At 34.4% G+C, this 166,934-nt stretch carries 168 protein-coding genes, 1 tRNA gene, 1 pseudogene, 1 riboswitch and 3 other annotated features; of the genes and pseudogenes, 26 read left to right on the top strand and 144 right to left on the bottom strand.

Annotated elements, in window-relative coordinates; translation table 11 throughout:
* The 61 genes from RWM24_RS03345 to murQ form a co-directional block, all read right to left on the bottom strand.
* The coding region (locus RWM24_RS03345; protein WP_314111508.1) for an Ig-like domain-containing protein at window positions 1-5,399 on the bottom strand (5,399 nt) is incomplete at its 3' end.
* A 41-nt stretch (window positions 5,400-5,440) separates the two neighbouring features.
* A complete protein-coding gene (locus RWM24_RS03340; RefSeq protein ID WP_314111505.1) occupies window positions 5,441-5,974 on the bottom strand; it encodes a DivIVA domain-containing protein in 534 nt (177 codons plus the stop codon).
* A gap of 678 nt (window positions 5,975-6,652) precedes the next feature.
* Complete coding sequence (locus RWM24_RS03335; protein ID WP_314111502.1) at window positions 6,653-7,240, bottom strand: hypothetical protein; 588 nt, start codon at window positions 7,238-7,240, stop codon at window positions 6,653-6,655.
* A 377-nt stretch (window positions 7,241-7,617) separates the two neighbouring features.
* A complete protein-coding gene (gltX, locus tag RWM24_RS03330; RefSeq protein ID WP_314111500.1) occupies window positions 7,618-9,096 on the bottom strand; it encodes a glutamate--tRNA ligase in 1,479 nt (492 codons plus the stop codon).
* Between the two features lie 111 nt (window positions 9,097-9,207).
* Window positions 9,208-9,942, bottom strand: a complete 735-nt coding sequence (locus tag RWM24_RS03325; RefSeq protein WP_314111497.1) for an alpha/beta hydrolase — start codon at window positions 9,940-9,942, stop codon at window positions 9,208-9,210.
* Window positions 9,943-10,023: 81 nt separating this feature from the next.
* Window positions 10,024-11,268, bottom strand: a complete 1,245-nt coding sequence (locus tag RWM24_RS03320; RefSeq protein WP_314111495.1) for an aminopeptidase — start codon at window positions 11,266-11,268, stop codon at window positions 10,024-10,026.
* Between the two features lie 59 nt (window positions 11,269-11,327).
* A complete protein-coding gene (truA, locus tag RWM24_RS03315; RefSeq protein WP_314111492.1) occupies window positions 11,328-12,080 on the bottom strand; it encodes a tRNA pseudouridine(38-40) synthase TruA in 753 nt (250 codons plus the stop codon).
* Window positions 12,081-12,379: 299 nt separating this feature from the next.
* Entirely contained in the window at window positions 12,380-12,583 is a 204-nt protein-coding gene (locus RWM24_RS03310; protein ID WP_314111490.1) for a hypothetical protein, read from the bottom strand.
* Window positions 12,583-13,383 carry an energy-coupling factor transporter transmembrane component T gene (locus RWM24_RS03305; protein ID WP_314111487.1) on the bottom strand — a complete coding sequence of 267 codons (801 nt, stop codon included), beginning with the start codon at window positions 13,381-13,383 and terminating at the stop codon, window positions 12,583-12,585. The genes RWM24_RS03310 and RWM24_RS03305 overlap by 1 nt, the downstream gene beginning before the upstream one ends.
* Complete coding sequence (locus RWM24_RS03300; RefSeq protein WP_314111520.1) at window positions 13,373-14,242, bottom strand: energy-coupling factor ABC transporter ATP-binding protein; 870 nt, start codon at window positions 14,240-14,242, stop codon at window positions 13,373-13,375. Before RWM24_RS03300 ends, RWM24_RS03305 begins: the two co-directional genes overlap by 11 nt.
* Window positions 14,218-15,060 carry an energy-coupling factor ABC transporter ATP-binding protein gene (locus tag RWM24_RS03295; protein ID WP_399539278.1) on the bottom strand — a complete coding sequence of 281 codons (843 nt, stop codon included), beginning with the start codon at window positions 15,058-15,060 and terminating at the stop codon, window positions 14,218-14,220. The genes RWM24_RS03300 and RWM24_RS03295 overlap by 25 nt, the downstream gene beginning before the upstream one ends.
* A gap of 246 nt (window positions 15,061-15,306) precedes the next feature.
* Window positions 15,307-15,687, bottom strand: a complete 381-nt coding sequence (rplQ, locus tag RWM24_RS03290) for a 50S ribosomal protein L17 (RefSeq protein WP_314078330.1) — start codon at window positions 15,685-15,687, stop codon at window positions 15,307-15,309.
* A 32-nt stretch (window positions 15,688-15,719) separates the two neighbouring features.
* Entirely contained in the window at window positions 15,720-16,664 is a 945-nt protein-coding gene (locus RWM24_RS03285; protein ID WP_314078328.1) for a DNA-directed RNA polymerase subunit alpha, read from the bottom strand.
* A 70-nt stretch (window positions 16,665-16,734) separates the two neighbouring features.
* On the bottom strand, window positions 16,735-17,121 hold the full coding sequence (gene rpsK, locus RWM24_RS03280; RefSeq protein ID WP_005607440.1) for a 30S ribosomal protein S11: 387 nt from the start codon (window positions 17,119-17,121) through the stop codon (window positions 16,735-16,737).
* A gap of 27 nt (window positions 17,122-17,148) precedes the next feature.
* Entirely contained in the window at window positions 17,149-17,514 is a 366-nt protein-coding gene (rpsM, locus tag RWM24_RS03275; protein ID WP_006703292.1) for a 30S ribosomal protein S13, read from the bottom strand.
* Between the two features lie 23 nt (window positions 17,515-17,537).
* Window positions 17,538-17,651: a 50S ribosomal protein L36 gene (rpmJ, locus tag RWM24_RS03270; RefSeq protein WP_005607444.1), complete on the bottom strand. Its 114-nt coding sequence runs from the start codon at window positions 17,649-17,651 to the stop codon at window positions 17,538-17,540.
* A gap of 35 nt (window positions 17,652-17,686) precedes the next feature.
* Window positions 17,687-17,905 carry a translation initiation factor IF-1 gene (infA, locus tag RWM24_RS03265; RefSeq protein ID WP_005607446.1) on the bottom strand — a complete coding sequence of 73 codons (219 nt, stop codon included), beginning with the start codon at window positions 17,903-17,905 and terminating at the stop codon, window positions 17,687-17,689.
* Window positions 17,906-18,017: 112 nt separating this feature from the next.
* Window positions 18,018-18,677, bottom strand: a complete 660-nt coding sequence (locus RWM24_RS03260; protein ID WP_314111481.1) for an adenylate kinase — start codon at window positions 18,675-18,677, stop codon at window positions 18,018-18,020.
* A gap of 68 nt (window positions 18,678-18,745) precedes the next feature.
* Window positions 18,746-20,044, bottom strand: coding sequence for a preprotein translocase subunit SecY (gene secY / locus RWM24_RS03255; RefSeq protein ID WP_314111478.1), 1,299 nt, complete (start codon window positions 20,042-20,044; stop codon window positions 18,746-18,748).
* The gene (gene rplO, locus RWM24_RS03250) at window positions 20,044-20,484 is read right to left on the bottom strand and encodes a 50S ribosomal protein L15 (protein WP_314078323.1); all 441 of its coding nucleotides are present in this window, start codon (window positions 20,482-20,484) and stop codon (window positions 20,044-20,046) included. Before rplO ends, secY begins: the two co-directional genes overlap by 1 nt.
* A 32-nt stretch (window positions 20,485-20,516) precedes the next feature.
* Window positions 20,517-20,696 (bottom strand): 50S ribosomal protein L30, encoded by a 180-nt coding sequence (gene rpmD, locus RWM24_RS03245; RefSeq protein ID WP_006703288.1) that lies wholly within the window; start codon window positions 20,694-20,696, stop codon window positions 20,517-20,519.
* Between the two features lie 13 nt (window positions 20,697-20,709).
* Window positions 20,710-21,210 (bottom strand): 30S ribosomal protein S5, encoded by a 501-nt coding sequence (rpsE, locus tag RWM24_RS03240; protein ID WP_006703287.1) that lies wholly within the window; start codon window positions 21,208-21,210, stop codon window positions 20,710-20,712.
* A 21-nt stretch (window positions 21,211-21,231) separates the two neighbouring features.
* On the bottom strand, window positions 21,232-21,597 hold the full coding sequence (gene rplR / locus RWM24_RS03235) for a 50S ribosomal protein L18 (RefSeq protein WP_314078319.1): 366 nt from the start codon (window positions 21,595-21,597) through the stop codon (window positions 21,232-21,234).
* A gap of 59 nt (window positions 21,598-21,656) precedes the next feature.
* Window positions 21,657-22,193 (bottom strand): 50S ribosomal protein L6, encoded by a 537-nt coding sequence (rplF, locus tag RWM24_RS03230; protein WP_314111477.1) that lies wholly within the window; start codon window positions 22,191-22,193, stop codon window positions 21,657-21,659.
* A gap of 26 nt (window positions 22,194-22,219) precedes the next feature.
* Window positions 22,220-22,618 (bottom strand): 30S ribosomal protein S8, encoded by a 399-nt coding sequence (gene rpsH, locus RWM24_RS03225; protein WP_314078314.1) that lies wholly within the window; start codon window positions 22,616-22,618, stop codon window positions 22,220-22,222.
* Between the two features lie 32 nt (window positions 22,619-22,650).
* A complete protein-coding gene (locus tag RWM24_RS03220; RefSeq protein WP_005607459.1) occupies window positions 22,651-22,836 on the bottom strand; it encodes a type Z 30S ribosomal protein S14 in 186 nt (61 codons plus the stop codon).
* A gap of 26 nt (window positions 22,837-22,862) precedes the next feature.
* On the bottom strand, window positions 22,863-23,402 hold the full coding sequence (rplE, locus tag RWM24_RS03215; RefSeq protein WP_006703283.1) for a 50S ribosomal protein L5: 540 nt from the start codon (window positions 23,400-23,402) through the stop codon (window positions 22,863-22,865).
* Between the two features lie 24 nt (window positions 23,403-23,426).
* Window positions 23,427-23,738 carry a 50S ribosomal protein L24 gene (rplX, locus tag RWM24_RS03210; protein ID WP_006703282.1) on the bottom strand — a complete coding sequence of 104 codons (312 nt, stop codon included), beginning with the start codon at window positions 23,736-23,738 and terminating at the stop codon, window positions 23,427-23,429.
* 30 nt (window positions 23,739-23,768) lie between these two features.
* Window positions 23,769-24,137: a 50S ribosomal protein L14 gene (rplN, locus tag RWM24_RS03205; protein WP_005607465.1), complete on the bottom strand. Its 369-nt coding sequence runs from the start codon at window positions 24,135-24,137 to the stop codon at window positions 23,769-23,771.
* 38 nt (window positions 24,138-24,175) lie between these two features.
* Window positions 24,176-24,442 carry a 30S ribosomal protein S17 gene (gene rpsQ, locus RWM24_RS03200; protein WP_006703281.1) on the bottom strand — a complete coding sequence of 89 codons (267 nt, stop codon included), beginning with the start codon at window positions 24,440-24,442 and terminating at the stop codon, window positions 24,176-24,178.
* Window positions 24,443-24,466: 24 nt separating this feature from the next.
* Entirely contained in the window at window positions 24,467-24,673 is a 207-nt protein-coding gene (gene rpmC, locus RWM24_RS03195; RefSeq protein ID WP_006703280.1) for a 50S ribosomal protein L29, read from the bottom strand.
* The gene (rplP, locus tag RWM24_RS03190) at window positions 24,663-25,097 is read right to left on the bottom strand and encodes a 50S ribosomal protein L16 (RefSeq protein WP_006703278.1); all 435 of its coding nucleotides are present in this window, start codon (window positions 25,095-25,097) and stop codon (window positions 24,663-24,665) included. Before rplP ends, rpmC begins: the two co-directional genes overlap by 11 nt.
* Before the next feature lie 2 nt (window positions 25,098-25,099).
* Window positions 25,100-25,762, bottom strand: a complete 663-nt coding sequence (gene rpsC / locus RWM24_RS03185; protein WP_314078307.1) for a 30S ribosomal protein S3 — start codon at window positions 25,760-25,762, stop codon at window positions 25,100-25,102.
* 3 nt (window positions 25,763-25,765) lie between these two features.
* Window positions 25,766-26,122: a 50S ribosomal protein L22 gene (gene rplV / locus RWM24_RS03180; protein WP_006703275.1), complete on the bottom strand. Its 357-nt coding sequence runs from the start codon at window positions 26,120-26,122 to the stop codon at window positions 25,766-25,768.
* A gap of 19 nt (window positions 26,123-26,141) precedes the next feature.
* Window positions 26,142-26,423: a 30S ribosomal protein S19 gene (rpsS, locus tag RWM24_RS03175; RefSeq protein WP_006703273.1), complete on the bottom strand. Its 282-nt coding sequence runs from the start codon at window positions 26,421-26,423 to the stop codon at window positions 26,142-26,144.
* A gap of 51 nt (window positions 26,424-26,474) precedes the next feature.
* Entirely contained in the window at window positions 26,475-27,305 is an 831-nt protein-coding gene (gene rplB / locus RWM24_RS03170; RefSeq protein ID WP_314111474.1) for a 50S ribosomal protein L2, read from the bottom strand.
* 40 nt (window positions 27,306-27,345) lie between these two features.
* Window positions 27,346-27,636, bottom strand: a complete 291-nt coding sequence (gene rplW, locus RWM24_RS03165) for a 50S ribosomal protein L23 (RefSeq protein ID WP_006703269.1) — start codon at window positions 27,634-27,636, stop codon at window positions 27,346-27,348.
* The gene (rplD, locus tag RWM24_RS03160) at window positions 27,636-28,259 is read right to left on the bottom strand and encodes a 50S ribosomal protein L4 (protein ID WP_314111471.1); all 624 of its coding nucleotides are present in this window, start codon (window positions 28,257-28,259) and stop codon (window positions 27,636-27,638) included. The genes rplW and rplD overlap by 1 nt, the downstream gene beginning before the upstream one ends.
* A 26-nt stretch (window positions 28,260-28,285) precedes the next feature.
* Window positions 28,286-28,918, bottom strand: coding sequence for a 50S ribosomal protein L3 (rplC, locus tag RWM24_RS03155; protein WP_314078300.1), 633 nt, complete (start codon window positions 28,916-28,918; stop codon window positions 28,286-28,288).
* A gap of 25 nt (window positions 28,919-28,943) precedes the next feature.
* Window positions 28,944-29,252, bottom strand: coding sequence for a 30S ribosomal protein S10 (gene rpsJ, locus RWM24_RS03150; RefSeq protein WP_039849279.1), 309 nt, complete (start codon window positions 29,250-29,252; stop codon window positions 28,944-28,946).
* 380 nt (window positions 29,253-29,632) lie between these two features.
* Window positions 29,633-29,860 carry a hypothetical protein gene (locus tag RWM24_RS03145; RefSeq protein ID WP_314111468.1) on the bottom strand — a complete coding sequence of 76 codons (228 nt, stop codon included), beginning with the start codon at window positions 29,858-29,860 and terminating at the stop codon, window positions 29,633-29,635.
* 12 nt (window positions 29,861-29,872) lie between these two features.
* Window positions 29,873-30,124 (bottom strand): hypothetical protein, encoded by a 252-nt coding sequence (locus RWM24_RS03140; protein ID WP_314111465.1) that lies wholly within the window; start codon window positions 30,122-30,124, stop codon window positions 29,873-29,875.
* Window positions 30,125-30,136: 12 nt separating this feature from the next.
* Window positions 30,137-30,328 (bottom strand): hypothetical protein, encoded by a 192-nt coding sequence (locus RWM24_RS03135; RefSeq protein WP_314111462.1) that lies wholly within the window; start codon window positions 30,326-30,328, stop codon window positions 30,137-30,139.
* Window positions 30,329-30,469: 141 nt separating this feature from the next.
* Window positions 30,470-31,468, bottom strand: a complete 999-nt coding sequence (locus RWM24_RS03130; RefSeq protein ID WP_314111459.1) for a 2-hydroxyacid dehydrogenase — start codon at window positions 31,466-31,468, stop codon at window positions 30,470-30,472.
* A 90-nt stretch (window positions 31,469-31,558) separates the two neighbouring features.
* On the bottom strand, window positions 31,559-32,596 hold the full coding sequence (locus RWM24_RS03125) for an AEC family transporter (protein ID WP_314111456.1): 1,038 nt from the start codon (window positions 32,594-32,596) through the stop codon (window positions 31,559-31,561).
* A gap of 169 nt (window positions 32,597-32,765) precedes the next feature.
* Window positions 32,766-33,083, bottom strand: coding sequence for a hypothetical protein (locus tag RWM24_RS03120; RefSeq protein WP_314111453.1), 318 nt, complete (start codon window positions 33,081-33,083; stop codon window positions 32,766-32,768).
* 11 nt (window positions 33,084-33,094) lie between these two features.
* Complete coding sequence (locus tag RWM24_RS03115) at window positions 33,095-33,625, bottom strand: NUDIX hydrolase (protein WP_314111450.1); 531 nt, start codon at window positions 33,623-33,625, stop codon at window positions 33,095-33,097.
* Window positions 33,626-33,721: 96 nt separating this feature from the next.
* Window positions 33,722-34,993, bottom strand: a complete 1,272-nt coding sequence (locus RWM24_RS03110; protein WP_314111518.1) for a nucleobase:cation symporter-2 family protein — start codon at window positions 34,991-34,993, stop codon at window positions 33,722-33,724.
* Window positions 34,990-35,571: a xanthine phosphoribosyltransferase gene (locus RWM24_RS03105; protein ID WP_314111447.1), complete on the bottom strand. Its 582-nt coding sequence runs from the start codon at window positions 35,569-35,571 to the stop codon at window positions 34,990-34,992. The genes RWM24_RS03110 and RWM24_RS03105 overlap by 4 nt, the downstream gene beginning before the upstream one ends.
* Before the next feature lie 260 nt (window positions 35,572-35,831).
* Window positions 35,832-36,200: a 50S ribosomal protein L7/L12 gene (gene rplL / locus RWM24_RS03100; protein ID WP_006703256.1), complete on the bottom strand. Its 369-nt coding sequence runs from the start codon at window positions 36,198-36,200 to the stop codon at window positions 35,832-35,834.
* 60 nt (window positions 36,201-36,260) lie between these two features.
* Window positions 36,261-36,764 (bottom strand): 50S ribosomal protein L10, encoded by a 504-nt coding sequence (gene rplJ, locus RWM24_RS03095; protein ID WP_006703255.1) that lies wholly within the window; start codon window positions 36,762-36,764, stop codon window positions 36,261-36,263.
* A 28-nt stretch (window positions 36,765-36,792) separates the two neighbouring features.
* Window positions 36,793-36,912: a sequence feature (ribosomal protein L10 leader region), on the bottom strand.
* Between the two features lie 61 nt (window positions 36,913-36,973).
* Complete coding sequence (locus tag RWM24_RS03090) at window positions 36,974-37,996, bottom strand: lipoate--protein ligase (RefSeq protein ID WP_314111444.1); 1,023 nt, start codon at window positions 37,994-37,996, stop codon at window positions 36,974-36,976.
* On the bottom strand, window positions 37,983-38,855 hold the full coding sequence (locus RWM24_RS03085; protein WP_314111516.1) for an NAD-dependent deacetylase: 873 nt from the start codon (window positions 38,853-38,855) through the stop codon (window positions 37,983-37,985). The genes RWM24_RS03090 and RWM24_RS03085 overlap by 14 nt, the downstream gene beginning before the upstream one ends.
* Before the next feature lie 47 nt (window positions 38,856-38,902).
* Window positions 38,903-39,694 carry a protein-ADP-ribose hydrolase gene (locus RWM24_RS03080; protein ID WP_314111442.1) on the bottom strand — a complete coding sequence of 264 codons (792 nt, stop codon included), beginning with the start codon at window positions 39,692-39,694 and terminating at the stop codon, window positions 38,903-38,905.
* Window positions 39,687-40,019 (bottom strand): glycine cleavage system protein H, encoded by a 333-nt coding sequence (locus tag RWM24_RS03075; RefSeq protein WP_314111440.1) that lies wholly within the window; start codon window positions 40,017-40,019, stop codon window positions 39,687-39,689. Before RWM24_RS03075 ends, RWM24_RS03080 begins: the two co-directional genes overlap by 8 nt.
* A 14-nt stretch (window positions 40,020-40,033) precedes the next feature.
* Window positions 40,034-41,002: an MsnO8 family LLM class oxidoreductase gene (locus tag RWM24_RS03070; protein WP_314111437.1), complete on the bottom strand. Its 969-nt coding sequence runs from the start codon at window positions 41,000-41,002 to the stop codon at window positions 40,034-40,036.
* Window positions 40,992-42,200, bottom strand: a complete 1,209-nt coding sequence (locus tag RWM24_RS03065; RefSeq protein ID WP_314111434.1) for an NADH-dependent flavin oxidoreductase — start codon at window positions 42,198-42,200, stop codon at window positions 40,992-40,994. The genes RWM24_RS03070 and RWM24_RS03065 overlap by 11 nt, the downstream gene beginning before the upstream one ends.
* Window positions 42,201-42,279: 79 nt before the next feature.
* Window positions 42,280-43,728: an amidase gene (locus RWM24_RS03060; RefSeq protein WP_314111432.1), complete on the bottom strand. Its 1,449-nt coding sequence runs from the start codon at window positions 43,726-43,728 to the stop codon at window positions 42,280-42,282.
* Window positions 43,729-44,112: 384 nt separating this feature from the next.
* Complete coding sequence (locus RWM24_RS03055; RefSeq protein ID WP_314111429.1) at window positions 44,113-45,168, bottom strand: MupG family TIM beta-alpha barrel fold protein; 1,056 nt, start codon at window positions 45,166-45,168, stop codon at window positions 44,113-44,115.
* Complete coding sequence (locus tag RWM24_RS03050) at window positions 45,134-46,558, bottom strand: PTS transporter subunit EIIC (RefSeq protein ID WP_314111426.1); 1,425 nt, start codon at window positions 46,556-46,558, stop codon at window positions 45,134-45,136. The genes RWM24_RS03055 and RWM24_RS03050 overlap by 35 nt, the downstream gene beginning before the upstream one ends.
* 12 nt (window positions 46,559-46,570) lie before the next feature.
* Window positions 46,571-47,467, bottom strand: coding sequence for an N-acetylmuramic acid 6-phosphate etherase (murQ, locus tag RWM24_RS03045; RefSeq protein WP_314111424.1), 897 nt, complete (start codon window positions 47,465-47,467; stop codon window positions 46,571-46,573).
* 140 nt (window positions 47,468-47,607) lie between these two features.
* On the opposite strand from murQ, the gene RWM24_RS03040 reads away from it, so the two are divergent.
* Window positions 47,608-48,417: a MurR/RpiR family transcriptional regulator gene (locus RWM24_RS03040; RefSeq protein ID WP_314111421.1), complete on the top strand. Its 810-nt coding sequence runs from the start codon at window positions 47,608-47,610 to the stop codon at window positions 48,415-48,417.
* 151 nt (window positions 48,418-48,568) lie between these two features.
* Here the strand turns inward: RWM24_RS03040 and RWM24_RS03035 are convergent, their stop codons facing one another.
* From RWM24_RS03035 to rplK, 3 genes are all read right to left on the bottom strand, one after another.
* A complete protein-coding gene (locus RWM24_RS03035; RefSeq protein ID WP_314111418.1) occupies window positions 48,569-50,413 on the bottom strand; it encodes an APC family permease in 1,845 nt (614 codons plus the stop codon).
* A 145-nt stretch (window positions 50,414-50,558) separates the two neighbouring features.
* Window positions 50,559-51,248, bottom strand: a complete 690-nt coding sequence (gene rplA / locus RWM24_RS03030) for a 50S ribosomal protein L1 (protein WP_314111415.1) — start codon at window positions 51,246-51,248, stop codon at window positions 50,559-50,561.
* Between the two features lie 100 nt (window positions 51,249-51,348).
* Window positions 51,349-51,774, bottom strand: coding sequence for a 50S ribosomal protein L11 (rplK, locus tag RWM24_RS03025; RefSeq protein ID WP_005607816.1), 426 nt, complete (start codon window positions 51,772-51,774; stop codon window positions 51,349-51,351).
* Between the two features lie 247 nt (window positions 51,775-52,021).
* Between rplK and RWM24_RS03020 the strand changes: the two genes are divergently transcribed.
* Entirely contained in the window at window positions 52,022-53,056 is a 1,035-nt protein-coding gene (locus tag RWM24_RS03020) for an IS30 family transposase (protein WP_314111412.1), read from the top strand.
* Window positions 53,057-53,256: 200 nt separating this feature from the next.
* Here the strand turns inward: RWM24_RS03020 and RWM24_RS03015 are convergent, their stop codons facing one another.
* Both RWM24_RS03015 and RWM24_RS03010 read right to left on the bottom strand, forming a co-directional pair.
* Window positions 53,257-54,201: an aromatic acid exporter family protein gene (locus RWM24_RS03015; RefSeq protein ID WP_314111409.1), complete on the bottom strand. Its 945-nt coding sequence runs from the start codon at window positions 54,199-54,201 to the stop codon at window positions 53,257-53,259.
* Window positions 54,202-54,693 (bottom strand): methylated-DNA--[protein]-cysteine S-methyltransferase, encoded by a 492-nt coding sequence (locus RWM24_RS03010; RefSeq protein WP_314111407.1) that lies wholly within the window; start codon window positions 54,691-54,693, stop codon window positions 54,202-54,204.
* 100 nt (window positions 54,694-54,793) lie between these two features.
* Between RWM24_RS03010 and RWM24_RS03005 the strand changes: the two genes are divergently transcribed.
* Window positions 54,794-55,795: a nucleoid-associated protein gene (locus tag RWM24_RS03005; RefSeq protein WP_314111404.1), complete on the top strand. Its 1,002-nt coding sequence runs from the start codon at window positions 54,794-54,796 to the stop codon at window positions 55,793-55,795.
* 87 nt (window positions 55,796-55,882) lie between these two features.
* Here the strand turns inward: RWM24_RS03005 and RWM24_RS03000 are convergent, their stop codons facing one another.
* From RWM24_RS03000 to RWM24_RS02975, 6 genes are all read right to left on the bottom strand, one after another.
* Window positions 55,883-56,971: an N-acetylmuramoyl-L-alanine amidase family protein gene (locus RWM24_RS03000; RefSeq protein ID WP_314111401.1), complete on the bottom strand. Its 1,089-nt coding sequence runs from the start codon at window positions 56,969-56,971 to the stop codon at window positions 55,883-55,885.
* A 211-nt stretch (window positions 56,972-57,182) separates the two neighbouring features.
* Window positions 57,183-57,896 carry a 16S rRNA (guanine(527)-N(7))-methyltransferase RsmG gene (gene rsmG, locus RWM24_RS02995; protein ID WP_314111398.1) on the bottom strand — a complete coding sequence of 238 codons (714 nt, stop codon included), beginning with the start codon at window positions 57,894-57,896 and terminating at the stop codon, window positions 57,183-57,185.
* A 9-nt stretch (window positions 57,897-57,905) separates the two neighbouring features.
* Window positions 57,906-59,804, bottom strand: coding sequence for a tRNA uridine-5-carboxymethylaminomethyl(34) synthesis enzyme MnmG (gene mnmG / locus RWM24_RS02990; RefSeq protein ID WP_314111396.1), 1,899 nt, complete (start codon window positions 59,802-59,804; stop codon window positions 57,906-57,908).
* A gap of 15 nt (window positions 59,805-59,819) precedes the next feature.
* Window positions 59,820-60,299, bottom strand: coding sequence for an 8-oxo-dGTP diphosphatase (locus RWM24_RS02985; protein ID WP_314111393.1), 480 nt, complete (start codon window positions 60,297-60,299; stop codon window positions 59,820-59,822).
* A gap of 33 nt (window positions 60,300-60,332) precedes the next feature.
* Complete coding sequence (gene mnmE, locus RWM24_RS02980; protein ID WP_314111391.1) at window positions 60,333-61,721, bottom strand: tRNA uridine-5-carboxymethylaminomethyl(34) synthesis GTPase MnmE; 1,389 nt, start codon at window positions 61,719-61,721, stop codon at window positions 60,333-60,335.
* A gap of 147 nt (window positions 61,722-61,868) precedes the next feature.
* Window positions 61,869-62,660, bottom strand: a complete 792-nt coding sequence (locus tag RWM24_RS02975; protein WP_314111389.1) for a MurR/RpiR family transcriptional regulator — start codon at window positions 62,658-62,660, stop codon at window positions 61,869-61,871.
* Between the two features lie 113 nt (window positions 62,661-62,773).
* On the opposite strand from RWM24_RS02975, the gene pfkB reads away from it, so the two are divergent.
* The 4 genes from pfkB to RWM24_RS02955 all read left to right on the top strand — a co-directional run bounded on the left by pfkB (window position 62,774) and on the right by RWM24_RS02955 (window position 67,007).
* The gene (gene pfkB / locus RWM24_RS02970) at window positions 62,774-63,691 is read left to right on the top strand and encodes a 1-phosphofructokinase (RefSeq protein WP_314111387.1); all 918 of its coding nucleotides are present in this window, start codon (window positions 62,774-62,776) and stop codon (window positions 63,689-63,691) included.
* A gap of 27 nt (window positions 63,692-63,718) precedes the next feature.
* Window positions 63,719-65,116, top strand: coding sequence for a PTS fructose transporter subunit IIBC (locus RWM24_RS02965; RefSeq protein WP_314111384.1), 1,398 nt, complete (start codon window positions 63,719-63,721; stop codon window positions 65,114-65,116).
* A 64-nt stretch (window positions 65,117-65,180) separates the two neighbouring features.
* Window positions 65,181-65,627: a fructose PTS transporter subunit IIA gene (locus RWM24_RS02960; protein WP_314111382.1), complete on the top strand. Its 447-nt coding sequence runs from the start codon at window positions 65,181-65,183 to the stop codon at window positions 65,625-65,627.
* A gap of 222 nt (window positions 65,628-65,849) precedes the next feature.
* Window positions 65,850-67,007 (top strand): aminotransferase class I/II-fold pyridoxal phosphate-dependent enzyme, encoded by a 1,158-nt coding sequence (locus tag RWM24_RS02955; protein ID WP_314111380.1) that lies wholly within the window; start codon window positions 65,850-65,852, stop codon window positions 67,005-67,007.
* A gap of 52 nt (window positions 67,008-67,059) precedes the next feature.
* Here RWM24_RS02955 and RWM24_RS02950 read toward each other — a convergent pair whose 3' ends face one another.
* The 20 genes from RWM24_RS02950 to RWM24_RS02855 form a co-directional block, all read right to left on the bottom strand.
* Window positions 67,060-67,749, bottom strand: a complete 690-nt coding sequence (locus RWM24_RS02950; RefSeq protein WP_314111377.1) for a 5'-methylthioadenosine/adenosylhomocysteine nucleosidase — start codon at window positions 67,747-67,749, stop codon at window positions 67,060-67,062.
* 3 nt (window positions 67,750-67,752) lie between these two features.
* The gene (locus RWM24_RS02945; protein WP_314111374.1) at window positions 67,753-68,628 is read right to left on the bottom strand and encodes a MetQ/NlpA family ABC transporter substrate-binding protein; all 876 of its coding nucleotides are present in this window, start codon (window positions 68,626-68,628) and stop codon (window positions 67,753-67,755) included.
* Between the two features lie 49 nt (window positions 68,629-68,677).
* A complete protein-coding gene (locus RWM24_RS02940; RefSeq protein WP_314111372.1) occupies window positions 68,678-69,151 on the bottom strand; it encodes an S-ribosylhomocysteine lyase in 474 nt (157 codons plus the stop codon).
* Between the two features lie 668 nt (window positions 69,152-69,819).
* The gene (rpiA, locus tag RWM24_RS02935; RefSeq protein ID WP_314111369.1) at window positions 69,820-70,500 is read right to left on the bottom strand and encodes a ribose-5-phosphate isomerase RpiA; all 681 of its coding nucleotides are present in this window, start codon (window positions 70,498-70,500) and stop codon (window positions 69,820-69,822) included.
* Between the two features lie 28 nt (window positions 70,501-70,528).
* The gene (locus RWM24_RS02930) at window positions 70,529-71,023 is read right to left on the bottom strand and encodes a hypothetical protein (RefSeq protein WP_314111367.1); all 495 of its coding nucleotides are present in this window, start codon (window positions 71,021-71,023) and stop codon (window positions 70,529-70,531) included.
* Between the two features lie 102 nt (window positions 71,024-71,125).
* Window positions 71,126-72,349 (bottom strand): ABC transporter permease, encoded by a 1,224-nt coding sequence (locus RWM24_RS02925; RefSeq protein ID WP_314111364.1) that lies wholly within the window; start codon window positions 72,347-72,349, stop codon window positions 71,126-71,128.
* A complete protein-coding gene (locus tag RWM24_RS02920; protein WP_314111361.1) occupies window positions 72,339-73,031 on the bottom strand; it encodes an ABC transporter ATP-binding protein in 693 nt (230 codons plus the stop codon). Before RWM24_RS02920 ends, RWM24_RS02925 begins: the two co-directional genes overlap by 11 nt.
* On the bottom strand, window positions 73,024-74,235 hold the full coding sequence (locus tag RWM24_RS02915) for a biotin/lipoyl-binding protein (RefSeq protein ID WP_314111358.1): 1,212 nt from the start codon (window positions 74,233-74,235) through the stop codon (window positions 73,024-73,026). Before RWM24_RS02915 ends, RWM24_RS02920 begins: the two co-directional genes overlap by 8 nt.
* Before the next feature lie 12 nt (window positions 74,236-74,247).
* Complete coding sequence (locus RWM24_RS02910; protein WP_314111356.1) at window positions 74,248-74,724, bottom strand: hypothetical protein; 477 nt, start codon at window positions 74,722-74,724, stop codon at window positions 74,248-74,250.
* A gap of 51 nt (window positions 74,725-74,775) precedes the next feature.
* Window positions 74,776-75,255, bottom strand: coding sequence for a hypothetical protein (locus tag RWM24_RS02905; protein ID WP_314111353.1), 480 nt, complete (start codon window positions 75,253-75,255; stop codon window positions 74,776-74,778).
* A 228-nt stretch (window positions 75,256-75,483) separates the two neighbouring features.
* Window positions 75,484-77,154 carry an alpha-glucosidase gene (locus tag RWM24_RS02900; RefSeq protein WP_314111351.1) on the bottom strand — a complete coding sequence of 557 codons (1,671 nt, stop codon included), beginning with the start codon at window positions 77,152-77,154 and terminating at the stop codon, window positions 75,484-75,486.
* A gap of 108 nt (window positions 77,155-77,262) precedes the next feature.
* Complete coding sequence (locus tag RWM24_RS02895; protein WP_314111349.1) at window positions 77,263-77,433, bottom strand: hypothetical protein; 171 nt, start codon at window positions 77,431-77,433, stop codon at window positions 77,263-77,265.
* 17 nt (window positions 77,434-77,450) lie between these two features.
* Window positions 77,451-77,630, bottom strand: coding sequence for a hypothetical protein (locus tag RWM24_RS02890; RefSeq protein ID WP_314111347.1), 180 nt, complete (start codon window positions 77,628-77,630; stop codon window positions 77,451-77,453).
* A gap of 12 nt (window positions 77,631-77,642) precedes the next feature.
* Window positions 77,643-78,152, bottom strand: coding sequence for a tRNA (uridine(34)/cytosine(34)/5-carboxymethylaminomethyluridine(34)-2'-O)-methyltransferase TrmL (trmL, locus tag RWM24_RS02885; RefSeq protein WP_006703219.1), 510 nt, complete (start codon window positions 78,150-78,152; stop codon window positions 77,643-77,645).
* On the bottom strand, window positions 78,142-79,353 hold the full coding sequence (gene queG, locus RWM24_RS02880; RefSeq protein ID WP_314111514.1) for a tRNA epoxyqueuosine(34) reductase QueG: 1,212 nt from the start codon (window positions 79,351-79,353) through the stop codon (window positions 78,142-78,144). Before queG ends, trmL begins: the two co-directional genes overlap by 11 nt.
* Window positions 79,354-79,606: 253 nt before the next feature.
* Window positions 79,607-80,869: a CHAP domain-containing protein gene (locus RWM24_RS02875; protein WP_314111345.1), complete on the bottom strand. Its 1,263-nt coding sequence runs from the start codon at window positions 80,867-80,869 to the stop codon at window positions 79,607-79,609.
* A 222-nt stretch (window positions 80,870-81,091) separates the two neighbouring features.
* Window positions 81,092-82,357: a tyrosine--tRNA ligase gene (gene tyrS / locus RWM24_RS02870; protein ID WP_314111342.1), complete on the bottom strand. Its 1,266-nt coding sequence runs from the start codon at window positions 82,355-82,357 to the stop codon at window positions 81,092-81,094.
* Between the two features lie 78 nt (window positions 82,358-82,435).
* Window positions 82,436-82,632: a binding site (T-box leader), on the bottom strand.
* Between the two features lie 51 nt (window positions 82,633-82,683).
* Window positions 82,684-83,529 carry a hypothetical protein gene (locus RWM24_RS02865; protein WP_314111339.1) on the bottom strand — a complete coding sequence of 282 codons (846 nt, stop codon included), beginning with the start codon at window positions 83,527-83,529 and terminating at the stop codon, window positions 82,684-82,686.
* 188 nt (window positions 83,530-83,717) lie between these two features.
* Window positions 83,718-86,087, bottom strand: a complete 2,370-nt coding sequence (locus tag RWM24_RS02860) for a phosphoketolase family protein (protein ID WP_314111338.1) — start codon at window positions 86,085-86,087, stop codon at window positions 83,718-83,720.
* A 475-nt stretch (window positions 86,088-86,562) separates the two neighbouring features.
* Window positions 86,563-87,339: a hypothetical protein gene (locus RWM24_RS02855; RefSeq protein WP_314111335.1), complete on the bottom strand. Its 777-nt coding sequence runs from the start codon at window positions 87,337-87,339 to the stop codon at window positions 86,563-86,565.
* A 243-nt stretch (window positions 87,340-87,582) separates the two neighbouring features.
* Between RWM24_RS02855 and RWM24_RS02850 the strand changes: the two genes are divergently transcribed.
* Window positions 87,583-87,867, top strand: coding sequence for a hypothetical protein (locus tag RWM24_RS02850; protein WP_314111332.1), 285 nt, complete (start codon window positions 87,583-87,585; stop codon window positions 87,865-87,867).
* Between the two features lie 32 nt (window positions 87,868-87,899).
* The gene (locus tag RWM24_RS02845) at window positions 87,900-88,343 is read left to right on the top strand and encodes a hypothetical protein (protein WP_314111330.1); all 444 of its coding nucleotides are present in this window, start codon (window positions 87,900-87,902) and stop codon (window positions 88,341-88,343) included.
* Between the two features lie 45 nt (window positions 88,344-88,388).
* On the opposite strand, the gene rhuM is transcribed toward RWM24_RS02845, so the two are convergent.
* The 8 genes from rhuM to coaA all read right to left on the bottom strand — a co-directional run bounded on the left by rhuM (window position 88,389) and on the right by coaA (window position 99,411).
* Window positions 88,389-89,354 (bottom strand): RhuM family protein, encoded by a 966-nt coding sequence (rhuM, locus tag RWM24_RS02840; RefSeq protein WP_314111328.1) that lies wholly within the window; start codon window positions 89,352-89,354, stop codon window positions 88,389-88,391.
* Between the two features lie 159 nt (window positions 89,355-89,513).
* The gene (locus RWM24_RS02835; protein WP_314111325.1) at window positions 89,514-89,951 is read right to left on the bottom strand and encodes a GNAT family N-acetyltransferase; all 438 of its coding nucleotides are present in this window, start codon (window positions 89,949-89,951) and stop codon (window positions 89,514-89,516) included.
* Window positions 89,952-90,198: 247 nt separating this feature from the next.
* Window positions 90,199-92,565 (bottom strand): AAA family ATPase, encoded by a 2,367-nt coding sequence (locus RWM24_RS02830; protein ID WP_314111322.1) that lies wholly within the window; start codon window positions 92,563-92,565, stop codon window positions 90,199-90,201.
* Window positions 92,566-92,632: 67 nt separating this feature from the next.
* The gene (locus RWM24_RS02825) at window positions 92,633-94,243 is read right to left on the bottom strand and encodes an RNA-directed DNA polymerase (protein ID WP_314111320.1); all 1,611 of its coding nucleotides are present in this window, start codon (window positions 94,241-94,243) and stop codon (window positions 92,633-92,635) included.
* 6 nt (window positions 94,244-94,249) lie between these two features.
* Window positions 94,250-94,912, bottom strand: coding sequence for a hypothetical protein (locus RWM24_RS02820; protein WP_314111318.1), 663 nt, complete (start codon window positions 94,910-94,912; stop codon window positions 94,250-94,252).
* Window positions 94,905-96,548: an AAA family ATPase gene (locus RWM24_RS02815; RefSeq protein WP_314111316.1), complete on the bottom strand. Its 1,644-nt coding sequence runs from the start codon at window positions 96,546-96,548 to the stop codon at window positions 94,905-94,907. Before RWM24_RS02815 ends, RWM24_RS02820 begins: the two co-directional genes overlap by 8 nt.
* Before the next feature lie 209 nt (window positions 96,549-96,757).
* Entirely contained in the window at window positions 96,758-98,311 is a 1,554-nt protein-coding gene (gene guaA / locus RWM24_RS02810) for a glutamine-hydrolyzing GMP synthase (protein WP_314111314.1), read from the bottom strand.
* Between the two features lie 176 nt (window positions 98,312-98,487).
* Window positions 98,488-99,411 carry a type I pantothenate kinase gene (gene coaA, locus RWM24_RS02805; protein ID WP_314111312.1) on the bottom strand — a complete coding sequence of 308 codons (924 nt, stop codon included), beginning with the start codon at window positions 99,409-99,411 and terminating at the stop codon, window positions 98,488-98,490.
* A 168-nt stretch (window positions 99,412-99,579) separates the two neighbouring features.
* Between coaA and mvk the strand changes: the two genes are divergently transcribed.
* From mvk to fni, 4 genes are read left to right on the top strand one after another with little or no spacing between them, the layout of a single operon-like run.
* Complete coding sequence (gene mvk / locus RWM24_RS02800) at window positions 99,580-100,608, top strand: mevalonate kinase (protein WP_314111310.1); 1,029 nt, start codon at window positions 99,580-99,582, stop codon at window positions 100,606-100,608.
* A 12-nt stretch (window positions 100,609-100,620) separates the two neighbouring features.
* Window positions 100,621-101,646 carry a diphosphomevalonate decarboxylase gene (mvaD, locus tag RWM24_RS02795; RefSeq protein ID WP_314111308.1) on the top strand — a complete coding sequence of 342 codons (1,026 nt, stop codon included), beginning with the start codon at window positions 100,621-100,623 and terminating at the stop codon, window positions 101,644-101,646.
* Window positions 101,647-101,648: 2 nt separating this feature from the next.
* Complete coding sequence (locus RWM24_RS02790; RefSeq protein WP_314111306.1) at window positions 101,649-102,761, top strand: phosphomevalonate kinase; 1,113 nt, start codon at window positions 101,649-101,651, stop codon at window positions 102,759-102,761.
* Entirely contained in the window at window positions 102,758-103,846 is a 1,089-nt protein-coding gene (fni, locus tag RWM24_RS02785) for a type 2 isopentenyl-diphosphate Delta-isomerase (RefSeq protein ID WP_314111304.1), read from the top strand. Before RWM24_RS02790 ends, fni begins: the two co-directional genes overlap by 4 nt.
* 424 nt (window positions 103,847-104,270) lie before the next feature.
* On the opposite strand, the gene RWM24_RS02780 is transcribed toward fni, so the two are convergent.
* The 11 genes from RWM24_RS02780 to RWM24_RS02730 form a co-directional block, all read right to left on the bottom strand.
* Window positions 104,271-105,260, bottom strand: coding sequence for a YeiH family protein (locus RWM24_RS02780; RefSeq protein ID WP_314111302.1), 990 nt, complete (start codon window positions 105,258-105,260; stop codon window positions 104,271-104,273).
* Window positions 105,261-105,331: 71 nt separating this feature from the next.
* Window positions 105,332-106,216 carry a 16S rRNA (adenine(1518)-N(6)/adenine(1519)-N(6))-dimethyltransferase RsmA gene (rsmA, locus tag RWM24_RS02775; RefSeq protein ID WP_314111300.1) on the bottom strand — a complete coding sequence of 295 codons (885 nt, stop codon included), beginning with the start codon at window positions 106,214-106,216 and terminating at the stop codon, window positions 105,332-105,334.
* A gap of 4 nt (window positions 106,217-106,220) precedes the next feature.
* A complete protein-coding gene (rnmV, locus tag RWM24_RS02770; RefSeq protein ID WP_314111298.1) occupies window positions 106,221-106,772 on the bottom strand; it encodes a ribonuclease M5 in 552 nt (183 codons plus the stop codon).
* Entirely contained in the window at window positions 106,769-107,551 is a 783-nt protein-coding gene (locus RWM24_RS02765; RefSeq protein ID WP_314111295.1) for a TatD family hydrolase, read from the bottom strand. The genes rnmV and RWM24_RS02765 overlap by 4 nt, the downstream gene beginning before the upstream one ends.
* A gap of 21 nt (window positions 107,552-107,572) precedes the next feature.
* On the bottom strand, window positions 107,573-108,211 hold the full coding sequence (locus RWM24_RS02760; protein WP_314111294.1) for an MBL fold metallo-hydrolase: 639 nt from the start codon (window positions 108,209-108,211) through the stop codon (window positions 107,573-107,575).
* A 168-nt stretch (window positions 108,212-108,379) separates the two neighbouring features.
* Complete coding sequence (locus RWM24_RS02755; RefSeq protein ID WP_314111292.1) at window positions 108,380-108,889, bottom strand: QueT transporter family protein; 510 nt, start codon at window positions 108,887-108,889, stop codon at window positions 108,380-108,382.
* Window positions 108,890-108,894: 5 nt separating this feature from the next.
* Window positions 108,895-108,941: riboswitch (PreQ1 riboswitch) on the bottom strand.
* 76 nt (window positions 108,942-109,017) lie between these two features.
* On the bottom strand, window positions 109,018-109,821 hold the full coding sequence (locus RWM24_RS02750) for a nuclease-related domain-containing protein (protein WP_314111290.1): 804 nt from the start codon (window positions 109,819-109,821) through the stop codon (window positions 109,018-109,020).
* Window positions 109,822-109,825: 4 nt separating this feature from the next.
* Window positions 109,826-110,305, bottom strand: a complete 480-nt coding sequence (locus tag RWM24_RS02745) for a nucleotide exchange factor GrpE (protein WP_314111288.1) — start codon at window positions 110,303-110,305, stop codon at window positions 109,826-109,828.
* A gap of 2 nt (window positions 110,306-110,307) precedes the next feature.
* Window positions 110,308-111,687 carry a tetratricopeptide repeat protein gene (locus RWM24_RS02740; RefSeq protein WP_314111286.1) on the bottom strand — a complete coding sequence of 460 codons (1,380 nt, stop codon included), beginning with the start codon at window positions 111,685-111,687 and terminating at the stop codon, window positions 110,308-110,310.
* A gap of 14 nt (window positions 111,688-111,701) precedes the next feature.
* On the bottom strand, window positions 111,702-113,231 hold the full coding sequence (locus tag RWM24_RS02735; protein WP_314111284.1) for an Hsp70 family protein: 1,530 nt from the start codon (window positions 113,229-113,231) through the stop codon (window positions 111,702-111,704).
* Window positions 113,232-113,574: 343 nt separating this feature from the next.
* Window positions 113,575-114,711: an acyl-CoA dehydrogenase family protein gene (locus RWM24_RS02730; protein WP_314111282.1), complete on the bottom strand. Its 1,137-nt coding sequence runs from the start codon at window positions 114,709-114,711 to the stop codon at window positions 113,575-113,577.
* A 154-nt stretch (window positions 114,712-114,865) separates the two neighbouring features.
* Between RWM24_RS02730 and RWM24_RS02725 the strand changes: the two genes are divergently transcribed.
* The 4 genes from RWM24_RS02725 to RWM24_RS02710 all read left to right on the top strand — a co-directional run bounded on the left by RWM24_RS02725 (window position 114,866) and on the right by RWM24_RS02710 (window position 120,762).
* Window positions 114,866-116,653, top strand: coding sequence for a glycerophosphodiester phosphodiesterase (locus RWM24_RS02725; RefSeq protein WP_314111280.1), 1,788 nt, complete (start codon window positions 114,866-114,868; stop codon window positions 116,651-116,653).
* A gap of 221 nt (window positions 116,654-116,874) precedes the next feature.
* Window positions 116,875-118,947, top strand: coding sequence for an SSURE domain-containing protein (locus tag RWM24_RS02720; protein WP_314111278.1), 2,073 nt, complete (start codon window positions 116,875-116,877; stop codon window positions 118,945-118,947).
* A gap of 70 nt (window positions 118,948-119,017) precedes the next feature.
* Entirely contained in the window at window positions 119,018-119,716 is a 699-nt protein-coding gene (locus RWM24_RS02715; protein WP_314111276.1) for a response regulator transcription factor, read from the top strand.
* Window positions 119,713-120,762 (top strand): HAMP domain-containing sensor histidine kinase, encoded by a 1,050-nt coding sequence (locus RWM24_RS02710; RefSeq protein ID WP_314111274.1) that lies wholly within the window; start codon window positions 119,713-119,715, stop codon window positions 120,760-120,762. Before RWM24_RS02715 ends, RWM24_RS02710 begins: the two co-directional genes overlap by 4 nt.
* A 351-nt stretch (window positions 120,763-121,113) precedes the next feature.
* Here RWM24_RS02710 and RWM24_RS02705 read toward each other — a convergent pair.
* From RWM24_RS02705 to RWM24_RS02675, 7 genes and pseudogenes are all read right to left on the bottom strand, one after another.
* Window positions 121,114-121,578: pseudogene (locus RWM24_RS02705) on the bottom strand (hypothetical protein); the annotation flags it as partial.
* Window positions 121,568-122,566: a hypothetical protein gene (locus RWM24_RS02700; protein WP_314111273.1), complete on the bottom strand. Its 999-nt coding sequence runs from the start codon at window positions 122,564-122,566 to the stop codon at window positions 121,568-121,570. The gene RWM24_RS02700 and the pseudogene RWM24_RS02705, both read right to left, overlap by 11 nt.
* 172 nt (window positions 122,567-122,738) lie before the next feature.
* A complete protein-coding gene (serS, locus tag RWM24_RS02695) occupies window positions 122,739-124,019 on the bottom strand; it encodes a serine--tRNA ligase (RefSeq protein WP_314111271.1) in 1,281 nt (426 codons plus the stop codon).
* Between the two features lie 91 nt (window positions 124,020-124,110).
* Window positions 124,111-124,329, bottom strand: a binding site (T-box leader).
* Between the two features lie 61 nt (window positions 124,330-124,390).
* Complete coding sequence (locus tag RWM24_RS02690; protein WP_314111269.1) at window positions 124,391-125,785, bottom strand: D-alanyl-D-alanine carboxypeptidase family protein; 1,395 nt, start codon at window positions 125,783-125,785, stop codon at window positions 124,391-124,393.
* Window positions 125,786-125,907: 122 nt separating this feature from the next.
* Window positions 125,908-126,438 (bottom strand): DUF924 family protein, encoded by a 531-nt coding sequence (locus RWM24_RS02685; RefSeq protein WP_314111267.1) that lies wholly within the window; start codon window positions 126,436-126,438, stop codon window positions 125,908-125,910.
* A gap of 60 nt (window positions 126,439-126,498) precedes the next feature.
* A complete protein-coding gene (gene larE, locus RWM24_RS02680; RefSeq protein WP_314111265.1) occupies window positions 126,499-127,317 on the bottom strand; it encodes an ATP-dependent sacrificial sulfur transferase LarE in 819 nt (272 codons plus the stop codon).
* Between the two features lie 24 nt (window positions 127,318-127,341).
* Window positions 127,342-128,007 (bottom strand): Crp/Fnr family transcriptional regulator, encoded by a 666-nt coding sequence (locus RWM24_RS02675; RefSeq protein WP_314111263.1) that lies wholly within the window; start codon window positions 128,005-128,007, stop codon window positions 127,342-127,344.
* Between the two features lie 167 nt (window positions 128,008-128,174).
* Between RWM24_RS02675 and larA the strand changes: the two genes are divergently transcribed.
* Genes larA through larD form a run of 4 tightly spaced genes read left to right on the top strand, consistent with a single transcriptional unit; the run spans window position 128,175 to window position 132,277 of the window.
* Window positions 128,175-129,452 carry a nickel-dependent lactate racemase gene (gene larA / locus RWM24_RS02670; RefSeq protein ID WP_314111261.1) on the top strand — a complete coding sequence of 426 codons (1,278 nt, stop codon included), beginning with the start codon at window positions 128,175-128,177 and terminating at the stop codon, window positions 129,450-129,452.
* A gap of 9 nt (window positions 129,453-129,461) precedes the next feature.
* Complete coding sequence (larB, locus tag RWM24_RS02665) at window positions 129,462-130,205, top strand: nickel pincer cofactor biosynthesis protein LarB (protein ID WP_314111259.1); 744 nt, start codon at window positions 129,462-129,464, stop codon at window positions 130,203-130,205.
* Window positions 130,202-131,515 (top strand): nickel pincer cofactor biosynthesis protein LarC, encoded by a 1,314-nt coding sequence (larC, locus tag RWM24_RS02660; protein ID WP_314111257.1) that lies wholly within the window; start codon window positions 130,202-130,204, stop codon window positions 131,513-131,515. Before larB ends, larC begins: the two co-directional genes overlap by 4 nt.
* Before the next feature lie 30 nt (window positions 131,516-131,545).
* Window positions 131,546-132,277 carry a D/L-lactic acid transporter LarD gene (gene larD / locus RWM24_RS02655; RefSeq protein ID WP_314111255.1) on the top strand — a complete coding sequence of 244 codons (732 nt, stop codon included), beginning with the start codon at window positions 131,546-131,548 and terminating at the stop codon, window positions 132,275-132,277.
* 38 nt (window positions 132,278-132,315) lie between these two features.
* Here the strand turns inward: larD and RWM24_RS02650 are convergent, their stop codons facing one another.
* The 13 genes from RWM24_RS02650 to dusB form a co-directional block, all read right to left on the bottom strand.
* Entirely contained in the window at window positions 132,316-135,087 is a 2,772-nt protein-coding gene (locus RWM24_RS02650) for an AAA family ATPase (protein ID WP_314111253.1), read from the bottom strand.
* 158 nt (window positions 135,088-135,245) lie between these two features.
* A tRNA-Ser gene (locus RWM24_RS02645) sits at window positions 135,246-135,333 on the bottom strand.
* A 450-nt stretch (window positions 135,334-135,783) separates the two neighbouring features.
* On the bottom strand, window positions 135,784-137,100 hold the full coding sequence (locus tag RWM24_RS02640) for a trypsin-like peptidase domain-containing protein (protein ID WP_314111251.1): 1,317 nt from the start codon (window positions 137,098-137,100) through the stop codon (window positions 135,784-135,786).
* Window positions 137,101-137,237: 137 nt separating this feature from the next.
* The gene (locus RWM24_RS02635; RefSeq protein ID WP_314111249.1) at window positions 137,238-138,044 is read right to left on the bottom strand and encodes an MBL fold metallo-hydrolase; all 807 of its coding nucleotides are present in this window, start codon (window positions 138,042-138,044) and stop codon (window positions 137,238-137,240) included.
* A 13-nt stretch (window positions 138,045-138,057) separates the two neighbouring features.
* Window positions 138,058-138,888, bottom strand: a complete 831-nt coding sequence (gene yycI / locus RWM24_RS02630; protein ID WP_314111247.1) for a two-component system regulatory protein YycI — start codon at window positions 138,886-138,888, stop codon at window positions 138,058-138,060.
* Window positions 138,878-140,212, bottom strand: a complete 1,335-nt coding sequence (locus tag RWM24_RS02625; RefSeq protein ID WP_314111245.1) for a two-component system activity regulator YycH — start codon at window positions 140,210-140,212, stop codon at window positions 138,878-138,880. The genes yycI and RWM24_RS02625 overlap by 11 nt, the downstream gene beginning before the upstream one ends.
* Window positions 140,203-142,053 (bottom strand): cell wall metabolism sensor histidine kinase WalK, encoded by a 1,851-nt coding sequence (walK, locus tag RWM24_RS02620; protein WP_314111243.1) that lies wholly within the window; start codon window positions 142,051-142,053, stop codon window positions 140,203-140,205. The genes RWM24_RS02625 and walK overlap by 10 nt, the downstream gene beginning before the upstream one ends.
* Before the next feature lie 74 nt (window positions 142,054-142,127).
* The gene (gene yycF / locus RWM24_RS02615; RefSeq protein ID WP_314111241.1) at window positions 142,128-142,844 is read right to left on the bottom strand and encodes a response regulator YycF; all 717 of its coding nucleotides are present in this window, start codon (window positions 142,842-142,844) and stop codon (window positions 142,128-142,130) included.
* A 38-nt stretch (window positions 142,845-142,882) separates the two neighbouring features.
* Window positions 142,883-144,178, bottom strand: coding sequence for an adenylosuccinate synthase (locus RWM24_RS02610; RefSeq protein ID WP_314111239.1), 1,296 nt, complete (start codon window positions 144,176-144,178; stop codon window positions 142,883-142,885).
* 24 nt (window positions 144,179-144,202) lie between these two features.
* A complete protein-coding gene (dnaB, locus tag RWM24_RS02605) occupies window positions 144,203-145,588 on the bottom strand; it encodes a replicative DNA helicase (protein ID WP_314111512.1) in 1,386 nt (461 codons plus the stop codon).
* 146 nt (window positions 145,589-145,734) lie between these two features.
* Window positions 145,735-147,240 (bottom strand): lysine--tRNA ligase, encoded by a 1,506-nt coding sequence (gene lysS / locus RWM24_RS02600; protein WP_314111237.1) that lies wholly within the window; start codon window positions 147,238-147,240, stop codon window positions 145,735-145,737.
* A gap of 237 nt (window positions 147,241-147,477) precedes the next feature.
* Window positions 147,478-148,536 (bottom strand): DMT family transporter, encoded by a 1,059-nt coding sequence (locus RWM24_RS02595; protein ID WP_314111510.1) that lies wholly within the window; start codon window positions 148,534-148,536, stop codon window positions 147,478-147,480.
* Between the two features lie 90 nt (window positions 148,537-148,626).
* Window positions 148,627-149,646 carry a tRNA dihydrouridine synthase DusB gene (gene dusB / locus RWM24_RS02590; protein WP_314111236.1) on the bottom strand — a complete coding sequence of 340 codons (1,020 nt, stop codon included), beginning with the start codon at window positions 149,644-149,646 and terminating at the stop codon, window positions 148,627-148,629.
* A 201-nt stretch (window positions 149,647-149,847) separates the two neighbouring features.
* Between dusB and brnQ the strand changes: the two genes are divergently transcribed.
* The gene (brnQ, locus tag RWM24_RS02585; protein WP_314111234.1) at window positions 149,848-151,164 is read left to right on the top strand and encodes a branched-chain amino acid transport system II carrier protein; all 1,317 of its coding nucleotides are present in this window, start codon (window positions 149,848-149,850) and stop codon (window positions 151,162-151,164) included.
* A gap of 70 nt (window positions 151,165-151,234) precedes the next feature.
* Here the strand turns inward: brnQ and RWM24_RS02580 are convergent, their stop codons facing one another.
* The 10 genes from RWM24_RS02580 to RWM24_RS02535 form a co-directional block, all read right to left on the bottom strand.
* On the bottom strand, window positions 151,235-151,756 hold the full coding sequence (locus RWM24_RS02580; protein WP_314111232.1) for a YjbQ family protein: 522 nt from the start codon (window positions 151,754-151,756) through the stop codon (window positions 151,235-151,237).
* Window positions 151,753-152,448, bottom strand: coding sequence for a triose-phosphate isomerase (locus tag RWM24_RS02575; protein ID WP_314111230.1), 696 nt, complete (start codon window positions 152,446-152,448; stop codon window positions 151,753-151,755). Before RWM24_RS02575 ends, RWM24_RS02580 begins: the two co-directional genes overlap by 4 nt.
* A gap of 13 nt (window positions 152,449-152,461) precedes the next feature.
* Entirely contained in the window at window positions 152,462-153,286 is an 825-nt protein-coding gene (locus RWM24_RS02570) for a class II fructose-bisphosphate aldolase (RefSeq protein WP_314111229.1), read from the bottom strand.
* 3 nt (window positions 153,287-153,289) lie between these two features.
* On the bottom strand, window positions 153,290-153,574 hold the full coding sequence (locus tag RWM24_RS02565; protein ID WP_314111227.1) for a PTS sugar transporter subunit IIB: 285 nt from the start codon (window positions 153,572-153,574) through the stop codon (window positions 153,290-153,292).
* A 12-nt stretch (window positions 153,575-153,586) separates the two neighbouring features.
* On the bottom strand, window positions 153,587-154,912 hold the full coding sequence (locus tag RWM24_RS02560; protein WP_006703145.1) for a PTS galactitol transporter subunit IIC: 1,326 nt from the start codon (window positions 154,910-154,912) through the stop codon (window positions 153,587-153,589).
* Between the two features lie 101 nt (window positions 154,913-155,013).
* Complete coding sequence (locus RWM24_RS02555) at window positions 155,014-155,478, bottom strand: PTS sugar transporter subunit IIA (protein ID WP_314111225.1); 465 nt, start codon at window positions 155,476-155,478, stop codon at window positions 155,014-155,016.
* Complete coding sequence (locus tag RWM24_RS02550; protein WP_314111223.1) at window positions 155,468-157,420, bottom strand: PRD domain-containing protein; 1,953 nt, start codon at window positions 157,418-157,420, stop codon at window positions 155,468-155,470. The genes RWM24_RS02555 and RWM24_RS02550 overlap by 11 nt, the downstream gene beginning before the upstream one ends.
* A 303-nt stretch (window positions 157,421-157,723) precedes the next feature.
* Entirely contained in the window at window positions 157,724-158,245 is a 522-nt protein-coding gene (msrA, locus tag RWM24_RS02545; RefSeq protein WP_314111222.1) for a peptide-methionine (S)-S-oxide reductase MsrA, read from the bottom strand.
* Between the two features lie 2 nt (window positions 158,246-158,247).
* Window positions 158,248-159,150, bottom strand: a complete 903-nt coding sequence (gene sdaAA, locus RWM24_RS02540; protein ID WP_314111220.1) for an L-serine ammonia-lyase, iron-sulfur-dependent, subunit alpha — start codon at window positions 159,148-159,150, stop codon at window positions 158,248-158,250.
* A 20-nt stretch (window positions 159,151-159,170) separates the two neighbouring features.
* Window positions 159,171-159,842 carry a serine dehydratase beta chain gene (locus RWM24_RS02535; RefSeq protein ID WP_314111218.1) on the bottom strand — a complete coding sequence of 224 codons (672 nt, stop codon included), beginning with the start codon at window positions 159,840-159,842 and terminating at the stop codon, window positions 159,171-159,173.
* A gap of 249 nt (window positions 159,843-160,091) precedes the next feature.
* On the opposite strand from RWM24_RS02535, the gene RWM24_RS02530 reads away from it, so the two are divergent.
* From RWM24_RS02530 to lacD, 4 genes are all read left to right on the top strand, one after another.
* On the top strand, window positions 160,092-160,826 hold the full coding sequence (locus tag RWM24_RS02530) for a GntR family transcriptional regulator (protein ID WP_314111216.1): 735 nt from the start codon (window positions 160,092-160,094) through the stop codon (window positions 160,824-160,826).
* Between the two features lie 22 nt (window positions 160,827-160,848).
* Window positions 160,849-162,015, top strand: a complete 1,167-nt coding sequence (locus tag RWM24_RS02525) for an SIS domain-containing protein (RefSeq protein WP_314111214.1) — start codon at window positions 160,849-160,851, stop codon at window positions 162,013-162,015.
* A 45-nt stretch (window positions 162,016-162,060) separates the two neighbouring features.
* A complete protein-coding gene (nagA, locus tag RWM24_RS02520) occupies window positions 162,061-163,221 on the top strand; it encodes an N-acetylglucosamine-6-phosphate deacetylase (RefSeq protein ID WP_314111212.1) in 1,161 nt (386 codons plus the stop codon).
* Between the two features lie 67 nt (window positions 163,222-163,288).
* Complete coding sequence (lacD, locus tag RWM24_RS02515) at window positions 163,289-164,293, top strand: tagatose-bisphosphate aldolase (RefSeq protein ID WP_314111210.1); 1,005 nt, start codon at window positions 163,289-163,291, stop codon at window positions 164,291-164,293.
* Window positions 164,294-164,335: 42 nt separating this feature from the next.
* On the opposite strand, the gene RWM24_RS02510 is transcribed toward lacD, so the two are convergent.
* The 3 genes from RWM24_RS02510 to RWM24_RS02500 form a co-directional block, all read right to left on the bottom strand.
* Window positions 164,336-164,614 carry a hypothetical protein gene (locus tag RWM24_RS02510; RefSeq protein ID WP_314111209.1) on the bottom strand — a complete coding sequence of 93 codons (279 nt, stop codon included), beginning with the start codon at window positions 164,612-164,614 and terminating at the stop codon, window positions 164,336-164,338.
* Between the two features lie 126 nt (window positions 164,615-164,740).
* A complete protein-coding gene (locus RWM24_RS02505) occupies window positions 164,741-166,231 on the bottom strand; it encodes an ATP-binding protein (RefSeq protein ID WP_314111207.1) in 1,491 nt (496 codons plus the stop codon).
* 299 nt (window positions 166,232-166,530) lie between these two features.
* Window positions 166,531-166,934 (bottom strand): glycine radical domain-containing protein (locus tag RWM24_RS02500; protein ID WP_314111205.1); only part of this gene is annotated, 404 nt, incomplete at its 5' end.

Here is a 166,934-nt window from a genome sequence, read left to right as displayed (position 1 = left end):
TCTTTGCCGTCTCGTCCATTTTGTCCGTTTTCTCCAGCTGCTCCGTCCTCACCTTTGTCCCCTTTTGTAATCGTAGGAACTGCTGTTGCCGAAACTGATGGACTCGTAGCTTTATTTGGTTGCGTTTGTGAAACAAGAATATTATCACCTTTTGCTACAGGACTTTCTAATGTAACTGTCCATCTTCCATCTGTTACTGTAGTTGTTTTAATAGTACCATTTGGAAGAGTAACATTAATGGTTGAACCATTTTCCCCTTTACCTGTAATCGTTGTAGCACCTTCAATAATTGCATCTACTATTGGTTCCTTAGATAATTCTAGTCCAGCATTTGCAACTACAGTAGCACTAATATCATTACTCATTGTTTTATTAACTTCTTTTTGACGAGCAGAGATGCTTTGTCCTTTTCCAAGTGGTGATGTAGTATCCACACTCCATGATCCATCTCCTGAAACTAGAGCTGTTTTCTCATCTCCAGTTGGAAGTGTAACGGTTACTGTCGCTCCTGCAACACCGCTTCCCTTAACCACATTGGAACCTTCATGAGCTTCTGTAATGACAGGAATCTTAGAAAGAGATTCCACTACATTCAACGTGAATGTTTCTCTGGCTTCCTTACCACCTAAATCAGCACTATTGCGTGCGATGAAAGTAAATGCAATACGTCCAGTCTTTGTTGGTGTTCCTGTAATTGTATGATTTGTAGGATTGTAAGTTAAACCGTATACACCTAAGAAATAATTAACAATATTCGATTCAGCAACTCCAGAAGCATTCCCGCTAACTGCATTAAGAAGCGCATCCGTTCCATAGACACTGGCATGTGTATTCGGTGTTACAGTTACCGGAGTTATTTCAGTTCCAACTTGAACGGTTTGCTCTCTAGGCGTAATTCCAATTGTTGCTTCTAACGGATTTACTTGAATCGTTACAGTCGCAGTTTTGTTATTACCAGTTATTCCATTTGGTCTTGCTGTAACTGTAATATTATAAGTGCCTACCCTAGACGGAGTACCTTCAATTCTCTTGTTCTCTTCGTTGTATGTAACACCCGGAGGTAATGCATCCGTATCGACCGTTAGATTTATCCCCTCTGGCACTGTCAACACGACTGGATCAATTGGTGATAGAACCGTCTTTGTTTGTGTTTGATTAGTTATATTTAAGTCAAAACTCTTAGCATTCACTGTCACTGGGATATCAAGCGTTTTTGTAACACCAGAATACTCCCCTGTATAACGTCGTGACAGAGTTGTAGATAAATGAATGGTATGGTGCCCTACAACTGTCGGTGTACCTGTAATCGTTCTTGAAGTTGTATCATAACTCAATCCAAGTTCTGATAATGGTCTAGACTCTCCAATTCCTGCAATCGTTACTGTTGGTGTAGCAAGTTCAGAAAGTGGGTCTTTCGTAATAGTAATGTCTGGCATTCTATTAGTAGCCTCCACAGTGGCCGCACTTGGAGTAGCCGACAAGCTTGGTTCTATTGCACGCACGTGAAGAGTAACTCCCTTGGTTGTCACTGCACCACCAGTACTTTCTGGCATAATTGCCCGTACATTGAAAGAGTAATCACCTACTCCACTTGTTGGAGTTCCTGTAATTTGACGAGTAATCTTGTTATAACTTACTCCTTCTGGCGCTCCATCTAATTCAACTGTCGCACGGCTATCAACCCCGGACACCGTAATCGGAGGCATATTTTCGTTTGCATTAAACGTCTGTTCCGCAGGGTTAATTTCAAGTCCTGATGTTTCAGGAACGACTTCAATATAAATCCTTTTTTCAATAGAATCAGGCTCACCGCTTCGTACTAGGTTATAATCTAAACGGGTTGAGACTCCAATATTATGAACATATCCTCGATAATACATATTGGTTGGAGTTCCTGTAATCGTACCAGTATGAGTCGCTTCATCATACGAATACTGCAAACCTTCTGGTAAGCCACCAACATCCAATCTTGAATGAGGTTCTTGTTTTATTGTAATTGTAGGGATTGGAGAACCCAGTGGTGCAATCAATCGATAAGAACTATCCGTGTATGCATCCGTCGGATGTTCTGGTTGAGCTGTTGAACTAATAGTAAGACTTGGCGTTAATCCTGTTACATTAATATTATAAGTAGTTGTGGCGGTACGAGTAACTCCATTTGAAGCTCTCCAACTAGCAATGGCATTAAGAGTATATTCTCCTACCCTGCTTGGCGTCCCGGTAATTTCAGTTCCATCTTGACTAATTTCCATTCCCGAGCCTGAAAAGTAGTATCCTCTATCACTATAGGTTACTTTTGCACCTTTCGGTATGTGTAATCCATATCTAGGTACTGGAGTCTTCACTATTTCCCCATTTTCTCCTGTTGTGATTGCTTTAATATCATTAGAAAGTACCTCAACTTCTACAGTTTCTGGCGGAACGACAAATTCTCCTGGTTTCACAGTTAAATGTACCGCTGTCGACTTCACAGTATCTCCTTTTACTGCTAAGATAGGAATCTCATAAACCCCTTCATAGAGACCTTTTCCCTTAATAACATTGCCAACAACTCGTGTTCCTATCGGAAGTTTTGTCTTATCAACTTTAATCGTCACTCCTTCACTTGGAGTTGTCGTAATAACCATATCTTGCCATGTACCACCCTCAGAAATTTCTTGAGTTGAATTAGTAACTGTTACTGCTAAATCATCTACCGTATTCGGTTCAATTTCATATTTAAAATCTGTGAACGTTGTATGTGTTTTCCCATCTCCATCCGTAAAAGTTACATACACACGGGCATTTTGCTTTTCTGTAGTTCGCTTCAACCCATAAATAGAGATGTTCGAATCATTAGGATTCCCCTCAAAAACAGCATATCCTCCACTTGTTTCTACACGAATTCCTGTAATTTTCGAACCATTCTCCATGGAAACAGGAATCGGAGTTGGAACAGATGATTCCCTCCAACGCTGATCAGCTATTGGATTAATGGCATCTACAACATCAAAGTTAAACGAACGAACTCCTCCCTCTTGAAAGTGCCCATCTCTTGCTGTTACTTTAAACGAATATGAGGCAGGGGGGATCTTAACATTCTCTTTTTTAACTACATACGCTTCAGTTGGATGTCCTTGCTCATCAACTTTTCCCTCAATCGTTCTTAACTCAATACCAGGAGGGAATTCATTCGGCTGTATATAGGCATTCTCTTTATTAAGAACTACTTTCCCTAAGATTTGTTCCTTATTAGATGTAGGAATCGTAACCGTTCCATTCTTCTCATCAACATATTCCTTCTTTGCTTCAAATAGGGCATCTGCTGTAGTTAAAGCGTAAGATATTCCAAATTGACCGTAAGATCTGCTACCAGAAATAGAATTTTCATAAGTTGTAAAGTTTAATCTGATTTTTTTAGTCAGCCCTAAATTGTCTGTTATTTCAACAGTTGCGAAATAATTACCTGCATCTTTAGGCAATTTCGTAAATTGAAGATAATATGGCGTATTAATATAATCCGACCATGAATTATATGATTCGTCGTTATTATACAATGCCACCGTTTGAAAATCCCGATTATTGCTATAAACACCCTTATCTGGAGCCTTATCATGTCTCAAATCTATTAACTTAGCTTCCACTCCATCGGATGCTTCTAAAACTGTAAATTTTGTAATTGATAACCCTTGTTTATCATTATTAGCAAAATCTTTTGAACGATCCATTGGAGCAAATATTGGCAACATTGTATAATAACGTTTCGTATCTTGATTAGCATCACTAACTCTCTTCCTCGCATCAGGCATAAAATAACCAAATGGTGTCGAAGGCATGCGAAGTCCATCAATAGTAACTTCTGCTTTCGGATAATTATTTTCTACATAATCAACTAAGTATTGCCGAGAACTGGAGTTCGTGCGATAAAATGGTGTTTCGTTTCGTAAATCTCCGCCGTAATTGCTATCTCTGTAATTGCTGTAATTACCATCTTGCTGAGTAAGATAACTACTTGTACTACTAGCATTTGAAAAATAAGGGACATAATCATATCCCTGATCATTCATAATCATAAAACCATAATGTTCATTTACGGTAATGGTTATAGTTCCTGACACTTTAATGTTTGGATTTGACTTAACATAAAAACCAACCTCATAAGTCCCCTTCATGGATCTTGTAGGGGTTAACGTTGTAGTCAAAAACCCATTTGTTGTATCCAACGTAAATCCTAAATCTTTTGCTCCTTGGGTCAATTCGACATCTGTTTCTATATTATTATTTGGAAGTCTTGAGGCACCAGCCTTATACACAATTTTATAAGTATTTTGACCATTTCCAAGAAAAGTCATAGATTCTCTACTTTCCCATCCTGGCGTGTAATTTTCCAGTGTTAAGTATGGTTGTCCATCTATATTAGGAGTTTCTTGGTGCCGTTTATTTCTCACTTTTCCGCCTTCAGAATTCTGAAGTTTAAACGTTACTTTTCCGACAGTGCCTTCTGTTAAGGTAAGTTTTTGACTAGCTGGTGCATCTTTTGAAAGAACCCAGTCCTTTAGTTTTTCATTTGTAGCAAGTGAAGGTTGAATTGTTACTTCTTTTTTCGCTACTGTTTCTGTTGTAGAGACTTTTTCTTCCTTTTCCTCGCTTGCTAAGACAAGACCAGACTTTTTATCAACATATTCTACCGTATATTTAAGAGCAACGGTACGTTCTTTAGGTGTTTCTGCTTCTCCAAAGCCTTCTACTTCGTATTCAAAAACATTGTCTGCTCCTTCAACAATTTCTTTTGTCATTGTTGTTGGATTGCCATCTGGAACATAATAGTTTTCTAATTGACTATCATTTGCCAGTTCACCACCAATTTCTGTTACGCTAGCTTTTGCCTTCGCTTCAGTAGTTTCTACGGTTTTCGTCTTCGTTACTTCATGAACTACTTTGTGAGATTTACGATCTACATAGCGTACTTTATAGACAATACTTACTGCTCGTTTAGAAGGAGTTGTCTCTTCAGCTGGTTTTGCTCCCTCTGTTGGCTTAACCGATGCAGCTGGTTCTTCTTTTGGTTGAGACGATTCGCTATTTACCGGCTTTGTTTCATTCGTTTGAGCATTTTCCACATTTGATTTCGGATTATCTGTAGATGTTGATTCCGATTTAGGATCACTTTCTTTTGGTTGAGACGCAATAATAAGATGATTCGTTTCAATAGTTGGAGCATTTGTTCCATTCACAGCTGATCCATCTGCCGGTTTTGTTTCTGGTTTACTCTCCTGTTCTCCAGCTTGAACCGCAGGTGCCAATCCGCTCAGCAAAAATGCTGACCCCATTAATCCAATTAATACTGAACTTGCACCGTACGCTTTATTTTTACGGATAGAATATATTTGCTTTTGTTGCCCTGTATTTTCTTTTTTCACACGCTTACTTCCTTTCTTAATTCTAATTTAGTTTTTTCGTTTTAATGATGATTTTGAATCACATCAGGAATATAAATAACTTGTTTAGAACTCTCAAAAACTTTTTCTGACTGAGCAATCTCCTCCTCTAAATGTTCTTTTATACGAGTAAAGTCCTCCGTCTCTGAGGTTTCAAACGCATTTTTATAACGCAATAAGAGTTCTTGCAATTCCTTCGATAACTCGGCTTTCTGAGCCACAACTTTGTTCTTCATTTCATTTAACGTATCCATCGTTTGATTAAATCGCTCAAACTCATCTGATATTGTTTTATTCGCAGCATCAATCATCTCTGTTGCTTGTTGTTTCGCTTCCTCTACCAATTGCTTGGATAGCTGTTTTGCATCAATGATTGCTTCGCTAATTAATTCTTCTTGAGAGCGATATTTATATAATTGAGCATTCAACTGTTCAATCGCTTCTGATTTCCCAGTAAGTTCTTGTTTGAGAAGTTTATTCTCTTGCTCCAACTTTCCCACTAAATCCTCTACTTCCTTTTTGTGATATCCAAAAAGACTTCTTCTTATAGTTTCCATATTTCCTCCTTCTTTCTTGGTTACTAAACTTTAGAAAAGAATAGTACCTTTTATCAAATTTCCTATTCCACTTCATTTATGTCATACTACTTTACGCAAAAAATCACATAATATTGTAACATTAGCCGATTACTGACCTTTCATTCTTTTAAAATGCATACCTCCTTAGAGTTTTTATGGGTCATTTTCAAGGTTCTCAAACAAACAAAAACAGACAACAAAGAAATACCTATCTTTGATAGATAGGATTCCTTCATTGTCTGTTATAAAAAATGTATTCAAATAAGACAGACTTACCTCTGTCTGTCTGTCTGTCTGTCTGTCTGTCAATGATAGCAACATCTCGATCACCTTGTCAACACTTATTTACTTCGTATTTTATATAAATTCTCAATTCTTTGCAAGCGAAAACACAACATTATTTTGATATATAAAAATACTACACCTATACAGTTCAATATTTAATGATAGAAAAAATACGATACGAACTACTCCCTCATAATTTTTCTCTAAATAAGGATTTATCGAACAACCTAAATAAGAAAAGACTTCCTATAATAGCATGAGTAGTATCAGCCACACGGCTGATACCGCAGGAAACTTCGAGACCTTAGGCTCGAAGTTTCGCCATGAGACCGCTAGGTCTGCTGGCGTCCTAATGCTACTATTTCAGGAAGTCTAATTCGCATAAATTACGCTTGAAATACAAATATAACACAAAGCACTTTGCCACAAGCTCGGGTAAAATCCACTAAAATGAAACAATATACAAATTCCAATTATAAAAAGAAGCATTGGAAGTGAATGAAGGAAAGAATTTATACCAATTCTAATATCTCTTTTAATATCGTTACGAATCCATTCATTAGTATAAGATTCTATAATTTTTGAATGAATCAATCCATAATAAACTTGAGAACTACTTAATATGATCAAAAGTAAGGACAGTAAATGATATAAATCTAATTCTGTAGCATTTTCAAACACTGAACTTGCTAATCTATTAGATAGCATCATAATTGAAATAACAAAACAAATAATAACTAAACAAACCCACCAATACATCTGTTTTGAAATCGAAAAAATTTTTACAGTATCTTTATCAGAAACTAAAAAGCCAAAAATTTCATTTGCCAATACTAACCCAGCCATATTCAAATACCATTGCACTTGATTTCCCAACTGCTGAAAAACAAACAATAACAACGTAATTCCAAACAAAGTCCATAAAAATGCTGTTTTATCGGATAATTCTTTTTTATTCATAAAAAACTCCTCACCCTCACCTCATATTTATACGTAAAATGAGAAAAGACTTCCTATAGTAGCATGGGCAGTATCAGCCTCATAGGCTGATACCGCAGGAAACTTCGAGACCCAGGCTCGAAGTTTAGCCATGAGACCGCTAGGTCTGCTGGCGTCCTAATGCTACTATACTTAGGAAGGCTCATCTCACACGCCCTTATCATGTTTATCCGTTAAATAAGAATAGACTTCCTATAGTAGTATGAGTAATATCAGCCATTCTGGCTGATATTACAGGTAAATTCGAGACCCTAGGCTCGAATTTTAGGCAAGAGACTCGCTTGGCGAGGCTACTGCCGTCCTAATACTACTATCACAGGAAGTCTAATTCGATTTAATTAAGCTTGGATTAAAGCCAACGCTTCGTTTAAGTGTACAAGGCTACGTTCTTTTCCTAATAATTCAATCGTTTGACCTAAAGATGGACCATGAGTTTGACCACTTGTTGCCACACGAATTGGCATAAATAAGTTCTTACCTTTTACACCAGTTTCTTTTTGAACAGCCTTAATAGCTGCCATCACACTAGCTTCATCAAACACCTCTAAAGCTTCTAATTGAGCCTTAAATGCATGAAGTACAGTCGGTACAGTTTCACCTTGAAGCACTTCTCTTGCTTCATCATTTTCTACAACAAAATCTTTTTGGAAGAATAAACTTGAAATAGAAACAATCTCATTCATGTAGCTCATTTGATCATGATATAACGCTACTAATTTATTCGCCCAAACTTGTTCTTCTTCTCTCAATGTTTCCGGTAATAAACCAGCTAATTGTAATTGTTGAATTGCTAATGGAGCAACTTCTTCTAATGGAGTTTTCTTCACATAAGTATTGTTAATCCATTCTAACTTCTTAGGATCGAATGCTGCTGGAGATTTACCAAGACGTTTTTCATCAAAAATTTGAATAAATTCTTCTCTTGAGAAAATTTCATCTTCTCCTTGTGGAGACCATCCTAATAAAGTAATGAAGTTGAACATTGCTTCTGGTAAATAGCCTAAATCTTTATATTGTTCAATAAATTGTAAAATAGATTCATCACGTTTTGATAATTTTTTACCAGTTTCTGTATTAATAATTAATGTCATATGACCGAATCTAGGAGTATCCCATCCAAATGCTTCATAAACCATCATTTGTTTAGGAGTATTTGCAATATGGTCATCCCCACGTAATACATGAGTAATTTCCATAAAGTGATCATCCACTGCTACTGCAAAGTTATACGTTGGCATACCATCACGTTTTAAAATAACAAAGTCGCCACCTACACTACCAGATTCAAAAGTAATTTCACCTTTTACAATATCATCAAATGTATAAGTTCTATTTTGAGGAACTCTGAAACGAACAACTGGAGTACGTCCTTCTGCTTCGAAAGCATCACGTTGTTCTTGTGTTAAATGAGCATGTTGCCCACTATAGTGTGGCATTTCTCCATTTGCACGTTGTGCTTCACGTTCTGCTTCTAATTCTTCTTCAGTCATATAGCATTTATAAGCTTTATCTTCTGCAATTAATTGTTCAATTAATGGATTATAAATATGTTCACGTTCTGATTGACGATATGGTCCTACATTTTTTGGTTTATCTGGACCTTCATCCCAGTCAATTCCTAACCAAGTTAAGTTTTCTAATTGACTTTCTTCCCCATGAGCAATATTTCTCTTACGGTCAGTATCTTCAATACGAATAATAAATTCTCCACCGTAATGTCTTGCGAATAAATAATTAAATAGAGCTGTTCTTGCATTACCAATATGCAAATGCCCTGTTGGACTTGGTGCATAACGTACACGCACTTTATCTGCCATTTTTAATAACTTCCCTTCTATTTTGTCTATCGTTTCTATTGTAAAACTTTTTCATTAAAATTGCTATGACTTTAACGTTTTTTCTTTAAAATTCTAGCTGGAATCAGCAAACTATTTTTCCCGCTTCATAAATTCCGTCATTTTTTCAATTACTTTCTGTTGTTGTTCATCATTTGAAATCGAAGCTTTCCCATCACCTTTCTGTTCTCCATACATTCCAAATCCACTATGATTTCCACCTTCAATCATAAGTTCTTCACTAGACTTAGGCAAACGAGACTTACTAGCTTCATATTTGTCCCAGTTCAAAACCTTATCCTGACTTGCTACAATTGATAAAACTGGAATATTACTACTACTCAAATCAACACTTTTATCTGGATAACTAGCTAATAAAATTATTCCTGCTAAGTGATTGTCCTTTTGTAATTTTACAGCATCTAAGCTTGCAACAACTCCCCCTAAAGAATGTCCTGCTACATATACTTTATCCAAATTCTCTTCTTTTACAATTATTTCCATTGTTCCCATTTCAAAAACTGGTAAATTCAATGAAGATTCAATCACATAAGTCGTAATGCCACTCTTGGCTAGTCCTTCGGCAATCCCAACATAAGCTTGAGGCTCTACTAATGCTCCCGTATAAAATAATAGAGTTGCTTGTTCTTCTCCCTTTGCCTCAAATCGATAATACTGATTCTTTTTCACATAAGAATGCTCATTCCACTTTTCGATTGCTTCAGGTGTTCCACGATAAGTAAATATAAGAATCAATCCATAAAATAATAAAATCAGTGAAAATAATACACCAAAAACTCCATAAAACCATTTCCTTTGTCGACTCATACTTTCAACACCCTTCATTTTTAAACCAAAAAACATCCCATCCATCTGACTAAAACAATGGATAGGATGCTTTCAATGTCATTAAATAGCCCAGTCTCCATTACGGAAAATTGGTACAACTGTTCCGTCTTCACGAATACCGTCAACATTCATATTTGGTCCACCAATCATGAAGTCCACATGAACGTCAGAACGATTTAAGCCGGCAGCAGCTAATTCTTCTTCAGTTTCGAATTTTTCTCCACCTTTGACACTTGTCGCATAAGCTGAACCAATTGCTAAGTGGTTAGAAGCATTCTCATCATATAATGTATTAAAGAATGTAATGCCTGATTGAGAAATTGGAGAAGGATCGCTTACTAAGGCAACTTCTCCTAATCCACGAGCACCCATATTTTCGAATACTAAGTCTTTCATTACTTGGTCGCCTTTTTCAGCAGAAACTTCTACGATTTGACCATCTTTAAAGGTAACTTTAATTCCTTCGATAATATTTCCGTTATAACTTAATGGTTTTGTACTTGTTACATAACCATCTGCCACACGATAATCTGGAGCTGAGAACACTTCTTCTGTTGGCATATTTGCAATAAAGTGTTCACCTTGTGCATTATAGCTTCCAGCACTTTCCCAAACATGGTTTTTAGGCATTCCAAGAGTTAAGTCAGTTCCTGGTGCTGTGTAATGTAATTTAGCAAATTGTTCTTTATTTAAAATAGCTGCTTTTTTGTCTAATTTTTCTTCATGTTCTTTCCAAGCTGCAACTGGATCATCAGCATATACTCGGCAAGTAGTGAAGATTTGATTCCACAATAAATCTACAGCCTCTTCAGTTGATGTTGCTTCTGGGAATACTTTTTTAGCCCATGCGCTACCTGCTGCAGCTGCTACTGTCCAGCTTATTTTATTCGATTGACCTGCAATACGCATTGGTTTTAAAGCAACACTTGTAGCTTTCATTGATTTTGCAAGACGACTTGTATCTACTCCATTTAATGCATCTGGATCTTTAGAGACAATGCTTAAACGACTTGCTTTATGGTCTAATAAATAATGCATTTCTTGGACTTTATATTCAGGAACAGTTGTGATACGATCTTCCGCTGCATATAATAAACGCTCACGGTTGATTTCATCATCACTCCATTGAACGATAACTTCACTTGCTCCTAATTGATACGCTTCTTTTACTAATAAGCGTGCAAATACTGCTTGCTCCACTTCCGCATAAATGACTACTGTATGTCCTGGTTGAACATTAATCCCAGTAGACACTAGTAATTTTGCATATTTTTGTAAATTTACATCAAAATTTTCTAATACCATCAAATCTCTCCTTAAAATTAAATCCGTTTCTATTGTAACATACTCTTGATAAAACTGCATTATTCCTTTTCTTCATAGAAAACTTCATCTAAATACAAGCCTTGAGGAGGAGCGGTTGGGCCTGCTTTTTGTCGGTCCATTGCTTCTAAAATCTCTTTCATATCTGAGACAGGTCGTAGTCCATCTCCAATTTGAAGACTCGTCCCCACTAATATACGAATCATATTGTATAAAAATCCATTTCCTTCAAACGTAAAGACTAATTCCCCATCTTTTTCTACCACTTCGGCTTTCGTAACGATTCTAACTTTCGACTCTTTATCCGTCTTTGTAGAACAAAAGCTTGTAAAATCATGTTCGCCAATGACCGCTTGTAAAGCTTCATTCATCTTATCCACATTCACTCGATAAGGATGGTGAAGAGTATATAATCGACTAAACGGATTGATAAATTTTTGAATATTTACGCGGTATATATATCGTTTTCCCGTCACACTATATCTTGCATGAAAGTCATCACTAACTGTCCTCACTTCTCTTGCACAAATATCATCCGGTAATAAACTATTTAATGCTCTTTGTAAATTTTCTTCTTCAATTTTTGTCGGATAATCAAAATGTATCACTTGTCCATTCGCATGTACACCTGAATCTGTTCTACCAGAACCACAAACCGGAATATACAATCCCTTTGTCATTTTTTTCAGTGCTTTATTTAATTCTGCTTGAATGCTATTGCCATTTTCTTGTACTTGAAATCCTACATAATTCGTTCCATCATAACTTAAAATGACCTTATAACGAAATCCCACTCGATTTCCCCCTTCATAATTCCTTCGTCTTATTGTACCATATTCCCGTTCGAAAAGTGGAAAAGACTTTCCCATAGTAGAAATAACAACCTACTATGGGAAAGCCTTTAATTTAATTGTTGTTTAATTAAGCGTACAACTACTACTTTTAATGAATCCAAATTTCTCGAAATCTCTTGTACATTTTTATGAATCATAAAATCTACAACAACATTATCTAACCACAAATCAAAAATATAGTCCCAAGTTGTATTCGAGATATGTAAATTTGAATTTGCTAATAAGTAGGGATAGTCTCTTTAAAGTTTTCTTACTCCATATTGGATTTCAGCTAAATCCTTATTCAATGCTGAAATTTGCCTTCTTTTAAACCAATTTAAAATCAGACTATCACTAAAAAAATCAAATAGCATCCATGTTCTTAATTTTTTCATACGTGTTTCAGCATGATAGATTTTTCTTAATAAATATCTTAATAATGGTAAATCTTGTTCCATACTCATTATTGTCCTCTAAATAACACTAAAGCAATCGTTAAAATCACTAGTGACGTTGCAGCTATTCCATCAATTTTACCATAGGTAAGAACTCGATATTTTGATCTCCCTGTTCCACCTTGGTATCCTCTTGCTTCCATTGCAGTTGCCAAATCTTCCGCACGGTTAAATGAACTCACAAATAATGGAATTAAAATCGGAATAATAGCTTTCATCTGTTCAAATAAATTACCTTCTCCAAAATCTACACCACGAGCTCGTTGTGCATTCATAATTTTTTGAGCTTCATCCATTAATGTAGGAACAAAACGTAAAGCAATTGATAGCATTAAGGCAATCTCATGAACTGGAACACCAATTTTCCCTAATGGTTTCATAATCGATTCCATAGCATCTGCAATTTGCAAAGGCGGTGTCGTTAAAGTCATTAATGTAGAAATAAAAATAATAAACATAAATCTTAGGAAGATAAAAATTGCATTAATAACTCCATAAGAAGTAATCTTAATGAATGCCCATTCAACATAAACCTCTCCACCTGTTGTAAATACCATTTGTAATACTACTGTAAACAAGATAACCCACAATAGTGGTTTTACTCCATTCCAAAAGAAACTCATTGGAATTTTAGAAGCTAACAAAGCAAGCATTGTAAAAATTGCTAAAATAAAATAAGTTAGCCAATTATTCGCAAGGAATACAATAATAATAAAAAGAAAAGTGGCTAAAAATTTTGTACGAGGATCCAAGCGATGAATAAAAGAATCCCCTTGTAAATAACGACCTAATAGTAGTTTATCGAGCATCTTCATTCACCCCCCGTTCTTCTAGGATAGCATCTGCTAATTCTTCTAATGTTAACGGCATTTTATCCGTATTCCAACCTTTAGATTTTAATTTTTCCACAAAAGCTAATGTTGTTGGAACTCCTAATTGTTTTTCTAATAACCAGGAAGCATCTTCAAAAACTTCTTTAGGAGAACCTTCTTTTACAATCTTTCCTGCCTCAACAACAACAACATGATTGGCATAATCACTTACATCATTCATTTGATGTGTTACTAAAACAATCGTTAAATTTTGCTCTTTATGCAATTTATAAAACATTTCCATCATTTCAAAACGACCTTTTGGGTCAAGCCCTGCTGTTGGTTCATCTAAAACTAACACTTCTGGTTTCATTGCTAATACCCCAGCAATAGCAACACGTCTCATTTGTCCCCCAGACAAATCAAATGGTGATTTTTTCAAAACATCTTCTGGTAATCCAACTATTTTTACTACTTCAGCGGCAGTTTTTAATGCTTCTTCTTCACTCACACCAAAATTTTTAGGTCCAAAAGCAATATCTTTTTCAACAGTTTCTTCAAATAATTGTGCTTCTGGAAATTGAAAAACAATCCCAACTTTTTTACGTAAAGGTTTTAAGTCTTTATTACCGGTTGTTGAATCAATCGTTTTTTCTCCTAATTCTACAACTCCTTCAGTTGGTTTCAACAAAGCATTTAAATGTTGAAGAATTGTTGATTTCCCAGAACCTGTATGTCCAATAATCGCAACATAAGAACCATCTTCAATAGAAAACGAAATATCATGTAATGCTCTCATTTCAAATGGCGTACCTGCTTGATAGGCAAATCCTACTTGTTTAAAACGGATGTCCATAACCATTCAACCAACCCTTCTTCGTCTAAATATTCATTTGGAACATTTAACCCTTTTTCTTTTAATACTGCTTTTAATTTTTCAGAAAATGGAACATCTAATCCTTTTTCAACTAAAGCTGTCCCCATTTCAAAAATTTCAGAAGGTGCACCAATACGATTGACTTTCCCGCCTTCCATTAATAATACTCGATCTGCACTTGCAGCCTCTTCCAAATCATGAGTAATAGAAATAACTGTAATCCCTTTTTCCTTATGAAGTTTTTGAATTGTAGAAATCACTTCAAATCTCCCTTGTGGATCTAACATAGAAGTAGCTTCATCTAAAATCACAACTTTAGGTGCTAATGCAATCATACCAGCAATTGCTACACGCTGTTTTTGTCCACCTGATAAACGTGCTGGTTCTTTATCTTTAAACTTCGTCATGCGAACCATTTCTAAAGATGAATTGATTTTTTGAATCATTTCCTCACGAGGCATTCCAATATTTTCCAATCCAAATGCAATATCATCTTCTACAGTAGTACCAACAAACTGATTGTCTGGATTTTGAAACACCATTCCTACTTTTCGTCTAGCTTCATAGACTGTTTCTTCTGTTAATAATTGACCATCAATATAAATTGAGCCTTCATTAGGTTCTAATAGTCCATTCATCATTTTAGCTAATGTTGATTTTCCAGAACCATTATGACCAATAATTGCTAACCATTCACCAGGATATACATCGATACTTACATCTGATAATGCTTCTCTTTTATCATCGTCATGATAATGAAAATGAATATTTTTTATTGAAATAACTGGTTGAACCAATTTCTTCACCTCTTCACCTTTAATTATGTATATAAAATAAAATATGTATAAAAACAAAAAAAGACACCTTCATGATGAAGTGCCTTCCCGTCATCGCTGACGGGGAGACAGCGAGCTAGACTAAATAATCATGAGAAAGAATAAGGCTACTTTACAGTAGCCTCAGACTTCTCATCCTACAATCGCAAGATGATTATTACCATCATGACGCTCATTTATAACCATCAAAAAGTGTTTGTTTATCTATTAAACTAATTCAATGATAACCATTGGTGCAGCATCGCCACGACGAGGTTCAGTTTTAAGAATACGAGTGTATCCACCTTGACGTTCGCTGTAACGTGATGCTAAACCATTGAATAATTTTTGTAATGCAGTTTCAACAACGATTTTTTCGCCTTCTTCACGTACATCTGCTACCTCGTTACGAACATATGCAGCTGCTTGACGACGAGCATGTAAATCTCCACGTTTACCTAAAGTAATCATTTTTTCAACAGTTGAACGGATTTCTTTAGCACGAGCTTCTGTTGTAACGATGCGTTCGTTAATAATTAAGTCAGTTGTCAAGTCACGTAATAACGCTTTACGTTGTGAACTTGTACGTCCTAATTTACGATAAGCCATTTTTTAATATTCCTCCTTCTTAAGAGTTTCTATTAGTCTTCACGACGTAAATCTAAATTTAATTCGATTAATTTGTGTTTAACTTCTTCAAGCGATTTACGACCTAAGTTACGAACTTTAATCATTTCCGCTTCAGATTTATTCGTTAATTCTTGTACAGTATTGATTCCCGCACGTTTTAAGCAGTTATAAGAACGAACTGATAAGTCCAATTCTTCAATCGTCATTTCAAGCATTTTCTCTTTTTGAGTTTCTTCTTTTTCGACCATAATTTCTACTTGACGAGTTTCATCTGTTAAATTAACAAAAATATTTAAGTGCTCAGTTAAAATACGAGCTGCTAAACTAATAGCTTCTTCAGGAGAGATTGAACCATCTGTCCATACATCAAGCGTTAATTTATCATAAATATTTTTTTGTCCAATTCGAGTATTTTCGACTTGGTAGTTCACTTTACTAATCGGAGTATAAATAGAATCAATTGGGATTACACCAATTGGCATATTTTCAGATTTATTATAGTCAGCACGAACATAACCACGACCATTTTTAGCGTTCATACGAACATGGAAGCGATGACCTTCAGCTACTGTACAAATATATAAATCAGGGTTAAGGATTTCGATATCACTATCATGTTTGATATCTCCAGCAGTTACAACAGCAGGACCAACGATATCGATTTCTAACACTTTATCATCTTCGCTAAAAGATTTTAATGCAATTTTCTTAATATTTAAAATGATTGCAGCAACATCTTCTACCACGCCATCTATTGTTGAAAATTCATGTAACACGCCATCCATTTGGATATCTGTTACTGCAGTACCAGGGAGTGACGATAATAGAATACGGCGTAATGAGTTCCCTAATGTAGTACCATAACCGCGTTCAAGTGGCTCAACAACGAATTTACCGAATTTGGCATCTTCGCTGATCTCAATCGTTTCAATTTTTGGTTTTTCAATTTCGATCATTATTATTTACCCCTTTCAAAACGTACGTACAATGTGCGATTGTCCAACAAAATTCAACAATAACAATCCATTACACACGACGGCGTTTTGGAGGACGACATCCATTATGAGGGATTGGTGTTACGTCACGAATTGCTGTAACTTCTAAACCAGTAGCTTGTAATGAACGAATTGCAGCTTCACGACCTGAACCAGGACCTTTAACTGAAACTTCAACTGTTTTCATACCATGCTCCATTGAACCTTTCGCAGCAGATTCAGCAGCCATTTGAGCAGCAAATGGTGTTGATTTTTTAGAACCTTTAAATCCTAAAGCACCTGCAGAAGACCATGAAACAGCATTTCCATGTACATCTGTAATCATAACAATTGTATTATTAAATGTTGAACGGATGTGAGCAACACCAGATTCAATATTCTTTTTCACGCGGCGTTTGCGTACAACTTTCTTTGCCATGAAGAATTAACCTCCTTCTTCTCTAAATTATTTTTTCTTACCTGCAATAGCCTTAGCTGGGCCTTTACGAGTACGAGCATTGTTTTTAGTATTTTGACCACGAACTGGTAAACCACGACGATGGCGAACACCACGATATGAACCAATTTCCATCAAACGTTTGATGTTTAAGTTCACTTCACGACGTAAGTCACCTTCAATTTTTAGTTTATCCACTTCTGCACGGATACGGTCTAATTCATCATTTGATAAATCACGAACACGAGTATCTTCACTTACATTAGCAGCTGCTAATACTTGTTTAGAAGTCGTAACACCGATACCGTAGATATAGGTTAAAGAAATAACAACACGTTTTTCACGTGGAATATCCACACCTGCAATACGAGCCATACTTTTAAGTACCTCCTTATAAATTATCCTTGACGTTGTTTATGTTTGGGATTTTGACAAATCACCATAACTTTACCATTGCGTTTAATTACTTTACATTTTTCGCAAATTGGTTTTACTGATGCTCTAACTTTCATTTAAGTTCCCTCCTTTATATCATTAACGGAGTCCATTATTTAAAGCGATATGTGATTCTTCCGCGCGTTAAATCGTAAGGTGATAATTCAACCGTTACTTTATCGCCCGGTAAAATCTTAATATAGTGCATCCGGATTTTACCAGATACATGCGCTAAAACCTCATGACCATTTTCAAGTTCGACCTTGAACATCGCATTTGGTAATGTTTCATTAACAATACCTTCAATTTCAATTACGTCTTCCTTTGCCATGCTTCATCCTCCTCACTTTTAAAAAGTTGTTACGGATTTTACTGACGGACTTCTACCGTTATCTAACTTTCTAATTATACCATTTCAGCTACAATAAATGCAAGATAACAGGTTAAGCTTGGTGCGGTTCGCCCATAATTGATTGAATTGTGTTAAACAAATGATCAATCCCGCTTTCACCATCTACATTATGTAAAACTTCTTTTGCATTGTAGTAGTTTAAGATTGGTTTTGATTGTTCAATATTAATTTGAATACGATTTTCAACAGTTTCAGGTTTGTCATCTTCACGTTGGTAGAAATCGTGTTCTCCACAACGATCACATGTGCCTTCTACTTTAGTTGGTTTATTGATTTTGTGATAAGTAGCTCCACAGTTTCTGCAAATGAAACGTCCTGTTAAACGTTGCATTAAAATTTCTGGATTTACATCAATATTGATAACTGCATCAATTTTACGACCTAATTCATCCATAATTTTATCAAGTGCTTCAGCTTGAGCTTGTGTTCTTGGAAAACCATCCAATAAAAATCCGTTTTTAGTATCGTCTGCTTGTAAACGTTCCTTAACAATTCCGTTAGTAACTTCATCAGGAACTAATTCACCTTTGTCCATAAAAGATTTAGCTTTTAGTCCTAACTCTGTTCCTTGTTGCATTGCTGCACGGAACATATCACCAGTTGAAATATGTGGAATGTTATAAGTAGCAACAATTTTTTCTGCTTGAGTTCCTTTACCTGCTCCAGGTAAGCCCATTAAAATAATATTCATAATATCTCCTTTACATTGTAGATGAAGAAAAGACAAAACATTCAAAAATATTTTGTCAATCTTCCTCATTACTCTTGGATAAACCCTTTATATTTACGTTTAATTGCTCGGCCTTCAATTTGACGGCTAATTTCAAGTGCAACCCCAACTACGATTAGTAAGTTTGTTCCACCTAACATTAAACCACGTGGTAGATTCCACAAAGCTGCAGCAACCATAGGTAATAATGAAATACCACCTAGGTAAAGGGCTCCGACTGTACTCAATCTTAAAAGCATTCCAGAAATATAATGTTCTGTGTCTTTACCAGGTCTTACACTTAAGATGTAACCACCTTGTTTTTGTAAGTTTTCCGCAACTTTTTCAGGGTTAACTTGTACAAATGCATAGAAGTATGTAAATACTACTATTAAAAAGATATATAAACTTGCACCTGCTGGTTTTTGGTAATCAAATATATTTGTTGCAACTTGATACCAACTTTCCTCACTGTATTGACCATGAACAGCACTTAATACAGTTTGAGGTAATGCTATAAACGAACTTGCAAAAATTACTGGAATAACCCCTGCAGAGTTGATCTTCAATGGTAACCATGAAGCTTCGCTTGCTCCTGTTGGACGTTTAGAGTATGAAATCGGCAAGCGACGTTGCGCTTGTTCAATATATACTACTAACATAACCACTAAAAGTATTGCAACTGCTAAAGCAGCTGTAAACCCATAAGCACGATACAACTCTTCATCGACTTTTCCGTGTAATTGATTAACATAAAATTCATAAATATCATGTGGCATACGAGCTACAATCCCTGCAAAGATTATAATAGAAACCCCATTACTAATTCCATTTACAGTAATCATATCTCCTAGCCATGTTACAAACATTGTACCTGCTGTTAAAACTAAAGCAATCAACAAGTATGTTGAAATGCCAGGATTATTAATTAATCCATAGTTTGCATACGCATTGAAACCAAATGAAATCGCAAATGCTTGGAAAAATCCAATTACGATTGTTAAATAGCGAGTAGCGGTATTTAATTTACGTCGACCAACTTCCCCTTGTTTAGACCATTCTACGAATGTAGGAAGAATATCCATTTGTAATAATTGAACTACGATTGACGCAGTGATGTAAGGAGAAACTCCCATCGAAAAGATGGAAAAGTTAGACAATGCCCCACCACTAAATGTATTTAAAATACCAAAGAAACCCGACGATGCAAATGATTCAATAGCTGATGCATTAACACCAGGAACTGTAATATGCGTCCCAATTCTAAATACGACTAATACCATTAATGTATATAATAGACGTTGTCTAATATCTTTTGTTGTGATCGCATTTTTAAGTAGAGAGAACATTAAATCACCTCTACAGTTCCACCTGCAGCTTCAATTGCTTCTTTTGCTGCTTGAGAGAATTTATTTGCTTTAACAGTTAACTTACGTTCAAGTTTTCCGTTTGCTAATACTTTGATACCGTCTTTTTCGTTTTTAACGATACCTGCCTCAACTAGTACAGCAGCAGTCACTTCTTGTCCATCTTCAAAACGGTTTAATGTTTCTAGATTTACGACTGCATATTCTTTACGATTAATATTTTGGAAACCACGTTTTGGTAAACGACGGAATAATGGAGTTTGTCCACCTTCGAATCCTAATCTAACGCCACCGCCTGAACGAGCTTTTTGACCTTTGCTTCCACGTCCTGCAGTTTTTCCGTTTCCTGAACCTTGACCTCTACCAACACGGTTACGTTCTTTACGTGAACCAGCTGCTGGTTGTAATTCATGAAGTTTCATGTTTCGGGCACCTCCTCTTATAAGTTGATTAATTAAACTTCCTCAACATCCACTAGATGTGATACTGTGTTAACCATGCCTTTGATAGCATCGTTAGCTGGTTTTACAACTGTTGAACGAATTTTTGTTAAGCCTAATGCTTTACAAGTATCAATTTGGTTTTGAGGACGTCCAATCAAGCTTTTCTTTAAAGTGATCTTTAATTCTGCCATTTTCTATGTCCTCCTATCCTAATAATTCTTCAACTGATTTGCCACGTAATGCAGCAACATCTTCAACACGTTTTAATTGTTTCAAACCTTCGATTGTAGCACGAACCATGTTTACAGGTGTGTTTGAACCTAAAGATTTTGAAGTTACATCAGCGATACCTGCTAATTCAACAACGGCACGAACTGGTCCACCTGCGGCAACTCCTGAACCGGCTTGAGCTGGTTTTAGTAATACATTACCACCGCAGAAACGTCCGATAACTTCGTGAGGAATTGTAGAACCACTTGTAGGTACTTCAATTAAGTTTTTCTTAGCATCTTCGATTGCTTTACGGATTGCTTCTGGAACTTCTTGAGCTTTACCAGTACCGAATCCAACATGTCCATTACGGTCACCAACTACAACTAAAGCAGCAAAACGTAAACGACGTCCACCTTTAACAACTTTTGTTACGCGGTTAATCGCAACTACACGATCTTCTAATTCTAAGTTTCTTGCATCAATATTAACCATGAATTGTGGGTCCTCCTTTTCCTAGAATACTAGTCCATTTTCACGTGCAGATTCAGCTAATGCTTTTACACGTCCATGGTATAAATATCCACCACGGTCAAAGACTACTTTCTTAATATTTTTTTCAAGTCCACGTTCTGCAATTAATTTACCAACTGCAACAGCTTCCTCAGTTTTTGTTCCATTTTCTACATTTGTATCTAAAGTAGAGGCACTTGCTAGCGTCACACCCGCTACGTCATCAATTAGTTGAGCGTAGATGTTTTTGTTAGAACGAAAAACGTTCAAGCGTGGGCACTCAGCAGTACCAGAAATTTTGCGACGAACACGTGCGTGACGGTTTTGACGCACTTTATTTTTGTCTGGTTTTGTAATCACAATTTTCACCTCTTATAATATATTTTTATGCGACTAATAGCGCAACAAAAGGTAAATAATTACGAAAATTATTTACCTGTTTTACCTTCTTTACGACGTACAAACTCGTCAACGTAACGAATACCTTTACCTTTATATGGTTCTGGTGGACGTACGCCACGAATGTTAGCAGCTAATTCGCCAACTTTTTGTTTGTCATAACCTTTAACGATTACTTTAGTATTTGAAGGAACTTCGATTTCTAATCCTTCTTCTGGAGTGAATTCCACTGGATGAGAATATCCAACGTTTAATACAAGATTTTTACCTTGTAATTGAGCACGATACCCAACCCCGATTAATTCCAATTCTCTTTGGAATCCTTCAGTAACACCAACAACCATGTTGTTGAATACTGCGCGAGTTGTTCCGTGGATTGTTTTGTTTTCTTTTGAGTCATCTGGACGAGTGAAAACAACTTCACCTTCATTTTGAACTAATGTGATATTTTGGTTGAATGTATATGATAATTCACCTTTTGGACCTTTAACAGTTACTGTATTGTCCTTTAAGTCGATTGTTACGCCTGCTGGGATAACAACTGGTTTATTTCCGATACGGCTCACTTGGCTGCACCTCCTTGTTTTCTAGATTACCAAACGTATGCTAGAACTTCTCCACCTACGTTTTTAGCTCTTGCTTCTTTATCTGTAATAACACCTTCAGATGTTGATACGATTGCGATACCTAAACCGTTTAATACTTTAGGAACTTCGCCTGTTTTAGCGTACACACGTAAACCAGGTTTTGAAATACGTTTCAATCCTGTGATTACACGTTCGTTATTTTTTCCATATTTCAAGAATACTTTGATGACACCTTGCTTACCATCTTCTTCAACAGTGAAGTCTTTAATAAATCCTTCAGATTTTAAGATGTTAGCAATAGCCACTTTAATATTTGATGACGGAACTTCTAAAGATTCGTGACGAACCATGTTCGCATTACGAATACGAGTTAAGAAATCCGCGATTGGATCTGTCATAACCATTAATGAGTACCTCCTTTATCAAGTAGTAATGATTACCAACTTGCTTTCTTCATTCCTGGGATTTGCCCTTTATAGGCAAGCTCACGTAAACAAATACGGCAAAGTTTGAATTTACGATAAACTGAATGTGGTCGACCACAACGTTCACAACGAGTATATTCTTGTGTTGAATATTTTTTTGGACGTTTGTTCTTTGCGATCATTGATTTTTTAGCCAAACTACTCGCCTCCTGTGAGTTTTATTTTATTTTTGGAAAGGCATTCCAAGTTGAGTTAATAATTCTTTAGCTTCTTCATCTGATTTAGCAGTAGTTACGATAACGATATCCATACCACGTACTTTGTCTACGCGATCGTAGTCAATTTCAGGGAAGATTAATTGTTCTTTCACACCTAAAGTGTAGTTTCCACGTCCGTCAAATGATTTTTTAGAGATTCCACGGAAGTCACGTACACGAGGTAATGAAACTGTTACTAATTTATCTAAGAAATCATACATACGTTCGCCACGTAAAGTAACTTTAGTACCGATAGGCATACCTTCACGTAAACGGAAACCAGCGATTGATTTTTTAGCTGTAGTAACAACTGGTTTTTGACCAGAAATTAATGTTAATTCTTCAACTGCTTTTTCTAAGTTTTTAGCATTTGATGTAGCATCACCAACACCCATGTTGATAACGATTTTTTCTACTTTAGGCACTTCCATAATTGATTTGTAGTTAAACTTTTCCATTAAAGAAGCTACCACTTCGTTTTTGTATTTTGCATTTAAGCGATTCATGCAGGATGGTCCTCCTTCCTAAAATTACTTATCTAGTACTTCACCTGTGCGTTTAGACACACGAACTTTTTTACCATTTTCAACCTTGTAGCTAACACGTGTAGCTGCACCTGTTGAAGGGTCAATTAGCATTACGTTTGAAACATGAATTGGTGCTTCCATTTCAACTACGCCGCCTGTTTGGTTAGCTTGAGATGGTTTTTGATGTTTCTTAACAATGTTTACACCTTCAACAAGAACTCGGTTTTGTTTTGGAAAACTTTTTAGGATTACTCCTTCTTTTCCTTTGTATTTACCTGAGATTACTTTAACTTTATCACCAGTTTTTACGTGCATGTGTTACACCTCCTTCGATTTTGATGAGAATTATAATACTTCTGGAGCTAATGAAACGATCTTCATATAGTTGTTATCACGTAATTCACGTGCAACTGGTCCAAAGATACGTGTTCCACGAGGGCTCTTATCATCACGAATGATTACACATGCGTTTTCGTCGAATTTAATGTAAGAACCGTCTTTACGACGAGCTCCTGATTTCGTACGAACGATTACAGCTTTAACAACGTCACCTTTTTTAACAACCCCACCTGGTGTTGCTTGTTTAACAGATGCAACGATTACGTCACCGATGTTAGCTGTTTTGCGGCCAGATCCGCCTAGAACTCTAATTGTCAATACTTCACGAGCGCCTGAGTTGTCAGCCACTTTTAAACGAGTTTCTGTTTGAATCACTATTGGTTCCTCCTTTCAAATGTATACACAATTTGAAATTAAATAATTACTGCTTCTTCAACAATCTCAACTAAACGGAAACGTTTTGTTGCTGACAATGGACGAGTTTCCATGATCTTAACAATATCACCGATTTTAGCTGAGTTATTTTCATCATGAGCTACAAATTTTTTCGTATATTTAACGCGTTTTCCGTAAGTTTTGTGACGTTTGTAAGTTTCAATTGCAACTACAATAGTCTTTTCCATCTTATCTGAAACAACGCGACCTTGATACACTTTACGTTGGTTACGTTCTACAGTCATGTTCATTGCCTCCTTTGCTGATGATTATTTTTGCAATTCTTCTTGACGCAATGCAGTCTTGATACGCGCAATTTGTTTACGTACTTCACGAATGCGTGCTGTACCTTCTAATTGACCAGTAGCAAGTTGGAATCGTAAGTTGAATAGTTCTTGTTTTAATTCTTTTTCTTTTTCAACAAGTTCAGCAGTGGATAACCCTTTAAGTTCTTTTCTAAGTGCATTAACCTTCATTCGATTCACCACCATTTTCTTCGCGTTTCACAAATTTTGTTTTAACTGGCAATTTGTGTGATGCCAAACGTAAAGCTTCACGAGCTACTTCTTCTGAAACTCCAGCAATTTCAAACATGATTTTACCACGTTTAACTGGTGCTACCCAACCTTCAGGTGCCCCTTTACCAGAACCCATACGTACCCCGATAGCTTTAGCTGTGTAAGATTTGTGAGGGAAAATTTTAATCCATACTTTCCCACCACGTTTCATATAACGAGTCATTGCAATACGAGCTGCTTCGATTTGACGGTTTGTAATCCAGTGAGATTCTGTTGCTTGTAAACCGTATGTACCGAATACTACTTCTTTACCACCTTTAGCTTCCCCGCGCATTTTACCACGGAACTCACGACGGTGTTTTACACGTTTTGGTACTAACATGTTTATTTCCCTCCTTTCTCAGAGTTGTTGTTCTTTCTTGTTGGTAATACTTCATCACGGTAAATCCAAGTTTTAACACCTAATTTTCCGTATGTTGTATCTGCTTCTTCCCAAGCGTAGTCAATATCTGCACGTAATGTGTGTAATGGAACAGTTCCTTCAGAATAGCTTTCTGAACGAGCGATATCTGCACCGTTTAAACGACCTGATACCATTGTTTTAATTCCTTTAGCACCTGCACGCATTGTACGTTGGATTGCTTGTTTTTGTGCACGACGGAAAGCGATACGACGTTCTAAGTCATTTGCAATTCCTTCAGCAACTAATTTTGCATCTAAATCAGGTTTTTTAATTTCCACGATATTGATGTGTACTTTTTTACCTGTTAATTTATTTAAGTTTGTACGTAATTTATCAACTTCAGATCCACCTTTACCGATAACCATACCTGGTTTTGCAGTGTGGATTGAAACATTAACACGGTTAGCTGCACGTTCAACTTCAATTGTTGAAACGCTAGCGTCGCTTAATTGTTTACGGATATAATCACGGATTTTTAAATCTTCATGCAAGAATTCTGCGAAATCTTTTTCTGCGTACCATTTTGAATCCCAGTCACGGATGATTCCGACACGCATTCCAATTGGATGAATTTTTTGACCCACTGATTATCCCTCCTTCTTCTCTGATACCACTACAGTGATGTGGCTTGTGCGTTTTAAGATTTGTGAAGCTGAACCTTTAGCACGTGGACGGAAACGTTTCATTGTTGGTCCTTCGTTCACGTATGCTTCGCTTACATATAAGTTTTCAACATCTAAGTCGAAATTGTGTTCAGCATTTGCGATTGCAGACATCAATACTTTTTCTACGATTGGTGAAGCTGCACGTGGTGTGAATTTCAAGATTGAAATTGCATCACCGATTTTTTTACCTCTAATTAGATCGACAACAAGACGAGCTTTACGAGGCGCAATACGAACTGTTTTAGCAACTGCTTTTGCAGATGTGATTTGTTCTGACATAGTTTAAGTCCTCCCCTCGTTATTTACGTTTACTCTTCTTATCATCATTTGCATGACCACGGTATGTTCTTGTTGGTGCGAATTCACCAAGTTTGTGTCCTACCATGTCTTCTTGAATATAAACTGGAACATGTTTTCTGCCGTCATATACAGCAATTGTTTGTCCAACAAAGTTTGGGAAAATTGTTGAACGACGAGACCAAGTTTTGATCACTACTTTTTTGTCGCTTCCTTGAGCTGCTTCAACCTTTTTCATCAAATGTTCATCGACGAAAGGTCCTTTTTTCAAACTACGACCCATTATGGAAATCCTCCTTCCAAAATTTTAATAGAATCAGATTTGTTTTAATAATTATTTTTTACGACCACGAACAATAAGTTTGTTTGAACGAGCTTTCTTGCTGCGAGTCTTGTATCCAAGAGCTGGTTTACCCCATGGAGATACTGGTGTTGGACGTCCGATTGGAGCACGACCTTCACCACCACCGTGTGGGTGATCGTTAGGGTTCATTACAGATCCACGAACTTCTGGACGTTTACGTTTCCAACGAGCACGACCAGCTTTACCAATGTTAATTAATTCATGTTGTTCATTACCAACAGTACCGATTGTTGCACGGCAAGTTGCTAAGATCATACGAACTTCACCTGAGTTCAAACGAACTAAAGTGTATTTACCTTCTTGACCAAGTACTTGAGCACTTGTACCAGCTGAACGAACTAATTGTCCGCCTTTACCTGGTTTTGTTTCAATGTTATGGATAACAGTACCGACTGGAATGTTTCCTAAAGGTAAAGCATTACCTACTTTAATATCAGCGTTAACGCCTGATTCGATACGTTGTCCTACTTGTAAACCTTTTGGAGCAATGATATATGCTTTCACACCATCAACATAGTGAATTAAAGCAATGTTTGCTGAACGGTTTGGATCGTACTCGATTGAGTGAACAACTCCTTCAACGTTATCTTTGTTACGTTTGAAGTCAATCACACGATAAGCACGTTTGTGTCCGCCACCTTGGTGACGTACTGTGATTTTACCTTGGCTGTTACGACCAGCGTTGTTTTTTGATGATTCTAACAAAGTTTTTTCTGGTGTTGACTTTGTAATTTCGCTGAAATCATAACCTGTCATATTACGACGGCCGTTTGAGGTTGGATTATATTTTTTAATCGCCACGTCTAATTCCTCCTATATAATAGTAGTTTTGCTTCGAAGATTATGCTTCTTCAGCGAAGATTTGAATATCTTTTGAGTCTTTTGTAAGCTTCACGATTGCTTTACGACGTTTGTTTGTGTAACCAGCATAGCGGCCAACACGTTTGAATTTAGCACGTACATTTAAGATGTTAACTTTTTCTACTTTAACACCAAAAATTTCTTCTACGGCTTGACGTACTTCGATTTTGTTTGCGCGTACGTCTACTTCGAAAGTGTATTTCTTTTCGTCAGTAGCAAGCATTGAAGCTTCAGTAATGATTGGGCGTTTGATTACGTCACGTGCATCCATTATTGAAGTCCCTCCTCTACTTTAGAAAGAGCAGCTTGTGTTAATACTAATTTATCGTTGTTTACAACATCTAAAACAGTAACTTGTGTTTCGTCAACAATTGTTACGTTTGGAATGTTACGTGCAGCTAATTGTGCAAATTCGTTTGAAGATTCAACAACTACTAACACTTTTGTGTCAACTTTTAAGTTAGCTAATACTTGTGCAAACTCTTTTGTTTTTGGTGCGTCGAATTGTAATGCTTCCACTACAACAAGCTTTTGATCTAATACTTTTTGTGATAATACTGATTTAATCGCTAAGCGACGTACTTTTCTTGGTAATTTGTAACTATATGAACGAGGTGTTGGTCCGAATACAATACCTCCGCCACGCCATTGTGGTGAACGGATTGATCCTTGACGAGCACGACCAGTTCCTTTTTGGCGCCATGGTTTACGGCCGCCTCCGCTTACTGCACTACGGTTTTTAACTGCGTGAGTTCCTTGACGTAATGAAGCGCGTTGCATGATTACTGCGTCGAATACTACATTTTCATTTGGTTCAATTCCGAAGATATCTGAGTTTAACTCAATTTCTCCATTTGTTGTTCCATCTTGTTTGTATAATGTAACTTTTGTCATTCTCTCGTTCCTCCTTCCTTACTGAATTATTTTGATTTAATAGCTGTTTTAATTTCTACTAATGATTTTTTAGATCCTGGTACATTACCTTTGATTAAGATAACGTTACGTTCTGCATCAACTTTAACCACTTCAAGATTTTGAATAGTGATACGGTTGCCACCCATTTGTCCAGGTAATGCTTTACCTTTGAATACACGTGATGGGAATGATGCTCCACCCATTGAACCAGGACGACGGTGGTAACGAGAACCGTGAGCCATTGGTCCACGAGATTGACCATGACGTTTAATCGCACCTTGGAAACCTTTCCCTTTAGATGTTCCTGTTACGTCAACGATGTCACCTGCTTTAAATACATCCACAGTGATTTCTTGTCCTACTTCGTACTCGCTAAGCTCGACATTGTTGAATTCACGAATGAAGCGCTTAGGAGTAGCATTTGCTTTTGCTACATGACCTTTTGCAGGGCGATTTGATAAAACTTCACGTAAGTCGTCGAAACCTAATTGAACAGCTTCGTAACCGTCGTTTTCGATTGTTTTTAATTGAAGAACAACGTTTGGAGTTACTTCTACAACTGTTACAGGAATAAGTTCACCTGATTCTGTAAAGTATTGAGTCATCCCTACTTTTTTGCCTAAGATTCCTTTGGTCATGGTTACACCTCCATTTTTCTATAAATTATAATTTGATTTCGATGTCAACGCCACTTGGTAAATCAAGTTTCATTAAGGCATCAACAGTTTTTGGTGTTGGATTGACAATGTCAATCAAACGTTTGTGAGTACGCATTTCAAATTGTTCGCGAGAATCTTTATATTTATGAGTCGCACGAATAACTGTATATAGCGATCTTTCTGTAGGCAATGGAATTGGACCAGCTACGCTAGCACCAGTTCTTTTTGCTGTTTCTACGATTTTTTCCGCTGATTGATCAAGCGCACGGTGTTCGTAAGCTTTCAAACGGATACGGATTTTTTGTTTTGCCATTTTCTTTCCTCCTTCGTCTAATGTTGTCATAAGACTAGCTCCACGCGAATTTCCGACGTTTCCCTTCCGTGGCAAAGCGTCCGGGTGTGTCGCAACCTCTCGTTTCATAGCTACCCCTGTTTCCTTTTCAGGGGTGTCATTAGCGGACATACTTATCCCCTGTGACACTTTTAATAGTATACATGTTTACCAAAAAAAATGCAAGCTTTTTTTGTTGATTTATCAATCTTTTTTTATACAAACGCCTCCGTGTGTTTCATTTTGAAACTAAAACCTCTAGAACCATTGTTATAACAACGATTCTAGAGGTTTTTCTTAACCTTTTAGATTTTATGAAAACCAATACAATTTTTTCTCTTAAAAAATTTATTCTAAAATATTTATTTTTTCTTTTTTTCAATAACTGCTGTTACTACGAATAAGAAAAAAATCGTGAACAGTGAGATTGAATAGGTAACATTAAACTCTTCTCCAAACGAATGTTTAAAGTACAACACATTAAACAATTTCATCAAAACTGGAATAATATTGATAACAATCGCTGCAGCCCAAATTGTTCTCCCTGTAACATTCACTTGTTTTTCTTTACTATTCTCATCTTTTCTCATTATTATCCCTCCTTAATCTTCTGCCATTTTTTCTCTTTCACATTTCTCTTTTTCAATATTAGCTGTCACTGCGAATAAAAAGAAAGTTGGAAACAGTGACATGAAATAAGTATAATCAAACTCTTCTCCAAATGGACGTTTAAAATAAAATACATTAAATAGTTTAATCAAAATTAGGATTACATTGATAATGAGTACCGCTGCCCAAATTGTTCTCCCTGTAACATTCACTTGTTTTTCTTTACCATTCACATCTTTTCTCATTGTTATTCCTCCTTAAACTTCTTCTGAGATGACGCCTAACAGGATCGGAATGAACAGTACAAACTTTTCTCCCGTTACGTATTCAACGACTGATTCTCCACCAACGAATACTTTCACCATTAATATCGTTAACACTGCAACATAAAACCAGAATAAGTTTTTAAATATTTTTTTCATTTTGTTATTTTCTTTTACTTCTGTCATTCCAATCACTTCCTTTACGTTTTTACATGTTTAGTATACCCAATTCTCCCCTTATCGTTTAGTGCCTAAAGTCACTACTTACCATGACTAAAGTCATTAAAAAAACACTCTAAGCATTTCACCTAGAGTGTTCTTTCTCAATTAACATTGAATATCAAATTTACATTGACCTTTTTCTTCGTATTCTTTAATATTTTCGAAACTTGTTTCAATCATGTTTAATACAGCTTCATCTGTGTAACTCCCCATGTGAGGAGTAACTAATACACGAGGATATAAGTCTACTAATTTTGCAACTGCAGGATCTTCGATTGTTTGACCTTGTAAATCTTTAAAGAATACTGCACTTTCTCCTTCTAATACATCTAAACCTACACCTGATAAGTGACCAGATTCAACCGCTTCAATAATAGCGTCAACATCTTGTAACTCACCACGAGCTGTGTTTACTAAGATTGCACCTTTTTTCATTTTGCTAATAAAGTCTTTTGTAATCACTTTTCCGTTTGCTGGAATGTATGGCGCATGAATACTAATGACATCTGAATTCGCTAATAATTCATCTAAAGATACTTGAGTACAAATATCTTCTACTCCTTCTTTAGGGAATGCATCATATGCTAAAACTTTAGCACCTAATCCTTTGAATAAGCTTGCTGTTGTTAAACCAATACGGCCAATCCCTACTACACCAACTGTACAGTTACGAATTTCTTTAGCAAACATTTGTGCATCTACACGGAAATCTTGTTTGCTTGTTTTTGAAACTGTATAAGCAACATTTCTTAATAAAGTCATTGCTAATGTTACTGCTAATTCACTAATCGCATTTGGTGAATAGAATGGAACATATCCTAATTTAAATCCTAATTCACGTGCGTAAGGTGCATCAATGTGGTTTACCCCTACTGTACGTGTAATAACATATTTTACACCTAATTCTTTATAAATATCTAAGTTTTCTTTATTTGCCCAGCAATTTCCACGTAAAATAACTGCTTGACAACCTTCTGCTAATCGTGCTGTTTCTTCTGAATTTAAATATTCAGGAGTTGTTACTAATTCATAACCAAATTTTTCATTCACTGCTTCGAAAATTGGTTTTTCTACATCACGAACTCCGTATGCTAATACTTTCATTTTCTTCCTCCAATATTGAAATAGAAAAGTAAGCCCCAATTACACGAGCCTACTTTTCCATCCCAAAAATTTTATTTAATTTAATCTAGATTATAGACCTTTTAAAATAACTGAGCCTACTACAATCCAGAATACTACTGCTGCAACACTTAATACTGTTGCTAATAATGACGCATTACTTGCTAAAACTGCTTCACGATCATATTTAATTGCATAAGCTACTGCTACTGTTGCAGGTGGTGTTGCAAGCATAATAATAATTCCCATCGCAGCTTCATAACCCATTGGTAAGAATGGACGTACCGCAAAAATAATTGCTACGAAAATAGCTGGAACTGCTAATAATTTAACAATACTGTAGAACCATACTGCACGTTCTTTTACAGCATCACCTAAAGAAATATTTCCTAATGTAATCCCGATTGCTAACCAAGCTAATGGTGAACTTAAATCAGCTAAATAAGAAATAGCTTTGAATAACCATGGAGCTGTTTTATCGATACGTAAGAAAGCTACCATAATTTCTTTATCTTTTTCCATTACAGCAACTTGTGGTAATGATCCTTGGAATACCCAGATTAATAACCCTGCAAAAGTTGCAATTACGATAATATTTCCAAAAATTAATTTTAAGTTTTTCTTTTCGAATTTCATACCACCCATACGAATTAATCCATATGAATATAAGTATACACGATAAGCTAAGTTGAAAATATTCGCATATAATGTACCAGTTGCTCCTAGTAATCCGTTAATAATTGGAATACCGAAGAATGTTGTTGAACCGAATGTTGTTAAAACAGAAAGAGTCGTTTTACGATCACCTTTCTCTTTCATGAAGAACAATTCTCCTAAACCAATTAAAATAACATATGCAATAAAACCAAAGATAAATACATTTAACCCTGTTGTAAATGTTTCTTGTTTGATATCTTGCATAAATGCTTTAAACGCTAATGCAGGAATCGCAACCGTTAAAACTAAGTTACTAATGACTTTCCCACTATTCGCATCAACAATTCCCTTTTTACGGATAATATATCCCACTAAAATGATAGAAATTGTTGAAAAGATTGCTGCCACAAATGTTGGCGCTGTTAAAACTTTTAGAATTTCAGCTGTAGACATCTAAAAATTAACCCCTTTTCTATTGATATATTTATGTACTCTTGCACATACCCCAGTATTTTACCATATCTTTCATTTCATTTGCAAAACATTTTCTTGGTGTGAAAACATTAATTCGTCATGAAAAACATTTCATTCAAATGATAAAATTGCATATCAAACTTAACTTCTATTTCTCTGTACAAATTCGAATTTCTGGTTGTTCTGGAGATGCCTTTAATAGTACTGCCAACAAATCCGCACTACTTATAGCAGCTACCACTTGATTACCCCATTCAACAAAATAATAGTGCCATACCTTTAGCGGTTCTACCTCAAAAACTCTTGCAACTATCTTTCCTAATGAGGATAGATTCTCTTTCACTTCACTTAAATTATCATTTTGTAAAGCTTCTAATAAAATTTTGAATTCAGCAGAAGATACACGAATCTGATTCACATTCAATATATGCGTTAATGCTTTAAAACTATAAAAAGACTGTTCCAATCTTAATCCTCCTATTTGTGTTCATCTAACCATTGTTTGGCTACTTTCAAAATTGGCAACTCCCGATTGGTTAACAATCTTCCAAGTTTTTTGTCTGTTTGTTGTTCATACAATTTTACCGCTTCTTCATAACTAAGCGTTAATACCTTCATGTTAAAATCATTTTTTTCATAATCTAGTAATTCTTGCTCTCCACGACTCTTCACTTTACACAAATAATAATGATTGATATTATGACGATTCAATGCGTGATAATAGTCACTCACAATTCCAATTTTACATAGCAGTTCACTTTCGATGCCTAATTCTTCCTTAACTTCTCGTAAAACTGCCTCTTCAGCATTTTCACTTTCTTCTATACCACCACCGGCAGTTTCGATATAAGTTCCGCATCCAAATAAATCATCTCTAGTAATTTGAACAAAATAAAATTGTTCCAAATCGTCTACAACAATCGCTCTTGCACAATGACGATCTTTTTGTTCACCTGCTCTTTCCCATTCCTTATCTTCTAATTCTAAGTAAAATTGTAAATCTTTCATCTATCTCCCTCCATTCTCAATCATTATTATATAACTTTTTTATTTTAAAATAAAAAGAGAGGATCTAGAAGATCCCCTCACTCAATAATTTGTTCATTAATTCAATGCTTTTTTCTTACGATTTAAAACTGTATTTAAGAAAATTGCCATTACACTAGCAACTACAATCCCATTTGAGAAGAACATTTGGAAAGCAGTTGGCATGCTAATAAATAAGTTACTATTATTAAAACCAACACCCATACTAATTGAAATTGCTGCAATTAAGAAGTTATGTTCATTATTCGCAAAATCTACTGTTGACAAGACTTGCATTCCTTGAAGAGATACAAAACCAAACATTACAACCATTGCACCACCAATGACAGGACTTGGAATAATTTGAGCTAATGCGCCAAATTTTGGTAATAAACCTAGTACAATTAAAAATGCTGCAGCATAGTAAATTGGAAGACGATTTTTAACACCTGAAATTTTTACTAATCCAACATTTTGAGAAAAACCTGTATATGGGAATGTATTGAATACTCCTCCTAATAATACTGCCATCCCTTCTGCACGTAGACCATTACGAAGACGAGTTGCATCAATAGTTTCACCTGTAATATTTGAAAGTGCCATATAAACACCAGTTGATTCTACCATTGAAACTGTTGCAATAATACACATCATCGCAATAGAAGAAAATTCAAACGTTGGCATTCCAAAATAGAATAAAGATGGAACATGCACCACTGATGCTTCTCTTACAGGAGTAAAGTCTACTAATCCCATGCTAGCTGCAATAGCTGTACCAGCAATTAATCCAATTAAAATAGAAATTGATTTAATAAATCCTTTTGTAAAAATGTTAATTAAAAGAATAATTACAACTGTAATAGTTGCTAATAATAAGCTTTGAGAAGTTGGTTCTGGAGAGTTATTTCCCATATTACCAATTGCTACTGGAATTAATGTTAAACCAATAGTAGTAATTACAGAACCTGTTACGATTGATGGGAAGTAGTTTGCTAATTTAGAAAAAATACCTGAAACTAAAATAACATAAATCCCTGAAACAATTAATGCACCAAACATGGCACCACTACCATGACTTTTACCAATAATAATTAATGGAGCAACAGATTGGAACGCTACCCCTAATACGATTGGAAGACCTACTCCAAAGTGTTTGTTTAATTGAAGTTGTAATAATGTAGCAACCCCACACATAAAAATATCTGTAGAAATTAAATAAGTTAATTGTTCACTAGAATACCCTAAAGCTGTGGCAATCATTAGAGGAACAAGAATAGAACCTGAATACATTGCTAATAAATGTTGTAATCCTAAAAGTGCTGCTTGCGAGTGTTTTTGTTGTTGCATTATAAATCTGCCTCCTTAAAAATTACTTTACCATTTTCAAAACGTTCAATTCGAGCAAGTGATAATACTGGATAACCAGCTTCTTCAATCAATCCACGACCATCTTGGAATGATTTTTCAATCACGATTCCAACAGCCTCCACTTTTGCTCCTGATTGTTCAATAATTTCAATTAAACCTTTAGCAGCTTGACCATTTGCCAAGAAATCATCAATAATCAGAACTTTATCATCAGAAGATAAATATTTACCTGCTATTGAAACTGTATTACTAATTTGTTTGGTAAAGGAATAAACTTCAGCAGTTAATACTCCTTCATTCATTGTAATGTTCTTTGATTTTTTTGCAAAAATCATTGGGACATTCAATTTATCGGCAACATAAATCGCCGGAGCAATTCCTGACGCTTCAATTGTCACAACTTTTGTAATTCCCGCATTGGCAAATTTTTCTGCAAAAACTTCACCAATTTCATGCATTAGACGAAGATCTACTTGGTGTGTTAAAAACGAATCCACTTTAAGGATATTTTCACCTAAAACATGACCATCTTTTAAAATACGTTCTTCTAGTAATTTCATAAGTCCTCCTATAATCAAAATAGTTTTCTTACTTCCTCACAATCCCTTATCCCAAATAAACAGAATTCAAAACCATACATTTTATACGCTGTTCATTCGGAATATCTGTATTTTAATACTATAGCTTTATAAAATCAATAGTTTTTCATGAATTAATTATTCAAATACGAACGTTTTACAATTATAAATCTTCGATTATACATTTTTAAATACAAAAAAGGTCGGACATACTCGTCCGACCTCTAAATAGTCATTAAAAATTATTTTAATGTTACAGAAGCTCCAACTTCTTCTAATTGAGCTTTTAATGCTTCTGCTTCTTCTTTAGCAACGCCTTCTTTTAAGATTCCAGGTGCGCCATCAACTAAAGCTTTAGCTTCTTTTAATCCTAAACCAGTAGCTTCACGAACAACTTTAATTACTTTAATTTTGTTGTCGCCTGCAGATGTTAATTCTACATCGAAGTCTGATTTTTCTTCAGCAGCTTCACCAGCGCCACCAGCTACTACAGCTACAGGAGCTGCTGCTGTTACGCCAAATTCTTCTTCGATTGCTTTTACTAAGTCGTTTAATTCTAATACAGTTGCTTCTTTAATGTCAGCAATGATTTGTTCAATGTTTAATGCCATTTTAAAATTCCTCCATTTTGGTTCATTATTTTTTATTATTTTTTGATTAGCTAGCTAGCTTTAAGCAGCTGCGCCATCTTTTTGATCTGCAACGGCTTTGAATGCCAATGCAGTGTTGCGAACTGGTGCTTGTAATACTGATAATAGCATTGATAGTAAGCCTTCGCGGTTTGGTAATTTTGCAAGAGCTTCGATTTCTTCTTTAGAAGAAACTTTACCTTCGATTACACCTGCTTTAATTTCTAAAGCTTCAACTTTTTTAGCAAAGTCAGCTAAGATTTTAGCAGGAGCTACTACGTCATCGTTACTGAAAGCTACAGCTGATGGTCCTTTGAAAATGTCATCCATTCCTTCTAAACCAGCTTCTTTAGCTGCACGTGATAAGATGCTGTTTTTTACAACTGCAAATTGTACACCTGCGTTACGTAATTCTGTACGTAAGTTTGTTGCTTGTTCTACTGTAATTCCTAAATAATCCACAACTACAACAGATGTTGCGTTTTTGAATTGTTCAGCAACTTCAGAAACTTGTTGCGCTTTTTTAGCAATAATTGCTTCACTCATCTTCGTGTTTCACCTCCTGAATTTTAGGTAGGGCATAAAAAAATCTCTATGCCCACAAAGACATAGAGAAATAAGATCAACTTGTTCTCCCTCGGTAGGATATTAAGGCTACGCCTCCTACTGTCTTCGGTCGCATTCAACTAGGAAATAGTTTACAGGAACAAAAAGTCCTTGTCAACTATTTTTTTGCATTTTTGAATATTTTTTGCTTACTCTCCTAAAATTAGTTTTGTAAGTTCTTCAGAAGTCACAGCTCCAAAATATTCTGTTAACTCAAATGTATCCAGCACAGCTTTAATATCTTCTTCTACCATACGAACGCCAATCAATTGAGTTTCTACATCTTGAATTTCTCGTTTAGAGAAGAAATCTCCACGAATACTACATTTTGTAATTCTTCCTTGTTCTACTTCTAAGTATACTTGAATCGTTCCTGCTGCAAATCTTCCATCACGGTAGTCGCTATATTGTGGAGATTCTCCATAATTCCAGTCCCAATTTTTATACTTTTTAGTCGTCAGATCATCAATAGCTTTCCAGTCTTCTTCCGTTAATACATAACGTTTAGCTTCATCAATCGAATTAATTCCTAATAACTTACAAGTCATTAAGTTTTTAAACTCATCAATGGTAATTTCTTGATATTCTGGTGCTAAATGCGGACGAATTGAACCTACTCTTGCTCTTGTAGATTGAATTCCTTTTGATTGTAGTTTCTTTTTATTTGGATTTAAAACTTTTTCCATTGCATCATAATCAACATCTAATAGTAAAGAATATCCTCCATAAACACGTCCATTACTAATCGTCATTGCAGCTCCAGAAACTTTCTTCCCATCAATCGTTAAGTCATTTCTACCAGTTTGTTCCACTCCAGTTGCCCCTAACTCATGCAGCGCTTGAATCGCCGGAGCATATGTTCTCTTGAAATCTCCAAACACTCCATTATCTTGAATTAAATAACAAACATTCACAGCACCTGAATCTACATATACGGCACCACCACCCGTATCTCTTCTAACGACTTGAATATGATGTTCTTTTAAATATTGTTCATTCACTTCTGCAACTGTATTTTGGAATTTACCTATTTCCACTTTTGGATCACAGTAATAAGGGAATAAAATATCATCATCTAAAAATACATTTTGTTGCACATATACTTGCATTGCAAGAGCTACTGCTCCGTCCGTAACATACTTTCCATTTCTAATTGGTTCAATCAAATACATAAAGCTTTCCTTCTTCCTTTAATAATTGATGTGTTTTGTGTATTAATGTTGCAATATTTTCTGATAATAGTAAGGTGCGATTTCGAATGGCTAAAGGCACTCGATAATGTTTATGATTCATACTTACATAAACTGCATTTGGATTTTCTGTAACTTTCTTTTGGAATGGCGTTTTAATAAATTGTGGTGTTGTAAATCCAATCCCAATTTCTAAATAAACAACTTTTCCTGTTTCATATCGCTTTAAAAAGGCATCATAACGTGCTTTTTGCGCAAAGAAATCTGCAGATTCAACCATTCCTTTTTCCGCATTACGCTTATTAATCTCTAATGGCGCACCACATTCTGGACAAAACGGAATTAATTCATACGGGACTTTCATATCTTTTTGTTGAGCAATCATTTCCCGAATTAGCTCATCTTTTCGATAAGTTTGCGGATGACAATGTTGGCTACATTGTAATAGTCCGTATTCTCCTTGAATATGAAATACTTTCTCCATATCAAATCCTGCTACTTCAAAGGCATTATCTGCATTCGTTGTAATAATATGATACGGTTTTGTTTCAAGCATTTCTTTCAAATCTACATAAGCTGCTCCCACTGGTTGGTCTAAATAGTTCAATGCAATAAAACGACTTTGGAAAGACCAGTACTCTTCCCAACTTGCAAATTGAAATAAACTTGCTTGCAACATATCTAATAATTGATACTTTTCAATAAAATCTGGAAAAGCTGACTCAAAACGTTCCCCAATATAAGTGAACCCATCCGCAGCAGACATTCCTGCACCAATTCCTACAACAATTGCATCTGCTTCTTCAAATAAACTTTTTAATTGTTGCGCTTGACTTTCCATCTCTTGTATCGGTGTAATCCACTCCACTGTTTCTCCTCCCTTCTATTTTATGATTGTAATAATTTCCCATAGGCCATTTGTTCTTCCTTTGTAAAAGTCGATAAAATAATCGTTTCTGGAAAAGCATGTTGCTTAGACCAGTCTTTTACAATCGAAACTGCAATTGAAGCAGCCTCTTCTACCGGAAACCCAAATTGACCCGTTGAAATCCCACAAAAAGCAAGACTTTCTAACTTCATTTCTTCTGCTTTCTTCAAGCAACTGATATAACATTTCTCTAATAATTGTTTTCGAATAGTCGTAACTGGTTTTCCAGGTGGAATAAAAGGACCCACTGTATGAAATACATACTCACACGGCAAATGAAAACTTAGTGTCACCTTCACAGATCCTACCGGTTCTTTTTTTCCTTGAACAAGTTGGATTTGATGACAACATTCTCTTAACTTGACTCCTGCAAACGTATGAATTGCATTATCAATACAACGATGATTTGGAATAAAACATCCTAACAAATCACTATTCGCTGCATTTACAATTGCATCCACTTCTAAATGACATAAGTCCCCATGATATAATTTTACTCTCTCTTCATTGGTATCTTGGCAACTTTCCAATCCAACAATTGTCCCCGTATGGTATTGCTTTAAATAAGCCTCTTCCAATTCTAAATAACGGATATCCGCTGGACTAGCAGGTCGAATATTGACCAACCCACGCCAAATTTCTTCTAATTCTTTTTCTGATTTCCCAAAGAAATCTGGAATAACTTCGCCTTTTTCCTCCATCAAAAAATCAATCATTTGCTGTAATCGATTAACTTGTGTGTCTTTATTCATCTTCTAATGCCATAAATTGCGATTCATCAACATCTGTTAATACGACTAACCAATGTTCTTCTGGTTTTTCAGAGTTTAATAATGTTGGTTCATCTACTGCAGCTTTATTATATGCCACTACTTTTCCTCCAATTGGAGTCACAATAGACATCACTGTTTTTGAAGCTTCAATACTAACAATTTCTTCTTCAGCTTCTAACACTTCATCTTGGCTAAATTGAACAAAACCAATTGTACCCACATCATCTTGCAATTCTGGTGTCATACGAATCGTATAACGGTCTCCTTCTTTATCAATCCATAAAAAATTTGCAAATTTTCTCATTTTATTCGTCCTTTCTACTGATACATTTGTGCGAATAATTCTAACGCACGTTTCCGATTTTCAAATCCTCCAACTAGTGGAATCATTAATAATTCATCCAGATTACAAACTTGGCATAATGCATCCAATTGCGCTTTTACCGCCCGTGAATCTCCAACAATTAGCCGTTGACGATTGTCTTCGATTGTTTTTCTTTCTGCTGGAGTTACTTCTCTTGTTTCAACATCCTTTTTAGTTGGGAATGTTTCAAATTCACTAAAATCTTGTTTTCCTAACATCCATAAATCTAATGCTTGAGCCATCTCTTCCGCTTTTTCTTCAGTATCTGCAACGACTACAAAAACCGCTAAAATAAAGCGAGGAGACGCCCCATTGACCGATTGAAACTCTTTACGATAAGACGTCGATAATTCTTTTGCCAGCTCAAGAGGCTCTTGTGGAATATATGGGAAAATTCCATAAACAAATCCTAATCCATTCTTCGCAGCAATATGAATAGATTCTCCACCCATTCCTAATAAAAATTGTTCTGGGACCCTCTTTGTATAAGGAACCGCAGCATTAGATTGGATTATTTCTTGTAAACTCTCTACCCATTTACCAAACTGAGGTTTCGTATAATGACTTTTCAAAGCCGTTGAAACAGATTTTGTTCCAATTGAATTTCCTAGTCCAATATCGATTCTTCCTGGAAATAACACTTCTAATGAACTCATCACTTCTGCTACCTTATAAGGAGCGTAATGCAAGCCCATAATGCCACCTGAACCAATATGAATGTTCTTTGTTTGAGAAGCAATCGCTGAAATCACTACTTCAGGTGCACTAATCGATAGAGCATTTACTTCATGGTGTTCTGCTACCCAAAAACGTTCATAGCCTAATTCTTCTGCAATTTTAGCTAGTTGAATCGTCTCTTGAATGGCTTCTTCATTTGTCTTTCCAAAATCAACTACTCCATAATCCAGTACACTAATTTTCATCGATAGCTCTCTCCTTATAGTTTACTTCTAAACTTCTAAAGAAATCTCTAGCATCTTTATGAAGCGACTCTCCAAAATCCATTAATGGCACAATATCTTTAAACGCCGCTTGTGGAATGGCTAATTCTTCTAAATTCTCCGGTTTAATCGATAATTGAATTTCTTCTGATTTACCTTCTTTAATTTTTTTAGCAAATTCAGGATCTGTAATAAATGGAGTTGATAAGCCAACAAGGTCGGCATATTCTAACGCTTCTAATGCTTTTTCTTGACTATTAATACCACCTGAAGCAATCACCGCTACTTTTCCTTTTAACGCTTTATAAATCACAGCATTCACTAGTTCGCCTTGATGAGGACCTTTTGCACGAATTTTATTTCGAAATACATCATGCCCCCAACTCGCAATCGCTAAATAATCAATCGAAGCAATGGTTAGAGCCTGATGGAAAAATTCTAAAAACTCATCGATACTATAGCCAATTTGATTCCCTCTAGTTTCTTCAGGAGTTGCTCTAAAACCTAATATAAACTGTTTCCCAGCATATTGCTCAATGGTTTCTTGAACAACTTTCAACACTTCAATCCCAATACGGGAACGATTCTCTAAAGATTGTGAACCATATTCATCTGTTCGTTCATTTGAAAAAGTAGAGAAAAATGTTTGAATTAACAATCGTTGAGCAGAAGAAATTTCTACTCCATCAAATCCTGCTTCAATCGCAATTTTAGTGGCACGACGATAATCTTCAATCACTTGATGAATCTCTTCAATCGTCATCTCATGCACTTCATGTGGAAATGGCGATTGTAATTTCATCGCACTAGGCCCCACAACTATTTTATCTCGATTTAGTGCATGACTAGCAAAACGTCCTGCATGGGTTAATTGTAAAATAGCCGTTGCTCCTTGAGATTTCATTTCCTGAGCTAATTTCTTTAATCCTGGAGCAGCTGCCTCATCCATTGCACTAAATCCAAATTCAAATAGTTGCCCTTGTTTATTGACGTACGCTGCCCCTGTAATTTGTAAAGCTGCAGAAGCTGCACGTCTCTTTGCATACAATAAATCATCTTGTGTAATATACCCTTCTTCTGTTGAAGAATTTGTCACCATTGGAGATAATACGAAGCGATTGTCTAATACAATATTCTCCTTCAAAGTAAAAGGTTCAAACAATGCGTCTATTGTTTTCATTTTTAAACACCTACCTTAACCATACATACTTCTATTGTATCACTTTTCTGGCTATATGCTGGAAATTTTTTAAAAATTATTAAAACTTCCATAACTCGTCTTCTTCCCACTGCTCAGCAATTGCTAGCAATAGATCTTCCCTGCCTTTTGCCGCTACTAATTGCACTCCAATTGGCATACCTTCCCGTGAATGACCAACCGGAAGACTAATCGCTGGTTGACCTGTAATATTCATACGCTGTGTAAACGGAGTATCTTCCACACTCGACTCAAACATCTTCCACACAACTTCTTGACGTTCTTCGTGTGATAATTCATGAATATGCCCCATCTTCTTGATTAAGGCAGTATCTAAAGAATACGCATCTTGTTTCGGTGCCTTATTCGCAACTGTCGGTAACAACAACACATCATACGTATCATGAAGTTGCATCATTGCTTCCGCATAACGATCCCAATCACCCGCAACTCGTGCATAATCCGCACCCGTCACCATTAAGCCACTTTGATACATGACCCATGTCATTAATTCCATATCGAAACGAGTCATTTGACGTTGCAATTGTTTCTCCATTTTTTGAAACATCACAACAGTCTCTGCACCACTAATGAGATAAAATCCTTTCTGAAGTTCAACTCCATTAATCGGGTCTTCTGTTATTTCACTCACTTCATGTCCATCTAATTCAAATTTCTTTGCTATTTGACGAACAACTTGTTCCACTTCACTAGAAACTTTTCCACCAATCGGGTGCTTTAATAACATCCCCACTTTCAACGGATGATTAAATTTAGTGGAAAATAAATGTTCTTTTTGTAATAAAGGCAATGGAAATGGACTTTCTAATTGACACGTTTGCAAATGCCACAACAAATTCCGAGTATCTCTCACCGTTTTTGTTAAAGCAAATTGAACGGTAGCTCCATTCCAACCACGATAAGAACCAGGTCCCACCGGAACACGACCACGAGTCGGCTTCAACCCAATCAATCCATTATGACTAGCAGGCACACGAATCGAACCTCCTCCATCACTTGCAGCAGCTAAAGGCGAGACCCCTGCAGAAACAATTACAGCAGCACCTCCACTAGAACCACCTGCATTAATGCTTTCATCTAAAAAATGACGAACAGGGCCATGCAACTGAGCATCACTCACCATTTTATAACCAAACTCAGGCGTATTTGTTCTTCCTAATATAATAAAACCTAATTCTTCTAGACGTTTTACAAAATGACTTGTCTCCTGACAAATATAATCTTTAAACAAACGAGAACCATAAGTACAAGGTGTTCCTTTCTTCTCTTGCCCTAAGTCTTTTAAAAACAAAGGAATTCCTGCAAAAGGTTGATTACCCACTTGAAACTGCTTCGCTTCTTCTATCGCTTCTTCATAACGTTTTGAAACAATCGCATTTAATTTCGGATTCAATCGTTCCGCTTTTTCAATCGTTTCTAGCACTAATTCCAACGGACTCACTTGCTTATCCCGAACCGCTTGCGCCATACCCGTCGCATCTCGAAACATCTCCACACCTTCTTTCACACTATTTCGCATTGTCATTATATACATGTACGTTCTTTATTGGCAATGAGAATGCATGGGGGAAAGTTCCCATAGTAGCACAAGACTCGCCTAGCGAGGCTGCTGCCGTCTTCAGCTACTATTTCAAGAAGTCCCATTTTTAAACGTTCTCCCCCTCAAATCCAAAAAATAGAAAGGACTTTTCACGTAGAATGAGCGCTAGAATCTGTCACAACAGATTCTAGCACAGGAAACTTTGAGACCTTAGGCTCAAAGTTTAGCTATGAGACTCTCTTGCGAGGCTGCTAGCGTCCTAATGCTACAATTTGAAAAGTCCTTTCTATAAAAAAATCAGCTTAAACTATTACTAGTCTAAACTGATTCATTTCAAACTTTTGATAATACAATTCCATAGCCCTCTGGCAATTTCGACAGTAAGAAAGTATCTTTTTCTAAAATATATCCCACTACATTTTGTCGTTCATCTAGGGGTAAAACTTGTTTTGTTATTTCCACTTCTCCTTGATATCGTCCATAACCCTCATTTGCTTGATTAATTTCTCCAACACGTCTATTGCTTACAGAAACTTCGCCTGCTAATAATTCCATCCCTCTTGTCCCAAGTACTCGAAAAACATAATCACTAGCATCCGGTCTATCATAAAGAAGCTTTCCTTCTAACGCCTCAGGAACAACTGCCTCTAATATCACAAATCCTTTTTGAAAATCCGATAAGATTTTTTGTGTTTCTTCATTTACATAAGGATCTCCAACTATAATCATATCCGTATTAGCATTCATTAATTCGCAAATTGCTAAACGCTTATCACATTTTCGATGTTCTTCTACAGTAGGTAGCCCTTGATGAATTGGTCCTCTATACGGTTCATCTCCAGGAATAAATGCTAAAATTTCAGCTCCTAAACTTTTCAGATACGCATTCATCTTCTCTAGCTTTTTAATAGAAATTCCTGTATATTCTTTTGGATAATAATTATGACATGCAATTATTTGAGTGTTTAGTCCTAATTTTTGTAAAACAATTATTTCTTCTTTTTTGAAAGTTGAAGCATTAACCACTAATTGAAAAGCCTGACCGCACCTCTCAACAAGAGATTCATCTCCAAATTCATCCAAGCGAAGGTATTTTAATCCCGATTTTTTTAACGCTAAAATATTTTCTTTTGTTAAATCTTTATGAGCAATATCCGGAATGACATTTACCCCATAAGATACTGTTAACTCTATAAATTCCATCATTTGTTCAATTTGCATAGGAAATTCTTGTAATTGAAAAGAAGTAAAAGCTACGCACTGACACGCAGCTTTCATCTCCTCTAAAATATCTATTAAAACTTCTCTATCTAAATTAGGATAAATCGAACGTCCAAATGAAATTTTATTTCGATTATTTTCCATACACTTCATTAATTCTTTCTTCATCTACTCCAAATAACCAAGTGATGATGAATCCTCCTACATAAGCTCCTACCATTGCAATTAAGAATTGAACTTGTGTTCCAGGAACCATAATTAATGCTCCAAATAATCCAGATACTCCTTGAGATACTGTTCCTAAATGGAATAATACAGCTAAAACTCCGCCTAAACCAGAACCTAAACAAGCTGTGATAAATGGTTTTCCTAAAGGAAGAGTTACAGCATACATCATTGGTTCGCCAATTCCTAAGACACCTACAGGTAATGAATCTCTTGTTAATTGTTTTAATTTTTTATTATTTGTCTTCAAATATAATGCTAAACCTGCTCCGACTTGACCGCCACCAGCCATCATTAAGATTGGTAATAAGTAGTTAATTCCGGCACTTGGTCCATTTGGATCATTTAATAGTACATGAATTGGTGTTAACGCTTGGTGTAATCCAACAGATACAATTGGTAAGAATCCTGCCGCTAAAATATATCCACCTACAACGCCTAATTGTTCATAAACAAAATTTAATACTGTATAAATTCCTTGTGTTAAAGCTGCACCAGCAGGTTGAATCAATAAGATTGAAATAAATGCTCCAATAATTAAAGTACATAATGGTGTTAAAAAAGTTCTTAACATTTGAGGCATTTTCTTATCAATACATCTTTCTAAATAAGCTACTACAATCCCCATCATTAAAGCTGCTAACAAACCTCCAGCACCTGGGTTAAATGGTTTCCCAGTAAATGGCAATACAACATTTTGTGTGTCAGTTTTTAATAACAATGGCATTGTAGAAATACCTAATGACATGGAGCCTGCAATCGCCCCTAAAATAGGAGTTCCTTTAAATTCTTTTGCAGCATTGTACCCAACATATAAAGGTAAGAAACCAAATAGTCCCCAACCCATTGTACGAATTGCTTGATACCACCATTCAAAGTTATAAGCATTTCCAGTTGTTACATTAATGACATTTGAAATCCCGTTAATTAAACCTGCTGCAATAATCCCTGGTAATAGCGGAACAAAAATATTAGCAATATGTTCTAAAAATCTTTGTACTGGACCGTTGTGAGCTTCTTTATTTTCTTTTTTATTCTTTTTCGCTAAATCTTCAGCATTTACTTCATCCACACTTCCTAAAGCAATACCTGTCAACTCAGCAAATTCTCTTCCCACTTCTGTAACCTTACCAGGTCCTAAAACAATTTGTACACCTTCATTTCTTTCTACTACACCTAAAACTCCTTCGATATTTCTCAATGAGGCTACATCAATTTTTGATGTATCTGACACCATTAAACGAAGGCGTGTCATACAAGTAAAATTGCTATAAACATTTTCCTTATTCCCCACACTACTTAAAATTGCTTCTGCTGTTTTTCTCGGTTCCATAATATAACCCCCTTATTTTTTCATCGCTTTTACAATATTCATATGATTTTCTTTTAATAAGTCTATGGATTCTTCAATCGTAATACCGTGTAATTGCGATAATATCGCCACTTTCAAATCATAATCAGTTGATTCTAATTTCAGAACAGCTTCTTCTTTTTCAATTCCTGTTACTTTTTCCAAAATCGTAGCTGCTCGTTGTTTTAATTTCTGATTTGTTGGCTGAACATCAACCATATACCCTTTAAAAATTTTACCAATACGAATCATTGCTGTTGTTGTAATCATATTTAGTATCATTTTTTGAGCAGTACCTGCCTTCATTCTCGTTGATCCTGTCACAACTTCTGGACCAGTAGTAGCTTCAATCCCTACTGTAGCAACTTCGCTAATTTTCGATTGAGGAGAATTAGAAATTGCTCCCGTAAAACAACCTTTTTGACTGGCATAAATTAATCCAGAAACAACATAAGGCGTTCTACCACTTGCACTAATTCCAATTACAACATCTTCTGCTGAAAGATGAATTGCTTCTAATTGCTTTTGAGCTAAAGTTTCATCATCTTCTGCTCCTTCAATAGCATTTCTCAACGCTGTATCTCCACCAGCAATTAACCCAACAACCATTTCTGGAGAAACTCCAAACGTTGGTGGGCACTCACTTGCATCTAATACTCCTAATCTTCCTGAAGTACCCGCTCCGATATAGATGAGTCGCCCACCTCTCTCGAAGCTTTCAATAACTGCGTTTGTTACTTGCTCGATAGAAGGAATACATTTTTCGATAGCGTTTGTAATCATCTGATTTTCATCATTCATATATATTAAAATATCTTTTACAGATTGTGTTTCTATATTATTGCTTCTTACATTTGATTGTTCCGTCATTAATTTTGAAATATTTTCCATAATTTCACCTCCATCCCTATTTCTTTCTCAGATGACTTGTAATCGCTTTATCTGATTTCATTATACACTTTTGTAATTTTTATTTCAATATAGTATAATAAATTTAGAAATAAAATTTCCAAAAAGAGAGGTCAAACACGATGAAAGACTTTTTAACAGAAACCGATAAAAAAATCGCTAGCTATATCGAACAAAATATTTCTACTGTTCTATCTTCGAGTATTCACGACTTAGCAAACCTTATTGGCGTTTCTTCTTCATCAATTAGTAAATATATTAAAAAAGTTGGATACACATCCTATTCCCGCTTCAAAGTAGTTCTTGCCCAACAAAATTCACAACCTATAGATGCACAATTGGATAGTCACGATACCATTAAAACGATTCAGTCCAAATTATTTCATACAATTACACGTTCTTATGAAATGACTTTAGAGCTCCTCAACGATGAATTACTAGAAAAGATTGTTCAGCAAATCCATTCTGCGAGAAGAATTTATATGTTCGGTGTCGGAGCTTCAGGTATGGTTTGTAATGACTTATATTTCAAATTAAGTAGAATTGGAAAAAATATTATTTATCATACAGATTCTCATATTCAACTTGCAAGTCTAAGTGGTGCAACAAATCAAGATTTCATTATTGGTATTAGTTATTCTTCCAACACAAAGGAAGTTATTACCGCTTTTAAAATCGCAAAGGAATTATCAATTCCAACTTTATCCATTACAGGAATTGGCAATCAGCAATTAGACGCTTTAAGCACTTATCAACTTAAAATTCCAAGACATGAAAATACTATTCGTTCATCTGCCATCACAAGCCGAAACGATTCATTTTTCTTAATTGATATTTTATATCTTGCTTTACTCCAAAAAGAAGAAGATCGTCATTTCCAAAACCTAGAAAAAAGTTACCGCATGACACATTCCTTACGAGAAGATTTATAGTATTGGATCATAAAATGTTAATATGATTTTTAAAATAACAGTACTTTTAACACAAAAACGTTAGGATGTAATAAATTTAATCTATCACATCCTAACGTCTTAAAACTTATCATCAAAAGATTTCACTCACATTAACATAATCACATCATTATTATTCCACTAAATGGAATGAATAACTTGAAATAACAATATCTTCATGCATACGAAGTGCATATCTTAATTTCAAGCTCATTTGATTATGTAATACATTTTGCCAATTTTTTCTTGGGATAAATTGAGGAACAATAACTGTTACTGATTTTCCACTTTCCTTCGCTTCTCTTGCAATCTTCTCCACAAATTCAATTGTTGGTGGAATGACATCACGATAGTTTGTCATTACATTTTCAAAACGAATTTCTGGGAAATACTGTTTAAATTCACGAGCAACTTCCTCATCCTTTTCTTTCGTTTCTTCAGTAGATACATGCATCGCTATAATATCATTACCAAGACTATGTGCATAACTAATGGCTCCCACACTTACTTGTGTAACATTCCCCACTAGCACTACAACTACATTCCCACTATACGTCTTCTTAACAATATCTGTTGAAATGCGTAATTGTGCAGCCACTTTATCATAGTGATTTTTTATTCTTAAGAACATCCACATCAAAATAGCAATAATTGGGAAGAATGGCCATATTTCACTAATTCTAAACAGCAATAGGATTCCAACAATTCCATAACAAATAATTGCACCTAAAATATTTGCAATTGAGTGTCGTAAAAAGTTCTTTCCATATAATTTTCTCCAATAAATGACCATTCCAGTTTGCGATAAAGCAAAAGGAATAAATACACCAATCGTATATAGTGGAATTAAACTTTCTGTATTAGCGTCAAAAATTAATAATAATACAACTGCACCTGTTGCAAGAGTAATAATTCCATTCGAATAACCTAAACGATCCCCTTTTTCCATATACATATGAGGCATATATTTTTTCTTAGCCATATTAAACGTTAACATTGGAAATGCAGAAAAACCTGTATTTGCTGCAACTGCTAAAATTAACGCTGTCGACAATTGGAAAATATAGAATAACCCTTGACCTAACGTAGAATCTCCTAAAATAGCATGCGCCATTTGAGCTAGAGTTGTAATTCCATTCTCTGGAACAAGACCCAACCAATAATTTAGAAAAGTAATGCCAGCAAACATAATCCCTAAAATAATAGTCATAATAACAAGAGTTGTTGCTGCATTTTTCGCTTTTGGTGATTTAAAAAATGGTACTGCATTGGAAATAGCCTCAACCCCCGTAAGCGAAGCAGATCCACTAGTAAAAGCACGTAATAACAAAATTACAGTTACACCAGAAATAGTTTGCCCTACATGAGCCGTAGCATTATAAACTAATTGCCCAGTTAAAATTTGAGTAAATCCATATCCTAACAAAAGAAGTGTACTCACAATAAAAAGATATACAGGAACCATCAAAGCAGTCGCAGACTCACGAAGTCCTCTTAAATTCATCATCATTAAAGCAAGTACTAACAAAATGGATATATGTAAATTATATGGTTGTAAACTTGGCACCGCTGAAGTAATCGCATCTGCACCTGAAGCTACAGATACAGCCACCGTTAACATATAATCAATTAGCAAACTACCACCAGCAATTAAACCTGCATTTGAAGACAAATTCTCAGATGTTACTAAGTAAGCACCACCACCTTGTGGATAGGCATGAATCACTTGACGATAAGATATTGTCAAACTTGCTAATAAAATTAAAACGACTACCCCAATTGGTAAAGACCACCAAATAGCTCCTGCCGAAGCCGTCATTAAAACAAGTACTACTTGCTCTGGACCATATGCAATAGAAGATAACGCATCACTAGAAAGCATTGCTAATGCTTGGGTTTTCCCAAGTAATCCTTCTTCACTTTCTGAATTCGATTGGAGAGGACTTCCAATAAACCATTTTTTTAATGTTGAAAACATAAATAACTCCTTAAACATACATAAGGTATTTGATACCTCGAAATAAACAATAGGGTTATTTTACTCTTAGAAAATATGATTGTCAAAAATAAAAAACTAAAGAAAAAAACCAAGCACGAGGCTTGGTTTTTTAATCATTTTTAAATTATAGAGAAGCTACGTCTACTTTAACCCCAGGGCCAAAAGTAGTAGTTACAGAAACGTTACGTACGTATTGACCTTTAGCTGTAGCAGGTTTGATACGTAATAATGTTTCGTGAATTGTTTTGAAGTTTTCTACTAATTTTTCGTTTTCGAATGAAACTTTACCGATTGGAACGTGGATGTTACCAGCTTTATCAATACGGTAAGTTACTTTACCAGCTTTGATTTCTTCAACAGCTTTAGTTACATCCATTGTAACAGTACCTGTTTTAGGGTTTGGCATTAAACCTTTAGGTCCTAATACACGACCTAAACGACCAACTTCACCCATCATGTCAGGTGTTGCTACGATAACGTCAAACTCAAACCATCCACCTTGAATTTTTTGAGCTAATTCGCTATCACCAACGTAGTCTGCGCCAGCTGCTTCAGCTTCTTTAGCTTTTTCACCTTTTGCGAATACTAATACACGTTGAGTTTTACCAGTTCCGTTTGGAAGAACTACTGCTCCACGTAATTGTTGGTCAGCTTTCTTTGGATCTAATCCTAAACGATATGCAACTTCTACAGATGCATCAAATTTAGCGAAGTCTGTTTCTTTTGCTAATGCGATTGCTTCTTGAACTGAGTAAGCTTTTGAAGAATCGATTTTTTTAGCGGCTTCTAAATATTTTTTGCTTTTCTTTGCCATTGTATAATTTCCTCCTATTGTGTGGTTTTAACGGTTCTACCTCCCACAAAGTCCATGAGTGAAACACTCGTGTTAGGGACTTTTGGAAGCTGCATGTTTGTTAGCCTTCTACTACAAATCCCATTGAACGGGCTGTACCTTCGACCATGCGCATTGCAGCTTCAACATCTGCTGCATTTAAGTCAGGTGCTTTTAATTCAGCAATTTCTCTAACTTGATCACGAGTTACAGTAGCAACTTTTTTCTTATTTGGTTCGCCTGAACCTTTTTCTACTTTAGCAGCTTTCTTTAATAATACTGCTGCTGGTGGTGTTTTACAGATGAAGTCGAATGAACGGTCTTCATATACTGAAATCACTACCGGAATGATTAAACCAGCTTGATCTGCTGTACGAGCGTTGAACTCTTTACAGAAGCCCATGATGTTAACTTGTGCTTGACCTAAAGCTGGACCTACTGGTGGAGCTGGTGTAGCTTTACCTGCAGGAATTTGTAATTTAACTAGTTTTACAACTTTTTTAGCCACGAGACATTACCTCCTTGATTGTTTCGCGCGTGGTTTAAATGGAGATGAAGATTTCTCCTCCCACGTTTTGTTCCAGTGCACACAAATGCACTTTGATATTCTAGCAAGAATTCTTGTGAAATGCAAGCTATTTTGCAACTTTTTCGATATATTTTTCCTCAGCTGAATTGTAAAATGAAGTGCAACAAAAAGACATAACTATCTGATATACTTAAGTCGACCAAAACAAAGCATAGGAGTGATAGTTATGTCTAAAGAAAATAGTACCACAAAATCATCTTACAATCATCTTTCAGCCATCGAAAGAGGAAAAATCGAAGCACTTCATAAACAAGGAAAATCTCAATCAGAAATCGCAAGATTAATGGGTAGAAATCGTTCTACGATTAGTCGTGAATTAAAACGTGGAACTGTTACACAAATGAAAATCAAAAACGAAAAGCTTATTTATTATAAGGAATATTTCGCTGAAACAGGTCAAGAAGATTATAAAAACAAACGAAAAAATTCCTATTACCTAAAGCTAAAAAAGACTTCTAAACGATTTTTAACAAATTTTACAAAAGAAATGAAGGAAGAAGTTCGTATCCATAGTGTTGAATCATTTGTAAAAAGATATGAGAAAGAATGTGAAGAAGAAGTGATTCTAAGTACTAAAACTCTTTATAACTATATTCATCAGGGGTTATTAGAAGTTAAACCAATCGATCTCCCACGTGCTACTAGAATGAAACAAAGAAGAAAAAAACGTCCATCAACTCATAAACGTTTAGCTGGTAAATCCATTGATGAACGTCCTAAAATTATTCAAGATCGAACAGAATTTGGTCATTGGGAAATTGATTTGATGATTGGAAAGAAGTTTATTAACGAAGCAGTTTTACTTACGATTGTTGAAAGAGTAAGTAGATTTGCAATTGCTAGAAAGTTACCGTTTAAGTCTGTAAATCTTGTAAATCATGAAATCAATAAAGTCGTTAAAGAATTTTCAAATTTGGACTTTAAAACCATTACAGCTGATAATGGTGCAGAATTTTCTAAATTAGGAGAATTAAAATGTGTAGAAGATGTATTTTATGCACATCCTTATTCTTCTCACGAAAGAGGCACAAATGAACATTTTAATGGATTGATGCGAGAGTTTTTACCAAAAGGACAATCGTTTAATTCGTTAACAGAAGAAGAGCTTCAACGATATGTAGCTGCTATTAATAATCGTCCAAGGAAACTATTGGGCTTCTTAAGTGCAAGTGAGCTGTTGGAACAATTACTAGCTGGATAATGGGATTAAATAGAAAGTTAATTGAAAGTTAATTGAAAGAAAAAACGCGCCAAAATTTGGCGCGAACCCCCTAGGGGGTTATTAGTATATTTGTTTGTTTTGAATCAAAATATATTGTAAATATGAAGTTAAATTAGGTATATAGGATAAGTTAGCATTTGTTGCACTTGACTTGACAATTCACGATATTTTTCCTCAAATTATTGATGATCTCTAAAATAACATACTTTAAGATCAATAAACCGTTGTAAATCTCTTAACAACTGAAATAATGTTGCACGGTATTCAAATTCAGCTCTCGTTTGTGGTAAGTCCAAGTTTCTAAATTCATCAATATAATCTTGAATTTCATTCATTAAGGATACACCAGTATTCATTAAATGCAATTGTTCTCCAGTTGAACGGAACATTTCAGCAAGCAACTCCGCTTCTCTAGCAGGGCAATGAAAATCATTTAAATTTTTCGCCATTACTTCTAGTAATTGCAATTGTTCCGCACGCATTTCAAAATAGCATAAATCTTTATTAAATTGACTAAATAATTGGTTTTCACTTTCGATATATAATAATTTTTGTGCTTCCGTTAAGGTTGCTTTTGCTTCCAAAATTAATTTAGCATCATTTGTACCATTTCCTTCTCTTAAAAACGAAGCCATTAAACATAAAATCTCACGAAGTTTTGCTTCGATTTCTTCTCGTTTCTTTTCAATTTCTTGTTGATAACTTGGCATATACCAGTTTACTAAAATCGCTACTCCAGCACCAATCAATAAAATTAATGCTTCATTAAGCAATAAATTAGGAGTAATTTCTTTACTTAACCAAACATGAATGGCTAATACTGAACTTGGCGCAATTCCTACTTCTACTTTAAATAAAAAAGCTAACGGAATAAAAATTAATAAATACACTCCAAATCCTGCTGTTGAATGACCGAGTAGCATAAATACACATACTGCTATTGTTAATGCTAGAGACATCGAAATAATTCTTTTCCAAGCAATTACAATCGAAGACTTTCTTGTATCTACTACACTCAATATCGCAATAATCGAAGCAACGGAAGCTGAAGATAATCCTAACGCTTGTGCCACTAACAACGCTCCAAATGCCGCTAACACCATTTTAATTCCTTTTAATACCATTTATTTTCCCCTTTCTATTCTTAACAACTCTTCTTTTCTATGAATTCCACCCGCATATCCAGTTAATGCACCATCTTTCCCAAGTACTCGATGGCATGGAATGAGAATACTGATTGGATTTTTCCCAACTGCCTGTCCAACTGCTTGAGCAGAGTAATTTGCTACTCCTTTTTCTTTTGCAATTCTCTGTGCAATTTCTCCATAAGTCATCGTTTCTCCATAGGGAATTTCTTGCAACATTTGCCAAACTCTTTGCTGAAAATTTGTACCTTTAGGATTCAGCGGAATCGTTATCGGAGTTTTCTCGCCAGAAAAATAACGTTCTAACCAATTTTCAACTTGTACAAAAATTGATAAATCATCTTTTATCTCGATATCACTGTGATTCTTAGCATCATTGACTTGCCCTACAAACCATAATCCTGTTAAAGATTCTCCATCACTTCTTAAACGAACTTCTCCTAGAGGAGTTTGCAATCTACTCTCAAACACTTCTCAACCTCCCACTCCTCAGAATAAAATTAGTATACTCCATTTACTTACAAAAAAAGAAATGGTATGTTTGTATCAATAATATTTTTAAGGAGTTCTTATGATTTTACACCAAGCTTATTTACACATTTTCGATAAAAATAGCGGAAACTTACTGTTATCCCAAAAAGAATTACCTTTATCGAATCCCTATATTACAGAATATTTTACAAAAATAATTGAAAAAACATTAAAAAGCGACCCTCGTCATGGCATCCTACCTCCAGAAGAACCACTTCTAGGATTCTTAGCAGACGACAGCATTCCTTTTATTGAAAAAACACAACAACTGGCTCATAAATTATATGAAATTATCGCCCCAGCAGAAGATATTCCCGCTGCTGATTATGTCTTTGCAACAGGTATTAATGATCAAGGCGGAAATTTCTTTGCAATTTTACGTTTAGACTATAGTTCTAAATATACTCACTTTTTAGATTATGAAGACGACCAAGTATTAAATACAGTGTTGCAAAACCATGCGATTTTACCAAATCCTTCTCAAAAATTATCAGAAGCATTCATTGTAGATACAAGCAATAGACAGTATCAATTAATCGAACGAAAATATATTGTAGAGGGTAAAAAAATCCCGTATTTCTCTGAGCAATTTTTAGAAATTACACCTCCTACAAGTACACAGGAACAAATCAAAGAAATTAAAAAGACAGTCACTCATGTTGCTAAAAAATATGATGAAGAAAATTATCTAGCTCTTGCAACGACACAACAAGCCATCTTAACACAATTAGAAGAAAGTGATGAGATTGATGCAGGAATTATTTTCGATACAGTCTTCAAAGATAAACCACTCGCAAAAGAAGCGGCTTATCAAGCTATTACGACTGAAAAAATTCTAGAAAAAATTCCTGTTACAAATGTACCAAAATACGAGAAAAAATACAGCAAACAAAAATTCAAACTCGATAATGGAATTGAAATTACCATTCCAAGTGACATTTACGAAAATAAAGAAATGGTGGAATTTATCAACAATCCAGATGGATCCATTTCCGTATTAATTAAAAATATCGACTCGATTATGAATCGATTCAATGCATAAAAAAGGCGAAATGAAGTGTTGCTTCATTTCGCTTTTTTCTTAGTTAAGGGTTTTTTTCATAAATCCTATATCCATTAACTCATATCATTAATGATATACACGAACCATTTGATCTTCAGTTTGATTGATATCAATCATAATACGGTCATTTGCTAAACCAGACATATCTTTTTTGTTAAAGTCTGAAACATCTTTTGATAAACGTTTCATAGAAATAACTTCCCCTTGTTCATTCGCTAAAACAAGTAAGTTATAGCCATTTTCTGAACCTTGTCCTAACAAGAATTTGTAACCTGGACGTAATGTACCTTCATTAGGATTTTGTAATACATAAAGTTTATTATTCACAATTGTAAAGTGACCTAAAATTGATAAACGTGGAGTGAAATGATCAATAACTACGTTATTATTTTTCACACTAATTGTTGAAGTAATTGACATTTCTGGTAATTTTTCTACACGTTTCCCATTTTCACCAAAGTAGAAACGGTCCATAAATTGGTTTAATCCTTTAACAACTGAATCAGGATCAATCATTCCACCAGGTTCTTGATGGTCTACTAATGTATCTAATAAGTTATAACCTGCTTTTCCTAATCGAGCATTACTTTCTAAATACCATTCATTTTGTGCAATATAGACACCATCTTTTGATTTATGAAGTAAGTATTCATCGCCCCCAATACGATAAAGTTCAGATACTAGGTGATAAGGAGTATCTGTTAACATATAACCATCTTTTCCAATGACATATGAACGACCATCGCTTGCTTTCACCGGTTGATCTACTACCATTGAACCATTTGATTCAAAGTAAGACCACTTATCTCCTACTTTTATCCAACCTGTTTGCATATCTCCTTGGTCAGATAAATAGTACCATATATTTCCTTCTTGATACCAACCTGTACGCATTGCGCCATCTCCATTTAGAGAGTACCATGCTCCGCCAGTGAATACCCAGCCAGTTTGCATCACACCATTATTATCAAAGAAATACCATGTGCCTTTATCTTTAGCCCAGCCATCTTTTACTAGTTTACCTTCTTGGTATAAATTCCATTGGTTGCCACTTTGAACCCAACCATCATTTGTTGCAGCAAATGCTTGACTACTTGCTAATGCTGCTACTAAAGCTGTAGAAGCTAATAAACTACCAAACCATTTCTTTTTCATTTGAAAATCTCCCCTTTACTTATTGGTATTTTATCCAAAGAAATTCTACAAAAATCTCTCTAAACTTATTCTACTCCTCTTTTAGTTAGAAAAGGTATTTTTTTCACATTCTTAACATTCCTTTAATTTTTTTGTAACAAAAAAGACTCTTCTTTGTAACAGTTGCTAAACGTAACTCTAACTATACTACAACAGAAAAGTCTTTCTTCTTTTATAATGGTTTCTTCAACGGAATTCCTGGTTTTCGTGGATATTTATTTGGAGTTTCTTTTGTTTTTAAGATGGTTACGACATGACGATTTCCACCTTCATATGGTAAATCAAAGGACACATCGCCTTCCACTTTTCCACCTAAAATGGCAATCGCTTTTTTCGCTTCTTCTAACTCCACTTCTGTATGAGCAGCTTTCAATGCTAAAAAGTATCCTTGTTTCTTCACTAACGGCATACAAAATTCGCTTAGTACACTTAATTTTGCTACCGCTCTAGCTGTTACAACATCATAAGATGCTCTGAAATTTTTATTTTGTCCAAAAGTTTCTGCACGCTCATGGAAACATTGCACATCTGTTAATCCTAACGTTTCTACTAAAGTGTTTAAAAACGTAATTCGTTTATTTAACGAATCCACAATTGTCACTTTTAAATCAGGAAATACAATTTTCAATGGAATACTTGGAAATCCTGCTCCAGCTCCGACATCACACAATGTTTGATTCGATAACTCATGATGAAATCCTAGTGCTAAAGAATCATAGAAATGTTTCAAATATACTCCTTCTTCATCGGTAATCGCCGTTAAATTCATCTTTTCATTCCATTCCACCAATAATTGAAAATATTGATGAAATTGCTCTTTTTGCACCTCTGTTAACGTAATGCCATGAACTTCTTGGAGTCTTTGATAAAATTCTTCTGGTTTCATACAATTCTCCTATTCTTGAACTTTCGCAATTTTTCCTTGTTCGATATACACCATTAAAATAGATACATCGGCAGGATTTACCCCACTAATACGGCTTGCTTGCGCAATCGTTTCTGGTTGAATTAATTTCAAACGTTGACGTGCTTCTGTAGCAAGTCCATTAATGGCATCATAATCAATATTCGATGGAATACGTTTTGCTTCCATACGTTTTAATTTTTCTACTTTTTCAATCGCTTTGGCAATATAACCTTCATATTTCACAGAAATTTCTACTTGTTCTTTCACTTCACGAGAAACAGCTACCTCTTCTTCTGCAAAACCAATTAAGTCATCATAAGTTAACTCTGGACGTTTTAATAAATCACTTAATAAAATACCGTCTTTTAATTCTGCTGATTCTTTTTCTGCCAAGAATGATTGAAGTTGTTCCGTTGGTTTCAAACGGATTGATTGGATACGTTTAATTTCTGCTTGAATGGCTGCTTGTTTTTCTTGGAAAGCTGCATAACGTTCATCTGAAATTAATCCTAATTCACGACCTTTTTCTGTTAAACGTAAATCTGCATTATCATGACGTAATAATAAACGATATTCCGCACGAGAAGTTAATAGTCGATATGGTTCTGTCGTTCCTTTTGTCACTAAATCATCTACTAATACTCCAATATACGCATCACTACGACCTAAAATAAATGGTTCTTCACCACGAATTTTACGAACAGCGTTAATCCCAGCATAAAGACCTTGGCCGGCAGCTTCTTCATATCCACTCGTTCCATTCATTTGTCCAGCTGTAAATAAATTCTCCACAATTTTTGTTTCAAATGTATTTTTTAATTGGTGAGGAATCACTACATCATACTCAATCGCATAACCTGTTCTCATCATTTCAGCTTTTTCCAAGCCTTCTACCGTATGAATCATTTGAATTTGAACATCTTCTGGTAGAGAAGTTGATAATCCTTGAATATACACTTCTTCCGTATTTTCCCCTTCTGGTTCTAGGAAAATTTGGTGACGAGGTTTGTCGCTGAAACGAACGATTTTATCTTCGATAGATGGGCAGTAACGTGCTCCTACCCCTTCTACAATTCCTGTAAACATTGGTGCACGATGCAAGTTCTCACGAATTTTTTCATGAGTCCCTTCATTTGTGTACGTCAACCAACATGGAATTTGATCATAGCGATAGTCTTCATCTTTAGAAGTAAAACTAAATAAGTTAGGCGTTTCATCTCCTGGCTGAATTTCTGTCTTGCTGTAATCAATCGAAGAACTCTTAATTCTTGGAGGAGTCCCTGTTTTAAAACGAGCTAATTCAAATCCTAATTCTAATAAGTTTTCTGATAATTTAATCGACGGTTGAGAATTATTAGCTCCAGAAGAATATTTCAATTCTCCAATAATAATTTGCCCACGAGAAGATGTTCCCGCTGTTAAAACAACTGCTTTTGAACGGTAAATTGCACCTGTATGAGATACAACCCCTTTACAAACACCATCTTCTACAATTAAACGTTCCGCAATCCCTTGTTTTAAGTCAAGATTTTCTTGTTGTTCGATTATTTTTTTCATTTCTTGCGCATATAGATGCTTATCTGCTTGCGCACGTAAAGCACGTACTGCAGGGCCTTTCCCTGTATTTAACATACGCATTTGAATATAGGTTTTATCAATATTTCTTCCCATCTCTCCGCCTAGTGCATCAATTTCACGCACAACGACTCCTTTTGCTGGGCCTCCAACAGACGGATTACAAGGCATAAATGCCACCATTTCTAAATTCATTGTTAATAATAATGTTTTAGCACCCATACGAGCACTTGCTAGTGCAGCTTCACTTCCAGCGTGACCCGCACCTACTACGATAACATCATAGTTACCAGCTTCATAAGTTGTTACCATACTTCCTCCTACTTTCTATTGTTCATTCGTTGTATAAAATTCCACTTGATGGCGAATGTATTCACCATTTTTATATATAAATTTAGCTGAGAAAAATGGACGATTCTCTAATAGCCAACTCACAAAAATCAAATCGCCTTGCCAAGTTGGCTTCGTCAATACTTGATCATAAGGAACCCACTCCAAAGTTCCTTCAGGAGAATCAATTAATTCCCCGGAAAAATCCGTTACTCGAAACACATACGTGTACCAATCATGTTCGGGAGTAAATTCAGGAAAAGTAATAATCCCTTTTAACGCCATTTGATGAACCGTCAAACCTGTTTCTTCAAAAATTTCACGAATGGCACATTCTTCTGGAGATTCACCTGCTTCAATTTTGCCACCTACTCCGATATATTTACCTTCATGCACATCATTTGGTTTCTTATTGCGCTTTAGTAATAACAATTCTTTCCCATTATCGATATAGCAAATTGTTGCTAACTTTGTCATTCGAAACTCCCTTTCTCCAATAGTGGCTTTCTCTTATTTTCCTAAACAGAATTGGCTAAATAATTGCGTTAGAAGCTCATCTTGGACGCTGTCTCCTGTAATTTCTCCTAACAAATCCCATGCTCTTGTAAAATCGATTTGTATTAAATCGACTGGCATTTCCATTTCAATCCCATTTTGCACTTCGACTAATGCTTGTTCTGCTTTTTCTAACAAGGCAATATGACGAGTATTTGATAAATAAGTCGCATCTCGTTCATTCATTTGTCCTTGGAAGAAATATCCCGCAATTTTTTCTTCTAATTGATCGATTCCTTCTTTATTTAACATAGAAGTTGTGACAATCTCTTCTGCCTGAGCATAAGGAGCGATATCCTCTGTTGAAAGTTTTGAAGGCAAATCTGTTTTATTGAATAAAATAATTCGCTTCATTCCTTTTGTAGTTTCTAGTAAACGAATATCTTCCTCTTGTAATGTTTCGCTTTGATTTAATAACAACAAGACAAAATCCGCTTCTTTTAATGCTTTACGACTACGTTCTACCCCAATTTTTTCTACGATATCATCCGTTTCACGAATTCCTGCTGTATCGATTAATTGTAAAGGCACTCCACGAACATTAACATATTCTTCAATTGTATCCCTTGTTGTTCCGGCAATATCCGTTACAATGGCTTTTTCTTCTCTTAATAGCACATTTAATAAACTAGATTTTCCAACATTTGGACGACCCACGATAGCTGTTTTTAACCCATCTCGCAAAATCTTCCCTTGACTAGCTGTATTTAATAAGGCACGAATTCCTTGCAATACTTGTTGCGTCTTTTCTCGTAATAATTGCAAAGTCATTTCTTCTACATCATCATATTCTGGATAGTCAATATTCACTTCTACTTGCGCTAATGTATTTAAAATTTCTTGACGTAAATTTTGAATTAAATTCGATAATTGACCATCTAATTGACGCATCGCTAATTGCATTGATTTATCCGTTTTCGCTCGTATTAAATCCATGACTGCTTCTGCTTGAGATAAATCAATACGTCCATTTAAAAATGCACGCTTCGTAAATTCTCCCGGCTCCGCTAATCTTGCTCCCATTCGTAACACTAATTGCAACACACGATTAATCGCCACAATCCCTCCATGGCAATTAATTTCTACAATATCTTCTCGTGTAAATGTTTTTGGAGCTCTTAAAACACTCACCATTACTTCATCATAGACTTCCCCAGATTTTGGGTCGACAATATGCCCATAATGAATCGTATGAGTCTTTTGTTCTTCTAATTGTTTTGTTCCACATTGATAAATCGAACTTGCGATTGAAATCGCCAAATCTCCACTAATTCTGACAATCCCAATAGCCCCTTCACCAGGTGCTGTCGAAATCGCAGCAATCGTATCAAATTCTGTTTGCATACTGATATCCTTTCTTGGCTCCATTGCACAAAAAAAGTGCACACTCCACCCCTTATTGATAAAAGAGTGGCTCGCACTTTGACTGCTTACCTATATTTCAGTGATATTATACAATACTTTTTGAACTTGTGCTAGTAGAAGGGGTGGTTAGAAGACTTTTTTCGTTTTTTCTCTTTTGTGAGCAACACGAATTGCATAAGCATCTAACAAAATTCGACTAATAATTTGCAAAGGAAGACGGGAACGTACCTCATACTCAGGGAAATAAGAATCTTCCGATTTAAATCCTACAAAAGTAATATCACTTAATCTTGCAAGAGGACTTATTCCATTTGCTGTAATAACAATTATAGGGACTTCATTTTTATGACAAACCTTCGCTGCCTCTACTAACTCTTCTGTATGCCCATTTAAAGAAACGATAATAGCTAAATCTTGTTCATTCAATCGGTGACTAATCGTTTTAATAATATTAGGATCTACATATTGCTCACAGGTTCTTTCTAACAAATGAAATTTAATCTCCATTTCACTAGCTATCATTTCACTTAACCCTCTTGAAAATATAAACACTTTTCTTGCACCAAAGATTGCTTGCATAGCATCTTCTATCGTCTTACTATCTAGTTGCTCTATTGTTTTCCTTACTTCTTGCTCATTCTTATCAACAACGTCTTGAATTTTTTTATCAACAATTTCTAAACTATTAAACGTTGGAAATTCCTTATTAGATAGTTGATATTGCTTTTTCAAATCATACTTAAAACTTGTAAATCCATCATAACCTAACTTTTTCATTGTACGCACTATTGATGCTGTAGAAACATTAGCTTCTTCACTCAACTTAACAATTGATATTGATGGTATTAATTCTAAATGCTCTTCAATATATTTAAGAAGATATTTTTCAGTATTAGTAAGTCCCTGCATATTAAACATGATAACTCTCCCATTCTGTAAAGTTTTACTAATATAAACACCTATTCAGAAAACTTTTACAAAGTTATTTATGTAATAATAAGTATAACAAAAAAACAAAAGGAGGTGAACATATGATTTATACATGTACCATGAATTTAGCTATTGATTTGTATATCAAAACACTCCAAATGAAAGCATCTGAAGTAAATAGAACTGAAGAAGCAGTTTACATGCCTAATGGAAAGGGTGTTAATGTAAGCTTCATACTGAAAGAACTAGGAATTGATAGTGTCGCAACAGGATTCAAAGCAGGTTTTACAGGAGAATTTATTGAAAGTGAACTACATAAAGCAGGAATTAAAACTGATTTTGTATCAGTAAATGGTATTACACGAATTAATGTTTTTGCTCATGTAGTAGCGAATAACGAAGAATTTAAACTAGTAAATCAAGGCCCTACTGTCACTGAAAAAGAAGAGTTACAATTACTTTCAATTATTGATACTTTATCTTCTGAAGATATGTTATTCGTTTCAGGAAGCCATCCTTCAGGAATATCAAAAAGTACTTACGAAAAAATTGCCAAATCATCTCAACATAAGGGATTCAAACTAATACTTGATACTTCTGCAAGTTTCGTACCTGAATTATTAAAATTCCACCCTTATCTGATTAAGCCAAACGATGAAGAACTAGCTAGTTGGTTTGAATTGAAAGATGTATCTTTAGAACAAATTAAAGAATACGGAAATAAATTATTACAGCAAGGCGCACAAAATGTACTAGTTTCATTAGGAGAAAAAGGAGCAATTCTAATTACACCAACAGAAAACATACACGTTAACGCTCCAAAAGGAAATGTTGTAAATACTGCTTGTGCAGGAGATACATTACTTGCTACTTTTGTCGGTTGTCAAATCCAAGGGATGTCAAAAGAAGATTCTTTAATTAAAGCTGTTGCTGCTGGAACTTCTACAGCTTTTAGACCTGGATTAACAGATTTTTCAGATGTTCCGATATTGATAAAACAAATCAAACGCTTATACTAATAAGTAATAATAAAGGGGGAAAATAAAATGACAAAATATGATATTATTGCCGCTACGGGTTGTCCTACGGGAATCGCGCACACCTATATGGCTCAAGAAGCACTAGAACAAGCAGCAAAAAAAGTTGGAGTAAACATTAAAGTTGAAACACATGGACAAATTGGGGTAGAAAATGAATTTACAGAAGAAGAAATCGTAAACGCAAAAGTAGTAATTATCGCAGCTGATAAAGATGTACAAGCTCATAGATTTGTTAATAAAAAAATTATTGACGTTTCTGTAGGGCAAGGAATTAAAAATGCAGATGAACTAATTGCTCAAGCATTACGAGGAGAAGGTATTGTGAAATACCCATCTGACGAACCTACTAAAAAAGTTGAATCTACTCAAACAACTACTGGTGGTAGCTCGATTGGACGAGAAATTTATAAACATTTGATGAATGGAGTTTCTCACATGTTACCATTCGTCGTTGGTGGCGGAGTATTAATTGCTGTATCATTTGCACTATTTGGAATTTATTCTTTTGACCCAAACCACGCAACTTATAATCCATTCTCTGCTCAATTAAAAGAAATTGGCGGACTAGCAATGGGATTAATGACACCAATTTTAGCTGCATATATTGCACAAAGTATTGGTAATAGACCTGCACTTGTTAGCGGTTTTGTAGCAGGCCTTATGGCTAGTAACGGCGGTGCTGGATTCTTAGGAGGAATTATCGGTGGATTCTTCGCAGGATATTTAGTTGTACTTTTAGAAAAATTATTTAAAAAATTACCAAAAACACTAGACGGATTAAAAGCTATTTTCCTTTATCCGTTATTAGGAGTATTAATCACTGGACTATTTATGAGTATTATTGTTAGTCCTATGGCAGAAATCAACCAAAACTTAATGGTATTCTTAAAAGGATTCCAAGATTCTAACCCTGTTCTTCTCGGTTTAGTAATTGGCTGTATGTGTGCATTTGATATGGGTGGTCCTGTAAATAAAGCTGCATATGTAACAGGTACAGTACTATTAGCAGAAGGAAACACTGCGTTTATGGCTGGTGTTAGTGCAGCTTGTATTGCACCTCCATTAATTACTACTGTAGCAGTTTTATTGTTCAAAGATCGTTTTGACGCAAATGAACGTAATGCTGGTTTAGTGAATTTCATTTTAGGATCTACTCATATTACTGAAGGTGCTATTCCTTTCGTTGCAAAAGACCCTCTACGTGCAATGCCATCAATGATGCTAGGTTCTTCAATTGCAGCTATTTTAACTTATTTATTTGGAGTACAAGTTCCTGCACCTCACGGGGGATTTTTAGTACTACCTGTAGTTACACATCCATTATTGTGGGTAATCGCAATTGCGACTGGAGCAATTATAGGTGGAGTTGTCTTAGGAGCAACTAGAAAACCTTTATCTAAATAATATACAATCCTATATTTTTATATTATTCTATGCTATAAAAATAAAAGTTAGGAGGAATTTTAAATTGATAAATCAAAATGCAATTTTTTTCAACATAGAATTAAATTCTCAAGATGAGGTTTTTCATTTTTTATCAAGAAAAGCAATCGAATTGAGTATTGCTACTAATGAGGAATCTGTTTACAAAGGATTTATTGAACGAGAACAGCAAGGTACTACTGGTATGATGGATGGTTTTGCAATCCCTCACACAAAATCAAAGGAAATATTAACGCCTAGTATCATTATTGTTCGTTTAGAAAAAGGGTTAGATTGGAATAGTATGGATGGAAATCCTACTTCTTTCATTATTAGTTTATTAATTCCAGATAACGAAGCTGGAACTACTCATTTAAAAATATTAGCATCAATTGCACGTATGCTCATGAAAGCTGATATTAAAGAATCTTTACTCTCAGCAAATTCTGAACGTGAGATTGAAACTATTTTAAACAACTATCTTAACCAATAATTTAAGAAATTCTATTGTAAATTAAACTACTTCATATAAATACATTTTAATGTGGAATAAGAAATTTAACTACTTTCTTATTCCACATTTTTTAATCATCAACTGAATTAAAAGATTTCTATTACATTCCATTTACTCTTCTTCGACTTTTTTCGTTTCTATATTGCTAATATTTGATAAAAAAGGTACAATTTATCTATCTATAACACAGGGGGTTAACAAATGTTAGAACATCCATTCAATCAAGTCGTTGAAAAAATTGCCGTTTCAGATATTCGTCAATTTGATGCAGAAGTTTCTCAAATTCCTGGAATCATCAAATTAACATTAGGTGAACCAAATTTCAACACACCAGAACATATTAAAGAAGCTGCTATTCAAGCAATTCGTGATAATCATTCCCACTATACTCCAAATGCTGGGATTCCTGAATTACGTCAAGCAACAGCAGCATACTACAATAAAAAATTCAATTTAAACTATACAGCAGAACAAGTCATCACTACTATCGGAGCAACTGAAGCGATTAATGCTAGCTTCCAAGCTATTTTAAATCCTGGAGATACAGTGATTGTTCCTACTCCAGTTTTCCCATTATATATGCCAATTACATTGGTGAATCAAGGGAATTTTATTACAGTCGATACTAGTGAAGATGGATTTGTTTTAACTCCAGAAAAATTACGTGCTACTATTGAAGCTCATCCAGAAAAAACTTTTAAAGCAGTTGTATTAGTATATCCAAGTAACCCAACAGGAGTAACTTATTCTAAAGAACAATTAGAAGCTTTAAGCGTTGTTTTAAAAGAATATGGATTATGGGCATTATGTGATGAAGTTTACGCAGAATTAACATATAGCGGAACTCATACATCATTAGCTTCATTCTTACCAGATCAAACAATCGTGATTACAGGTTTATCTAAATCTCACGCAATGACTGGATGGAGAATTGGGTACATTCTTGGACCTGTTCCATTTATTAAAGAAGTTGTTAAAACTCACCAATATATGGTTACTTCTCCAAGTAGCTCAAGCCAATACGGTGCTTTAGCTGCAATGTTACACGGACAAGGTGACTGCGATATTATGAAAGTAGAATACCAACAACGTCGTGACTATCTTGCAAAAGAATTACGTCGCTTAGGATTCGAAGTAGCAAGTCCTGATGGAGCTTTCTATCTATTTGCTAAAATTCCTACAAAATGCGGAACAGATTCATGGGCATTCGTTCGTGACCTTGCAAAAAATGCTAAAGTAGCATTAATCCCTGGAGTTTCATTCGGACCTGGTGGCGAAGGTTATGTTCGTTTCAGTTACGCTGCTTCAATGGAAAATCTACAAGAAGTAGTCGCTCGTTTAGAAAAGTATTTAGCATAATACAAAAGGCTGGGATTCGTCCCAGCCTTTTTACTTTGTATTTATCATCATTCTATAACTCTTCCACAAGCGTACAAACTGCTTTAAATGCATGTTTTGAAGCTAGTTCAAGAGTTACCTCAAATGTATCTGGAGCTTCTCCTCCAACATGATCACTTACACCACGAATATTCAACACAGGAATGTCATAGAAATGAGCAACTTGCGCTAATGGTGTTGATTCCATATCACTTGCCACAATATCCGGTAAATGTTCACGAATATTTTGTACTGTATCAATCGAACTCATAAAAGAATCACTCGTTGCTATAAAGCCATTATGAATCCCAAATTCCGTAATACGCTCTTGTAAAATACGAATAACTTTTTCGTTCAACGCTTTATTCACTGGATAAGATTCTGGCATTTGTGGAACTTGTCCCCATGCATAATCGAAACCTGTCGCATCCACATCACTATATCCAAATTTCGTTGAAACAATAACGTCTGTGAGTGCAAAATCTTCATTAAAACTACCCGTTGTTCCCGTATTAATAATTAGTTCCGGTTGAACTTTATCACAAAGCCAAGCTGCTGTAGCAGCAGCATTAGCCTTACCAATACCTGATTGAACAAGATAAAGGTTCTCATGAACTTCAAGAATTCGAATTGGACCTTTTGAGAAAACTTCTTTTCTTGGTGCGTAGTATTCTTCAAATGGATAAAGTTCTTCTTTCATCGCAGCAACAATCGCTATTTTCATGAATTATTTACCCCACACATCAGAAATAGGTTTCTTCACTTCTACTTTTGTTCCTTGGAATTTATCTGAAATGAATTTTTGAACATCAGCATCATGATATAAATCTACTAATTTCTTATAATCATCATTTGATTCATTTCCACTCTTCACAACAATAACATTAATACTTGTAATCGTAGATGCATCTGCTTTTTCATAGAATAAAGCATCTTTTAATACATTTAAACCACCTTCAAGTGCAATAGTATTTCCAATAGCAATTAAATCTGCATCATCTAATACACGAACACTTGTAGTATCATCAATTAATAAAAATTCAAAGTTTTTCTTGTTTTCTACGATATCACTTGGAGTACCTGTACCTTCTTTGAAATCTGCTGGTAATTTAATTAAACCAGCTGATTCCAATAAACGAAGCGCACGTGTTGTATTGTAAGGACTGTCTGGAATCGCAATTTTAGCGCCATTTGGTAAGTCGTTTAATGCTTTTACTTTTTTAGAATAAAGTCCCATTGGTTCAATATAAGTTGTCCCTATTGGAGTTAGTTTAGAACTATTTGATGCGTTAAATCCGTGTAAATACCCAATCGATTGAAAAGCATTCGCATCTACAGAACCTTCCGCAACTGCTTGGTTTAATGGCACACCACCATTTAGTTCTTCGACTTCAATTTTTAATCCTGCTTTTTTTGCTTGATCTGATTCAGCAATATGTCTCCAAATATCCGCATCAGACCCCACAGAAGCAACTTTCACTGTTTTCAATTCTGATTTTGAATTAGAAGTGGTTGAGTTTGATGTAGTTTGATTACTACAAGCTGCCAATGCTACAACTGCAGAAAGTGCAAATAAAGATTTTGTAATAGCTTTTAAGTTCATATGGAAATTCCTCCCTAGGTGTTACTAATCATTGTATCTATAAACGGCATTAAATCACTTTACGTTCAAATGGATCAATACTGATTCCTTGTTCTAATACTTGTTTAGCATATTCTTTTGCTCCAAATAAAGAGTGATCACGATAGTTTCCGCATTGAACAGCAGAAACACCTTGAATATCTTCCAATTGAATTTTTTCAACAATTTGTTCTAAAGTTGATTTCAAAGCACGAGCGATATCTTCTGCTGAACGTTCTTCCCAGAGAATTAAGTGGAATCCTGTACGACAACCGAACGGTGAAATATCGATAATTCCATCAATACGATCACGAAGTAAATCTGCTAACAAGTGCTCAAATGTATGAATCACTCCAGTCGGCATTTCTTGTTTATTTGGTTGTAAAAAGCGAATATCAAAATTCGAAATGACATCTCCTTTTTTCCCATATTCGTTTGAAATTAATCTCACGTAAGGTGCAATCACCTTATTATGATCTAATGTAAAACTTTCAACTTCAGCCATATTGAATTCCTCCTACTGATAACGAAAAAAATATACAGATCTTAAACACTAGTTTCCATACCTAAATTATACATAAGAATCACAAGGAATTCAACCCAAAAACATACTTTTATAATTTATAGTTTTAAAATTGTTCGTGTTTTTAACTTATTGAATCTAAAAATAGTGTTTTTATAAATAATTGTTCGTGTTTTGCTCGTTAACTTTTTATTCTTTATCTGAACATGAAATGGTATAAAATGTCCGTCTATACTTAGGTGTAAAAACAATATGATATTATACATCTATTTTACATCTGATAGCCTAGAACACCTTTATTGTATATTTATCACATCAAAAGAATAATGTTTTCACTTTAAAGAACCGTTCCCATTCTTTTCATATCATTTCAATTAAGTTATATCGAAAGGATACTGTAGTCCTCTTTGAAATTCAATATAAAAACGAACTTTCCCTTATACTAAATAAATATAGTTTGTTATTTGTTTAAGTTATACCTGTAAAGAATCTATATAAACCAACTATATATTACTTGTGAATAATACTGAACATAAAAATAATTTTACCTCTAATCTCATTACCAATTTCTATTTCTCACTTACTCTTTAACCAGACCACATTTCCCCAAACAAAAAAGCCTGGGACAAATCCCAGGCCTTTTCTCTCTATTATCCTAAAGTTTGCACTTTCACACCATCTGGTGTTCCAATTAAAACTGTTTCTGTCATATTTGTAAATAGTCCTTGTTCCACAAGTCCTGTTAGAGCTTTTAATTCTGCTCCAAATGTCACAGGATCTTTAATTGGGAACACATCTAAGTCAATAATATAGTTTTGACTATCTGTTAAATAACGTTCTCCGTTTTCTAACACTCGGAATTTTGGACGATAGCCTTTTGCTTCAAATTTTTTGAATAATTGTTCTGAACCATAAGGAATTACTTCTACTGGAAGTGGGAAGCGTCCTAAATAATCCACCATTTTAGATTCATCAACAATCCAAATAATACGTTTTGATTGTTCTGCAACAATTTTTTCAAATAATAAGGCACCACCGCCTCCTTTAATTCCTGAAAAATCAGGAGCAATTTCATCTGCACCATCAACTGTTACATCAATGAAATCTACTTCATCTACACTCTTCAATGGAATCCCTAGCTTCTCAGCTTGTTCTTTTGTACGTGTTGAAGTTGTTACACCAATAATGTCTAAGCCTTCTTCTTTTACACGTCTACCAATTTCTTCTACGAAATAATAAGCTGTAGAACCTGTTCCTAGCCCTACTGTCATACCTGATTCAATATAAGTTGCGGCCTGTTTGCCGACCATCTCTTTCATGTTCACATGCATACCCTCCAATATGATTCAACTATTTTTATTATAGCATAAATTCTTTTACTCGTTTCAAATCTTCTTGTAATTGTTCATAGATTTGTCGCATTTCTTCAGCAGATAAACTTAATTCCACTTCAACCGTTTTTGTTTGTTTCTTTTCCTCTTCTTCTTGATAAAGAAAGACTTCTTCTTCATCCAATTGTGCTAGGTCGATTCCAATGACTTGAGAAGCCGTTGTTAAAATATTTTCTGGAGCAATGACCCATGTCATTACATACTCGTCTTCTAGTTGTTCTAATAACACTGCTAATCTAGATTGTTCAAATTCTGAAGAATATTCTTCTCCTTTTTCTATTAAGTTCTTCATCGCTTCCAGACATTCTTCCAATTGTGCTACAGATAATAAGTCTATCACTTCTTGATAAGCTTCTTCCTGTTGAGAAACTTGTAAGAAAACATCTGTTTGAATTTTGTGTGTTTGAGGTTGGATAGCTAAAAATTTTAATTCAAATAAAAAATCTCCTTCTGCAATCTTCATGCGCTCACCTCTTTCTTCGTTTTATTGCCATATCTATAGTACAAGTTTCTCTTTCATGTTTCAATCATTTCAAAGAAAAAAGGCTGGAGTTTCTCCAACCTTTTAACGTAATATTTCAATGACATCTTTATTCGCAGCTGATTTAGCAGGAAAGACACTAAATACAATTCCAATAAAGACAGATACTCCAACTGTTAGCGCTACTGCTGTCCAGTCGGTATAAATTTTAAATGGTAAGAAATTCGAAATCAGCATTGCAATCAAGACACCTGTGACATATCCGATAATTCCACCGATAGAAGTAATCATAATTCCTTCTAATAAAAATTGTAATTGAATCGAACCTTTAGTAGCCCCCATTGCACGACGAATCCCAATTTCTTTTGTTCGTTCAGATACTGAAATATACATCATATTCATCACGCCTACACCTGCAATGAATAAAGAAATTCCGGCTACTGCTGAAACGAAATATGTTAATCCATCTAACACTTTCCCAATAATATCCATTTGAGCCGCTACGTCAATAAAAGTATATTTACCAGATGTATGTTTTGAACCTACTTCATTCAAATGAGTTTCTATTTTTTTAGCGACATCTTTTGCCACATAGCCTGGTTTAATAAATACTTTTAGCCCATTTACATTTTCTTCTTTTTTATGATAATGTTGATGAGTAGTAGCTGGAATATGTACAGCTTTATAAGGATCTGCACCAGTAAAAATGGCTTGCAGCGCATCAACTTTACTAGTTGGTTTAACCCCTTTAATATAATACACTTCTCCATCAATCGTTACTCCATGTCCTAGTGCTTGCTTTGGACTAGCAAATAACAATTCTGCTAAATTTTCATCGATAATCGCTACTTTTTTATTCGCATCAATATCTACTTGGGAAATATTTTCTCCAACCGTCAAAGATTCTTTTGTTGCAGATTTTTCTAACCCCAGTACAACATGTTCTGTCGATTTCTTTGTTGGAATCGAAACACCGAAAATATAATTTTGTTCCTTTGTTTCAGGGATTTCCGTTCCTGAAACTCCTTCAATACTTTCCACACCAATACGGTCTTGTTTTGAAAATGCTTTTTCTACTTTTCGAACAGATTGTGGATTATCCGGTTGATAGAAAAATTGTACAGTGACTTTCCCATTATCTTCACCAGCTAATCCTGAAATAGCCATTTTTTGGAATCCTTTCCCAAGACTCATAATTGTAATAACAGCTGCAATTCCGATAATAATTCCTAACATCGTTAAAATCGTACGACGAGCATTTCCTTTTAAAGAATGCAGAGCGGATCCTAATAATACACTAAATTTCATGTGGAATCCCCTCCTTTTGTTCATGAATCACACCATCGATTACATGAATGACACGAGAACAATACTTCGTCAAAGTCGGATCATGCGTTACCATTACAATCGTTACTCCATCTTCACGATTTAAACGATATAAAATGTCCATAATACTCGCAGATGTTTTACTATCTAATGCTCCTGTTGGTTCGTCTGCGATAATGAATTTTGGACTATTCACTAATGCACGAGCAATTGCCACTCTTTGTTTTTGACCACCAGAAAGATGGCGAGGATATTTTTCTAATTTATCTCCGAGTCCTACTTTTTCTAGTGCTTGCTTTACTTTTGTATGAGTTTGGCGTGGTGTTAATCCACGATATAATAAAGGTAGACGAACATTTTCTTCCACGGTTGCTTGTTCAATTAAATTAAAATCTTGAAAAACAAATCCAACAGTAGAATTACGAACTTTGGAAATTTGATTATCACTCAAATTGGAAACAGACTCATCATTAAAAGAATATTTTCCTTCATATTTGGAATCTAGGAATCCTAATATATTAATGAGGGTAGATTTCCCAGAACCCGAAGGTCCCATTATTCCAACAAATTCTCCTTGGGCAATACGAACCGTCACATCATTTAATACATGTAACTGCTCATCTCCAACTTTATAATATTTATGAATATGTTCTAATTTAATCATGGGACTTCACCGACTCTTCCAATTGTGTAGAAGACACCGCTGCTCCATCTGTAATGTCTGAATCTGGATTTGCAATCACTTTATCTCCAATACTTAATCCTTCTTGAACAATCCATTGGAATCCTTTTTTCACACGTTTAATATTTTTGCGTTTAGCTACCCCATTATCATATAAATAAACATATTCTTGTTCTCCATCTTTTTGAATCGCTTGTTCTGTTAATACTAATCCTTTTTGAGGGATTTTTACTTGAACAGTAAATCCATTTGGAAGAGAAATTTCTGGTTTTACAATTACATCATAACGAGCAACACCATGGCTTCCACTGTTAGAAGCTGCACTTGGAGAACTTGGTAGAGCTGGCACTGGACTCGCAACACTTCCTGATGGATCAGTAGAAACAAATGAAATCGTTCCTTTAATCTCTCTATCTTGAGCTTTCACATAGATCGTTACAGGAGTTCCTTTTTCGACTGATTCATAATCATATTCAGAAACAGTTGTTTTCGCTTCGCTGTCTTTACTTGTAATTTTAATGAAGGCTAATTGTACATTTGTTTTTCCTTCTGGATTAATACTAATCGTTCCTGCAATATCTGCTGTTACACTTGAATTTGTTTTTTTAGAAAGACGTTCGATTTTTGTATTCACATCTTCAATATTATTATTCATATCACGAATTGCTTTTTGAGTTCCCTCGATGGCTTGATCAAAGGCTGTCGTATCCATAGCTCCTACATGAGTCGTTTGATTCGTAGCACCTTGTTGGTTTTGAGCAGGGACTTCTTTTTCTAACTCTTGTTTTGCTTGAGCTTTACGATTCTTTTGTGTTTCTAATTCTTGATAGAGACGATCACGTTCAGCTACTAGACGACTTACTTGTCGATTTAAATCGGCAACTTCGTCACTAATCGTTTCATTATCATATTCAAATAACACATCACCTGCTTCTACTTCTTGACCATCTGTTACTTTTACTTGAGCGACTTGCCCTTTTTGAGGGTCCACATGATAGCTTTGCTCTTTAGCCGTTTCAATATTTCCATCTAATACTAAAGGCTCCTGTTCCGTTAATTCCATAATCGTATAATGGTGTTCTTCTTTCTTATCTGGAGAACGTAATTTTAAAAATCCTAATACGATTACAATAACGGCTCCTAATGCCATTACGCTAATCATGCTCCATTTTAATGTTTTACTCATTCATAACTCTCCTTAACGTTTCGCTACTTCTTGTGCCCATTTTTGGTATGTCATATATAACCATACTAATAATCCGGCAATAATCACTGGGATAACAAAAGTAGTTACACTGAATTTTTGATGATTGAAAATATTATTAGCAATTTGCATTAAGATCGAAAAGACGTGAATTCCAATCACATAAAAGAATAAATTCTTATCTGGTAATGCTTGAGTTTTAGCACTCTTTCCAATTTTGTGATATAAAATCGTTGCAAAAGTACATAATATGAAGAATAATAGGAAAATTGCTACTCCAACTCCTGCCGTTTCAGAACTATGTTCTACACCTTTTTTGGCTAATTCCTCTTGCACACTTGGAACAAATGTAGACGCCACTCCTATTAATACAAAGAGATTCGCAAAAATTCCAATAATATTCCAAACTTTTAATCCGGTAGCAATTTTACTAACAACTCCGGCATATTTTTCAACTTTTTGTGTATCCATGATCCATTCCTCCTAACGGTTGTTTTCAAACTTCTAAACATCACATCATTTTTATTTTTTCACTACTTCTTGTGCCCATTTTTGGTAGGTTACATATACCCATGCTAGTAATCCGGCAATAATGGCTGGAACAATATAAGCAGTGAAATCAAATCCTGACGGACTAATGAATTGACCTACAATTTGTAACACAATTGAAAATACATGAATTCCAATCGCAAAGTTTAATAAGTTCTTATCTGGTAATTGTTGTTGTTTCGCACTCTTTCCAATCTTATGATATAAAATCGTTGAAAAAATACATAGTAATAAATAAATTACAACAATAGCCCCACTCAAACCAATCGTTTCCGTATTAAAGGCTGGATTATTTAATTTTGCTAATTCTTCTTGAGTATTTGGCAATAATAGAAATACTAGTCCTGCTGTTGCAAAACCATTCCCAACAATTCCAATAATATTCCAAACTTTTAACCCCGTAGAAACTTTTCTTACAACTCCTGCATATTGTTCAATTTTTTGTGTATCCATGATACATTCCTCCTCAAAACTTTTTAAAAAAGAATAGGTTAGTTACTCTTTTAGCTAACTATATACCTAGCGTCCTTTTTTGTCAATATGTTTCTTTATTTTTTTATTACACTCATTATACACCCATTGTTTCCGTTTTCATATAGGAAAATTTCTTGTTTAATGATTCTTAAGAAGTAAAAAACGCCCCTTCCACAAACTTGTAGAAAGAACGTTTCCTTTACTCTACTAATCTTCTAATTCGCAGACAATGGCTTGATAACCAGCAAGAGAGAGTTGATTTCCTTGAGCATTCATTTGAGCTGGTAAGTTTGCAACAATAACTTTACAAATAGCTGTTGGTAGGGTCACTGTTTGAGGTTCTGCTTGATAGTTCACTAATACAAGCACACGTTTTTCTCCACGACGCTCATAAGCAATCATGTTTTTCACTTCTTCTAAAACAGGAACAAATACCCCTTCACGAATTGTTGAGCCATACACTTCATCACGATACAAAGCAGTTAACGCTCTATAATAATTCAAGATAGATTGTGGGTTCTCTTCCTGTGCTTCAACATTAATGTCTCTTTGTGGTTGTTTTGAAGCAAGCCAAGCTTCTCCAGTTGTAAATCCTAACTTCTCTTCACCATTCCATTGCATTGGAGTACGAGCATTATCACGACTATATTTTGAAATAGCCTTCAACGCTTCTTCATCCGTTAGACATGCTTCTTTTGCAACATGATATTCATTTAATGTATTAATATCATCAAACTCATCAATCGATTCAAAAATTTGATTTTCCATTCCAATCTCTTGTCCTTGATAAATAAATGGAATTCCTTTACGAAGCATTTGTACCGTCGCAAGAGCTTTTTTACTAATTTCAGTAACTTCTCCTTCAGGAATGTAATGAGAAACTCCACGTGGTTCATCATGGTTTTCAATAATCGTTGATAATACACCAATAGAATCCGCACGACGATGCGCCTTAAAAATACTATCTTTTAATTCTTCTGCAGTTGGTAACTCATGACTATACCAGCCATTTCCTTTTTGACCTAAAATCGTTTGTTTGAAATCGAAAATAGACGAGAACACTCCCTCTTCTCCAATAAAGAAATATAATTCTTCATCCGTTTCATTAAACACTTCCCCTACTGTAAAAGCATTATAACGGGCAAATGTTTTTTCCTTCATTTCTTGTAAAAATGGCTCAATCGGTTGCGCATTTGCTAATGAATAACGAACAGGAACAAGCCCATTTTCTTGTTCAGATGGTAAGGAACGCCACTCTAAATCCTTTTTAATATTAATAATGGCATCAATACGGAATCCTCCGATTCCTTTTTCTAACCACCAATTAATCATCGTATAAATTTCTTCTCTCACGACAGGATTTTGCCAATTTAAATCAGGTTGCCCTTTATGGAATGAGTGTAAATAATATTTATTCGTTCCAGGAACTTTATCCCACACACTACCCCCGAAATAAGTTTCCCAGTTGTTTGGTTCTTTTTCACTTTCAATAAAATAGAAATAATCGGCATAAGGGCCGTCTGGATCTGCTAATGCTTTTTGAAACCATTCATGTTGATCAGAGCAGTGGTTCACTACCAAATCCATAATAATTGAAATACCACGTTTTTTTGCTTCAGTAATTAGTTCTTCCATATCTTCCATTGTTCCAAATTGTGGATCAATTGCATAATAATCTGCAATATCATATCCTTGATCTACAAATGGACTCTTATATACAGGAGACAACCATAAAATATCAATTCCCAAACTTTGTAAGTAATCGAGCTTTTCGGTAATTCCTTTTAAATCTCCAATTCCATCTCCATTACTATCATTAAAACTTTTTGGATAAATTTGATAAGCTACTTTGCCTTTCCACCAATCTTTTTCCATCATCGGTAGCCTCCTTCACAATCGTTAATGACTTTATTCTGATACAATTCCCTCACACTGTCAAGCAACAAAAAAAGAGATAAACGATTATCTCCGTTTATCTCTATTCATTTAATCATTTATTTGTTTTTTTCGATACTGATAATATTTATAAGCGTATTCTATACTACGTCCTAAAAAAACAATTCCTAAAACAACAAGCGACTTCCTATATAGAATCGTTAAAGCAAACAGTACAACTGCAATAACTCCCGTTATAATTGCGTATGTTAAATTTTTCATCCTCAAACCTCTCTCATTCATTTCCTTTTTTTCTGTTTATCTTTAACATATCGATACGCATTAAAAGCACTAGAAATTCCAAATAAAGCAGCAACTAATGCATACCATTTATTATCCACTACTGCTAATAATGAGAATGAAAGAGTACATAATGCATAAATAATCGTATTCCATAAATACAAAGGAATGTTCTTCATCTACCTGTCTCCTTATTTTAATTTATCATGTTCATAGGTATGAACTAATTCTAAGCCTTTAAACTGCTGCTGTCTTAATGCTTCATAAACAACAATTGCTGCTGTATTCGATAAGTTTAAGGAACGAACATGAGTGTCATTCATCGGTAATCTTAAACAGCTTTCTTCATGTTCACGCATAAATTCTTCTGGTAATCCTGTTGTTTCTTTTCCAAAAATGAAAAATTGCTCTTCATCCTTTGCCAAATCTACTTCATCATAAGTATGATTAGCAAATTTTGTAATTAAATAAATGGGACGATTGCCTAAATATTCCATAAATGCTTCTAGCGAATCATGATACGTAATATCCACATCATTCCAATAATCTAGACCTGCACGTTTTAAATGCTTATCATCTGTTGAAAACCCTAATTGCCCCACTAAATGTAGCGGTGAATTCGTTGCTGCACAAGTACGCGCAATATTTCCCGTATTCGCTGGAATTTGTGGTTCAAATAATACAATATGATTAATCGTCATAAGATCCCTCCTCAGGATTTTTTGGTAATTTTTCGTGCAATGTTTGAATCGCTTCTTCTAATTCAACAACTAAGTCTGCTTCTTCTTTCGTTGTTGCTTCAACTTTTCGAGCTTTTTCTAACATTTCTGTAAAATAATGAATCATTTCTTCACTCGATTCAGAAATAATCTCACTCACAGCCCAAGCTGCCGTTCCTTTCATGACAGGTCGCATATCTTCCTTCATCACTTTCAATAATAGAGGAACAGCAGTTTTATCACGGTAATTTGCTAGTGCAATAATGGCATTTCTCTGTAGCGGCTTCTTCCCTCGCCATGAACCAGCCATCTTTCCAAACCGTTCTTTGAACTCCTTATTCGAAATCGTCACTAATGGTTTTAACAATGGATGTGTTTCTTCCACAGACGGTTCCATTTCAGGATGTAAATGAAAATCTTTTCCTTTGTTATACGGACAAACTTGCTGGCAAATATCGCAACCATAAATAACATGCCCCATTTTTTTACGATATTCCTTCGGCATAAAACCTTTCGTTTGTGTTTGATACGACAAACAACGTTGGGCATTCATTTTCCCATTTCCTAATAAAGCATTGGTCGGACAAAAATCTACACAGCGTGTACAATCTCCACAGCCATAATCAACGGGAGCATCCACTGGAAATTCAATATTCGTAATTAATTCGCCTAAATAAACATAGGACCCAAATTCCTTTGTCACTAATAAACCATTTTTCCCAACAAAGCCTATTCCAGCTCGTTCAGCAACACGAACATCGATTAATTCTCCTGTATCCACCATTGGTTTAAACGCAACATCTTCTTGATTCACTTCACTTTTAATATACTCAATTAAAGCTTCCATTCTTCTAGATAAAATAAAATGGTAGTCTTCTCCCCAAGAAGCTCTCGCAAAAGCTCCACGTCGCTCCCCTTTTACACGTTCAGGTTTCTGACTTGGTAAAGTAGGATATGCAAGGGCAATTGAAATAATCGTCTTAGGAGAATCAAAAATCTTCTCTGGGTAAATTCGCTCTTCTAAAATTGGATGTTCAAATCCTGTTGTATGTCCTAATTCTTTAGATTCTTGCATTCCTTGAGCTAAATGATCAAAGGGTGCAGCAGAAGCAAATCCGATTTTATCGATACCTAATTCCTTACTTTTCTTTTGAATTTTTTCTTTTAATAAAGCTGTATCCATCGTTTCACTTTCTTTCACTTTCCTTAATTACTTTACCTATTGTAACTCATTTTCCATAAAAAAACGATAAAAAAAAAACGCTAGCCTTCGGTGTCAATCACGGCGAAAGTTAACGTTAGTCTAGAGAGTCGATTATTTAGCAAATACTTACTAAATAAAGCGATAAATTTATCTTAACTTTTTTTTATAAAAAAATCAACATTTTTTACAAAAAAAGAATGAATTCCTTAACGGAATCCATTCTTCATTCATATTATAATCCAAAGTTAATATATGTTGCTTGAGCTGCAACGCCTGCTGGAATTGTACGAGTTGAAATTACGTTTAATCCTTGTACGTTCATTTCAGAGATGAATAATGAACCGTCAGCATTTACACGTTCAACGAATCCAACGTGACCATATACAGGGTCTGCTCCACCTACACCACGTTGGAATACAATTGCTGTACCTGCACGAGGAGTTGAAGAAACTCCATAACCTGCTGCTGCAGCGTTTGCTGGCCATTCAGCTGCATTTCCTAGTCCTGTAGTTCTAATTGGAGAACCTAATTGAGCAAAACGATTATACATATAATAAGTACATTGTCCGAAATATCCACCATTTAAAGCTGCTACAAATGATGGGTCTGGAGATGCAAATGATCCGCCAACAACAATGTTTGATGATTTAGCTACAGCTGCTTCGCTCTTAGCAGCGGCTGTTACAGGAGTTGCTGCTGTTGCCGCACCAGGTGTTGCTGCTGCTTGTGCAACTGCTTCTTCTGTTGCTTTTAACATTGCTTCCTTAGCTGCTTCTGCTGCTTTTTGTGCTGCTGCTTTTTCAGCATCTGCACGAGCTTTTTCTGCTGCTAATCTTTCTTTTTCTTGAACTAAGCCATCACGAGCTGCAATTGCTTCTAATTCTTCATTTGAAAGATTTGCTAAAGTAGCTTTATGTCTATTAAATGTTGCACTTAACTCAGTTTGTAAGTTTTGTAACTGCGCTTCATTTGCTTCTTGTTGTACTAAGTTAGCTTTTTGAGCTTCTTCTTTTGTTTCAACTTGCTCTTTATCACGAGCTTGTTCTTGCATTAATTGACGGTTTGCACCAACTAAGTCAACAATTACTCCAATACGATTCACTACATCTGTAATTGAATCAGCATTTAGTAAGAAATCAACATATGAACGAGCTCCATTTACTTGTACCGCACGAGCTTGATCTTTTAATCGTTCATTACGTTCTGCAATTAATGTTTCAAGTTTTGAAATTTCTGCTTTCAATACTTCTAAGTTAGCTTTAGCAGTTTCTTGTTCTGCTTGTACCGAATTAATTCTTGATTGTACATTTGATAAATCTTGAGATAATTGGTCTACTTGACTTGCCACTGCTTGTTTTTGATTGTTTAAATTTTGAATTTGAGAATTTGCTGTGTTAATTTGTGAATCAATATCTTGAGCGTTTACTGAAGGTGCTAATGTCCCTAATGCTAACGCTGTTCCTGTTACTACGAATGTTAATAACCTTTTATTCAAATGATTCCCTCCAAACTTTTGTTACTATATATAAGCGGCACTTATTGAAAGTGCTTATAATCTTGACTGGTATCATCATAACATACGACTAAAGGCTTATGTTAAAATTCGCAGAATTGTATTTACATTGTAACAAAACTGTAATATTTCGTTTTAAAGTTGATATAATTACATTTCTACCACTATGATTTGTCACATTTTTCATGCTACGGAGATATAAACCTATTTTAATTTTACTAAGAAATATTTTTTCTTACCACGACGAACTAGTACAAAACGTCCTTCAAAGGATTGTTCTGGAGTCCATATATGTTCTAAATCTGTAATTTTTTCTCCATTAATTGAAATTGCTCCATTTTGAATGTCCTCACGAGATTGACGACGGCTTGGCTCAATTCCTAAATCTACTAACCAAGTTGCTAAGTTTTGTTCTACTTTTTCACTTTCAAATGTTGGCATATTTTTGAAGCCTTGTTCAATTTCATCCGCATTTAATTGTTGAACATCTCCAGTAAATAAAGCATTTGTAATTTTCAACGCATCTTGTAATGCTGCTTCACCGTGAACAAAACGTGTTACTTCTTCTGCTAAGCGTTTTTGTGCTTGACGTTTATGGGGTTCTTCTTGTACAGAAACTTCTAACGCCTCAATTTCTTCTTTTTCTAAGAATGTAAAGTATTTAATATATTTAATCACATCACGGTCATCTTGGTTTAACCAGAATTGGTAGAATTCATATGGAGTTGTTTTTTCTGGATCTAACCATACTGCACCACCAGCTGTTTTTCCGAATTTAGTACCATCAGATTTCAGCATCAATGGAATTGTTAATCCATAAGCACGAGCTTCTGCTCCTTCCACTTTACGAATTAATTCTAAACCAGCTGTAATATTTCCCCATTGATCAGCTCCACCAATTTGCACTTGAACATCTTCTTTACGGAACAATTGTAAAAAGTCGATGGATTGTAAAATTTGGTAAGAAAACTCTGTAAATGAAATCCCAACTTCTAAACGACTTGCAACAACATCTTTTGCTAACATTGTATTTAAGTTAAAATGTTTCCCATAATCACGTAAGAAGTCTAATAATGATAAATCTTTTGTCCAATCATAGTTATTCACTAAACGAACTGCTTCTTGGTCTTCTTGACTTGTTAAGAATAAACGTTTCATTTGAGCTGTTAATTTTTCTACATTATGTTGTACTTGTTCTTTTGTTTGCAGAACACGTTCACTTGTACGACCACTTGGATCTCCAATGGAACCTGTCGCTCCTCCAATCACAATGACTGGACGGTGCCCTGCTAATTGGAAACGACGTAAAATCATAAATGGAATTAAATGTCCAATATGCATACTATCTCCTGTTGGATCCACACCACAGTATAGTGAGACTGCCTTTTCTTGCGTTAATTGACGCAAACCTTCTTCATCTGTCATTTGATTAATGGCACCACGCCACATTAAATCATCAATAATATTCATACAAATCCTCCTTATATTGTTGCAATTTTCTTACACAGTTTTCTAGCAAATAAAAAAGTCCCTAATAGCCCAAAAGCTATTAGGGACGACTTTGCCGTGTTACCACCCATATTGTAGTTAAAAACTACCTCTCAAATCCTTATCGCGGATAGACGCTGTTTGTCACAGTTTGCTCTCAAGTGTACTTCGATTCTAGGTTGGATTGTCTTACACCTACCGACAATTCTCTTTTTGCTCCGATGCTAGTCTCTACTGCGCTTGATCATTGCTCTCGATTTAATTTGTTATCAGTATACTGACAATCCTTGAAACTGTCAACTGCTTTCCTAGTGAACCCAAGCTCCAGTGGCATCTACTTGATAACCATCTGATGTTTTTTCTGAAACAGCCATTTTACCACTGTCTTTTAAGAAATACCATTTACCAGATGACTCAACCCAGCCTGTCTTCATTTCGCCTGATGGTGCAAAATAATACCAAGCATCATTCCATTGCACCCAACCTGTTTGCATGCTACCTGAAGTGTTGAAGTAATACCATTTTCCATCTACTTGACCCCAGCCAGTTTCCATTGCACCAGATTCATTTAAGTAATACCAAACTCCATTCAACATTCTCCAACCTGTTTGCATTCTTCCAGATGTATCGAAATAATACCATTTATCTTTTACTTCTACCCAACCTTTTGAAACAACACCACGTTCTGGAATGTAGTACCAATATCCATCATCGAATACCCATTCTTCTTGTAAATAACCTTGTTCATTAAAGTAGAAATAACCTTTATCTGGCACAGATGTATGAATATCATCGCCTTCAACAGCATTAATCATCCCTTGTTGGACAACTGGCAATACTTGCCATCCTTTTACAGGTTTGAAGTTATCCCCAATAAATACCCAAGTATTGTCTACCGCCTGCCATTTTAACGCACGTTTTCCATCACGATATAATACTTTGCTGCCGTCTTTTTCAACTTTCCATTCAGGCGTACTATATCTAAATGGTTGTCCACACTTCGATACAGGTACATGTGCATCCCCTTTAACAAGAGCATTCTCTTGAACTGTACATTTTGGAATTATTCCTTCATTTTCAGCGGCTTGCACATTGTTTGCTGCTACAAAAGTTGATAACGCCATCGCACCTAATAAAAACTTCATTTTACTCATCATTTTCACTCCCCTTTACTTGTGTGAATATCTTAGCAAACCTACCTTTATTTGTCAATATACGATAAATATATTTTCTGTTTTAAACGATTAAATTCAAAGCTCGATTCATTTTGTACAAAAAATAGGGCTCGCCCTCAGATAGAAATCTATCGTCAGACGACTGCCCTATTCAATCAAAATCGTTATTATTTATTAACGTTTTCCCATTTCCAGCTTACTACTTCTGGAATATCTTCACCGTGTTCACGGATATAGCTGTGGTGGAATTCCACTGTTTCATCCATTTTCGCAGCAAATTCGCTAGCTTTGTCACCATATACAGCAACTGCAGCATCTTTTGCAACGTGGAAGCGGTCCATTTCAGAAAGAACACGCATATCGAATGGAGTTGTAATATCTCCGTTTTCACGGTAACCGTGGATATGAACATTGTGGTTGTTACGATCGAAGAATAAATCACGAATCATACCTTCATATCCGTGGAAGCAGAATACTACTGGTTTGTCAGCTGTAAATAATTTATCGAATTCTTCATCAGATAAACCACGAGGGTCAACTTTTGGAGAACGTAATTTTAAGATATCTACAACGTTGATGAAGCGGATTTTCAATTCTGGGAATTGTTTATGCAAGATTGAAATACCTGCTAATGCTTCTAAGTTTGGTTCAGTACCTGCAGCAGCAATCACTACATCTGGCTCTTCGCCATCTTTAACAGTTGAAGCCCAGTCAATTACTTTGTATCCTTCGCTTACTAATTCTTTAGCTTCTTCTACTGAGTAGAATTGAGGACGTGGGTGTTTAGATGAAACGATTAAGTTAATTTTATCTTCTGAACTTAAAGCTTCAGCCATAACTGCCATCAAGCTGTTTGTATCTGCTGGTAAATATTCACGTACGAATTCTGGTTTTTTCTCAGCTAAGTGAGTTAATAAACCTGGATCTTGGTGAGTATATCCATTGTGGTCTTGTTGGAACACTGTTGATGTTGCAATCAAGTTTAATGATGGATAGTTTTTACGCCATGGAGCGTGAGTTTTAGATTTACGTAACCATTTGAAGTGTTGAGTAATCATTGAGTCTACTACACGTAAGAATGATTCGTATGAAGCGAAGAATCCGTGACGACCTGTTAATACATAACCTTCTAAGAATCCTTCTGCTTGGTGTTCTGATAATTGTGAATCGATAACACGACCAACTGGTGAAATCCATTCATCATAGCTTTCATCACGACGACCAACCCATTGACGGTTTGTTGCTTTAAATACTTCGTTTAGACGGTTAGATTTAGTTTCATCTGGTCCGAAAATACGGAAGTTTTCAGGGTTAGCTTTTACTAAGTCAGCTGCAAATTTACCAAATTCAATCATATCTTGTTTTTGGATAGCACCTGGAGTTGAAGTATCAACTGCATGTTTCGTCCAATCAGTAATTTCCATTGGTTTTACAACCCCAGCATTAGTGATTGGGTTCATGCTCATACGACGGTCACCTTTTGGTGAAATAGCAGCAATTTCTTCTACTAATTTTCCGTTTTCATCGAATAATTCTTCTGGACGGTATGATTTCAACCAGTCTAATAAATGATCGATGTGTTCCATTGATTCACCTGATACTGGAATTGGAACCTGGTGAGCACGGAATCCACCTTCGATTGGTTCGCTGTTCCATTCTTTTGGACCAGTCCATCCTTTTGGTGTACGTACTACTAATACTGGCCAATGAGGCATTGTTGCTTCTTCAGCATTTTTAGCACGAGCTTCTTTTTGAATTGCTTGAATTTTTTCAATTGCTTCGTCTAATTTTTCAGCCATTAATGGGTGAACTTTTTCAGGATCAGTTCCTTCAACGAAAATTGGATCCCATCCTAAACCGTTAAAGAATTGAGTTAATTCTTCATCAGTACGACGAGCTAAAATTGTTGGGTTGTGGATTTTACCACCGTTTAAGTAAAGAATTGGAAGTACAGCACCATCATTTACAGGGTTGATGAATGTGTTTGAGAACCAACCAGCTGCTAATGGGCCTGTTTCTGCTTCTCCGTCTCCGATAACTGCAGCAGCAATTACGTTAGGGTTATCTAAGATAGCACCTGTTGCATGAGATAATGAGTAACCTAATTCTCCACCTTCGTGAATAGAACCAGGAGTTTCAGGAGCAGCATGTGATGCAATTCCTCCTGGGAATGAGAAAATTTTACACAATTGTTTGAAGCCAGCTTCATCTTGCGTAATATTTGGATATAATTCAGTATAAGAACCGTCTAAGTAAGAGTTAGATACCATTACTTGTCCACCGTGTCCAGGACCTTCAATGTAGAACATATCTAAGTCATATTTGTTAATAGCACGGTTTAAGTGTGCGTAAATAAAGTTTTGTCCTGCGATTGTTCCCCAGTGTCCGATTGGATGTAATTTAACGTCTTCTTTTTGTACAGGACGACGTAATAGTGGATTATCTTTCAAGTACATTTGTGCTACTGAAATATAGTTAGCTGCGCGCCACCACGCATCCACTTTTGCTAAGTATTCTGGTGTATCAAATTGTGTCATTTATAATTCTTCCCTTCTAGTTTTCTCTTCCAAAGAAAATTTGAAAAATGGCGTTTCAAAAATCCTTCAAAAAATAACCGTCAAGTATTTAACATATCTTTTTTTGCTTGTCAAGAAAATTTTAAAAATCAATCATTATTTTATACTATTTTCTAACATTTTTAGGATTTATTCCGAAAAAACAGTTATCATTTTGAATTTTGAAAACGTTCATAACCACTTTTATTTGACTGTTTGGCTACAAATTTCTTTAGTGGAATGATACAATTTTTTAAGACCTTTGTTAGGGGGTTCAATAGAAATTTACATAATTTTTTAAAACAAAAAATCTAATCGAAAAAATCTATTAAATCCTCATAACAACAGGTATTCCATCATATCATTTAAACGCTATCATTGCAATATATTTGCTTCATGCTCTATATCAAAAAAAAAATCCCTCCACCATTCGATAGAGGGATACGATTTTCAATTATTATTCTATAATTTCAGCATCGATTACTAGATGATCAGATTTTTCTTTATAAATTTCAATGTTTGCTAAATCATCTTTTGCTAAATGTTTTCTTAATTTTTCTGCCATGGCATTAAATGTAATATACGTCAATGCACCCGAAGTTACTGCGCCAACAACTGGAACAACTTTGGACACTCCATTGGCAAAAATTTTTTTAGACATTTGAACTCCAAGAATGGATGCAATTTTTTTAACGATTGGATAAACGAATCCTTTTGTAAATGCATGTTGAGGTAATTTTTTTGCAACTTGTTTCGCAATTTGTGCTGACAAAGCATGAACCGTGTTTACTGCACTATTAACCCCAAACATGATTCCGATGAATAAAATGAGTAAATTTTTTGTTTCTTCATTCATTTCTTTGGCATCAAAATTCAGTTCACTCCAGCCATATAAATAAATTAACTTTTGCAACACTCGCAAAATATGAGCAAAATATTGCGCTAAATCTGCTGGAAGTGATCCCAGAATCGCAAAACCGCCTGGAAGTCCCGCTGCTGCAGAAATCGTACTTACTTGAGTAGCCTCTCCTTTAATACAACTTTTTGCAATTTGATTAATATCTTCTACTGGAATTCCTGCATATGCCGGATTATATTGAATCGCTAATTCAACTACTTCTGGACGATATCGATCCCTTAATTCTTTTCTTAAAAATAATTCTCTATCAATTTTTACCATGGGAAGTTTTGTCGTTTCCAATAGTAATCGATCAATTTTTAATAATTTCAACATAATTTCTCCTAATTTAATCCAATACTTTTTGCTTGATTATAGCATAGGTTATGAGAGGCGTACACTAAAGGCGTCATAAACTAGACTTTTCTTTGAAATTGTGGCAAGGGACGATAGCAGCTCCTACGGGTCTCATATCTAACTATTTTGAAAAGGCAGGTTTATTCCGTTTTTGACGTAGAAATTTGATTGATAAGTGTCTTTTAGTATTGATATAATTAACTTATAAGGGAGGAATGATTGATGACAAACAGCGCATTTTTATTCACACTTAATCCAGATGGGTCAGCAATCATCGGATATGAAGATTATGATGTCGATATTTTTGATGGGGACGATTATGAAGTTACTTACTTATTAAATCCTGCAAACTTTACTAACCTCTTGCATCATCTCAATATTCCATTGAATCGAGACACTAAAAAACTATTGAAAAAAGAATTTGAGCAACATTTTGACTCTAGAAAATTCGAAGAGTTTTGTAAGGAAAATGATATTACTTATGAACGTAATGTTAGGATTGGATAATTAGCCAATAAAAGTTTTAAGGGAGAAATATCATGAACAATCAACAAGTACAAAATTTTTTCTATGATAAAAAGGATACTCCTTGTCCGATAACAGAATCTTTAATCAAGTCAGGCTATCAACAAGAACGTGAGGGATATATTGCTTATGCCAAAGCGCATGGTATTGAAGTGAATTATCTTGAAGCAAAACCTACGCAATGGTGGCATTTAATTAAATGTTATTGTGCTCAATCAGATCCTCTTAAACCTTTTCCTTATTCAGTCAAATGTGGGGAATTATACTTTTGGATGGCAGAAGTGTCAGGAGCATTTAGCCAAGAAGAACTATTGAAGTTAAAGGAACAAGCAACGGCTGCTTGTGTTAGAGTTATTAGAAAGAATCACTCCCTCCCACCTTTGAAAACTGCCAAAGGGAATCTCATTATTAGGGATTATTGTTTTAACAGGATTTGTGAGGTTGTTGAGAGAGTATGAATGAAAACTCCTGCTGACTAAATTTTCAGCAGGAGTTTTTGAACATTATTTTCTATTTTTTACTATATTTTCTATCTTCTTTAATTCACTTAAACAGTGATTTTCAACTTGGTTTAAAGTATTTTCAGCATCATTTGTCTGTTCTGTTTCACCTTTTATTTCTGTTGATTTACTAAAAAGTTTTTCTCTAATCGCTATATCATCATCTATTTTACTTAGTAATTGCTCAATATGATAGTTCCAATCTTTCATCGTCATCGTACATTCTTGTTTTGCTCGTTTTTCTGCAAAATCTAAACATTCTGAAACTAATTGATTAAAGCTACTCAATTCTTCCTCTGTAAAATATCTTTTAGATTCAGAATATGTTGGAAGTTCTCCTTTAACAAGTTTTACTTCCTCATTATCACCCAATTCAGTTGGTGTTTGATAATGAATAGAAAAATGTAATTTATTTCGAACTGTAGTAAAAAATCGTTTGGCTTCACCACTATCCTTATTATAATCAACGGATATTGCAAACAAATCTAACAGTTGACGATAAAATACTTTCTCACTGAAACGAATGTCATGAATCCGTTCTAAAAGTTCTTTAAAATAATGATCTTCTCCTAAATTTTTAAAACGTTCATCGTCCATAACAAAACCTTTAATAAAATATTCTTTTAAAACAGTAGAAGCATACTTTCTAAACTGTATTCCCCGTGGGGATTGCACATGGTATCCTATCGCTAAAATCATATCAAGGTTGTAGGATGCTACTTTTCTCTTTGGAAGTCCATCTTCTATCTCACCTTGATTTGTGGCTGTATACTGATAGTTGACAACCACTTTTTCATCTAGTTCTCCATCTTCTAAAATATTTTTGATATATTTACTGATGGTTTGCTTAGTTGTTTGAAATAATTCCGAAATCTGAAGTTGAGTTAACCATATCGTTCCATTTTCTAGGGTAAGATTAATCTTTGAGTTTCCATCTTCAGTGTGGTAGATAACGAAATGATTCATCACTTTTAACTCCTTAATTGTGGTGTGCATTAATTTATTAGTTGTCTCTGATTTTCCGAAGTTATTATAGCATTATTTTTCTAACTATTTAACCCAAATGCAAAAAGCACACAACTAAAAGATTCTACTCTTAAAGCCGTGCGCTTTTATTTATAAAATTATCTAATCCAACCTCTTAATAAACCTCTTTTGAGTTTTATCGCATACATATCCAATATTCTCATAAAATTTATGTGCTTCAACACGATATACTGCTGAGTTTAGTCTTACAAATGAAACAGAATTATCTTTAGCTTTTAGTTCTAAATGATTCATCAATTCTTTGCCAATTCCTTTGCCTTGGAACTCTGGTAAAACAGCTAACCCCAAAATGTTCAAACCGGTATAGGAATAAAGACTTTCATATACTTCAGCATGCACAAATCCAACTACTTTTTGTAACTTTTCATCTTCATATACATAAACATAATGATGATTTACATCCTTTGATAGTTTTTGTATTTGTCTCATAACTGTCTCGACAGATACTGAATATCCTAAAGAAATATTACATATTCTTTGTATTGCTTCTGCATCTTCTATTTTTATATTTCTAATCATGTTTTATTTCTCCATAGTTATATAGAAGTATTATCCCCAAACTTATTCCCAAATATCTTGGGGATAAATTGAGGGATATTTAAATATTAGTTCCTACTCTAACTCTTCTTTTTCTACTGTTCATTCTATTCAAAAGTGTTCAAAATACAGGTTTTTCATTTGTTGTTTACTGGGAAATTTGTTCAATTTAAGCTCATTATTAGATTTTTTACCCATCCCAGTTCCAGTTCCAACTATTTTGTACAAGCTAATTATTCTTTATTTCAGAACACCATTTATTCAGTTCTTCACTAACATCCCCAAGATGTGCAATTACATGTAGATTATTAAGTAAATATATAAAGCAAAGGATGTCTTTTGCAGTTCTTACTTTTTCTTCATCTGATATAACTGTAAAAAAATCCAATCTACCGCTTCGTGTTTCTTCCTCCTTGTGACTTCCTCCATTTAAAATAAGACGGTACATAAGATTGCTAAAATAACTTTGATATTCATCATCTAATTTATTAATAATACTTTTATCTGTTGATACTTCTGATATCCCCTTTTTATATTCAAAAGTAGAAAAAGCTTCAAGAACTTGTCTCATAATATTTCCAATCAATATACTATTATCAGAACATCCTTCCATAGAATAATCATAAATCATTTTCATCATTTCCGTATATTCGTGTCTCTTTTTATATTGGAACTCTATTAAGTTACATTTCTTTAATTCAAATAAGTTAAATACTGTTTTATTTTTTCCATAAGAATCATTAAATTCTTTTTGAAGTTCCTCAAGTATCTTTTCTATATCAAAAAAGGTCAATAAATCATGCGTTAATATAATTGCTTTTGAATTTAAATTACCATTAAGAAATTGTGAGAGCTTTAATTTTAAAAATGATAAAATTCCTATTTTATTCTCAAAATCATAACTTGATACCGGATCATCAACTATAATTAAATATTCGTCTTTAAAAGCGTTTTTATCGTCTTTCCCCTGAAGCATACTTGCAAAAAAATAACAAAGACCAATTATATTTCTTTCGCCAACAGAAATATTAGATGGCAAAACTGGTTTTCCATTAGACAATAACTTATATTTATCATTCTCAACAATTATTTCTAATCTTTCTTTAGAAAAGAAAATATATTTTAATCCCTTGTTTATCAAGTCAACAGCTATATCTATATTCTTGCGCTCAGCTTCTAATTTTTTACACAATGACAATTTCTCGTCTACTAGTTTATTAGCATTTTGTTCTTCGGTTGATAATTTTTCATACTCACTATATTGAGCAAGGTATCTCTTATAATCATCCCCAATATCATAATATGCAATTTCATTATTAATAGAAACTAACCTATCAATAATCGGTTTTGTATTAACTACATTTTTATTATACTCGTCTCTCTCTTCTTCAAGATTTTTTAACGATTTTTCCAGTTCAATAAGTAAAGAAGTAATATCTGTGATTTTTTCATAAGTAGAAGTGTATGGTGAATTTATTTTTTGATTAATTACCCTATTGTTCTCTTGTATTGTCTTATTTAATTTATTCAATAGCTCACAACTTTCAGGGTGAGAACTTAATTGTATGAATGATGTAAAATCAAAATTTATTTCTTCTAATAAAAATTCTGAAAGTTTTCTACAATGTTCCTTAACAAAATCCGACAAAATACTTTGAATTTTAGCCACCAAATCAACTTTATAATCATCTGAAATATCTTGTAAACAAAATGGGCAGTATTGAACTTCATCGTTGTCAAAATAGTCAAGCTGTTTTTGAAGAAAATCTTTTTCTCCAGTTTCAACTAATTTAAGTAAATACTTTTCTCTTTCACTTAAAAGAGGCTTCTCCATCGTTTCTTCTAATAATTTGCTTATTGCACTATAGTTAAAATTTATATATTCATCAGAAATTTTTATAATTTCCTCTATTATTTTTCCAGAACCTTGTTTAGCTTTTTCCAGTTCTCTCATTTGTTCTTCAAAATCAATAAGTAGTTCTAATCTTGATTTAGATGCAGTAATATTCACAAATTCTAAATATTTATCCTTTGGAACATTAGCGTTTCTACGCGATTCTTTTATTCTCCGTTCTCTACCCGCCCATCCATCATCATTTTTTAAAGTCATACACATTTTTTCTTTATAATAATATGGTGATTTAAGGTTTGTAACGTCCCTATACTCCTCTATTTTTTGTTTAATTTCAACTTGAATATCTTTTGCTTCAGATAACTGTTCTGTTGCTTGCTCAATTTTAACTGTCAAATCCGCTTTTTCACCTAACATGATAATTGAGCCTAAACCTTCCTCTTGTATTTTGACTTTATCATTTACAAAATCTTCATTAAATACAAAAATAGCCTTATCTCCAGACTCACCTATTGAAATTTCATGTGAATCATTATCATATAAACTTGCAGTTTCAATATTTAAAATATCTTCCCCTTTTACTTTTTTGAAGGCATTAGAAATAGTACTCTTACCGGATCCATTTCTTCCATAAACCAATGCCACTTTTGCAACTTTATCGTTAGTACTATTAAACAATTTTAACTCTGTCTGATTTACAAAATTAGCACCTTTTAGTTTTATACCTTTTATTTGCTCTAACACAAAACACCTCCACTTTGCTTGTTTTTACTATAGTAAAAATATCTCTTCTACAAAAAAATATATTTGTCTATCTATTACCTTTATCCTTTACTATTTTGTTAATGAAATAATCATCTTCATGAATTTTAATATCTTTGAAAAATGCTCTTTTTTCACCCTTTGAAAGGCTACTGCTAATCATCTTTAAAATTTGCCTTTCTTCCCATTTATCTGCACGATAATAATAATCTCTAATTTCAAGTAATTCTCCTCTAGAGAGCTTTCCATCTAAAGATTCCAATAATGCTCTTCCAATATAATCTCCCGAATTTCTCTTCAAATTTCTAAATGAATTTAACAAAATTTCTTTATTTTCAAGTAAATGAGTCGAATATATCCTTACTAGATATACTTGAATATATTCTGGCACGTCCACATTTGTCATCCATTCTTCAAAATCATTTTGAATTTTAACTAAATCATCCTTACTGATACCTTCGCATTTTATTACAGAATCAATAAAATATGGTATGAATTGAGGAAACTTTTTTAATATATTAGGAAGTTCCGTCAATCTTCTATATTCTTCTTTTGCAATTATAGTACGTATAATTGCTGTAATTGTTTTTTCTTCAATCAACATACTGTTATTAGCATCATTAATAAGTTTATCCAAATCGTTCTTTTTTAATTTTTCAATTTCTATATTAGATAATTTTCTAAATTTACTGGGAATAAGACCTGAATAACCTCTTATTATTTTAGGAAGATTGGGATGCTCATCATCAACTTCGTCAAAAGTAACATCATTTTGAGCATTATCCATATCATTACTAAGATTTTGTTTGTTATAGCTGGAAATATCTTTGACTTTAGTTTTTTGAGTATTCAAAAACATACCTTCCTTGCTTAATTTCAATGTTAGTAAAGCAAGATTACTATGAGCTTCGAATGCATTTTTAGCAAAAATCCTATAATCATCCACAAATCGGCAGAAGTCAATTCCTTTTGAGATAAGATAATTATCAACTTCGATTAAAGCAACCTCTGCAAGTATCCTTGAAGCATTAGAACCAACAGGTAACCCATAAGAATCTCTATTTGCCCAGTATAGTAATAATTCATTTATTAAAGAAATTATACTCTCATCAATTTTTGAATTAGATCTTAGGATAGATTCAATTCTATGAATATTCAATCTGTCATAAAAATTCGATATATCACACTCCACTACAACTTTATTTTTAGTATATTTGCTTTTTTCTAAGGTTCTTTGTCTAAAAGCAGTGTAATGAAATTTGCTATCAAAAAGTTTGCCTTTAAAACTCCCAAATCTATAGGAAAAAACTCTATCTTTGCTCTTGTTTATTCTCATTTTTTCTATTTCGTCGGCGATACTAATTACCAATGTTAAATATACAATTTCATCGTAAATGTCAATTAAAGCACATTTTCTATAATCTGACAAACTCTTCTTTGGTACCAATACATGCCCTAATTTATGAACCTTTAATTCTGAAAAACTATTTTTTTGAATAGAAGAGCAAACCATACTGCATAGTTCTTCTCTCACATCCTCATCTTTTAAATAATCAATTTCAAAAGCCCGATTAAACAATTCTACATCTGTCGTACCTTCATACAATATATTATCTATAGCCCTGAAACATGCTTTCCTTAATTTTTCTTTTTTCAACATAAATTATCACCAAATCTCCTCTAACAACAACCATCTAAAATCATTCATATCATCGACATACTCATTATTATTAAAATAAAGTTCATCATTTTTACCTCTGATAAAGCCAAAATTATACCCATGTTTATTCGCAAAATACTTAAACGCTTCCAATTTATTTTCTATTTGAATATCAATATTTTTACTTTGGCCTCTGCTTTCTCCACCTTTTGTTTCAATTAACCAAATAGAGCCATCTTCTAATTGGACAACATAGTCCGGATAAAATAACCTCTGTTTATCAAATTTTGTTCTATAAACTATTGATAAATATTGTTGCCCACTATCACCATTTTTATAGACATATTTTACATTTCCGTTCTTTTCACAATATTTCTCAAATAATCTTTCTGACGTAGTTCGGAAATCATCTGTAATCATAGAAGTGTTATATCCTTTATATACATTGCTTTCTATATCTCTTACATAATTTTCATATGGAACAAATCTGTAATGTTCTTCTAAATGAATTTGGAACTCTTCCTCTTTATTTTCCAAAAATATAAGTTTTTCAAATCTCTGACCGGAAAATTCAATAAAATCTTTTTTCAAAATATTAGAATTATTAATAATAAACTCATAATACTCCCTTAAGTTCAAATTTAATAATTTATATTTATTTTTATCCAAGTTCTTCTGAACCAAATATTTCTACTTTTAACTGTTTATATACTTCCATATCTTTAGTAATTAAAGGTGCCAATGTATCTCGAATAAATGCATCAGCATTATTTCCACACCGAGTCAGTTGCAACTCTGTTTTTAACCTAGTATATATTGAACCTCTAGCAGATTTATAGTCATCTATTGGATTATTTCTTTCAATTGATTTTTGCATTTCTTCATTTCTTATTTTTATACAATTATCATAATTTTCAACTGTTCGATATTTCTCACACAATTTATAAATAACCTCATCTTCTAAAAGATACGATTCTAGATTACGTTTCCTAAGAACTGTAATTCCTTTATCTTTTAATTCTTCAACTTCATTTGAGCTAAGATCATCACGATCTATAACCTTAATAACTTTAACATTTTTTAATAAATTACTAATTATCTCACCGTGATTTCTTTCAATATTTTTTATATCTTCACAAGAACCTCCAGAAATAAACAAAGCCCTTGGATACTCTTCCTCAAATATTGTTGAATAAATTGTTTTATCAAAATTCTTTCGGTGCCCACCACCAGAAGTTCCTTCACAAAAAACCACAATATTGGGTAAAATTAATTTAGAAAAATCACCCAAAGCCAACTCATAAAATTTATTCATTAAAATTTTATCAATTCGTTTAGGTTTTATGACTTGCTCCATATCAAAATCTTTATCCCCAAAATCTAAAAAGACAACCGTCCCTTCAAATTGTTTTTCAATCTCTTCTGCCTCTTTAAGCATACCTATTGAATGTGTAGAAATCCATAATTGAGAATCATTCGGAATAAGTTTTAATAATTCACGTAAAACCTTTCCTTGTAATTGAGTATGCATATGAGCTTCAGGCTCATCAATACAATATATAGCATTTTTATAATATGTTGATTGTATAACCAAGTCCAATACTAAATCAAAAGCAGACTTTTCTCCAGCAGAAAGATTACTATATTGAAAATTTTCTGAGACTCCCTTTGTAAAATAAAAATTTCCATTAATCAGAGGATCTCCAATCGAAGAAAATTCTAAATCATCAAATATATTTCTAATAGCTATTTGTATTTTACCAATTAATTCATTTCTTAATTCATTAACCAATTTCTTATCATCGTTATTGTTAAAGACTTCCAATACAGTATTTGAAATTAATCTCTGATAATTCTCAGAAACTGTTTTATCATTTTGGATTAATGACTGTAATCTATTATTGTTTAACGGATCTTGTTGTTTACTAATAACATCAATATAAAATTCCGATTCATTTCTATATGCACTTCTAAAATAAAAGTGCCCCTTTACTTCTGATAGATTTATTTTACCTTTAGGCAAATTTATATCATGGTAATCTATATTTACTAATTGTCCAACTTCTTCAAACCATGAACTATCTTTATGATTTATATTTCCTTCTTTTTTTCGAAGATAATTAAAATCTCCTACATCAGCATAGCCATAATATTTATAATAATGAAGAAAAGCTTCCAAAAAAGATGTCTTTCCAGAACCATTAGGTCCAACTAAGACAACTAATTTAGTAGTTTCAGGTATCTCTTCAACTGTTAGATGAGTAAATCTTTTAAAATTATTTAATTCTATCTTTTTTATTTTCATATATAAACTCCCTCTAAATATTTATAGTCACTTTTCAGCTATAGTATATCATTATTTTCTCACATTATTTATCTTTCCATTTTATTTAAATCAAATTTAATACCTATTTAGTTTGCAATACTAAATTAATATACACAATAATTATCTCTATCTTTCTTATACATAAAAAGCCCGGAGCAACATACTCCAGGCTAAAGTCTTCCCCCATCCTACTCCCACTCAATCGTAGCAGGTGGTTTACTTGTAATGTCATACACCACTCGGTTTACATGTCCGACTTCGTTAACAATTCTTGCGCTGATCGTTTGTAAGACTTCCCATGGGATTCTAGCGAAGTCACTTGTCATGCCGTCAATACTTGTTACTGCACGAATGCCGATTGTGTAATCATAGGTTCTTCCGTCTCCCATTACTCCGACACTGCGGATTCCTGGTAAGACTGTGAAGTATTGCCATACATCTCTTTCAAGTCCGTTTTTAGCAATTTCTTCTCTTAAGATGGCATCACTTTCTCGTACGATTTCTAGTTTTTCTTCAGTTACTTCTCCTAGTACTCGAATGCCTAGTCCTGGTCCTGGGAATGGTTGGCGCCATACGATTGAATCTGGCATACCTAATGCTGTTCCTAAGGCACGAACTTCGTCTTTGAATAATGTATTCAGAGGTTCAATTAATTCAAATTGCATATCCTCTGGTAGTCCTCCTACATTGTGGTGAGACTTAATAGTTTGAGCTGTTTTTGTTCCGGATTCGATAATATCTGTATATAAAGTTCCTTGTGCTAAGAAATCCACATCTGTTAATTTTGCTGCTTCATCATCGAATACGTAAACAAATTCATTTCCAATAATTTTACGTTTTTGTTCTGGATCACTAACGCCTTTTAGTTTGGATAAGAAACGTTCTTGGGCATTCACACGAATAATATTTAAGCCAAATTTCCCAGATAAGCTCTCCATTACTTGGTCGCCTTCGTCTTTTCTAAGTAAGCCGTGGTCTACAAAAATACATGTTAATTGGTCGCCGATTGCTTTTTGTAATAGGACACCTACAACGCTTGAGTCAACTCCGCCTGATAAACCTAATAATACTTTTTTATTGCCAACTTTTTCACGGATTTTTTCAATTTCCATCTCGATGAAGTTTGCCATTGTCCAATCACCTGTTGCACCACAAATATTGAACACAAAGTTTTTCAACATATCATTACCATGAATACTGTGACGTACTTCTGGATGGAATTGTACGCCATAAATATTTCGTTCTGGGTTTTCAAATGCTGCAAATGGTGTGTGGTCATTCGAAGCTGTTACAGTGAAACCTTCAGGGATAGCTGTAATTCTGTCACCGTGGCTCATTAAGACTTCTTCTGAAGTAGATAATCCTTGGAAAATTCCTGAATCTGTATTAAATACTTCTACTTTTGCAGGACCATATTCTCTTGTCGGTGAAGATTCAACAGTTCCTCCAAATAAATGAGTTGTCAACTGCATTCCATAACAGATTCCTAATACCGGAATTCCTAATTCAAAAATTTCAGGATCTACTGTAAAAGCACCCGATTCGTAAACACTATGAGGCCCTCCAGAGAAAATAATCCCTTTTACATTTCCATGCTTTTTGATTTCTTCGGCTGTAATATCATTATGAAGTAACTCACTGAATACTCCAAACTCACGAATACGACGTGTAATCAGTTGGTTATACTGACTTCCAAAATCTAATACAATAATTTTTTCTAACGAAGTGGTTCTTGTTGACATAAAAAGCCTCCTTAGTCTTATTATCTATATTGTAGCAGAAATTCACGAAAATTACCTTAAATATTTATAAAATTCGTTCGGATTTTTATTAAATTTTCTCATTTTTCATGTATTATCCTTCCATTCAAAAAAAGAACCCACAGAGACATCTATCCTGCGAGTTCTTCTTCCATTTTTTAATATTTCTTCACTTGAACATAGTCAATATGATGTCCGTATGTTTTATGCAAAATAAAGTCTGCACGTCCTTTTGTTGGTAAGATATATTCCTTTAGATTTTTCAAATTCGTTTTTTTCCATACATCTTTTGCCATAGCAATCGCTTCTTCTCGATCTCCAATCGCAAACTGGTAATAAAAATTATCGGGTTGAGTTTTTGCTCGTTCCATTAATAATTCGAAACGTTCTAAGTACCATTTTTCAATCAGATTTTCTTCTGCATCTACATAAATCGACCAATCAAAGAAATCACTGACGTAAATTTCTCGATTTGGTGGTAATTGTAATACATTAATTCCTTCCACAATTAAAATATCAGGTGGATAAATAACTTGTTTTTCATTGGGAATAATATCGTAAATTTCATGAGAATAAACCGGAGCTTCAACAGCTTCTTCTCCTGTTTTAATATCCAGTAAGAAATTCACTAATGATTCCATATCATAACTTTCTGGGAATCCTTTTCGGTGTAAAATCCCTTTTTCCACTAAATCCTTTGTTGGCCATAAAAATCCATCCGTTGTCATCAATTCAATCGTTAATTCTGGATATTTTTGTTGGAGCATTGTTTGCATTAAACGTGCTGTTGTACTTTTCCCAACTGCTACACTTCCTGAAACTCCAATAATAAATGGAACTTTTTTCTTCGGTTGTTTTAAGAAATATTGTTCTTGTTCGTGAATTTGTCCATGTTTTTGATAATAGATATCAAAGTAATCTAATAAGGGTACATATACTTCTTGTACGTCAATTAATGAAATTCTATCATTCAATGATGTTAAATGTTCTAATTCGTGTAATGTTAATGCCAAGTGATGAGCGTTTTGATATTGTTTCCATTCATCTCGGCTAATATGATAATACGTCGATGTGTCTGTCACAACGATTCTCTCCTTTTATTGAATTGCTTTTCTTGCGTATTTTACCATAGTTTTTTTAGGATGACTAACAATTGGGTCTTTAAATTTCCTTTAAATCCTCGCTTGTTCGTTTACACCTTTAGTGGTTTTTAGTATGATAAATAAGAGAAATTATGAAGGAGTTTTATCATGGAATATACAACAGCTTCCGGTATAGGACAGTCTACTGGAAAAGTCATTTTAATGGGGGAACATGCAGTCGTCCATCATCAACCTGCGATTGCCATTCCTTTTTCCGGTGTGTCGGTTCAAGCAAATATTCAACCAAGCTCCCATCCACTAAGTATTCATTGCGACTTTTATAGTGGATTAGCTTATGAAATGCCGGAAGTATTGAAAAGTTTAAAATTTACGATCCATGAAGCATTGAATCAAATTGAACAACTTCGTCCTGAATTAGGAATTACGCCTACTACTCGTTCGTATTGGAATAATGGGAAAGTAGAAAAAGGAGAGGCATCCTTCGTACAAGCACCTTCTATTGAGATTACGATTACTTCTTCAATTCCTGCAGAACGTGGCATGGGATCAAGCGCAGCTGTTTCAGTAGCGGTAGTGAGAGGATTGTTTGATTATTACAATGTTCCTTTAAGCGAACCATTATTATTCGAAATTGTACAAGCTTCTGAAAAAATCGCTCATGGAAATCCAAGCGGTATTGATACCGCAACGACTAGTGGAAAAGAAGCCGTATTTTTTATAAAAGGAGAAGCTTTACAACCTCTGTCTATTCAACTAAAAGGAACTTTAATTGTGGGAGATACGGGTATTACAGGACAAACCCTAAAAGCCGTTCAAGCCGTACAAGAAAAAATCCAACAAGAACCCGTTTCTACTCAAAAAATCATAGAAGAAATTGGAGTATTAGTACACACTGCTAAAACTTGTCTAGCAAAAGGAGACGTTGATACATTAGGAAGTCTTTTAACTCAAAACCATACACTTCTTCAACAATTAGAAGTATCAAACGAAACGTTAGACCATCTTGTTCAAACGGCTCTTGAAAATGGAGCGATTGGTGCCAAAATGACAGGTGGCGGACTAGGTGGCTGTATGATTGCTCTTGCAACAAATCTTGAAGAAGCACAAAAAATTACTGAAGCTTTACAAAAAGCAGGAGCTGTACAAACATGGACACATTCATTTTCCAATGAATAAAAAGGAGCTTATATGAAAACAACAGGAATTGCACGTGCGCATACAAATATTGCACTGATTAAATATTGGGGAAAAAAAGATAAAGCATTATTTCTTCCAATGAATAGTAGCTTATCCCTCACATTAGAGGCTTTTTATACCGATACAAAAATTACTTTAGATGAAACTTTAGAAAAAGATGAATTTTATCTAAATAATGTTTTGCAACAAGAAGCTGAAACACAAAAAATTTCAAAATTTTTAAATTTATTCCGTATTCCTGCAAAGGAAACACGATTTGCTCGTATTGAGAGTTATAACTTTGTTCCTACTGCAGCTGGTTTAGCAAGTTCTGCTTCAGCTTTTGCAGCTTTAGCAGGAGCAATGCATCAGGCAATAGGATGGGATTTATCAAGAAGTGAATTATCAACATATGCTCGTCGTGGAAGTGGAAGTTCTACGAGAAGTTTATTTGGTGGCTTTGTTGAATGGACTCAAGGAACGAATTCAGAAGATAGTATGGCGATTCCTATTGATGATGCTTCTTGGGATATTGGAATGCTCATCGTCGTTGTTAATGGAGCTGCTAAAAAAATCTCCAGCCGCGTTGGAATGGAACAAACAGTTGCCACTTCTCCTTTCTATCCTGCTTGGGTAGAAAGTGCAAAAACTGATTTAGAAGAGATTAAAACAGCCATCCAAGAGAAAAACTTTACACGAATGGGAGAAATCGCCGAATTTAACGGAATGAAAATGCATGCGACAATGCTTGCAAGTCAACCTCCATTTTGTTATTTTGAACCAGATAGTCTGATTGCTCAGCAACAAGTCGTTTACTTACGTGAAGTATTAGGAATTCCTGCTTATTACACAATGGATGCTGGTCCGAATGTAAAAGTGCTTTGTAAAGCAAGTGATTTAGACAAAATCCGTGACCATTTCAAACAGTATTTTGCTTCTGAAAAACTCATTTCCTCTCTTCCAGGAGAAGCAATGAGAACTTTAACAGAAGAAGAATGGCAAGAAAGCATTCAACATTTCAATCAAAAAGGAATTTAACTATGAATATACAAGCTACAGCTCCTGGAAAACTATTTATTGCTGGTGAATATGCAGTCGTTACTCCAGGACAACCGGCACTTATTGCAGCTATCAATCGCTATTTAACCGTTGACTTAACTCCTTCCCTCGAAGAAGTTGGAACAATTTATTCCACTCAACAACCGGATTTGATGCTTCATTGGAAAAGGGAACAAGAACTTTTACAAATAATCGAAGAAAATCATCCATATACATTAATGACTACTGCAATTGAAGTTGCCGAAACTTACGCGAAACAACGAAACTATTGGAATGAAGAGCTCTATCATTTGAAAGTGACAAGCCAATTAGACGATATTCACTCAAATATCAAATTCGGTCTTGGCTCTAGTGGAGCTGTCGTTGTTGCGACCATTGACGCTATTTTACAATGGCATCATATTCCTGTTGAGCCTCTACTCGTTTATAAATTAGCAGCCATTACCAATACTCTGCTTGGTAGTAATGGTTCCTTAGGAGATATTGCTTCTAGTGCCTTTGGAGGTATCATTTTATACCAACGAATTGATGCAACATGGATTCAAGAACAATTGCAACAGCATTCCATTTCAGAAGTTGTCGACAAAGAATGGACAGGCTTAGTCATTCAACCATTATCTTTACCAACAGCACTAAAAATGCTTGTTGGATGGACAAAGGAAAAAGCCGACACTTCTTCGTTCGTATCATCTGTCACTCATACAAGAACGCAAGCAGAAAAGGATGCGTATTACCAACAATTTTTAAAACAAAACACAGCGATTTTAAACCAGATAGCGACTGCTTTAACAGAAGAAGATACAGAAGCATTTATACAAGGAATTACGGATAATCGAGCTCTCTTATTAGACTTTGCTAAAGAGATGAATATCATCCTCGAAACTCCATCCTTAACAAAACTTTGCCAAATTGCGATTCAAGAAAACGCAAGTGCCAAAACTTCTGGAGCTGGCGGAGGCGATTGTGGGATTTGCTTTATTACAAAACCACAACAAGAAGACACCATCACAAACCAATGGGAAAAAGCTGGTATTCTTCCACTAAACTTAGAAATAGCCCCTTCAAAAGGCGCTATTAGAAAGGAGCTCTCATGACACAAGCCTATACACAACAAATGAAAAGAAAAGATGAACATGTGGGGCATGCGACTCAACAATATCAATCACAGTCGAATTTAGAATTACGACAAACTCGTTTTGTCCATCATCCTCTATCTGAAATGGCTGTAGATGAAGTTTCTCTTCAAACAAAAATGGCAGGATTCACTTTAGAAACTCCATTTTTCATTAATGCAATTACTGGTGGAAGTCCTAGAACGACTCTCATTAATCAACGACTAGCACAATTGGCGCATGAAACTGGAATTGCGATGGCAACTGGTTCGATGAGTATTGCCATGAAAGACCCTTCTACTGCAGAAAGCTTCACCATTATCCGAAAAGAGAATCCTAATGGAATTGTATTGGCGAATTTAGGAGCACATTATACAGTTGAATCTGCTAAAAAATCAATTGATCTTATTGAAGCAAATGGGATTCAAATTCATGTGAACACGTTACAAGAATTAGTGATGCCAGAAGGCGATCGCTCTTTCCATCATTGGTTAAAAAATATTGAGGAAATAGTAACTAATGTAGACGTTCCTGTTATTGTTAAAGAAGTCGGATTTGGATTTAGTAGAGAAGCCATACAAGAACTAATCAATATCGGAGTTCAAACGATTGATATTAGTGGACGTGGAGGCACAAATTTTGCAGCCATTGAAAATGCTCGAAGAGAAGATAATTTATATGATGAATTAGAGGACTGGGGACAAACAACGGTTCAGTCCTTAGTAGAAGGTTATGATTTACCTTGTGAACTCATTGCTTCTGGGGGCATTCATTCACCATTAGATATCGTAAAATGTCTTGCTCTAGGAGCAAGTGCTGTAGGAATGTCTGGAGAATTTTTACATTTAATTCGCCCACAAGATTCCCTCCCAACAGCCATTCAAACCGTTAATGACTGGAAGAATCAATTAAAAAATATTTACACACTATTAGGCGTTTCAAACACAGAAGCATTACGCCAAACAGACATCATTCTTCCACACACAACCGCCCACTGGTGCAACGCCCGCCACATAGACTGGGCAACCTTTGCAAACAGAAGTAGACATACAAAGAACTTCTCATAAAAGCATGAGATTCTCTTTTACAAAGCTGCCATCGTTCAAAAAATAAATAGAAAAATAAAAGATTTGTCATGATAGCACAAGCAACTAAAACTGCAATAGCAGTTTTAGTTGTCGGAAAATTTGAGACCAAGGCTCAAATTTTAGCCATGAGACCGCAGGTCTGCTGGCGTCCGTTGCTACTTCATAACAAATCTTTTATTTTTCTATTCTACGACACAAATAAGAAATGAATGATTCTTAACAGATAGGCGAAAAATCCGACAATTAACAAGCAAATCATCACCACATGCAAATAAACTCCAACCATCGAAGTATTTACAAACGACTGAACCTCATTTACCTTCGAAAAAATCAAAATATAAATCAAACCTATCCAAAATCCTAAACTCAATAGGCGCTTCATAAACTCTCCTTTATTCAGGGATTACTTCATTACAAAATATTGAATCAATAAACTAGTCGCTCCTACCACAAACCAAGTTGCTAACCCTGTAGCAATCGGTTTAGCTCCCGCTTCACGGAAACTCTTAAATGATACTTGGCAACCAATTCCTGCTAACGCCATTGCCATTAACCATTTAGAAGCTAATTTTGCATATGGGATAAATTCTTTAGGGAAAATTCCCACACTTGTCACAACAGAGGCAACTAAAAACCATAAAATAAACATTGGGAAAATTTTCTTCCAATTTACAGATTCCCCAGATTTCTTTTGACGTCTTGCCTCAATAAGTGACAAAATTAAACAAGCTGGTAAAATCATCAACGCACGTGTTAATTTTACAATGGTAGCAATATCTCCTGCTCCACTACCATAACTATAACCAGCTGCGACGACACTTGAAGTATCATTAATTGCTGTCCCTGCAAATATTCCAAATTGTGCATCTGTCATTTGTAACACATGCCCTAAAAACGGGAATAAGAAAACAGCAATAATATTAAATAAGAAAATGGTTGAAATTGATAAGGCAATTTCCTCATCATCTGCTTTAATAATAGGAGAAGCTGCTGCAATCGCAGAACCTCCACAAATAGCTGTTCCAAATCCTACTAATGTTCGTAAATGATCAGACAAGCCTAACCATTTTCCTACAAAAGCTGCTGTTAAGAAGGCTGCCACAATCGTAACAAGCGTTACTTGTAAAGACTCTAATCCTGTTTGCTGCACTTGAGCAAATGACATTGTAAACCCTAATGCAATAATCGAATAATGTAATAATTTTTTAGCGGAATAATTAATTCCTGGTTTAAAATCACTTGGTAATGTATAAAAATTACTTACTAACATCCCAAAAATAATCGCAAATACCGCACTTCCAATAACCGGCATTACGTCTCCTAAAATAACAGCTAATACTGCTAATCCAAAGGTTAATAAAATTCCTTTACTTCGTTGAACCCATTGTTCCATTTTTCTCCATCCTTTCAAAAACAATTACACACAAATGTATCACTTTCTCTGTCTTTTCCCGTGAACAATTGTTACTCTTCTACAAATTGTTGTAATTGATTCGATAAGGCTGCAAATTCTTCAATCGTTAATGTTTCTGCTCGACGATTTGGTTCAATCGAAACAGAGTCCAAAGCTTCTTGGATTTGTTCTTTTGTTAGTTTTCCTGGTACATAAGCTTTAACTAAATTATTCCATAATGTTTTTCTACGTTGGACAAAACTATTTTTTACTAAATCAAAAAAGAAAGCTTCATCTTTAACCGTTACTAGAGGTTCTTCTCTTCGTTCCAACACTAAAATAGCTGAATCTACATTTGGGGCTGGATTAAAAACTGTTTTCGGAACAATAAATCCAATTTTAGCATGGCACCAATATTGAATCGCCACTGTTAATGATCCATAAGCTTTTGAATTTGGTTGAGCAGTCATTCTTTCTGCCACTTCTTTTTGCATCATCATCGCAAATCCATCAATTGGTAAGCCTGATTCTAAGAGATTCATAATAATCGGTGTCGTAATATAATACGGCAAGTTTGCTACAACTAATAATCTCTCCTCCACATTGAAGTGTTCTTTAATCACTGTTTCTAAATCAACTTTTAAAATATCTTCATGAATCACAGTGACATTATCATGATCAGATAAAGTATCTTCTAAGACTGGAATTAATCGCCCATCAATTTCAAACGCTAATACTTTTTTAGCAGCTCTTGCTAAGCGTTGCGTTAATGCACCAATTCCTGGTCCAATTTCAATGACATTTGTTTCTTTGTTAACATCTGCCACATCTAACATTTTTGTTAAAATATTCGGTTCAATCAAAAAATTTTGCCCTAAACTCTTCTTCACTTTAATGCCATGGCGTTCCATAATTTCACGTGTTCGAGTCGGTGTGGCAATATCTTTTTCAAACATCTTTTTAACTCCTTTCTTGTACAATTTGTACCGCATTTCGTAATTGTTGTTCTGAAATGCCAAATAATTTCAATCGTTTCGTTAATTGCTTTCCATTTGTATGTCCAATGCGTAATTCTTTAGACACTTCTTTTCTTAAATAAGACGAATGAGGATATCCAATGAGTCCTAATTCTAAAATCACAGATTGAGAAATTTCTTCTTGAAGATCTGCTACTGGCTTATATACATGCTCCAATGCTTTTTGAATACTTTCATCGCTAGCATGTTCCACTCCAAGACTTTTATGATTCGTTTTACGAACCGCTTCTTCTCTTTCAATAAAAGCATGACTAACGGTCGGAATCGCTTCTTGAATAATCGAACGAATTCTTTGTCCTGGATAATCTGGATCTGTAAATACAATGACTTCTCGAATTTCACTTGCCTTTTTTATTAAAGCGAGTGTTTCGTCATCAATAGCTGAACCATTCGTTTCAATCGTTTCAATTTCTGGAAAAACTTCCTTTAATCGGCGAGTGTCATCTCGCCCTTCCACTACTATAATTGGATTCATTTTAATCCTCTTTCTTCAAATCGAAATAGCTTCATTGCATTTTCTGTCGATGCTTTAGCAATTTCTTCCCAAGCCACTTCTCTTTCCTTAGCAATTGTTTCAACCACATAGCGAGTATATCCTGTTTCGTTTCTCTTTCCACGATACGGAACAGGGGCTAAATAAGGGGCATCTGTTTCCACTAAAAAACGATCTAGTGGAACGATTTTCGCACACTCACGAACTTGAGGAGCATTTTTAAACGTCACTACTCCACTAAAAGAAATATGCATCCCTAAATCTAAGAAACGTTTCATATATTCCACATCACCATTATAGCTATGCATAATTCCACCGATATCTCGAATATCTTCTTCTTTTAAAATACGATAGCAATCTTCTGTCGCATCACGGTTATGAATAACAATCGGTAATTTCATTTCTTTTGCAATGGCAATTTGGCGACGGAATACTCGTTCTTGTTCTTCAGGTGTAGAGTCATCCCAGTAATAGTCTAATCCCATTTCCCCCATTGCCACTACTTTTGGATGGGTTAATTGTGTGATTAATGTTTTCTCAATTTCTGGTGTATAGGCATGTGCTTCAACCGGATGCCATCCTACAATCGCCACTACTTCTTCAAATGTTTCACTTAATTGGAGAGCTTTTTCAATCGTTGGTGTATCAAATCCGACAATCGCAAAACGTGTAACGCCTAATTCCTTTGCACGCTTAATAACGTCTGCTTCTTCTCCTTCGAATTGCTCTACATTTAAATGTGTATGTGTATCAAAAATCATTTTGAATTCTCCTACTGAGTCCTATCTAGTTGCTCCATTTAAAAATGGATTACTTGCAATTTCATCTTGTAATGTTGTTGGCTCACCATGCCCTGGGAAAACAACTGTATTTCCTGGTAATGGTAATAAATAACGTTCTATTCCTTCCATTAATGTCATATGACTACCATATGAGAAATCACTACGTCCTACGCTACCTTTGAATAAAACATCTCCACCAATCACAAATCCATTATCTTTGAAGATAAAAACTGTACTACCTGGAGAATGTCCTGGAATTAACGCTAATTCAGGCTCAAAACTTCCAATTTTCCATTTTCCTAATTCTTCTGGATAGTATCCGTCAGCAGGGTCTACTGTAATATTTTCGTTTGAATATAATGAACGATTGAAATCTGTATTCGTTAAAAATTCTTTTTCAATTTCATTCATATACATTGGAATATTGTATGCTTTTCTTAATTCATCTACTGCTCCAATGTGGTCTCCATGCGCATGTGTTAACACAATCGCAATTGGTTTTAATCCTTCTTCTTCAATTAATTCTTTAATATCCTCCGCTTGTGCACCTGGATCAAAAATTAATGTTTCTTTATTTTCATCAATTAAAAAATACACGTTCTCTTGTAGGCGTCCTACTGTTAAACTTAATAATTCCATTGAAATTCCTCTTTTCTGATTCTTAGTCTACTATAGTTTAGATGCTTTTATACTTTTTTACAAGTCATGAGGTTACGAAATGCCTTTTTTAATCAACAAACCTTCAACATTTTCCACTAACAATAAAAGGCATACCCGATTTCTCGAATATACCTTTTAAAACTTATATTATGCATTCATTTGTTTTGTAAAACCAATTGCTTTGTCGGCTGCTAACATAACTGGAATCCCCACTAACATGACTACAATTTCACCAACAAAAGTTTCAAAGTAGCTTAACCAAAATGGTAATTCTAATACAAGTTTTAACTCAATAGCCACTAAGAAAATCATCACACTAAATACGATGGATAACAATAACATTTTGCCTTTTAAATCTTTAGCAAATCGGAACACGAATGAACCAATCACTAAAGATAAAATAGAATGTCCTAAACCAAATACTAAATCATATACTCCTAAACCAGAGCTAGACATAAAAATAGTATTGGCTAAAATAACACCCGCAATAATCCCGTATCCATATTTTTTATCAAATACAAATAAATGGTTTAACATTTCTGAAATACGGAATTGGATATTTCCAAAAGACATAAAGGCAAATACTGTTGTAATCACCACATATAATGCTGCTACAATTGCATTGATAATCAACACTTTTACATTGTTTTGTTTCATTTCTTTTCCTCCTAGTTTTTTGAATCGAGGGATGGTTGCGAACCTCGAGCATTCAAAACGCCACGAAAGATCATACTATAAACCTCTTGAAAATACTAGGAATATCGCTATGGAGTAATTTCCTTTATTCATCGTTTCAATAATAAGCTAAAAGTTTGACGAATCATTTGCCCACCTATCGTGTCTTTAAATGGTGGTTCTTGCTCTAATTCTAACAACATATCTTCCAATGTAATTGCAGGAATATTACCAGGCCAGTATACCTTATCAATCTGACCTGCACCTTTTTTTGTAGGCATTAAAACAACACGAGTTTCTAATTTATAATATCTTAATAGATTTTCAAATTTTTTAGAAAATTTTTCCTGTGCAAATTTCATATTATGAGACATTTTTTTCGGTTTTCCTACTAGAGATCCAGTTGTTACATCAATAGTATACAAAAATTTTCTATCACTACGATAAATCACATCCCCCGAGGCATATAACTTCAAATCAATCAACCAAATGGTATTGCCTGAAACAATTACACAATCTACATCAGCAGGAATCTTTTCATCACCTATTCCTAAATTATGAACCGACCAAAATGTTACTAGACGATTTAAAAGATTTTTCTTTTGCAGTGACTTAGCAAAATTCAATTCTCCTTCTTGTCCTAATTGAATCATTTTATTGTCAAAATTTGAAGCACTCAACCCTTTTCCTGGTTCTCCAAACATTAATTCGAATTGATTCAAAAAATAGTTCTCTAATATTTGTGGCTCAAACCCTGTCATCTTACCATCGTTTGATGCTTTAGAAATAGTAGGCAAACGATGGTAGTCTAATGTCCGTTGAGCTCTTTTTTGGTTAAACGAAGAAGATATTTTAACAATCTGAAGTCCAAAAACACCCAGTAGCGTATTAATTAATTCTAATAAAAAATTCATTCTCTTATCCCAATGATTGATATTGAGCAATAATAACCTTACTTGGACGTAACACTCTATTATTTAACAAATAACCCTCTTCCAATACTGCTATAATTCGATTGTCATCTATTTTATCAAAAGTTGGGACAACAGATATCACTTCATGAATGCTAGGATTAAGGAGTCCACTATTATCAATTGCTTCAAGACCATTGAGCGATAATACTTGAAGTAACTCTTCATAGACAGAGTTTATAAACTCAACACTAGGAACAATATCATCAGATTTTAATCGATCCATTACTTTCAAAATTTCTACCATTAAAGGAGCAAATTTAGCACCTTTATCTAGTTCTTGGCGGTAAATCAAATGCTTCTTAAGTTCCTCAATTAAAGAATTTTTCTCTTTATCCTCTAACAAACGACGAGTAATTAGGGATTCTATATTCTCAACCTTATCTACAATGTAAGATACTTTTTCATTTAACACTGCTTCACTCATGCTTATTTCCCCTTATTTCTACGATTTAATTGATAACCTTTTGGATAGAATAAATATACAATCAAGTAGCTTAAAATAGCTAAACTAATTATATTACTCATAACGAAGTCGTGAACGATTTTTGCAAAAAATGCACTGACAATCCAGTTCAATACAAATAGAAGAATCAGCGCCAAGCATCCTCCACTCGAGTGTCTTTTCGATGCATATTTATATCTCTCTTCAATAACCGTTAGTAAACTACGAGTTTGTGATGAAATGTATTTATGTTCCAATTCTTCTGATTTCACCTTATGAAGGAAGGCTTTAGTTATTTCTACCTTTTCTTTATTATCAAGAACCGTTTCTTCTTTAATTCGATTACGTTCTAAAGTTTTTCCAAAAAATTCTTCCGTAGATGTATCTTTTGCAATTTTTAACTTAGCAAAATAAACATCTATTAATAACGCTCCATAATCTTCATAAAAATCACTTTCTTTTGAATGCTTATTTTTTAGAACTTCTAATTCCTTTTCAGCTTCTAATGGGTCAACCTTACATAGTGCGTATATATAGAAAACATGATCTGAAAAGAATGGACTCACATTTAAAAGTTTTTTCGCAATCGCTAAAGAATCCTTATATGCTTTTTCATTATAATAAGATTTACCGAGTAATTCATATACAATAGCCCCTCGTTCCTCTACTTCTGAAGGGTGATTGTTCATGAGTCTTGTCAACTCCGTAATGACCTCTCTATATAATTTATTCTCAAATAGCACCTTAGCTTTTAATACGATATAGTAGATATTTTTAGATTGTTCATAAGCTTGTTGGTAACTCGATACCGCTCCTTTAATATCTCCTTTTTCTCGATAAATATCCCCACGCAATTCTAATGAATCTGGATTTGATGGATTAAGTCGATAAGCTTCGCTGGCTGCTAATTCTGCTGCATTATAATCACCAGCTTCTAAACATAGACGTCCTTTAAAGCTCCATAAATCAGCGTTTGTTCTCGAAAACTTCAACGCTTCCTCCGCATAAGATATAGCTAATGTTCTATTTCCTTGATAGTAAGCTTCTCTAGCAAATCTAAAGTAATCTACCTCTCCATCATTACTTTCATTAGTATAAAATTTCGGTGTTGGTTCTGGAGTGGCTTTTCGTGCCTCTTGAGCCAGTTGTGCATCGTACTCATTTCGGGTTTCTTCATTTTCAAACACTTTTTCAGCATCCGCTATAATATTCATTTTTCTCTCAGCCATTGACCGTTGGTCAATATTTGGAGAACCTGTCAGTTGTCTGTAACGTTTACGATTTGCTTTAATACTTTGCTTCACCTCTTCTAGTGAAACTGTTCTCTCTATTCCTAATTCTTCATAATAGTTTACAAAAGACATTTCTCTATTCTCCTTTAATCAATCGTTAATTCTCTAATACGACGACTAGCTTGTTCTAATTCGCCTTGATTCATATTTGCTTGGCGTTCTATTTCAAAAGTTCCTAACAAATTATTAGATTCATCATGAAGTTCCACAAAAACAGTTTGATCTACATCATAATGGAATGTTACCTTCAAAGGAGTTCTAGCAGGCCATGTACCCGGTAACTTAATGAGGCTTTCTCCAATAATTGTCACAAATTCTAAATCTTCGTCATCTCCCTGAGTCACTTCCACCAAAACATTTTCTTGATTGTTAGAACGTGTATAAAACACTCCAGAATACTTATTAGGAACCTTCGCATTTTTAGGTATAATAACAGAATTTTTTCTAACATCATTAGTTAATGCGATAATCCCTAAAGCTTGTGAAGTAACATCAGAAATATTTACTTTACTAGAGAGCTCTCTTAATACTTCAGAACCTTCTCCTTTTCCAGCCATTTCTAATGCGGCTTGAATTGCAGCCCCTTGAGCTACTGCTTCATCAGGATTAATTGAATAGGTAATTTGACGTCCAAATTTTTCTTCCAACTTCTTATGAACCATTGGCATACGAGTCGAACCACCAATTAGGAGAACACGATCTACTTCGCTCCATGCTAAACCAGACTCCTCCATAACATCATCCAACAATTCTTCTGTACGATTCATTAAACTTTTCGAAGCTTCTTCAAATTCTAAACGAGTCACAGGTATTTTGTAGTTTTTACCCTTGTAATCCACAAACACATTTGTTTGCTCAACTGTAGTTAATGAACGTTTGACAGATTCTGCTTTTTCACGTAAAACTGCTGTAATTTTTTCATCTGTATAGATATCTTCTGCTCCTTGAGCTTCCATTTTTTCTGCAATAATCATAGATAAAACATTATCGAAGTCAAATCCACCCAGGTTACGGTCTCCGTCTGTTCCAATAACATCAAACTCTCCATTATTAATTTTCATTAGAGTAACGTCAAAGGTTCCCCCACCTAAATCATATACTAGCACTGTTTCATTCTTTTCCGATGAAATTCCATAAGCAAGGGCAGCAGCCGTCGGTTCATTTAACACTCGTAAAACATTTAAACCAGCTATTTCTCCCGCATGTTTTGTTGCAGTTCTTCTTGCATCATCAAAGTAAGCGGGAACAGTAATAACTGCATCCTTGATTTCCTCTCCTAAAGCATTTTCTGCACCCTCTTTTAAACGCTTTAAGATAATAGCTGAAATTTCCTCTGCACCATAGACAACATCACTCGGTGAATCAAATTTCCAATTCGGATTCCCAATTTGACGTTTTACATACTGTACGACATTTTCTGGCTGACTAGCAGCTAAGTTTTTTGCTTGAATGCCTACTAGTGGTTCATCCTTTCCATCAAATGACTGAAAGAATACAACAGATGGTGTTAAATTATCACCATCTTGATTCATTAAAATGGTTGGTTGTCCTGTTTCAGACAAGACAGATACTGCTGAGTAGGTTGTTCCTAAATCAATTCCAATAGCATGACTCATGGGTTAATCTCCTTATGATTAGTTATTTTTTACACGCTCATCGTACCATAAATACTGAATCCCACATAAAAGCGAAACTATGATTATGTTTTTCCCCTGTTTAATTCTCTTTTAGGAAAAAAACGAAACTATACTTACGCTTTTTGCTCAAAAATTGACTATATTAAAGACTAAAAAGAAAAATATGGATATTCATTTAAATACAGAAAAAGCTCATGAATTGTCTTGGAATATAAAAAAGACTCCTTACAGCTTTTACACTCAAAAGCTATAAGAAATCTTTATCAACATTATTGTCAATTATATAAAGTTCATCAGTCGTATTACTTACGACTCCAACTAATTACGCAATAGGTCCTAATAAAATATTTGCCCATGCATCATGGAGAGATTCTTGATCAGATGGTTGGAATAAACCAGCTAATACATCACGATATAAGCGTGAAAGTTCTGTTGTATTGTAATAAGAACTTCCTCCACTAGCACGTACAATTTCTTCCACTGCCTTTTTAGACACTTCAACAGAACGATTTTTAATCGAAGATAAACGTGGTAACCAAATAAAGCTATATTCTTCGCTTGATTCCAATGTTTGACTTAATTCATTAATTTGTGGTTGAATGCTATCTAAAATAATGGCTGCTTCGGCAATTCTCCAACGAATGTTTTTATCTTGAGAATATGGCGCATCATTTGATACAGAATAACGAGTTTTTACCGTTTCAATTCCAATTTCTAACGCACGTTTTCCAATTCCATGGTAAGTAGCGGCTAATAAAATTTCAAAATAAGCAAAAATACCAAACACAACTGGATCAAAACTTGGACCAGGAGCTACTTTTGTTAAAATTTGTTCTTTGGCAGCATAAATCCCTTTTAATTCTACAGTGTTTGATTGAGTTGCTTTCATTCCTAATGTATCCCAATCATCTTTTACTTCGAATGTTTCTGCATCAGGTGTTAAATAAGCAAAGACAGACAATGGAGATTCTCCAGAAGTATCTGAACCAAATGAAACTAATTTATCGCAATATTTTCCCATTGATAGGAAAACTTTCTTTCCATAAAAACGATAGCCTCCATCTTCTTGTGGCTCTGCTTTTGAAATGGAACCAAATAGCACTCGGTCATTACTTGGTTCAGAAATACCAAACGCTAATAACTTCCCATCAGCTGCATCTCGTAAAATTTGTTCGCCCTTCTTATTGCCGAATCGAACCATATGCTTGGCTAATCCAACAATAATTTGGTGCATATTAATCCCAAGAGCTGTTCCTGGTGCTGCCATTGCTAATCTTGTTTGTTCTTGGGCAATTTCTTGAAGAGATAAGCCATATCCCCCATATTCTTTTGGCACAAAAGCTTTATAATACCCCGCTTCTTTTAATGCCTCATAATCTTCCTTTGGCCACGCATTTTCCAAGTCATATTGCGCAGCTCTTTGATGAATTTGTGCTAGTAATTCCTCTGATAAAAACATAAAACCCCTCCTATAAAATCATGATTACGCTTTAAGTATACGGCAATCTTTCTCTTGATACAATGAAGAAATCTTACTTTTTTTAAACGATTTCACTAGGAATTTTCTTTATACCTATGCTACAATATTCTCAATCTTTCTATAAGGAGGCTTTATGGAAAACCAAACTTTACCTATTTGGAAAACCGTTCGATTCGTATTGAATAATTTATTTTCCAACAAAATTATGTATGTTCGAAATGCTGCCTTCTTACAATTTTTTGTATCCTTTGTTGGCTTTCGAATTTTATCAACCTTATTTAAAGGCATTATTTTTTTATCGGGACAAAGTAATTTTAATTTTAGTAATATGAAATTATTCTTCTCTTCCCCCATTATTATTTTAGCGTTTATTGCATATTTATTCGCCGTCATTTTATTTGTCTTTATTGAATTTTCGATTCTTACCTTTATGGTGTATGGAACGATTTCTAAAACACATTTCTCATGGCGAACCAGTTTAAAAAATGCATTTGGAGAAGTGAGGGAATTTTTTAGCCCGCAGTTTATTTATTTCTTATTGTATATATTGACCCTGTTACCTTTAGGAAAGTTTGGAATGACTTCCTTTTTAACCGAACAATTGTATATTCCAAACTTTATTACAGAAGAAATTCAAAAAACGACTGCTGGAGCTATCGGTTCTATCCTTTTATTTGTAGTACTAGCTTATTTTCATCTTCGATTCATTTATGCTATCCCACTACAAATTTTAACGAATCATTGTTTTTTAGAAAATATAAAAACAAGTTGGACGCTCACAAAGAAGAAGCTTTGGAGACATATTGGTATCTTCTTACTTGTTGAAATCGTCCTATCCCTTATCGGATTTTTAGTAACGTTTATTCTTACGATTACTTTAGGCTACTTATCTTCTATAATGGATAATGTCTTTATTGTAACAAGTTTATTTGTCTTATCGAAACTAGTTATTTTCTTTATGGCAATTTATACAAAAATTGCGCTTGTCATTATTTTAGTAAAACTAGCAGATGATCAAGACGCTGTAGATGTAACAATCAAGCATCATATTCCCGAAATTCCCTTTAAAAGTACCATTATTACAGTGGCTGCTTTTATTGGTTTAACGATTTACTATTCTAGTGAAGCTATTACAAAATATCACTGGGAAAACTCTTCGTCAGCTGCTATCGTGGCTCATCGAGGATTTACCGAATACGGAGTAGAGAATTCTCTTGAAGCTTTAGAAGCTGCTGCAAAAGAAGGCGCCGATTATGTCGAAATGGATATTTTACTCACAAAAGATAATCGCTTTATCGTCATGCATGATTATAATTTGAAGCGACTAGCGCGTCTCAATAAAAAAGTAAAAGATATGACTTATGACGAACTCGTTGGACTTCCAATTTACCAAAATGATTATGAAAGTCATATTCCTTCTTTTGAAGAATTTGTTGCAAAAGCTAAGGAACTCAACGTCAAGCTACTCGTTGAATTGAAACCTCATGGTTTTGAAGGTGCAGATTACACAGACCTCTTCATTGCAAAAATGAGAGAATTAGGTGTTGACCAAACTTATAAAGTTATGTCTATCAACTTAGACGTTATTGAAGAAATTGAACGAAAAGCTCCTGAGATGGATACCGGATATGTCATTCCACTCCAATTTGGGGGATTTGGAAATCCTGCAGTAGACTTTTACGTGGTGGAAGATTTCTCTTACCATGACTTAACAACTATTACTGCTCAGCAACAAGGTCATGAAGTTTATGTTTGGACAATTAATGAACCCGAAGAAATTAATAAATATCTTCATAGCTCTGTTTCAGGCATCATAACTGACCATCCTGATATTGCGAAAGAAGAACAAAAACACTTACTCGAAGAAAGCACCCCTGTTGATCGTGTACTAAATGCTATTAATGTTAGTGTGAAAAAATAAGAAAAAGGAATTAACATGCCATGAGGTTTGTTAATTCCTTTTTTAGTTAGAAAAACTCCTATTCTATTCTCTAAATAAAGTTATTCCAGCCGTATTTCCGCTATTTTTTTCGTATATAAGTATTTCATAACGGATATTTAAGAATTATTTTAACTTTTCATTATACTCACTTTATTTTTACCGCTTATAGTAAATACATACAAAACTTAGGAGGTTTTACTATGAAAAATAATGTTCATCAAAATTATACTCGTTGGTCAATTCGTCGTTTAAGCGTCGGTGTAGCATCGGTCGTCGTTGCTAGTGGATTTTTTATCCTTACCTCTCCAGTACAATCTGTTCTAGCAAATGAAGCTGCTGCTACATCGGTTTCTCAAACGAAACCAGAAAAAGCTCAAAAAGACAAACAAGAGGAAGTGAATCAACTCATCAATAAAGCTGTGGATACTGCCTTAACTGCACCAAAAGAAACTACTGCTCAGAGCAGTAATAATAAACCAGCTACTGAAAATAAAGTAGATGCTGCAAATACTCCAAAAGAAGTCTCAGAAAATAGAGCTGCAACTCCAGCTGAAACTACTCCTGTTACTTCTCCTCAACAAGTAAAGGATTCCGTAGCAAATAATATTAAACCAAACACTGAAGTACCTGCTAGCTATCTTGAAAAAGCGAATGTTCCTGGGCCTTTCCTTGCTGGGGTTAACCAAGTAATTCCTTATGAAGCTTTCGGTGGTGACGGTATGTTAACTCGTCTATTACTGAAATCTTCTGAAAATGCTCCTTGGTCTGATAATGGAACTGCAAAAAATCCAGCATTACTTCCTCTTGAAGGTCTTACTAAAGGTCAATATTTCTATGAAGTTGACTTAAACGGAAACACTACTGGTAAAGAAGGACAAGCTCTTCTTGATCAACTTCGTGCCAATGGTACTCAAACTTACCAAGCTACTGTAAAAGTGTACGGTAATAAAGACGGTAAAGCTGACTTATCTAATGTTGTTGCTACTAAAAATATTTCAATTACTTTAAACGGATTAACTCCTGCTAAAAATGTAAACGAATCTGTAGCCAATAATATTAAAGCTCAAACTGAAGTACCTGCTAGCTATCTTGAAAAAGCGAATGTTCCTGGACCTTTCCTTGCTGGGGTTAACCAAGTAATTCCTTATGAAGCTTTCGGTGGTGACGGTATGTTAACTCGTCTATTACTGAAATCTTCTGAAAATGCTCCTTGGTCTGATAATGGAACTGCAAAAAATCCAGCATTACTTCCTCTTGAAGATCTTACTAAAGGTCAATACTTCTATGAAGTAGACTTAAATGGAAACACTACTGGTAAAGAAGGTCAAGCTCTTCTTGATCAACTTCGTAAAAATGGTACTCAAACTTACCAAGCTACTGTTAAAGTGTACGGTAATAAAGATGGTAAAGCCGATTTATCTAATGTTGTTGCTACTAAAAATATTTCAGTTACTTTAAACGGATTAACTCCTGCTCAAAAGGTAAACGAATCTGTAGCCAACAATATTAAAGCACAAACTGAAGTACCTGCTAGCTATCTTGAAAAAGCAAATGTTCCTGGACCTTTCCTTGCTGGGGTTAACCAAGTGATTCCTTACGAATTCTTCGGTGGCGACGGTATGTTAACTCGTCTATTACTGAAATCTTCTAAAAATGCACCTTGGTCTGATAATGGAACTGCAAAAAATCCAGCATTACTTCCTCTTGAAGGTCTTACTAAAGGTCAATATTTCTATGAAGTTGACTTAAACGGAAACACTACTGGTAAAGAAGGACAAGCTCTTCTTGATCAACTTCGTGCCAATGGTACTCAAACTTACCAAGCTACTGTAAAAGTGTACGGTAATAAAGACGGTAAAGCTGATTTATCTAATGTTATTGCTACACGTGAAGTTCGTATTACTTTGCATAAAGAAAGCATGGCAACCAATCATTCTTCTTCAACTACAAATACTACATCTACTATGAAAGAAGAACATGCTACAAAAAATGAGATGAAACCAACGACTATGGAGCACTCTCAACAAATGAATTCTAAAACAATGGAACAAGAAACAGCTAAAAAAGAAGAGCTTTCTACTCCAATGATGAAACAACAAAAAGAAGAAGCAAAAGAAATGAAAAAGAATGATTCTATGAAGAAAGAAAATAAAGCTACTCTACCGGTAACAGGAGAAACTACTACAAACACTTCTGCTTTAGGAGCATTCTCAGCTGGATTAGCATTCGTTCTAGGAATCTTAGGATTAAAAGCTAAAACAGAAAGAATCTAAGTTTAATTCCCCTAAAAATAGTGTTATACTGAGCAAAAGTATAGCACTATTTTTATCAAAGGAGTCTCTAATGGAAAAAACAATATTACTCGTAGATGATGAGTTTGAAATTACAGATATCCAAAATCGTTACTTATCACAATCCGGTTACACGGTTTTTGTAGCTCATGATGGAGTTGAAGGGTTAGAACTATTTAAAAACAAATCCATCGATTTAATTATTACTGATATTATGATGCCCAAAATGGATGGATATGATTTTATTAGTGAAGTTCAATATTTATCTCCTGACCAACCGTTTCTATTCATCACAGCTAAAACAAGTGAACAAGATAAAATATTTGGTCTTAGTATGGGAGCTGATGACTTTATTACAAAACCTTTCAGCCCTAGAGAACTTGTACTTCGCGTCAATAATATTTTTAGAAGAATTTATCGAGGTGGAAATCCTACTCAAGTACAATTAGGAAATCTAAAATTAAACCACGAAACTTATGAAGTTTATGTCGACAATCATCTACTCAACTTAACGGTAAAAGCTTTTGAACTTTTATGGCTTTTATGCAAAAATCCTGAACGAGTTTTCTCAAAAACAGAATTATATGAAAAAGTTTGGCAAGAAGAATTTATAGACGATACGAATACACTAAACGTTCATATCCATGCTTTAAGGCAAGAATTGTCTAAACACTCTAGTTTACATACTCCAACGATTAAAACCGTATGGGGCTTAGGATACAAAATTGAAAAACCAAGAGGTTCATTATGAAATTAAAAAATTATATTATTATTGGTTATCTTATCTCTACTACGTTAACCATACTCGCTGTTTTTTGGGCAGTTCAAAAAATGTTAATTGAAAAAGGAGAAATTTACTTTTTGATAGGAGTTACATTATTCGCTAGCTTCATTGGCGCTATGATTAGTTTATTACTTCTATCACCAATTTTCTCTTCTCTTAACGAACTTAAAAAGAAAGCAAAAGATATTGCCAATAAAAATTTTAATGATTCCGTTACCATTAAAGGTCCAATTGAATTCCAAGAATTTGGAAAAGCTTTTAATCATATGTCAGATGATTTAAAAAAATCCTTTGATTCACTAGAAGAAAGTGAGAAAGAAAAGAGAATCATGATTGCACAACTTTCCCATGATATAAAGACTCCCATTACTTCGATACAAGCAACCGTTGAAGGAATTTTAGATGGAATCATTACTCAAGAAGAACAATTTCATTACTTAACAACGATTAACCGTCAAACGGAACGATTAAACAAATTAGTAGAAGAATTAGATGACTTAACGCTTAATACACAAGAAGCAGAGGAGCATCATCAAAAAAATGAAGTGATTTTCTTAGATCAGTTATTAGTTCATGCGATGAATGAGTTTCACCTTTTAATTGAACAAGAAAATAGAGACATTCATATACAAGTTCTACCAGAATCTGCTAAATTTACGAGTCATTATGATAAATTGTTACGTATTCTAGTCAATTTATTAAATAATGCCTTTAAATATTCTGACCCTGGCACACCAGTCGATGTAAAAGGGATTTTAGAAGATAACACTCTCACAATTAGTGTGTCGGATAAAGGAAAAGGAATTGATGCTAAAGAATTTGAACATATATTCAAAAGACTCTATAGAGTTGAAAGCTCCAGAAATATGAAAACTGGAGGCCATGGCCTTGGTCTAGCCATTGCTCAAGAATTAGCTCATCAACAGGGCGGAAAAATTACGGTTCAAAGTCAAAAAGATGTAGGAAGTACCTTCATCCTTTCTATCCCATTTGAAAATAAAAATTCTAAATAAGAAAAAGGAATTAACGTGCTATTTGCTTCGTTAATTCCTTTTATTTTACTTTTAAAATAATCACTTTGATAGAAACTCTCTTAGTATTTCAAAAATTTCTTCTCGTGATAAAATAATATCTTCATTCTGAGGGATAGAATGTGTCTCACTTGATAAAACCTGAATAAATCGTGCCATATCTTTCACGATAGTATTTGAAGTATTAATTTTAGATAAAGCATCCTCTTCATGCAGTAACATCGTTAATCTTGCAATATCATTTAAGTGCTTTTTGATTTTTTTGCTTAATCCCCGTTCACCTTGTTTTGATTTTTCTACCATATCAAGCCATGCTTTTGCTTTAAATACAATTAACCCCCGATTGCTCAATACAGAATATTCATCAATAATTTCTTTTTCATTCACTAACAATTGATAATAATCTTTATCTAATAATAATGCAGACAGACTTGCCTCTTCAGCGAAATGAAGCGGAGTTTCTCTACTAAACTTTTTCAAAGGGTACTCTGGTAAAATACTAAATAATTCTATCATTTCTGGGAATCCAGATTTCTTAGTTGTAAAACGAAAAAGCTGAGGTGATTCTTCTAATTGACTTCCGATATATTCTCCTATTTCTAGAAAATGAATCAATGTATGATAAAAAGCTTTGTCCTTTAAATGATCAATAATAACCATATCATAATCTTTGGTCGTACGACTTTCAAATCCATGAGCATCTAAAACAATGGAAGTGGCTGTTCCCCCAATTAAAACATAGTAATCTTGATATTCCTTAAAAATCTCTTGAAAAATAGGTTTTATATTAGCTGGCATACTTTTCTCCTAATAATGTAAAAATCTTGCTTTCTAACTTCTCTACTTCCTCTTCAATTCGAGGGTCCTCATCATCTTTTAAAATCAAATATAATGAAATTGGATCAATTAAAGTAAACTCACCCTGACTTTCGTCTTTTAAATAATTAAAATGTACCGGTTCATAATCCCAAATTTCTATTTTATGTCCTTGAAAAATATGTTGTTGAAGTGATTCCTCCATTTTCTTAAACTGTTTTTTTGATAATGCATAAGTTCCATATTCATCATTATCCGCTAACATACTTATAGTTGATAAAGCTTTTGTATTTGAAAGTTTCAAATCTAAATTCTGAGTAATTCTCTGAAAATCATCTTCATTAATCAATACAGTATTATGAATTGGATTTTTTAGAATCTTTTTAGCTTCTTTAAAAATCTGAGCTTTTGTTTTAGCAAAGTGATAAGATTTATTCTTATTTGTTAGCCAACCTCTGTCTTTAAAATTCTTAAAAACACGATATAAACTTGGAATAGATAAATTTGTTAAACAACTAATTTCCTCTATATTAATTTCAACTGTTGAAGGAGATAACAATAGTGAGATTAGAACTTTTTGTTCAGTTGAAGACAGTTTTTTATCTACTTCAACTGTTTTTTCTACTTTTGAAAACAAAAATCCTAAATAAGGGAAGTAAATATTTTCATGATAATCAAGATATGGAACAGCAATTTGCAATAATTGTTTTTTCTGTATATCAGATAATTTATTAAAAACTAAAACAACTGCTAATCCCGTTTGTTTTTGAATCCCTTTTGCTTGTTTGACAACATTTTCTAAACTTCCCGCCCGTTTTTCTTTCATTAGCAAAAATTTTTCCCCATTAATCAGTAATTGCATAAAATGATATTTTTTATGAAAAACAATTGGCAAATGAAGCTCTACAGGAGATAAGCTCACCTTAAAATGAAAAGCTTCAAAAATATTCAAAATCTTATCAGTATTCATAGTTTCACCTCTTTTTATCACTTTTTCTGTATTTTATCACTCGATATGATAAAATGCAATTTTTTTGATAAAAAGAAAAAGACTCTTTAACAACAGATTGCACCCGAGCCTAAGAATCTAAATTCTTCTAGCGTACTTTCCAGTATTAAAAAGTCTTTTCTTTATCTAATCATTATTTAGTAATTTTTGTAACTCCACCCATATATGGAACTAATGCTTCAGGAATTGTTACACTTCCATCTGCTTCTTGGTAGTTTTCTAAGATGGCTGCTACTGTACGACCAACTGCTAAACCAGATCCATTTAATGTGTGTAATAATTCAATTTTTCCAGTTTCAGCTTGACGGTAACGAATTTTCGCACGACGTGCTTGGAAGTCTACACAGTTTGAGCATGAACTAATTTCACGGTAAGTATCTTGTGCTGGAATCCACACTTCAACATCATATGTTTTAGAAGCTGAGAATCCCATATCTCCTGTACATAATACAATTGTACGGAATGGTAAGCCTAAACCACGTAATACATCTTCCGCATTATCTGTCATTTTTTCTAATTCTTCAAATGATGTTTCAGGAGTTGCAAATTTCACCATTTCTACTTTGTTGAATTGGTGTAGACGGATTAAGCCACGAGTATCTCTTCCGGCACTACCTGCTTCTGAACGGAATGAAGGACTTAATGCTGTGAAATAAATTGGCAATTGTGCTTCTTCTAAAATTTCATTTGCATAATAGTTTGTTAATGGAACTTCTGCTGTTGGAATTAATGTTAAATTACGTTCGTCATTAATTTGGAACACATCTTCTTTAAATTTAGGGAATTGTCCTGTACCATACATTGATTGTTCGTTTACTAAATATGGTGTAATCATTTCTGTGTAGCCATGTTTTTCCACATGTAAATCAATCATGTAGTTGTAAATCGCACGTTCTAAGCGAGCACCTAATCCTTTATAGTATAAGAAACGACTTCCTGATACTTTAGCGCCTCTTTCAAAGTCTAAAATATCTAATGCTTCTGCTACTTCCCAGTGTGGTTTTGGTTCAAAATCAAAAACACGTGGAGTTCCTTCACGACGGATTTCTACGTTTTCGTTTTCATCTTCCCCTACTGGTACATCTGCTGCAGCAATGTTTGGTAAGCGTGAAGCGATGTATTCTAATTTTTCTTCTACTTCTGCTAATAAAGCATCTGTTGCTTTTACATCTTCCCCAACTTGTTTCATTTCAGCAATTTTTGTACTAGCATCTTCTTTATTACGTTTTAATTGAGAAATTTCTTCCGTTACAGTATTACGGTATTGTTTTAATTGCTCCGTTTTTAAAATTAATTCACGACGTTTTTCGTCTAAATCACGTAATTCTTCTACTACTTGACGTTCTACTCCGCGGTTTTGTAATCCAACCACAACTTCTTCAAAGTGATCTCTCACTCGTTTCATATCTAACATATTGATTCCTCCATTTTCTTTTGTTTTGCCTGTTGAAACTTTGTTTAAACCATTGTAAAAAAATACACACAACTCATCCCCGACAAATTGTCACTGGGACGAAGTTGTGTGTTTCACTTTTATCTTCGCGGTACCACCCGTATTCAATGTTTCCATTGCACTCATTTGCGATAACGGTTTGCTCCGGATGGCTTAATCAATGCTTTCGCCATGCATCATAGTATGTGGATTCGCTTGTCATACTTTACTAGCTTTCACCAAACGCTAGCTCTCTACAAAAGACTTCAAGTTACTATTCATACCGTTTTATATGTCTGTATTTTACAATATTCTCTAAACTTGTGCAACAGGTAATCAGCAAATTGAACTATTTACGCTTCTTGTGCATGTAAGAAACCTTTTACTTTTTGGAAGATATTCCCAAAAAAGTCTTTAACACCTTGAATCACTTTCCCTACAAATCCTCTTGCTTGTCGATAGCTATCTGTCACAATATTTGATGGATCGATTTCATATCCTGCAAATGCAGGAACATGTCCTTCTGTTTGACCATCTACATATCCTAAATCTTCTCCAGGCATTTGGAAATATAGATCTCCAATAGTTTTTCCCGCAGTAATTGGTGCTTGTAAGGCATTATTTTCATCTAATAATTCTTTAAAAGGTTCAAAACGAACTTTTACTTGACTCATGGCTGTTCCCTTTGGAACAGCAGCTACAAAATTATCGCCATAATCGACACTAATTTTCTCATCAGAACCACCATTCACTGGATAAGATTGGATATTCTGAACCGATTTCCCTGGAATTCCTACCACTAAGCCTTCATATTTCTTAAATAATTCATCTAACATTTTCGCTGTTACTTTAAAACGATTCAGTGGTTGTTTAGATCCCATGGATACAACAATGACTGAAAAATTATTACGAGTTGCAGTTGTCGTAATAGAAGCTCCACTAATTTCAGAAGTTCCTGTTTTTAAGCCAGTTACACCCTCATATCCAAATAACAATCCTGGAATTAAATAGTTAAAATTATCCATCTTTGTCATCCCAGCAGTTCCTGGTCTAAACTCCTTCGTTGTAACAGAAGAAATTTTTAAAATTTCAGGAAAATCTACTACTAAACGTCTTGCAACAATAGCAACAGAACGAGCAGACATACTATTTTCTGCATCATCTCCAAAATTTGGATTCTTTTCTGTTGTTCCATATTTATTCGGCAATCCTGTCGCATTCACAATCGTTGCATCTTGAATTCCCCAAGATTCAACTTTTTCCTTCATTCGTTCTACCCATTTAGCTTCACTTCCCGCTAAATATTCTGCCATCGCAATGGTTGCTGCATTAGCAGAATAAATCGAACTTGCTTCAAATAATTCTTGAATACTATATTTCTCATTTGGCCATAAAGGAACATTTGATAACGAATAATTGGCACTTAATTTACTGGCACGTTCACTAATAGGAATTTTTGTTTCCCATGTAATTTCTGAATTTTTAATCGCTTCTAATATTAAATATTGACTAATCATTTTACTCATCGAAGCAATGCCGCGAACATCATCTTGATTTTTTTCCATCAAAATTTTTCCACTTGTTTGTTCGATAGCAATGTAAGATGCTACATCTTCTAATGCGGCAATTTCTTCTGCTGTTTTAGGTCTTTCAGGTTCTTCAGCGTGAACCATTGCTTGCATCGGAGTTACTAAACAACAAGCCAATATAGCTGTCAATACTGCCTTCATCCATTTAAATTTTTTCATATCTATATCTCCACAATTCTCTCTTTTGTCTATCCATCGTATCGAATTTTTTACGAAAAAACAACTCTATTTATATTAAGGTTTTATTACTTTTTTTAATCCGCTTTACAAAAAATTTTCACTTAAAACCCCGAATGATTTCGAAGAAACTCTAACTCCTCTTCCGTCGATTTTCTTCCTAAAATTTCATTACGATGTGGATAACGCCCAAACTGTTCGATGATATTTCGATGCATCTGTTCATATTTTGCACGCTTTTCCATACCAGGTTCGGAAAATAATTTTTCCGCTACTTGATGAATTGCTAATGATTCTGAATGCATAAATGGCATATATAAAAAGCTTCGTTCTACAATCGTTAATTTTTCTGAATAAGGTAGAGCTTCTTGAGCTAATACAAGCGCCATACCATCATATAAAAATGCTCTCGCATCATTACGATATAAATTTCTAGAAAATTGATCCAACACTATAATTTCCGCTAATCTTCCTTGAATTGTATTTCTCCAATGACTTAATTCTCCTGCAATAGCTGCTTGGTGAGTGTTAAAAAAACGTCGGTATATCTCTGTATCTAATACTTCAGATTTTACAAACCAGTCTTTTGGTTCTAATTCCTGAAACCAAAAATGCAATATTTCTTTAGCTTCCATACTTCCTCATTTCTATGAAAATAAAGAAGAACCCCCTTATCAAAGTCCTTCCTTATTGCATTAGATATTTTCCTTTTCTTTTTCACTTAAAACTTGATTCATTCGTCCATATTGATATCCTGCTAAATCTAACGCCACATAGCTGAAGCCAATGGTACGTAATGTACTTTCAATTTCTTGACGAAGTTCTAATAATCTTGGAATTAAATCAAGTGACACTTCAATTCTTGCTAAATCTTGGTGAACACGTACACGCACTTGTTCAAATCCCAATTGGATTAAATAAGCCTCGGCTTCTTGTACCCAGCGAACTTTTTCAGCAGTAATTTTTGTTCCATATGGGAAACGAGATGCCATGCTACAAGAAGGTACTTTATTCCAATTTTCTACACCACGTATTTTTGCTAATTGACGAATTTCACTTTTATATAATCCAGCTTCTTGTAGTAAACTACGAACACCTTCTTCATTGCGAGCTTTCACACCTGGACGAAAATCATCTACATCATCCATAATCGTCCCATCTGATAAAACGGTATAGCCTTCTTTTTCAGCATGTTCTTTAATTGTTTGATACAACATCTTTTTACTGTAATACCAAATTTTAGGCGTATTCGCTGCAATTCGAGGATCTGATAATTCTTGCATTTCTAATCCGATGACACGAGCACCCATTTCATTTGCCAAATCAATAGCCATATCAAACTCATAATCTGGAAATAACTCTGAATTGACCACAGCAGCTAATACATTTTCACTACCAAGCGTATCAACAGCCACTTTTAATAAATAAGTACTATCAATCCCGCCAGAATAAGTAATGACAATTTTCCCTATTTCTCGTAATATTTCTTCGAGCTTTTTCTCTTTTTCATCCATAAAGATTCTCCTTTACACTGCCTCCTATTCAGCTTCTCTTCCTGTAAAATCTGCTAAATAAGAAATATCCTTTACAATGATTTTCTGATTTTTCACTTGTACAATACCCTCTGTTTTTAAGTCATGAATAATACGATTCACACTATTTCGAGTTGAAATTCCACAAAATCCAGCAATATCTTCATTTGTTACTGCAAAATCAATTAATACTCCATCTCGAGTTTGAACTCCAAATTGCTTAACCAATTTATAAAGAAATGCACATACCGCACCTTTTTTACCATTCATCGTCATATATTGTAAGGATTCAATGTTTTCAGATAATTTTTTTCGGTAATATTCTCGAACATAATCTTGTAATTTTCGATCTTCTTTAACATATTCCCAAAACTTAATACGCTGAATACGATAAAAACTAGCTTCATCCGATTCTACTCGAACATTGAAAGGTGCTGAAGTATAATTGGATACCTCATCTCTTAATAATGAAATAATGTCAATCGGAGTAATATAAGATAAATTAAACTCTCTTCCATCTTTTAAGATGATACTGGTTTTAACAACGCCTTCTTTCAACACATAAGTATACGATTCTTCCAACCCATGATACGCTAAATACATATGTTTTTTCTTTTTAATAACGGGAGCATTATGCTCCTCCAAAAAATTTACTAAATAATTTTCTTCCATTTGACGCACTCCTTTTTTTAAAAAAAACTTCTTCATTCTCCCACTCAATATTATCCTCTTGTAGAAAATATTTTTGTTAACATATGTTAACACCATTTGTGCCATCATTCCACTAGGAAAAATATATACTAGACTATGTTAACGATTTACAAAGGAGATGTTAAGAAATGGTAGATATTCAATTACCTTATGACAAACAACTAATCACTGCTAGCATTCCTGATAAAAATTTTGCAGGATTGTTAGAATCTCAAGCAGAAAATTTTTCAAATCCGCTTTCTGAACAAGAAACCGTTGAAAAATCAATGGATAATCCTATTGGAAGTAAATCATTAGAAGAACTAGCAAAAGGGAAAAAAGACATCGTCTTAATTAGTTCAGATCACACACGTCCTGTCCCTTCTCATATTATTACTCCAATTATTTTACGTCGTATTCGTAGTGTTGCTCCAGATGCTCGTATTCGTATTTTAGTAGCAACAGGGTTCCACCGTCCTTCAACACGTGAAGAGTTAATTCATAAGTACGGTCAAGAAATTGTCGATAACGAAGAAATCGTAATGCATATTTCTACAAATGATGAAGATATGGTAAAAATCGGTCAATTACCTTCAGGTGGGGACTGCATTATTAACCGTATTGCTGCAGAAGCAGACTTATTAATTGCTGAAGGATTCATTGAATCTCACTTCTTTGCAGGATTCTCAGGTGGACGTAAATCTGTATTACCAGGTATTGCTTCTTATAAAACAATTATGGCAAACCACTCTGGTGAATTTATCGACTCTGATAAATCAAGAACAGGAAACTTAAAACACAATTTAATTCATGAAGATATGGTTTATGCTGCACGCACTGCAAAATTAGCCTTTATCGTTAATGTTGTATTAGATGGAGAAAAACATATTATCGGTTCATTCGCTGGTGATATGGAAGATGCTCATCATGTTGGATGTGAATTCGTTCGTAGATTAGCTCATGTTAAGAAAATTCCTTGCGATATCGCTGTTTCAACAAATGGTGGATTCCCACTTGACCAAAATATTTATCAAGCGGTTAAAGGTATGACTGCTGCTGAAGCTACTAATAAAGAAGGTGGCGTTATTATTATGGTTGCTGGATGTCGTGACGGACATGGGGGTTCAGGATTCTACCACAACTTAGCTGATTATAAAGAACCAAAAGAATTTTTAGAAAAAGCGATTAACACACCACGTTTAGAAACAATTCCAGACCAATGGACTGCTCAAATTTTAGCTCGTATTTTAGTCCATCACCGTGTCATTTTTGTTTCTGATTTGGTCGATCCTACATTAATTACAGATATGCATATGGAAATTGCAAAAACATTTGACGAAGCATTAGCTCGAGCTTTAGAAATTGAAGGTCCAGATGCTAAAGTAACGGTTATTCGTGATGGTTTATCTGTCATCGTTGAAGATTAGGAATTCATTATGGATAAAAAAGAGATTCTTATTCGCTTTCAAAAAGGAGAACTTTCACTAGAGGAAGCTACCTCTAAATTAGAAGGTATCGACGATTTAGGTTTTGCTTCTCTTGACCTTTCTCGTAATAAAAGAAATGGATTTCCAGAAATTATTTACGGAGAAGGGAAAACAAAAGAGCAAATTGAACAAATTATTCATTCATTAGAAAAAGAAAATCTTCCTGTACTAGCAACTAGAGTAGACAGTGAAAAAGGGCAATATTTATTGAACAAAATCCCTCACGGATATTATTACGAAACTGCAAGAGCTTTTGTCGTTCATCCAACTCCAATTCAATCCAAACACTATATTGCTGTTGTAACAGCAGGAACGAGTGATATGCCGGTAGCAGAAGAAGCTGCGATTACGGCTGAAACATTTGGGAACCCTGTGAAACGCATTTATGATGTTGGAGTTGCGGGTATCCATCGACTATTTAACCGTTTAGATGATATTCGTGGCGCTAGTGTGATTATTGTCATCGCTGGTATGGAAGGTGCTCTTGTGAGTGTAGTTGCAGGATTAGTAGATGTTCCAGTCATTGCCGTTCCTACAAGCGTAGGATATGGAAGTAACTTACAAGGTCTAACGACTCTGATGAGTATGTTAACTTCGTGCGCTTCTGGTGTAACAGTTGTCAACATTGATAATGGATTCGGTGCTGCTTATTCTGCTAGCATGATTAATCAGATTCGAGGTGCTTCATCATGACACATTTATATTTAGAGCCTTTATCTGGCATTAGTGGAGATATGTTGAACGGTCTTCTTATTGATTTAGGAGCTAGTTCAGATTATTTACAACAAGAACTTAAAAAATTAGCTGTAGATGGCTATCATTTACATATTCATAAAACTGCAAAGAGCAGTATTTATGGAATTGATTTCGATGTTCATTTAGAACATGGTGAAAAGGACCATGGAGTTCATGGAGATTTCACGCATGACCATGAGCATCACCATGAACACGATCATCATCATGAACACGATCATCATCATGAACACGATTATCATCATGAACACGGTCACCATCATCACGATGACGTTCGTGGCTTACAAGAAATTATTGAAATTTTTGAAAATAGTACCGTTTCTGACTTTGTAAAAGAAAAAAGTATGGAAGTGTTCCGTGACATCGCTCGAGCAGAATCTGCGGTTCATCAAGTACCTATTGAACACATTCATTTCCACGAAGTGGGAGCAATTGATTCGATTGTAGATATCGCTAGTTTCTTCATTTTATTTGAAAACTTAGGGATTACAAAAGTATATAGCGCCCCTTTAGTCGAAGGTAGTGGTACAATCAAAGTCGCTCATGGCGTTATACCTGTACCTGTTCCAGCTGTTATGCAATTAAGAAAAGGAACTTCTATCTTAATTCATCAAGATTTCGATATTAAAACTGAACTCATTACACCAACTGGTCTCGCCTTACTAAAAGCCATTCATCCAGACTTTACCATTCCAGAAAACTTAGAGATTACTTCTGTAGGTTATGGATTTGGAAAGAGAGATACTGGAAAATTCAATGCATTACGTGGAAGTTTATGTCATCCAACAACTCACTCTTTCAAAGAAGTGCACCAGTTAGATGATGATATTTATCAAATTGATACGACCATTGATGATCAAACTCCTGAACAAATGGGATTTTTAATGGATTTCCTATATGAAAAAGGAGCGCTAGATGTCACTTATTTCAGTGTTCTAGCAAAGAAAAATCGACCAGCTATTCATGTAACGATTTTAATTTCTCTCTCCCAATTAGAGGAATTTACTAACATTCTATTTGAGCAAACAAGCACCATTGGATTTCGGTATCAAAAAATTTCAAGAAAAGTCATGCAACGAACTTTTCAAGAAGTAAAAACTAGCCTAGGAACCATTCGTGTCAAACAAAACACATACCAAAACATCTCTAAAACAACTCTTGAATATGAGGATTGTGCCAGACTTGCTAGAGAACATCAATTGCCAATTGGAAAAGTCTATCAACTACTAGAAAAAGAAGTATTATCATAATTTAATAATAAAAAGGGGTTTTATATTTTTATGTTTACACAAGAATTTATTCACTTATTATCATCAGAATTTATGGGAACTGCCCTAATGATTTTATTCGGGGTTGGGGTACACTGTGACGAAGTATTGAAAAAAACGAAATACAATGGTTCAGGTCACTTATTCGCCATCACAACATGGGCATTCGGTATCACAGTAACATTATTCATCTTTGGTGGAGTTAGTATTAACCCAGCCATGGCATTAGCAAAAGTTGTATTAGGATTATTACCTGCTGAACAATTTATTCCTATAGCAATTGCTGAATTTTTAGGAGCTTTCGTTGGTGCAGTTATCGTATGGTTCATGTATGCAGACCACTTTACAGCTTCTGAGGGTCAAGTAGATGGAATTGCCATTCGTAATATCTTCTCTACAAACCCTAATTGCCGCAACTTACCTCGTAACTACTTCGTCGAAGCATTTGCAACATTTATTTTTTTAACAGCTATCTTAGCTACTGAACAAGTGAATAAAGATCAATTAAACATTATTGTTGGTTTACTTGTATGGGCTGTTGGTATGGGTCTAGGTGGTACTACTGGATTTGCGATGAACCAAGCTCGTGACTTAGGACCTCGTTTAGCTTACCAAGTATTACCAATCAAAAACAAAGTCAATAATGACTGGCAATATGGATTATTAGTTCCAGGTACTGCTCCATTTATCGGTGCTGTAGCTGCTGCATTATTTGTTCGTTATTACTTAGGATATTTCATGTAAAACAAAAAAGCTGCTAACGCAGCTTTTTTTGTTTGCTCTTATTTTAACATCGCCAACACATCATCTAAATCTTGTTGGATTATTTGGTTTGGATCAATAGATGGATTATTACCAAATCGAGTAGCTAGACGTAATCTTAACTTCTCATTGAAGTTACGAATCCAACGACCATTACTGCGGTCATTTGTTCTAGCATATGCTGTTGCAACTACTTGACGATACGCTTCTTCATCTACCGTTAGGGAATCACTAGCTAATTCATACAATCCAATTTGAGCAATTTCTTCAGATGTATAATCTTCAAAATCAAATGTATTCGGAACACGACTCGCTAGTCCTGAATTTGTTTCTAAAAATACACTCATCTCTTTATGATATCCTGCAAAAATGACAACCATATCATGACGATGATCTTCCATAAATTTCAAAATTTCATCAATAGCCTCTTGCCCAAAATTATCATTAGGACCATGTTTTAAAGAATAGGCTTCATCAACAAATAAAACTCCACCAAGAGCAGCCTGTAACTGTTCTCTTGTTTTAATAGCTGTTTGCCCTTGATAACCACCAATTAAATCTCCACGAGAAACTTCCACCATTTTATTCGTTGCAATCATGCCTTTTTGATACAATAATTCGCCAATAATTCTAGCAACCGTTGTTTTACCCGTCCCTGGATTTCCTAAGAATAACGAATGTAACGTAATATTTTTGGTTTCAATTCCTTGTTCTTGTCTTACCTTCGATAATTCTACTTGATTAATAAAGGCATTGACTTGTTCTTTGACTTTTTCTAAACCAATTAATTGATTTAATTGCTTCCATGCATCAACTTTATTGTCAGATTCTTCATAGCTTCCTTGTGACAATGCTTTTTCAATATCTTGGTTTTTAATCAACGTCATATCTTCACCATCTTGTGACATCACACGGAAAATAAATTCTTGCATAATTTGCTCATTTTGATTACGAATCCATCGAGCATTACTCTTATCTAAGGAACGTTTATAAGCTTTTTTAATGTTACGAGCATAAAATTCTGGATCTTCAACTTTTCGAGCCTTTCCTTCAAAAATTTTAAGTCCCATTTGAACAATTTCATCAGGTGAATAATCTTCAAACACTAACTGATGAGGTACACGAGAGTTAAAGCCTGGATTCACATCAAAAAATTGTTCCATTTCTTTTGTATATCCTGCAAAAATCACCATAATATCATCACGATGGTTTTCCATATACGTCAATAGTTCATTAATCGCTTCTTCCCCTGTGCTATTCGAACCTTTTTTATTTAATGCATACGCTTCATCAATAAATAACACGCCACCTTTAGCTTCTTCTAATTTCTTACGTGTTTGTTCTGCTGTTTGATTCACATATCCAGATAATAAATCAGCTGCTGATACTTCTACAAATTTGAACTCTTCCCCTTTTAAGGCTCCATATTGGAATAAGATTTGTCCCATTAAACGTGCAACAGTAGTTTTACCCGTTCCTGGATTTCCTAAGAAAGCTGCGTGCATCGTCATTTTTTCAGGAGGCAATCCTTGCTTAATTTGTAATTGATTATACTTTGCTTGTTGAATTAATTTATCAACCTTTTCTTTGACGGTTTTTAATCCAATTAATCCTTGTAATTGTGCATAGTAATCTGTATTCGTATGATGAGCTTTTTGTGCATCCTCTGTTCGAATAATCTCCCTTTTTTCGCTTCTTTCTGGGGCTGCTTTATGTTTTTGAGTAACTCTGCATTGACTCGTTTCATCTGTTTCATAGTTTAGTTTTGAGGCATCTCCATTTAAATGAATAAAGTCATTCGCAACAAAGCAAGATCCTTCCTTGGCACGAATAATAGGAGAAATTTCTTTTTCCACTTCTATACTATCTCCAACAAATAAAGCGTTTGTTGTTAAACTAATTGGAATATGTCTACTTTCTTTATTTAAAAAGTGTAGTCTACCTTGTGAATATAAAGTTGATTCTTCTGCTATTGCTAAGTTATGCTTTACAGATCCATTTACCATACGAATATGGCTATTTTTGATTCTCATAAAACTAACCGTTAGATTTTTAAAAACTCCCCTACTTCCACTTTGAAGTAAAATGGTGTAATAATTTGTTCCAACGCCCTCAACAATACTATCTTCCAAATTGATTTCACTCTGGTTGATATCCAAAACAGGATTCGTTCCTTCTTCAAAAGTTCCAGAAATCTGACTCGAAATAATCATTAATTTTGAATCTTCACTCCATACAGATTTAGGACGACTACACTCCATTTTCGAACGAACAAACTCTAATTCCGAATTTTCTCGAATCCATAATCGATTTTGAATGGTAGAATCTTGAATAGAAACTGCTGAATGAACAAATTTCATCCCTAATTGATGTTTATCCGGTAATCTTGTTGTAAAGTTCTTAAATTTGACTTTACTTTTTTCTTCTGAAAGCAACAAGAAATACTCATTTGATGGAAATTCGCTTTGCATGACACAATTTTCAAAAGTTACTTCCGATTCTCCATTAATACGAAACATATTTTGATTTTCTAATACAGACATCCACAAATTCTGAAACGTCACCTTTGCTTTATTAGAAATTTTAATTTTTCCCGTAATTGTATTTAGAAATGTATTCCCTTCTACATGACCAATAATTGTAATATTTTTTGTAATTTCAGTAAAAGGTTCTTTTGTAAAATTCATAGTTAAATTAGGAGTAAATTCAATAATATCTCCATCCTTCGCAGCTTCATAAGCCGCATCAAAATTCCAAGTGTCTTCAGTTGCTCCAACAAGAAATCTTGGCATATTCTCACTCCTTATATCTTTATATTTTGGTTAAATTTCTACATATAATAGCATTATTATACCAATGTTCATTCGAAAACTCTATTAAAAAAAGGCTTCATTCTCGGAACAGACTTGGAACAAAACCTCTACAAACGTTGATATATCAATAATATATAAGGAGAAGAGGAGATTTGAACTCCCGCGCCGCTTTCACGACCTATCGCATTTCGAGTGCGACCCCTTCAGCCTCTTGGGTACTTCTCCATTACTAACAATAGTATATTCCCTTTTCCCCAACTCCTCAAGATTTTTTCAAAATATTTTAAGAAAACACAACTTATCCACAGAGTTATCCACATGTACACATGTTCGCTACTAAATTTTGTTTATTCTACTACTTATTCCACTATATATTGGTCAATACCCTTTTTTTGTAATATTTCTGTTATATCTTGTTCGTGTGTTTTATCCACAATTTTATTCCATTATACAAAGTTATCTAAATTCTTCTAAAACGTTGATATAACAATGTTCCAACCCCTATGACAATAAACTTATTCACAATTAGCCCCTAACCTGTGGATAACTTATTTTCAAAAAAAGCTTATCATATCAATGATTTTTATAAATTATTTTTTCTTTTTTCTACAAAATTTGAAAAAATATCCACATAGTTATCAACATTTTTGTGGATAACTATGTGGATACATTATTTTATAAACTTGGACTATCTGAACTTGTTAATTGAATCGTTGCTGTTTGTTTTTGTCCATTTCTATAGTACGTTACTTCCATACTAGAGCCAACGGTTTTACTATACAATGCTTTTCTTAATGTTTGTACACCTGTAATTGCTTTACCATCAATTTCCGTAATGACATCATATTGTTTTAATCCGCCTTTACTTGCACTACTATTCTCTTGAACATCTGCTACAACAACACCTTCTTTGACATCATTCGATAAGGCTAATTGTTGACGTCCTTGAGAAGAAACAGATGTTAAATCTACCATTGAAATACCTAATACGGGACGAATCACTTTTCCTGATTTTTCTAATTGATTAATAATCGAAACGACTTCATTACTTGGAATCGCAAATCCAATACCTTCTACGCTAGATTTACTAATTTTCATAGAATTGATTCCAATGACTTGTCCTGCGGCATTGACTAATGCTCCACCAGAATTTCCTGGATTAATAGCAGCATCTGTTTGGATAGCCGTTACAACCCAATCTTGTTTGCCATCGCCATCCACATCTGTTGGAACAGAACGGTCTTTGGCAGATACAATTCCTTGAGTCACACTTGTAGCAAATTCAGTTCCTAGAGGCGAACCGATAGCGATAGCTGTTTGCCCAGCTTTCACTTCATCTGAATTCGCAAACTCCGCAACAGTTGTCACTTTATCTGCTTTAATTTTTAATACTGCTAAATCAGTCCATTTATCTGCACCAATTAATTCTGCTTTTTCACGAGTTCCATCTGCCATTAATACTTCTAATTCTTGAGAACCAGAAATGACATGATTATTTGTTACGATATAAGCATAGCCATTTTCAACTTTATAAATAACTCCACTACCTTCAGAAGCAGTTGTTAGATCACTATCTTCTGTTTTTTGATTTTGTCGACGACCTTGTCCGTAGCTTCCAAATAAGTTATTTTGATTTAAACTTTGTTTATTAATAACAGATACAACTGCATTTTTTACATTCGCAACAACATCTGAAACATCTCCAGCACCCTTATTCGATAAAGCTGTTGGGCTTGTTTTTACAGTTGACGTACTTGTTGTAGTTGATTTTGCTCCAGTTAATTGGTTTAATGTTCCTGTTGCACTCATAGCGCCAAATCCAATAATAACGGCTAACAATCCACCCGTTACTCCTCCAACAAAACCGGAACGAAAAGCTTTTTTCTTTTTAGCACTTCTCTTTTCTACCGGAGTAGGTTCTTGTGTAATTTCTTCATTTAACGCTGTATTTTCTTGTGTAGTTTCTACTTCTTCATGGAATTCATTTGTCATGAATATCCCTCCTTTTTCACTTCATTGCTTTCTTTTGACACTCTTATACTAATCTAGCTTTTTGAAAAAAGTTTGAAGATAATGTAATTAAATCGTTATAAAGTTGTTAAAAATCCCATTATTTTTTGAAAATTCTATTAAACTCTAAACAATTCAGTCGGTTCATATGGATCTGTATGATACACTTCAAAAGTATCATGAATCCCACAATCATGTTGTAATAGAATGGATTCCGCAGTTTGATACGCTAATTCTTTCAAATTATTATCTTGACTTAAATGTCCTAAATAAATTCTTTTTGTTTTATCTCCTAGCATTTCACACATCGCTAATGCACCATCTTCGTTTGATAAATGTCCTTTATCGCTAAGAATTCTTTGTTTTAAATGCCAGGCATAATTTCCCATCCGTAACATATCGACATCATGATTACTTTCCATTAAATAAGCATCGGCATTATACAATAATTTTCTTAATTTCTCACTCACATAACCCGTATCCGTTAACATGACAAATTGTTTTTGATCCTTTTGAAATGCGTAAAATTGAGGGGATGCTGCATCATGAGACACGGAAAAACTAACAATATCAATATCACCAAAAGTTTTTGTTATTCCTGGTTCAAATAAGTGCTTTTGTTCTTGCTTAATCACACCAATATTTTTATTTTCCATTGCTTTCCATGTTGTCTCATTTGCATAAATATCCATGCCGTATTTTCGGGCTAATACGCCGATTCCTTTAATATGATCCACATGTTCATGCGTCACTAAAATCGTATCAATGTCTGCTACTGAGCGTCCAATTTTTTCCATTTGGACGGCAATAGCTTTTCCTGTTAAGCCACAATCCACTAAAATTTTTCTTTGTGGAGTTTCAATATAGGTTGCATTACCCGAACTTCCACTCGCTAATAAACTCACTAAAAAACTTGATTCGCTCATATTTCCTTCCTTCCTATTGCGTTGTTCCTGTATTGACTGTTTCAGTTGCTTCATTTGTTAATACAGTTCCTCGAATGGCATCTACTCGTCGAACAATCATTTGCCCATCCGCTTGTTTAAATTCTACATACCAAGCTGGAGAATAGATAGATAAATCTTTTAAAGCTAACGATTTATAATAAGATAATCGAACAACTGAAATCATTGATCGAGTTGGAATTCTTCCTGCCAAATATAATACTTCCATTGCCTTTTGAGAAGTAATTAAAGAACGATTATTCCCTAGTTTTTCAACATTCCCTGCAAAAGTTTGCTCATAACTAATGACTTGATTATTAGCATTCAAGGTAAAAATAATTTGACTACTTCCATCCATAACCGGTATTTGATTCGCTCTTTGTGCATAAATCACTTTTCGTGTTGTGGGATTATAATTGAACCATGTATATTGATTTCCATTGACAATCGCTCCACTCTCAACATAAGCTGTTAATTCTGCAAAATTTTCCATAGTTGCTGTGGCATTAGCATCTAATGTTAATTGGATTGGAAAAATTAATTGAGAGGAAATGACTCCCTTATCATAAGATACAACCTGACTCGGCAATGCATTCACAGGTGCTTCAATACTAATCGGACTAATTTGAATAATTGGAAGAGATTCTACGGTCATGTTCACTCCCGTTACTGTAATTCCATCATTTCGCATTTGTTCCATTACATTAATACTGGTATTTAAAGGAGTTTTTACTTCTTTTTTCATTTGCCAAAATAGTCCAAATAAAAATATATCTAAAAAGAGGAAACTGATAATTAATACCAAAGTCGATCGTCTAAAATCCATCGCTATCCCCTCCTTGATCTTTTAGTGGTTGATTTAATTCTTCTAATGTTCTCCAATTTCCATCTACTTTTATATACCAATTTGGAAGAAATTCAACGATTTGATTACTTTCTGGACTTGATTTCCAAGCATATCCTAGTCGAATATCCTCTAACGTACTTAAGGAAATTCCTTTACCTAAGATTTGATCCATTAATTCTTTTCCACTCATTAAATCAACCTTTTGATTTTTAGCAGGAATAGGCGTTTCCGCAATCAGCGAAGACAAACGCATCTTTTCTACCCCAGTAAGCGTAATAATAAATTGAGAAAAACCTTCCTTTGCATCCGAAAGAATTGGATAGGAACCAACGTAACGCATATATTCCACAATTTTTCTTTCTGTATCAAAATCAGAAAAACTCATTCCTAATTTCCATCCACCAATTTTTTTCATTTGAGCAAAGGATTGCTGTAAATGAACCGTCAATGATAAAGGCTCATCATCCACACGATTTTGATAATAGGAAATAACATTCGTTGAACGATCCATTTTTAATTGGGATAAATTATCATTATAAATAATGGATTGCCCATCACTTCTATTTCTCAACTCTGATGGATTCGCAAATAATTGTGTAATATAAAAACTAATCGGTATTTGTTCCATTAAATACGTTTGCTTTTCCAGTGATAAATTATTCACTTCAATAAATACTTGTTTATGTTTTAAAATATAGGATTCTACGAGATAAAATTTATCTTCTTCATAAAATTTTGAAAATTCTGTTTGAACATCTTGATCTATTTTAGCTTGGTACAACTGTTTCGTATAATCATTTACAAAATAAACACTTTTAGAATCATCATAGCGATATATAATTCTACTAAAAGTTTCTTGACGAAATTCCTCGGGAACATCTGAAAAATATCGACTCATAATTGAAAAAGTAACAGGAGCATCGAACAGTAATTGACTAAAGGAGTCTCTTAATACTAATTGTTCATAATTTTCTTGCGATAGTACTTCTTTCTTTCCAATTTCCTTATATTTTCCCACTAAGGCATTATTCACAGATTCAATAATCGCCGCATCACTCGTCATTTTTACCTTATTTTCATAAGAATAGACAAAACGAGTTGGTCGAAAAACGTCCTCTAAAGCGTAGTTAACTCGTGCCTGTGTACTATTATCTTGATTTGTAGAAGTCACATTTCTTGTTAATCCGTTATATGAAAAAATTTCTACTGGACGAAAAACAATCACTGCCGTTAAGACTAAACTAAATAAACTTAAAACGATTAAAACAGCAATTAAATATCTAGAACGAATTCTCATTCCCATTCACCATCCTCTTCAAATGGAATATATGGTAAGGAAACAAAGAAGGTAGATCCTTTATTTTCAATACTATTGACCCAAATTTTTCCGCCATGTAATTGGACTACTTCTTGAGCAATCGCTAATCCAAGACCACTTCCCCCCATTGCACGAGAACGTGCTTTATCCACACGATAAAAACGGTCGAATAAATGAGGAATATCTTTTCTAGCAATTCCTAATCCTTCATCGCTCACACTTACAATAATATCCGTATGAGTTTCCATTAAACGAACAATAATACGTCCCCCATCTGGAGAATATTTAATCGCATTATTAATAATATTATCTAACACTTGAGTAATCTTATCTTGATCTAATTCCACCCATAAATCACGTTGCGTAATATCCGTTAAAATACGATAATTTTTATCTCGATAAGGCTCTGATTGCAATACCATTTCAAATCGATTCACAATATGGACTACTAATTCATTCATATTAATAAATTCTTTTTCTAATCCAAAACGATTTTGGTCCATACGAGATAAATTCAACAAATCTGTAATCATTCGCATCATACGATCGGTTTCCGTTTCAATAACATTTAAAAATCCTGGAGCAATTTCTTTATTTTCCCACGCTCCATCGACTAATGCTTCTGTATAACTCTTAATACTAGTCAATGGTGTCCGTAACTCATGAGATACATTGGACACGAAGTTTCTACGTTCACGTTCAATTTTCTGTTGCTCGGTAACGTCGGTTAGAACGCAGACTAATCCACTAATAAATCCTGATTCTCGTTGAATCACAGAAAATTCACATTGAATAATGGAATCTTCTCCATCCTCTTCTAAATGAATCAAACGCTCTTGTTGTGTTTCTAATAATTCTCTAAAAGTTACCCGCTCTTCCAATGGAAGAATTTCAAGAAGGGGAATTCCTATCACTTTTTCTGATTTTAAATTCAAAATATCTAAAGCTGCCGTATTCATAATAACAATACGACCACGTCTATCCGTAGCAATTACTCCATCACTCATATGACGCAAGACACTGTCTAAACGTTGACGTTCTGATTCAGTACTTTCTTGTGCTTCTTTAATTTTAAATGAAAGATCATTAATCGCTTGACCTAACTGCCCTAACTCATCATCACTATAAATTTTAACTTCTCCAGTATAATTTCCCTCTGCTATTTTTTCCGTTTGTTTCTTCATCTCCGCAATTGGTTTAGTAATTCCTTGAGAAATAAGGAATGTAATAATAATTACTAATACAATCGCAATCAAAGATGAACTAACGAAAATAACTCCAATATCTTTTACTTGTGTATACCTTGACTCAATATTTGTCGTAACAGAAATAATTCCTAATGGATTACCAGAATTGCCGCTTATTGGAGAAATTGGCGAAACAATCTTCCAATAACGATTTTCATGTTCAGTATAATTGTAAGCATACACATCATTGGTTAATAATACTTGTTGTGCATCTGCTTCTGTTGTTCGAGTCCCAACAACGGATTGTTGCGATTGATTGGTTGTTCCTAAAATATATCCCTGAGTATCCATAATACGAGCTTCTACAATACTACTACCCGTTGGATAATCTTGTAGTATTTTAGAGATTTCGGCTATTTTCACTTCATCTTTATCATCTCTTGCTAAAATAGGTTGCACACTATTTTTCAAAAATCCAACTTGCAATTGAATTTGTTCTTGGAAGTTGGAAATCATCTGTGTTTCCAATTGACGCAAGAAATTCGCAACAATTAATTGCAAAGAAATCATCAGCATGAAAATGAATAACACTGGAATTTTAAATTGAATGGAACGAAAAAATCGTTTCACTTTTTGCATATGATATCTCCTTTATAGATAATAAATGCGCCTTTCTTCCCAGAATAGTTCTTGGTAAAGAAAAGCGCATCTTTCTAAGCTTCTTTTTCTTGTTCTGGAGTTTTAATATAGTAACCTACTCCACGTCTTGTCATAATCCATGTCGGATGACTTGGTGTATCTTCAATTTTTTCACGTAAACGTCTGACAGTTACGTCAACCGTACGAACATCTCCAAAATAGTCATAACCCCAAACGGTTTGTAATAAATGTTCTCTTGTAATCACTTGACCAATATGTTTTGCTAAATAGTGAAGTAATTCAAACTCACGGTGAGTTAATTCAATTTCTTCTCCTCGTTTGGATACAACATATGCATCCTCATGAATAATGAGAGAACCTAACACAATTTCATTGGCTACCTTTTCTTCATCTGGTTCACTAGGGGCAACATGTTGACGACGTAAATTAGCTTTTACACGAGCAATTAATTCTCGATTTGAGAATGGTTTTGTCACGTAGTCATCGGCTCCTAATTCTAAGCCTAACACTTTATCAATTTCTGAATCTTTTGCAGTTACCATAATAATTGGAACATTACTAGTTTTACGAATTTCTCGACAAACTTCTAACCCTTCAATTTTTGGTAACATCAAATCTAAAATCACTAAATCGGGATTTTCAGCAGCAAAAACTGCTAATCCTTCTTCCCCATCAAATGCGGCAACAACTTCGAACCCTTCTTTTGACAAACTAAATTTGACAATATCTGAGATTGGTTTTTCGTCATCTACGACTAAAATTTTTTTCATAACGAGCTCCTCTCTTGCGATTGAGCGTTCGGGAAATATTATTTACTATCCCAAACATCTTCTAAAATGTTGGTTTGATTTCTATCAGGACCTACTGAGAATGTTGAGATTTTTACTCCTACTAATTCTGAAACTCTGCGTACATAGTTTTGCGCTTCAATTGGTAATTCTTCTAATGTACGACATCCTGTAATATCTTCACTCCAACCTGGAAGTTCTTCATAAACAGGTTCACATTGTCCTAATTCTACTAAACTTGCTGGATAATGGCGAATTTCTTCTCCATTTGGGTTACGATAAGAAACACAAATTTTTACAGTTTCTAATCCAGTTAATACATCGATACTATTTAAGCATAAATTTGTAATACCTGATACACGTTTAGAATGTCTCATCACAACACTGTCAAACCATCCAACACGACGTGGACGTCCAGTAGTTGTTCCATATTCACGACCAACTTCACGAATACGGCTTCCAATTTCATCAAATAATTCTGTAGGGAATGGTCCGTCTCCTACACGAGAAGTATAGGCTTTACAAACACCGACTACTTTTGTCACTTTTGAAGGGCCAACACCACTACCTATCGTTACTCCACCTGCTAATGGATTCGAAGATGTTACAAATGGATAAGTTCCTTGGTCAATATCCAACATCACGCCTTGTGCGCCTTCAAATAACACACGTTTTCCATTATCTAAAGCTTCATTTAATAATACGGAAGTATCACAAACATATTGTTTAATTTGTTGCCCATATTCATAATATTCTTCCAAAATTTCTTCAAAATTCATTGGATTTGCATCATATAATTTCGTAAATTGACGGTTTTTATCTTCTAAATTAATACGCAAACGTTCTTCAAAAACTTCTCGATCTAATAAATCCGCAATACGAATTCCCACACGAGCTGCTTTATCCATATATGCAGGTCCAATTCCTTTAATCGTTGTACCGATTTTTTTGTCCCCTTTAGCTTCTTCTTGTAAACGATCCAATTCAATATGATATGGCAAGATTACGTGTGCACGATCTGAAATTCTTAAATTATCAGTCGCAATATTTCTTTCATGTAAATAGGCTAACTCTGTTACTAAAGATTTTGGATTAACGACAACCCCATTCCCAATAATACAAAGTTTTTCATGAGAAAAAATTCCTGATGGAATTAAATGTAATTTATACGTTTCTCCTCCAAATTGAATCGTATGACCAGCATTATCGCCCCCTTGATAACGAGCAACATACTCTGCCTGTTCACTAAGGAAATCTGTAATTTTACCCTTTCCTTCGTCTCCCCATTGTGTACCTACTACTACTACTGATGACATATCCGCACCTCTTTAATTTATTTTTTACATTGGTGGCATTGTAGCTTCTAAACTTTTCGATGCTATCGATGTAAATTTATTATATTCTTTTATAAACATTAATTCTACGGTTCCTCGTGGACCGCTACGGTTCTTTTCTATAATGACTTCAATAATATTATTCGATTCTTGTTGTGGAACATTTCCATCTTCATCTGGTTCTTGTCGGTAATAATCATCTCGATATAAGAATGCTACAATATCCGCATCTTGCTCAATCGAACCTGATTCACGAATATCCGACATCACCGGACGTTTATCTTGTCTTTGCTCTACTCCACGTGATAATTGAGATAAAGCAATAACTGGAACACTTAGTTCTTTAGCAAGTTTCTTTAAATTTCTTGAAATTTCTGAAACTTCTTGTTGACGACTTTCTCGTCCATTCCCTTCAATTAATTGTAAGTAATCAATTACAATTAATCCAAGATTATTTCGTTCTTGTTTTAATCGTCTGCATTTCGCACGAATTTCTGACACACGAATCCCAGGAGTATCATCAATATAAATGGGTGCATTCGATAAAGTACCCGATGCTACAAAATAACTACGAAGTTCTTCTTCCGTTAAACGACCATTTCGCATATTACTTGCATCAATACTACCTTCTGAACATAACATACGGTTTACAAGAGATTCTGCACTCATTTCTAAACTGAAAATAGCTACCGTTTCATTTGTTTTTGTCGCAACATTTTTCGCAATATTTAATACAAACGCTGTTTTACCAACAGATGGACGTGCTGCTAAAATAATTAATTCATCCGAATGAAGTCCTGAAGTCATTCGGTCTAAATCAATATATCCGGTTGGAATCCCTGTAATTTCTCCTGTATTTTTCATACGCTCTTCAAGAGATAAATACGCTTCATTCAAAACTTTTGTAATATCTACAAACCCTGATCGATTTCTCTTTTCTGAAACTTCTAAAATACTTCGCTCAGCTCTATCTAATACAGCTGCTACTTCATCTGTTTCACCATATGCATCTGTTGCAATATCCGTAGAAGTTCGAATTAATTTTCGTAAAGTTGATTTTTCACTTACGATTTTAGAATAATATTCTACATTCGAAGCAGTTGGAACTTTTTCAGCTAATTCTAGTAAATAAAATTGTCCCCCTGCATTTTCTAATTGTTTATTTTGATTTAAACGTTCTGCAACTGAAACAATATCAATGGGCGAAGAATCATTATTTAACTCTACCATCGCTTTAAAAATGACTTGATGATTTACACGATAAAAATCATCTGGCATTAAAAATTCCATTACAGATACAATTGAATCTGGATCTAATAATATCGCTCCTAAAACAGATTGTTCTGCATCTAAATTTTGCGGTGGAATTCTTCCTTCAAATTGTTCATCCACTTGTCCATTGACACCTTCTTTCATTCTATACATACGGTGTCATTTTACCATAAAATCTACAAAAGAAACAGGCAGAACCTTCCACAGAACAGAAAAAATCCAAGACGGTTTCTCCGTCTTGGATTTTCTAGGAAATGCCTCTTCTATTAGTCTTGATGTTTCATTGTTGGGAATAGTAATACATTACGGATTGATTGGCTATTTGTTAGTAACATTACTAAACGGTCAATACCGATACCTACACCACCAGTTGGAGATAATCCATATTCTAATGCTTGTACGAAATCTTCATCTAATGGATGAGCTTCATCGTTACCTGTTTCTTTTTCTTCTACTTGTTTCATGAAACGTTCACGTTGATCGATTGGATCTGTTAACTCTGTAAATCCATTTGCATATTCTTTTGTACAAATGAAGCATTCGAAACGATCTGTGAAGCGTGGGTCTTCATCATTTTTACGAGCAAGTGGAGACACTGCTACTGGATGTCCATAAATAAATGTTGGTTGAATTAATGTTTCTTCTACAAATGTTTCGAAGAACTCATTTACGACGTGACCATAAGTCATTGAGTCTTCAACTTTCACACCTTTTTCTTTAGCAATTGCACGAGCTTCTTCATCTGTCATTTCTACCCAGAAGTCTACTCCTGTTACTTCTTTAATGGCATCTACCATATGAACTCTCTTCCAAGGAGCTTTTAATTCAACTTCATATTCTCCATAAGGAACTTTTGTTTTACCTAAAACTTCTTGCGCAACACTTGATACGATTCCTTCTGTTAAGTCCATAACATCTTGATAGTCAGTGTAAGCAGTATAGATTTCGATTGATGTAAACTCAGGGTTATGAGTTGTATCGATTCCTTCATTACGGAATACACGACCGATTTCATACACACGTTCCATACCACCTACTACTAAACGTTTTAAGTGTAATTCTGGAGCAATACGCATGTATAATTCCATATCTAAAGCATTATGGTGAGTAATAAATGGACGAGCATTCGCACCACCAGCTAATGTGTGTAATACTGGTGTTTCCACTTCTAAATAATCACGAGAATCTAAGTAATGACGAATTTCACGGATAATTTTACTACGTGTTACAAAACGATCCATACTATCACGGTTACTAATTAAGTCTAAGTAACGTTGACGGTATTGTTGTTCCACATTTGTTAATCCATGATATTTATCTGGTAGTGGACGTAAAGCTTTTGTTAAATGAACAAATTGAATAGCTTTAACAGATAATTCACCAGTGTTTGTCACCATAACTGTTCCTACAACACCAACGATATCTCCTAAGTCAGCTTTATCAAATAATTCATAAGCTTCGTCTCCGACAACATCTTTACGAACATAAATTTGAATTTGACCTTTACCATCTTGAATATGCGCAAAACCTGCTTTTCCTTTTCCACGTTTTGTCATAATACGACCTGCGATTTGAACAGTTACTTCTTCTTGTTCAGCTAAGCTTTCTTTTGTTGCACCTTCAAATTGTTGATGAATTTCTTCAGTGGATTGTTTTTGTTTAAATCCTGTTGAAAAAGGCTCTACTCCTTTTTCACGTAATTGATGCATTTTTTCACGGCGAACTTGTAATTGATCATTCAGTGTTTCTTGTACTTCTACTTCGTTAGACACTGTATTTCCTCCTTTATTGTGACATGAGTCACTGTATTTCTAGTCTATTGTACCAATTATTGACAGATAAATAAAGCGTTTATGATTATGTTTATTTTTCTTTATTAAGCCTTCCTGACATTCTGGTCTTTTTCTTTTATCTGCGTCAACATTTTTTAAACATACATATAAAAAAGACGATAGATTTTTCATTTTCTATCGCCTATTGCGTCTCTATTTCACCTGATAAACTGAATTCTATACTCCATTCTCATGAGCCAATTTATGTTCATAACTATTGATAAAATCTTCATGTTTATGATGATGGAACTCTTCATTTCCAAAATGATAATGCTCATGAGTATGCATAATCACATGAGTATGTGTAACTCCATTATGTGTATGAACAATCGTATGAATATGCCCATGAAGATGATTTTTTATCATAGTATCATAAACGACAAACGCCGTTCCAATGAACATAAAAGCTAGTCCCACAAAATATTCTACAGCTAGTTTTTCTCCATTTACTGCAAACGCTAAAAACGATCCTACAAAAGGTGCTACTGCATAATAGGCACTCGTCTTAGCTGCACCTAAATTTCTTTGTGCTCGTATATAAAGAAAAATACTTAATCCATATGAAACATAACCAAGCAACATAATCATGACAATATATTTCATTTCTGGAATCTTTTCACCAAGTAAGACAGCAATAACAAATGCGCCTCCCCCGGAAAAAATTCCTTTTAACAAAACAATCTGATATGTACTTTTCTCTGATATCTTTCTTGTACAGTTATTTTCAAGCCCCCAGCAACAAGTTGCTAAGATAACGAAAAGAGAGCCTATAGAAAACTGAAAACTACCAATTCCCTCAAATGACAAAACAATACTTGATAATGTAATAAACCCTATTGCAATCCATAGTTTTCCTGATACTTTTTCCTTAAAAATTAGTAACGCTATTAATGTAGTCGCTACAATTTCAAAATTACCGAGGAGTGAGGCATTAGATGCTGTCCCCATTTTTATTCCTATCATTAAAAATATAGGTGCAACTATATCTAATAGAATCATTCCAACCGTATAAGGTAAATCCTGTTTTGTAAGTCTCTCTGATTTATCTTCTTTTTTGATATGAAATAAATACATCATTCCAACCCCAACACCCGCTCCAAGATACAGAAAAGCTGCTAAAAAAGTTGGTGGAATATTTTCCAATAGAATTTTTGAAAACGGTGTATTAATAGCATAAAATACAGCTGCTAACAACGCTAATATAATCGCACTTGTCTTTGTTTTTTCCTTCAAAATATCTCATCTCCAATACTAGAAAAATATAAGAAGCTATTCTTAATCAGAACAATCTCTATTTTTAGTGGTAATAGTAAATTCGATAAATTCTTACTCTATTCCTTTTCCTCGTTCTAACTGTCTTTCTTGACGTTCTAAATGTTCTTGGACAAATTGGTCTAAAATTTCTTTCACTTGAGATACCGTTGTAGATTCATTAATCGCAACTTTTGTTTTCGTTGCACGAGGAATTCCTTTTAAGTAATAAGCAGCTAATTTACGGAATTCTTTTGTCGCTACTGACTCACCTTTTAAGTTAGCTAAACGATCTAAATGAGTTTTAGCAATTTCAATTTTTTCAGGAACAGTATTTTCCGGTAATAATTCTCCCGTTTCTAAATAATGAACGGTTTGCTTAATCATCCATGGATTTGCTAAGGCAGCTCGTCCAATCATGACACCATCTACACCTGCTATTTCAATCATTTTCTTAGCATCTTGAGGAGAACGAACATCTCCATTTCCAATTAGTGGAATACGTGTTAAGTTTTTCTTCACTTCACCAAGAATTTCCCAGTTAGCTTTTCCATCATACATTTGCACACGAGTACGACCATGCATCGCAACAGCGCTCGCACCTGCTCGTTCTGCTGCCAAAGCATTTTCAACCGCATATAAATGTTCATCATCCCAACCGGTACGCATTTTTACTGTGACAGGTTTGTCCACTGCATCGACAACTGCAGCAACCATTTCATATACTTTATTTGGATCTAATAACCATTTCGCACCCGCTTCAGCTTTAATGACCTTATTCACGGGACATCCCATATTAATATCAATAATCGCTGCTTCTGTATTTTCTGCAACATATTTTGCTGCTTCTACTAATGTATCTTTATTTCCGCCCATAATTTGGACACTTAATGGGTATTCATTCGGTTCAATATGCAACATACTTAATGTTTTTTCATTTCTAAATTGAATCCCTTTATCACTAATCATTTCGCAAACAACTAAGCCTGCTCCAAATTCTTTTACCGTTACACGGAAAGCTGAATTACTAATCCCCGCCATCGGTGCAACGACTACTGGATTGTCAATTTGAATATTGCCAATCTTAAAACTCATTTCATTTCCTCACTTTCAATCATTCTGCTTAGCTATTGTACCATAGATAGCCAGCTTTCGTGTATTATCACGGTCTATTTTTAGGCTATAAAACATTTGTGAACTTTTTCGACATATCACTAGCATTATAGAAAAAGAAATGGTACACTGTTTATAATTGTTTTTTAATCATTTTTTAAGAATATATCTAGGAGGAAATTTATGTCTCGAAAGAAACTCACTGACATTATTATTTGTGGATTTGCATTATTTGCCATCTTCTTTGGTGCAGGAAATTTAATCTTCCCCCCTTATCTAGGAGTTATCTCTGGAAATAATTGGGGAATTGCCAATATCGCCTTTTTATTATCAGACCCACTATTACCAATTCTTGGAGTTATTGTAACAGCTCTATTAGGTGGACAAGCAACAGACTTAGGAAAAAGAGTTAGTAAACATTTTTCTATGATTATTGGAGCGATTTCCATTATCTTAATTGGACCATTATTTGCCGTTCCAAGAACCGGAGCCACTACTCATGAAATTTTTGTACAATCATTTGTACCAAGTGCTCCACAATGGATTACATCCCTTATCTTTTTCGGATTAACGTTGTATATTGCCATTCATTCACACACCGTAATTGACGCAATTGGTAAATATTTAACTCCGATTTTATTAGTCATTTTACTACTTGTATTTATTGCAGCTGTCGTTCAGCCAAATGCAGGCTTCCAAACAACCACTTCGGCAGGATTATTTTCTCAAAGCTTTAAAGAAGGCTACCAAACAATGGACGCACTTGGAGCAGCCTTAATGGCAGGCGTAGTCATTTCAGACTTAACTAGACGTGGATATACAGAAAAAAAAGAACAACATCAAATGATGTTTGGAGTCGGGATTGTATCTTTTATTTTACTAGCATTAGTGTACAGCAGCTTAACTTATGCAGGAGCAACTGTAAGTACAGTTTATGATTCAACCGTTCAACGACCTGCATTATTAATTAGCTTAATTGAACAATTATTAGGCTCATTTGGTAAAGTCGCTATGGGCATTGCCGTATCCTTTGCTTGCTTAACAACATCTGTTGGATTAATTACAACTTGTGGACATTATTTTTCAACCTTAACAAATGGAAAATTAGAATATAAAAAAATTGTTGTCGTATCAGTCGTGATTTCATTCCTTCTATCCCTTTTAGGAGTGGATGCCTTATTACAATTAGCAGTTCCAGTACTAAGCGCTATTTACCCAATGGTCATCGCCTTAATCTTCTTATCGATTTTTGACCGCTACATTGTTTATAACTGGACTTATACAGGTGCCGTTGTCGGAGCCTTCTTCATTGGAGGAATTCAAGCGATTCATCTATTTTCTCAAATGCAAGGTGGCAACTTCCTAGCAGCATTAGCAGCTTGGACCAACACCTTACCATTACACCAATTCGGATTCGAATGGTTAGTACCCGCTATTATCGGATCAGTAGTCTTTACGGTTATTAGTAAATTCACTGGGATGGGGAGTAAGAGAGTTTAAAAATATCAAGTAGAACCCCCGAGGAATTTCATTTTTCGAAATTCCTCGGGGGTTGTTTTATATCTATTAATTATTCTCCAATAATCACAACTCGATACTTTCTTGTTCTTTCTCGAGTTTTATCAAAATCTGCAAAATAAACATAACCTGTTTTTCCGATTGCCAGTTTACCATCTACAACAGCTAAAGTTTCACTAGAACCCAAGATTGTGGCTTTTAGATGAGCATCTCCATTCCATAATGCACTTCTATCTCCATTTGGTAACCATTCTTCAGGGTTAGGCCAAGATTCAACTTCTTGATAATGTTTTTCACCAGGATAATGATAACTATCCGCACTTAAATGGGGTGGAATAATCTTTTCTAAAATAGTATTTAAATCTAATTGTAAATAATCTACACCATTTTCATCTTTATCATGTGTATCCTCTTCAAAGAAAACAGAACATGTTGTATGTGCTGTGATAACTGTACATATTCCTGATTGAATGCCACTTTCAGTAATAGTTTGATGTATAGAATTTGTAATATCAATATATGATACTTGACCTTCTTTTGTATCTACTTTAAATTCTTTTTGAAATACAGTCATTTTTTCTCCTCATTCATAGCTTTGTCAATAGCTTCAATCATTAATTTTAACATTAGTTTCGGATCTTTTGCTTTAACAATTCCACTTGTGCAGCCTGTACCATCTGCACCAAGCTTAATTGTACGATAGACATCATTCTCATTCATAATTCCAGCACCTTGCATCATTAAAATATCTGAATTAACAGATTTCACTTGATGATTAGTTTCTAAAATATATGAATCATCACTTGTTTGTCCTGTTCCAATCAACTCTGTAGGTTCACATAACATAATTGTTGGATTTAACATTGCCAACATTCGTGCTTCTTTAATAGAATCTGCACACAAAATCGTTATAAGTCCCAATTTTTCAGCTTGATTGATAGAAGCGACTACTTGAGATGTTGTTAATGGATGTTCAGCATGATTTAAAAAAGTAGCTCTTGCTCCAGCGTTATATAATGAAGCTGGCAAAACTGCTCCCATTCCTCTACCACAATCAATTCCATCTAAGTGTTGAGCTGTCACAATAATATGTTTCGTTTCGCTAGATACTTTATTAATATCTGCATATGGACACGTCACAAAAATACTAATTTCTGGATACTGTTCAGCTAATCGATCAGCTTCTTTTGCTAATTCTAATAATTCATTTCCAAATAAATATGACTTCGGATTAAAAATGAAAAATTTATCTTTAATAGTTTCCATTTGTTTTCTCCTTCTATTTAGTCTCAAACACATGATAATAATGTTTTAAAGTAGTTTTCATACCTTCTCTTGAAGCTTTTAATACATCAATATAGTTTGTAAATGACTTTTCAGAAACCGATTTTGCACCAGCATCCATAAAATCACTATAAATATTAATTTTTGAAATTCCTTCTCGTGCACAACGGTTCAAATTATCATCTCCTGAACCTGAACCGCCATGTAAAACTAATGGAATATTTAATACATTCCGTAACTCAGATAATCGTTGGAAATTAATTTTTGGAATACCTCTATACAAGCCATGAGAAGTCCCTATTGAAACTGCTAAAGAATCAACATTAGTTTCTTGAACAAATTTTTCAGCATCTTCTACATTTGTATAAATAGATTTTATTTCGTCATTCGATACATTCCCATTTGCTCCAACAAAACCAATTTCTGCTTCAACATCAACTCCAAATTCATGGGCAACTTCAACAACCTCTTTTGTTTTTCTAACATTTTCTTCAAAAGAATCTAAAGATGCATCAATCATTACGGAATTAAATCCTAATTGAATTGCTCTCTTTATAAATGCTAAATCTTGTCCATGATCTAGATGTAACACAACAGGAGTTTTTGCTTTTTCCTGAAAATATTTTCCAATACTAGCAGACTCTTCTAAACTTAAATAAGGAGAATGTACCTGTGCAAATGCTAAAATTATTGGAAGATTCAATTCTTCGCTCATTTCTACATACGCTTTGGCAGAATTCCAATCAATAAAGTTTGTTGCTGGAATTGCAAAATTACGTTGTTTTGCTTTCCCTAATACATCTCTCATATATGCTTTCATTTACTAAGCCTCCAACGCTGCTTTCAATTCAGTCCATAAAGCATCAATTCCCATACCTGTCAATAAAGGTAACCCCATAATCACTTTATCTTTAATTGAATCAGGTACAACTGTTGTAGAAATTACAATATCATATTCATCAATACGATTAACTTCTTCTGAAACTTTGGATTGAAAAACTTGAACTTTATCTGAATAATTATTATCAGCTAACCATTGTTTTACTTTTCCAGCAACAACTGTTGATGTTGCAATTCCAGAACCACACATAATTAATAATTTTTTCATAATCTTATTCTCCTATTTCTCTGCACGAACTTTATTTACATAATATAATCCTGCTAATGAAGCTACTAGAACTACTGACAGAATTACCCAAGGTGCAGTTTTTCCTGCAAACACAAACAACCATGTTGGCCATAATCCACCTTCTGCTAAAGCGGTAATACTTGTATTTCCACCTAAATCAAAGTTTGCTGCTTGTGCTGCTTTTGTTACTAATGGAGCTACCCATGAAGTAATGTAGAAAATACTTGCAATATAAATTGTTCCCCCAACAACTGTACGAACAATATTTCCTCTAAATACAGCTGCCATTAAACATACTACAAATGGAATTGTAGCTAAGTCACCAAATGGTAATGTTTGGTTTCCTGGTAAAATTACTGCTAATAAAATTGTAATTGGAACTAAAATTAATGAACTTGATAATACTGCTGGATGTCCAACTGATAAAGCAGAGTCCATACCAATATTTACTTCACGGCCAGGGAAGCGTTTTTGAACAAATTCATTTGCAGCCTCAGAAATTGGAGTAAGACCTTCCATTAAAAGTGATACCATACGAGGCATAATGACCATAACAGCTGACATCTTAACACCTAATTGTAAAACACCTTTTGGATCGTAACCTGCTAATAATCCCATAACAATACCAATTACAAGACCTAATACTGTACTTTCACCAAAAATACCAAATTTCTTTTGGATACTTTCTGGATTTGCTTCAATTTTATTAAATCCAGGAATTCTATCAAACACCCAATTTAATGGAATAGCTACTAAAAATCCAGGTGCTGATGTTCCATGTGGGAATGTAATATTAGGGAATCCATAGAATTTTTTAATAGCTGGAGCAATAATATCTGCTAATAAATAAATCATTACTAAATATACAATTGTTGCATATAATCCTAATGTAAAATCTTGAGTAAGTGCATATACTAAAGATGCTACAAAAGCTGCATGCCAGAAATTCCACATATCTACCATTAATGTTTTTGTTAATCCTAAGAATAGTAATAAAACATTAATTCCAATACCAATGGGAATAGCTAAACTACCTAACAATGTTCCATAAGAAATTGCTGCTGCTGCAGGCCAACCAACATCAATTGTTGTTAAATGTAATCCAAATCTTTCAACCATTGCTTGAGCTGCAGGTCCTAAGCTACCTCCTAATAAATCAACTACCATATTCAATCCAACAAAACCAACCCCAACAATTACACCTGATACAAATGCTTTTTTAGGTTTAGTTCCTAAAATCATACCAAAAATAAATATTAAAATTGGTAATACTACTATTGCGCCTAAATCGATAAATTTTTGAAATAATGCCAACATAATTTTTTCCTCCTAAAAATTTAAATATTCAGTTTAAACAGTCTGATTCTGTTTGTTTAGTAAATTTTCCTCCTTTCTTTTTTACTAAACTTATTCCTTTATTATTTTATATTTTTGATTGCTAACAAATCTTTTACTTTTTTGGATGTTGTATATTCATCCATATTCATTAATCTCTCCATGATTTCTTTATCCTGAAGAATTTCTATTAATTGTTGTAAAATCGTTAATTGACTATGAGCCTCTTTCAAAGCAAGCATAAAAATTACTTTTACAGAAACTTCCACATCGTTTGTACCCATTTGATAAAATGAAACTGGATTTTCTAACGTCATTACTGCTATTTGTTCCTTATTAACATGTTCTACATCTGTATGCGGAATAGCAATTCCATATTTTTCAAACTGTAGTCCTGTTGGAAATACTTTTTCTCTATTTAAAATAGCTTCCTTATACGATTCTTTTACAATTCCCTTTTCAATCAGTTTATCTGACAAATAAGTCAATGCTTCTTCTTTGGAACTAATATTTTTAACATTAATTTCAAAAATTTCTTTATCTAGCATTTTGACTCACCTCCTCAAGTATTTTACTTTTAATTTTTTCTCCATCTGACATCAACATTAATTCCGACATCAAGTTTTGATTTTCTATTACAGAATATAAGGCTATTAGACTATCTTTAAACACTGAAATATCCTGTTCTGCAATTGCTATTAATAACACTAGACTGACTAAATTTTTTCCCCATTCAATAGGTTTATCTAAACTCATTAAAATCAGTTCAGATTGCTTAACAACTTTAGGATCACAGTGTGGTAAAGCTATCCCTGTATAAACACTTGTACTTCCTAACAACTCTCTTTGAATGATAGACTCTCTAAATTCTTTAGTTTGATTTCCAACATTGCATTCGAGTATTAGTCTCTCTATACATTCCTGTTTATTTTTTACATTTACCTTAATTAAATTCGGTTCTTTTAATAATGTATTCAAAGATGCTACATTAAATTCTCTTCCATCTAAAGATGTTTTCATCATCCTATAATTATCTGTACTTTGTTCAGCATAAAACTGTTGAATCATTCTTAACTCTTCTTTTGTAATAATAGGACTAACTTCTATAACAGGTATATTTAGTTCTGGTAGTCCAATAGTAGAAATTACTAAATCAATATTTTTTAAGTCATAGAAATCTAAATCTCTTAAACTAATAGTTGTTAATTTTTCATTACTAGAAAAAATTCTACGTAGCTTATTCATGATTAATTCAGAAGTTGCAATTCCATTTTGACAAATCACGACAATATTCAATGGTTTCATTATTTTTTCAATGGCAACCTGAAAATGAATAACAATAAAAGCTAACTCTTCATTCGGTATACTTAGTTCGTAATACTGAGATAACGTTCTTATAGATAACCAAATAACATTAAATAGACTAGAATATTGTTTTTTTATTTCTTCCAATGCAGGGTTCGAAATATAATTTTGATTGCGTAATCTGATAATCATTTTTGAAATATGAGTACTAAGCATCATCTGTAAATGCTCGTCTGTTGTAAGATTTAAGCTTAATAAATTAGAAACCTTTTTTATCAATGCTTTTACTTGTTCGTTAACATTTTTCATATATTCAACAGACTGGATATTGAAACCAAAAGCTAATAAATTATATGCCATTGCTTCAATTTCATATGGAGAAATTTTTTCAAGAGGAAAATCTAAAATAGTCTCTAGCAATTCTCCAGCGAAGAAATATACTTCTAAATGGTTTACATCATTAACTAAGTTACTTAATCTATTAGTTAAATTTTCATTAGCCTCATTTCGCTTTTTAAAAATTAAACAATCCAGTAATAATGAATATAAGTATTCATCTGTAAAATGAAATTGATACTTTTCCGATAGTTTAATAATTGATTTTTGGCAATTATTTATATCTTCTTTCGAAAAAAATAATTCCAAATTTTTTAAGCGCTCCCTACCATTTAATACAGATTTCACAATGAATATTTCAAGAGCTTTACGTATATTTCTTTCATTTCCTTTTAGAATTATCTCATCTCTTTTTATTTTTAACTTCACGTCAAAAGAAACAAATATACTATTTAATTTATCAATTAGTCTATGAATCGTAGAGTCAGTTACAAACATTTCATCTGAAAATTCATATAGGTCTACTTTTTCATGAGCAACAAATATTTTCCTTATTAACTCTTTTTCACGATATTCAGGAGAAAATGATTCTTTCATTTCTCCATTCAGTTTTATTATTTTCGTATGAATCTTTTTATTTTCCAATTGTGATAATAATTTAATTCCTTTTCTTGGAATTTTTATTACTTCTGTTTCTATTAAATTCTCCTTTAAAAAGCCATTAATTTTATCAATATCCTGATAAACGGTTTTAGTCGATACCTTATACCTATCAGCTAATTGATTTGCTGATAAATACTCTATATTTTTCATTAGATACTCTAATAATAGAACTTGCCTTTTATTCATCCTTCACCCCTAACTCAATCTTTCATTGAATTTATTGGTACCGTTTACTTACTATTAGTATAAAGTAAGTAATTACCATTTTTTAGTCAATATACTTCCATATTAATGTGGAAGTATTTCTATTTTTATCCCCTTAACCCTACTTGTCAACAACATTTGTTCCCATAAAAATAATACATTTTCTTTATTAATTAAGATTATTTCTATATTTCTGCAAAAAAACAACCCGCCTACTTCCTAAAAAGTAAAACGGGTTGTCCACATTTTTATGATTCAATTCTTTAAATAACTTCAGCTGAAATCCTATCTCCAACTCTCTTCAATAAACGTATCACGTCCAGACATACCACGGTAACGGTAGTAATGGTCTGGATTTTTCTTATAAAAATCTTGGTGATACTCTTCAGCTGGATAAAATGTACTCACTGGTTCGATTTTTGTAACAATATCTTTTTTAAAACGTCCACTGTCTTGTAAAGCTTTTTTCGAAGCTTCTGCAATTGCTTTTTGTTCTGGAGAGTGATAAAAAATCACTGGTCGATAAGAATCGCCTCTATCTACAAATTGTCCCATTGCATCAGTTGGGTCTGTTTGTTGCCAATAGACTTCCACTAATTGTTCATAAGAGAAGATTTCTGGATCAAAGGTAATTTGTACCGCTTCTGTATGTCCTGTTGTTCCTGAACAAACTTCTTTATAAGTAGGATTTTCCTTATGTCCCCCTGTATAACCTGCAATGACAGATTCAATTCCTGGTTGTGTATCAAATGGTTTAATCATACACCAGAAGCATCCTCCTGCAAATGTTGCGACTTCTTTTGCCATCGTTATTCCTCCTCTTTTTCTAACGAAACATCTTGTCCAAAAATTTTCATTTTTATCGCTAGTCCTGTTCGAGTCCCCGCTGTTCCACCTAGTCCTGTTTCTCTTAATTCACTTGGCATTCTTCTTGCGATAGAACGCATTGCCTCAATCGTTTCATCTGCTGGAATGACATTTGTAATTCCTGCTAACGCCATATCAGCCGCAATCAATGCATTTCCTGCTCCAATCGCATTTCTCTTCACACATGGGACTTCTACTAAGCCGGCAACAGGGTCACACACTAAGCCTAGCAAATTCCCTAATGCAATCGAAAAAGCTTCTGAACATTGTTGCGGCGTCCCTCCAGCAGCTTCAACAGCTGCAGCTGCAGACATCGCACTAGCACTTCCCACTTCTGCTTGGCAACCACCCATAGCACCCGAAATCATCGCATTATTAGCTACAACCATTCCGAATGCTGAAGCAGTGAATAAGAATCTCACTTGCTGTTCTTGAGTTAAGTCCATGCTATCTGCAATGGAAAATATAACGCCTGGTAATGTCCCACTTGCTCCCGCAGTTGGTGTCGCACACACAATTCCCATTGCTGCATTCACTTCATTTGTTCCTAGAGCGTACTGCACTCCTGCTAAAATATTATCTCCGGATAAAGTTTTTCCCTTTTCGCGATATTTTTTCATTTTTACAGCATCGCCACCGGTTAGTCCTGTTGGAGAGAATACACCTTGACCCTGTACACTTCTTTCTACCGCATTTTTCATCGTTTGAAGATTTTTTTCCATCTTCGCCCAAATAAATTCTCGACTTTGTTGGGTCATTTCCATTTCTTGTTCAATCATCACTTCAGAAATAGATTTATTTTGGCTAGTTGCTAATGCGACTAATTCCTGTATGCTAACAAACATCACGAAATTCCTTTCTTATTTTATGTAAAGACATAGATTGTTTTTTCTTGTTGAATCAATTGTAATTTTTCTTGAAGGCTTGGGGAAATTAATCCATTCAACTCATATTTAATAAAACGAGATGAACCTTCCTTTAATTCATTTTGTTTTCCAATCGAAACACCAAATTCTTCTAATAGAGGTTCCACTATTGAATCTTCTTCAATTGGAAGAATTTCTAAAATAATTGGTAGTGGTCCTGAAAGATTAGAGATGAATCCATCTACTTCCACATATTTGATTTCTACAGTTCCTCCACCAATAGAAGTCCCAATTAAACGGATTCGTCTTGTGGCAGACATCAACGTTAAATCAGCTGTATTCGCATGAGCTACTGGGCTTGGATCATCTCTTTCAATAAATTCAATAGAAACGCCTTGTTCCGTAGCTATTTCTACTGCTTGTGGAACACGTTCGTCATCCGTTTCAAATCCTAGAACCCCACTAATAATCGCAAAGTCTGTACCATGCCCTTTATGAGTCTGAGCAAATGATTCGTAATAAATACATTGAACACTCGTAGGAGTTCCTCCAAACAATTGTCTAGCACATTTTCCAATCGCAAGCGCTCCTGCCGTATGAGAACTTGATGGTCCAATCATAATAGGACCGATAATATCGAAACAACTTTTATAATTGAACACTTTATCCACAATGATACCCCTCTCTTTTGTACCCTTTATTGTACTTTTTTTCTAGGAAGCTCGTCAAGTTTTGCATCATCTTCTCCTATTCAAAATAATACGAACCACTCATCACTTTTTTCTATATAACTCTCTTTCAAGCTATTTCTTAAATAGTTTTTTGGATAGAATTCTTGACTTATGAGTTTTTTAAACTTAAAATAATAATAACTGGTAATGACCAGTAGACGTTAATGTTTTAGAAAGGAGGGAAATCCAATGGTAGAAACAGAACAAGTGCCACTTTATTCTAAATTAAGTTTAGATCTTATCGAATATATTACGACACATGGACAAGTACACCAAAAAATGTTGTCCGAGCGAGAAATTTGTAAAGAATATGGCGTCAGTCGTACTACTGTCCGTACAGCCTTAAAAGAATTAGAAACTTTAGGCTATATTTACAAACGCCATGGAAAAGGCACTTTTATTTCTAGCCAATGGAAAGAACGTCAAAATTTACTAGAAGGCTATAGTTTTACGGAACAAATGAAAGAATTAGGCAGAACTCCTTCAACCATTATTACTGCATTTCATTACTATAAAGCCGATAGCTATATTGCTCAGCAATTAGGAATTGAAACTGGCGAATATATTTATCGACTCAAACGAATTCGTTTTGCAGATGGCGTACCAATGATGAAGGAAACTACCTTCTTACCCGCTAGACTATTCCCTAATCTCACACAAGAACAATTACAAAATCGTTCCTTGTATGAAGTTTTCTCAGATGATTTTCAACAAAAAATCATTTATGCAGATGAGGAATTTTCAGCGAGTATTCTTACAAAAGATGAGGCCCCTATCTTGGAAACACCGATGCATGCTGCTTGTCTACGCTTAAAAAGAATTAGTGTAAATAGCGAAAATCATGTCATCGAATTTACAATCAGTGTTGCAAGAAGTGACCAATTCTTCTATAAAGTTCGTTACCATAGAAATTCACATAAATAAATCAAAAATGGGAGGTTTTGAAATGTTTCAATTTTCAAAAGAACAACTAGAAGCACTAACAGCAGAAATCACAACTCGTGAGATTCGCCAACAACCAGAATTATGGCAGGAAGCATTTGATTATTATTCAGAAAACTTAAACCGTATTCAAGCATTCTTAGAGTCATTACCACATGATCACTATCGTGTTATTTTTACCGGTGCAGGTACATCTCAATATGTAGGAGATACAATTTTACCTTATTTAAAACGTCATGGACGTGAAGATCGTTTTGAATTCCAATCTGTAGGAACTACTAACTTAGTAAGTAATCCTCTAGATTATTTCAAAGCAGAAATCCCTACTATTTTAGTATCATTTGCACGTAGCGGAAATTCTCCAGAAAGTTTAGCCAGCGTTCAATTAGGACAACAAATTGTAAAAGACTTCTATCAAATTACAATTACTTGTGCTCCAGAAGGAAAATTAGCTCTAGCAGCACCTGGCGATGACCGTAACTTATTATTAATGATGCCCGCTCGCTCAAATGATGCTGGTTTTGCAATGACTGGTAGCTTCACTTGTATGACATTAACAGCTTTATTAATTTTCGATGAAGGACATTCACTTGAAGAAAAAGCTGCATTTGTAACAGCTATTCGTCAAATGGGAGAAAGTGTGTTAGAACGTGAACATGTCTTACAACAATTTGTAGACTTAGACTATAATCGTGTCATTTATCTTGGTTCTGGTCCATTAGCAGGTCTAGCACGTGAAGTACAATTAAAAATTCTAGAATTAACAGCTGGTAAAATTGCTACAATCTATGATTCTTCTATGGGATTCCGTCACGGTCCTAAATCATTCGTAGATGCTCGTTCTCTAGCATTTGTCTTTGTTTCAAATGATACTTATACACGTCAATATGACTTAGATATTTTAGAAGAAATGAATGGGGACAGTATTGCTCCATTAGTTTGTGCAGTAGGAGTATCTGTTGAAGGTCAATATGAAGGAACAAGCTTTAATTTTGCAGAAGAATTCTCTTCAGTTCCAGATGCTTATTTAGCACTACCATATGCTATCTTCGGACAAACAATCGGACTATTATCTTCTGTTAAAGTTGGGAATAAGCCTGACACACCATCTCCAAGTGGAACAGTAAACCGTGTTGTAAAAGGGGTAACAATTCACCTATTAAATGTTTAATTCGTTCATAAATATATTATAAAAAAGATTTAAAGGAGGGATATTATGACTACTTATATTTATGCAAAACAATTTTATTTTGAAACTGAAGTGAAAGGGCCTGGATATTTACCAATTTTAGAATCAGGGGTGTTTGGGGAGTTTCAAGAAGAAAGACCAACAGATGGTTCTATTATAGACTATTCTGCCTATAGCATTGCCCCAGGTCTTGTGGATACACATATTCATGGATATAAAGGTGCAGATGTCATGGATAATGATGTAGAAGGCTTAAAAACTATTTCTGCTGGTTTACCTAGTTGCGGAGTTACTTCTTACTTACCAACTACTCTAACAGCTTCTAGAGAGTTACTAAATGATGTTTGTCAAACAATCGGGGATAATGCTTCATCTATTCCTGGTGCTAAAATCAGAGGGATTTTCTTAGAAGGACCTTTCTTCAGTGAAATTCATAAAGGGGCTCAAAACCCTAAATATATGGGAGATCCAAAAACAGAAATTTTAGACGAATGGCAACAAAAAGCAAGCGGTTGGGTGAAAAAAATTGCCATCGCTCCTGAGCGTGATGGTGCAGTAGACTTTATCAAACACGCTGTAAAAGAAGATATTTACGTAGCTTTAGCTCATACAGATGCAACATACGAAGATTGTAAAAATGCAGTTGAAGCAGGTGCAAATATTTTTGTTCATACTTATAACGGTATGCGTGGACTTCATCACCGTGAACCAGGTGTTGTAGGTGCAGCACTAACACTTCCAAATGCATACAATGTATTCGATGAATTAATTTGTGATGGTCATCATGTTCATCCAGTTGCTGCGGATATTGTGATGAATTGTTGTGGACGTCATCGTACAGCTCTTATTACAGACTGTATGCGTGCTGGTGGATTAGGAGAATGCGAATCTACTTTAGGAGAATTTGACGTTATTGTAAAAGACGGAACAGCTCGTCTTAAACATAATGGCAGCCTAGCTGGTAGTATCTTAGAACTAATCCAAGGTGTTCAAAATGTTGTAAAATGGGGAATCGCAACTCCTCACGAAGCTCTATTAATGGCAAGCTTAGTTCCTGCAAAATCCGTTGGAATTGACGATGTTTGCGGACATCTAAATCCAGGATATGCAGCTGACTTTATCGTATTAGATGACGACTTACAATTACAAGCCACTTATTTAGACGGTAAAGCTTATTTTGAAAAATAAAAAAAAGTTAGACAGAGAATATAAGGCGTGAGAAACCCTTGCAATAAAATGATTAGGAGTGTTAAATATGTCAAAACTAACAATTACAAAAGGAAAATACGAACATCTACGTCGTTTATCAAATGAAAATCATGTCATTGGCGCATTAGCCATCGACCAACGTGGTTCTCTTAAAAAAATGATTGCTGCTGGAAATCCAGATCAAACAGGTGATGAAGGGATTATTCATTTTAAAGAATTAATTTCTGAAGAATTAACAAAATATTCAAGCTCAATCTTATTGGACCCAGAATATGGATTACCTGCTGCAGAAAAAAGAAATGCAGACTGTGGATTATTAATTTCATATGAAAAAACAGGATACGACGCTACTGAAATTGGACGCTTACCTGACTTATTACCAATCTGGTCAGCTAAACGTATTAAAGAAATCGGAGCAGATGCTGTAAAAGTATTACTATACTACGATATTGATGAAGATCCAGCTATCAATGATATCAAACACGCATGGGTAGAACGTGTTGGTAGTGAATGTACTGCAGAAGATATTCCTTTCTTCTTAGAAATCGTTTCTTATGATGCAAGTGATGAAGATGTAAAATCTGCTCACTATGCAAGCTTAAAACCTCATAAAGTAAATGATGCAATGAAAGTATTCTCTGACCCTCGTTATCAAGTAGACGTATTAAAAGTGGAAGTTCCTGTAAATATGAACTTCGTAGAAGGCTTTACAGCTGAAGGCGTTGAACCAGTTTATACTCGTCAAGAAGCTTTAGCATACTTCAAAGAACAATCAGAAATTACACACTTACCATTTATCTTCTTAAGTGCTGGTGTATCTGCATCATTATTCCAAGAAACATTACGTTTCGCTCAAGAAGCAGGTTCTAAATTCAATGGAGTATTATGTGGACGTGCTACTTGGAAAGATTCAGTAGCAGTTTATGCAACTGAAGGAGACGAAAAAGGTCGTGAATGGTTAGCATCAACTGGTCGTCAAAATATTGAAGACTTAAATGTTGTGTTAGACGAAACAGCTACTTCATGGTTAGATCGTGTAGAAGTAAAATAAGTTAATAAATAAAAAAAGGTTGGAGTTATCCTCCAGCCTTTTTTAATTGGTTTTCAATTTTTTCTTTTGATAAGTAATTCTGATATCTCGAATCCATTCATATAATTCTAACACTATACATGCTACTGATCCAATACCGATTAAAATCATACAAAGTACAAAATTTGTCCATAAATAGATTGAGAATAAAAGGATGGCATGAGACAAAATGAATTTAACACTATCTGGTGCTTTTCTCTTAATATACCATTCACAAAATCCTTCATGATATGAACGACTTACTTCATAATCTTCACGTAGCTCTCTATACCATTCTCTCATTCCATCCACCTACTTTTGATATTTGTTGTATTCTACACAATTTGTATAACCTTGTCAATAGGATAATCTAGTATAAAAATATCTCCTATAGAATATTACTCTATTAATAAATATTTTTCTTTAACACTATAATTTAAAATTTTCTTCTATTTCTCTCATTATTTGTTTCATTAAATAATAATGTTCTTGTGAACTTTTTTTCAGAACATATTTAGTTCCTGGACCATTACCTTGTCTTCTAATATAGTTCCCTTCTATTAATCTTTCTAAAGCTTTTCTGTACGAATACTCTTGCCCTGCTAATTTTAAATCATTTTCAATTTCTTTTCTCCTTATTGACCCATTTTCAAATATATAAGTTAAAATACTTCTATCTGGTTCTGGTAGTTTATTAATATTATGTTTAAAATCTACCTTCCAAATAACGATAGTGGTTGAATCCATAGGATTATATATATCTGGTAACATTAATTTATGCTTCGCAGCAACATCAAAAATTTTTTGTCCGCCACTCCCTGCTTTCTCAGAAAAACCTATTTTCCTTAATAATGTTGCAATAGTTGGATTTCGTGTAATCGAATTATTTCCTCTGATAAATTCATCAATAGATACTCGCATATTCCCAGGATTTTTAAACTCATAGTAATCTGGAAATGCTGTAATTTTTACTGAAGTTTCACCATCATAATATGCATGCATCAATGAATTAACTAATGCTTCACGTAAAGATTCCTCTAAGTCTTTTTTAAAAGGAATTCTAGTTTGTGTATTTTCATCTAAAGAAAAAGAATCTTTAACTGTTGCTGCTAATTTATCTCTTACAATTAATAAGAAATCAAACAAATTAAGTTCTGAATAACTTAAATCTCCTGTTGAAACTCTATCAACCCATCTCGAGTTTAAAGTACTATCTTTTTCAAAATAATCTAATTGAAACTGAGGAAATCTATCAGTAATTGAATTATATTTTCCAAAAAATAATAATCCTCCAGTTGTCAATTTAAATGTTCCATCTCCATTACGATCTTTCTTAAATGCACCAACTGATTTTAATAATTCCACTACAGAAAGGTCTTTATACTTTTTATCTTGTACTAAAAGTAATTGGCGGTAACGTTCCACTGTTTCTAAATTAATATCGTCTATATCAAAATTAGGTAATATTTGGCTATCTAAGTCTTCTTGGGAACTAGCCAATAAATATTTTAATTGTTGTTGTGTCGCAACTTTATCTCCTTCACCTAATCTTATATACGTCTTTCTAATATCTTGTCCAATATATACTGGCTTAGCAGAATATGGTGCTTCTCTAACATTGACAATTATTAGACTGTTATCACTACCTTTAATAGGGTTAATCAAGACATCTTCATCTGTTAAAAGATTAAAACTAACTCGTTGAGGGTTACTAACTTCATTTAGAAGCTGATTATACATTTTCTGTGGGTTCTTAACTCCTATCACAGGATTATTATCATTTCGTTCATCAAATCCTAGTATTATTACTCCTCCATTTGTATTCGCAAATGCAGAATACGTTTCCCAAAAAGACTTTGGTAATCCTTCTTGAGCCGATTTATATTCAACAGATACACCCTCTGGAATATTTATATTCATATCTAAGCCTCCTTATTCTCAAGATGTTTTCAAGATATTCTCAAGATATTCTCAAGATAAATTATTATTAAAAATCCTTTTATATCAACATTTCTAATGTGTTTAATAATAATAATCTCAAGATATTCTCAAGATAAATCATTCTAGTATTTAACAATTAATTTACATTTATACAATATCAAAATTATTGTTCAATTTCAAAAATTACAATTTTCTTCTACTTTCTTTTAACCAATACTTTTCCTCTATATTACACAAAAAACCACCTAGCCATTGGCCAGGTGGTGTAATTTCTATTTTTATGCTAATGCATCGTCCATAGATAAGATTTCGTGGAATACACGTTGAGTTAACTCAGCTTTTTGTTCTGGAGTTAAGTATTTAGTGTTTACACAGTATCCAGAGATACGTACGATTACGTCTTCACCAGATAAGATTTTATCTTTAACGTCGTTTAAGTCCATTACGTTTAAGTTAACGTGTTGACCGCCGCTTTCGAAGTATCCATCTAAGATTGCAACTAAGTTGTCTACTTGTTCATCACGAGATTTACCTAAAGCACGTGGTGAAACTTGAGTTGTTAATGAGATACCGTCAGCTGCATAACTGAAGTCTAAGCTTGATAATGATTTCAAGTTATCTAACCAACCACCTTTAGCTTTGTTAGATGGGTTAGCACCTGGTGAGAAGAATTCAAGTTTAG

The sequence above is a fragment of the uncultured Granulicatella sp. genome, from assembly GCF_963516875.1.
Taxonomy (GTDB): domain Bacteria; phylum Bacillota; class Bacilli; order Lactobacillales; family Aerococcaceae; genus Granulicatella.
Note: the sequence above shows the minus strand (reverse complement) of the source record. Positions and strands in the feature narration are given on the sequence as shown.

What these genes read in the sequence shown, in the direction of transcription:
- RWM24_RS02525 (WP_314111214.1), top strand. Translation starts at nt 160,849, where the DNA reads ATGTTTCAATTTTCAAAAGAACAACTAGAAGCACTAACAGCAGAAATC.
- RWM24_RS02635 (WP_314111249.1), bottom strand. Translation starts at nt 138,044, where the DNA reads ATGAGCGAATCAAGTTTTTTAGTGAGTTTATTAGCGAGTGGAAGTTCG.
- RWM24_RS02975 (WP_314111389.1), bottom strand. Translation starts at nt 62,660, where the DNA reads ATGTTTAATATGCAGGGACTTACTAATACTGAAAAATATCTTCTTAAA.
- RWM24_RS02565 (WP_314111227.1), bottom strand. Translation starts at nt 153,574, where the DNA reads ATGAAAAAATTATTAATTATGTGTGGTTCTGGAATTGCAACATCAACA.
- rplW (WP_006703269.1), bottom strand. Translation starts at nt 27,636, where the DNA reads ATGGATGCACGTGACGTAATCAAACGCCCAATCATTACTGAAGCTTCA.
- RWM24_RS02505 (WP_314111207.1), bottom strand. Translation starts at nt 166,231, where the DNA reads ATGAATATAAATATTCCAGAGGGTGTATCTGTTGAATATAAATCGGCT.
- RWM24_RS02890 (WP_314111347.1), bottom strand. Translation starts at nt 77,630, where the DNA reads ATGAAGAACATTCCTTTGTATTTATGGAATACGATTATTTATGCATTA.
- pfkB (WP_314111387.1), top strand. Translation starts at nt 62,774, where the DNA reads ATGATTTATACATGTACCATGAATTTAGCTATTGATTTGTATATCAAA.
- RWM24_RS03065 (WP_314111434.1), bottom strand. Translation starts at nt 42,200, where the DNA reads ATGAAAACAATAGACGCATTGTTTGAACCTTTTACTTTGAAGGAGAAT.
- RWM24_RS02860 (WP_314111338.1), bottom strand. Translation starts at nt 86,087, where the DNA reads ATGACACAATTTGATACACCAGAATACTTAGCAAAAGTGGATGCGTGG.
- RWM24_RS02530 (WP_314111216.1), top strand. Translation starts at nt 160,092, where the DNA reads ATGGTAGAAACAGAACAAGTGCCACTTTATTCTAAATTAAGTTTAGAT.
- gltX (WP_314111500.1), bottom strand. Translation starts at nt 9,096, where the DNA reads ATGGCAGATAAAGTGCGTGTACGTTATGCACCAAGTCCAACAGGGCAT.
- RWM24_RS02555 (WP_314111225.1), bottom strand. Translation starts at nt 155,478, where the DNA reads ATGCTAGATAAAGAAATTTTTGAAATTAATGTTAAAAATATTAGTTCC.
- RWM24_RS02700 (WP_314111273.1), bottom strand. Translation starts at nt 122,566, where the DNA reads ATGAATACTGATAAGATTTTGAATATTTTTGAAGCTTTTCATTTTAAG.
- rpsH (WP_314078314.1), bottom strand. Translation starts at nt 22,618, where the DNA reads ATGGTTATGACAGATCCAATCGCGGATTTCTTAACTCGTATTCGTAAT.
- RWM24_RS02720 (WP_314111278.1), top strand. Translation starts at nt 116,875, where the DNA reads ATGAAAAATAATGTTCATCAAAATTATACTCGTTGGTCAATTCGTCGT.
- RWM24_RS02900 (WP_314111351.1), bottom strand. Translation starts at nt 77,154, where the DNA reads ATGATGGAAAAAGATTGGTGGAAAGGCAAAGTAGCTTATCAAATTTAT.
- rpsM (WP_006703292.1), bottom strand. Translation starts at nt 17,514, where the DNA reads ATGGCTCGTATTGCAGGTGTGGATATTCCACGTGAAAAACGTGTTGTT.
- rplV (WP_006703275.1), bottom strand. Translation starts at nt 26,122, where the DNA reads ATGTCAGAACAAATCACATCTGCAAAAGCAGTTGCTAAAACAGTTCGT.
- RWM24_RS02825 (WP_314111320.1), bottom strand. Translation starts at nt 94,243, where the DNA reads ATGTTGAAAAAAGAAAAATTAAGGAAAGCATGTTTCAGGGCTATAGAT.
- RWM24_RS03335 (WP_314111502.1), bottom strand. Translation starts at nt 7,240, where the DNA reads ATGAATAAAAAAGAATTATCCGATAAAACAGCATTTTTATGGACTTTG.
- rplJ (WP_006703255.1), bottom strand. Translation starts at nt 36,764, where the DNA reads ATGAGTGAAGCAATTATTGCTAAAAAAGCGCAACAAGTTTCTGAAGTT.
- RWM24_RS02815 (WP_314111316.1), bottom strand. Translation starts at nt 96,548, where the DNA reads ATGAAAATAAAAAAGATAGAATTAAATAATTTTAAAAGATTTACTCAT.
- trmL (WP_006703219.1), bottom strand. Translation starts at nt 78,152, where the DNA reads ATGACGATTAATCATATTGTATTATTTGAACCACAAATTCCAGCGAAT.
- rplX (WP_006703282.1), bottom strand. Translation starts at nt 23,738, where the DNA reads ATGCACGTAAAAACTGGTGATAAAGTTAAAGTAATCTCAGGTAAATAC.
- RWM24_RS02755 (WP_314111292.1), bottom strand. Translation starts at nt 108,889, where the DNA reads ATGAAACAAAACAATGTAAAAGTGTTGATTATCAATGCAATTGTAGCA.
- RWM24_RS03260 (WP_314111481.1), bottom strand. Translation starts at nt 18,677, where the DNA reads ATGAATATTATTTTAATGGGCTTACCTGGAGCAGGTAAAGGAACTCAA.
- rpsJ (WP_039849279.1), bottom strand. Translation starts at nt 29,252, where the DNA reads ATGGCAAAACAAAAAATCCGTATCCGTTTGAAAGCTTACGAACACCGT.
- RWM24_RS03015 (WP_314111409.1), bottom strand. Translation starts at nt 54,201, where the DNA reads ATGGTATTAAAAGGAATTAAAATGGTGTTAGCGGCATTTGGAGCGTTG.
- larD (WP_314111255.1), top strand. Translation starts at nt 131,546, where the DNA reads ATGTTTACACAAGAATTTATTCACTTATTATCATCAGAATTTATGGGA.
- RWM24_RS02650 (WP_314111253.1), bottom strand. Translation starts at nt 135,087, where the DNA reads ATGCCAAGATTTCTTGTTGGAGCAACTGAAGACACTTGGAATTTTGAT.
- larC (WP_314111257.1), top strand. Translation starts at nt 130,202, where the DNA reads ATGACACATTTATATTTAGAGCCTTTATCTGGCATTAGTGGAGATATG.
- RWM24_RS02895 (WP_314111349.1), bottom strand. Translation starts at nt 77,433, where the DNA reads ATGAAAAATTTAACATACGCAATTATAACGGGAGTTATTGCAGTTGTA.
- mvk (WP_314111310.1), top strand. Translation starts at nt 99,580, where the DNA reads ATGGAATATACAACAGCTTCCGGTATAGGACAGTCTACTGGAAAAGTC.
- RWM24_RS02685 (WP_314111267.1), bottom strand. Translation starts at nt 126,438, where the DNA reads ATGGAAGCTAAAGAAATATTGCATTTTTGGTTTCAGGAATTAGAACCA.
- RWM24_RS02580 (WP_314111232.1), bottom strand. Translation starts at nt 151,756, where the DNA reads ATGACTGTATTTCAAAAAGAATTTAAAGTAGATACAAAAGAAGGTCAA.
- rpsQ (WP_006703281.1), bottom strand. Translation starts at nt 24,442, where the DNA reads ATGACTGTAGAACGTAACCAACGTAAAGTGTATCAAGGTCGCGTTGTT.
- RWM24_RS03055 (WP_314111429.1), bottom strand. Translation starts at nt 45,168, where the DNA reads ATGAAGAAAGAATTAATGAAGTGTATGGAAAATAATCGAAATAAAATT.
- lacD (WP_314111210.1), top strand. Translation starts at nt 163,289, where the DNA reads ATGTCAAAACTAACAATTACAAAAGGAAAATACGAACATCTACGTCGT.
- RWM24_RS02925 (WP_314111364.1), bottom strand. Translation starts at nt 72,349, where the DNA reads ATGAAATTTAGTGTATTATTAGGATCCGCTCTGCATTCTTTAAAAGGA.
- RWM24_RS03085 (WP_314111516.1), bottom strand. Translation starts at nt 38,855, where the DNA reads ATGGAAAGTCAAGCGCAACAATTAAAAAGTTTATTTGAAGAAGCAGAT.
- rnmV (WP_314111298.1), bottom strand. Translation starts at nt 106,772, where the DNA reads ATGAATCCAATTATAGTAGTGGAAGGGCGAGATGACACTCGCCGATTA.
- RWM24_RS02985 (WP_314111393.1), bottom strand. Translation starts at nt 60,299, where the DNA reads ATGACAAAGTTAGCAACAATTTGCTATATCGATAATGGGAAAGAATTG.
- yycF (WP_314111241.1), bottom strand. Translation starts at nt 142,844, where the DNA reads ATGAAAAAAATTTTAGTCGTAGATGACGAAAAACCAATCTCAGATATT.
- RWM24_RS02790 (WP_314111306.1), top strand. Translation starts at nt 101,649, where the DNA reads ATGAATATACAAGCTACAGCTCCTGGAAAACTATTTATTGCTGGTGAA.
- RWM24_RS02915 (WP_314111358.1), bottom strand. Translation starts at nt 74,235, where the DNA reads ATGAGTAAAACATTAAAATGGAGCATGATTAGCGTAATGGCATTAGGA.
- dusB (WP_314111236.1), bottom strand. Translation starts at nt 149,646, where the DNA reads ATGAGTTTTAAGATTGGCAATATTCAAATTGACAATCCAGTAGTCGTT.
- RWM24_RS03070 (WP_314111437.1), bottom strand. Translation starts at nt 41,002, where the DNA reads ATGAAAATTAGTGTACTGGATTATGGAGTAGTTGATTTTGGAAAGACA.
- RWM24_RS02945 (WP_314111374.1), bottom strand. Translation starts at nt 68,628, where the DNA reads ATGAACTTAAAAGCTATTACAAAATCTTTATTTGCACTTTCTGCAGTT.
- rplC (WP_314078300.1), bottom strand. Translation starts at nt 28,918, where the DNA reads ATGACCAAAGGAATCTTAGGCAAAAAAGTAGGGATGACTCAATACTTT.
- RWM24_RS02845 (WP_314111330.1), top strand. Translation starts at nt 87,900, where the DNA reads ATGAACAATCAACAAGTACAAAATTTTTTCTATGATAAAAAGGATACT.
- mnmG (WP_314111396.1), bottom strand. Translation starts at nt 59,804, where the DNA reads ATGGTAACAACTTATGAAGCTGGTAACTATGATGTTATCGTAGTAGGT.
- RWM24_RS02740 (WP_314111286.1), bottom strand. Translation starts at nt 111,687, where the DNA reads ATGTCTTTTGTAAACTATTATGAAGAATTAGGAATAGAGAGAACAGTT.
- RWM24_RS02955 (WP_314111380.1), top strand. Translation starts at nt 65,850, where the DNA reads ATGTTAGAACATCCATTCAATCAAGTCGTTGAAAAAATTGCCGTTTCA.
- RWM24_RS02730 (WP_314111282.1), bottom strand. Translation starts at nt 114,711, where the DNA reads ATGTTTTTATCAGAGGAATTACTAGCACAAATTCATCAAAGAGCTGCG.
- RWM24_RS03340 (WP_314111505.1), bottom strand. Translation starts at nt 5,974, where the DNA reads ATGGAAACTATAAGAAGAAGTCTTTTTGGATATCACAAAAAGGAAGTA.
- RWM24_RS02855 (WP_314111335.1), bottom strand. Translation starts at nt 87,339, where the DNA reads ATGTTGAAATTATTAAAAATTGATCGATTACTATTGGAAACGACAAAA.
- rpmD (WP_006703288.1), bottom strand. Translation starts at nt 20,696, where the DNA reads ATGGCAGAATTAAAGATCACTTTAAAGAAAAGCTTGATTGGACGTCCT.
- rplA (WP_314111415.1), bottom strand. Translation starts at nt 51,248, where the DNA reads ATGGCAAAGAAAAGCAAAAAATATTTAGAAGCCGCTAAAAAAATCGAT.
- RWM24_RS03105 (WP_314111447.1), bottom strand. Translation starts at nt 35,571, where the DNA reads ATGAAATTACTAGAAGAACGTATTTTAAAAGATGGTCATGTTTTAGGT.
- RWM24_RS02570 (WP_314111229.1), bottom strand. Translation starts at nt 153,286, where the DNA reads ATGAAAGCATATATGAGAGATGTATTAGGGAAAGCAAAACAACGTAAT.
- rpsK (WP_005607440.1), bottom strand. Translation starts at nt 17,121, where the DNA reads ATGGCAAAGAAAGTTGTACGCAAACGCCGCGTGAAAAAGAATATTGAA.
- RWM24_RS02920 (WP_314111361.1), bottom strand. Translation starts at nt 73,031, where the DNA reads ATGATTAAATTAGAACATATTCATAAATATTATAAAGTTGGAGATGAG.
- RWM24_RS02735 (WP_314111284.1), bottom strand. Translation starts at nt 113,231, where the DNA reads ATGAGTCATGCTATTGGAATTGATTTAGGAACAACCTACTCAGCAGTA.
- RWM24_RS03060 (WP_314111432.1), bottom strand. Translation starts at nt 43,728, where the DNA reads ATGTTTCGAGATGCGACGGGTATGGCGCAAGCGGTTCGGGATAAGCAA.
- RWM24_RS03000 (WP_314111401.1), bottom strand. Translation starts at nt 56,971, where the DNA reads ATGAAAAAGAAATGGTTTGGTAGTTTATTAGCTTCTACAGCTTTAGTA.
- RWM24_RS03130 (WP_314111459.1), bottom strand. Translation starts at nt 31,468, where the DNA reads ATGAAAGTATTAGCATACGGAGTTCGTGATGTAGAAAAACCAATTTTC.
- guaA (WP_314111314.1), bottom strand. Translation starts at nt 98,311, where the DNA reads ATGTCAACAAGAACCACTTCGTTAGAAAAAATTATTGTATTAGATTTT.
- RWM24_RS02510 (WP_314111209.1), bottom strand. Translation starts at nt 164,614, where the DNA reads ATGAGAGAATGGTATAGAGAGCTACGTGAAGATTATGAAGTAAGTCGT.
- RWM24_RS02865 (WP_314111339.1), bottom strand. Translation starts at nt 83,529, where the DNA reads ATGAGTAAAATGAAGTTTTTATTAGGTGCGATGGCGTTATCAACTTTT.
- RWM24_RS03075 (WP_314111440.1), bottom strand. Translation starts at nt 40,019, where the DNA reads ATGAGAAAATTTGCAAATTTTTTATGGATTGATAAAGAAGGAGACCGT.
- RWM24_RS02745 (WP_314111288.1), bottom strand. Translation starts at nt 110,305, where the DNA reads ATGAGTGAAGCAGTGTTAAATGAAAAAGTATCTTACATTGTAGATAAG.
- brnQ (WP_314111234.1), top strand. Translation starts at nt 149,848, where the DNA reads ATGTCTCGAAAGAAACTCACTGACATTATTATTTGTGGATTTGCATTA.
- rplL (WP_006703256.1), bottom strand. Translation starts at nt 36,200, where the DNA reads ATGGCATTAAACATTGAACAAATCATTGCTGACATTAAAGAAGCAACT.
- RWM24_RS02835 (WP_314111325.1), bottom strand. Translation starts at nt 89,951, where the DNA reads ATGATTAGAAATATAAAAATAGAAGATGCAGAAGCAATACAAAGAATA.
- rplQ (WP_314078330.1), bottom strand. Translation starts at nt 15,687, where the DNA reads ATGGCTTATCGTAAATTAGGACGTACAAGTTCACAACGTAAAGCGTTA.
- RWM24_RS02690 (WP_314111269.1), bottom strand. Translation starts at nt 125,785, where the DNA reads ATGAAAAAATTTAAATGGATGAAGGCAGTATTGACAGCTATATTGGCT.
- RWM24_RS03020 (WP_314111412.1), top strand. Translation starts at nt 52,022, where the DNA reads ATGTCTAAAGAAAATAGTACCACAAAATCATCTTACAATCATCTTTCA.
- larA (WP_314111261.1), top strand. Translation starts at nt 128,175, where the DNA reads ATGGTAGATATTCAATTACCTTATGACAAACAACTAATCACTGCTAGC.
- RWM24_RS02930 (WP_314111367.1), bottom strand. Translation starts at nt 71,023, where the DNA reads ATGAAGATTGCAGAAGGAGATTTTTTATTTGAATTAAAATTTTTAGCT.
- RWM24_RS03310 (WP_314111490.1), bottom strand. Translation starts at nt 12,583, where the DNA reads ATGAGTATGGAACAAGATTTACCATTATTAAGATATTTATTAAGAAAA.
- rplP (WP_006703278.1), bottom strand. Translation starts at nt 25,097, where the DNA reads ATGTTAGTACCAAAACGTGTAAAACACCGTCGTGAGTTCCGTGGTAAA.
- RWM24_RS02640 (WP_314111251.1), bottom strand. Translation starts at nt 137,100, where the DNA reads ATGACAAATGAATTCCATGAAGAAGTAGAAACTACACAAGAAAATACA.
- RWM24_RS03115 (WP_314111450.1), bottom strand. Translation starts at nt 33,625, where the DNA reads ATGAAAGATTTACAATTTTACTTAGAATTAGAAGATAAGGAATGGGAA.
- rpsS (WP_006703273.1), bottom strand. Translation starts at nt 26,423, where the DNA reads ATGGGTCGTAGTTTGAAAAAAGGACCTTTCGTCGATGAACATTTGATG.
- RWM24_RS02940 (WP_314111372.1), bottom strand. Translation starts at nt 69,151, where the DNA reads ATGGCTGAAGTTGAAAGTTTTACATTAGATCATAATAAGGTGATTGCA.
- yycI (WP_314111247.1), bottom strand. Translation starts at nt 138,888, where the DNA reads ATGGATTTTAGACGATCGACTTTGGTATTAATTATCAGTTTCCTCTTT.
- RWM24_RS03135 (WP_314111462.1), bottom strand. Translation starts at nt 30,328, where the DNA reads ATGACAGAAGTAAAAGAAAATAACAAAATGAAAAAAATATTTAAAAAC.
- RWM24_RS02610 (WP_314111239.1), bottom strand. Translation starts at nt 144,178, where the DNA reads ATGTCATCAGTAGTAGTAGTAGGTACACAATGGGGAGACGAAGGAAAG.
- rpmC (WP_006703280.1), bottom strand. Translation starts at nt 24,673, where the DNA reads ATGAAGGTTAATGCACTTAGAAAAGAACTTAAAGGGTTATCCACTGCT.
- nagA (WP_314111212.1), top strand. Translation starts at nt 162,061, where the DNA reads ATGACTACTTATATTTATGCAAAACAATTTTATTTTGAAACTGAAGTG.
- walK (WP_314111243.1), bottom strand. Translation starts at nt 142,053, where the DNA reads ATGCAAAAAGTGAAACGATTTTTTCGTTCCATTCAATTTAAAATTCCA.
- larE (WP_314111265.1), bottom strand. Translation starts at nt 127,317, where the DNA reads ATGGATGAAAAAGAGAAAAAGCTCGAAGAAATATTACGAGAAATAGGG.
- RWM24_RS02560 (WP_006703145.1), bottom strand. Translation starts at nt 154,912, where the DNA reads ATGTTGGCATTATTTCAAAAATTTATCGATTTAGGCGCAATAGTAGTA.
- RWM24_RS03035 (WP_314111418.1), bottom strand. Translation starts at nt 50,413, where the DNA reads ATGTTTTCAACATTAAAAAAATGGTTTATTGGAAGTCCTCTCCAATCG.
- RWM24_RS02575 (WP_314111230.1), bottom strand. Translation starts at nt 152,448, where the DNA reads ATGGAAACTATTAAAGATAAATTTTTCATTTTTAATCCGAAGTCATAT.
- RWM24_RS02750 (WP_314111290.1), bottom strand. Translation starts at nt 109,821, where the DNA reads ATGAATTTTTTATTAGAATTAATTAATACGCTACTGGGTGTTTTTGGA.
- msrA (WP_314111222.1), bottom strand. Translation starts at nt 158,245, where the DNA reads ATGGCAAAAGAAGTCGCAACATTTGCAGGAGGATGCTTCTGGTGTATG.
- RWM24_RS02675 (WP_314111263.1), bottom strand. Translation starts at nt 128,007, where the DNA reads ATGGAAGAAAATTATTTAGTAAATTTTTTGGAGGAGCATAATGCTCCC.
- RWM24_RS03125 (WP_314111456.1), bottom strand. Translation starts at nt 32,596, where the DNA reads ATGTCTACAGCTGAAATTCTAAAAGTTTTAACAGCGCCAACATTTGTG.
- mvaD (WP_314111308.1), top strand. Translation starts at nt 100,621, where the DNA reads ATGAAAACAACAGGAATTGCACGTGCGCATACAAATATTGCACTGATT.
- rsmG (WP_314111398.1), bottom strand. Translation starts at nt 57,896, where the DNA reads ATGAAACCAGAAGAATTTTATCAAAGACTCCAAGAAGTTCATGGCATT.
- RWM24_RS02780 (WP_314111302.1), bottom strand. Translation starts at nt 105,260, where the DNA reads ATGGAACAATGGGTTCAACGAAGTAAAGGAATTTTATTAACCTTTGGA.
- RWM24_RS03140 (WP_314111465.1), bottom strand. Translation starts at nt 30,124, where the DNA reads ATGAGAAAAGATGTGAATGGTAAAGAAAAACAAGTGAATGTTACAGGG.
- RWM24_RS03285 (WP_314078328.1), bottom strand. Translation starts at nt 16,664, where the DNA reads ATGATCGAAATTGAAAAACCAAAAATTGAAACGATTGAGATCAGCGAA.
- RWM24_RS02950 (WP_314111377.1), bottom strand. Translation starts at nt 67,749, where the DNA reads ATGAAAATAGCGATTGTTGCTGCGATGAAAGAAGAACTTTATCCATTT.
- rsmA (WP_314111300.1), bottom strand. Translation starts at nt 106,216, where the DNA reads ATGTTTGAAAAAGATATTGCCACACCGACTCGAACACGTGAAATTATG.
- RWM24_RS02765 (WP_314111295.1), bottom strand. Translation starts at nt 107,551, where the DNA reads ATGATTTTTGATACACATACACATTTAAATGTAGAGCAATTCGAAGGA.
- tyrS (WP_314111342.1), bottom strand. Translation starts at nt 82,357, where the DNA reads ATGAATATTATTGATGATTTAATGTGGCGTGGTGCCATTAATCAAATG.
- RWM24_RS03080 (WP_314111442.1), bottom strand. Translation starts at nt 39,694, where the DNA reads ATGAATAAAGACACACAAGTTAATCGATTACAGCAAATGATTGATTTT.
- RWM24_RS02710 (WP_314111274.1), top strand. Translation starts at nt 119,713, where the DNA reads ATGAAATTAAAAAATTATATTATTATTGGTTATCTTATCTCTACTACG.
- RWM24_RS03090 (WP_314111444.1), bottom strand. Translation starts at nt 37,996, where the DNA reads ATGTATTTGATTGAACCAATTAGAAATGGAAAGTATGTTACGGACGGA.
- RWM24_RS03320 (WP_314111495.1), bottom strand. Translation starts at nt 11,268, where the DNA reads ATGGTATTAGAAAATTTTGATGTAAATTTACAAAAATATGCAAAATTA.
- RWM24_RS03050 (WP_314111426.1), bottom strand. Translation starts at nt 46,558, where the DNA reads ATGGAACCGAGAAAAACAGCAGAAGCAATTTTAAGTAGTGTGGGGAAT.
- rplD (WP_314111471.1), bottom strand. Translation starts at nt 28,259, where the DNA reads ATGACAAAAGTTACATTATACAAACAAGATGGAACAACAAATGGAGAA.
- RWM24_RS02715 (WP_314111276.1), top strand. Translation starts at nt 119,018, where the DNA reads ATGGAAAAAACAATATTACTCGTAGATGATGAGTTTGAAATTACAGAT.
- RWM24_RS03005 (WP_314111404.1), top strand. Translation starts at nt 54,794, where the DNA reads ATGATTTTACACCAAGCTTATTTACACATTTTCGATAAAAATAGCGGA.
- RWM24_RS03040 (WP_314111421.1), top strand. Translation starts at nt 47,608, where the DNA reads ATGAAAGACTTTTTAACAGAAACCGATAAAAAAATCGCTAGCTATATC.
- queG (WP_314111514.1), bottom strand. Translation starts at nt 79,353, where the DNA reads ATGGATACAGCTTTATTAAAAGAAAAAATTCAAAAGAAAAGTAAGGAA.
- RWM24_RS03145 (WP_314111468.1), bottom strand. Translation starts at nt 29,860, where the DNA reads ATGAGAAAAGATGAGAATAGTAAAGAAAAACAAGTGAATGTTACAGGG.
- RWM24_RS02965 (WP_314111384.1), top strand. Translation starts at nt 63,719, where the DNA reads ATGACAAAATATGATATTATTGCCGCTACGGGTTGTCCTACGGGAATC.
- rpiA (WP_314111369.1), bottom strand. Translation starts at nt 70,500, where the DNA reads ATGCATGTGAACATGAAAGAGATGGTCGGCAAACAGGCCGCAACTTAT.
- RWM24_RS02850 (WP_314111332.1), top strand. Translation starts at nt 87,583, where the DNA reads ATGACAAACAGCGCATTTTTATTCACACTTAATCCAGATGGGTCAGCA.
- RWM24_RS03305 (WP_314111487.1), bottom strand. Translation starts at nt 13,383, where the DNA reads ATGCTCGATAAACTACTATTAGGTCGTTATTTACAAGGGGATTCTTTT.
- sdaAA (WP_314111220.1), bottom strand. Translation starts at nt 159,150, where the DNA reads ATGTTTGTTAGCATACAGGAATTAGTCGCATTAGCAACTAGCCAAAAT.
- RWM24_RS02625 (WP_314111245.1), bottom strand. Translation starts at nt 140,212, where the DNA reads ATGGGAATGAGAATTCGTTCTAGATATTTAATTGCTGTTTTAATCGTT.
- RWM24_RS03300 (WP_314111520.1), bottom strand. Translation starts at nt 14,242, where the DNA reads ATGGACATCCGTTTTAAACAAGTAGGATTTGCCTATCAAGCAGGTACG.
- rplE (WP_006703283.1), bottom strand. Translation starts at nt 23,402, where the DNA reads ATGAATCGCTTAAATGCAAAATACAAAAACGAAGTGGTAGCTTCTTTA.
- larB (WP_314111259.1), top strand. Translation starts at nt 129,462, where the DNA reads ATGGATAAAAAAGAGATTCTTATTCGCTTTCAAAAAGGAGAACTTTCA.
- rplO (WP_314078323.1), bottom strand. Translation starts at nt 20,484, where the DNA reads ATGAAACTTCATGAATTACAACCAGCAGCTGGTTCACGTAAAGAACGT.
- RWM24_RS03325 (WP_314111497.1), bottom strand. Translation starts at nt 9,942, where the DNA reads ATGAGTCGACAAAGGAAATGGTTTTATGGAGTTTTTGGTGTATTATTT.
- serS (WP_314111271.1), bottom strand. Translation starts at nt 124,019, where the DNA reads ATGTTAGATATGAAACGAGTGAGAGATCACTTTGAAGAAGTTGTGGTT.
- rpmJ (WP_005607444.1), bottom strand. Translation starts at nt 17,651, where the DNA reads ATGAAAGTTAGAGCATCAGTAAAACCAATTTGCGAAAAATGTAAAGTA.
- RWM24_RS02725 (WP_314111280.1), top strand. Translation starts at nt 114,866, where the DNA reads ATGGAAAACCAAACTTTACCTATTTGGAAAACCGTTCGATTCGTATTG.
- fni (WP_314111304.1), top strand. Translation starts at nt 102,758, where the DNA reads ATGACACAAGCCTATACACAACAAATGAAAAGAAAAGATGAACATGTG.
- RWM24_RS02760 (WP_314111294.1), bottom strand. Translation starts at nt 108,211, where the DNA reads ATGGAATTATTAAGTTTAACAGTAGGACGCCTACAAGAGAACGTGTAT.
- murQ (WP_314111424.1), bottom strand. Translation starts at nt 47,467, where the DNA reads ATGGAAAATATTTCAAAATTAATGACGGAACAATCAAATGTAAGAAGC.
- rpsE (WP_006703287.1), bottom strand. Translation starts at nt 21,210, where the DNA reads ATGGTTAATATTGATGCAAGAAACTTAGAATTAGAAGATCGTGTAGTT.
- RWM24_RS02905 (WP_314111353.1), bottom strand. Translation starts at nt 75,255, where the DNA reads ATGGATACACAAAAAATTGAACAATATGCAGGAGTTGTAAGAAAAGTT.
- secY (WP_314111478.1), bottom strand. Translation starts at nt 20,044, where the DNA reads ATGTTCTCTCTACTTAAAAATGCGATCACAACAAAAGATATTAGACAA.
- RWM24_RS02910 (WP_314111356.1), bottom strand. Translation starts at nt 74,724, where the DNA reads ATGGATACACAAAAAGTTGAAAAATATGCCGGAGTTGTTAGTAAAATT.
- infA (WP_005607446.1), bottom strand. Translation starts at nt 17,905, where the DNA reads ATGGCAAAGGAAGACGTAATTGAAATTGAAGGTATTGTTAATGAAACA.
- RWM24_RS02550 (WP_314111223.1), bottom strand. Translation starts at nt 157,420, where the DNA reads ATGAATAAAAGGCAAGTTCTATTATTAGAGTATCTAATGAAAAATATA.
- mnmE (WP_314111391.1), bottom strand. Translation starts at nt 61,721, where the DNA reads ATGCAAACAGAATTTGATACGATTGCTGCGATTTCGACAGCACCTGGT.